Source organism: Streptomyces sp. NBC_01237 (assembly GCF_035917275.1).
Lineage (GTDB): Bacteria > Actinomycetota > Actinomycetes > Streptomycetales > Streptomycetaceae > Streptomyces.
Genome location: NZ_CP108508.1, coordinates 55,626 through 286,311, shown reverse-complemented (window position 1 = coordinate 286,311; position 230,686 = coordinate 55,626). Strand labels below are relative to the sequence as shown.

190 protein-coding genes and 31 pseudogenes (2 of these 221 only partly in view) are annotated in these 230,686 nt (G+C 68.8%); 123 read left to right on the top strand and 98 right to left on the bottom strand.

Features of this window, described 5'->3' with window-relative positions; all coding sequences use genetic code 11:
- From OG251_RS44920 to OG251_RS01390, 4 genes and pseudogenes are all read right to left on the bottom strand, one after another.
- Window positions 1–181 carry the 5' end (the start) of a hypothetical protein gene (locus OG251_RS44920; protein WP_442818296.1) on the bottom strand. It extends 1,118 nt beyond the left edge of the window, so 181 of the gene's 1,299 nt are visible here — the first part of the coding sequence; its start codon is at window positions 179–181; its stop codon lies off the left edge, out of view.
- 67 nt (window positions 182–248) lie between these two features.
- Complete coding sequence (locus OG251_RS01400) at window positions 249–746, bottom strand: MFS transporter (RefSeq protein WP_326675129.1); 498 nt, start codon at window positions 744–746, stop codon at window positions 249–251.
- Between the two features lie 2 nt (window positions 747–748).
- Window positions 749–1,051 (bottom strand): annotated as a pseudogene (locus OG251_RS01395) (MarR family winged helix-turn-helix transcriptional regulator); the annotation flags it as partial.
- A gap of 244 nt (window positions 1,052–1,295) precedes the next feature.
- Entirely contained in the window at window positions 1,296–1,904 is a 609-nt protein-coding gene (locus tag OG251_RS01390; protein WP_326675128.1) for a TetR/AcrR family transcriptional regulator, read from the bottom strand.
- A 70-nt stretch (window positions 1,905–1,974) separates the two neighbouring features.
- On the opposite strand from OG251_RS01390, the gene OG251_RS01385 reads away from it, so the two are divergent.
- Window positions 1,975–2,910 carry a DMT family transporter gene (locus OG251_RS01385; protein WP_326675127.1) on the top strand — a complete coding sequence of 312 codons (936 nt, stop codon included), beginning with the start codon at window positions 1,975–1,977 and terminating at the stop codon, window positions 2,908–2,910.
- A 301-nt stretch (window positions 2,911–3,211) separates the two neighbouring features.
- Here the strand turns inward: OG251_RS01385 and OG251_RS01380 are convergent, their stop codons facing one another.
- Complete coding sequence (locus tag OG251_RS01380; protein ID WP_326681115.1) at window positions 3,212–4,894, bottom strand: ABC-F family ATP-binding cassette domain-containing protein; 1,683 nt, start codon at window positions 4,892–4,894, stop codon at window positions 3,212–3,214.
- Between the two features lie 79 nt (window positions 4,895–4,973).
- Entirely contained in the window at window positions 4,974–6,608 is a 1,635-nt protein-coding gene (abc-f, locus tag OG251_RS01375; RefSeq protein WP_326675125.1) for a ribosomal protection-like ABC-F family protein, read from the bottom strand.
- Between the two features lie 1,842 nt (window positions 6,609–8,450).
- Here abc-f and OG251_RS01370 point away from each other — a divergent pair.
- Window positions 8,451–9,278: an aldo/keto reductase gene (locus OG251_RS01370; protein ID WP_326675122.1), complete on the top strand. Its 828-nt coding sequence runs from the start codon at window positions 8,451–8,453 to the stop codon at window positions 9,276–9,278.
- A 243-nt stretch (window positions 9,279–9,521) separates the two neighbouring features.
- Here the strand turns inward: OG251_RS01370 and OG251_RS01365 are convergent, their stop codons facing one another.
- Complete coding sequence (locus OG251_RS01365) at window positions 9,522–10,121, bottom strand: hypothetical protein (protein WP_326675120.1); 600 nt, start codon at window positions 10,119–10,121, stop codon at window positions 9,522–9,524.
- Window positions 10,122–10,200: 79 nt separating this feature from the next.
- On the opposite strand from OG251_RS01365, the pseudogene OG251_RS01360 reads away from it, so the two are divergent.
- Window positions 10,201–10,539: pseudogene (locus OG251_RS01360) on the top strand (transposase); the annotation flags it as partial.
- On the opposite strand, the gene OG251_RS01355 reads toward OG251_RS01360, so the two are convergent.
- Window positions 10,540–11,112, bottom strand: a complete 573-nt coding sequence (locus tag OG251_RS01355; protein WP_326675119.1) for a hypothetical protein — start codon at window positions 11,110–11,112, stop codon at window positions 10,540–10,542.
- A 355-nt stretch (window positions 11,113–11,467) separates the two neighbouring features.
- Between OG251_RS01355 and OG251_RS44915 the strand changes: the two are divergent.
- A pseudogene (locus OG251_RS44915) lies at window positions 11,468–11,858 on the top strand (aminoglycoside phosphotransferase family protein); the annotation flags it as partial.
- Window positions 11,859–11,966: 108 nt separating this feature from the next.
- Here OG251_RS44915 and OG251_RS01350 read toward each other — a convergent pair.
- The 4 genes from OG251_RS01350 to OG251_RS01335 form a co-directional block, all read right to left on the bottom strand.
- Window positions 11,967–12,407 (bottom strand): VOC family protein, encoded by a 441-nt coding sequence (locus OG251_RS01350; protein ID WP_326675118.1) that lies wholly within the window; start codon window positions 12,405–12,407, stop codon window positions 11,967–11,969.
- Window positions 12,408–12,745: 338 nt separating this feature from the next.
- Complete coding sequence (locus OG251_RS01345) at window positions 12,746–13,594, bottom strand: DUF1963 domain-containing protein (protein ID WP_326675116.1); 849 nt, start codon at window positions 13,592–13,594, stop codon at window positions 12,746–12,748.
- Between the two features lie 389 nt (window positions 13,595–13,983).
- On the bottom strand, window positions 13,984–14,661 hold the full coding sequence (locus OG251_RS01340; protein ID WP_326675114.1) for a response regulator transcription factor: 678 nt from the start codon (window positions 14,659–14,661) through the stop codon (window positions 13,984–13,986).
- Entirely contained in the window at window positions 14,658–15,770 is a 1,113-nt protein-coding gene (locus OG251_RS01335; protein WP_326675112.1) for a sensor histidine kinase, read from the bottom strand. Before OG251_RS01335 ends, OG251_RS01340 begins: the two co-directional genes overlap by 4 nt.
- Window positions 15,771–15,952: 182 nt before the next feature.
- On the opposite strand from OG251_RS01335, the gene OG251_RS01330 reads away from it, so the two are divergent.
- Window positions 15,953–16,609, top strand: coding sequence for a hypothetical protein (locus tag OG251_RS01330; RefSeq protein WP_326675110.1), 657 nt, complete (start codon window positions 15,953–15,955; stop codon window positions 16,607–16,609).
- A gap of 481 nt (window positions 16,610–17,090) precedes the next feature.
- Window positions 17,091–20,102, top strand: coding sequence for a carbohydrate binding domain-containing protein (locus tag OG251_RS01325; protein WP_326675108.1), 3,012 nt, complete (start codon window positions 17,091–17,093; stop codon window positions 20,100–20,102).
- 190 nt (window positions 20,103–20,292) lie between these two features.
- On the opposite strand, the gene OG251_RS01320 is transcribed toward OG251_RS01325, so the two are convergent.
- Entirely contained in the window at window positions 20,293–21,000 is a 708-nt protein-coding gene (locus OG251_RS01320) for a B3/B4 domain-containing protein (RefSeq protein ID WP_326681114.1), read from the bottom strand.
- A gap of 508 nt (window positions 21,001–21,508) precedes the next feature.
- The gene (locus OG251_RS01315) at window positions 21,509–22,345 is read right to left on the bottom strand and encodes an EamA family transporter (protein WP_326675106.1); all 837 of its coding nucleotides are present in this window, start codon (window positions 22,343–22,345) and stop codon (window positions 21,509–21,511) included.
- A gap of 115 nt (window positions 22,346–22,460) precedes the next feature.
- On the opposite strand from OG251_RS01315, the gene OG251_RS01310 reads away from it, so the two are divergent.
- Window positions 22,461–23,045 (top strand): helix-turn-helix domain-containing protein, encoded by a 585-nt coding sequence (locus OG251_RS01310; RefSeq protein ID WP_326675104.1) that lies wholly within the window; start codon window positions 22,461–22,463, stop codon window positions 23,043–23,045.
- Between the two features lie 369 nt (window positions 23,046–23,414).
- On the opposite strand, the gene OG251_RS01305 is transcribed toward OG251_RS01310, so the two are convergent.
- Together OG251_RS01305 and OG251_RS01300 are read right to left on the bottom strand one after the other, a co-directional pair.
- Window positions 23,415–23,789 carry an Lrp/AsnC family transcriptional regulator gene (locus OG251_RS01305; RefSeq protein WP_326675103.1) on the bottom strand — a complete coding sequence of 125 codons (375 nt, stop codon included), beginning with the start codon at window positions 23,787–23,789 and terminating at the stop codon, window positions 23,415–23,417.
- 166 nt (window positions 23,790–23,955) lie between these two features.
- Window positions 23,956–24,141 (bottom strand): annotated as a pseudogene (locus OG251_RS01300) (Lrp/AsnC ligand binding domain-containing protein); the annotation flags it as partial.
- A gap of 338 nt (window positions 24,142–24,479) precedes the next feature.
- On the opposite strand from OG251_RS01300, the pseudogene OG251_RS01295 reads away from it, so the two are divergent.
- Window positions 24,480–24,998, top strand: a pseudogene (locus OG251_RS01295) (M20/M25/M40 family metallo-hydrolase); the annotation flags it as partial.
- A complete protein-coding gene (locus OG251_RS44910) occupies window positions 24,973–25,338 on the top strand; it encodes a hypothetical protein (RefSeq protein WP_365202403.1) in 366 nt (121 codons plus the stop codon). The pseudogene OG251_RS01295 and the gene OG251_RS44910, both read left to right, overlap by 26 nt.
- Here OG251_RS44910 and OG251_RS01290 read toward each other — a convergent pair.
- From OG251_RS01290 to OG251_RS01275, 4 genes and pseudogenes are all read right to left on the bottom strand, one after another.
- Complete coding sequence (locus tag OG251_RS01290) at window positions 25,316–25,738, bottom strand: VOC family protein (RefSeq protein ID WP_326675102.1); 423 nt, start codon at window positions 25,736–25,738, stop codon at window positions 25,316–25,318. The genes OG251_RS44910 and OG251_RS01290 overlap by 23 nt on opposite strands.
- 304 nt (window positions 25,739–26,042) lie before the next feature.
- Window positions 26,043–26,757, bottom strand: a pseudogene (locus OG251_RS01285) (N-acyl homoserine lactonase family protein).
- A gap of 337 nt (window positions 26,758–27,094) precedes the next feature.
- Entirely contained in the window at window positions 27,095–28,543 is a 1,449-nt protein-coding gene (locus OG251_RS01280) for a membrane-associated oxidoreductase (protein ID WP_326675101.1), read from the bottom strand.
- Window positions 28,544–29,009: 466 nt separating this feature from the next.
- Entirely contained in the window at window positions 29,010–30,275 is a 1,266-nt protein-coding gene (locus tag OG251_RS01275) for a choice-of-anchor A family protein (protein ID WP_326675100.1), read from the bottom strand.
- Window positions 30,276–30,736: 461 nt separating this feature from the next.
- Between OG251_RS01275 and OG251_RS01265 the strand changes: the two genes are divergently transcribed.
- Both OG251_RS01265 and OG251_RS01260 read left to right on the top strand, forming a co-directional pair.
- A complete protein-coding gene (locus tag OG251_RS01265) occupies window positions 30,737–31,255 on the top strand; it encodes a proline dehydrogenase (protein ID WP_326675099.1) in 519 nt (172 codons plus the stop codon).
- 37 nt (window positions 31,256–31,292) lie between these two features.
- Complete coding sequence (locus tag OG251_RS01260; RefSeq protein ID WP_326675098.1) at window positions 31,293–31,553, top strand: hypothetical protein; 261 nt, start codon at window positions 31,293–31,295, stop codon at window positions 31,551–31,553.
- A 631-nt stretch (window positions 31,554–32,184) separates the two neighbouring features.
- On the opposite strand, the gene OG251_RS01255 is transcribed toward OG251_RS01260, so the two are convergent.
- Together OG251_RS01255 and OG251_RS01250 are read right to left on the bottom strand one after the other, a co-directional pair.
- Window positions 32,185–32,733, bottom strand: a complete 549-nt coding sequence (locus OG251_RS01255) for a hypothetical protein (protein ID WP_326675096.1) — start codon at window positions 32,731–32,733, stop codon at window positions 32,185–32,187.
- Between the two features lie 14 nt (window positions 32,734–32,747).
- Window positions 32,748–32,918 (bottom strand): hypothetical protein, encoded by a 171-nt coding sequence (locus OG251_RS01250; protein WP_326675094.1) that lies wholly within the window; start codon window positions 32,916–32,918, stop codon window positions 32,748–32,750.
- Window positions 32,919–33,418: 500 nt separating this feature from the next.
- Here OG251_RS01250 and OG251_RS01240 point away from each other — a divergent pair, with 500 nt between their 5' ends.
- The 3 genes from OG251_RS01240 to OG251_RS01230 all read left to right on the top strand — a co-directional run bounded on the left by OG251_RS01240 (window position 33,419) and on the right by OG251_RS01230 (window position 38,097).
- Complete coding sequence (locus tag OG251_RS01240; protein ID WP_326675092.1) at window positions 33,419–34,114, top strand: hypothetical protein; 696 nt, start codon at window positions 33,419–33,421, stop codon at window positions 34,112–34,114.
- A 199-nt stretch (window positions 34,115–34,313) separates the two neighbouring features.
- Window positions 34,314–37,220 (top strand): hypothetical protein, encoded by a 2,907-nt coding sequence (locus OG251_RS01235; protein ID WP_326675091.1) that lies wholly within the window; start codon window positions 34,314–34,316, stop codon window positions 37,218–37,220.
- 253 nt (window positions 37,221–37,473) lie between these two features.
- Window positions 37,474–38,097 (top strand): hypothetical protein, encoded by a 624-nt coding sequence (locus OG251_RS01230; protein WP_326675090.1) that lies wholly within the window; start codon window positions 37,474–37,476, stop codon window positions 38,095–38,097.
- Window positions 38,098–38,420: 323 nt separating this feature from the next.
- Here the strand turns inward: OG251_RS01230 and OG251_RS01225 are convergent, their stop codons facing one another.
- A complete protein-coding gene (locus OG251_RS01225) occupies window positions 38,421–39,350 on the bottom strand; it encodes a hypothetical protein (RefSeq protein ID WP_326675089.1) in 930 nt (309 codons plus the stop codon).
- A gap of 387 nt (window positions 39,351–39,737) precedes the next feature.
- Between OG251_RS01225 and OG251_RS01220 the strand changes: the two genes are divergently transcribed.
- The 6 genes from OG251_RS01220 to OG251_RS01195 all read left to right on the top strand — a co-directional run bounded on the left by OG251_RS01220 (window position 39,738) and on the right by OG251_RS01195 (window position 45,068).
- Window positions 39,738–40,085, top strand: a complete 348-nt coding sequence (locus tag OG251_RS01220) for a transposase family protein (RefSeq protein ID WP_326675088.1) — start codon at window positions 39,738–39,740, stop codon at window positions 40,083–40,085.
- Between the two features lie 38 nt (window positions 40,086–40,123).
- Window positions 40,124–40,600 carry a hypothetical protein gene (locus OG251_RS01215; RefSeq protein WP_326675086.1) on the top strand — a complete coding sequence of 159 codons (477 nt, stop codon included), beginning with the start codon at window positions 40,124–40,126 and terminating at the stop codon, window positions 40,598–40,600.
- A gap of 600 nt (window positions 40,601–41,200) precedes the next feature.
- Complete coding sequence (locus OG251_RS01210) at window positions 41,201–41,839, top strand: hypothetical protein (protein WP_326675085.1); 639 nt, start codon at window positions 41,201–41,203, stop codon at window positions 41,837–41,839.
- 254 nt (window positions 41,840–42,093) lie between these two features.
- Window positions 42,094–42,852, top strand: a complete 759-nt coding sequence (locus OG251_RS01205) for a MerR family transcriptional regulator (protein WP_326675084.1) — start codon at window positions 42,094–42,096, stop codon at window positions 42,850–42,852.
- 598 nt (window positions 42,853–43,450) lie between these two features.
- A complete protein-coding gene (locus OG251_RS01200; protein ID WP_326675083.1) occupies window positions 43,451–44,644 on the top strand; it encodes a HEAT repeat domain-containing protein in 1,194 nt (397 codons plus the stop codon).
- Window positions 44,645–44,909: 265 nt separating this feature from the next.
- The gene (locus tag OG251_RS01195; RefSeq protein WP_326675082.1) at window positions 44,910–45,068 is read left to right on the top strand and encodes a hypothetical protein; all 159 of its coding nucleotides are present in this window, start codon (window positions 44,910–44,912) and stop codon (window positions 45,066–45,068) included.
- 1,015 nt (window positions 45,069–46,083) lie between these two features.
- Here the strand turns inward: OG251_RS01195 and OG251_RS01190 are convergent.
- On the bottom strand, window positions 46,084–47,751 hold the full coding sequence (locus tag OG251_RS01190) for an FAD-dependent oxidoreductase (protein WP_326675080.1): 1,668 nt from the start codon (window positions 47,749–47,751) through the stop codon (window positions 46,084–46,086).
- Window positions 47,752–47,950: 199 nt separating this feature from the next.
- Between OG251_RS01190 and OG251_RS01185 the strand changes: the two genes are divergently transcribed.
- The 14 genes and pseudogenes from OG251_RS01185 to OG251_RS01120 form a co-directional block, all read left to right on the top strand.
- Complete coding sequence (locus OG251_RS01185; protein WP_326675078.1) at window positions 47,951–48,451, top strand: flavin reductase family protein; 501 nt, start codon at window positions 47,951–47,953, stop codon at window positions 48,449–48,451.
- Between the two features lie 7 nt (window positions 48,452–48,458).
- Window positions 48,459–48,803, top strand: a complete 345-nt coding sequence (gene aroH, locus OG251_RS01180; RefSeq protein WP_326675077.1) for a chorismate mutase — start codon at window positions 48,459–48,461, stop codon at window positions 48,801–48,803.
- A gap of 38 nt (window positions 48,804–48,841) precedes the next feature.
- On the top strand, window positions 48,842–50,293 hold the full coding sequence (locus tag OG251_RS01175; protein ID WP_326675076.1) for an FAD-binding oxidoreductase: 1,452 nt from the start codon (window positions 48,842–48,844) through the stop codon (window positions 50,291–50,293).
- A gap of 30 nt (window positions 50,294–50,323) precedes the next feature.
- A complete protein-coding gene (locus OG251_RS01170) occupies window positions 50,324–51,496 on the top strand; it encodes an acyl-CoA dehydrogenase family protein (RefSeq protein ID WP_326675075.1) in 1,173 nt (390 codons plus the stop codon).
- A 51-nt stretch (window positions 51,497–51,547) separates the two neighbouring features.
- Entirely contained in the window at window positions 51,548–52,501 is a 954-nt protein-coding gene (locus OG251_RS01165) for a methionyl-tRNA formyltransferase (protein ID WP_326675073.1), read from the top strand.
- Between the two features lie 13 nt (window positions 52,502–52,514).
- Complete coding sequence (locus OG251_RS01160) at window positions 52,515–53,018, top strand: quercetin 2,3-dioxygenase (RefSeq protein WP_326675072.1); 504 nt, start codon at window positions 52,515–52,517, stop codon at window positions 53,016–53,018.
- A gap of 63 nt (window positions 53,019–53,081) precedes the next feature.
- The gene (locus OG251_RS01155; RefSeq protein WP_326675071.1) at window positions 53,082–53,834 is read left to right on the top strand and encodes an SDR family NAD(P)-dependent oxidoreductase; all 753 of its coding nucleotides are present in this window, start codon (window positions 53,082–53,084) and stop codon (window positions 53,832–53,834) included.
- Window positions 53,835–53,955: 121 nt separating this feature from the next.
- The gene (locus tag OG251_RS01150; protein WP_326675069.1) at window positions 53,956–54,552 is read left to right on the top strand and encodes a TetR/AcrR family transcriptional regulator; all 597 of its coding nucleotides are present in this window, start codon (window positions 53,956–53,958) and stop codon (window positions 54,550–54,552) included.
- A gap of 131 nt (window positions 54,553–54,683) precedes the next feature.
- Complete coding sequence (locus OG251_RS01145) at window positions 54,684–55,877, top strand: MFS transporter (RefSeq protein ID WP_326675068.1); 1,194 nt, start codon at window positions 54,684–54,686, stop codon at window positions 55,875–55,877.
- Between the two features lie 154 nt (window positions 55,878–56,031).
- The gene (locus OG251_RS01140) at window positions 56,032–56,616 is read left to right on the top strand and encodes a TetR/AcrR family transcriptional regulator (protein ID WP_326681113.1); all 585 of its coding nucleotides are present in this window, start codon (window positions 56,032–56,034) and stop codon (window positions 56,614–56,616) included.
- 128 nt (window positions 56,617–56,744) lie between these two features.
- Entirely contained in the window at window positions 56,745–56,921 is a 177-nt protein-coding gene (locus tag OG251_RS01135; RefSeq protein WP_442818295.1) for a hypothetical protein, read from the top strand.
- A gap of 341 nt (window positions 56,922–57,262) precedes the next feature.
- A complete protein-coding gene (locus OG251_RS01130; RefSeq protein WP_326675067.1) occupies window positions 57,263–58,003 on the top strand; it encodes an SDR family NAD(P)-dependent oxidoreductase in 741 nt (246 codons plus the stop codon).
- Between the two features lie 517 nt (window positions 58,004–58,520).
- Complete coding sequence (locus OG251_RS01125; RefSeq protein ID WP_326675065.1) at window positions 58,521–59,561, top strand: HD domain-containing protein; 1,041 nt, start codon at window positions 58,521–58,523, stop codon at window positions 59,559–59,561.
- A 257-nt stretch (window positions 59,562–59,818) separates the two neighbouring features.
- A pseudogene (locus OG251_RS01120) lies at window positions 59,819–60,172 on the top strand (hypothetical protein); the annotation flags it as partial.
- 59 nt (window positions 60,173–60,231) lie between these two features.
- On the opposite strand, the gene OG251_RS01115 reads toward OG251_RS01120, so the two are convergent.
- The 3 genes from OG251_RS01115 to OG251_RS01105 form a co-directional block, all read right to left on the bottom strand.
- Window positions 60,232–63,249, bottom strand: a complete 3,018-nt coding sequence (locus tag OG251_RS01115) for a hypothetical protein (RefSeq protein WP_326675061.1) — start codon at window positions 63,247–63,249, stop codon at window positions 60,232–60,234.
- Window positions 63,250–65,130 carry an HSP90 family protein gene (locus tag OG251_RS01110; protein WP_326675059.1) on the bottom strand — a complete coding sequence of 627 codons (1,881 nt, stop codon included), beginning with the start codon at window positions 65,128–65,130 and terminating at the stop codon, window positions 63,250–63,252.
- A gap of 377 nt (window positions 65,131–65,507) precedes the next feature.
- Complete coding sequence (locus OG251_RS01105) at window positions 65,508–66,485, bottom strand: hypothetical protein (RefSeq protein ID WP_326675058.1); 978 nt, start codon at window positions 66,483–66,485, stop codon at window positions 65,508–65,510.
- Between the two features lie 474 nt (window positions 66,486–66,959).
- Between OG251_RS01105 and OG251_RS01100 the strand changes: the two genes are divergently transcribed.
- The gene (locus tag OG251_RS01100) at window positions 66,960–68,042 is read left to right on the top strand and encodes a hypothetical protein (RefSeq protein ID WP_326681112.1); all 1,083 of its coding nucleotides are present in this window, start codon (window positions 66,960–66,962) and stop codon (window positions 68,040–68,042) included.
- 534 nt (window positions 68,043–68,576) lie between these two features.
- The gene (locus tag OG251_RS01095; RefSeq protein ID WP_326675057.1) at window positions 68,577–69,074 is read left to right on the top strand and encodes a hypothetical protein; all 498 of its coding nucleotides are present in this window, start codon (window positions 68,577–68,579) and stop codon (window positions 69,072–69,074) included.
- Between the two features lie 60 nt (window positions 69,075–69,134).
- Here the strand turns inward: OG251_RS01095 and OG251_RS01090 are convergent, their stop codons facing one another.
- Window positions 69,135–75,950 carry an RHS repeat domain-containing protein gene (locus tag OG251_RS01090; RefSeq protein ID WP_326675056.1) on the bottom strand — a complete coding sequence of 2,272 codons (6,816 nt, stop codon included), beginning with the start codon at window positions 75,948–75,950 and terminating at the stop codon, window positions 69,135–69,137.
- Window positions 75,951–76,429: 479 nt separating this feature from the next.
- On the opposite strand from OG251_RS01090, the gene OG251_RS01085 reads away from it, so the two are divergent.
- The 3 genes from OG251_RS01085 (at window position 76,430) to OG251_RS01075 (ending at window position 81,039) form a co-directional block, all read left to right on the top strand.
- Window positions 76,430–79,927: a DNRLRE domain-containing protein gene (locus OG251_RS01085; RefSeq protein WP_326675055.1), complete on the top strand. Its 3,498-nt coding sequence runs from the start codon at window positions 76,430–76,432 to the stop codon at window positions 79,925–79,927.
- A gap of 61 nt (window positions 79,928–79,988) precedes the next feature.
- Window positions 79,989–80,126, top strand: a complete 138-nt coding sequence (locus OG251_RS01080; RefSeq protein WP_326681537.1) for a hypothetical protein — start codon at window positions 79,989–79,991, stop codon at window positions 80,124–80,126.
- A 361-nt stretch (window positions 80,127–80,487) separates the two neighbouring features.
- Window positions 80,488–81,039 carry an EF-hand domain-containing protein gene (locus OG251_RS01075; RefSeq protein WP_326675054.1) on the top strand — a complete coding sequence of 184 codons (552 nt, stop codon included), beginning with the start codon at window positions 80,488–80,490 and terminating at the stop codon, window positions 81,037–81,039.
- A gap of 644 nt (window positions 81,040–81,683) precedes the next feature.
- Here the strand turns inward: OG251_RS01075 and OG251_RS01070 are convergent.
- On the bottom strand, window positions 81,684–84,695 hold the full coding sequence (locus OG251_RS01070; RefSeq protein ID WP_326675053.1) for a S8 family serine peptidase: 3,012 nt from the start codon (window positions 84,693–84,695) through the stop codon (window positions 81,684–81,686).
- Window positions 84,696–84,977: 282 nt separating this feature from the next.
- Here OG251_RS01070 and OG251_RS01065 point away from each other — a divergent pair, with 282 nt between their 5' ends.
- Complete coding sequence (locus OG251_RS01065) at window positions 84,978–85,958, top strand: helix-turn-helix transcriptional regulator (RefSeq protein ID WP_326675052.1); 981 nt, start codon at window positions 84,978–84,980, stop codon at window positions 85,956–85,958.
- A 300-nt stretch (window positions 85,959–86,258) separates the two neighbouring features.
- Here the strand turns inward: OG251_RS01065 and OG251_RS01060 are convergent.
- The 3 genes and pseudogenes from OG251_RS01060 to OG251_RS01050 form a co-directional block, all read right to left on the bottom strand.
- Window positions 86,259–86,616, bottom strand: a pseudogene (locus OG251_RS01060) (SDR family NAD(P)-dependent oxidoreductase); the annotation flags it as partial.
- Window positions 86,617–86,715: 99 nt separating this feature from the next.
- Window positions 86,716–86,838 (bottom strand): annotated as a pseudogene (locus OG251_RS01055) (fumarylacetoacetate hydrolase family protein); the annotation flags it as partial.
- Window positions 86,839–87,419: 581 nt separating this feature from the next.
- Complete coding sequence (locus OG251_RS01050) at window positions 87,420–87,794, bottom strand: hypothetical protein (RefSeq protein ID WP_326675051.1); 375 nt, start codon at window positions 87,792–87,794, stop codon at window positions 87,420–87,422.
- 468 nt (window positions 87,795–88,262) lie between these two features.
- On the opposite strand from OG251_RS01050, the gene OG251_RS01045 reads away from it, so the two are divergent.
- Together OG251_RS01045 and OG251_RS01040 are read left to right on the top strand one after the other, a co-directional pair.
- Window positions 88,263–88,940 carry a hypothetical protein gene (locus OG251_RS01045; protein ID WP_326675050.1) on the top strand — a complete coding sequence of 226 codons (678 nt, stop codon included), beginning with the start codon at window positions 88,263–88,265 and terminating at the stop codon, window positions 88,938–88,940.
- 291 nt (window positions 88,941–89,231) lie between these two features.
- Window positions 89,232–89,960: a dienelactone hydrolase family protein gene (locus OG251_RS01040; RefSeq protein WP_326675049.1), complete on the top strand. Its 729-nt coding sequence runs from the start codon at window positions 89,232–89,234 to the stop codon at window positions 89,958–89,960.
- Between the two features lie 844 nt (window positions 89,961–90,804).
- On the opposite strand, the gene vanX is transcribed toward OG251_RS01040, so the two are convergent.
- From vanX to vanH, 3 genes are read right to left on the bottom strand one after another with little or no spacing between them, the layout of a single operon-like run.
- Window positions 90,805–91,413: a D-Ala-D-Ala dipeptidase VanX gene (gene vanX / locus OG251_RS01035; protein WP_326675048.1), complete on the bottom strand. Its 609-nt coding sequence runs from the start codon at window positions 91,411–91,413 to the stop codon at window positions 90,805–90,807.
- Complete coding sequence (vanA, locus tag OG251_RS01030; RefSeq protein ID WP_326675047.1) at window positions 91,410–92,450, bottom strand: D-alanine--(R)-lactate ligase; 1,041 nt, start codon at window positions 92,448–92,450, stop codon at window positions 91,410–91,412. The genes vanX and vanA overlap by 4 nt, the downstream gene beginning before the upstream one ends.
- Window positions 92,443–93,483: a D-lactate dehydrogenase VanH gene (gene vanH / locus OG251_RS01025; protein ID WP_326675045.1), complete on the bottom strand. Its 1,041-nt coding sequence runs from the start codon at window positions 93,481–93,483 to the stop codon at window positions 92,443–92,445. Before vanH ends, vanA begins: the two co-directional genes overlap by 8 nt.
- Window positions 93,484–93,706: 223 nt before the next feature.
- On the opposite strand from vanH, the gene OG251_RS01020 reads away from it, so the two are divergent.
- Entirely contained in the window at window positions 93,707–95,050 is a 1,344-nt protein-coding gene (locus OG251_RS01020; RefSeq protein ID WP_326681111.1) for a UDP-N-acetylmuramoyl-tripeptide--D-alanyl-D-alanine ligase, read from the top strand.
- Between the two features lie 396 nt (window positions 95,051–95,446).
- Window positions 95,447–96,480, top strand: a pseudogene (locus OG251_RS01015) (IS3 family transposase); the annotation flags it as partial.
- 48 nt (window positions 96,481–96,528) lie between these two features.
- Here the strand turns inward: OG251_RS01015 and vanY-N are convergent.
- Window positions 96,529–97,080, bottom strand: a complete 552-nt coding sequence (gene vanY-N, locus OG251_RS01010) for a D,D-peptidase/D,D-carboxypeptidase VanY-N (protein WP_326675044.1) — start codon at window positions 97,078–97,080, stop codon at window positions 96,529–96,531.
- Between the two features lie 86 nt (window positions 97,081–97,166).
- On the opposite strand from vanY-N, the gene OG251_RS01005 reads away from it, so the two are divergent.
- Both OG251_RS01005 and OG251_RS01000 read left to right on the top strand, forming a co-directional pair.
- A complete protein-coding gene (locus OG251_RS01005; protein ID WP_326675043.1) occupies window positions 97,167–97,862 on the top strand; it encodes a response regulator transcription factor in 696 nt (231 codons plus the stop codon).
- Between the two features lie 10 nt (window positions 97,863–97,872).
- Window positions 97,873–98,979 (top strand): sensor histidine kinase, encoded by a 1,107-nt coding sequence (locus OG251_RS01000; protein WP_442818294.1) that lies wholly within the window; start codon window positions 97,873–97,875, stop codon window positions 98,977–98,979.
- 105 nt (window positions 98,980–99,084) lie between these two features.
- Here OG251_RS01000 and OG251_RS00995 read toward each other — a convergent pair whose 3' ends face one another.
- Complete coding sequence (locus OG251_RS00995; RefSeq protein WP_326675041.1) at window positions 99,085–99,246, bottom strand: hypothetical protein; 162 nt, start codon at window positions 99,244–99,246, stop codon at window positions 99,085–99,087.
- 175 nt (window positions 99,247–99,421) lie between these two features.
- Between OG251_RS00995 and OG251_RS44905 the strand changes: the two are divergent.
- From OG251_RS44905 to OG251_RS00985, 3 genes and pseudogenes are all read left to right on the top strand, one after another.
- Window positions 99,422–99,886 (top strand): annotated as a pseudogene (locus OG251_RS44905) (cation:proton antiporter domain-containing protein); the annotation flags it as partial.
- A pseudogene (locus tag OG251_RS44900) lies at window positions 99,879–100,203 on the top strand (hypothetical protein); the annotation flags it as partial. The pseudogenes OG251_RS44905 and OG251_RS44900, both read left to right, overlap by 8 nt.
- Window positions 100,204–100,313: 110 nt before the next feature.
- Window positions 100,314–101,480: a lipid II:glycine glycyltransferase FemX gene (locus tag OG251_RS00985; RefSeq protein WP_326675039.1), complete on the top strand. Its 1,167-nt coding sequence runs from the start codon at window positions 100,314–100,316 to the stop codon at window positions 101,478–101,480.
- A gap of 474 nt (window positions 101,481–101,954) precedes the next feature.
- Here the strand turns inward: OG251_RS00985 and OG251_RS00980 are convergent, their stop codons facing one another.
- The 3 genes from OG251_RS00980 to OG251_RS00970 form a co-directional block, all read right to left on the bottom strand.
- Window positions 101,955–103,487: a hypothetical protein gene (locus OG251_RS00980; RefSeq protein ID WP_326675037.1), complete on the bottom strand. Its 1,533-nt coding sequence runs from the start codon at window positions 103,485–103,487 to the stop codon at window positions 101,955–101,957.
- Between the two features lie 670 nt (window positions 103,488–104,157).
- On the bottom strand, window positions 104,158–104,643 hold the full coding sequence (locus OG251_RS00975) for a hypothetical protein (protein WP_326675035.1): 486 nt from the start codon (window positions 104,641–104,643) through the stop codon (window positions 104,158–104,160).
- A 425-nt stretch (window positions 104,644–105,068) separates the two neighbouring features.
- Window positions 105,069–105,365, bottom strand: a complete 297-nt coding sequence (locus OG251_RS00970; RefSeq protein WP_326675034.1) for a hypothetical protein — start codon at window positions 105,363–105,365, stop codon at window positions 105,069–105,071.
- A gap of 39 nt (window positions 105,366–105,404) precedes the next feature.
- On the opposite strand from OG251_RS00970, the gene OG251_RS00965 reads away from it, so the two are divergent.
- The 6 genes from OG251_RS00965 to OG251_RS00940 all read left to right on the top strand — a co-directional run bounded on the left by OG251_RS00965 (window position 105,405) and on the right by OG251_RS00940 (window position 111,243).
- Entirely contained in the window at window positions 105,405–105,896 is a 492-nt protein-coding gene (locus OG251_RS00965; RefSeq protein WP_326675033.1) for a hypothetical protein, read from the top strand.
- Between the two features lie 276 nt (window positions 105,897–106,172).
- Window positions 106,173–107,360 carry a PP2C family protein-serine/threonine phosphatase gene (locus OG251_RS00960; protein ID WP_326675031.1) on the top strand — a complete coding sequence of 396 codons (1,188 nt, stop codon included), beginning with the start codon at window positions 106,173–106,175 and terminating at the stop codon, window positions 107,358–107,360.
- Between the two features lie 275 nt (window positions 107,361–107,635).
- Entirely contained in the window at window positions 107,636–109,189 is a 1,554-nt protein-coding gene (locus OG251_RS00955; RefSeq protein WP_326681109.1) for a PP2C family protein-serine/threonine phosphatase, read from the top strand.
- Window positions 109,186–110,280 (top strand): cobalamin B12-binding domain-containing protein, encoded by a 1,095-nt coding sequence (locus tag OG251_RS00950; protein WP_326675029.1) that lies wholly within the window; start codon window positions 109,186–109,188, stop codon window positions 110,278–110,280. The genes OG251_RS00955 and OG251_RS00950 overlap by 4 nt, the downstream gene beginning before the upstream one ends.
- A complete protein-coding gene (locus OG251_RS00945; RefSeq protein ID WP_326675028.1) occupies window positions 110,277–110,687 on the top strand; it encodes an STAS domain-containing protein in 411 nt (136 codons plus the stop codon). The genes OG251_RS00950 and OG251_RS00945 overlap by 4 nt, the downstream gene beginning before the upstream one ends.
- 49 nt (window positions 110,688–110,736) lie before the next feature.
- Entirely contained in the window at window positions 110,737–111,243 is a 507-nt protein-coding gene (locus OG251_RS00940) for a MarR family winged helix-turn-helix transcriptional regulator (protein ID WP_326675026.1), read from the top strand.
- A 734-nt stretch (window positions 111,244–111,977) separates the two neighbouring features.
- Here the strand turns inward: OG251_RS00940 and OG251_RS00935 are convergent.
- The gene (locus tag OG251_RS00935; RefSeq protein ID WP_326675024.1) at window positions 111,978–112,934 is read right to left on the bottom strand and encodes a 3-oxoacyl-ACP synthase; all 957 of its coding nucleotides are present in this window, start codon (window positions 112,932–112,934) and stop codon (window positions 111,978–111,980) included.
- A gap of 703 nt (window positions 112,935–113,637) precedes the next feature.
- On the opposite strand from OG251_RS00935, the gene OG251_RS00930 reads away from it, so the two are divergent.
- Window positions 113,638–113,892 (top strand): hypothetical protein, encoded by a 255-nt coding sequence (locus tag OG251_RS00930; protein ID WP_326675022.1) that lies wholly within the window; start codon window positions 113,638–113,640, stop codon window positions 113,890–113,892.
- A 201-nt stretch (window positions 113,893–114,093) separates the two neighbouring features.
- On the opposite strand, the pseudogene OG251_RS00925 reads toward OG251_RS00930, so the two are convergent.
- Window positions 114,094–114,426: pseudogene (locus tag OG251_RS00925) on the bottom strand (transposase); the annotation flags it as partial.
- Window positions 114,427–115,058: 632 nt separating this feature from the next.
- Here OG251_RS00925 and OG251_RS00920 point away from each other — a divergent pair.
- From OG251_RS00920 to OG251_RS00910, 4 genes and pseudogenes are all read left to right on the top strand, one after another.
- Window positions 115,059–116,612 carry an AMP-binding protein gene (locus OG251_RS00920; RefSeq protein ID WP_326675020.1) on the top strand — a complete coding sequence of 518 codons (1,554 nt, stop codon included), beginning with the start codon at window positions 115,059–115,061 and terminating at the stop codon, window positions 116,610–116,612.
- 217 nt (window positions 116,613–116,829) lie between these two features.
- Window positions 116,830–117,024, top strand: a pseudogene (locus OG251_RS44895) (hypothetical protein); the annotation flags it as partial.
- A gap of 163 nt (window positions 117,025–117,187) precedes the next feature.
- The gene (locus OG251_RS00915) at window positions 117,188–117,490 is read left to right on the top strand and encodes a YncE family protein (RefSeq protein WP_326675018.1); all 303 of its coding nucleotides are present in this window, start codon (window positions 117,188–117,190) and stop codon (window positions 117,488–117,490) included.
- Window positions 117,491–117,509: 19 nt separating this feature from the next.
- Window positions 117,510–117,869 (top strand): YncE family protein, encoded by a 360-nt coding sequence (locus tag OG251_RS00910; protein WP_326675016.1) that lies wholly within the window; start codon window positions 117,510–117,512, stop codon window positions 117,867–117,869.
- Between the two features lie 556 nt (window positions 117,870–118,425).
- Here the strand turns inward: OG251_RS00910 and OG251_RS00905 are convergent.
- Window positions 118,426–118,854 carry a DUF3592 domain-containing protein gene (locus tag OG251_RS00905; RefSeq protein WP_326675014.1) on the bottom strand — a complete coding sequence of 143 codons (429 nt, stop codon included), beginning with the start codon at window positions 118,852–118,854 and terminating at the stop codon, window positions 118,426–118,428.
- Between the two features lie 837 nt (window positions 118,855–119,691).
- On the bottom strand, window positions 119,692–119,829 hold the full coding sequence (locus tag OG251_RS00900) for a hypothetical protein (RefSeq protein WP_326675012.1): 138 nt from the start codon (window positions 119,827–119,829) through the stop codon (window positions 119,692–119,694).
- A 104-nt stretch (window positions 119,830–119,933) separates the two neighbouring features.
- On the opposite strand from OG251_RS00900, the gene OG251_RS44890 reads away from it, so the two are divergent.
- The 4 genes from OG251_RS44890 (at window position 119,934) to OG251_RS00885 (ending at window position 123,275) form a co-directional block, all read left to right on the top strand.
- Entirely contained in the window at window positions 119,934–120,899 is a 966-nt protein-coding gene (locus OG251_RS44890) for a serine hydrolase domain-containing protein (protein ID WP_442818293.1), read from the top strand.
- Window positions 120,900–121,769: 870 nt separating this feature from the next.
- Window positions 121,770–122,051 (top strand): hypothetical protein, encoded by a 282-nt coding sequence (locus OG251_RS00895; RefSeq protein WP_326675010.1) that lies wholly within the window; start codon window positions 121,770–121,772, stop codon window positions 122,049–122,051.
- Window positions 122,051–122,278 (top strand): hypothetical protein, encoded by a 228-nt coding sequence (locus tag OG251_RS00890; RefSeq protein ID WP_326675008.1) that lies wholly within the window; start codon window positions 122,051–122,053, stop codon window positions 122,276–122,278. Before OG251_RS00895 ends, OG251_RS00890 begins: the two co-directional genes overlap by 1 nt.
- Window positions 122,279–122,505: 227 nt before the next feature.
- A protein-coding gene (locus OG251_RS00885; protein ID WP_326681108.1) for an IS5 family transposase occupies window positions 122,506–123,275 on the top strand; the annotation gives its coding sequence in 2 pieces (ribosomal slippage) (window positions 122,506–122,785 and window positions 122,785–123,275; 771 coding nt in all).
- Here the strand turns inward: OG251_RS00885 and OG251_RS00880 are convergent.
- Both OG251_RS00880 and OG251_RS00875 read right to left on the bottom strand, forming a co-directional pair.
- Window positions 123,240–123,644: a hypothetical protein gene (locus OG251_RS00880; protein ID WP_266933299.1), complete on the bottom strand. Its 405-nt coding sequence runs from the start codon at window positions 123,642–123,644 to the stop codon at window positions 123,240–123,242. The two genes, OG251_RS00885 and OG251_RS00880, sit on opposite strands and share 36 nt — an antisense overlap.
- An 81-nt stretch (window positions 123,645–123,725) precedes the next feature.
- Window positions 123,726–124,534, bottom strand: a protein-coding gene (locus OG251_RS00875) for an IS5 family transposase (RefSeq protein WP_326675005.1) whose coding sequence is annotated in 2 segments (ribosomal slippage) — window positions 123,726–123,857 and window positions 123,860–124,534 — 807 coding nt in all. Because the reading frame shifts where the segments join, the coding sequence is not laid out codon by codon here.
- A 109-nt stretch (window positions 124,535–124,643) separates the two neighbouring features.
- Here OG251_RS00875 and OG251_RS00870 point away from each other — a divergent pair.
- From OG251_RS00870 to OG251_RS00860, 3 genes and pseudogenes are all read left to right on the top strand, one after another.
- Window positions 124,644–125,305 (top strand): annotated as a pseudogene (locus OG251_RS00870) (transposase); the annotation flags it as partial.
- Between the two features lie 346 nt (window positions 125,306–125,651).
- Window positions 125,652–126,629 (top strand): CPBP family glutamic-type intramembrane protease, encoded by a 978-nt coding sequence (locus OG251_RS00865; protein WP_326675004.1) that lies wholly within the window; start codon window positions 125,652–125,654, stop codon window positions 126,627–126,629.
- A 322-nt stretch (window positions 126,630–126,951) separates the two neighbouring features.
- Entirely contained in the window at window positions 126,952–127,833 is an 882-nt protein-coding gene (locus tag OG251_RS00860) for an alpha/beta fold hydrolase (protein ID WP_326675003.1), read from the top strand.
- Here OG251_RS00860 and OG251_RS00855 read toward each other — a convergent pair.
- The 3 genes and pseudogenes from OG251_RS00855 to OG251_RS00845 all read right to left on the bottom strand — a co-directional run.
- Window positions 127,826–127,903, bottom strand: a pseudogene (locus tag OG251_RS00855) (IS5/IS1182 family transposase); the annotation flags it as partial. The gene OG251_RS00860 and the pseudogene OG251_RS00855 sit on opposite strands and share 8 nt — an antisense overlap.
- Window positions 127,904–128,304: 401 nt before the next feature.
- A complete protein-coding gene (locus OG251_RS00850) occupies window positions 128,305–128,883 on the bottom strand; it encodes an MmyB family transcriptional regulator (protein ID WP_326675001.1) in 579 nt (192 codons plus the stop codon).
- Window positions 128,884–128,987: 104 nt separating this feature from the next.
- Window positions 128,988–129,116 (bottom strand): annotated as a pseudogene (locus OG251_RS00845) (helix-turn-helix domain-containing protein); the annotation flags it as partial.
- 180 nt (window positions 129,117–129,296) lie between these two features.
- Between OG251_RS00845 and OG251_RS00840 the strand changes: the two are divergent.
- The 3 genes and pseudogenes from OG251_RS00840 (at window position 129,297) to OG251_RS00830 (ending at window position 132,850) form a co-directional block, all read left to right on the top strand.
- Complete coding sequence (locus OG251_RS00840; protein WP_326675000.1) at window positions 129,297–130,742, top strand: MFS transporter; 1,446 nt, start codon at window positions 129,297–129,299, stop codon at window positions 130,740–130,742.
- Window positions 130,743–131,006: 264 nt separating this feature from the next.
- Window positions 131,007–131,725, top strand: a pseudogene (locus OG251_RS00835) (IS6 family transposase).
- Between the two features lie 483 nt (window positions 131,726–132,208).
- Window positions 132,209–132,850 (top strand): hypothetical protein, encoded by a 642-nt coding sequence (locus tag OG251_RS00830; RefSeq protein WP_326674999.1) that lies wholly within the window; start codon window positions 132,209–132,211, stop codon window positions 132,848–132,850.
- Between the two features lie 1,420 nt (window positions 132,851–134,270).
- Here OG251_RS00830 and OG251_RS00825 read toward each other — a convergent pair.
- The 5 genes and pseudogenes from OG251_RS00825 to OG251_RS00805 form a co-directional block, all read right to left on the bottom strand.
- A complete protein-coding gene (locus tag OG251_RS00825) occupies window positions 134,271–134,822 on the bottom strand; it encodes a transposase (RefSeq protein ID WP_326674997.1) in 552 nt (183 codons plus the stop codon).
- Window positions 134,785–135,099 (bottom strand): transposase domain-containing protein, encoded by a 315-nt coding sequence (locus OG251_RS00820; protein WP_326674996.1) that lies wholly within the window; start codon window positions 135,097–135,099, stop codon window positions 134,785–134,787. The genes OG251_RS00825 and OG251_RS00820 overlap by 38 nt, the downstream gene beginning before the upstream one ends.
- Window positions 135,100–135,431: 332 nt before the next feature.
- Window positions 135,432–136,115, bottom strand: coding sequence for a hypothetical protein (locus OG251_RS00815; RefSeq protein WP_326674994.1), 684 nt, complete (start codon window positions 136,113–136,115; stop codon window positions 135,432–135,434).
- 89 nt (window positions 136,116–136,204) lie between these two features.
- A pseudogene (locus tag OG251_RS00810) lies at window positions 136,205–136,372 on the bottom strand (transposase domain-containing protein); the annotation flags it as partial.
- Window positions 136,373–136,606: 234 nt separating this feature from the next.
- Complete coding sequence (locus OG251_RS00805; RefSeq protein ID WP_326674993.1) at window positions 136,607–136,975, bottom strand: helix-turn-helix domain-containing protein; 369 nt, start codon at window positions 136,973–136,975, stop codon at window positions 136,607–136,609.
- A gap of 753 nt (window positions 136,976–137,728) precedes the next feature.
- Here OG251_RS00805 and OG251_RS00800 point away from each other — a divergent pair.
- A complete protein-coding gene (locus OG251_RS00800; RefSeq protein WP_326674991.1) occupies window positions 137,729–139,252 on the top strand; it encodes a chitinase in 1,524 nt (507 codons plus the stop codon).
- Window positions 139,253–139,597: 345 nt separating this feature from the next.
- Here the strand turns inward: OG251_RS00800 and OG251_RS00795 are convergent, their stop codons facing one another.
- A complete protein-coding gene (locus OG251_RS00795) occupies window positions 139,598–140,206 on the bottom strand; it encodes a hypothetical protein (RefSeq protein ID WP_326674989.1) in 609 nt (202 codons plus the stop codon).
- Between the two features lie 220 nt (window positions 140,207–140,426).
- Here OG251_RS00795 and OG251_RS00790 point away from each other — a divergent pair, with 220 nt between their 5' ends.
- Window positions 140,427–140,612: a hypothetical protein gene (locus OG251_RS00790; RefSeq protein WP_326674988.1), complete on the top strand. Its 186-nt coding sequence runs from the start codon at window positions 140,427–140,429 to the stop codon at window positions 140,610–140,612.
- 22 nt (window positions 140,613–140,634) lie between these two features.
- On the opposite strand, the gene OG251_RS00785 is transcribed toward OG251_RS00790, so the two are convergent.
- Window positions 140,635–142,392, bottom strand: coding sequence for an RICIN domain-containing protein (locus OG251_RS00785; RefSeq protein ID WP_326674987.1), 1,758 nt, complete (start codon window positions 142,390–142,392; stop codon window positions 140,635–140,637).
- A gap of 209 nt (window positions 142,393–142,601) precedes the next feature.
- Window positions 142,602–143,051, bottom strand: coding sequence for a transposase (locus OG251_RS44885; RefSeq protein WP_442818406.1), 450 nt, complete (start codon window positions 143,049–143,051; stop codon window positions 142,602–142,604).
- Here OG251_RS44885 and OG251_RS00780 point away from each other — a divergent pair.
- Window positions 143,002–143,145: a hypothetical protein gene (locus tag OG251_RS00780; protein WP_326674986.1), complete on the top strand. Its 144-nt coding sequence runs from the start codon at window positions 143,002–143,004 to the stop codon at window positions 143,143–143,145. The genes OG251_RS44885 and OG251_RS00780 overlap by 50 nt on opposite strands.
- Window positions 143,146–143,300: 155 nt before the next feature.
- On the opposite strand, the gene OG251_RS00775 is transcribed toward OG251_RS00780, so the two are convergent.
- Both OG251_RS00775 and OG251_RS00770 read right to left on the bottom strand, forming a co-directional pair.
- Window positions 143,301–144,320, bottom strand: coding sequence for an RICIN domain-containing protein (locus OG251_RS00775; protein ID WP_326674985.1), 1,020 nt, complete (start codon window positions 144,318–144,320; stop codon window positions 143,301–143,303).
- Complete coding sequence (locus tag OG251_RS00770; protein WP_326674984.1) at window positions 144,320–144,580, bottom strand: hypothetical protein; 261 nt, start codon at window positions 144,578–144,580, stop codon at window positions 144,320–144,322. The genes OG251_RS00775 and OG251_RS00770 overlap by 1 nt, the downstream gene beginning before the upstream one ends.
- 413 nt (window positions 144,581–144,993) lie before the next feature.
- On the opposite strand from OG251_RS00770, the gene OG251_RS00765 reads away from it, so the two are divergent.
- From OG251_RS00765 to OG251_RS00720, 10 genes and pseudogenes are all read left to right on the top strand, one after another.
- Entirely contained in the window at window positions 144,994–145,479 is a 486-nt protein-coding gene (locus OG251_RS00765) for a DUF6415 family natural product biosynthesis protein (protein WP_326674983.1), read from the top strand.
- A 211-nt stretch (window positions 145,480–145,690) separates the two neighbouring features.
- A pseudogene (locus OG251_RS00760) lies at window positions 145,691–145,952 on the top strand (ISAzo13-like element transposase-related protein); the annotation flags it as partial.
- A 431-nt stretch (window positions 145,953–146,383) separates the two neighbouring features.
- On the top strand, window positions 146,384–146,734 hold the full coding sequence (locus tag OG251_RS00755; protein ID WP_326674981.1) for an NADH-quinone oxidoreductase subunit A: 351 nt from the start codon (window positions 146,384–146,386) through the stop codon (window positions 146,732–146,734).
- 560 nt (window positions 146,735–147,294) lie between these two features.
- On the top strand, window positions 147,295–148,065 hold the full coding sequence (locus OG251_RS00750) for a hypothetical protein (RefSeq protein ID WP_326674980.1): 771 nt from the start codon (window positions 147,295–147,297) through the stop codon (window positions 148,063–148,065).
- Window positions 148,058–148,990 (top strand): NADH-quinone oxidoreductase subunit H, encoded by a 933-nt coding sequence (locus OG251_RS00745; RefSeq protein ID WP_326674979.1) that lies wholly within the window; start codon window positions 148,058–148,060, stop codon window positions 148,988–148,990. The genes OG251_RS00750 and OG251_RS00745 overlap by 8 nt, the downstream gene beginning before the upstream one ends.
- A 12-nt stretch (window positions 148,991–149,002) precedes the next feature.
- Window positions 149,003–149,566 carry an NADH-quinone oxidoreductase subunit J gene (locus tag OG251_RS00740; protein ID WP_326674978.1) on the top strand — a complete coding sequence of 188 codons (564 nt, stop codon included), beginning with the start codon at window positions 149,003–149,005 and terminating at the stop codon, window positions 149,564–149,566.
- Window positions 149,563–149,868: an NADH-quinone oxidoreductase subunit NuoK gene (nuoK, locus tag OG251_RS00735; protein WP_326674977.1), complete on the top strand. Its 306-nt coding sequence runs from the start codon at window positions 149,563–149,565 to the stop codon at window positions 149,866–149,868. Before OG251_RS00740 ends, nuoK begins: the two co-directional genes overlap by 4 nt.
- Window positions 149,865–151,709 (top strand): NADH-quinone oxidoreductase subunit 5 family protein, encoded by a 1,845-nt coding sequence (locus tag OG251_RS00730; RefSeq protein WP_326674976.1) that lies wholly within the window; start codon window positions 149,865–149,867, stop codon window positions 151,707–151,709. Before nuoK ends, OG251_RS00730 begins: the two co-directional genes overlap by 4 nt.
- A 5-nt stretch (window positions 151,710–151,714) precedes the next feature.
- A pseudogene (locus OG251_RS00725) lies at window positions 151,715–153,220 on the top strand (complex I subunit 4 family protein).
- Between the two features lie 5 nt (window positions 153,221–153,225).
- Complete coding sequence (locus OG251_RS00720) at window positions 153,226–154,644, top strand: NADH-quinone oxidoreductase subunit N (RefSeq protein WP_326681107.1); 1,419 nt, start codon at window positions 153,226–153,228, stop codon at window positions 154,642–154,644.
- 659 nt (window positions 154,645–155,303) lie between these two features.
- Here OG251_RS00720 and OG251_RS00715 read toward each other — a convergent pair.
- The 3 genes and pseudogenes from OG251_RS00715 to OG251_RS00705 all read right to left on the bottom strand — a co-directional run.
- Window positions 155,304–155,954, bottom strand: a complete 651-nt coding sequence (locus OG251_RS00715; RefSeq protein ID WP_442818405.1) for an esterase/lipase family protein — start codon at window positions 155,952–155,954, stop codon at window positions 155,304–155,306.
- A gap of 370 nt (window positions 155,955–156,324) precedes the next feature.
- Complete coding sequence (locus OG251_RS00710) at window positions 156,325–157,923, bottom strand: ABC-F family ATP-binding cassette domain-containing protein (RefSeq protein WP_326674974.1); 1,599 nt, start codon at window positions 157,921–157,923, stop codon at window positions 156,325–156,327.
- A 1,341-nt stretch (window positions 157,924–159,264) separates the two neighbouring features.
- A pseudogene (locus OG251_RS00705) lies at window positions 159,265–160,422 on the bottom strand (MFS transporter); the annotation flags it as partial.
- A gap of 337 nt (window positions 160,423–160,759) precedes the next feature.
- On the opposite strand from OG251_RS00705, the gene OG251_RS00700 reads away from it, so the two are divergent.
- Window positions 160,760–161,788, top strand: a complete 1,029-nt coding sequence (locus OG251_RS00700) for a S66 family peptidase (RefSeq protein WP_326674973.1) — start codon at window positions 160,760–160,762, stop codon at window positions 161,786–161,788.
- A gap of 261 nt (window positions 161,789–162,049) precedes the next feature.
- Here the strand turns inward: OG251_RS00700 and OG251_RS00695 are convergent, their stop codons facing one another.
- The gene (locus tag OG251_RS00695) at window positions 162,050–163,141 is read right to left on the bottom strand and encodes a flavin-containing monooxygenase (RefSeq protein WP_326674972.1); all 1,092 of its coding nucleotides are present in this window, start codon (window positions 163,139–163,141) and stop codon (window positions 162,050–162,052) included.
- Between the two features lie 65 nt (window positions 163,142–163,206).
- On the opposite strand from OG251_RS00695, the gene OG251_RS00690 reads away from it, so the two are divergent.
- The 5 genes from OG251_RS00690 to OG251_RS00670 all read left to right on the top strand — a co-directional run bounded on the left by OG251_RS00690 (window position 163,207) and on the right by OG251_RS00670 (window position 167,313).
- Window positions 163,207–164,616, top strand: a complete 1,410-nt coding sequence (locus OG251_RS00690; protein WP_326674971.1) for an FAD-dependent oxidoreductase — start codon at window positions 163,207–163,209, stop codon at window positions 164,614–164,616.
- Entirely contained in the window at window positions 164,613–165,848 is a 1,236-nt protein-coding gene (locus OG251_RS00685; RefSeq protein WP_326674970.1) for an MFS transporter, read from the top strand. Before OG251_RS00690 ends, OG251_RS00685 begins: the two co-directional genes overlap by 4 nt.
- 320 nt (window positions 165,849–166,168) lie before the next feature.
- Entirely contained in the window at window positions 166,169–166,471 is a 303-nt protein-coding gene (locus OG251_RS00680; RefSeq protein ID WP_326674969.1) for a DUF6355 family natural product biosynthesis protein, read from the top strand.
- A gap of 219 nt (window positions 166,472–166,690) precedes the next feature.
- A complete protein-coding gene (locus tag OG251_RS00675) occupies window positions 166,691–166,939 on the top strand; it encodes a hypothetical protein (protein ID WP_326674967.1) in 249 nt (82 codons plus the stop codon).
- Between the two features lie 2 nt (window positions 166,940–166,941).
- Window positions 166,942–167,313 (top strand): toxin Doc, encoded by a 372-nt coding sequence (locus OG251_RS00670; protein ID WP_385898775.1) that lies wholly within the window; start codon window positions 166,942–166,944, stop codon window positions 167,311–167,313.
- A 366-nt stretch (window positions 167,314–167,679) separates the two neighbouring features.
- On the opposite strand, the gene OG251_RS00665 is transcribed toward OG251_RS00670, so the two are convergent.
- Entirely contained in the window at window positions 167,680–168,105 is a 426-nt protein-coding gene (locus tag OG251_RS00665; RefSeq protein WP_326674966.1) for a peptidase inhibitor family I36 protein, read from the bottom strand.
- Between the two features lie 225 nt (window positions 168,106–168,330).
- Here OG251_RS00665 and OG251_RS00660 point away from each other — a divergent pair, with 225 nt between their 5' ends.
- The 3 genes from OG251_RS00660 (at window position 168,331) to OG251_RS00650 (ending at window position 174,043) form a co-directional block, all read left to right on the top strand.
- Entirely contained in the window at window positions 168,331–172,152 is a 3,822-nt protein-coding gene (locus OG251_RS00660; RefSeq protein ID WP_326674964.1) for an nSTAND1 domain-containing NTPase, read from the top strand.
- A 504-nt stretch (window positions 172,153–172,656) separates the two neighbouring features.
- Window positions 172,657–172,935 carry an ATP-dependent DNA ligase gene (locus tag OG251_RS00655; RefSeq protein ID WP_326674963.1) on the top strand — a complete coding sequence of 93 codons (279 nt, stop codon included), beginning with the start codon at window positions 172,657–172,659 and terminating at the stop codon, window positions 172,933–172,935.
- A gap of 208 nt (window positions 172,936–173,143) precedes the next feature.
- On the top strand, window positions 173,144–174,043 hold the full coding sequence (locus OG251_RS00650; RefSeq protein ID WP_326674962.1) for a serine hydrolase domain-containing protein: 900 nt from the start codon (window positions 173,144–173,146) through the stop codon (window positions 174,041–174,043).
- Between the two features lie 181 nt (window positions 174,044–174,224).
- Here the strand turns inward: OG251_RS00650 and OG251_RS00645 are convergent, their stop codons facing one another.
- Window positions 174,225–174,584, bottom strand: coding sequence for a hypothetical protein (locus OG251_RS00645; protein WP_326674961.1), 360 nt, complete (start codon window positions 174,582–174,584; stop codon window positions 174,225–174,227).
- A 249-nt stretch (window positions 174,585–174,833) separates the two neighbouring features.
- Between OG251_RS00645 and OG251_RS00640 the strand changes: the two genes are divergently transcribed.
- The 5 genes and pseudogenes from OG251_RS00640 to OG251_RS00620 all read left to right on the top strand — a co-directional run.
- Complete coding sequence (locus OG251_RS00640; RefSeq protein ID WP_326674960.1) at window positions 174,834–175,037, top strand: hypothetical protein; 204 nt, start codon at window positions 174,834–174,836, stop codon at window positions 175,035–175,037.
- Window positions 175,038–175,220: 183 nt separating this feature from the next.
- Window positions 175,221–175,754, top strand: coding sequence for a papain-like cysteine protease family protein (locus OG251_RS00635; protein WP_326674959.1), 534 nt, complete (start codon window positions 175,221–175,223; stop codon window positions 175,752–175,754).
- A 10-nt stretch (window positions 175,755–175,764) separates the two neighbouring features.
- Window positions 175,765–176,646, top strand: a complete 882-nt coding sequence (locus tag OG251_RS00630) for a hypothetical protein (protein ID WP_326674957.1) — start codon at window positions 175,765–175,767, stop codon at window positions 176,644–176,646.
- Between the two features lie 358 nt (window positions 176,647–177,004).
- Window positions 177,005–177,160 carry a hypothetical protein gene (locus OG251_RS00625; protein WP_326674956.1) on the top strand — a complete coding sequence of 52 codons (156 nt, stop codon included), beginning with the start codon at window positions 177,005–177,007 and terminating at the stop codon, window positions 177,158–177,160.
- Between the two features lie 397 nt (window positions 177,161–177,557).
- Window positions 177,558–177,851: pseudogene (locus OG251_RS00620) on the top strand (ISL3 family transposase); the annotation flags it as partial.
- 21 nt (window positions 177,852–177,872) lie between these two features.
- Here OG251_RS00620 and OG251_RS44880 read toward each other — a convergent pair.
- From OG251_RS44880 to OG251_RS00560, 12 genes and pseudogenes are all read right to left on the bottom strand, one after another.
- Window positions 177,873–178,415 (bottom strand): DUF6368 family protein, encoded by a 543-nt coding sequence (locus OG251_RS44880; RefSeq protein WP_365537465.1) that lies wholly within the window; start codon window positions 178,413–178,415, stop codon window positions 177,873–177,875.
- A gap of 149 nt (window positions 178,416–178,564) precedes the next feature.
- Window positions 178,565–178,939 carry a DUF6193 family natural product biosynthesis protein gene (locus OG251_RS00610; protein WP_326674954.1) on the bottom strand — a complete coding sequence of 125 codons (375 nt, stop codon included), beginning with the start codon at window positions 178,937–178,939 and terminating at the stop codon, window positions 178,565–178,567.
- 186 nt (window positions 178,940–179,125) lie between these two features.
- Window positions 179,126–179,653, bottom strand: a complete 528-nt coding sequence (locus tag OG251_RS00605) for a GNAT family N-acetyltransferase (RefSeq protein WP_326674952.1) — start codon at window positions 179,651–179,653, stop codon at window positions 179,126–179,128.
- A gap of 269 nt (window positions 179,654–179,922) precedes the next feature.
- A pseudogene (locus tag OG251_RS00600) lies at window positions 179,923–180,291 on the bottom strand (transposase); the annotation flags it as partial.
- A gap of 43 nt (window positions 180,292–180,334) precedes the next feature.
- Window positions 180,335–180,787 carry a hypothetical protein gene (locus OG251_RS00595; protein ID WP_326674951.1) on the bottom strand — a complete coding sequence of 151 codons (453 nt, stop codon included), beginning with the start codon at window positions 180,785–180,787 and terminating at the stop codon, window positions 180,335–180,337.
- Window positions 180,788–180,866: 79 nt separating this feature from the next.
- Window positions 180,867–181,982, bottom strand: a complete 1,116-nt coding sequence (locus tag OG251_RS00590) for a hypothetical protein (RefSeq protein ID WP_326674950.1) — start codon at window positions 181,980–181,982, stop codon at window positions 180,867–180,869.
- An 838-nt stretch (window positions 181,983–182,820) separates the two neighbouring features.
- A complete protein-coding gene (locus tag OG251_RS00585; RefSeq protein ID WP_326674948.1) occupies window positions 182,821–183,021 on the bottom strand; it encodes a hypothetical protein in 201 nt (66 codons plus the stop codon).
- A gap of 516 nt (window positions 183,022–183,537) precedes the next feature.
- Entirely contained in the window at window positions 183,538–184,227 is a 690-nt protein-coding gene (locus OG251_RS00580) for a helix-turn-helix transcriptional regulator (RefSeq protein ID WP_326674947.1), read from the bottom strand.
- A 69-nt stretch (window positions 184,228–184,296) separates the two neighbouring features.
- Window positions 184,297–186,516, bottom strand: a complete 2,220-nt coding sequence (locus tag OG251_RS00575; protein ID WP_326674946.1) for an MMPL family transporter — start codon at window positions 186,514–186,516, stop codon at window positions 184,297–184,299.
- 184 nt (window positions 186,517–186,700) lie between these two features.
- Window positions 186,701–187,312 (bottom strand): TetR/AcrR family transcriptional regulator, encoded by a 612-nt coding sequence (locus OG251_RS00570; RefSeq protein WP_326674945.1) that lies wholly within the window; start codon window positions 187,310–187,312, stop codon window positions 186,701–186,703.
- A gap of 457 nt (window positions 187,313–187,769) precedes the next feature.
- Window positions 187,770–188,069 carry a hypothetical protein gene (locus OG251_RS00565; RefSeq protein WP_326674944.1) on the bottom strand — a complete coding sequence of 100 codons (300 nt, stop codon included), beginning with the start codon at window positions 188,067–188,069 and terminating at the stop codon, window positions 187,770–187,772.
- Window positions 188,070–188,160: 91 nt separating this feature from the next.
- Window positions 188,161–188,379, bottom strand: coding sequence for a hypothetical protein (locus OG251_RS00560; RefSeq protein ID WP_326674942.1), 219 nt, complete (start codon window positions 188,377–188,379; stop codon window positions 188,161–188,163).
- A gap of 66 nt (window positions 188,380–188,445) precedes the next feature.
- Between OG251_RS00560 and OG251_RS00555 the strand changes: the two genes are divergently transcribed.
- The 3 genes from OG251_RS00555 to OG251_RS00545 all read left to right on the top strand — a co-directional run bounded on the left by OG251_RS00555 (window position 188,446) and on the right by OG251_RS00545 (window position 189,926).
- A complete protein-coding gene (locus OG251_RS00555) occupies window positions 188,446–188,883 on the top strand; it encodes a matrixin family metalloprotease (RefSeq protein WP_326674940.1) in 438 nt (145 codons plus the stop codon).
- An 80-nt stretch (window positions 188,884–188,963) separates the two neighbouring features.
- On the top strand, window positions 188,964–189,437 hold the full coding sequence (locus tag OG251_RS00550; protein WP_326674939.1) for a hypothetical protein: 474 nt from the start codon (window positions 188,964–188,966) through the stop codon (window positions 189,435–189,437).
- A 192-nt stretch (window positions 189,438–189,629) separates the two neighbouring features.
- Window positions 189,630–189,926: a hypothetical protein gene (locus OG251_RS00545; protein ID WP_326674937.1), complete on the top strand. Its 297-nt coding sequence runs from the start codon at window positions 189,630–189,632 to the stop codon at window positions 189,924–189,926.
- Between the two features lie 132 nt (window positions 189,927–190,058).
- On the opposite strand, the gene OG251_RS00540 is transcribed toward OG251_RS00545, so the two are convergent.
- Window positions 190,059–190,619, bottom strand: coding sequence for a hypothetical protein (locus OG251_RS00540; protein WP_326674936.1), 561 nt, complete (start codon window positions 190,617–190,619; stop codon window positions 190,059–190,061).
- A gap of 18 nt (window positions 190,620–190,637) precedes the next feature.
- Window positions 190,638–191,051, bottom strand: a complete 414-nt coding sequence (locus OG251_RS00535) for an alpha/beta hydrolase family protein (protein WP_326674935.1) — start codon at window positions 191,049–191,051, stop codon at window positions 190,638–190,640.
- Window positions 191,052–191,597: 546 nt separating this feature from the next.
- Here OG251_RS00535 and OG251_RS00530 point away from each other — a divergent pair.
- The 3 genes and pseudogenes from OG251_RS00530 to OG251_RS00520 form a co-directional block, all read left to right on the top strand.
- Window positions 191,598–191,705 (top strand): annotated as a pseudogene (locus tag OG251_RS00530) (GNAT family N-acetyltransferase); the annotation flags it as partial.
- Between the two features lie 153 nt (window positions 191,706–191,858).
- Window positions 191,859–192,155 (top strand): annotated as a pseudogene (locus OG251_RS00525) (PaaX family transcriptional regulator C-terminal domain-containing protein); the annotation flags it as partial.
- A 142-nt stretch (window positions 192,156–192,297) separates the two neighbouring features.
- Window positions 192,298–192,633: a lysine transporter LysE gene (locus OG251_RS00520; RefSeq protein WP_124721702.1), complete on the top strand. Its 336-nt coding sequence runs from the start codon at window positions 192,298–192,300 to the stop codon at window positions 192,631–192,633.
- A 35-nt stretch (window positions 192,634–192,668) separates the two neighbouring features.
- Here OG251_RS00520 and OG251_RS00515 read toward each other — a convergent pair whose 3' ends face one another.
- Window positions 192,669–193,880, bottom strand: coding sequence for an IS110 family transposase (locus OG251_RS00515; RefSeq protein WP_326674933.1), 1,212 nt, complete (start codon window positions 193,878–193,880; stop codon window positions 192,669–192,671).
- A gap of 286 nt (window positions 193,881–194,166) precedes the next feature.
- Between OG251_RS00515 and OG251_RS00510 the strand changes: the two genes are divergently transcribed.
- On the top strand, window positions 194,167–194,418 hold the full coding sequence (locus OG251_RS00510) for a hypothetical protein (RefSeq protein ID WP_326674931.1): 252 nt from the start codon (window positions 194,167–194,169) through the stop codon (window positions 194,416–194,418).
- Window positions 194,419–195,218: 800 nt separating this feature from the next.
- On the opposite strand, the gene OG251_RS00505 is transcribed toward OG251_RS00510, so the two are convergent.
- On the bottom strand, window positions 195,219–195,500 hold the full coding sequence (locus OG251_RS00505; protein ID WP_326674930.1) for a metal-sensitive transcriptional regulator: 282 nt from the start codon (window positions 195,498–195,500) through the stop codon (window positions 195,219–195,221).
- 311 nt (window positions 195,501–195,811) lie between these two features.
- Between OG251_RS00505 and OG251_RS00500 the strand changes: the two genes are divergently transcribed.
- From OG251_RS00500 to OG251_RS00485, 4 genes are all read left to right on the top strand, one after another.
- On the top strand, window positions 195,812–197,173 hold the full coding sequence (locus OG251_RS00500) for an MBL fold metallo-hydrolase (RefSeq protein ID WP_326674928.1): 1,362 nt from the start codon (window positions 195,812–195,814) through the stop codon (window positions 197,171–197,173).
- A gap of 26 nt (window positions 197,174–197,199) precedes the next feature.
- A complete protein-coding gene (locus tag OG251_RS00495) occupies window positions 197,200–197,553 on the top strand; it encodes a rhodanese-like domain-containing protein (protein WP_326674927.1) in 354 nt (117 codons plus the stop codon).
- Window positions 197,550–198,299 carry a sulfite exporter TauE/SafE family protein gene (locus tag OG251_RS00490; protein WP_326674925.1) on the top strand — a complete coding sequence of 250 codons (750 nt, stop codon included), beginning with the start codon at window positions 197,550–197,552 and terminating at the stop codon, window positions 198,297–198,299. The genes OG251_RS00495 and OG251_RS00490 overlap by 4 nt, the downstream gene beginning before the upstream one ends.
- Window positions 198,300–198,374: 75 nt before the next feature.
- Window positions 198,375–198,959, top strand: coding sequence for a rhodanese-like domain-containing protein (locus tag OG251_RS00485; RefSeq protein WP_326674924.1), 585 nt, complete (start codon window positions 198,375–198,377; stop codon window positions 198,957–198,959).
- A 932-nt stretch (window positions 198,960–199,891) separates the two neighbouring features.
- Here the strand turns inward: OG251_RS00485 and OG251_RS00480 are convergent.
- Complete coding sequence (locus OG251_RS00480) at window positions 199,892–200,146, bottom strand: EF-hand domain-containing protein (RefSeq protein WP_326674923.1); 255 nt, start codon at window positions 200,144–200,146, stop codon at window positions 199,892–199,894.
- 212 nt (window positions 200,147–200,358) lie between these two features.
- Between OG251_RS00480 and OG251_RS00475 the strand changes: the two genes are divergently transcribed.
- Window positions 200,359–200,580 (top strand): hypothetical protein, encoded by a 222-nt coding sequence (locus OG251_RS00475; protein WP_326674921.1) that lies wholly within the window; start codon window positions 200,359–200,361, stop codon window positions 200,578–200,580.
- Between the two features lie 433 nt (window positions 200,581–201,013).
- On the opposite strand, the pseudogene OG251_RS00470 reads toward OG251_RS00475, so the two are convergent.
- Window positions 201,014–201,561 (bottom strand): annotated as a pseudogene (locus OG251_RS00470) (hypothetical protein); the annotation flags it as partial.
- Between the two features lie 261 nt (window positions 201,562–201,822).
- Between OG251_RS00470 and OG251_RS00465 the strand changes: the two are divergent.
- Window positions 201,823–205,287 (top strand): M28 family peptidase, encoded by a 3,465-nt coding sequence (locus tag OG251_RS00465; protein ID WP_442818404.1) that lies wholly within the window; start codon window positions 201,823–201,825, stop codon window positions 205,285–205,287.
- 340 nt (window positions 205,288–205,627) lie between these two features.
- On the opposite strand, the gene OG251_RS00460 is transcribed toward OG251_RS00465, so the two are convergent.
- Window positions 205,628–205,855: a hypothetical protein gene (locus OG251_RS00460; RefSeq protein WP_326674918.1), complete on the bottom strand. Its 228-nt coding sequence runs from the start codon at window positions 205,853–205,855 to the stop codon at window positions 205,628–205,630.
- Between the two features lie 146 nt (window positions 205,856–206,001).
- On the opposite strand from OG251_RS00460, the gene OG251_RS00455 reads away from it, so the two are divergent.
- Window positions 206,002–206,205, top strand: a complete 204-nt coding sequence (locus OG251_RS00455; protein ID WP_326674917.1) for a hypothetical protein — start codon at window positions 206,002–206,004, stop codon at window positions 206,203–206,205.
- A gap of 111 nt (window positions 206,206–206,316) precedes the next feature.
- On the opposite strand, the gene OG251_RS44875 is transcribed toward OG251_RS00455, so the two are convergent.
- Window positions 206,317–206,793, bottom strand: coding sequence for a hypothetical protein (locus OG251_RS44875; protein ID WP_442818292.1), 477 nt, complete (start codon window positions 206,791–206,793; stop codon window positions 206,317–206,319).
- A gap of 623 nt (window positions 206,794–207,416) precedes the next feature.
- On the bottom strand, window positions 207,417–208,643 hold the full coding sequence (locus OG251_RS00445) for an RICIN domain-containing protein (RefSeq protein WP_326674916.1): 1,227 nt from the start codon (window positions 208,641–208,643) through the stop codon (window positions 207,417–207,419).
- Window positions 208,644–209,313: 670 nt separating this feature from the next.
- On the opposite strand from OG251_RS00445, the gene OG251_RS00440 reads away from it, so the two are divergent.
- On the top strand, window positions 209,314–209,997 hold the full coding sequence (locus OG251_RS00440) for a DUF6875 domain-containing protein (protein ID WP_326674915.1): 684 nt from the start codon (window positions 209,314–209,316) through the stop codon (window positions 209,995–209,997).
- A gap of 21 nt (window positions 209,998–210,018) precedes the next feature.
- Here the strand turns inward: OG251_RS00440 and OG251_RS00435 are convergent, their stop codons facing one another.
- From OG251_RS00435 to OG251_RS00425, 3 genes are all read right to left on the bottom strand, one after another.
- Window positions 210,019–210,729: a hypothetical protein gene (locus OG251_RS00435; protein WP_326674914.1), complete on the bottom strand. Its 711-nt coding sequence runs from the start codon at window positions 210,727–210,729 to the stop codon at window positions 210,019–210,021.
- Window positions 210,730–211,420: 691 nt separating this feature from the next.
- On the bottom strand, window positions 211,421–211,624 hold the full coding sequence (locus OG251_RS00430; RefSeq protein WP_326674913.1) for a cold-shock protein: 204 nt from the start codon (window positions 211,622–211,624) through the stop codon (window positions 211,421–211,423).
- Window positions 211,625–211,841: 217 nt separating this feature from the next.
- Complete coding sequence (locus OG251_RS00425; protein ID WP_326674912.1) at window positions 211,842–211,976, bottom strand: hypothetical protein; 135 nt, start codon at window positions 211,974–211,976, stop codon at window positions 211,842–211,844.
- Between the two features lie 1,121 nt (window positions 211,977–213,097).
- Between OG251_RS00425 and OG251_RS00420 the strand changes: the two genes are divergently transcribed.
- Window positions 213,098–213,715 (top strand): hypothetical protein, encoded by a 618-nt coding sequence (locus OG251_RS00420; RefSeq protein ID WP_326674911.1) that lies wholly within the window; start codon window positions 213,098–213,100, stop codon window positions 213,713–213,715.
- Window positions 213,716–214,083: 368 nt separating this feature from the next.
- On the opposite strand, the gene OG251_RS00415 is transcribed toward OG251_RS00420, so the two are convergent.
- Window positions 214,084–216,249: an NACHT domain-containing protein gene (locus OG251_RS00415; RefSeq protein ID WP_326674910.1), complete on the bottom strand. Its 2,166-nt coding sequence runs from the start codon at window positions 216,247–216,249 to the stop codon at window positions 214,084–214,086.
- Window positions 216,250–216,750: 501 nt separating this feature from the next.
- On the opposite strand from OG251_RS00415, the gene OG251_RS00410 reads away from it, so the two are divergent.
- Both OG251_RS00410 and OG251_RS44870 read left to right on the top strand, forming a co-directional pair.
- Window positions 216,751–217,302 (top strand): DUF6879 family protein, encoded by a 552-nt coding sequence (locus OG251_RS00410; protein WP_326674909.1) that lies wholly within the window; start codon window positions 216,751–216,753, stop codon window positions 217,300–217,302.
- A gap of 7 nt (window positions 217,303–217,309) precedes the next feature.
- Window positions 217,310–217,747, top strand: coding sequence for a helix-turn-helix domain-containing protein (locus OG251_RS44870; RefSeq protein ID WP_442818291.1), 438 nt, complete (start codon window positions 217,310–217,312; stop codon window positions 217,745–217,747).
- A 137-nt stretch (window positions 217,748–217,884) separates the two neighbouring features.
- On the opposite strand, the gene OG251_RS00395 is transcribed toward OG251_RS44870, so the two are convergent.
- The 3 genes from OG251_RS00395 to OG251_RS00385 form a co-directional block, all read right to left on the bottom strand.
- Complete coding sequence (locus OG251_RS00395; protein WP_326674908.1) at window positions 217,885–218,178, bottom strand: hypothetical protein; 294 nt, start codon at window positions 218,176–218,178, stop codon at window positions 217,885–217,887.
- Window positions 218,175–218,354: a hypothetical protein gene (locus OG251_RS00390; protein ID WP_326674907.1), complete on the bottom strand. Its 180-nt coding sequence runs from the start codon at window positions 218,352–218,354 to the stop codon at window positions 218,175–218,177. Before OG251_RS00390 ends, OG251_RS00395 begins: the two co-directional genes overlap by 4 nt.
- Window positions 218,355–218,633: 279 nt before the next feature.
- The gene (locus OG251_RS00385) at window positions 218,634–218,981 is read right to left on the bottom strand and encodes a hypothetical protein (protein ID WP_326674906.1); all 348 of its coding nucleotides are present in this window, start codon (window positions 218,979–218,981) and stop codon (window positions 218,634–218,636) included.
- Window positions 218,982–219,804: 823 nt separating this feature from the next.
- On the opposite strand from OG251_RS00385, the gene OG251_RS00380 reads away from it, so the two are divergent.
- Together OG251_RS00380 and OG251_RS00375 are read left to right on the top strand one after the other, a co-directional pair.
- Window positions 219,805–220,794: a helix-turn-helix domain-containing protein gene (locus OG251_RS00380; protein WP_326674904.1), complete on the top strand. Its 990-nt coding sequence runs from the start codon at window positions 219,805–219,807 to the stop codon at window positions 220,792–220,794.
- Between the two features lie 213 nt (window positions 220,795–221,007).
- The gene (locus tag OG251_RS00375; RefSeq protein ID WP_326674903.1) at window positions 221,008–221,367 is read left to right on the top strand and encodes a peptidoglycan-binding domain-containing protein; all 360 of its coding nucleotides are present in this window, start codon (window positions 221,008–221,010) and stop codon (window positions 221,365–221,367) included.
- 416 nt (window positions 221,368–221,783) lie between these two features.
- Here the strand turns inward: OG251_RS00375 and OG251_RS00370 are convergent, their stop codons facing one another.
- On the bottom strand, window positions 221,784–222,212 hold the full coding sequence (locus tag OG251_RS00370) for a hypothetical protein (protein ID WP_326674902.1): 429 nt from the start codon (window positions 222,210–222,212) through the stop codon (window positions 221,784–221,786).
- A 471-nt stretch (window positions 222,213–222,683) separates the two neighbouring features.
- Between OG251_RS00370 and OG251_RS00365 the strand changes: the two are divergent.
- The 3 genes and pseudogenes from OG251_RS00365 to OG251_RS00355 form a co-directional block, all read left to right on the top strand.
- Window positions 222,684–223,092 (top strand): annotated as a pseudogene (locus OG251_RS00365) (alpha/beta hydrolase); the annotation flags it as partial.
- Between the two features lie 153 nt (window positions 223,093–223,245).
- Window positions 223,246–223,881: a helix-turn-helix domain-containing protein gene (locus OG251_RS00360; protein WP_442818290.1), complete on the top strand. Its 636-nt coding sequence runs from the start codon at window positions 223,246–223,248 to the stop codon at window positions 223,879–223,881.
- Window positions 223,882–223,975: 94 nt separating this feature from the next.
- Complete coding sequence (locus OG251_RS00355; RefSeq protein ID WP_326674899.1) at window positions 223,976–224,530, top strand: dihydrofolate reductase family protein; 555 nt, start codon at window positions 223,976–223,978, stop codon at window positions 224,528–224,530.
- 330 nt (window positions 224,531–224,860) lie between these two features.
- Here OG251_RS00355 and OG251_RS00350 read toward each other — a convergent pair.
- Together OG251_RS00350 and OG251_RS00345 are read right to left on the bottom strand one after the other, a co-directional pair.
- A pseudogene (locus OG251_RS00350) lies at window positions 224,861–225,839 on the bottom strand (transposase family protein).
- Between the two features lie 31 nt (window positions 225,840–225,870).
- Window positions 225,871–226,404 (bottom strand): GrpB family protein, encoded by a 534-nt coding sequence (locus OG251_RS00345; protein WP_326674897.1) that lies wholly within the window; start codon window positions 226,402–226,404, stop codon window positions 225,871–225,873.
- 52 nt (window positions 226,405–226,456) lie between these two features.
- Here OG251_RS00345 and OG251_RS00340 point away from each other — a divergent pair.
- Both OG251_RS00340 and OG251_RS00335 read left to right on the top strand, forming a co-directional pair.
- Window positions 226,457–227,431 (top strand): annotated as a pseudogene (locus tag OG251_RS00340) (IS110 family transposase); the annotation flags it as partial.
- Between the two features lie 448 nt (window positions 227,432–227,879).
- Window positions 227,880–227,984: pseudogene (locus OG251_RS00335) on the top strand (recombinase family protein); the annotation flags it as partial.
- A gap of 578 nt (window positions 227,985–228,562) precedes the next feature.
- On the opposite strand, the gene OG251_RS00330 reads toward OG251_RS00335, so the two are convergent.
- The gene (locus OG251_RS00330) at window positions 228,563–229,549 is read right to left on the bottom strand and encodes an NADP-dependent oxidoreductase (protein WP_442818289.1); all 987 of its coding nucleotides are present in this window, start codon (window positions 229,547–229,549) and stop codon (window positions 228,563–228,565) included.
- 48 nt (window positions 229,550–229,597) lie between these two features.
- Between OG251_RS00330 and OG251_RS00325 the strand changes: the two genes are divergently transcribed.
- On the top strand, window positions 229,598–230,170 hold the full coding sequence (locus tag OG251_RS00325) for a TetR/AcrR family transcriptional regulator (RefSeq protein WP_326674896.1): 573 nt from the start codon (window positions 229,598–229,600) through the stop codon (window positions 230,168–230,170).
- A 443-nt stretch (window positions 230,171–230,613) separates the two neighbouring features.
- Here the strand turns inward: OG251_RS00325 and OG251_RS00320 are convergent, their stop codons facing one another.
- A protein-coding gene (locus tag OG251_RS00320) for a hypothetical protein (RefSeq protein ID WP_326674894.1) crosses the window boundary here: on the bottom strand, window positions 230,614–230,686 show its 3' end. Its footprint extends 602 nt past the window's final position; only the last 73 of its 675 coding nucleotides appear in the window; the start codon falls outside the window, past its right edge; its stop codon occupies window positions 230,614–230,616.

The following is a 230,686-nucleotide window of genomic DNA, read 5'->3' as shown; positions in this document are numbered from 1 at the left end:
ACAACAGCACACCCGCCTGGTCATCCAGCCACAGCCGATGCCGGATCCCGCTATGTGCCGCGTACGCCTCAGTGATCCTGTCGAGTTCTCGCGCGCTGGGGTGATCACCCCGTACACGCTGTACCAGACCTTCAGCGCCGCCGGCCATGCCGCGCGTGATGAGCGGCTGCTCCTGGCCCATGGTCGCGTCTCCCATCCAGCGTAATGAGATCACTATCGTGCCAACTCGCCTGGACCCCTGCAGCACTTCAGCAGAATTTCCGGGGCCGTGCTCTGCCCGGCCGCTCGGTGGTTCTGCTGGGCATGGGGCCCGTACTGCCGTCGGTGCTGGGGTGCCCGGAGGGCGAAAGGGCGCGAGCGCCAACGATGGGGGCGGTCTTCACTCCGATCATCCAGGTGTTGGCCGTCGGTCGCGTCCGTTGCCATGTCCACGGGCGGTCGTCTGCGCCCTGTCGTGCCCCCTGGGTAGGCGCCCTGACTGGCACTCGCGGCAAGCGCGAGATCGAGGTGGCGAATCCGGCGATACCGGCCAGGTCGATGCGGTGGGCGATCGTGCGGAAGCCGCTGTCGGCACGATCGAGTGGCGGGCCCTCGGACAGCCGCAATGCCATCGCGAGGGCGACCGCGGTGACCGGGATGTTGATCAGGAAGGCCCAGCGCCAGCCTGCCGCGCCGACGAGCAGTCCGCCGATGGGCAGGCCGACGGCGGCGGTGGCCACGCCGGCGACGGCGAGGCCGCTCAGCACGCAGCGAGGAAGGCAGCACGGCCCGAAAGCAGCTTGTCGATCAGCTCGGTCGCGGACGGATCGGCGCTCATCGGCTTCCTTCGTCCGTCCTTCGGGTCTGGCTCGCTGTGGACCAGTCCGGCCGCCTTGAGTACGGCGAGTCTCTGGGCGATGGCCTGCCCGCTGACGTGCTCGACCGCCGAGAGCCGGGCCGCGGTGATCGGGCCCTCACGCGCGACGCTCGCCAGGACGCCGAGCTGGGTGGCGCTCAGCCCTGTTGCGTGCTGCCCCGACTCCGTGCGCAGTCGTGCCCGCAGTCGCTTCATCGCGTCGTTCAGGTGTTCAGCGGCCGTGATGGCGTCCTGTGGCCGTGATGGAGTCCTGTGGCCTGGGGCTCGTCGTCATGACTGCGCGAGTCGGGTTCTCGCACACGCGCCGGGAGGTGGATGTGGCGCCGGCCGCTTCTTCGTGATGTCTATGGATGCGGGCGGCCTCCACGCCGCAAGGGCACCCTGGTCGGCGGGTCGGCGGGTCCGGTTTCGTCGGCCCCTCGCCACCGGGGGCACCGCCTCACCGCTTCGCCGCGGTGGCCGCTGCGGTGGCAAGGAGAGCCTCGGCCTGTTCGCGGGCGTGGGTGATCGGGTCCGGGAAGATGTTCAGGCCGTGGGCGACGAGCGCTCCTTCGTGCAGCAGCATGAGTGTCCGGCCCAGATGTCCGGCCCCTTCCGGGGAGAGGTCCCTGGAGAGCTGGGTGAACAGGTCGAGCATCCATTTCTTCTGCCCGGTGATGATGAGGTAGGCCGGGTGGAGCGGATCGCTGATCTCGGCATGGGCGTTGACCATGCTGCATCCCTTGGGGCTGTTCTCGTCCGACCACGCGCGTGAGGCATCGAAGACGGCCAGGACGCGTGCCGTCGGCGTCGGATGTGCCGCGTCGAGGCGCTGGGCGAGGAAGGCTCGCCAGCGTTCGTCACGGTCCGCGAGGTACTCCACGACGATCTGCTCCTTCGAGCCGAACCGGTCGTAGAGAGTCTTCTTGGTCACCCCGGCCTCGGAGGCGATCAGGTCCACGCCGACAGCATGGATGCCGCGCTCGTAGAACAGTCGCGCGGCGGCCTTCAGGGCGCGCCGTGCGGCAGGCGTCATCGTGATCCGTCGCGGCTTCTCCGTAGCACCCATGCCCAGAAGTATACCGATCTGTATAGTGAACGCCTACAGGTATACCGATCTGTTTAGTGGAGGGAGAGGTATGAACCTCCTGCTCTCGATCGTCTTCGTGCTGTGCTGGAGTTCCGGGTTCATCGGGGCCAAGCTCGGTGCAGGCAGCGCGTCCGCGGTAACAATCCTGATGTGGCGGTTCCTGCCGCTGACGATCATCCTGATCGTCGTCGCGGTGACCGTCGCCAGAGCGTCGTGGCGGGGCCTCACCCTGCGGGATGTGGCCAGACAGGCCATGATCGGCATGCTGTCGCAGAGTGGCTATCTGCTCACCGTCTACTACGCGATCCAGCTCGGGGTCTCCAGCGGCACCACGGCTCTGATCGACGGCGTCCAACCCCTCGTCGCCGGAGCACTCGCCGGACCGCTGCTGCGCCAGTACGTCTCGCGCAAGCAGTGGCTCGGCCTGTCCCTGGGGGTGAGCGGCGTCGCCATCGTCACCACGGCCGATGCCGCAGCCCGCACCGGCGTGGCCTGGTGGGCCTATCTCGTCCCCTTCCTCGGCATGTTCTCACTGGTGGCGGCCACGTTCCTCGAAGGCCGCTCCCGCACGCGGGTCGCGCCCGCGGTGTCCATGACCGTCCACAGCACCACGAGCGCGATCATCTTCACGGCACTCGCCGTGAGCACCGGAGCCGCGAAGCCGCCGGCCGAGCTCTCGTTCTGGGCCGCGGTCAGCTGGCTGGTGGCCTTCTCCACCCTCGGCGGGTACGGGCTCTACTGGCTGATCCTGAGGCGTTCCGGAGTCACCAAGGTCAATACACTGATGTTCCTCATGGCGCCGGTCACGGCAGTCTGGGGAGCCCTCATGTTCGGTGAACCGTTCGGCCCGCAGACCGCCCTCGGCCTGACCATCGGCCTCGCAGCGGTCGTCATCGTCCATCGCGCAGACACCTCGTCGACCACCGTGCACGCCGGGAACGCGGACACTGCCGAGACGACGAGACCGGCTGAGCGCTGCGCCTGACAACCCTGGCAGGAGCGGTGACCTCGCCTGCGGCTCGTGCCGGGAGATGCCCGGCCCAGTCGCGTCAGGTGTGGGCGACCCGGCGCGGTGTGGCCGAGCATCCCCACCACTCCGGCCGCGGAGGGCGCGAAGCACACGGACTCGGCGCCTTCCTCCCCGGCGATATCGATGCTCACCCAGAATTCGTACGGGTCCGAGGAATGCCCGGTGCGCCCGCCGCGGGCGTCGATGCCGGGTCCCGTCGGTGGACTGGCGGAGGATTTCGCATCGCTGCCGCAGCCCGTGCCGACGGGCACGGCTGTCATCGACCAGGAGCACGCTCCCCGATGGATACGGCCCGCAGCCCGTTCTCCCGCTGACCGCGTCCCGACTCCAACCGGATCTCCCGCCCTTGCCACCGTCGGCGAAGCCAGCGGTCGTGGCTCGCCAGGACGATCGCGCCGGGCCCGGTCCTCAAGGCCTCCTCCAACTCGTCGCACAGGCGCGGGGAGAGATGGTTGGTGGGCTCATCGAGCAGCAGCAACTGGGGCGGCCTCGCCACGAGGAGGGCCAGAGCGAGCCGTCGGCGCTGGCCGACGGAAAGGTGGCCGACGGGTTTGTCCAAGTCCGCTGCGTTCATCAGCCCGAGCGAGCCCAGCGGTACCTTCTCGGCCCGAGCGGCCCCCAGCGACAGCTCATAGGTCGCGTGGACCGTGCGGTCGTCCCGGTCGAAGACCGTGTCCTGGGTGAGCAGCCCTACCGTCAGTCCACCCCGCCTGCGCACCTCGCCCTCGGCGGAGAGTTGTCCGGCGAGCACGGCGAGCAGCGTCGACTTGCCCGCCCCGTTGTCACCCGTGATCAACAGCCGGTCGGTTGCGGACACTTCCAGGGCGTCCAGGGCGAGTCGGCCGGAAACCCGTACGTCCCGCAGAGACACCAGGGACCGCGGGCCCTCTTCCGCCCGTGCGGCCAGTTCCCCGGCCGCGAACCGCAGGGGGCGGGGCGGCTCGGCGACCTGGGTGCGCTCCAGTTCCTCCAACCGCCGCGTGGCGTTGCGCGTCCGGCGGGCAATCTGGTTCTGCACCCGACCCGCCCGGTGGCCGTAGCCCATCTTCTCGTTGTCCTGCCGCCCCCGGTCCGGCGCGACAAGATGCGCTGTCACGCCCGCCGTGTGACGTAGACCCTCCAATTCCTCCTGTTCCTCGGCGTACCGCCGCTCCCAGCGCTCCCGCTCGGCGCGCTTCTCACCCAGGTACGCGCTGTAGTCGCCTCCGTAACGGACAGGACCGTCCACCGTCGGGTCGAGGTCGACCAGGTGGGTGCAGACGGCGTCAAGGAACGCCCGGTCGTGACTGGCGACCACCACTGTTCCGGGCAGGCTCCGGATCTGTTCCTCCAGGAAGGCGGCGGCGCCGTCGTCGAGGTGGTTGGTCGGCTCGTCCAGCAGCAGCGCCGACGGCCGTCGGACAAGCAGCGCGGCCAGGGAGAGCCGGCTGCGCTGTCCACCGGACAGGGAGCCAAGAGTCCGCCCGTACCCGACTCCGCCCAGGCCCAGCCCGTCGAGCACCAGGGCCGCGCGGCGATCGGCGTCCCAGGACTCCCGGTCCTGCGCCTGCTCAAGCCGCCTGCCGTATCTGTCGAGGAGTTCCTGATGGCCGGGGGCCTCCTCGGGGACCCGGGCGAGTTCCTCTCCGAGCCGTTCGAGCTGTGCGACATCCTCACGGGCCTCGCACAGTGCGTCGTCCATCACGGCCGTGATGGACGACGCGGCCTCGAAAGGCATTTCCTGGTGCAGGTATCCGATGTCACCGGGGCGCGAGACGCTTCCCGCGTCAGGTTGGTCCACGCCGGCCAGTACGCGCAGCAGGGTGGACTTGCCGACACCGTTCTCCCCGATCAGGCCGATGCGGTGGCCGGGGGAAGCCGTCAGGGACACGCCGTCCAGAACACGCCGGCCGCCGAGGCTGCGGACCAGGTCGCGGGCGAGCAGGGCGGGCTGGGGCACAGGGAACCTCTCCATGTGATCGATGGTCGGCCCGCCGGGCACAGGGCCTCGGGCGCGGGCCGCTCAGCACGCCGACATCTCACACCGCAGGGGCTCCGGTCTCCTTGAGACTTCCGTCGGTGATCCGCAGCCAGCGGTTCACCCCGATCTCGGCAAGGAACCGCTCGTCGTGGCTGATCACCATGAAGGCGCCCCGGTAGGAGTCGAGCGCGCTTTCGAGCTGACCGGCACTGACCAGGTCGAGGTTATTGGTCGGCTCGTCGAGCAGGAGCAGATGGGGGGCCGGTTCGGCGCACAGTACGCACGCCAGGGTGGCGCGCAGGCGTTCACCGCCCGAGAGTGCGGACACCGGCAGATGCGCGCGGGTGCCCCGGAAGAGGAATCGGGCGAGCAGGTTCATCCGCTCCGCCTCGGCCCGCTCAGGGGCGAACGCGGCGAAGTTCTGCGCCACGGTGCGGTCCAGGTCCAGCAGGTCCAGGCGCTGCGAGAGATAGGCGATCCGTCCGCCGCTGCGGGTGATCTCCCCGCTGTCCGGCTCAAGATCGCCGGTGATCAGGCGCAGCAGGGTGGTCTTCCCCGCACCGTTGGGACCGGTCAGCGCGATCCGCTCGGGGCCCCGGATGGCCAGGCTGACACCGCCGTCGGCGAACACGGCCCGGCCCGCGTGATGCACCTGCATCCCCTCGCCGAGAAAGAGGTTGCGCCCTGCGGGCACCTCGGTACCGGGCAGTTCCAGCGTGAGGCGCTGCTCCTCGCGCAGGGCGCGTCCGGCCTCGTCGAGCCGGGACTTGGCCTCGCTGACCCGGGATGCGTGCATCTGGCCGGACCGGCCGGCGGACTCCTGCGCGCCGCGCTTCATGTTGCCCGCGAAGATGCGGGGCAGGCCGGCGTTCTTGAGGTTGCGGGCGGCATTGCTCTGGCGGCGCTCGGCGCGCTCGCGGGCCTGCTGCATTTCCCTCTTCTCCCGCTTCAGCTCCTGCTCGGCGTTGCGGATGTTCTTCTCCGCGACCTCCTGCTCGGCGCGCACGGCCTCCTGGTACTCGGTGAAGTTGCCGCCGTAGAGGCGCAGTTCGTCGCCGGAAAGTTCGGCGATACGTTCCATGCGGTTGAGCAGCGCACGGTCGTGGCTGACCAGGAGCAGGCAGCCGTTGAAATCCTCCAGCACGTCGTAGAGCTTGTGCCGGGCTTCGAGGTCGAGGTTGTTGGTCGGCTCGTCGAGCAGCAGTACGTCGGGGCGCCTGAGCAGCTGGGCGGCGAGGCCGAGGGAGACGACCTGGCCGCCACTGAGCGTGCTCAGGCGCCGGTTCAGCTCCAGGCCGACCAGTCCGAGACGGTCCAGCTGGGCGCGGGTTCGCTCCTCGATGTCCCAGTCGTCACCGATGGTGGTGAAGTGCTCCTCGCTCACGTCCCCGGATTCGACGGCGTCGAGGGCGCTGATCACCGCGGCGATGCCGAGCACTTCGGCCACGGTGAGGTTTCCGGTCAGAGGGAGGCTCTGCGGGAGGTAGCCCAGCGTCCCGTTGACCGAAACGGAGCCGGCGGTGGGTCCGAGTTCTCCGGCGATCAGTTTGAGCAGGGTGCTCTTGCCGGAGCCGTTGGGGGCGACCAGGCCCGTACGGCCGGTGGCCACGGTGAAGGACAGATCGGTGAAGACCGGGGTGTCATCAGGCCAGGCGAAGGAGAGGTTCGAGCAGATGATGGCAGCGTCGGACATGGAGTGACCTCGAAGAACTAAGGGCAGACAGACCTCTGCCCTGGACAGTGTGGGACAAAAAGGGAACGACGAATGAGCCACGCCGACAGCTCTACTGAACGCTGTCCGGTGGCCAATCACATCCGGATCTCACCCGGAGATGTCGTCTTCACCCGCCACGTCTGTCACTCCTCGATTGCGACAATGCTGGCCCGTACGGTAGCAGGTGATGGCTCTGCCTGGTCCGGGAATTGTTTGCCCGAGCGGTTGCAGCGTCGCTGTCATCGGTCCCCCGAAGTACCCGCCCCCGCACATTCGCCGCTCTGTGCTCTGCCGTCCGAGAGCGGTCCTTGCTGGTCGGCCGGGGGTTGGATCGGCTGGGTACTGAGAGCGGGCCGCTCGTCGATTCCATCAGGGCGTTGTCATAGGAGTCGTCGACCGAGCCGATCGATGCGGCGATTCAGCTCGGTCCAGATGCTCGGACAGCGCGAACGATGTGTACGGCGACTCTGCGTCCGAGTGCTGTATCAACTCGCTCTGTAAGTTGGGTGATCCGGGCAATTCCAGGTGCAGTCGTGTGCGAAGCCGCGCGAGTCGTTGTGCAGCTGCCAGGTCGCGGCGTAGTAGCCGAGGTGGCTCACGTGGTCCTTCTCCGGGCCGAAGGCGAGGCGGCGGGCGGGGAGTGCGGCCCGTCCGCACCGATGACCAGGCGGAAGCCGCGCGAGGCTCCGCCGTGGAAGTCGGCCCGTCGTCGACGAAGCGCACCGGGCTGCCACCGGTCTGGACGCGTCGCAGTTCGGGGACCGGACCCATTCGTGCCCCGGTTGTTCGTAGGGGTCGTCCCGGTCGGATCCGTACAGTGCACTTGGAGGAGCCCCCTACCGGCTCCCGCCGTCCGTAGGCGGATGTCGGTGGTAACGCGGTTTGCTGGTATCGAAGTCGGCGAACAAAGGCTGTTTCAGACGGCCGATGCGGTCATGGAGTGACGCTGTGCTGGATCTCTTGGTGGCGCTGCTTCTGTCCGCCTTGTTATTGGTGGTGCATCTGTGGCGTGAGGCGGATGCGTGGTTCCGACCGGATGGCTCTGCCGTAGCGGATCCTCTATGTGTTCCTGCTTGCCGGGCTCGCGGTCGCCATTGTCATGTACGCGCAATGGTGAGCTTCGCGTCGTCGTGCCGTACGCAATCGGAGACCTGCGAGTCGACCCCGCCGAGTGAACGGTAGCCACTCTGGAGAATCGGGGGCATGGCATCGCCTCGTGCCAGGCGGCACGGATCGGCCGAGGGTCCCCAGTGCGGGGAGGCCGGTCGGGGAGTTGGCCGAGGAGGAGACCGGCGTCGACCTGGGTACTGGTCTCGCCGACGAGATCCTCGTCGGGGCAGGCCGCCACGGCATTCTCGCGGGCACGCGCATTCGGTGACGAGCGCCAGTTGCGTACCTGGCTGATCTGCGGTTTCCCTGGTTCTCGTACCGCCTGGCCGGGTGCTCCGGTTCCTTCTGCGGACGGGAGGATCGCGGAGTGGCACGCCCCGTTCGAGGAGCCGAGATCGACGCGTGGGACTTCAGCGGCCCGCGCAGACCCCTCGGCTGGGAGATCCGGCTTGCAGCCCCGGCCGGCCATCGGTGGCGGCGGGCACCGCATCCTCGGGCTGGAGGTCGTGGCCCTCCAGCCCGGGGCTGCCCAGCATGGGCTTGGTGGATTCGTGTTCCGTATGGATGTCGCAGGCTGAGTGATCCGGCCACGTCTCACACGCCTATACGGGGCAAAGCAGGCAATGCGTGTGTTCTGCGGTAGAAAGGGACACTGGAACCGTACTGACCCCCCACCCCCTCTGCCCTCGAACCGCGAAACCGGGAGCGACCGTGACCCAAGTACCCTCCATCACCCTCAACAACGCAGTGCAGATCCCCCAGCTCGGCTTCGGCACTTTTCAGATTCCGCCGGAGGAGACCCGGGAAACGACGCTGGCCGCGCTGGAAGCCGGCTATCGGCACATCGACACGGCGGAGATGTACGGCAACGAGAAGGAGGTCGGCCAAGCGGTCCGGGGCTCCGGTCTCGACCGTGCCGAGGTCTTTGTGACCAGCAAGCTCAACAACGCGGCCCATGCGCACGACGATGCCCTCCAGGCGTTCGACCGCACCATGGAGGAACTCGGCCTCGACTACCTGGACCTCTTCCTCATCCACTGGCCGTTGCCCGGCAGGGGCGACTTCGTGGAGACCTGGAGAGCCCTGGAGGAGATCTACCGCTCCGGCCGGTCCAAGGCCATCGGAGTCTCCAATTTCCAGCCCCACCACCTGCGTCGACTGCTGGAAGGCAGCGATGTGGTGCCTGCGGTCAACCAGATCGAGGTGCACCCCTACCTTACGCAGGACGACGTGAGGGCATTCGGCGCCGAGCATGAGATCGTCACCGAAGCCTGGTCACCCATCGCGCAGGGCAAGGTGCTCGACGACCCGACCATCAGCCGCATCGCGGAGCGGGTGGGTAGGACACCCGCCCAGGTGACCCTGCGCTGGCACATTCAGCGCGGGGACGTCATCTTCCCCAAATCGGTGACGCAGAAGCGCATTCAGGAGAACTTCGACCTCTTCGACTTTGAGCTCAGCGAAGGCGACATCGGTGAGATCACCGCGCTGAACCGTAACGAGCGGACCGGGCCCGACCCGGACCGCTTCAATGGCTGAGGACCGTCGTCCTTGACCGCTCGGAGAGTTGCCCCCCGGGCGACACTCCGGCGCCCGTCCAAGGGTCGCCGCTGTGGATCGCGTTGCCCTGAACCGGGAGGTGGTTCCTGCGCCGTTCGGTGCTGGGGGCGACGAGTTTCTGGATTCGGCCAGGGTGTGGGCGGCAGGACCTCCGCCCTGGATCCGGCGGTGGTTCAGAGTCTGGCTTCGTGTTCGAAGCAGCACCCCCCTAGGGGACAGCCCTTAGCCGGCCGCCTCCTCCATCAACTCGTCCAGGGCCGCACGCGCGAGAGGAGCGAAGCGCCGCTGCATGTCAGCCACGAGAGGGCCCGTTTCCGCAGCTGAGGAGCGATAGCGATCCTTCTGTACATCAGTCAGCGGCCCCTTGCTCAGTTCCATCAGGTACTGAATGGGCGGGTGTATGTGCCGATCTATGGCTTCGGCGTACTCAGCACCAGCCTGCGCCACACCAGTGGGTCCTTCGAGTTCAACGGTGCTCGCCGCCTGCCGAGCCGCCCGTACCGCATCGATGGCTGCACCACGCCGTATGTCGTAACGATGCTGGTCATAGGGTTCCAGCGTCAGCCGCGCCAGTTGCCAGATAGCCCCCTGTGCTTCATGAGCCGCATCCATCAAGCCCTGGTAGGCAGCTTGCCGACGATCCCGGCGCCACTTCTGGTGCTCGACCCGCATGTCGCGAAGCGCAGCGCGATCTTGTGCGGCCTCTTGGCGTATCTGCTGTTTTTCCAGAGCCTCGTTCTTTCGCCGCTCAATCCGCGCGGTGACAAATGCGGTCAGTCCGCTGCCCAGCAGCGTGCCGACGATCGCGATGGCCGTGGTCATCCAGGTGCTCGTCACGGGAGACATTGTGAAGCACGGCCCCGCACCCAACCGGGCGATCAGCAGCGCAAAGCTCTCTACCGGCGTCGGGCGGCCGCGCCGCAGGCCCGACGCGGTCATCGCGGACAAGGCGTACTCGTCACGGGCGATCCGCCAGACCCTGCGTCGCCGGGGCATCCGAGCCGTAATTCCGGAAAGGGTCGACCAGAAGGCAAACCGTGTCCGGCGCGGGCGGGCCGGTGGCAGGCCGCCAGCCTTCGACCGCGAGCTCTACAAAGCCCGCAACGTGGTCGAACGATGCTTCAGCCGGCTCAAACAGTTCCGCGCCGTCGCGACACGGTTCGAAAAACTCGCCGCCCGATACCGGGCTGGACTCCACTTCGCAGCGCTCGTCCTCTGGCTCCGCGAACCTGCCCGATGATCATTGCCAGCGGACTGTACTCAGCCCGTTGCCGAGATCCGTCACTTCTGCTCCAGCAAGAACAGCCGGGATGGTGCTGAGCCGGTCCGTACGGAACTGCACTCGGTCCGGGCGCGGGCCCATCGGCAGTCGACCATACAGGAACAGGGCGTCATCGTCCTCGTCCGCTGTTTCGCCGCCCAGATCGACGAGTAGAGCGGCAGTCCTGTCCAACTCCCGTTGGATCAGCCGCTGAACGGCATTAGTGGCCTGCTCGCGCTCGCTCTCGGTCAATCCGCCGAGCTCGAAGGTGAGGACCTGGGTGTCCGGCGCCGCGTACCTGACATCGCACACCACGTCCGTGTCTGCCGACAGCCAGAACTGAATGCAGAGCGGCCCGACCGACAGGCCAACAAGTTCCAGGATGCGCCCGACAGGCAGCTTCACCTGTTCCCCTACGACGTCCAACAGCATCCCGCAGCCCAGCATCGGGTGCTCGACGGTCAGCCCGGACTGGGCCAAGTGGTCGGTGACCGAGCGGAACTCGGACTCGTCCATCCGGCCCTCGCGGTACCAGGACAGGTAGGTCTCCAACACCGCTAACTCTCCTCGTCTTCATGGCCTGCCACGGGAGGAGACGCGATCCCCCGTGACGCTGGCCACCCTCCGTCAACAAGCATCCGGCATTCTGAGCCCACGGGTGATCATTTATCAGACAAGACCTAGCAGCCCTTCTCAGGACACGGCGCGGCGGGCTCTTCCGGTGGAGCTTCTCGCTGGTGCAGGCCCGCCTGGTCGCGGGCCTGGTGGAACGGATCGGCAGGGCGGTCACCGTAGCGGGAAAGACCGGTGGGGGAGTGGCCGAGGGGGAGACCTGACAGCCCTGGACACCGGTCTCGTGGTCAAGGTCCTCACAGGGGGGCGCCGGCATCCTGTGCGGCACGCGCATGCGCTGCCGACGCGTGTGCTGCGTGGGCGGTGCGAGGAGGCCTTCGCCCGGGTGGGCGGGCGGCTTTCCGAGCCTGCGATCAGCGCACGGATGGACGTCACCGCGTAGGACAGGGCGATCCAGCGGTGCGAGCGGCTGCTGGACGCGGAGGCGACCACCGTGTTCTCCACGGTGACCTGCACCTGGGCAACGCCGCGTCGGAGCACGGATCACCGACACAGGCTTTCGGGTCGATGGCCATGGGACCGCGCTCCGCGCCGCCGTCGAGGGGCTCGACGGCGACCGGCTCCATGCCTGGAGTCAGGTGATCGCGCCATTTGCGGCCATCGCCCACCTCGGTGGCAGCGGCGAGGAACCGGTGATCGATGAACTGCTCAGGTTGACCCGGTGAGCAGATCAGCCATTCCCGATCGCCTCGTGGGTCGGCGGCTCCTGGCTGATCGGGGGGTTCGGAAGCTCGATGAAATCTCGTTCGGCTGCACGGCTCGCTTTCTCCTTCTCAGCGCAGTTGCTCGGCCAGTCCGACGATGATGCCCTCCGGCCCGCGGACATAGCAGAGCAGGTAGCTGTCCTCGAACCGGGCGATCTCGCCGACGAGTTCGGCGCCGTGAGGGCGCAGACGGGCAACGGTGTCCTCGATGTCGTCGACGGCGAACATGACGCGGTGCGTGCCCAGAGTGTTGTGCGGCCGGTTACGCGGCCCCGCGCTGATCACCGCGGGGCTTCGGTACTTCGCCAGTTCGAGCCTACTGTGTCCGTCCGGGGTCCGGACCATGGCGATGTCGCAGTGGACGCCGTCGAGTCCGGTGCACTGGTCGGCGAAGAGGCCCTTGATCTCCGCCCTGCCCTCCAGCTCCAGGCCGAGTTCCACGAAGAACGCAAGGGCGGCCTCCATGTCCTCGACGACGATGCCGACGTTGTCCATCCGCTGAACAGCCATGCTGGATTCTCCTTCTTTCTCGTGCGGCCGGTGGTGGCCGCTGATGTGCCTGGGACGGAGCCGGTGGAACGTTCTCGACATCCTCAGACCGCCGAACTCCGAAAGATCTGGATCGCGCTTCAGCACCGCTGCACCAGACCCGTGGGCCGGGCGTCACCACCGAGGTGACTGCGGCGCGGCCGGCCGCGCCGCGCGGGAACTGCCGCTGTCCGCCGCGCTGTCCCCGTACACAGGGCGCCGACAACATGGCACCCGGGTGCGGTCTTTCGGCTTCGGGGTGAGGTGGGTGAGGTTCTCTGTGAGGCACCCACCTGGGGTGACTGGGGTGACCTCTCGTTTCATGTGCTCTGGATGCGCAGCCCGGTGCGCTGGGTGTGTATTCGGCACATGAACAGATACAAGGTTCCGACATCACCCCACATCGCGTCGGTGAGCTCGCTCGGCGGAATCTGCAACAGCAGCTCCATCGGCACGGTGCATTCCGTACAGACCGGTGTTTCGTCCCCGCCGTTCGCCCAGTACGGGTATCCGCCGATCGCCACTCCCGCATTGCGCAGGTGCGGTGTTCGGGCACGCTCTTGCGTCAGAGCGAGCGCGGCGTGGTCGATGACGCGCCGGTTCGCCCATGCCTCGGGGGAGCCGCTGTCGCCCGGTACAAGGTCCCAGAGGGCAGGGCAGTGCAGGCGCATTCCCACCGTGTCGGGAAGCGACTTCTCCAGGCGTGGAACCACGTGGTGTTCCGCGAAGCCGGGCTCGGTGCCGTGCACGAGAACCTCGGGGCGCCGCAGCTTCGTGTAGGAACGTACGAGCCATCCGCCCCGTTCGCGCTTCCGTCCCCACGGGTGGCACGTCCAGCAGTAGAAGAACGTGAAGAACGTGACGGGGAGCCTGTTGTGCAGGCCGTCGCGGGAGTGGTCGACCTGCGCGACGAACGTGAGGTCGTCGGCGCAGCCGTCGCACAACGGCCAGGTCTCGCCCTCCTCCACCGTCGGGAACCCGCCGAACCGCGTGGTGGCGAACTCCCGGGTCGCATGGGACCGCGCGGGAACGGGCGGAGGAGCGGCGTCCCGCCGACGACTTCCACACGCATGTGTCTCGGGTGGGCTTTGGGCCGGTTCGAGTACGGTGCGCGTCCGCATCAGCGGCCGCAGCAGCTGCACGACGCGTTCTTCCTGAAGTGCGGGCATGCACGCATCGTATGCATGGACCAGCAGCCGTACGACGGTGAGCGTGGCGGCCGGTCAGTTCTGACTCCATAGGTTCTCTTTGGGTAACCGTGTCCGGGGGGCTGCACCCGATGGAGCAGTATCCAGGCGGCCCGGAACGCCTCGGGGTGGACGTGGCGGCCTGATGACCTTGATGCCGACTGCCGGAGTGCCCCACCCCCGTACACCACATGCAGGCGCTCAGTCCGGAGTTGCCGTGGTTGTACCGGGACGGAGTTGAACAGAACGTGGCGTAACTCTCTTGGGTGTCGTCTCACGCCGCCGTGCTGGGTCTCCGCCTGTCATCTGTATGTCTATTCGTCCCACAGCCTCCGCCACGGTCGGCCGCGCGCGGCTCCTGGGCATGCGCCCTACTCCCGTGGGACTGGGGCGGCCAGACCGCTTTCCCAGGCCCAGGCGGCAATGCCCACCCGGTTGTGGGCCTTCAGTTTCGCCTGGATGTTCGCGATGTGGGTCTTGGCTGTGCCCGCTGAGACGAAGAGCGCCTCGCCGATCTGGGCGTTGGTGAGGCCCCGGGCGACCAGACGGGCGATCTCCTGCTCCCGGGCGGTGAGTGGCGACGGAGCCGCGGGCGCTGCCGGCGCGGCGGGCGCGAGGGTCTGGAGCAGACGGACCGTGATCTGGGGGCTGATGAGGATGTCCCCGGCCATCGCCGCTCTGACCCCCTCGATCAGCAGCCCGGGGCCCGAGCGCTTGAGCAGGAACCCGCAGGCGCCGTCGTGCAGTGCCGTGCGTACGTAGTCGTCGTGGTCGAAGGTGGTGACGACGAGGACACGCAGGGGGTCGGGTACGTCGGGGCCGGCGAGGCGGCGGGTGAGTTCGAGGCCGTCCAGCCCCGGCATCCGGATGTCGGCGAGGATCAGGTCGGGGTGCAGGGTGCGGGCGAGGTCTAAGGCGGTGAGGCCGTCCGCCGCCTCGCCGACCACGGTCATGTCGGGCTGCGAGCCGAGAATCAGGCGGAAGCCGCTGCGTACGTCCTCCTGGTCGTCGGCGATCAGGATGCGGGTCGGGGCGAGGGGCGTCGTCATGATGTCTCCTTCGGGAGAGTGGCAGGCAGGACGGCGATGAGCTGCCAGCCACCGTTGCCGTGCGGCCCCGCCGAGAGGGTTCCGCCCAGCGCCTCGGCGTGCTCGGTGAGGGCTGGGAGGCCGAGGCCGCCCCGGGAGACGCGGCGGCGGGCCGGGCCGGAGCGACCGCCGCGGTCGTTGGTGACGCGGATCTCCACGGTGGAGGCCGTGGGGGTGAGTGCGACGGTGGCGCGTGGGGCGTCGGGGGCGTGTCGGCGGATGTTGGTCAACGCCTCGACGACGATGCGGTACGCGGCGGAGCCCGCCTCGCGGGTGAGCGCCTCCAGGGCCAGGGGAGGCAGGTCCAGATGTACCTCGGTGGCTCCGGCCGAGGTGAAGTTCTCTATGAGTAGGAGCAGTTGGGACACATCGGGGAGCGGGTCGGTGGCGGGTGCCGCCGGACCGTGCAGCATCTGTACGGTCCGGTCCATCGCGGCCAGGGCGCTCAGGCCCGCCTTCTCGATGCGTTCCAGGGCGAGCACCGCGTGGGAGGGGTCGGTGGCGGCGACGAAGCGGGCCGCCTGGGCCTGGACGACGATTCCGCTGATGTCATGGGCGACGAAGTCGTGCAGGTCGCGGGAGAGCTGAAGACGCTGGGCGCTGCGGGCCTCGACCACCGCGCTCCGGCGTCGGAGCTGCTGGCGGCGGGGGTAGGCGCCGGCCGCCACCGCGGCGGCGACGGGAAGCAGCCAGAAGGTGGCGATGCCGATGGATTCAAGGAAGGACTCACCGGTGACCAGCGGCAGCGGCCAGAGGGTCACCGCGAGGGTGGTCACAGGGAGGGCCGACGTGAGTTCGCGCAGGGGCGACCAGCGGGTGACCGCGACCAGGAGGAGCAACAGGACAGCGATCTCCGCCAGCTTCCAGCCGGAGCCGAAGCCAGCCTTCGGCAGGGCGAGGCTGGTGATCAGGGAGAGTGCCGCGCAGACCGTCGTCGGGCGGGCGAGGTGGCTGAGCCGCTGACGAACTGCGGCACGGGGGCAGGCAACGGCCCACACCAGCGTGCCCGCGGCCGCGACCGAGGGCAGAGCGTCAAGCGCCTTGACGGCCGGGCCGGTTGATTCCCACATGGTGATCAGCGTACGGGTGTGCGACAGGGCGGGACCCTCTGCCGAACGGCATAGGCGGGCCGGGCGGCGGCGTGATCTTTGTGCCGATCGGCGGATGGGATCGCGGGGGCGCCAGGGGTGAAGCTTGAGCCGTTCAGCCGACCGCGGCAACACAAGCGCCCTTCAGTACACGGGAGTTCATCATGCGCAACACCGCAATCGGCGCTACGGCAGCCGTCGCCATTCTGGCCGGACTGGTCGCCGCCGGTCCCGCAGCCCCGGCCCCCGCCACGTCCGCATCCGCCGCATCCGCCGAGAAGAAGGCGACGAAGACCGCGAGCGTCCACGGGAAGGCGCGGGTCTCCTACATCGAGTCGATCGACGACGATATCCGCTTCACCATCGATGCCGAACAGACGCCGTTCACCCGGCCGGTGCCGCCCAGGGCCCCCGAGGGGCTGTCCACAGATGCCCGGGGCACGCTGAAGTTCTCCCACACCTCCCGAAGCGGCGCCGCGGGGTGGGCGGAGGCACGGGTGGACTGCCTGGTCACCAGCGGCCGGACGGCGACTCTGACCGCAGTCGTGACGAAGTCGAACGTCGAAGAGGTCGGCGCCCGGCTGGGCATCAGTGTCCAGCAGGGCGGGAAGGGGGAGCCGGACCGGCTCGGCTTCTCCTGGGGTGTGGTGAACGTCGACCCCGAGCACGTCGACGAGAGCGGCCAGCCCGTCAGGCCGCAGGCCGGTACGTGCATGGCCCCCGCGCCGTTCACGACCGTGATCAGGGGCGCCTTCAAGGTGGTCCACGCCGAGATCACCAAGTCTCCCGCGCAGCCCGAGGCGCCGATCCGCCGTGGCTGACGCCCGCTCACCGGGACGCCCGTACCGCCCTTGCCGCAGGCCCTTTCGGTCCATCGGCTGACTCCGCTTCACAGCCCGCAGCGATTCTCACCGACGGACGCCGCCTCCGCACGGACCTCAGGGGCATCCGGCTCCCGGCCTGATCCCTCGCGCAGACCCGTCATGCCGCACGCCGGAGGCCCGCCTTCCCTCGTGCGGCATCCGTCACTGCCGCGCCGGCCCTCTGTGCCATCAGCCGTCGAGCACCGACCGCCGTGCCGAATGCCTGTCCAGTCTCTTTACGCGCATGTCATGCTCAGGTAATTTCCTCACCGCAAGAGATTTCAGCAAGGTTCTGACAGTGCTTGCTGTCCGGAATGCACTGCTCGCTCGAACCCCGAGGCGCGTCAGGGTTCTCCGGCGGGACCTCGCAGGTGGTCCATGAGCACCTGCGAGTCGGCTGCCGAGGCCGCCCGGCCGCGGCCCTCCCTTGGAGATACGAATGAAACGCACTTCCTGTCGGCTGCTGAGACGCACCCTGGCAGCAGCCTTGGCAACTGTCGGGCTGCTGGGACTCCTCACCGCGATACCCCAGACCGGCCCGCAGTCCACCGTTCCCGCCGCGGCGACGGAGAACACCGCGACGGTCTTCTACTACACGAAGACCAAGGACTGGTCGGCGTACCACTTGCACTATGCGCCGGACGGCGGTTCCTGGACGACCACGCCCGGCGTGCGGATGGAGGCCGCCTGTACCGACTGGGTGAAGAAGACCGTCAGTCTGGGCAGCGCTTCCGGGCTGGCGGTGACGTTCAACAACGGCTCGGGAGTCTGGGACAACAACGCCGGTAAGAACTACGGCCTGGGTGCCGGCAACATCACCGTCAAGGACGGTGTCGTGGCCCACAGCGACCCGTGCGCCGGCGCCGGTCCCGGCCCCTCCCCGACGGGCACCAACACCGCCTCCGTCTACTACTCGACGACCACGGTCGGCTGGACCACCACCAACCTCCACTACCAGCCGGCGGGCGGCTCGTGGACCACCGTGCCGGGTGCGGGTATGGAAGCAGCCTGCACGGGATGGGTGAAGCGGTCCGTCGATCTCGGCGGTGCCACCTCGATGAGCGCCGCGTTCAACAACGGCAACGGGGTCTGGGACAACAACAACGGCGGCAACTACGCCATTCCGTCGGGCGTTTCGACGGTCAGGGACAGGACCGTCACCCCCGACACCGAGGACCCGTGCGAAGCCGAGCCCGCGGACACCGAAGCCCCGACCGCACCTGCGAAGGTCAGCGCCGACGCGGATGGTGTCTCGGTGGTGTTGACATGGGATCCCTCCACGGACGACCGGGGCGTCACCAAGTACCAGGTGACCAGGACCGGGGGCACCAGGGGAACGATGGTCACCGATGTCGGTTCCACCGTCCATTCCGATGCGAATCTGGAGGAGAGGACGGCCTACAGCTACACGGTGAAGGCCGTTGACGCGGCGGGCAACGCCTCCACCGCATCGGCCGCCGCCACCGTCACCACAGGTGAGAAGCCTGCCGAACAGGCCGGCGGAAAACCACTGGGCACCGATCCGCGCAAGGACCCCATCTACTTCGTACTCACCGCCCGCTTCAACGACGGTGACAGCGGCAACAACCGCGGTGGCAGCCAGCACGAGAAATCCGGCAACTCCGCCAACAACGACCCCATGTTCCGCGGCGACTTCAAGGGACTCGTCAGCAAGCTCGACTACATCAAGGGTCTCGGCTTCTCCGCCGTCTGGATCACCCCGGTGGTCCTGAACCGGTCCGACTACGACTATCACGGCTACCACGGCTACGACTTCTACAAGGTCGACCCCCGTCTGGAGTCCGCCGGCGCCTCCTACCAGGACCTCATCAACGCGGCCCACGCCAAGGGCATGAAGATCTACCAGGACGTCGTCTACAACCACTCCTCGCGCTGGGGCGCCAAGGGCCTGTTCACGCCCAAGACCTACGGGGTGCGGGACGCCCAGTGGAGCTGGTACTACGACGAGAAGAACGACGGCTTCGCGTACGACGGCCTCACCGTCGAGCCGAAGTCCGGGAAGTCGTACTACAACGGTGATCTCTGGTCCACGGCCGAGCCGTCCGGCAATACCTGTCTCAACTGGGGCAAGCCCACCGGCAACTCCTCCCCCGAGGGGTATCGGATCTACAACTGCCAATGGCCCAGCCCCACATCGGGCATGTTCCCCAAGGCCTACTACCACAACTGCTGGCTCGGGAACTGGGAGGGTGAGGACTCCCGCAGCTGCTGGCTCCACGAGGATCTCGCCGACTTCAACACCGAGAGCGCGCCCGTCCAGAACTACCTGATCGGTGCCTACAACAAGTACATCGACATGGGCGTCGACGGCTTCCGGATCGACACCGCCGTCCATATTCCGCGCACCACCTGGAACCGCCGCTTCCTGCCGGCCATCCAGGAGCGCGTCACCGCACGCTTCGGCGCCGAGGCCGCGAAGAACTTCTTCGTCTTCGGCGAGGTCGGAGCCTTCGTGAACGACAAGTGGAACCGCGGCTCGGTCAACCACTCCGCGCAGTTCTTCACCTGGAAGGAGCGCAAGGAGTACAGCGCGGACGACGAGAAGGCCGCCCTGGAGATGTACGCCTACGAACAGCAGCAGGGCACCGGTTCCCAGCCGGCCTCCACCAACGCCTTCCTGGACGGGAACACCTACCACGCACCGGACCGCAGCCGGTTCTCCGGCATGAACGTCATCGACATGCGGATGCACATGAACTTCGGTGACGCGAACAACGCCTACAACAACGGCAAGGACTCCGACGACAGCTACAACGACGCCACCTACAACGTCGTCTACGTCGACAGTCACGACTACGGGCCCAACAAGAGCGGCGAACGCTACGCGGGAGGCACCGACGCCTGGGCCGAGAACATGTCCCTGATGTGGACGTTCCGCGGCATCCCGACCCTGTACTACGGCTCCGAGATCGAATTCCAGGCGGGCAGGAAGATCGACTGCGGGCCGAGCTGCCCGCTGGCGACCACCGGACGCGCCTACTACGGCGACCATCTCACCGGCACGGTCAAGACATCCGGCTTCGGCAAGGTCTCCACGGCCACCGGCGAGGTTGCCGACACGCTCGACAAGCCGCTCGTCACGCATCTGCAGAGGCTCAACGAGATCCGGCGCGCCGTGCCCGCACTACAGATGGGCCAGTACTCCACCGAGGGCATCGCCGGGTCGATGGCGTACAAGCGCCGCTACACCGATGCCGCGAGCGGCACCGACAGTTTCGCGCTCGTGACCGTCACCGGCGGTGCCACATACACCGGGATTCCGAACGGCACCTACAAGGACGCCGTCACCGGGGACACCCGCACCGTTTCCGACGGCAAGCTCACCGTTGCCGCACCCGGCAAGGGCAACCTGCGCGTCTACGTCCTCGACCTGGGCGGCAGGAACGCGGCGCCCGGCAGGATCGGCGCCGCAGGCCCCTACCTGAAGTAGCCGAACCGGCGGCACGCGGCCCGGTCCACGGGCGTGACACCGGTGGACCGGGCCTGTCTGCGCACTGCGCATCCGGTGCTCGGACCTGCGCGGACAGGACGGGTGGACCTGGCTCGTGGGGGAGCGGCTGTGCCCTTGCTTCCCAGCACCCGGAGCCCCCGCCCACGGGGCGTCCACGCGGGGCCGGTGCTCAGACGGTGACCTGGGGCTGGTCCGGGCTGAGGTAGTACACGGCGGTCTGTCCGGTGTGTGGGGCGAGCAGGCCCTGAAGGTCCAGCGCCGCGGCCTTGAGAAGGTGGCCGTCACGCGAGACGTGGAGGGTTTCGAAGACGAAGGCGACGTGGGTGGAGTCTTCGGTGACGCGGGTGCGGTGGGCGTCGCGGTGGTTCCAGTGGCGGGTCAGGACGCCGGTGGTGTCCGCGTAGACGATCTCGCCGGGCTTGGGGTTCTCGGTGGTCCCCGGTTCACCGAGGGGTGTGAATTCTTCGGTGCCGTCGGCGTACTGGATGGCGATGCGGCCGGTGACGTGGTCGAGGTCGAAGGCCCCGGCGGGCAGCCCGTGCTGGACGGAGACGGCGTTGTAGGAGTCGACGGCCGGGTTGACGCGTGGCAGGGTTCCCTTTTTCGTGAAGCGCCGGCCGAGCGCGTCGACGCTGGGACGGATGCGGCGGGGGTTGGTGCCGAAGGAGCGGTAGGCGGTGTGCCATGCCTCGATCCGCGGGTCGGTCTCGTCGGCGGGCTGCCAGGTGCCGTCGGCGAGCTGCTGCTCCAGGTCCTGAAGGGTGGCGGTCGTGGCGGGCCACGGCCCGTGGCCGCGCAGGCCGGTGGCGGTGACCACGGCGATGAGGGTGTCGGGGAAGGCATCGGCGACGGCTGGGTCGATTCGGAAGACGGTCATGGGCGGGGCTCCGTTCCTTGGCGTGTACGGGTGGGCGAGGGGGCAGGGTTTCCAGATGCGGATGCGGTCCGGGAGGCGGCGCTGCCGGCGCGCGGTGGCCACGTCGAGGCTGTGTCCGCGTTCGGCGAGGCGGTCGGCGACGTCGGCACGCTGCCCGACGGGCCTGTGGTCGTCGTACGTGAACTTCGCCCGCACGTCCGCTTGGCACGCCGGCGGCCGGGGACGAAGGCGTAGTCGCTGATGACGGTGAAGATGACGTCCGGGTTCTGCTCGATCGCCTTCCGGACCGGGTGGGGGCGGGCGGGGCGGATCAGCAGGCCGCCGTTTGTCGGTGGTGAAGTGGGTGGGGGCGACGACGGCCGGCCGGCCGGGCAGGCCGTTGACGCTCAGCCGTCCGAAGCCGTGGCCTTCGGCGATCCAGGGCTGCCCTTCGCTCTCGTCCGGGGTGGCGTCCCGAGGCTGGATGAACATGCTGCTCCTTGCACGGTCGGTGCCGCGGCCGGGGTGATCAGGTGAGAGCGAGGAGGCTGACGGCAGCTGCGGCGGTGCCGAGCCCGATGAGCTGGCTGCGGTGGATGCGTTCGCCGAGCACGCTGCGGGCGAGCAGGACGGTGCCGGCCGGGTAGAGGGCGGTGATGACGGCGACGACGGCGAGGTCCCCGCTGCGGGCGGCGAGCAGGAACAGCAGGTTCGCCACCGAGTCCAGCACGCCGGCGGTGGCCGACATCGCGTACGCGGGCTTCTCGGATCCCAGGCGGCGGTACAGCACCCCGGCAGCGATGAGGGTGACGGCAGAAGACACCGCCCTGCCGATGATCAGCGGGCCGACGCCGCTGTCGGAGGGGGCCTGGTGCAGGAAGATCAGCTGAAGGGCGATCGCGGCACCCGCACCGAAGGCCGGCAGCAGCGCGGCGCGGGACGGGCGTACCGACCCGGCGCCCTTCCCTGCGCTGACCATTACCACTGCGGCAAGCGCGAGCGGCAGACCGATCAGTCCGGCCGGTCCCAGGTGCTCGCCTTGGAACAGCCCCACACCGACGGGCAGCACGGCGGAGACCAATGCGGTCACCGGGGAGAGCACGCTCATCGGGCCGATGGCGAGGGTCTTGTAGAGCAGGGCGAACGCGGCGGCCGATGCGACACCCGAGGCGGCGCCCCAGGCCAGGGTCTGCACGCCGAACGAGGCACCGAGGAACGGCCACAGCAGCAGCTCGACCACGAGAGAGGCCGGGGCGGCGATCATCACGGTGCGCAGGACATGGGCCTTCCGCGCACCGAGGCCGCCCAGGAAGTCGGCGCATCCATAGGCGAGCGAGCTGCCCAGAGCCAGCAGCAGAGCGATCACGGTACATCCCTTACTATGCAATGGAACGACTAAACTGTACAACGAACCGACCGGCCGGTGTCAACCAACCGACCGCACGGTGCATTCCAGTGGTCCATATAAGGATGGTGATCGGATGCCCGAGACGAACGCGGCCCTGCGGACACTCGCGCACAACGTCAGGGCGGCCCGCACCCGCGCGGGCCTGTCCCTGGACGAGCTCGGCCGCCGCGCCACGGTCAGCAAGGGCGCCCTCGTCGCACTGGAGAAGGCTCAGGGCAACCCGAACTTCGCCACGCTCGTCAGGCTCGCCGACACCCTCGGTGTCTCGGTGTCCGCACTGATGGAGGGACCCTCGGAAAGCCGTGTCCGCGTCGTGGCCGCCGACACCGTGATGCCGTTGTGGGCCGGTGCCGAGGGCAGCGAGGCCCGGCTCATGCTGACGACCGCAGGACCCGCCCCGGTCGAGGTCTGGCGCTGGAAACTCGAACCCGGCGAGGAGTACCCCAGCCACCCCCACCAGGCCGGGGTCGTCGAAACCGTCAGTGTCACCTCCGGACGCATGACCCTGATCGTCGACGGCACCGAACACGCCGTCGAAGCCGACCAGACCGCCACCTTCGACGGCGACGCCCCCCACGCCTACCGCGGCACGGGTACCGAAACCTGCCACCTGATCATGACCGTCCACCTGCCTCCCGGCCCCGCTTCCACCACCTGACCCGCACCCGGCGTCCGTCGTGTCCCGCGCCAACGAGGCGTACGCCTCGGCGGCCCGCGAAGCCGGCGTCGGTTCACACTGGGCCCGCCCCTGATCGCCAGGGACGGCATGTCAGGTGCCTGGACACGCACTCGACGGCGAGCACGGCGAACGCCCCTCTGACATCGACGGCGGCACGATCGCCGTCGCCCTGCGGCGCCGAGACGCGAACGAGTCGGTCACCGGCGAACCGTCTGACGATGCGCGAGGTCATGCGGAGTCGGCGGCCGATCGCCCTCGATCTCGTCAGCCGGCGCCGGCGGTGAGGACGTCCAGCCGGGACACCGCCGATACGGTAGCCGCGTTCGTCGAGCAGACGGCCGCTGAGTTTCAGTGGCCGGAGGGCCACGGCACGGTCGGTGATATCCAGGCCGGGGGGCGCTGGGTGAGTCGTATCTCGAAGCGCTGGGTGTCGGAGAGGGACTTCACCCACGCCACGACGAGGATGTTGTTCCGGCCGGTGAGGCCGCCGCACAGCCGTACCCCGCGGGCGCCGGTGATGGAACGGGAGGCGCTTTCCAGCTCCTCCGCGGCCACTCTCCCCCAGAGAATCGCTGTGACGGGCCACTCCGACAGAGGGCGGGCGACCTCGCAGCGGGGCTGGAGCATGCCCGAGGCGCAGAGCCGCCCGAGGCGGCGGCGGACCGTGTCCGGGCTCGTTCCGCAGGCGTCGGCCAGGGCGCGATAGGTGGCGCGGCCGTTCATGGACAGGGCCCCGACGAGGGCGTGGTCCAGGTCGGTGAGGGCGAAGAGGGGAGTGTCGGCGCGGGGGAGCGCCGGCTTCGGCGAGGCGGGCGATCCGGGGGCGGTCGAGGGCGCGCAGCCGCCAGCGGCTGCCTTCGGTGTAGACGGTGTTCGCGAGGTGGGTCCGGGTGGCGACGATGCCCTGCATCGCGCCGATGCCACGGGTCACCCAGTGGGTGAGCGCGGCGAGGTCCGTGGCCATCACCGTGAGCAGGAGATCGCGGTCTCCGCCGACGTGCTCGACGGCGGTGACGTGGGGCAGCTCGGCGAGGGCCCGGGCGACCGTCAGCAGGCTGCCGCCGGCACAGTCCACCCTCGGCGACGGCAAGCAGTCCCTGCCCGGTCGCAGCGAGCGCGGGCGTCGGGGAGCAGCTGATCCAGGCGGCGCCCGCTTCGGTGAGCCGGTGCCGGCGGCGGGCCACGGTGACGGCGTCGAGTCCGAGCACCGCGCCGATCTCGTTCCACCCGGCGCGGGGGCGATCTGCAGCGCGTGCACCAGGGCCTGGTCGACGTCATCGAGCGCCCGTACCACTCTGTGCGCGGAATCCTGTTCCGGTTCACTCCCGGAATCCTGCGCTACTCAACGTCCCTTGCGTGTTTCCTGCGATACAGGTCGGTTGGACGGTCCAGGACTTCGGTCTTGCCGCATCGATGGCCGGAACCGTATCCACGGCCGTGCCGCGCGGTGGCCGTCCAGGCGGGGCGGTGCTGCTGCGCGGAGACATGGACGCGCTGCCGGTGGACGAGCTGACGGGGGTGGAGTACGCCTCCGGGCTGCCGGGCCGGATGCACGGCTGCGGGCACGATCCGCACACCGCCGGGCTCGTCGGCGCGGCAACACTGCTCGCGGACGGCCGGGAGAGCCTCCAGGGCGATGTGGTGTTCATGTTCCAGCCGGGCGAGGAGGGGCACAACGGTGCCGGCGCGATGATCGACGAGGGTGTCCTGAACGCGGCGGGCAAGCCGCTCGACGCGGCCTTCGCCCTGCATGTCGCGGCCAATCGCCTGCCCGGCGGCTGGGTCGCGTCCCGGCCCGGCACGGTCATGAGGGCGTCCGACGCCCTGCGGGTGACGGTTCGCGGCGAGGGCGGGCACGGATCCGGCTCCGCACCACGCGAAGGACCCGGTCCCGGCCGTCTGCGAGATGGTGACCGCACTGCAGAACTGGGTGACGCGCACCTTCGACATCTTCGACCCGGTGGTGGTGACCGTCGGGCGGCTGCACGCCGGTACGCAGCAGAACGTCATCCCGGACACGGCCGAGTCCGAGGCCACCGTACGCAGCTGCTCCGAGGCCGGCGGGCAGCGTCGCGGGCGCGCGCTCGGCGGTCGTCCTCGGCTCCCGACGGCGCCCTGCCCACCGCCGGTGGCCGGGGCCCGGCCGGTCGAGAAGCCCTGGGCGCTCAGAGATGCCGCCGAGGCCCCCAGCGTCCCGGCTGTACTGAGGTGCCGCAGCAGCCGGCAGCGCGCAGGTCGGGTCGGTCGGTTCAGCCGTTGTACGGAACGGTGACGTCCAGGACCCAGGTGATGCCGAAGCGGTCGGTGAGCATGCCGTACAGCGGTGCCCACTGCGCACGCTCCAGCGGACCGACAATGGTCGAGCCCTCGGCGAGCCTGCCCCACAGGGCGCTGATCTCCGCGGCGTCATCGCCGCGCACGGAGACGAAGAACGGGTTCTCGCCCTGGTTCCAGGGCAGCTGCGAGGGTACGTCGTAGACCATGACGTGGAAGCCGTTGTCGCCGACCACCTCGCCCCACATCACCCAGTCCGCCTCGCTCTCGTTCTGTACGGCGTTCGCGTCCTTGTAGGTGACCGCGACCGTACGTCCGCCGAAGACGGACCGGTAGAAGTCCAGCGCCTCGCGTGCGGTGCCCCGGAAGTTCAGGTGAGTGGTGGTCGTGATGGACATGATTTGCTCCTTGCCTCACTGCGAGAATGTGCGTCGTCAGCCGTCAGCCGTCAGCCGTCAGCCGTCAGCCGTCAGCCGTCAGCCGTCGATGTCGAGCGGTGGCTGCCGTGACCAGGCGTTCTGCCTTCCGAACGGCTCGTACGCCACGATGGCAGAGGTAGAGGACAGGGTGTGTCCGGTACTGCGGGAAGCAGGAGCGCGCATACGTATACGTCCGCCCGGCTGCTCGCGCTGTTCTCGCTCCTTCAAAAGCCCATGACCGGTCCGGCGATGAGCAACCCTTCGCCCTGGCCGCGGACCGGTTTCAGTGGCCTTCGGTCTGCGGCGGTTCCCAGACCGAGCAGTCGTGGGCGAAGAGCACACGTCGTGGGTCGAAGTCGGCGAGTCGATCCAGCCAGTGCCGATAGGGAGGAAGCGGCTGTTCCACGCCGCGAAGCGTCGCACGGCGGGCCAGTTGCTCGGACGCGAAGTGGGAAGCGAAGTCGTATGCCTGGCCGGCGAGGACTACTGTGCCGTCGCCTTGCCGGAGGACCAGCGACTGGTGCCCTTGGGTGTGCCCGGGTGTCGGAACGATCCAGATTCCGGGCCAGACCTCGGTTTCGCCGACGAGTTCCCTCGTAGGTCGCACCGGGGAAGTCGATCAGCTCGTCGATTGTGTAGCCGCCCCGGCGGGCGATGGCCAGTTCGACATCCTGGACCAGGATGGGTTTGCCGCCCAGGAGAGGGTTCCCGCCGATGTGGTCGAAGTGCAGGTGGCAGTTAACGATCATGGAGACGTCATCGAGGGCGACTCCGGACGCGGAGAGGGCGTCCGGTAGCGCACGGCGGCGGGGACGATAGTGGGCTTCGGTTTCCGCGTCCGCGTCCCCGATGCCGGTATCGAAGAGGATCAGCCCGCTGTCGTGTTGCACCAGGTAGGCAAGGACGGGTTCGACCCGTGGCTGCGGGCCGCCCACTTCCGAGGCGGGGCGGATGAAATACCCGAGATCGAGTCGACGCACCGCCATGTTCTTCCCCATACAGTCATCTTCGCGGGCCGCTGTCCGAGATCCAGCCGGTCCGCTGACGGCAGAACCATCAGGGGCTTTCCGCGCCGACCGTAGACGAGCCGTCACTGTGCTCTGCCCGCAGAAGGTGTGAACTTCCCGGAGTCCGCCCACGACATCAGGCCCCATCTTGGACCGGTCCGCACAGCGCGGGCCTGACCACGCCGCACACCATCGCCTCCCCGCCCGCTCCAGCCGTGGCTGACCTGCTCGATGTCCACATCCACACCGCCTTGAAGTGGGCCCGCCACATGCAGCGTGACGGGACCACCTACCCACAGCGCACACACTGCCTACCTCGCGCGAAGGGCTATGAGCGGCTGAGGTTGCGGGTGACCCCGGCGACGACGGTCGTGGCGAGCACCCAGCCGGCGACGATCAGGAAATAGGAGAGCCATTGGTAGGGGCCGGTGGGCGTGAAGGCAGTCTTCTGGCCGAAGTCCATGAGGGGCACAAGGAGATTGAAGGTATAGAAGACGGGGTTGAAGGCTGGGCCTGTGCCGTGAGCTGCCGGGCTTGGGTGGTGCAGTCCGTAGGTGACTGAACCGATGACGAGCAGAGCCAGAAGCCAGCCCATGGCACGGGTGGGACGGTAGCCGTAGCCGACAGTTGCATCCTGGAGGTAGCCCCAGAGCCTGCCGAACCAGGGCAGTGACCTGCGTTGCCGACGCTGCTTGGCGAGTTGGACGTTGCGGGCTTCGACGTCGTCACCGACGCGGCGGTATGAGGCGGCGAGTTGCTCGTAGGCGTGAGGTACGAAGCCGTCAACATCGCGCTCCAGCAGGGCCAGCCGCTGTGCTGCGGGCAGGCGCGGAACGAGAGTCTCGTACGTCAGTCCCTCCAGGCGCACCGTGGTCGGCCAGACTTGGGGCTTGGCGTGGATGACCTTGAAGCTGGCGTAGTGCATCTTGACGTCGCCGGATATCTGGTCGGCGTCCCAGAGCGAGAACACTGCGGCCTCGCAGCTGCTGACGCCCAGTGCGACGCCGCCCGGGTTGTGGAGCCGGGCCCCGATGAAGGTGAGCAGCCCGGTGACCTTGGTTCCGGTGAGCTTGACGCGGCCCTCGGTGATGAGGCCACCGGCGTTGAGGACGGTTCCGACGGTGAGGTGGGCGGCATCGAGGGCATCACCTTCCGCGTTCTTGATCTGGGCGCTCTCCAGATTGAGCGAGCCCTGAATGTGTGCGGCTCCGAGGCTGATCCCGCCGTCGGCCACCAGATTGGGCGCCCAGATGTCCGTACCGACGGAGGCGTGGTCGAGCAGGAGCGCACAGCCGCCGTCGAGGCCAAGGCGGGCGCCGTCGAGGAAGATTCCGCCGGATACCTGGGCGCTGTCCATCTGGACAGGCCCGGCGACGAGGCAGTCGGTGAGTCGCAGCGCACCGTCGACTCGTATGCCGCTCGCCGAAAGGGCGGGTAGGTGAGTCGCGCTGAGGTCGAGCTGACGAGTCTGTGCGCCGTCGAAGTCCGGGGGGTGCGTGAAATGGCAACTTATGAGGCGGATCGGGTGGGCGATATGTCCGTACTGGAGGTTGAGGAGGCCAGTGATGCGGACGCCGGTCAGCCGGAGCGCGCACGCCTCGCCCGGCTCGCTGAGAAGGAGATCGCGGATGACCTCTGCACGGACCGTTCGCTCCGGAGCCCAGCTGCCGGCTGGTTCCCGGTCCTGGTCCGCAGGTTGGCGAACGTCGATCGGTTCCCCGAGGGGGAACGCTTGACAGACGCGTCGCTCCAGAGGGGTCAGGTTCGCGTTCTCCACGTGAACGACCCTACTGGTCAGTGGAATCCCGCCGCTCGGGCGCTGCAAGATCACTCCCGTAGGGCGAGGGGATGTGCGACCTTGGCGATGCGCGAGTCGAGCCCTGCCTTGAAGATCCGGTCGGGTCACCGAGGGCGCCGACAGCCGGGGAACAGATGTGAGGGGCCATGGCCCCTCCGGGGGCCCGTTCCAGAATCCTGGAACGAGCCCCTGGCCGGGCGGCTACGGTGGCGCCGCCCGGCCAGGGGTGGGGGACGCGGGGCTGACCGGGGCGGCGTGAGGATCCGCAGTGCGGGCGGCGGCCCGGGTCGCCGCCCTGGCGGGTGGCACCGCATCACCACGATCGTCCAAGCCGGCCCCGTACCTCATCACGCCTCGGCGTGCGGTCGGAAAAGGCTCGCCTCCCCGGACGGGACGAGCTTCGTCGGACTGTTGTCCTCCGGTCGGGCGGCGGTGCCGCGCTGCGTCAGGTGCGCTTGGCCCTGCGGCGGGCCACCATGAGGAGGGCGGTACCCACGGCGAGCACCGCGGCGGTGCCGATGATCAGCGGAACGGTGCCGCTGCTGCCGGTCGAGGCCAGGTCGCCGCCGCCCGGCGACTTGCTCGCCGACGGAGCAGGAGTACCCGGTACGGAGGGCTCGGAGGAACCGGAGGACGGGGTGCCGCTCTCCGTGGGGGGTGTCACGGAGCCGGACGGGGTCGCGTCCACCGGCGGTGTCGCACTGGGGGTGTCGCCCGGCGTCGGCGTGCTGGTCGGGGGCTTTCCGGTCTCCGGAAGGCAGCCGGTGAAGGGGAAGTGGTGCGTCTCCGCGCCGCCCGAGCCGTGCAGCGAGGCAACCCACACCGAGCCGTTGACCGGTGCGCCGGTCCCCAGTTCCAGATGTGCCCGGGGTGCCAGCACACTGCCCGGCCAGGCCGCCTGGCTGCTCTTGGTGACCGTGCGGGCCTCGGGGAAGTTCCACAACAGCCGGGCGCGGACCTTGCCGTCGGAGGCGCTCTGGAGCTTGTCGTCCAGCACGTAGTCCTGGCCGCCGGACAGGAAGAAGCCGGTGGTGCCCGCCTTGGCCATGTCGTACGTTTCGCCGCTGACGTTGACGATCGCGGTCGCACCGGCGGGGACCTTGAGGTAGATGTCCTTGGCCTGCTCCAGCTGACCGGCCGTCACCTTGAAGATGTTGCGACCGGTGTCGCTGCCCTTCAGCGTGAGCTTGGCGCCGTCCAGCGCGACGTCCGTGCCGTCGGTCACCGCTTCCCCGGCCAGCGCCGACGAGTAGGTGCGGAGCTTGCCGAACTCGGCGTCGAAGTCGATCAGCCCGGCGTCCTTGCGGAACGTGCCGGAGTGCAGCTCGACCGCACGGTCGCGGACCTCGCCGCCGACGACCGCGTTGCCCTTCATCACTGCGGTGACCGAACCGCCGTTGATCAGGTCGCCACGGACGACGAGGGAAGCCCGGCCGGGCAGCGCGTCGACCTCGGACGCCGTCAGCTCGTTGGCGACGCTGAATCCGCCGCGGAAGTCGGCGTTGCCACCCACGGCCACCGCGCCCTCCGCGTCGGGGGAGTGGACATCGTCTCCGAGGACGAACTCGCCGTACTTACCGGCGATCCCGAAGGCGTCGGTGGTGCATCCTGCCGAGTCGGCAGGGGCGGCCTGTGTGGCAGGGACGGCCGTGAGGCCGAGAACGAGAGCTCCACCGAGCACGGTTGCTGCGGCGGTTGCGGTTATGCGCATGGGGCTTGATTCTCCAGCGGAGGTGATTGTAAAGATTCCATGGTGGCCTTGCTCATAGTTTTCACATAATGGAACATTGGTCAAGACCAATGCGCAGTCTTCATCGACGTACCTCACGGCGAACGCGGCCTGACCCAGCCTCCCGACACCCGCTGCCGAGCTTGCGGAACGATCCCAGGGCCCTGGGAGAAAGCCTGCCGAGCCTTACAAACGGACACCAGCACGCGTCCGCAGAGGATCCAGATACCTGTGCACGAGGATCGGTTCTCCAGCCGGTGTGCCGAAACCGTCCCGGCGGGCCAGGCCGGCCACCCGGTTCGAAGAACCGTCGCCGGGCCGGCCGTCACGACGTGGGACCGGTCCTCGCCATCGGTGAGGGATACAGGCGACCCGCCCACTGCGGGGAAAGGCGCGAAGCCCCGGCGAACTGGATGAACGGCCAGAACGGCAGACTGGATCCCATGGACTCAGGACTTGCCGCACTGCTGGGAGCCGCCGTCGGTTCCGCCACCACCCTCGGGGCCGCAATCGTCAACGGCCGTGCTCAGGCACGGTCCCAGCACGCGCAATGGAGCCGCCAGCATCGCCGCGACGCCTACGCCGGCTACCTCAGCGCTCTCCATGACCGTGACATCGCCATGGACGCCGTCCTCGACGCGCTGCGTTCGGACCGGCCCGACCTTCCCGACGTCGACGAGAAGACAGGCCGTTTCATCACCCTGGCCCGTGAGGTCCACCGCGCCTGCGAAGTCGTCATCCTCGAAGGGCCGGCACCCCTCGCGGAAATCGCGGAACGCGTTGCCAACGCCTCCAGCGATCTCTCGCACGTCATGCGACGGATGGCTGAGAACGCCCGCGCGGGAGACACCACCCACAGGGTCGAAAACATCGCCCTTGCCGCGGAACGAGAGCGAGCCCTCTACCGAGCAGTAAAGGATTTCCGCCTCGCCGCCCGTAGCGCTATCGGCACAACCGGCTGACCCAGGGACTCCCGCAGGCGCGAACCTGCTGCGCCTGGTGAAGCACATCGCCGGCGTGGGGCCGGGGTGCTCCGGCGACACGTTCGGCGCCGGTCGTTCTTCCCTGGAGCCGTCGTTCTGGTGGCATACGGAGAACACGGAACATAACTCGGGCATGTGGGCCATTCCGGACGAGTCGCGCGAAGGTGTCGTCGGGCCGTATCACCAGGCTTGGGAGCACTCCAGATGCATGATCGCGACGCTGATGCCTGACGCGATCGGTCACGTCCCGTGGCGGCGGGCCAGCGGCGAGAGGTGACCTGGAGAAACGGCGAGAAGTGACACTGCGCCAATGTCGGCGTGGCCGGCGTACCGTTGGGTACCGGAGATCACGCGCACCAGGATGACGGTAACGCCACCATGCCACCAGGAGACCAGGCATGGTGGGAGAACCATCGGCGCCGGCTGGAGCGCGTCGCACGGGAAGTCAGTAACAGCTGATCTCGCCCTGCTGCCACAGACCCCAACAGCTCAGGGGCCGACCATGCAGCGTCCTGCCTGCCGCGGCTCCCGTCCGCACCCTCGGCATCTCCGTCGCGGTCAAGTGGCGGATGGCCTCCGCCGGAAGCCGGGGCGTCTACGCTGCCGGGATCAGCCGCCGTCCGGAAAACCAGGACGCCACATGACACACCGCGCCGAACAATCAGCGGACCAGCCCTTTGGGTGCGCCGGAGTGGTGAGGCGACCGGGAGCCGGTTCCGCTGGCAGCGGTTGACGCCGTGTATGGGGCCAGTTGCCCCGGTCTCTTGGGTCGGCTTCTGCTGTGATGGGGCGGATGCGGTCGATGACGTCGGCGGCGGGGTGGCCGCGGATGTGGCTGATGTCGTCGGCGGCGGGGAAGGCGGCCCGGTCCTTGCGGTAGCAGTGGTTCGTGAGGTTGCTGCGTCCGGTCACGTCGACCGCTTCGGTGTGCTGGCGTAGGTGTAGGGCCCGGTGACCCCGGCGCTGTGGTGGTCGGCGGCGGCGAGAGCCGCGGTGAGGCGGGCTCGCGGGGCCAGGTCGAGGCCGACGGTGGCGTGGAGGGCGCCGAGGGCTAGTTCGTCCCCGCAGCCGACGGCGGCGTAGTCGTCGGCGTGCTCGGCCACCTGGTAGTCGTCCCAGATGCTGTAGAGGCGTCCGTGTATGCCGACGAGGAAGGTCCCGGCCTGCTCCTGCTCGCTGTCCTTGCGGGCGTAGCCGCCGTCCTTGAGGCAGGTGCGCAGGGCGTCGGTCCACGTGGTGACCATGAAACGGTGGAGGTCGCCGGTGGGGTGTGGGGGCTGGAAGGCATGCTGGAGCAGTTGGCCCATGCGGAACGACGTGGTGAAGCCCATGGCGTAGGGGCCGTTGCGGAACACCTTCGGGTCGCGGCGGACGGTGAGTTGGAGGCCGGCGACGCCGGCGGAGTCTGCGCCGAGGTGGACACGGTTCTTGTGGACGAGTCCGACGATCACGGTCATCCGGCCTCCCGAGGTCAGAAGTTGGGGCAGAGGTGGTGGTGCGGCGCCTGGCTGATCCTCTTGGCGATGCCAGAGGTTCGGCCCCCGGGGCGGGTGGGGCCGGCTTCGACTTCTTCTCCGCCGCATGCGGCGAGCGTGGCGAACAGGCCGGCCGCCATGAGCGAGGCGCTGGTGCGGGTACGCATGGTGCCCCCAGGGTCCGTTCACGAAAAGTGATCGTGCCATGAGCGCGGGGGAACGGTGGGAAAATGCCAAGGTCGGCCGCGGCGGCGGAGAGGCCCACGAGTCGGGTGCCGACGTGGACGCGCCGAATGCTGCCCGTTCCGACTCCGGTGGCGGAACGTATGAGTTCACAGCTTGGCTCGCCCAGCGCGGACGGCGGCTGTCGTACGCGGTCGCAATGAGCATTACCGAACAGATTCACCAGGACGTGCTCAAGATCCCGCCCCTGCCTGGGCGGCAGCGATCGGGCCCGGCGGCGAGATCCGCGACGGGCCCTGGGGTGCCGAGATCACCGGCGGCTGCCTCCAGGGCTGACCGAAGGGCATGCGGTGGCGATGACGCCGGCGTGTTGGCGTACGTGTCCTCGGGGGCGAGTCCGATCGAAGCGGTTCCACCATTCCCACGAGGAGCAACTCGACATAAAATCAGGGGACTTGCATGGTCGGGAGAATCAGGAGCCCGCGTGGAGATCGTCGTCCTGGCTTTGTGCGCCGCGGCCGCGTACGGACTGTTCCTGAAGACCCGAACCGTGCTTCACGCCTGGCGGCTCCCCGCCCTGTCCATCAGCTTGGATCGGCTGGATATCTACCAGAAGCAGGCGTTCCAGGAGATCTGCCGAAGATCCCCGAGCCTCGGCACCCGAGTCCGCCTGGCGCCCTACTTCGATGAGCGGCGCTGGAATCGGGCCGACGCCCGGCTCGTCCTCGCGGAACCCGTCAAGCACAAACTCGTACGCGTCGAGGGATGGAAGTTCGGTTCCTACGCCCTTACGCGCAAGGGCTGGCGCGAGTACCGGAAGCACTTCATGTGGACAGGGATCAGTGACGAATCCATGCACATAACGGCGTCCGCGGGCGGCTTCGCGGCAGTCAACGTCAACAGCCCTCATGGGGTTGCCCAGAGCAGCGGGCGTGACAGCAGCGCCGACCTGTCCGGCATCTCGTACCAGCAGCTGGCCACTGCACTCAGGGCCGACTCGGAAGGTGCCCAGCCCGAGGAGGCGGTCAGGGCACGGGAGTATGCCGAAGACCTGACGGACGCCGCCGGTGCGCAGGACGCCGACCGGGCGGGCCGTGTCCTCGGTCGCGTCAACGCCCTTCTCGCAACAGCGAGTTCCGCCTTCACCCTGACCAGGAACCTGATGCCGCCCGGCAGCTGAGCCCGGCCCCACTGGCACCGCTCGGCCGGGCGGAGCGGCCGTTGCGTTGGCAGGCAACCGTACGGGTGATGCCCTCGGCCCGGGGTGTCCGTGTTCCGGAGGTTCGTCCGGTCGGGCCTGCGCACCATGAAAGTGCTACCGTGCCGCGCAACATCAACTGGCTCTCGTGCAAAAGGTGTTGTGCGGAAAGCTTCCTGGGATGAGTGAGCTCATGGGTGCGGCGGACGGCGCGGGGACCGGCGAGGACGGCAGCGCGGAGAGCAGCACGGAAGACGGGGCGGAGAACGGAGCGGAGCGCCCGGAGCTGGGGCGGCATCGCCGTACCTACCGCCCGCAGCACAGAAGGCCCTCCGCGTACGCGCTGCTTCTGCTGGCGCTGGCCCCCTTCTCGGCCCTGACCTACTTCCTGACGATCCTCCTCGGTGCGTTCCTCGGCTGGGAGGGGTCCGTCGCGGCAGCAGTGGCCCAAGCACTCGGTGGGCTGGCGCTGCTGGGGCCGTTCGCCGTCCGCGCGTTGTGGTATCGGCGGCACACGAGAGTGGAGTTCCGCCTCTACGAAAAGGGCCTCGTCGCGATTGCGGCCGACGCTACGGAAGCGGTCTACCTCTGGCAGTCGACCGCTGTCTTCACGAACGGTTCGCATCGCTACAAGCTGTCCAACCCCGAGGGGGCGGTCGTCACGTTCGGGTCGGCGGACCGTGGCCCCGTACTCGGCGGGGAGAGGATCCGGGGCCTGCGCACCCGTACGGCGATCAGGGGCGCCCAGCTCCCCAAGGAGGAGGAGTGGGGGCCTGCGATCCTGCAGGGCGTTCGGGACGCGCAGCTGGCCCCGGCCGCCGAAGCGGTTCTCGGCGGCGGTGAAGTCCCCTTCGGGGACGTGGTGTTGAGCCAGGACGGGCTGACCGTGCGGCGAAGGCGCGGCCGGGACGACTCCACTGCCTGGGAGGACGTCGGCTCGCTCTCTCTCACGGTCGAGGGCAGTCTCCTGGTCTCCTCGCGCGGCAGCGACTTCCCGACCCATTTCGCATGGCCCGGGTACCGGATACCCAATCTGGAGATCTTCCTCGACATCGCCTGTCAGCTGCGCGAAAGCAGACCGCAGGCCGCACTGACTCCGGCCGGACCCACACCGGAGGCACCGACTCCGACCGGACCGACTCCGGAGGCGCTGACTTCGGCCGGACCGACTCCGACCGCACCGACTCCGGAGGCGCCGACTCCGGCCGCACTGACTCCGGCCGCACTGACTCCGGCCGGACCGACTCCGGAGGCACCGACTCCGGCCACCCGCGACGACGCGGAGTCCCCGGACGACGTGCCCGAACTCCTCGGCCTGTACGTCACCTTCGGAGTGGGCGCGTGGGCGGCCTGGCGCCTCGGTACCCGGTTCGAGATCGACGGAATGGGGTCCGCACTCCTCGCCGCCGTCAGGGTGGTCCTCGGCGGAATCCTCGGGGCAGTCTTCGGCCTGGGCCTCGCTGCAGCCGTCATGATCGTGCCGAACGTCATGGGCCTGCTGCTCGTCGAACCCCTGATCCGCTGGATCCGGCACCGCCGGTACGTCGCCGCAGCCGCCCTCGCCCTCTTCGCGGTCGTCCTGCCGGCGGCAGTGCTCCTCTTCCTGTTCCGCGCCCTCCCCTCTCGCCTGGTCCCCTTGGCGGCGCTGCTCTTCTTCGGCGGCTGGACGTTGCTGCTTCTGGTGAGGCGGTGCGGTGCGTCCGAACGCCTGGTCGTGCGCCACCTTCCGGATCTCCCCGGCGTCTTTCTGGCCGTCCTCGCCGTCGAGCAGCTCGTTTCCGGCGACGTGCTGACCCTTACGCCGGCCGCCGGACTCTTCTTCCCGCTCGCCATCTGGCTCTCCTGGCGCGGCTGGCGAAAGCTGAAGGAGTCGACGCGACCGACGGTGCAGGCGGTGGCCGACATCGCCTTGTCCGTGGAACTCGGCCTGGTACTCACCGTGCTCATGGTGTGGCTGGCCAACGTACTGTCATTCACGCCGCCCCAAGTCACCGTTGTGCGTGGCATGGTGGAGAAGATCCAAGAACTCACCGAGGTGGACTGGCTGTACTGGCTGGCGGCCTACACGGCGCTTGCTGTCGGCAGTTACGCCGTGCTGCGCTGGCCGGACGGTGTCGCGCGGGTCGGGCAGCGGCTGCGCCCGGCGCGCTTCGGTGAGTCCCGGCTGCCGCTGGGTATCACCGCCAACTTCGCACGGCGGTCCCTCTCGGGGGTCAATGTCGGCATCATGGTCGCGCTGCTGTTCCTCGTCGCTCTGGCTCCGGTCTCCGAGGGCGCGTGGAAGCGGCCGGTGACCGAGAGATACGCGCTCGAGGTTCAGCGCCGGCAGTACGCCGAGGGCGCCGCGGCCGCGTACAAGGAGATCCACCAGCAGGTCGTGGCACATCCCCGGGCCGCCGCCCGTCTGAGGGCCGTGATTCTCGCCGTGCACAGGGCCGCTCCCTCGCCACCCGGAGGGTCCGTGAACCGGACGGCGCTGGCCATAGCCCGGCAGGTCGGCCGTTTCCAGGCCGACGCGCTCGCTCTCGACGCCCCGGAACCACAGCCCGCCCAGAGCCCGGCGGCCGACGACCTCGACGGCAGGCTCGATCAGCTCGACGAGAGCCAACAGCGCACCGCGGAGCGGGAGGAACAGACCGACCGGTTCGCCGAGCTTGCCTCCCTCGCGATCACCCGCTCCTTCGACGCCCTGGACCTGGGCGACAACCAGGCCGTACAGCTCCTCAAGGAGTATCTCGGGGGACTGGTGGAGGACGGCCCGGTGAAGAAGATCTTCCATCAGTACGGCGAAGGAATCGGCCGGCCCCCGCCCGACGGCGGCCGACTCGTGCGCGTCGACGTCCGCCGCCTGACGGCGGTGGCCTACGACCGCACCCGGGCGGCAGTCGAACGCGCCGACGCCGGCCTGCTCGTCTTCTACGGCCGGTTCGGCATCGGTATCCCCACCGAGGACACGTCGCTGACGCCCGCGATCGACCTGGCGAACCAGCACCGGTACCTGCGGCAGGGCACCGGTCCCTGCACCGGCTGCGTCAACTCCGCGACCGGCGGTGGTTCCAGCACGGGCGGAGGCGGTGGCCGCCGCTGAGCCGAGGAAGCCCGCACCGGACCCTCCGGGCGGCCTGACACCCATCACCGAACGTCACCCGAAGCGGAGATCAGTACGGGCTGATCTTGAGAACAGGTTTTCAGCGCGTCCCGGCATGTGGCAACCATCGGGCGTCTGTGCGCAGCGAAAAGGTTGCGCGGCCTGCCCGAGTCGCACTGGTTGCGCGGCCGGCGCCACGTGCTGTCGTACGCCCTGGCTCTGGCCGTCTGTTCGCGAGGCGACCGTGCGCCGGATGCTGCGGCGAGTCGACGGCGACGCTCTCGACGCGGCGATCGGCGACTGGCTCACCGCTCGTGCGGACGCTTCCCGCGCCTCCGACCAGGACGAACACCCGCCGTCCCGCCCGGTGCGGGTGGCCGTCGCGGTGGACGGCACATCCCTGCGCGGCGACGGCATAGTGCTCCCGCTGCTGACCCAGATCGACCACGCGAAGTTCCTGGTCGAGGAGAAGAACGTGCACTACCTCGCCGTACTCAAGGCCAACCACCCGGCCCTGCACACGCTGGTGAAGGACCTGCCCTGGAGGGAGATGCCGCTGACGGACCACACCCGCACCGCCGCCCACGGTCGCGACGAGATCCGCCGCCTGAAGGCAGTCACCGAGGCGGGACTGCCATTCCCCACGCCGGCCAGGCCCTGCAGATCGTCCGCTGACGGCACACAGTACGCACCGGGATGGTGTCGCTGGAGCGCGTCTACGCGGTCACCGGCCTGTCCGCTCACCAGGCGACCCCCGCTGACCTGGCGGAACACATATGCAGGCACTGGGCCATCGAGAATCGTGAGCACCATGTCAGGGATGCGACGTTCGGGGAGGACGCCTCGCGGGTGTGGACCGGCAGTGCGCCGCGGGTGATGGCCTCCCTGCGAAACCTGGCCATTGGCGCGCTCCGCCTGGCAGGACGGGACAACATCGCCCAGCGGCCTGCGCCATCACGGACGGGACATGACCCGGCCGCGTGTGACCCCGCGGACTCACCTGATCAATCCCGGTCGATCGCGAAAACGACAGAGCCCTGGCCACGGACCCGACATCAACCGGCCGGTGAACCCCGGTTGCCGGACACCGGGACGCGGAACGAGCCCCACGCCCGGGGCCGCCCCGGAATCCGAGTGGAGCGCCCCCAGCGTCGAACTGGACCTCTCTCACCCTCCCGGGTGGAGGTGGCACCGGCCGCCTCAGCTGTACGCGCCCGCCGTGTCCGGGGTGATGCGAAGCGTCTTCAGCCACTGCTGGCACTGATTGCACGGCGCGCGCTTCACCCACGCGCGAACCTGCCCCCTGGGCCCCCGGGCCTCCATCGCGACGACGTGGGAGTCGCCGGCGGGCAGGGCCGCACGGACGGCTTCCACCGTGGGGAACCCGCCTTCGGTGACGAACGCACCCAGCGCGGCCACCTCGGCGCAGCCGGTGATGGTCCATTTCTCCATGGCGTCGACCAGGCCCTTGACCAACTCTTTCGTGACCGCGTCGACGTTGCTGCCGCTGGCACCTCGGTAGACCTGGCCGTTGATCACCAGGATTGCTTTGACCAGGGCCTTGTCTCCTGCTGGTGCGAGCTTGCCGAGCAATTCCCGGGAGTGCTTGGCCAGCAGTTCCTCATTGGACAGAGGCGCCGCGGCCCGGGCGCGGGCGGCAGCTTGCTGCTGCAACTGCTCCGCCGCGATGGCGGCGTCCGCGGCGACCTGCTTGTCCAGGGCCCCTATCCACAGCCGCAGATGGCGCAGCAATTCCGTGAACATAAGGAAGGCCTGCTGACCCTTGGCGTCGTCCTTGAGCCATGCGGCGAACACCTGTCTGGCCTGGCGACCGGGCAGCCCCTGCGTGTCGAGCAGCGCACGGAACTGGAGTTCCATCGGTACGAGGCACACCCTACGCAGATTGTCCTCGTCGAGGTCCTTGTCGATCCCCCCACTGAGCAGCGCGCGCCGCACGCTCTCCACGAGCGACCGCGTGAGATCGAGGTCCGCGCGGCTCTGCGCGTCGTCCAGCACCCTCGGCGGCTGGCCGGGCGGGCGCCGCAGGTACTCCCGTTGCGCCTCGGTCATGCCACCGACCAGTGCCTGCTGGTTGGCCACGAACCCCGCGTGCGATGCCTGATAGAACACTACCGTTCCCCCTGTCGGCCCTGTTCATCCCTGTTTCTTCGGCCGACGCTACCCCCAACCCCGGTGCGGAATAAGGGAATCGACACTTTCGCGTAGCCCGATCCGCCCGAAATCGGCTGCCGCCGACTCTGCCGACCCTGCCGCCTCCGCCGACCCCTTCGACGCCGGCCCGTACCGCCGGCGGACCCCGCGATTTCCGGCGGTTCGAGCTGGAACGGAACGCTGGCCTGGTCAACCCCTGGTTGGTTCGGCCCGGCAGGCATCCCGGCCGCTGAGTGGGCCCCCAGCTGGCGCCGCCTGTCCGATGTCGACCAGAACTGTGCGCCCGCCGCCCTTGCTGCGGCGAACGCTGCACTGACCGCCCCCAAGCCGTATGCACCGCCTGGCATGGGCCAACTCGTCGGTGTCGCCCCGCCCTCGTCCGGCGAGTGCGCCTGGCTGCTTGCCCCTCTCACCGTCGTGCCCGCCCCGCGCTGCAGCCGGGGCTGTCGCCATCCGCCGGTGTTCGTCGTGGCCTTGGCCGCATGCACGGTCATGGCCGGAGCCTGCTCGCTCGCGGCGATCGCGCGGGGGGCCGCCGACGCCCCGCCCGACCTGCTGATCCGTCTTGGCGGGTCGTGCCGGGAACCGGACACCGGCCCGGCAGCCCCGGCCGAGGCCACCGTGCGGCGCGTGCTCCAGAGCGTTGACGGCGATGCGCTGGATGCCGCGATCGGTGCCTGGCCGGCCGAGTGATCCCGTGGCAGGCGGACCCGCCCACGCCCGCTCTCGCGGTGGACGGCAAGACCGTGCGCGGCGCCCGCCGCCCCGACGGCCCCCAGGTCCACCTGCTGTCCGCGATGAACAAGGCCGGCCCGGTCCTCGCCCAGCGGGAAGCGGACGCCAAGAGCAACGAGATCACCGCAATCCAGCCCCTGCCCGCCCCGCTGGAGCCGGCCGGATGCGTGGTCACCCTCGAACGCGTCTGTGCGGTCATCAGTCTGGCCGCCCACCAGGCCGACGCCGCCGAGATCGCCCGCCGCGTCCGCGGGCATTGGGGCATCGGCAACAGGCTCCACCATGTGCGCGACACAGACTTCGCCGAAGGCGCCCCCCGCATCCGGACCGGGGCCGAGCCCCGCGCCATGGCCGCCCTGCGCAACCTGGCCATCGGCGCCCTCCACCTGGCCGGCTGCTACAACTTTGCCGCCGGCCTGCGCAGGCACTCACGCGATATCACCCGGCCTCTGACCACCTCGGGCAACACGTGATCAAACCAGACACAACCGCGACAACGACGCAACCCTGCCCTCAGGCCGCCGACCGTGGAGAAGTCTATGAATTCACATCCGACAATTTTGGACGGGCCGTCCGAGCGCAATCGCGGCGCGCGCCGTAGTCGACTTCCGCAGCACGGCCCCACCGTTCGTCGATGGCGAGGTGTGAGACATGGTTGACCTATCCCGAGTTGATCGATGTCACCTCTGACCAGCTCTCGCCACCAGACGAGCAGCCGTCAACCGAGCGCACGTACGGCTTTGCTGCCACGCCCGAGCAGGCCCTTGCCCGCCTTGCTCGGTGAGGTCGAAGCCGTCTGCGCTTTGAAGGATTTCATGACTCTCGTGGCCGATGAGACTCACCAAATCACTTCAGAGGAGCAGCTGCAGGCATTCGTGGGTATCGCCGTCTGCGGCGGGGGAGGCGAATCTGCAGCATGACGACGCGGCGAGTTGCCGGGCGCTCACGCGGCAGACGGTGGCAGTCTGATGCGCGTACGCCCCGCCTCGTAGGCCATCTGCAAGCACGCCATCAGCCGCGCGAAGTGGCGTACACGCTCTGGTTTTGCGGCTATCTGATCTGAGGAACAGCAGATGAACGACCGTTCGACAGCGCCGGTCAGTGCCCCCGAGAATGGAGACAACCATCATCACGCCTGGGCGGAGCTTCCCAAGGGCGAGTACCTGACGGAGATGCGGACCACCTGGGTCGTTCCCAGCATCCCGAAGGACGTGAGCAACCACGACGTCTTTATTTATCTCTGGCCCGGGGCCGGCTCCGTTCTTCAGCCCGTGCTGGCCTTCCACGCCGGATATCCCAAGTGGTATCTGCATGCGTACGCCATCCACGGGGGAACAAGCGTTAAGGGCGAAGACTATGATGTCGAAGTCGGTGTCACGATTGTCGGTGTGATCAAGCTCAAGGAGATCACGCCGGACGGAAAGTACACGTATCGAGTGTTCTTTGAACACGAAGACGGCACGGAGTACCCGCCCGAGACGGCTTGCGAGCAGACGTGGCCCGAACCGGAGTCCGGGATTTGCCAGTACATCGAGGCATTCGGCGATCCCCAGGGGGACCAGTATCCGGCCGAGGAGTACCTCAAGATGTGCAACATCGAGGTCACCTCGAACAAGGGCCCCGTTCCGGCCCAGTCGATCGCCTGGGACCTGTCCACCAGCCCACTGGCCAAGATCGTAGACGGCGATCTGTGGCTTCCGTACCGGGCCTAACAGGTCACTGGTTCTGTTCACGAGCAACGACAGTGTTCCTGCGGCACTTCGGGAGGCACCGGGACCATGGGGTGGGTCCAGGACCTCACGGGGTTCGGCAGCGGAGGGAATCCGTCCGGCAGGCGATGTGGGCCGTGTCTGTTCGACTGTGAGGAATATGGGTTTCGGGGTTGAAGTTGCCGTTGCGGCAGCTTCTACGGTCGTGACCAGGGCCGGAGCGACCGGCCCGGCGATACACACGTGCGGGAGTCGTGATGGACTGGCCGATCTCTGAAGTGGCCCGAATGTCGGGCGTGACCGCCCGGACACTGCGGCACTACGACGAGACCGGTCTGCTGCTGCCGGCCCGGATCGGTGCCAACGGTCACCGCTACTACGAGGAGCACCAACTTCTGCTGCTGCAGCAGATCCTCGTTCTGCGGGCGCTGGGTGTCGGACTGCCGGAGATCGGCCGGATCCTGTCCGAGCAGGTCGACGAGGTGGATGCCCTGCGGGGCCACCACCGAAGGCTCCTCGCGGAGCGGGACCGACTCGACGCCTTGGCCGGCACCGTCTCGCGCACGATCGCCGAACTGGAGCAGTCCAGAAAGGACGGCAACCCCGTGACCATCAACCGACCGGAGAACCTCTTCGAGGGCGTTGAACCCTCCCAGTACGAGGAGAACATGGCCGGCTTTCCGGAACTCGCCGAAGCGGTCGGACAGCGCGCCAACGCGATGAGTCAGGCCGACGCGGACGCCGGGCACCGTGAGCGGACCGCGCAGATGATCCGGCTGGCCGAACTCATGGCCGCCGGCCACCCGGCCGGCGCCGATCCCGTGCAGGCAGAGATCGACGCCCAGTACCGGGCGCTGACCCAACTGCGTGCCGTCTCGCCGGAGGAGTATCGGGCCATCGGACGCTCCTGCATGAACAACGACGCCTGGCGCACTGCCTACGAAACGATCGCCCCAGGGCTCGCCGCGTATCAGCGCGACGCCATCGAGGAGTACGCCACCACCCGGCAGAACTGAAGCCGGGGCGCCACCGCCACGACGGGACCGGCCCGCGGTGGCGGTGGCGCCGTGCTCGATTCCGAGGAGCCCTCTACAGGGGGGAGCTGCCCGTTCTCGCGAACAACGACCCGGCTGACGAAAAACGCCTCCGGACGTGCTGAATTGCTGCTGCCCGAAGTCGTGAACAAAGCCACGACGTGCGGGACATCGACGATTCAGGGTTCGCGTTGGAGATCCGGATCAGCAAGCGGCACGAACTCGCGCTGTACACCGCCCACGTCGTCGGCCTCACCCGTCTCCTGCGCCACACCCTCGGCACCATCGGTGCCCGAGGCACGTCCGGGGGCGGCCGGTGCGAGCGGCGGGGCTGCGTGGGCCGTGTGCCCGGCCGGGCACACGGCCTGGGGCTGGAGGCTGACCCCGGACGCGCGGAATGCGATGTCGCCGCGGCGGGCGACGATGTGGTGCCGGGCCGATGCGGAGATCGGGGTGGGGGTCCCGACCGCGAGGCGCCTCCTGTCCGGTTACGAGGGCCTTGCCTGATGGCTGTGGTGTACCTCGTTCGGCCCTCTTCCGAGACGGGGGCGTTGTCAGTGGGGGCTGACAGGGTGCGTGCATGACGGACAGCGAGAGTGCCCGCATGACGCGGCTCCTGAGCGGGTTGCCGGCAGCGGCCCGAGAACTGCTGTTGGGGACGGACTGGGAGTCTCTGCAGCACGCCTACGGCTCCGGTGAGGACCTACCAGTCTCCCTGTGCTCCCTCGTGGACGAAGATCCCGAGGTTCGGTCCGGGGCGTTGGCCGCGTTGGACATGGGCGTGCTGCACCAGGGATCGCTGTACACCGTCACCGCGCCCGCGGCCCTGTTCGTCGCCGCGATCCTCGACCACCCCATGGGCCTCGCCGAGCACGAGGGGCACTTCCCGTGGGACGACGGGCCGCCGCGCAGCTTGCGGGCCGCCCTGCTCTTCTGGCTGGGGCAGGTTGCCGAGTCGGCCGCCTATGGAGAGGATCCGGTACGCGACCGCACCGACTGGCAGTGGGCGCCCTGGCACGACGGGACGCGACGCGAGCACGACCCGGACGAGGTCGCCGCCCTGCACGCCTGCCGGGAGATGCGCCCCACCCTGTACGACGCCGTCGAGCCGTTCCTCTCCTCTCCCGATCCCCACGTCCGAGAGGCCGCGCTCGGGGCCGCAGTGCCACTCCTCTTGACCCCAGGGCTCGCCGACCGGGTGCCGCGGGCCGCCACGTTGCTGCGGGCTGGCCTGGGCCCCGTGGCGGGGCGACGGGAGCGAGCGAGTGTGGCGCGGGCGCTCGGAGTGTGGGGGATGGACACCTCCGACCTGCTCGCCGACTCCGACCCAGCTGTACGGGTCTGCGCCGCGCTCGGCCCCGGACATGTCGATCGGCCACGCGCTCTCGCCGTCCTTCTCGACGCCCTGCGGGACCCGGGAACGACGGACGGCTGGTTTCCCGAGCCACTGCCCGGGCTCGATGGGTGGTTCCGATTCACCGTGCTGCGCTCCGCGCTCGCCCTGGCCGAAACCTTCGAGGAGGTGGCACCAGTAGTGGTCGCCATCGTGGCCGCCGGCGGCACGTCGGTCACCGACCACGAACGCGGGCCGATCCTCCTCAGAGCCTTTACTGGTGGCTACGCCCCGACCCACCCGCTCACTCCCGCCCAACGCAACCTGTTGCGGGCCTTCGTGGACACCGACGAGGCGTCGGGCGGCATCGCCGGAAACTCTTTGTGGTTCCGCGCGGCCGGCCTGCCCGAGAACCGGGAGGGCATCGCTGCGTTGCTGTGACCTTGCCGCGCCGCACCCTGCACCCATGACGCTCCCCGCATGAGGCTGAGCATCGGAGTTGTTCGCTCGGGCCATCTACGGTGCACGGTTGCATCTGGGTGTTTTGGCGTGGCTGTTCGCGTCCCATATTCGAACAGACCTGGCCTTGTCGTGTGCCGAAGACCAGTATCGGCGCGGTCCGGACGGATCGACACTAGCCATCGGGTGGACCTCGCGACCGCCGGCATGCTGCCCTGACCACGGGACGGTCCTGGACGGTGAAACTGTGGTCCGACGCGACGGCCGCCTCGACTTCAGTGCCGTCCAGCCCCGCGCCGCCTCCACCCTGTCCCGGGCCCGCACCCTTGCGGCGCATCACCTCGCGTCGTACGTGGTCCGGGGCGTCCGGGATGCCCCGTACCCGGCGGGCGGGAGTGGCTGGTGAGATGGCTGCACCAGGCAGGTGATCGACACCGCTCGCCGGTGATCGTTGTCGAAAGCGTCCGACGCCCCATCGACCTTGGGCTGAGGGAGATCAGCCGACTTCAGCGGCTGGCAGCCGTCCCGGCCCAGGACGAACGCGTCGCTCAAGGTAAAGACGTTGTCCGGCGCGGTGGCATGTCCAGGGCGGTGCATTGCGATGGCGAGAAGTCGATCGCGATGTCGGCTCCCGGTCCGGTGACGAAATCGTGCTCCCTTGCCTGCGTGGTGGTCACCATCTCGGCTCCCGGCGCGCCGACGACCTGGATCGCGGCGGATCGGACCCCGCCCGCTCTGCCGTGCACCAAGCCCCGTTTGAGGGTGGTGCGGTTCCTTGCCCTCGGCGGTGAGTTCCCAGCCGAGGTTGATGGCGGTCCAGTCGGGCCCGTAGGTGCACTGTGCGGAAGCAGCCGTCGGGAGCCACTGCGAGGGGTCCTTGTCGCTCATACTTCGGTGGTCATGGCCATGACCAAGACCGTGACCAAGCTCCGTCGGAGCCAGGAGCGTTGGCGTACTGCTCCCACTGCTTCGCGTCCCCTTCCGAGGCCCCGGAATCCCAGGTATTGGCGAGCGGGACCATGTGGTCGGTGCCGAGCGTCCCCGCTTCAGGACAGTTGAGCCTCGTACGAATCCCTGGTCCCTCCGGCGGGCAAGACGACGGCAGAGGAACACCGACTCGTCCAGAATGCGTCTGACCTGCGCGTCCGGCACAAGGCGCTTGACCAGACCTCTACCTGCGGGACATGGGATCCGGGGACTGGGTCCGGACGCCGGGCTGGATGTCTCGTTCCGGGGCCGGCGGTCCCACCGGAATCGTGCTGCCGGCGAACCGGCGCTGTCGGCGAATCTCCGACTCCGGTCACTGTATACAGCTGCCCGAGCGCGGGATGACGCCGCGCCCGGACATGCCGAGCCGCTCTTCCCCGGCGCCATGGACCGGGCTGAGGTCCGTTCCATGGCGCCGGGGGCGCGGGTACCGGCTATCGGGCTGCGGGTTGTACGGACATCGAGTGCCGGAATACCTGGCCGGGATCGTAGGTGGCCTTGATCTTCTGCAGGCGGGGGTAGTTGTCCTTGTAGAAGATCTCGGTCCAGGGGATCCCCGACGTGTTGAACTCGGGCTTCGTGAGGTCGACGTCCGGGTAGTTGATGTAGCAGCCGTCCGTGACACCGTTGAGGGCCGGCACGCCCCCGGTCTCCTGGTAGAAGTCCGCGTACCAGTCGCGGAGGAACTTCAGGTAGTGGGCGTCGTCGGTCTCGTCGGACCATATGCACTGGAACATGGCCTTGAAACCGGAGTCGCGCTGTGGCATCGCTGTGGCGTCGGTGGCGACCTCGTTGATCTTCCCGCCGAAGGAGAAGAGAACCAGCGCGGTCTCGTCGTTGGTGAGGTCGTCCCGCGAGAGGTACTGGTAGGCGGTCCTCAGCTGGTGGTCGGTGAAGTTCTTGCGGAAGTAGCCGTTCTTGAAACCGATGCGCGCGGTGGGGTTGGCACCGGTCGGGTCGGAGGCGCCGAGCATCCGGACGGCTCGCAGCCAGGGCAGTTCCTTGGGTGTGAACAGGCCTGGCATGGCGGCGAGTTCACCGGACGCCTTGGTCATGGGTACGGGCTGGAGCCCGGTGCCCTTCTGGAGCGCCGTCAGATAGTCGTCCAGCCGCTGCCGGGCGCCGGGTGTGGTCGCGTCGGACTGTGTGTAGAGGGAGAGGCCGCCGTGGTGTTTGAAGTTGACGTTGAAGAGGGAGCAGATGTCGCGGTAGCGGGAGCCGGGGTGCTTATTGGCCTCGTGCCATGCGCCGTAGTTCTTCAGGAGCCGGACGAACCGGGTTTCGTCGATCTGGTCCCACGGAAAGTGCAGCGCGCTCGTCAGCACCGCCCCGGGGGGTGAGACCAGTTGACCGGCGGGGTCGTTGCCCTTCGCCCCCGGGCTGCGGAACCAGTACTTGGTCACCAGTCCGAAGTTCCCGCCGCCGCCACCGGTGTGCGCCCACCACAGGTCGCGGTGCGGGTCGTCCTTTTCGCGGGTGGCGATGATGGTGCGTGCCTGCTGCCGGCGGCCGAGGGTGGTGACCTCGACGGCGTAGAGGTGGTCGACGACCAGGCCGAGGGAGCGGGACAGGATGCCGTAGCCGCCTCCGGCCACGTGCCCGCCCGCGCCGACGGAGTGGCAGACGCCGCCCGGCAGCGTCACGCCCCAGCCCTTGTACAGAGTTTCGTAGACGTTGGACAGCTGGGCGCCGGGTTCGACGCTGAAGGCGCGCATCTCGGGGTCGTAGTCGACGTGGTTCATCTCGGAGAAGTCCAGGACGACCTGGACGCGCGGGTTGTACGTGAAGTCCTCCAGGCAGTGGCCGCCGGAGCGGACGGATATTCGCTTGCCCGCCCGCACGGCGCCCTGGAGCGCCGCTCGGGCGTCGGCGGCGGAACGGATCATCTTGATGCGCTCGGGGCTGCCCAGGAAGCGCTGGTTCGAGCCCTTGATGAGGGCGTCGTAGCGCGGATCGCCGGGGGTGATGACGGGACCCGCGGCGGGTGAGCTGGGGGTTGCCCGGGCGCTGCTCGCGGTGAGCGCCGAGGCGGTCGCGGCGGTGGCGGTGAGGGCGGCCGTGCGCAGGATGAGACCGCGTCTGTTGATTCGGTTGCTATTCACATAAGTGATGCTAGCCAGAAGGGAGTTGGCTGAGGGGGCGAAAATCGAAAGCTGGTGCAGCTTCTCGGCGTCTGCTACATTCAGCCCTACTGGACCGAACGATTCAAAAAGATGTGACCTCCAGGAAGATCCTTTTGTCCGGTCGAGGAGGTCGCCCCGCCCTTGCTGAGCGTCGAGACAAAACGTGAAAGGATGCGAAATGGCAATGGGAACGCGGCCTTCCGTGGCCGCAGACGTCGATCTTCGGTCCGTGATGCGCCTCTTCCCGACCGGTGTGGCGGTGCTGGTATCCGGCCAGGCCGACGAAGCCGTGGCAACGACCATCAACTCCCTCACCTCGGTTGGGCTGATGCCGCCCACCGTCTTGGTTTCTTTGCGATTGAATTCGCGTGCGCAAAAAATGGTGAGTGCTTCGGAAGAGTTCTGTCTGAACTTCCTCTCCGCGAAGCAGGAGCACCTCGCCGCGCTCTTCGCCTCCAGGGTCAAGCCCGCAGGGCGGGAACTGGAGCAGTACTTCACCGGGGCCCCGGAGGGGCGGGGAGTTCTCGACGGTGCCATTGCCGCTCTGCGCTGCACCGTGACCACTAGCTACACCGCAGGCGACCACTGTCTGGTAATCGGGGACGTCACCAGCGCCCACCACGGCGACGCGGGTCACGGTACGCTCCTCTTCCATCGCGGCCGCATGGCATCGGTGTGAACGAGCCATGACACGTGCCATCCGCGGCGGCGTCCGCGTGGACGCCAACACCCGCGAGGCCATCGCCTCCGCCACCATCGCCCTGGTGGGGGCCGTGATGGAGCGGAACGGGCTGCGCCCCGACGACGTCGAGGCCTTGATCTTCACCATGACCGCAGACCTCACGGCGGACATACCGCCGCTGGTCATCGCCGAGCAGGGGGTGCTGGACGCCCCCTGCCTCTGTATGGCCGAACCCCGCTGGGACGGGGAAATGCCGTACGTCATCAGAGTGCTGGTCTTCGCCCGCAGGGACCGCGACGAACCGGTCGAGCACGTCTACCTCGCCGGCGCCTCGGCCGCCAGGCCCTGACCCGCACGTCACTCTGTCTTTTCCTGGGGGGAATTGCCATGCCTGAAACACCTGTGCTCACGGCTCTGCTGGAGGCCGCGGGACACGCTGTGGAGGACCGCTCCCGGATCAGCGGGTCCCCACCGGGCGGCGCCAATGTGTCCATGTTCGCCGCCCGCCGCGTGCCCGCCGTCATCCGGCCCTCCGCGGCTGATCAGCTGCCCGGCATCGTCAGGACCTTCCAGGCCCCCGACGCCCCGCCCCTGTACGCGGTGTCGACCGGCCGCAACTGGGGGCTCGGATCCCGCGAACCGGCGCGGCACGACGCCGTACGCGTCGAGCTCGACGACCTCGACCGGATCAGGGCGCTGGACACCGAACGCGGCTGGGCCGTGATCGAACCCGGCGTCACGCAGCACCGCCTGACCGTCGAACTCGAAGGCACCGGACGGATGCTGAACGTCACCGCATCCTCGGGCCACTCCAGCGTGCTCGGCAACGCCCTCGACCGCGGGGTCGGCCTGCGCCGGCAGAGGACCGAGGATCTGGTGGGGCTCGAAGTCGTCCTGCCCGACGGCGAGACGGTCCGTATCGGCTGGTGGCCCGGCGAGCGAGGCGGCACCGCACCGAACCCCTATGGCCTCGGACCCTCCCTGCTCCATCTGTTCACCCAGTCCAACTACGGCATCGCCACCGCGGGAGTCATCCGGCTGCTGCCGCGCCCCGAGACTCAGCGCGTCATACGTCTCTCCTTCGAAAGACCCCAGCTCTCCTCCGTCGTCGACGAGTTCAGGCGCTGGCAGGCCCAGGGGCTGGTCCACGGGGTACTGAAGATCTACGACACCGCGTCCGCCAGGAGCTACGGAACGGCGGACACCGGCGGTGCCTACCTCGCCCATATCTCCCTCGGCGGCACCGCGTCCGTGGTGGAAGCACTCACTCAAAGTGTTCACGAACACGCCGCCTCCTCAGGTCTGTTCACCTCGGTCGTACGCTCCGACAGGGAGCCTCCGGCCCAGGACGACATCGTCTCCCGCGTCGTCGAGCACGCCTACGCGGGCAGCGTCGCTCACCACGAGGAGATGCTGCGCTCGGCCGTCGGCCAGGACGCGGGCCAGGTGGACCAGGACGGCGGCGGCTGGATCTTCTTCCTCCCTCTCGTCCCGTACACCGGGCACGACGTCACCACCGCTCTCCGCCTCCTCGACGAGGTGCACACCCGCACCGGAATCAGGCCCGGCGCCACCGTCAACGCCCTGGACCCCGACGTCATCGACCTGGTGGTCTCCCTGCGCTTCACCCGCACCGACGAGGAGACCGCACGGGCGCACGACGCGCTCGACCTCCTTTACGAACTCTTCGGCGCCGCCGAGTACCTCCCCTACCGCCTGGACATCGACCACGGGGCATGGATGGACCGGCTCACCGACCCCCACGCCCTCGCTCTCGTCCGGCGGCTCCGGGACGCGATCGATCCGAACCGGGTGATCGCCCCCGGTCGCTACGCCTGACCGGGCCGCCACATCCAGAAAGGACCCCTCATGCCCACTGCCGCGATACCCAACACCGCCGAGGCGATCATCACCCGTGCCCGGGACATCGGGCCCACGCTGCGCGAGAGCTCCGCCAGGATCGAGGAGAACCGCCGCCTGCCCGAGGATATCGTCGAACTCCTGCGTGGAACCGGTGTGTTCCGTGCCGTGATGCCCCGGGAATGGGGCGGCCCCGAACTGAACTCCATGGACCAGGTACGTCTCCTGGAGACCATCGCCCAGGGCGATGTCTCCGCCGCCTGGTGCGCCATGATCGGCATGGACTCCGGCATCTACTCCGGCTTCCTCGACCAGGACGTCGCCCGCAAGCTCTACCCGTCCCCCGACATGGCCCAGTCGGGCTGGATCTACCCCCAGGGCAGGGCGGAGCGGGTCTCCGGTGGCTACCGTGTCTCCGGACACTGGCGGTTCGGCTCCGGCTCCACCCACTGCGACGTGCTCGCCGCCGGCTGCACCGTGTACGAGGGCGGCCGCCCCGTCATCGACGAGACGACGGGCAAAGGGCTGTGGCGGGTGGTGCTCGCCCACCCCGATCAGTACGAGCACATCGACTCCTGGCACACCACGGGACTCGCGGGTTCCGGTTCCATCGACTACCGGGCCGATGACCTGTTCGTCCCCGCCGAGCACTCCTTCTCCTTCGCCGAACCGGTGCGCCGCGGCCCGCTGCACGATGCCCCCGACGCGATCCTGCGGAAGATGTCCGGCATCCCTCTCGGGCTCGCCCGCGCCGCGCTCGACCACGTCCGAGAGCTGGCGGAGCACCGCGTCGACCGCGAGACCGGCCTCGCCTGGCCGCAGGACCACCGGGTCCAGCAGACCATTGCCGAACTGGAGATGGAGCTTCTCGCCGCACGCTCCGCCGTGTACACGACGCTGGAGCGGCAGTGGGAGGCACTGGAGAACCATGCCGAGCGCTCGGGCGACGAGCGGGTCGAGACCGCCCTCGCGCGCCTGCACGCCTTCCGCACGGCACGGCGCGTCGTGCACCGTCTCTTCGACCTGGTGGGCGGCGCCTCCGTCTACCGGCTCAAGTCCCCGATGGACCGGTGGCTGCGGGATGCCAACACCATGTGCCAGCACGCCGTCGCCCAGGAATCCATCCTCCAGCTCACCGGCAACGTACTGCTCGGCGGCAAGTCCGCCTCCCCCTTCTTCTAAACGCCTGGCCATTCACGAAAGGAAGATCCGTTGACGGGTCCCATACGGGTTGTGCTCTTCTCAGAGGTCAACTCAAAATTAGGCGCCCCCTTCCTGGACATGCTGCACGGACACCCGCTGGTGGATCTCGCGGCCCTCGTCACCAGCCCGGTCGGACGTCTGTGCGACTACTTCGTCGCCGACACCGAGCAGGTCGACCTGGAGCAGCGGGGCAAGAACCTCGGCGTACCGGTGCTGCGTCCCGAGAAGGTCAACGACCCCGCGTTCGTCCAGCAGATCAGGGACCTGGAGCCCGACTACCTGATCGTGGGCAACTTCCAACGCATTCTGAAGAGCGAGCTGCTCGCCGCGCCGAAGGTGACAAGCGTCAACTTCCACCCGAGCGCGCTGCCCCGCTACGCGGGCCTGGCGCCGTTCTACTGGATGGTGCGCAACGGTGAGACCGACGGTGCGGTCACCGCCATCGAGATGGCCGAGGGCCTCGACACCGGGGCGATCCTCACGCAGCACCGGACCCCCCTCACCGGCCGCGAGACCGCTCTGGAACTGCGGACCATGCAGGAACGCGCCAATGTGCTGATGCTCCTGGACCTGATCCCGCAGCTCGCGGCGCGCAGGTTCCTGCGCATCCCGCAGGACTCCTCGGAGCGGACGTACTTCACCCGGCCGGGTGAGGACGACTACCGACTGGACTTCGCGCACTCCGCCCACAAGGTGGCGTGCCACATCCGGGCCGGCTACCGGAACCCGGGGGCCTTCGCCGAGACCGCGTCCGGTGAACGCGTGACGGTCCTGTCGGCGGACGACGTCCTGCCGGCCGCGACCGCACTTCTCGAACCCGCCGGAACCGTACGGCACCTGGCGGACGGGGTTTTCGTCGCCTGCCGCGACGGCTGGCTGCGGCTCCTGACCGTGGAGCTCGACGGCACCGAGGTGCCCGTCCAGGCCCACCCGGCCATCGCCGACGGCCAGCTGCTTTCGGCCACCCAGCTCCAGGCAGCTTGAGGGAGGCCCGCCCATGTCACTGCTGGAACAGCAGAACACCGACAAGCCCCCCACGGTCCGTAAGGTCCTGCATATCCCGGCCGGCCAGGGCCGCTCGGTCTGGCTCAACGGCGATGTCTACTCCGTGAAGGTCGGCCAGGATGACTCCGAGGGGACGCTGGCGGTACTGGAGGCCTCGGTGCCCCCGGGCGGGGGCCCGCCGCTGCACGACCACCGCCACGAGGACGAGGCGTTCTACCTCATCGAGGGCGAGCTGGAGATCTACGCCGACGGCGAGACGTACCGCGTGCGGGCCGGGGACTTCGTGTTCGTACCGCGCGGGGTGATTCATGGCTTCAAGAACACGGGCCTGCACACCGCGAAGCAGCTGCTGCTCTTCACCCCCGGCGGGTTCGAACGCTTCTTCCTGGAGGCGGGCAAGGACGCCGCACCCGGCCAGAACATCCCGCCGTTCGACCCGGCCGACAATCCCACGGCCGTCACCGTCGGCGAGAAGTACGGCTCGTACCAGGCCTGAGCACCACCTCTTTCCGTACCACCCACCACCCCGCTTTCCCCTTTCGAAGATTGTTGAGATGACATGAGCGAGAAGCTGAACGGCAAGGTAGCCCTGGTCACCGGTGCGAGCCGGGGCATCGGCGCGGCCGTGGCCCTGCGCCTGGCCGAGGACGGCGCCGATGTCGCCATCACCTACCAGAACAACGAGGACGCCGCGCGGGCCACGGTCGAGCGGATCGAGAAGAAGACCGGTCGCCGGGTACTGGCGGTGCGGGCCGACGTGGCCGACGCCGACTCGGTCGCCGCCTCGGTCGAGCAGGCGGTGCGCGAACTGGGCCGGCTGGACATCGTGATCAACAACGCGGGCGTGAACGACATGACGCTCCCGAACCTCGCCGACATGCCGGTCGAGACCGTGGACTGGATCCTCGACGTGAACACGCGCGGCGCCATCCTCACCGCGCGTGCCGCGGCGAAGCATCTGCCGGAGGGCGGGCGGGTCGTCAACATCGGTTCCTGCCTGGGCGAGCATGTGCCCGCAGCGGGTTATGCCGTGTACGCAGCGAGCAAGGCCGCGCTCACCGGGTTCACCAAGGGCCTCGCCTGGGACCTCGGCCCCCGCGGCATCACGGTGAACGAGGTGGCCCCCGGTTCCACGAACACCGACATGAACCCGGAGGACGGCCCCGCTTCCGCGTACCAGAAGGCCCTGTCCCCGCTGAACCGGTTCGCGCAGCCGGAGGAAGTGGCCGCTGCGGTAGCCTACTTCGCATCGCCCGAGGCCGCCTTCACCACTGGCACCAGGGTCGGTGTCGACGGCGGAGTCAATGCCTGAGCGAAGGTGACGGCGGCATCCGTACGCGACCCCGCCCCCGGCTTTCCGGGGGCGGGGCAACCGCCGCAACCGCCCTCGGTTTTTTTGTTCTGACTGTTCCATAACGTGCTAGAGTGAGCGCATGGGCCGACCACGACAGTTCGACGAGGAGCAAGCGGTACGGGCGGCGTGTCGTGTCTTCTGGGCCAAGGGGTACGAAGGCACTTCCACCCAGGATCTGTGCGAGGCCACGGGGCTGGGACGCAGCAGTATCTACAACACGTTCAAGTCCAAGAACCACGTGTTCCTGCGGGCCTTGTCGTACTACGTCGACACCATGACCGGCCGGCAGATCGCCATCCTCGATCAGGAGGGGCCCAGTGCCGCGGAGCGGCTGCGAGAGCTGCTCTCGGTGATCGTCGATTCGGAGATGGAGAACCGGAGAAGCGGGTACGGTTCCGGTTGCTTCACCGTGAACACCATCACCGGCCTCGCCGCGAGCGACCCGAAGGTCGCGGACGTCCTGGAGAAGGATCTCGAACGACGCCTCACCTCGCTCCGTGCGGTGGTCGCCGAAGGGAAGCGTGACGGGTCCGTCGGCTCCCCGCGTGCGGCGGAGGGGCTCGCCTGGTACGTGACCGCGGTCATCTCGGGGATGCGTATCGCCGCCCAGTCCGGCGCGGACCGCACCGTCATGGAGGACATCGCCCGCTCGGGTCTGGACGCCCTGGCCCACTGACCTTCCCGGCCTTCACAGCCTTTCCTGCCCTGCCCGAACCTCCCCCTCGCTGCGGCCGCGCCGTGGTGGGCCCACTCACGCCCCAGTTTTGTCCTGATCGGTCCATTACTCCGGAGAGAGAGTCCCCACTCATGCCAAAGTCCGTCTACCTCATGGCGCTGGGCATCTTCGCCATGGTCACCAGCGAGTTCCTCGTAGGCGGTCTGATGCCGCAGATCTCCGAGGATCTCGGCGTCACGATCCCCCAAGTCGGCTACCTCATCACGGCGTTCGCCCTGGCCATGGCGCTGGGCAGTCCCTTCGCCACCATCGCGGTGCTCAAGCTCAAGCCCAAGCCGGCGCTGATGACGCTCTTCGCCGTGTTCCTGGTCGGCAACGTTCTGGCCGGTGTCGCCACCAGCTACTGGCTGATGATGGTCGCGCGTGTGATCACCGGTACGGCGTCCGGCGCCTTCTTCGGCGTCTCGCTCTCCATCGTCGCCCAGCTCACCAAGCCGGAGGCCCGCGGCCGCGCCATCGGCGTGGCGATGCAGGGGCTGATGGTCGGTACGCTGCTCGGTCTGCCGATCTCCACCCTGGTGGGCGAACAGTGGGGCTGGCGCGCCGGGTTCGTCGCGGTCGGCATCATCACGCTCGTCGCCGCCGTGGCCACCGTGATCGCCGTGCCCTCGCTCGACCGCGCCGAGGACTCGGGGGACTTCAAGGAGGAGCTGACCGCCTTCCGCAACAGGAAGCTCTGGGTGGTCATGTGCACCTCCACCCTGATCATCGGTGCCACCTTCGCCGCGTTCTCCTACTTCACCCCGATCCTCACCGAGATCACCGGGTTCTCCCGCGGCATCACCCCGTTCCTGCTGCTCGCCTACGGAGCCGCCACGGTCATCGGCAACACGGTGGTGGCGCGTCTCGCGGACACCCACACCATCCGCGTCCTCGTCACGGGCATCACCCTCAACGTGGCCTTCCTTGCCGCGTTTGCCCTGCTCGCCGACTTCAAGGCACCCGCCGTCATCGCCATGCTGGGCATCGGACTCGTCGGGGTAACCATGAACCCGGCGATGATCAGCAGGGTCCAGCGGACAGCCAACGCCCGCCCGCTCATCAACACCGTCCACTCCTCTTTCATCACGATGGGCGTGGTCATCGGCTCCTGGATCGGCGGCCTCGGCATCAACGCCTTCGACCTCACCGCCCCGCTGTGGCTCGGCGTGGTCCTCGCCTCGCTCGCGCTGGTCATGCTCATCCCTGACATGGGGCAGCTCCGCCGCGCGGCTCCGTCGAACACCCAGGCGCCTGCCTCCGAACGACAGATGGAGAGCGCCTGACGGACGGTGAGCGGGGCGGAGCCGCACCCCCGAGGCCCCGCCCCGCTCGTCGGCTGTCAAGGCCAAGAATCCCTTTCGCCCCTCCTTTTCAATTCCTCTTTCCTCTCTTCTTTTTCTGTAACCGTCTGTCCAATTCTTTGGTGGCGTGGAAAACATGGCGCGGAATAAAGAATTCAGCCCCGACCTGGTATTGCAACGGGCAGAGGAAATCTTTCAGGAGAAAGGATACGAGACAACGTCGCTGGCCGACCTCGTGGACTACCTCGGAATCGGTCGGTCCAGCCTGTACGGCACATTCGGCAGCAAGCACAGCCTCTATGTGAAAACCCTGAAGAGATACCGGGACGCCAAGGAGTCCCATTTCCTGGACGCCCTGGGCGGGCCCGGACCGGTCCTTCTGGCCATTGAGTCCACGATCGACTGCTGTGTGGCCGAGGCGCTGGCCGAACCGCGCGGTCGAGGGTGTCTCATTGTCAGTGCCGCAGTGGAACTCTCCCCCCACGACGCGCGGGTGACGGAGCAGGTACGCGGCAACTGGAGCGTGTATGAGGCAGGTCTGACCCGAGCCCTGACCCGTGCTCAGGCCCAAGGCGAACTGGCCGAGGACAAGAACCCGCAGGAGCTCGCCCGTTTCCTGCTGGTGCTGCACCAGGGAATCCACGTGGTCGGGCGCGCAGCACCCGACACGGCCGTACTGCACGCCGCGGCCGACGGAATGCGCGCGGCGTTGAGACGCTGAGATGCGATCTCCGAGCTTGTTCCCTGTCGTCCGGCATCGAGCAGCGCCTCGCACCGAGTCGCTCACCTGCGGATTCGCCGGACGTGGTGGCGGCCCTCGTCTGATGCTGTGCTCCGGCCAAGGTGTGTGTGACCACGGCGAAGGCCGTTCCTGAGGGCTTGACCACGAGCGTGAACTGCCACTGGTCGGAAGGAACGTTGATCCGGCTCAAGGTCGAGCACCTGTCGAAGGAACGGGACGCTCCGCCGGACTGGTCGTGGTCCTCGAAGACCGGTGGCACCGCGGACGAGGCGGACCGTCTCTGACAGGCATTTCTCCGTCGCCACGATCTGGAGCACGCCTTCCGCTTCGTGCAGCAGACCCTCGGCCGGCCTACGCGGAGCCCCGTGACCCGAGCGGCTGCGGCAGCAGTGCGAGGGCGTGATCTGGCGGTTCGGGACAGGCGGGCAGTGGCGGGAGATGCCGACGGGGTTCGGCTCGGCCGGACGTGGTGGGCGGAGACCGGGCGTACTCATCCAGCGGAAACCGCGCCCACCTGCGTGAACGCCGTACCCCGGGCGCTGAGGGCGAGGATCGGTGCGGAGGCCGCCTGGGTAGAGTGGCTGTCCGAGTCGATCAGTCATATGCCCAGCTCGGAGGACAGGACATGGCGGAACAGGGGGAGCGGCGGCGGGTGACTGTGGTCACCGGCGGCAGCCGGGGCATCGGCGCGGCGATCTGTCTGCGGCTGGCGGCCGAGGGACACGACGTCGCCGTCGGCTACCGGTCGGACGCCGAGGCGGCCGAGGGTGTGGCCGAAGGGGTGCGCGCGCTGGGCCGGGCGGCCGTCGCGGTCGCGGTCGACACCGCCGACGCGGCGGACGTGGACGGGCTGTTCGACACCGCCGCCGCGCGGCTGGGACCGGTCACCGGACTGGTGAACAACGCCGGGGTGAGCGGGCCGGTCGGACCGCTGGCCGACGCCGACCCGGAGGGGATGCGGCAGGCTCTGGAGGTCAACATCCTGGGTTACCTGCTGTGCGCCCGCCGGGCCATCGGTGACATGACGGCGGGCGGGGCGATCGTGAACATCTCCTCCGCCGCCGCGACCCTCGGCAGCCCCGGTACCTACGTCCACTACGCGGCGGCGAAGGCCGCCGTGGACGCCATGACGGTCGGGCTGTCCAAGGAGGTGGCGGCCGACGGCATCCGGGTCAACGGCGTCGCCCCCGGCACGATCTGGACCGATTTCCACGCCGACCCGCAGCGGCCCGCCAAGGTGGCGGCGATCATCCCCATGGGCCGCGCCGGCCGGCCCGAGGAGATCGCCGGAGCGGTCGCCTGGCTGCTCTCGGACGATGCCTCCTACGCCACCGGCACGGTGATGAGGGTCGCCGGCGGGATGTGAGCAAGGGCGGTTCCGCCACCTCGGGCAAGGCCGGCACCATGGTGCCCGGTGCTGGGCGGCGACGAGGGCGCGTATTCAGTGGTGGTCGAGCAGCAGGCCCTGTGAGGTCCTTGATCCAGATCGTCGAGGCGCGGTGGCAGAGCCCGGCCAGTGCTGTGACCGTGAAGGTTCACCGGGTCCGGACGGTCAGTGTGAGCTCCGAGTGGGTCTCATTGACTTGTGTCAGTGGTCCTCACCATGCGCCAAACATATGTGCCACAGATTCGTTGCCCTCCAAAATTCCTGTTCGCTGGGATGGGAATCGCCATTGAATTATCAGTAGCGTGTGCCGGGTCCAGTGGCAGGGTGGCGCGGGCTTCCTTCGCTTCCTGACCTCGGCGGTCGGGTGCGCTCTGGTGATCAGTGCGGGGTTCAACGTCACACAGGAGCAGGTGCGTGCGCTGGTGGCTTTCCCGGCATCCATGCGACCTGCCGGCGGACACGGGGCCGATGGTGCACGTTTCGCACGCGCGCATCGATGCGTGCCGGGCTGTATCTGCTGGAAGAGTTGGGCCTTGCCCTGGAGGCCAACGACAGTGCCGCCGTGCGGGCTGCCCAGTCTCTGGGCGGGCACCACGGCCGGTTCTTGCAGACGGACCTGGAGGGGGCGGCCTCCTGCCCCCGGGGGCAGGCCACACTGGGCGGACCCGCGTGGCAGGAGCTTCGGCGCCGCTGCACCCGCGTGCTGTGGCACCCGTCCAACATCGAAAGCGCTCCTGCCGGGCTGTCGGTCGAGGCTGCTGTGCTCATCACTGGGCTGACCATGGTCGCTGACCGGCTCGCGAGCCGGCGCCGGTACTGGGTGCCCAACGCGCATGCTCCCTCCTTCGGTGCCAACGAGCACTACGGTCACGCCCGCCGGCAGGCAGGCGAGGAGGCCGAGCGGGTCGGCCTTGCCCGATTCGCGCTGGACCGGGTCGCGTTCACCGTTGCCCATGCGGGACTTGAGGCTCCCGACGCCCTTCAGGCGTCCGTGCTGGAGGAGTTGCCGCGGCTGGCCGCTGAGCGGGGGAGTGGCATCGCGGTGGTGACGGATGCTACGGGTGCGGGCACGAGCGTGACCGCGCTGGAGATGGCACGGATCTTCAACGAACACTGCGGCACCCAGGGAGTGATGTGGCTGCTACCGGCCACAGCCGCCGCTGACCAGGCATACGAGGTCCTCGACCGGTACCTGCGCGCCCACCGGCCCGAATACGCCCCCGTGACGCTGGCGCACAACCACAGCTCGCTCAACGAGACCTACGCCGACCCTCGCCTGGCCCCGGCGGACACTTCGGTCCTGGACGGGCCGCCGGACGACACGCCCACCGCAGAAGCGGGCCCCGCATTGGCCGACGAGCGTGAGACCGGACCCGGGACGGCCGGCCCTCACAGATGGCTCCGCGGATGGGACAACGCGCTCCTGGCGCAGTACACCCGTCCCGACCATCGACCAGGCGCAGATGGCTGTCCTCCCGGTGCGCCACAGCGCGCTGCGACTGCCGGCGATGACGGGCAAGACCGTGGTGATCGATGAAGCCCATGCGCTGAGTCCCTTCAGCCACCTGCAGTTGCTGCGCCTGCTGAACTGGCTCGGAGCCCGCAACTGCCCGGTTGTCCAGGCCTCGTTCGCCCCCCCCGGCCATCCCGGGTGGCTGTTCGCGGACGCCGTCACCGCCACCGGCCACCGAATGTCCCGCGCGGCACGGGACCGGCACCGGACCGCCCAACGGCGGACCGCTCGCATCCGTACCCGCCAGATGACCTACCGGCGGCTCCGGGCCCACAGGCCCACGCCCGAGGCGCCTCGTCCTCGTCACCACGAGCCTCCTCGACATGAGCCTGGACATCGACGTCGACCCGATGGTCAGCGATCTCGCCGATATCCACCTGGTGGCCTTGTCGAAATGGATCTCCTCGCTGGCCGACTTGCACCGTCAGTACCTCATCGCAGTCCAGGCGGCCACCCGGCTCGGTGTCCTGCCCCGCCGTCTGCTGCCCTGCTACCGCAGCGTCGAGGGCGCTCTGGCACTCGACGCTGCGGGCCGTCTGCGGCTTCCGGACCAGGAACACCTCAGCCCGCGCCACCTCCGCAGCATCCGGGAACACACCCTGCCCGTTCCGGCAGCCTGGGGACCTCCGCGGTGAGCGTTTTCGCGTCGGCCCAGACGGCCGACGCACCGCCCCCGTTGTTCTCTTCCGGCCGGTCAGCGGGTGCGGAGGTCCTGGTGGAGAGCGTCCAGGACTGCGGCCGCCTCGGGGTGGCCTGTCTGATGGCAGCGGGCCGAGGCCACGGTCAGACGGGTGATGGCTTCGCTGACGCGGTCGAGGCCGTTGCCCTCGATGAGGGCTGCGATGCGGACCGCCTCGGCGCGAGGGAGTTCGCCCCGTTCGCCGCCGTCGTCGTGCGCGGCAATCGCGGCCTCGGCCTCCGGGAGCGCCTCGTCGAAACGGCCCGCCTCCGCGAGGACCCGGGCGCGGCGGTAGTGGTTCTCGCCGCGTTCGTACCAGACAGCGAAGTCCTCCTCGCCGGAGGGCAGGGTGGCGAGGACCGCGTCGGCGCGGGCCAGGTGCTCCAGCGCCGTGTCGGTGCCCTCGCTGTCGCGGGTCTGGAGCGTGAGGCGGGCGAACTCCCGCATCATCATGGTGATCAGCGGGGGGTTGGGCGCCTCTGCGTGGGCGCCGAGGGCGCGTTCGTACGCGGTGTCCGCCGCCTCCCAGCGCTCGGCGAGGGCGAGGGTGGTCGCCGCCTCGGCCGCCACCAGGGTGAGGACGCCGCCCCGGTCCTCCTCGGGCCAGCCCGCGACGGTGTCGGCGAGGCGGAGCAGTTCTTCGGCTGCGGGTACGTACTCCTCCAGGTCGCGCAGGCCGCGGCCGAGGGTGAGGCGCCCCTGGGCGAGCATGTGTCCGTCGACGGTGGGCGGCGCGTCGACGAGGGCGGACTCAAGGACGGCTACCGCGTCGGCCTGTCGGCCGGACCGGGCGAGGACGTCGGCGAGTTGGAGGCGCGCCTCGACGGCGCTTCCGGCGTCTTCCGCCTGGTCGAAGCGAGCGGCGGCCTCGGAGAGGTGGCGTACGGCTCCGTCGGCGTCGTCGAGGTGCGTGGCGGCGTGACCGAGCAGCAGGTACGTCGGGCCGAGTGGGAGGGTCGGGTCGTCGTGGGCGACGGCGTCCGCGATGGCGGAGTGGAGCAGGTCCGTCGCCTCCTGCGACCGGTCCTGGGCGAGGAGCAGCTGAGCGAGATGGATGGCCAGGCGCGGGCGGCGCCAGGGCCGGTCGGCTGATTCGATCTCCTGGAGCGCGGCGCGGAGTTCCTCCTCGGCGTCGGCCAGGGCACCGCGGCGGGCCAGCAGATCGGCGCGGAACTGGCGGGCGTTGGCGGCCTGGTGGGGGTAGCCGAGGCGGGCCGCCTCGGAGCGGAGGGTGTCGACGCTGCGCTCGAACCGCTCGGTGAGTGTGTCGAGGTCGCCCGTCCCCTCCTGGTCCTCCTCCGTGCGGGAGAGAGCGGCGTGCAGTTCCTGGTGGGCGGCGAAGGCCACCGAGTAGTGGAGGGAGAGATGGCTGAGGATGCGCTCGGCGCGCAGGTCGGAGCCGAAGGCGGCCTCCGCCTCTCCGAGGGGCTCGCTGTCGAAGGGGGTCGCGGTCAGCAGCTCGTCCGCCTCGCGGAGCATCGCGTCGAGCTCGGTCCGGATCGAGGCGCGGTCGGGTGCGGTCCGGTCACCGTCGTCGTCACGGGAGCCCGGTGCGGCCGTCCAGGCCCGGGAGCGGGCTTTGGCCGCGAGTGCGTGCCAGGGCATGTCCAGTCGCGTGTAGTGCTGCACGGCCGTGTCGAGTTCGGCGGCGCCGTCGGTGTGGCGGTCCTTGAACCAGAGCCGCTGCGCCCTGTGTTCGGCGAGTTCCGCGGCCAGGAGGTCTTCGGGGCCGAGGATGGCGTCGTACGGCTCTGTGGCGTCGGCAAGTCGTTCGGCGACGCGGGCCCAGAGCCTGTCGTCGCCGGGGTGACCGTCCCGTGCCAGGCGGCGGGCCTCGCCCACCAGGACGGTGAAGTCGTCGGGGATCTCGGTCCGTGCGGGAGTCAGCGTGGCGGGCGCGGCGCCGACCGACGAGGTGTGGGCCACGGTCGCGCGCAGGCCGAGCGGCAGGGGCTCGTCGAGCAGCGGGGCGAGAGCGAGCCGGGCCCGGCGGCGATCGCCGACGGCCGTGGTGCCGTTGCGGGTGTCGAAGGCGGCGGCGAGGGGCTCGGCTTCGGCGCGCACATGCGTGAGGAGTTCGGCGGCGGTCCAGGCGCGGCCCGGCGGGCCGGCGACGGCGGTGTCGTCGTGTCCGGCATCGACGAGCCTGGCGAGGAACACCTCGGTACCGGTGAGGAAGTGCAGGTGGTCGAGCGGGGCGCCCTTGGCCTCGAAGAGTGGCCTGTTCTCCGCCAAGATCTCCAGGCCGCGGCCCTCGTTGCGGGAGTGGGCGCAGAACTCCAGGTGGTAGCCGACCTCGGCCTGCATGCCGGTGGCGCCGCGCACCTTGCGGTAGCCGGTGAGGTGGTGGGAGCGCGCCTCGTCGGTGCGTCCCGCGCGCAGCAGCGGGAGCAGCGCCCGGGCCTGGCTCATCCGGGGTTCCTCGCTGCATTCCTGCTCGCGGTCCAGGACCGGCTGCCAGACGGCGAGGGCGGCGGCGGTGTCGTCGCCCTCGGCCAGGCGGTGCCAGGCGTGGTGCCGGGTCTCGCAGGCCTCGCAGTCGCTGAGTTCGGTGCGGGAGCGGGTGGCCCAGAGGTCGTAAGCATCCGCGACGCCGGTGCCGGTGTGGTGCGCAAGGTGGTAACGCATGGCAGCCACGGGCTGGACGGCGTGGTCAGCGGCCTCGTACCGGCTGCGCATCTGGTCGATCCAGCCACCGATCGATGCCAGGGGTATCTCGGGCACCTGGACGAGCGAGGTGGTCACCCACTTGAAGCGCCAGAAGACATGGTGGGCCTCGTAAGGGCTGAAGGACTCGGGGGTGGTGTCCCACAGCTTGAGGATGCGGGCGAAGACGACGGGCGACTTGCGGTGCTCGCCGGTGAACTCGTAGGCCGTCATGAGTTCCAGGAGCGCGGTGACGAGCACATCGGGCTTCTCGAAGGCCTCAGCGGCCTCGACGAGTTCTTCGGCGGTGACGGTGCGCGCCAGTCCGTGGGGGAGCCCGTCGTTCTCGCGGAGCGCCTCGACGACGGCCTCGGGGGTGTCCAGCATCTACATTTCCTTCCGGGGCTCGGAGCCGGGGGCCGCCTCGCCGGACTGGTGCATGGCGTGGGTGAGCAGGCCGATGAAGGCCCGGTTGAGCAGGGCGGTCTCGCTGGCGCGCAGGGGGCGTCGGCTGAGCAGCAGCGCCTGGCCGTAGAGGGCTTCGGCGGTGGTGATCGCGAGTCCGCGTTCGGCGATGGTGAGGGCTTGGCGGACCAGCGGGTTGAGGTGATTCAGGACGAGCTGGGCGCGCGGGGTCTCCTCGCGCAGGGAGCCGAGGATGTCGGCCCACAGGCCGTCGCTCTCGGCGGCAAGGCTCGACCGGGTGCGTTCGTGCCGGGCGTCGCGGTTGTCGAGCAGCAGGGCGGGGGCGGTGACCGGCTGGAAGTCGCGCAGGACGACGTCGCAGTCATGGACGCCGATGGTCTCGCGGGCGATCGCGAGGAACGCGGCGGCCCGCAGTTCGGCGCTGGGGTCGACCGCGTCGAGGTGGGCGGTGACGGTGGTCGGGTCGAGGTCGGTCACCGTGGTGCCGGGCCTGATCTCGGGCAGGCGGTGGACGAGGTCGCGGTCGTATGTGTAGCCGCCGTTGACGACCCCGAGTCCGGCGGCCGAGGCGATCGGTGCGACCTGACGGAATTCCTCAACGCTTCGGGTCACGAGGAGCGTGGGGTGGGTCCGCGCGAACTCCTCCAGGGTGACGTTTCCGTCGGTGGTCTCGAACGGCAGCCAGGGCAGCACGATACGCAGCAGTTCGTCGTCGTGGCGGGCGAGCGCCTTGACCGCGAGGTGGTGGGTGTCGATGAAGCGGTGCAGGAGAGCCGGGTCACGGGCCGCAAGTCCGGTGAGCCACTCGCGGATCCGGTCGCCGAGGGCGTCCCGTACGGCGGACAGCGTGCCGTCCTCGTACAGCGACTCGCGGGAGGCGGTCGGTCTCAGGCTGGTGGTGTCGACGACGCAGCGGAGGAAGAACGCCCATTCGGGCAGCAGTTCGGGAGCCTTGTCGGTGAGGAGCATGCCCTTGAGGTGGACGCGGTGCCCGGCGCGCTGGGCCGGGCTGACCGTCGTCGGCATGACGTAGGCGACACCGCGGAGTCCGGCGGCCGGCAGGTCCAGCTCGATGGTGTCGAGCGGGGTGAAGTCGAAGAGCTCGCGGCAGTACCCGGTGTACGCCTCACGCTTGGCGAGCGGGGAGCGGTGCGTCTGTTCCCACGGCGGCGCCGCGTTGATCCGGTGGCTCTCGCCGCGCGGGTCGATGACGGTGACGTGGTGGCGCAGGAGTCCGCCGTAGTGCCGGGCGAGGGAGACGACCTGCTGGGGGCTGGTCCATTCGGCGCTGTCCGCACGCGGGACGAGCTTCACGGTCGTGCCGGGCTCGGGAAGCGTCGCGGATGGCAGGGTGCGGATGGTGTACCGGCCGTCGGAGTGGCCGCGCCATTCGACGGTGGGCGCTGCCGGGTCGGCGGCGGAGCGGCTCAGTACGGTGATCTCGTCGGCGACGACGAAGCAGGCGAGCAGGCCGATGCCGAACTGGCCGATGAACTCGCCGCGGGCCGCGTCGAGGCCGGCGCCGTCGAGAGCGCCGTCTACGGACCGCTTGGAGCTGCGTCCGATGGTGGCGAGGAACCGGTGCACGTCGGCCTCGGACAGGCCGATGCCGGTGTCCGTGATGGTCAGTGTCTCTCCGGTGCGCACGGTGATCGTGCCGGCGGCGCCGGGCGTGAGTGCCTGTCGGGCGGTGATGGCGTCGACGGCGTTCTGCAGCAGCTCGCGCAGATAGACGCGGGGGCTGGAGTAGAGGTGGTGGGAGAGCAGGTCGACCAGGCCGCGCAGATCCACTTGGAAGGTGTGGTTGGTCGGGGAGGTCTCGGAGGGCTGGGACTGGGACACCTGGCGGTCCTTCGGTGCGTGCCCGCCCGCTCCTGGGAGTGGGTGGGTCGTGATCGGGTGTGTCGGAGGGGCGGCTTGAGGAGTGGGGTGGGCGCCGCTGGGAGTTCGGGCCATGGATGATGCGGACCTCGTCCGGTACACGGCCGGGGACGTGGCCGTTGCTCCGGAGGGGCCGGACTCGGGCCGTGCCCGGGCAAGTTCCTGGAATCGACCCGTGGGTGGAACAGGACGCGACTGGTGCGCCGCGCGGGTGAGTCGTAACCGAACCGCGTGCACAGCGACGGGCCGTGGGCGGGCCGGAATTCGCCGCTCGCGGCCTCTGCCCCGCTCCCGGCAGGTCCGTGCCCGTCCCGAGGTCCGTACCCGTTCCGCTCCGGTCAGCCTCCGGCGTAGGCGCGGTACTTCTTGTACGCCTTCGCCGGGTCGGCGCCGTTGAGGTAGTTCCAGGGGAACTCGGTGACCCGCCCCTCCGTGGCTCGGAAGCACTCTCGCGCGGAGGCGACGTCGCCCGCCAGCGAGAACGCCATGGCAAAAGTGTTGTAGACCTGGAGCCAGCCGCGTCCCCGTACGAAGTCCGGGTGGCGGATCGAGTGGTCTGCGGCCTCGCCGAGCGAGGCGACCACCTCGGGGCGCCCGATATAGCGGAAGTCGGGGCCGGAGTCGAGGGCGAGCCAGTGCTCCAGGTGCGCGACCGCGACCAACTGGCCGAGGAGCGTACCGCCGGGCGCAGCGAACGCCGACGAACGGGCGAACGCGTGCATATCCTCGTGGGAGCCGCCCCACTTCTCGCAGACCTGCTGCAACCGCTGCTGGTGCGCGCCCAGGTGGCGGGGGTCACGGCGCACGGCCGCCTCGAAGCGACGCCGTGCCACGTCCGCCTCGACCTGGAGTCCCCGGCCCGTGACCTGGAGGGCATACCAGGGCGAGGTCCAGCTGGGTTCGCACTCGGCAACCTCGTAGAGCCAGGTCTCGGCCGTGGCCAGCCGGTCGTGGAAGAGCTGAAACTGCTCTTGGGACACGTGCGAGGCACGGGCGCCGGTCCTGGCCTCCCACGCCCAGCTGATGTGGCGGACGGCCGCCACGAGTCGCGGCAACGGGGCCTGTGGCTCGGCCGCCACGACATCGGTGATCCACCGTTCCGTGCCGGCTACGTCACCGACAGCCCACAGGAGGCCCGTACGGTCCTCGCTCTCGGGCCGCGCGTCGAGAACGTCCCGTACGGTCGCCCAGTCCCCGGCCTCGGCTGCCTCACGGACACGCCGAGCGTCCGGATCGCCGGAGTCCTTGTCGACGCGCGCGACGGGCCTGCCCGTCCATCGTCCCAGCGTGTTCCCCAAGTCCCGGAGCAACGCCATATCCCCACCCCTTGCTGTATCGCACGGGTAGTTGATAATCGTCCCGCCCGTGTGGGTGTAGTAACTATCACGCGCGGCCGACAATCGCACACCTGTATTGGTGCGCCGAGGGGTGCCGAAGCCGTCATGATCCGGACGCCCGAGGGGCGCGCCCGCGTTCGGGGTGCCCGCCCTGGTGGCGGGCGGCGGGAGCGGTCCTGGCACCAGACACACACCCGCGTCCGAGGCAGCCACGTCCGAGACCGTGCGGACCGTGGAAGGAGTGGGGCCCGGATCGCTCTCGGCCGTGAGAGGGGTGGATGCCGGGGAGCGTGGCGCGCTCGCAAAGGGTCACAGTGCGCTCGGCGGCCGGTGAGGGCGGTCAGCCGATCCGCCACCGGCCCCACCATTACGTTGGCCTGAACTATTGCGGAGAGTGACCCGGTTCGGGAATGATCTCCCGCCGTGACACTTTTCCTCGGAGTCTTGCTCGCAGTGCTACTCGTAGGGCTCTACCGCATCCTGATCAGCCCCCGGCGCGCCACCACCTGGGTCGCGGATCACTTCGTCGCCACCGATCACGGCCTTCCTCCGCGCGAGGCACTCGACTCCCGGCGCCCTGGCCCTCCCCCGTCGACGCACCGTCAGGAGGAGCGGCAGGCAGTCGTCGACGCCGCCCGGCAGGGGAACTGGAGGACCGCGGCGCGGTACGTCGGCGAAGCGGGCGAGGACTGGGACGAGCGCTGGACCCGACTCGCTCTCCTCCAGCACGTCGCCGAGGAGGACGACGCCTGGCTCAACGCCTGGCGCACCGCCGAGCCGGACGACTGCGACGCCGCGACCCTCACCGCGAGCCTGATGGTGCACCGCGCGTGGGCGATCCGGGGCAGCGGGTACGCACACGAGGTCATGACCTCAGACATGGAGCGTTTCAAGGCACTGCTCCCGGCCGCCATCGAGGAGGCCCGGAAGGCAGCGCTGCTCGACCCCGCGAACCCGGGCCCGTGGGTCGTCATGATCACCGCGTCTCGAGGCGCACAGTACTCTCGCGCGGCGTTCAGGCCGCTCTGGGCCGGGCTCGTCGCCCGCGCGCCGCACCACTACGAGGGTCACTGGCAGGCGCTCCAGTACTGGTGCGCCAAGTGGTTCGGCAGCGACCGGCGCATGCTGCGCTTCGCGCGCCAGGCGGTGCGCAAGTCTCCGTCCGGCAGCCCGCTCGCCGGGATCTACCTGCACGCGCTCGACGAACTCACCGAGCGGTCCTCCTTCGGCACCGCTGCCGTAACCCCGCTGTCCAGGAACACACTCAAGCTGGTCGCCGCCTCGTTCGAGCAAGTCCCGCCGGACGACGAGCGTCTGCCGGTCCTGCGGCACATGCTGGCCCACCACATGCTGAGGTCGATGCTGTACGCGGGCGCCTTGGAGCAGTTCCGCAGGATCGGACCGTGGTGCGGCGCTCCGCCGTGGCGGAAGGACGGCAACGCGGTGGTGGCCTTCGAGAACGCCCGCGGAACCGCCGCGAGGCTCTCCCGCGCCCGCCCCTCCTCGGACCCCCAGACCCACGGCATCGTCCGCTGACACGACCAGGGGGGCGGGACGGCGCGATTCTCCGTCCGGGCGGCGGTTCGGACGGTGCTGAGTGATCGTCACGATCAGCGATCGTGGCGCCGCCCGGAGCGGCAGACTTCCTCGACCAGCGAGGCCAACCATGTCTATGTGGTGGAGGTCCACGGCGTACAGCAGGCCCTCCATCCCTCAGAGACCGGCGAACGCCGCCCAGGCCTACGACGCGGCGGTGGCTGCCCGTCCCGCCCGAACCCGGCATACCCGTCGTCGTACCCGAGCACCAGCCCGTCGCCTCAGCGGCTCGGCCGCCCCGGGCGCGTACACCGCTTCTCGGTCCGGCCGAGGTGGCTCCGCTCCAGGGCCGTCGCCTCGCCGGTCCGCCGGTCGGCAGGGTGAACTGCCCCTCCGACGGCCTGGGACGGGGTACTCGCGGTGCCCCACCGGGGGCCCACCGGCCGACGAAGTGCCGGTGGCAGAATGGCCGCCATGTCCAACTCATATGCGCAGCCCATCCTGAGGACGGCTGATCTCTCAGAGGGTTTGCGAGTGGTCGAGCGGTTGCTCGGGATCGCCGATCTCCGGGACCTGGAAGTCGATTTCGAAGTGCTCGTCTCCTCGCCGCACGTCCTGACACCCCTGCTGAAGTTGTTCCCGGACGCCGAGTGGTGGGCGGAAGGAGGCAGGAGCGGCTCGTCGGCGAACGGCGACGAGCCGTCGACGCACCTGCCCGTCCGGCTGAGGAGCTGGGCCACTCCACCGGAGGCCGTGGGGCCGTTCCTCGACGCGCTGGGTGGCAGCCCGGCCACCGTGCGGTGGGACTTCATGGGCTGGCCCGAAGCCCCCGAAGCCGGCTTGGGTGTCGGCGGTGCCAGGGGTGCGTTCGTGACGCTGTGCGTCAACGTCCGCGACCTCGAACTGGAGGAGCCGGCGACCGACCACACCGTCTTCGTCCATGTGAAGCAGATCGAGGCCGAGCGCGCACCGTGGCTGGCCGGGCAGGTCGGGCAGCAGGTGATCGGCGACCTCGTGATGGCCCCGTACTGAGGGGCCGGTCTCCAAGACCCACATGGGTCTTGGAGACCGAAGCCGTACGGCCAGCTCAGGTCAGGCGCACACGCTCGGATCGCAGGAACCGTTGTAGTTCGGCGATTCCACGGCCTCGTGGAGTCCGAACGGATCGAAGAAGTCCTTGCCCATCTCCTGGATGCCGCCCCAGAACCCGAAGCTGCGCACATAGCTGTTGGACTGGGCGAGCGGCATCAACGATCCCGCGACGCCCAGCACTCGGCCGCGGATTCTCGGGCTGACCCGTGTGGAGTTCACCTTTCCGGTCGCTCCGTTGAAGACTCTGCCCGAGTCGAACCCCGAGTCGGGGTGAATCACGCGGACCCGTGAGTCGCCGCTGTAGCTCTTGGCCACCTCACCGGCCTGTTCGCCGGTTGCGGCGACGAACACCACGTTGTTCGCCTGCTTCTTGCCGTTGGGATTCATCTTCCCGTCGATGTCGCCCTGGATGAGATTGAGGGCCTTGTCCGCCTTCGTAGTGCCCGTCGCGTCGAAGTCGATCACATCGACGATCTTCCCGTCCTTGTAGGAGACCTTGATGAAGTCGGACGTGGTGCCGTTCAGCCTGGTCTTCCCGTCCTTGTCCGTGAACGAGCCCTTGCCCACGAGGGGCTCGGCGTCGTCCTGCGACAGGTAGATCTCACCGGTCCCCTTGTGGGAGCCGTCGGTGTGGAGTCCCGCCGCCCTGAGGTCTTCGTTCAGGATGTCGATGGCTCGCCTCGCCGCATCGTTGTCGGGTGAGCCGCCGACGACGTGGCCGATCCCGTACTCGTCGTAGATCGCCCTGCGGCCGTCGGGCGTTTTCGTTTCCGTGAGCTTGGGAGCAGGCGGGGTGCCGCCCCCTCCGCCGCCTCCCAGGACCATGCCGGGGATCAGGATGAGCATCAGCCCGCTCGGGTCACTCTTGCTGATCGGGCTGTTGTTGCTGTAGGCGTACCCGTTCATCTGGAGCGGGTCGGCGATGTCGATCAGCGGGTCGGCCGAGAGGAACCGGCCGGACGTCTGGTCGTACTCGCGGGCGCCGATATGGGTCAGGCCTGTCGCCGCGTCGTCGATGCCCACCCCGAGGTAGCCGCGGCGGCCGGGCCAGCTGGCGGGCTTGGCGCCGCGCGACTCGCCGTACGGCTTGTAGGCGCGACGTGTCACCGGCTGGGTACCGGACAGCTCGACCGCGGTGGTGGAGGTGCCGAGGTGGTCGGCGAGCAGAACGCTGATCCGGTGGCCGGTGGTCGCGCCATTGGCCGTAGTGCGGATGACGGTCGGGGCGCCCTGCTGGGCGTAGGCCCGAGCGGCCTGGATGATGGTCCCGCTCGCGTCGGTCGTCACCTCGGTCTCACCCAGGTACAGGGTCGCGCCCGCCGCCGACTTCTCCAGGAGGCGGTTGCCCTCGGCGTCGTACACGTACGACGTGCTGCTGCCGTCGGACGTGATCGTGTCGAGGCGGTTCTCCTGCGTCCAGGTCAGCCCCTGCGTGGTGTCGAACAGATCGCGGACCTCGGTGTTGCCAGCCGCGTCATGGATGTAGGAGCTTCCCCGGCCGGACGGGCTGGAGCTGATCCAGTCGACGGCGTGGGGCTGCTTGGTGTCGTAGCCGTAGTGGTAGGTGACGCTCTTCGTGGCGTCGGCCGGGTCGTGTTCCTTCAGCGAGGCGCGGTTGCCGAGCCAGTCGAAGGTGAAGGACTGGCGGTAGGCGGTCGCGCCCGTCGCGACGGACGCCGCATCAGGTTCGGCGGCGGCCAGGGTCGACGTCAGTGAGGCATCGGGGGCGGACGTGTCGGTCGCCGCGTCGGGAGCATCCGCCACCGGCCCGGTCGAGGCCTCGTAGTCGGTGCGGGGGCCCCAGGCCGCGCCGTTCGACGCCTTGCAGCCGGTGCCTTTACCGTTCGGGACGACGTTGGACGTCCAGGCGTTCACGAGTTCGCCCATGGCGTCGTAGGTGAAGCACTGGGTGTCCCAGGTCGTGCCCGACGCTCCGGAAAGACTGCGGGCGTCGGAGGTGATGGTGCCCGAGGCGTCGTACGCGTAGTAGTTGTCGGCGATGCGGTGCGGGCCCGCGGTCTCACGGTCGGCGACGGTGCGCTGGAGGCGGCCGGTGTGCGGATCCATGAAGTTGGTCGTCCACACGCGGGACGGCTGGGAGCCGGAGACGGTGCGAATGGGCTCACCGAACGGCGAGTACGTGACGTCGGAGGTGTACCAGGCCCCTCCGGAGGTGGACTCGGCCAGATCGTCGCTGTTGTAACGCGTGATCACCTTCTCGGCGGCCAGGCCGCCCACGGCGGGCAGGGTGACCGACTGCGGCTTTCCGCTGACCGGTGTGTAGGTGAACGCGTAGGCGTAGGTGCCGGAGACGCCCTTCGTCATGGCGTTGGACGGGATGACCGTCTCGCGGCCCGTGGGCCGGTACTCGCTGTCGTAGCCCGTGATCCGGTTGACGTAGTTGCCGGTCGCGGTGTTCCGGGCGGATGCCACCGGCTTGCCGAGGCCGCCGGGCAGCGTGTCGTAGGTGTACTCCTTGACGGGGGTGGCGGTCTGGGACCCCTCACGGACCTTGGTGACCCGGCCCAGTACGTCGTACTCGGTGTAGGTCGTCCGCCCCTTGGAGTCGGTCACCTTGTTGGGGCGGTCGGCGGCGTCGTACCAGGTCTCCGTCGTGCCGGTGTCCGGGTCCGTCGCGGAGGTCACGCGGCCGCGCGCGTCGTAGGTGTACGACCAGCTGTTGCCGGCGGGGTCGGTGACCTTGGTGCGGTTGCCTCGGGCGTCGTACTCGTACGCGGTCGAGCGTCCGGCGTCGGAGGAGGCCGTGCGGCTGTAGTGCAGCACCGAGGTGACCCTGCCCAGGGCGTCGGTGTAGGTCCGGGTCCGGGGTGCGGTTCCGCCCGCGGGGTCCACATAGGTGCTGGTGTCGCTGTAGTAGGTGTAGGTCGCGTACCGGTAGTCGCCGTCGAAGTAGGCCGACTGGCGGACCGGCCGCTCCATCCCGTCGTAGCGGTTCTTGGTCCAGCTCGGAATCGCCAGGGTTGACTTCGGGGTGAACAGTGCGGGAGCGGGGTCGCCCTCGGCCAGGTAGCCGGCGGTCTGTTCGTCGACCAGTCCGTGGTCGTCGTACGAGGTGTCCGTGACAATCCGGCCGGCGCCGTGGGCATCCTCCTGGGTCTGGACCTTGCGCGTCAGGCCGTCGTAGATCGTGACGTGCTTGCTGTAGGTGCCGTCCTCCTTGAGCGTCCTGACGGTGACTGCGGCCGGGCGCGTCGTCGTGGAGGTGGCGACGGCGCTCTGGTAGTCGATCAGGACGTCCGCGGACTTGCCTCCGGACGAGCGGGACGTCGACCAGCCCCTGACCGAGCGCCCGAGGGCGTCGTACTCGGTCTTCGTCATGCGGCCGTTGGGGTCGGTGACGGTGAGCGCCAGGCTGCGTCCCGGGTCGAAGGTCGTGACGCTGGCGTGGCCCTTGGCGTTGATCGCCTTGATCGAGGTGACCGGGCCGCCCTCTTCCGGCGTGTACTGCGTCTCGGCCGTTCCCTTGCCGGGCTCGGTGACGGTGCGCTTGCGGCCCAGCGTGTCGTAGGTCATCTCGGTGACCCTCGCGTACGAGGTGCCGGCGCCGTCGGTCTCGGCCCTGGTGGTGATCTCGCCACGGCTCGGGGCCATCCCGTACGCCTGCTTGTCGTAGGTGTAGCGCACCGCGGACTTGAGCAGCTTGGCGGGGTCGGCGGTGTCGTGGTTCGCGCAGGAGGTGGCTGTGGTGCGCTGCTCCTTGGTCAGGCCGATCAGCCACGCCGAGGTGTTGTGGAGGTACGACGTCCTGGTGCAGCTCTGGTGGGAGAGGGTTTCGCCCCCTGCGCCGCCGGGTTTCACCACGGCCGTCTCGACCTGGTGAGGGAGACCGTAGGTGCCCTCGAACGAGGTCAGTGTGCGTACCGAGCGCCAGCTCGTGTCGGCCGTCTGGATCTCGTCGGTGCGTCTGATCGCGGCGCGATGGGCGAGGAGCGGCTCAAGATCCGCGCCGCTCTCCGCCTCACGGGCGCGGGAGGCAGTCTCCTCCGACCAGGGGTGATGCAGTGTGCGCTTCTGGACCCGCTTGTCGGAGTTGAGGTAGGTGATGCTCTCCGCCGTCAGGCCCGCGTACTGCGGCGCGTCGTCATCCACCAGCGTGTAGGCGCCGGTGGAGTCCTTGACCGTACCGCCGACTCCCTGGAAGTAGCGTGTCACGGAGTACGACTGGGACTGCGGGTCGCCCTGCTGGGAACTGGATTTGCTGCCCTTGGTGACGGCCACCTCGCGGAAGCCGCGCCAGTCGCTGTGGGTCTGCAGGGCGGGCCGGGTGAACTCGTCGACACTCTTGGCCCAGGCAGGTCCGGTGTAGGCGTACGTCGTGTGGATGGGCTTGCCGTGGGAGGTGACCTTGTCGGTCTCGGTCACGGAGTGGACGACGTACTTGTTGAACCAGGACTTCGCGGGTGTCCTCTCGTCGTCGTCGGGGGACCAGCGCACCGGGAAGCACGTGCCGTTGTTCTTCCCCTTGTCCTCGGCCGGTTCGCTCGCGCAGCCGCCCTTGTACTCGACCTCGATGTCGCCTCCGTACTCGGTGGCGACGGTGCCGATGCGGGGCCGGGTGAAGGCGGGGCGCTGGTCGTTCTTGCCGTCCGGGACCAGGTTGGCGAGCTGACGGTCCAGCAGGCGGCTGCGCAGCGGCGACGTGGGCCCGACGGAGTATTCGGCGAAGCTGACGCCGTCCTTGTGCTGGAGTGTGCCGGTGGTGTCGCCGGGGGCGAACCCGCGGCGCGTGATCGAGTTGAGCCAGAGGCCCGGGGAGGTGTCGTACCAGTCCTCGGGGAAGGACTGGTGGAGTTCGTACGTGTCCACCTTGCCGAGGCCGGTCTGGCCGGGGCGGGCGCCCTTCGTCGTGACCGTGTCCAGACGCATCTGCGTCCAGAAGGACGGGAACGGCGGGCAGAGCTTCGATCCCGACTTGCAGTTGAGGTTGCCGGGGGTGTCCCACCAGGGGCGGTACGCGCCGGGGTCGTCGGTCTTGGCGAAGTTCGCCGAGTCGCAGGCCGCCTCCGACGCCAGGCAGCGCTGTTTCACACCGAACTCGACTGTCGCCGAAGGCTTGGTGAGGTCCGAGCGCATGCCGTACTCGATCGACGTCGGGTAGGCGAACCGGTCGTACTGCTCGGGGGACTTGAACTTCTTCTTGACCGAGTAGTGGTTCGTCTCCTGCTTCCAGTTGACGACCATCACGTTGCCGTGCATATCGACGACCTTGTCCAGGCCCCAGCGCCACGCCTGCTTCTTGCCGGCGTCGCAACGGGAGTCGGCGAACGCCGTGGCGTGGCAGGGCTCACCCGGGTGGTTGCCGAACACGGGGACGGTGGAAACCGACCGGGTGTCGGCGTGACCGCCGCCGACCTGGTTGAGGCCGTAGTAGTACGTGGTTCCGTCAACGGTGGTGACGACCCAGTACTCACCGTTGTTGTCGCCGTTGCTGCCGCCGGTCCGGTGCTCGACGCGGGTGCCGTCGTCCTGCTGGGGGCGGTAGATCTCGGTGTCGGTCTCGGGATCGCTGCCGGCCGCCGCGTCCCGCACCAGTTCCGTGGTCCTGCCCGCCAGGGACATCACCGCGTTGTAGGAGGTCCAGCACAGGTCGGACGTCTTGTCCTTCTCGGCGGTGTTGTTGGGAGTGCCGGACTTCAGCGGTTTGCGATCGTCCTTGCAGGTCCGGTAGCGGCGTTCGATGTGGCCGGGGTCGTATTCCCAGCCCTCGCCGATCCAGGAGGACTGCGGTGAGGCGATCGCGGTACGGCCGTCCACGCTCTGGGAGTTGTAGGTGAAGGAGATGCCGGGCACCGGACCCGCGGGCGCGGCCGGTATCGCCAGCGGATACGACCACATGAAGGCGCCCGAGGAGCCGCCGGCCTGCCACTTCCCGTTGGATGCCAGAGGCGTGGCCTTGAAGGTCCCGCCCGCGCCCCCGCCCGAGTCGACCGCGCCGATCACCGCGGAGTCGCCGCTCGCCGCAGCGGGGGTGACCGACGTGCTTCCCGACGTGCGGTGGACGGCCTGGACGGTCGACGGACCGTGGGAGGCGTCCCCCTCCGTGGCCGAAGCCCGGGAGACCGTCCCGTCGGCCGCCGTGTCCACCGTCGCCGTGATCGACTGCGTCCTGGTGTCGTTACGGGTCTCCAGCTCCTCGTACTCCTGACACGCCTCGACCTCCGGTGTCGTCAGGTAGCACTCGGGGAACTGTACGAAGCGCAGCCGGGAGGCCCAGTCCGCGCCGTAGAGGTTCTTGAATCCGGTGTAGTCGAGCTCGACGGAGACCGGCACGGAACCGGTGGCCGGCGCCTGGACCCTGACCACGGCGCCGTCGACGCCCTGGGAGACGGAGGCGCCGCGAGCGTAGAGCTGTACGTTCCAGGTGCCGGTCGGCGCGGCCTGGTCGGGGGCCTGTCCGAGGCTGACGGGGAGATTGTCGACGGGGGTGAGGCCGGCCTGCCGGGGCGAGGCGACGGTCCGCGCCGCGGTTGCCGTCGAGCCGAAGGTCACCGTGCCGGTGTCGGGCGCCGGAGCCGTGGCCGTACCGGCCGGGGCCTGCTCCAAGTCGGCTGGGACCTCTGCCTTCAGGGATTCCAGGTCACGCTCGAAGGTCTCGCCCGTGATGGTCCTCTCCTGTCCGAGCGACTCCAGGGCGAGAGTCTCGCGGCCCTTCTCGGCCACCGAGGGATCGGGTGGCAGGGCCAGTGACGGGGACGGCAGGAGGGTGACGAGCAGGGCAGCGCCGACTGCGGGTACAGCGACCGTGCGCAGGCGGCGCGCACGGCGACGACAGGCATGCGAAGAGCGACCGAACACGACGGGTCCCCCGGACCACTTGAGGCGGGACCAGGAAAGGACCACGCGTGACGACACATCAGATGCGGTGATTCTGTGGGTGCTTCGTGAAGTTCCGCTAGATCGTCAGTGTCGTTGTGATGATCACCACGGTACCTAAGTGGATACGGCGGCCGATGAGCCACAAGGGCCGCAAATACCGCTAACACGCAGGCATGTTCTTGTTCATCACTCACCACGCAAATGCGGTACTTCTTCCGTAAGCGCCCGACGAGGTGGTGCGGTTTGGGCCTGTGCACAGCTTTTGCCCGGCGCGTGACCGCCCCGTCACGATGTGGGCGACCGCCCACCTTCACCGCTCCCGCCCGACCGCCCGGCTGACCCGCTCCCTCCTCTGCCAGGACGCGAAGCGTGACGGCGGCCCGCTCATAGGTCATCATCGGCACGCCCGGCCGAGGTCTGACCTGCGCCGGTTCTCAGGGGGAAGGGAAACTCGCCCGATGACGCGCATGGAGCGCAACCGGCTTGGCGTGCCCGGAAGACGGACAACCGCCGCCGTACTGACCGCGGCCGTCGCCGCCACCGGCCTCGCCTTCATCGGCTTCGGCCTGGACGACTCCGGTGCGGGCGGTACTCCGGGCGACGCCCGGACAACCGGACCGGTCACCGAGGCCGCCGCCCTGACACAGTCGGCGAAGACGGGCGAGAACGTCGAGGTCACCGGTATGCGTACCGCCAGGTCGACCACCTGGGCGCGGCCCGACGGGCTCCTGGCGAAGAGGCTCTACTCCTCCCCGGTCCACGCCAAGGTGGACGGCGAGTGGAAACCCGTCGACTACGACCTCCAGCGCACGGAAGCGGGCTGGGAGCCGAAGGCGACGAATGCCCGGATGGTGTTCTCGGCAGGCTCGACGGCGGGCAGCGGCGGCGCCGAAGAAGCCGGCGGCAGTCCTGACGGCCGCGCCTCACGCTCCGACGTCCGCCGGATCTCCCTGGTCAAGGGCGTCCGTTCCGCCGCCGCGACCGAGAGCCCTCTGGTCACCCTCACCGTCGACGGCTACACCATCCAGCTGTCCTGGCCGGGTCCGGTGCCCACCCCGATCATCGACGGCTCACGCGCGCTGTATCCGGAGGTCTTCCCAGGCGCAGACCTCGTCCTGACCGCCGACGACGAGGGCTTCGCCCAACTGCTCGTGCTCAAGAACCGCGCGGCCGCGGCCGACCCGCGGGCCCAGCAGCTGTCGTACGGGCTCGCCTCCCCTGATCTGACCTTCCGGCTCGACCCGGTCACCAGCGTGCTGAGCGCGCAGAGCGCCTACGGGAACGAGGTCGCCGTCTCGCCGACCCCGCTGATGTGGGACAGCGCCGGTTCACCGGCGGTCACCGACGGGAGCGTGGGAGCCACCGCGCAGCCGACCGCCGAGGAGAGCCCCCAGCCCAGCGCACCGGCCACCGATGAGCCGACCGTCGGCCCGAGTCCGGCCGAGGAGCCGATCGAGACCGATGAGCAGGGGGACACCGCCCCCGAGGTCCTGCCGGCGGCCACCGACGGTCTCGCGCCGACGGTGGTGGAGAGCCCGCTGCCGACCGCACCCCCCGAACCGACACCCTCCCCCTCGCAGACCGGTTCCTCGGCGACGCTCAGCCTGCCGGGGCTCGACGGGCCGTCGCCGGACTCGCGCGGAGAGCTCGTCGAGGTCGATCTGTCCGGCGCGAACTGGGTACTTTCCCCCACCCTGGCCTTCCTCTCCGACCCGGCCACCACGTACCCGGTCTTCGTCGACCCGTCGGTGAAGAAGCACACCCAGAGCTGGACCACCACGTACAGCCGCCACCCCAACGCCACGTTCTACAACGGCAAGGGATTCAACAAGGGCGGCACTCATGAGGCACGGGTCGGCTTCGAGTCGGACACCTGGGGCACGTCGCGTTCGTACTTCAACATCGCGTTCGACAAGGATCTCAAGGGCACCACCATCACGAGTGCGAAGCTGCGCATGCTGGAGACGTACGCCTGGTCGTGCAGCGCGCGTTCGATGAGCGTGCACCTCACGGGGACGGTCAACGGGCACACCAACTGGAAGAACGCGCCCAAGCTGAGCGACGGCAACAAGTTCGCGTCGAAGAGCTTCGCGCACGGCTACAAGTCCGGTTGCCGGGACGCGTACGAGACCTTCGATGTCCGCAAGGCCGCTCAGAAGCGGGCCGACGAGGGCAAGGAATCGATCACCTTCGGTCTGCGGGCCACCGACGAGAACTCGCAGTACGCGTGGAAGAAGTTCCGGGCGAACGGTGACAGCGCCCCGGTCCTGGAGCTGGTCTACAACCGCAAGCCGACCATCGACTCCAAGTCGCTCGACCTGGGCCCGGATGCCAAGTGCACCACCACCGAGCCGTACGTCCGGATGGGTGCGGGAAACCTGACGTTCACCGCGCGCGGTTCCGACAAGGACAAGAATCTCGACCATCTGGACTTCGACCTGTGGCCGCACGGCAAGTGGGACACCGCAGGAGACCTGCTGGGCTCCACGGGCAAGGTCTCGGTCGGCGGCGACAAGACCACCGCGCTGCGCACCACCAGCGGCTTCCCCACGAGCAAGCTCACCAATGGCGCCCTGTACTCCTGGCGGGTACGCGCCGTGGACGACGCGAACGCCAGCTCCGCGTACACGCCGGCCAAGACTCCGTGCCGCTTCATCCTCGACACCACCGCGCCCAAGCCTCCGAAGGTCAGTTCCACCGACTTCCCGAACGCCGACGGCGCCGAGAACGGCTTCGGCAATGACGCCGAGGACGCCAACTGGTCCACGAAGAAGTTCGGCACGGCCGGCTCCTTCACCGTGCGCGCGCTCAACACGGACGTCGTCCGCTACGAGTACGGCTTCAACTCGGCGAGCTACCCCTTCTCCCTGAGCCGCACCTCCGGGACGGCCACAAGCGTGAGTGCGACGCTCGCGAACGCGAAGCCGCCCACGGCCGGACCCAATGTGCTCTACGTGAGAGCCGTGGACGCCGCGGGCAACCCCTCGCAGCCGACCAAGTACTTCTTCTACGTCACCCCGCGCGACCAGGCCGACGCCCCCGGCGACTTCACCGGCGACAAACTGCCCGACCTGATGGTGGTCACGGAAGCCGGCAACCTGGCCATGTACCCCTCCCAGGCCACCAACGACCTGACCAAGGGCACGGGCGACCTGGACTACTCGATGCCCGGCGCCTACCGGGCCAACCCCGACAAGGACCCGAACGGCGACGACCTCCCACCCTTTGTCGCAGCGCCTTCTGGTCACTTCAAGGGGGCCCTGATCACGCACAACGGTGACATCTACGGCGGTGACGGCCTTCAGGACCTGGTCGTCCGGCTCGGCGAGAAGCTGTGGGTGTACCCGGGCGACGGTTACGGTGCGTTCGACATCGACCGCCGTGTCGAGATCCTCCTCCCGCCCAACGCCCCCAGCCCTGCCTCACTCACCCAGATAGTCTCGGCGGGCGACGCCACGGGAGACGGCCGCACGGACTTCTTCGCCACCGTGGGCGACGCGCTGTGGGCTTTCACGGGTTACCACGGCGCCACGATCGACCAGGCGATCCGGCTCTCCTCCTCGTCCTGGACCGAGCGGGACATCGTCACCGTGGCGGATATCAGCGGCGACGGCGTGACGGACCTGGTGTACCGCACCGACCTCTCCGGGCGGCTCCTCTTCCGCAAGGGCATCAAGGCGACCGGCGGCGGCGTCGATCCGGCGTCCCTGGCCTCCGCCGTGAACTCCGCGGGAGGCGAGGACAGCGTCTACGGCAGCTCGGGATGGGGCAGCAGCAACATCTACCTGCTCATCGGCACGCCGGACGCCAACGGCGATGCCATCCCGGACATTTGGACGGTCCGGACCAACGGCACCGTACGGTTCTACCCAGGCAGCCGCACGGCCCTATCGGCTTCGGGCACGGAAGTCATCGGGGCGGCGAGTTACTGGATGACCCGGATCGCCATCGGCTAGTAGGGCTTGGCCATGTGTCGTTTGTGATGGGGTGTCCTCTTGATCGGTCGGGTCGTTGATCGTGCGTGCTGACGTGCTTGCCGAGGGCACCCTGAACGAGCTGATGGCGAGCGTGGACCGGCCTGCCATGGCCGTCGGTGTCGGGCGGGCCGTCGCGGACAACGCGGCCCGTACCCGGGCCGAGGGCACCGACGGGTGACCCAACCTCGGTCCCAACGTCGTCATGCACCGGCCGCTCCCTGCTGTTCCGTGTCAGGGCGCGGGATGCGAGCTGCTCGACCAGGCGCTCATCGTGTGCGTGCAGGCCCTGAAGCAGAGTCACAAGCGGTGCGTACGAAATGGAGGCGACGGTGTTCGCCTCCGCAGGCCCCGTTCCGCGCACGGGGCTGAGCTGCGGCGGGTTTTCCGCTCCCGGCCCCGACGACGCCGTAGACCGACGGGTGCGGCGGCGTCGCTACACCTGAAGGGGTGACACGGGACCGGTCCCCGCCACACCGCGCCTTCCGGCACATAACGATGGTCCTTTCACCCGCTCCGAGACTTCGCAGAGGATCATCACCATGGGCACCACCGCACCCGACATCATCGCCACGAAACTGGAACGCTCCTTCGCCGCCCTGGACACCGACCACGACGGCCACCTGGACTGGCAGGACTACCGGAGGCTCGCCGACCGCTACCTCCACGCCTATCAGCTCGGCCCCGACGACCGCCGCGCCCGCGCCCTGCACGCTTTCTTCCAGACCTACTGGCTGGAGCTGCTGCGCCACGCGAGTGTCCAGGGGGACCGGCTGAGCAGGGACCAGTACGTCACCGCCGTCCGTCTGGCGAGCGCCGACACGAGCCGGCTGAACGTGGCCGACGGGCTCGGGCACGTGATCTTCGATGTGATCGATGTCAACGGTGACAACGAGATCAGCCGGGAGGAGTACACCCGGTTCCTGACCGACGTGTGGGCCCTCGAAGAAGCCGACGCCCTGCAGGCGTTCAGGACACTGGACACCGACGGCGACGACACGGTCTCCCGCCCGGAGTTTCTCCGGGCGATCCGCGACTACTTCCTGTTGAGCGACCCGGATGCCCCGGGCAGCCTCTTCTTCGGACCCGCCTGACGGCCCTGCCGGTCAGCGGCCTTCTCCGTTGTGCCGGCTCAAGGACCGGGCACGGCCGATGTTGTAGCCACGCCATTTCGAGTTCGGCGACGGACTGATGCCGTTCGGGGGTGAGCTCGTCGCGGCGCCTTTGGGCGTTGCAGATGAACCCCCCGAGCCTCACGTGACCTGCGCTTCACGAGGAGCAGGAGCGGACGTGGCCGGTGAGGGCGTCCAGTTCAGGGCAGTGGACGAGAACGGCTTTGAGCCGGAGGTGCTCCGTCTCGGTGAGGCTCTCTGGTCGGCGGCGATCCATCCAGCGCAGTCCCGGTCCCCGGAACCGGGCGATCCGACGTGGGGCGGGTCCGGTTCGGTCCCACCGGACATCGGCGGTGCGCCGGCAGAACACGGTGGATGACAGCTCCCAGTCGGCTGGGTGTTGTGGAGGGCCTGGTCCGGTGTGGCGGGAGCCGCCTCAGGCTCCTTCTCGGTATGCAGGAGGCGCAGCAGTTTCTCCTGGGCAGGGCCGGAATGCCAGCCCGCCACCTGGTTGGTTGCCCCGTCTCGTGTCGACGCCTTTGAGGTCGTCGTGAGCCCGCGTGTGGTGTGGGTAGGGCAAGAGGGGTGGCAGCGCAGTCGCGCCGCCACCCCTTCGGTGTGCCGGGTCAGTTGAGGGTCAGGAAGGTACCCGCGCCGTTGGAGTATTCGATCCAGGTGGTGGACCGGGCGTCCGCCGGGATGCCGGACCAGGTGGCGGTCAGGTCGGTCGGGGTTCCGGGGGTGACACGGGCATGGTCGGGCGTGACGGTGACCGTCCCCGTGGTCGGGCTGTTCTCGGTGATGTTGTTCACCTGGTAGGTGTACGGCGTGACGCTGCCGCCTGTGCTGCTCTCGTCGACCGTGACCACAGCCAGGAAGATCTTCCCGGCCTTGGGCCGCCGCAGGGTGATGGTGGATGTGCCGTTGCTGTCCGGATCGGCGAACTGGAGTTCCTGCGGGGCTCCGTCGACCAGGGGGCCCCAGACGACGCCGACGATGGTGTCGGCAGCCGGGTCGAAATGGACCGAAATCTGGGAAGCCTTGGTGCCGGCCGGGATGGTCGCCTCGTAGTAGACCTCAGCGGTTCCGGTCAGGGTGCCCGTGGTGGGGGGCGAGGAGACCGGGCCGTGGGCGGTGGCTGTGAGGGTTGTGGTGGCAGGGGTGACGGAGTAGGTGATCTCGCCGCTGGTGCCGGTGCCGTTGATCTCGGCAGGGGCGTGGACGCTCTGGGGGGTGACGACGATCGGGCTGCGGACGGTGGTCCGGCCGGAGGTCCAGGTGAGGGAACCGGTGTTGAGGATTCCCGAGGGTGCGGTGGTCACGTCGAGTTTGACGGTGAAGGTGCGCTTCTGCCCGGGGTGCTTGAAGTGCAGGACGGACGGGGAGACGGTGGCCTTGATACCGGGAAGGTCGACCTTGGCGCGGTACGTGCCGGCCGAGGTGGCGGTGACGGTGCGGGTGACCGTCTGGGTGCCGAAGAGTTCACCGATCGCGATGGAGGGGTAGTTGAGGTTGCTGGGGTCGATGGCCTTGGTCCCGGTCCGGGTGTTGATGCCGTGGCCTTCGAGGTAGGCGAGCCAGTCCCGCTCGGTGGAGTCGTAGACGAGCCCGGGCCGGAGCATGGCGCGGGCGTCGACTTCGCCGGCTCCCTGGGCGAAGACGTCGTCGCTGTTCTTGCCGGCGGCGGTCTTGGTGGGAGACGCGGTGGTCATCATGGCTGATTTGACGCTCATGGGCGACCAGGTGGGGTGCTCGGAGAAGTACAGGGCGGCGAGGCCGGCGATGTGCGGGGCGGCCATCGAGGTGCCGGAGTAGAAGTCGAAGTCGCGGCCCCCGTTTCCGGGCGGTGATACGGCGGCGAGGATGGTCGCGCCGGGTGCGGTGATGTCGGGCTTCAGGAGGTCGCCGTTGCCGATGAGGGAGGGACCGCGGGAGGAGAAGCCGGCGACCTGCGGGTAGACGGCGCTGTTGCCGCCTCGGGTGAGGGTGACGGTGGCGCTGTCCGTGGCGGCGTAGTCGCGTACGGCGGTGGCGTCGGGGGTGTTCAGGTGGACGGTCGGTATGGAATGCAGGTCGCCGTCGGTGCTTTCGTCGCGGAGGTTGACCAGGACCATGCCGATACCGCCGGCTCTCTTGACCTCGGCGGATTTGTCGATGCGGGCGTTGGTGCCCCGGTCGCAGACGACCACCTTTCCGGCGGTGCGTGCGGGGTCGAGAGTGCCCGTGACGCAGAGATCGGCGTCGGTGGTGTCGGCGTCGGTGGTCCTTACGGTGGCGGCGCGGACGAGAGGTACGGAGCCGACAGTGTTCTGCACGCTGGTGCTGATGCCGGTGTAGGCCTTTCCGTTGCCGAGGGTCACGGTGCCGGTGTGGGAGGCGATTGTTCCGGCTGCGACGGTGGTGGTCCAGGGCGCGGTGTTGTCGAGGCTGGAGGCGGCGGGGCCGGCGTTGCCTCCGGCGGTGGCGACGAAGATGCCGGCGGCGGCGGCGTTGCGGAGCGCGGTCTGGGACGGATCGTCGTACGCGCTTTCGAACGGAGCGCCGAGGGAGTAGTTGATGACGTCCACGCCGTCGGCGACCGCCTGGTCGATGGCGCCAACGAGATCGCTGGTCAGGCCGCCGTCCTGGGTGCCGTCCTTGCTCTGCCAGAGGGCCTTGTAGACGGCGACGCCGGCGGCGGGGGCGACGCCGGAGATGGTGCCGAAGTCGTGGCCGTCGGCAGTGGCGTGGACGGCGGCGTTGCCTGCGGCGGTCGATGCGGTGTGGGTGCCGTGGCCTTCGCTGTCGCGGGGGGAGAGGTAGCCGGCGCGGTTGGATTCGGGGACTTGTCGGAGCCACCCGTCGCCGAAGTAACGGGCGCTGATGACCTTCTGATTGCAGGCGGAGGCGGTGAAGCTCTCGCCGGTCTGGCAGGTGCCGGTGAAGGTGGTGCCGTCGGCCTTGTGCATGACGGTGGTGGTGCCGTCGAGGTAGGGCCGGTAGGGATCGCCCTTGGCGGGTTTTCTGACGGGTTTGCCGGTGGGCTTCCTGGCCGTGAGCGCGGGGGCTTTGAAAGAGGCGCTCTCGGGCCAGATCCCGGTGTCGATGACGCCGATGACGATGCCCTTGCCGGCCTTGGCGGTGCCGCCGAGGGCGGCCCACAGACCCTTTCGGCCGGAGAGCCCGAGGAAGTCGTCGGAGTTCTTGTCGTCGGTGGCATGGTGGAATCGGTCGGGGGCGATGCCGGTGACGCCCTTGGTGGCGGCCAGTTGAACAAGTTGGCGGGCGTTGAGCTGGGCGCTGAAGGTGTTGGTGGTGACGGCGTAGTGCTGGCGGACGGTGGCGCCGACCTTCTTGGCGACGTGGGTCTGTTCGCCGATCAAGTGGGTTCGGTATCGCTTGGCGTTGGTGGTGGTGACGTCGATTTTCCTGCCTTCGGTGGCTTTGGTGGCAGGGAGGTTGTCGACGCCGCCGTCGTAAGTGACCAGAGGTTGGCCGGCAAGGGTGATCAGGTAAGTGCCGGTAGCGAGGGGGGTGGAGCGGCCGACGGCGGTGGCGGGGGTGGCAAGGGGAAGGCTGAGGGCGGCGAGGGCAGTGGTGAGCAGGACGCCGATGGCGCCGCGGCGGGTGCGGGACGCTCTTCGTGGCTGAGGTGTCACGGGATTCCTCACGGGTGTCCGGACATGCCGGGTGGGCGAGCGGGGGTGCTCGCCGGGCTGGGGGTGTGCGCCGACGGCTGGGGGGTGAGTGAACCGCCGGTCACATCGGGTGGTTGATTGGCCATTCGGGAGAAGTGAACGCTGTGCGATCACACGCTGTCCAGATAATCTGTTGGCGTCTTTGGCCTGGTGACCAAAGACGCCACCTGTGAGGGGACGCCCGGCCGGACTGCCCGTACCTGTTCCGGGGCGGCCCCGTACGTATGGCAGGGAGGCTTGGTTTTGCTGGAGGCAGTGGGTGTGAGCGCGTTCGACGAGAGCGTGTACCGAGCCGTGTTGGCGGGACCGCAGAGCGCGGTGCGTGACCTCGCGGAGAGCGCCGGGGCCGGGGCGGCGCGCACAGGACAGGCGTTGAGGCGCCTCGCCGGTCTGGGGCTGGTGCGGCGGGTGGGGCGCGGCCAGTGGGAGGCGGTCAGCCCGCGGTCGGCGTTGTCGGCGTTGCTGAACCGGCGCCGCTCGGAAGCGGAGACGGTGTTTGCGGGGGTGGAGACGGCGTTCGCCGATCTGCACCGCCTGCACCGGGCCGGGCAGTTGCGGTCGGATCCTGGCGCCCTGGTGGAGGTGCTGACGGGCCGGGAAGTGATGACACGGAAGATCGAGGAGTTGAGCCGGTCCGTCACCACGCATCTGTGGACGTTGGACAAGCCTCCGTATCTGGAGCCGGTGGGACAGCCGCATTTCAATGAGTGGGAGACGGCGACGACTCGGGAGTGGCTGGAGCGCGGGGTGGACATCCGGGGGGTGTACTGCCTGGAGTCGATCGAGCCGCCCGGGCGATTGGAGACGCTTCTGAACCTGGCGGCGCTCGGTGAGCAGTCGCGGTTGCTGCCGCATCTTCCGTTCAAGGCACGGATCGTGGACCGGCGGGTTGCGGTGGTGCTCCTGGCGGGGGGCAGCCAGGACTCCATCGTGCTGGTGCATCCGTCGGGTCTGCTGGACGGGCTGATGGAGTTGTTCGAGGCGTACTGGGAGCGGGCCGAGCCGTTGTGCCCCGAGGGGTTGGGCCCGGGGGAGGGCCCCAGCCAGGAGGAAATGGTCCTGCTGCGGTTGTTGCACGCCGGGTTCAAGGACCAGGCGATCGCCCGGCATTTGGGGGTAAGCGTGCGTACGGCGACGCGTCGGGTGGCGTCACTGATGCGGAGGCTGGACGCGGGCACGCGGTTTCAGGCCGGGGCGAAGGCGCGGGAGCGGGGTTGGGTGTGAAGTTCCCAGGGATCTTCGGGGCGAGCCAGCCCGACCCTGGGTGACCGTTCATCTGCCGCGACTACAAGGCCCTGCCCGTCCTCGTCGTCCGCACCAGCCCACCGCTGCTGTCCTGACGGCTGAAGGATTCCAACTGAACCCGGGACACAGCTCGAACCTCGCCCCTCTCTGTGCCAGTTCGTGTGCCGCACCGGCGGACTGCCGGAGCCCTCGCGAATGAAGGGGAAGCAGTGGAACGGGCCCTGACCCCGGAGTTTGGACACCGGAGGGACTTTGACCCTGATGGTCCAGAAGAACGTGCCCCAGCGGGGTCCCGTGGATGTTGGTCGCGCCGAAGGCCGGGGCAGCGAAGGCGGTCATCTCGGTCTCGATAAATCCCGGATGGATCGTGTTGACCCGGATATCGCAGGGGCCCAGTTCCGGCGCGGCGGCCTTCGAGAGGCCCCGCAGGGCCCACTTGCTGGTCGTGTACCCGACCGGACGAGCCGACGTTGACGATGGAGGAGCCCGAGGGCATCAGGGGCGTGAGGTGCTGGATGCCGAGGAGAGGGCCGGTAAGGGGGTGACCACGTGGATGCGTGCCATGTCGTCGGGACGGACGTCGCTGACGCGCGCGCCAGGTGATTTCGGTGTTGCTGCACGGGCCATGCACCTGCCTGTGGATGTCGGGGCGCTGCCGAGACCGCCGCCCGAGGGCCCGCGAGGGCGTCAACGTCATCCGTCATCGCGGGCGGCCGGCGCCGGCCCATCAGCAGGGCGAGCCGCAGGTTCCCGAACCGAGGGCGTCGCCCCGGACGACACGGGTGCCGCGGGAGGCGTACGCGGTCATCTTCTCGAAGGTCCAGCTCAGGTCGGACAGCAGGTCCTCGCCGACGGTCTCTTCGAAGGAAGCTGACACGGTCCCGATGCCGGGCGGGTGCCGGAGCCGCCGACAGCGCCAAGCCCGACGTGGGATCCGGCTCAGTGACGCGAAGGACACGGCTGCTTGACTTCTCCGACCAACTGCGCACGGGTACCGGCTGCTCCGCGGGCACCGTCGGTCCCCCCAGGCCGCACCCGCGAACCGATCCTTCTGCAATCCTGAGCCGGGAAAGTGCCGCAGGACAGGTCGAGGGTCGCACCGTTGCTCTCGGCAAGGCTTCCTGCCGTGCTCACCGTGCTCACCGCGCCCAAGCCGGCGGCCCCGGCCGAGGCGGCCGTTCCCGCACACCGTCAGCGGACCGTGCCCGTCAGTAGCACACTCCGCGCTCGGTAGAAGGGGGCCTGACGGGTTGCCGCCGCTGTGGCGCGCGAGTACTGCGAGCACCGTGGCAGTGGTGGTCACCGCCGCCACGGTGGGCTCTCCGGGGAGCCCGCGAGCTCGATCAGCCTCAGGGCGGCTGCGGTCATTCCTGTCCGCAGCCCGCCCGGATCCCCGGCAACCGAGTCCCGGCTGCCGGGGGTTTGGGAGAGAAGGGATTCTCAGAGGTTGAACCAGGGGCCGCAGACAGTGTCGGCTCCGGCCCTGCCGGTGCAGACCTGGTAGCTGAGGGCGGGCGCGGAGACGGCCATGTTCTGTTCGCCGCAGCCGGCGGTGACGCCGTTCGCGTCGGAGACGGTGCGGGTGGCGGTGCCCCCGGTGCTGTTCCGGTACGTGTAGTGGGTGCGTACACCCCAGTTGTCGCCGAAGGTGTCACAGGCATACACCCGCAGACCGTCGTCATCGGCCCCGCCGAAACCGCGGCTCTGGCCCTCGGCCTGAACGGGGTACTCACTCGCCGAGGCTGCGGTCGTGGTGAGCAGAACGGCACTGGTGGCCGTGACAGCGGCCAGCAGGACCCGAATGGTGCGTCTCATGTGCATCTCCCCTGTGGATTGCGGACTTTCCCAGCGGGTCCACCGGCCCGGCACGGCCCGTCGGCAGCCGAGACGTCCCGACAGGGCACGAGACGCGAGAGCGAGAGGGAGCCCGGGTACTGTCCGCCGCTGCGCCCCCTCCGGGCTGACAGACTCATGTGGATGAATGGCCCTCGGGGAAGCCTTCCACGCCTGGGCACGGGACATGTCCCCCCGGAGAGCTACCAACGGGACATTCGCCCTATTCCTGTCTCCTGCCGCGCGGACGGACCGGTTACCGGAGGGGCGGTGCGCATCCAGCGGGGGAGAGGGGAAGTGTGGCCGGCACCCTCAGTCCGCAAGGCGGGTGGCACGGGTGCCGGCCGACCCAAGAGCCCGACCCCGTTCCCAGGGGCACGCGCCTGCAGCGGTGAGCTTACCCGCCCTGCCCCAGCCCGTAGGAAACATCGGCACCGTTGTACCGGGCACATGGGGAAGTGGGCGGGGTGGAGCACTGGCCCCGGGCCGCCGTGGAACAGTTCCGGGCCGACCGGCCGGGCAGGGCCGCAGCCGCCGGCCGCCCGACGGGGTCCGGCGACCAGGTCCCCCGCGAGCAGCTGCTCGGCCGCGCTGCTGGACGCGGACCCGACGGTCAGCGCCGCCACCGTCGTCGACGCGCTGGCCGTGCACCGCAACACCGCACAGGACGCCCTCCTGCACCTGCGCGCCCTCCGCATGGCCGAACTTCTGCACGCCGCCTCTGCCCTGACGCCAGGACAGGCCACGGCGGCCCTGGGCTGTCCCGCCGCCCAGGTACGCCGCGCGACCGTCCGCGCCGGGACCGTTGTCCGCGCGCTACGTGTCGCCCCCTACCTCGCCGCTGTCGCCCAGGCGCTCCACCGTGAGGGCTGGACGGCCACGGACACGGCGCCCGACGTCCAGGCATCCCGCGGACGACGGTTGCGCGGCCGCGCTCGTCCTGGACGGCCCCGAGGCCCCGGTGTCCGCGCTCGTGTGGGGCGAGCGGCACGGGTGGCGCACCACGACCACCCGGCGGCATCCGCTCGGCCGGCTCGCAGCGAAGCCCGGGCCGTGGACGGCATCCGCTACCTGGCCACGGGCGGTACACCCCCTCGGGGCGACCTCATCGCCGCTCTCGCCGCCTAGAACACCTCGACAGCCTCCCCTCAAAGGTCCCCGGATCGGTCCTGGGGGCCCTGACCGCCCTTGGGGTCAGAGTGTCCGACGAGCCCGGCCGGTGCCGAAGCGGTTCGTGCAACTGGGGGTCTGACCGAGTTACGGGTCAAAGGGGCAACGGGATGGACAAGCGCTGCCGCGCGGACGAGGATCGTCACGATTCTCGTGAGCCTTTGCCGTATTTCAGGGGATACCCGCGCTGTTCTGCCAGTGGCAGAACAGCGGCCGGACCGGGCTCGACGATCGCTACAGTCCAGCCTCATGACGATGGTTACGACGCGTCCGGTCGAGTATCCGGCCGACGGTTTGACGATGATCGGGCACCTTGCGCTCCCGGCCGGTGTCGACCGTCGGCCCGCGGTGCTGGTCGGGCCTGAGGGGATGGGGCTCAGCGACGTCGAGCGCCGCCGGGCCGATGCTCTCGCCGAGCTGGGTTACGTGGCGCTGGCCTTCGACCTTCACGGCGGGCGCTATCTGGCTGACCCCGAGGAGATGCTGGCCCGTTGCCTGCCACTGCTCGCTGATCCCGACCGGATGCGGGGTATCGGCCATGCGGCGCTCGACGTGTTGCGCACCGAACCGCGGACCGACCCCGACCGGATCGCCGCCGTCGGCTACGGCACCGGGGGCGCCGTCGGGCTGGAACTCGGGCGCGATGGCGTCGGCCTGCGCGCGATCGGGACAGTCAACGCGATTACCACGGGCCGACCGGGCGAGGCGGCGCGCATCCGCTGCCCGGTGTGGGCCGGGGTCGGGTCGGAGGACCCGATCATGCCGCCCGCGCAACGGAACGCGTTCACCGCCGAGATGCAGGCCGCGGGCGTCGACTGGCGTCTCACGGTCTACGGCGGCGCCTTGCACGCCTTCCACCACCCGCAGGTCGACCACCCCGTGGTCCCCGGCGTCGGCTACCACCCACAGCACGCGCAGCGAGCCTGGCGCGATGTCGTCGACCTGCTCGCCGAGTGCCTGCCGGTGACGGAGCGCTGACCACGCGCTGAGCCGCATCAAGATCAACTCACTGCCTCTTTGGCGCGTACCTCGGCTGAACCTCAACTGGGCAGAACTGCCTCCGCCTGACGGCAGTCTCTCGGTTTCGTGACGGCCCCCGGCCCCCACTGGCGGGCAACGGGGGCGCAGCGGGGTACGGGGCGCAGCGTCAGGCTGACGGCCCGTCGATTTCTCGGGAGGTGCCGTGCCGGGGTGCGGCCGTCCCGCCGCCCGGTGGGGGCGGGACGCTTCACTCCCCACCACCGGGTGTGGGGGGCGGGAGCTCTGCCCCCTCGGGCGAGCGCTTCGCGCTCCCACGCCCGTTGGGTCCGCTGTGCTCCCCGCGACGGACCGTCCGGCACAACGGGGAAGCGCTGCGTGCCGCCCCGAGCGCTGCGTGCTGCCGGACGGGTTCCCTGCCTCTGCGCGGCAGGGACGGCGACAGGGCGACCGCGCCCCGGCCCGGCACCACCAGCAACCAGCACCACGAGCTGCTCGAACTGCGACTGACGGGACAACCTCTACAGGCCGAGGTAGGCGCCTACATCATCTTGAGGCCGTCGACAGCCCTCTGGGCGCAAGCTGCAACATGGGCGCAGCGGACCGCTTTTGTCAGCGGGAGGCCCTCGCCCATCACCCGTACGTTGTCGGAGCGGGTCCGCTCGAACAGTGGGATCGCCCCGCTCAGATCCGCCGTCGGCCCGTGGCGATGGTTGTGCCCACATCGGAGGCACCAGTCGGTATGGTGCTCTGACATGACATTCCCTTTCTCGGGTGAGTCGCGCAATTGGAACCGCGGTCGCTCGTAGCGCTTCGACGAATTCGACTTCTCGGTCCGGTTCAGCTACGTGACAGGAAAGTCAAAATAGGTGTCCGGGTAAGGTTCGTCTTTGAGGGTGTAGTGCCACCATTCACACTCGTATGGACTGAAACCGCAGGCCTCCATGATGGAGCGCAGGTGTTGTCGATTTCGCGCCTCGGATTGTGTGACCCCTTGTGCTCCGTGATGCGAGATCGGATCCATCAAGTCGTGGTCACCGCCCATGGCGGCAAGTTCTCCGGTGGCCATGTGGTAGAGAGTCAGGTCGATGGTGCTGCCCCGACTGTGGCCGGACTTTGTGGCGACATATCCCATCTCGAACATATCGGCTCTGTCGATATGCGGATGGTGTCGCTGCTTCGTGCGGCCATCCTCCGGCTGCCTCGACCAGCGCACAAAGCAATCTACGGCGCGTTGAGGCCGGTATCCATCCCAGAGGAGCAGGCCAAAGCCATAGGAGCGGGCCTCTTCTCGCGCCCTTTCCAGAGCTGCGAACAAAGGCCTGGTGCCGACGATTCGATTGGCCAGGTAACCGTCCACGGGTTTGCCGGTGAAGTTGTCCCAGGTGGCGTACTTGGAATCCCAGCGTATTCCGGGTGCACATTCGTCCAGGAAGGCGAAGTTGTCATTCATCGGATTTTCCCCGTCAGTGCCAACGTCACCATCCGGTCGATCACTTCGGTCAGCGTAATCCCTGCAGCTGCCATCATCCTTGGATAGCGACTGTAGGAGGTCAGGCCAGGCAATGTGTTGACCTCGTTGAGGACTACACTTCCATCCTCCTTGAGGAACATGTCCACTCGTGCCAGGCCGCTGCATCCCAGGGCGCGGTAGATGGTCTTTGCCGTCTCCTGAACGAGCGAGCGCGACTCTTCTGAAATATCGGCGGGAACGATGAAAGTTGAGTTCTCGGATCCGCTCTCCGGGTCTTTCTCCTGATGGATCTTGAAGAACCCGTGCGACAGTGCGATTCGATCCACCTCGCCTGCGATCAAATCGAGTTCATTCCCCAGGATGGCGCATCCGACTTCGCTGCCGACGACAGCCTCTTCGATGAGCACCTTTGAGTCGTACTGTCGCGCGATTTCCACCGCAGGCAGCAGTTCTTCCTTTTGCGATACCTTTCCGACACCGAAGGACGACCCCGAACGGGCCGGCTTCGCGAAGACGGGATACGTCAGTTGCTCGGGATCAATGTTCTCGTTCGCCGCAACGGTCCAGAATTTCGGTGTGGCGATTCCTGCGCCCCTGGCTATTTGGTAGGCAAGGGACTTGTCCATGCACAGAGCGGAACTCTGTACGTCGCAGCCCGCGTAGGGGATGCCGGTGAGCTCCAACATGCCTTGCATCGCGCCGTCTTCGCCAAGTCTTCCGTGCAGGATGGGCAGCACAACGTCCAGATTGATCGTGCTGTAGCGCCCCTGCTCCAGGACGAGTAATCCGCGTACGCTTCTGTCCGGTGACAACAGCACCGGACGACAGCTGCCGCTCTCCCAGTCCGGGCCAGGGCTGTCGCAAAGTTTCCAAGCACCACTCTTCGTGATTCCGATGTAGAAGGGTTTGTACTTGTCGAGATCGATATTTTTTGCGACCTCTTGCGCAGATTTGACGGAGATGGGGTGTTCTTCGGAGCAACCTCCGAATACGATTCCGACGTTGAGCTTATCCATGCTGGTTCCTGCTTTCGAATTTCAGGCAGTTGGTGATGGAGTTTTCGACCGTGTCGCTCAGGGCGTGGTCTGTGTAGTAGGCGGTGTGCGGACTGATGATCACGTTCGGCATCTCCTGCAGCCGCAACAGCGCCTTGCTGTCGATGGGTTTGTTTCGGCAATCGGTGTAGAAGATTCCTTCCTCTCCTTCGAGGACGTCCAGCGCGGCACCGCCCAAACGACCGCTTTCCAATGCGAAAACGAGGGCCTCGGTGTCGATAAGTGAACCGCGTCCGGTATTGATAATGCATGAGCCGTGCTTCATCTGCTCGATGCGGTGGCGATTCATGAGGTGGTGTGTATCCGCGGTGAGCGGCGTGTGGAGCGTTACGATGTCGCTCAGCTGCAGCAATTCATCGAGAGGGACGTAATCGGCCGCGGTCTTGGGGTGGCTGTCATGGGCCAATGTCCGGCATCCGAAACCCCGCAGCCTGCCCATGACTGCTACGCCAATGCGCCCCGTTCCCACGACTCCGATGGTCAGATCGCGCAGCTCTTTTCCACGGACATCGTTCAACCGGTAATCGTGCACATCTGCGTGACGGATGATGGACTTTGCGCGTCGCGCCGTCATCAGCATCAGCATTAATGTGTAGTCGGCCACACTGTCGGGTGAATAGGCGACGTTTTCCACGGAGATGCCGACGCTCGCTGCGTACCCCACATCGATGTGGTTGTATCCCACGCTTCTTGTGGAGATGTAAGCCACGCCTGCCCGGCTGAGTGCAAGAAGAGTGGAATTTGTGATGCCAGTTTTATGGCTGACGCTGATGCATCGGTTTCCGTTTGCCAATTCAACGTTGGCTTCGGACACCGCTGCCTCGGTGATGGTGGGAATTACGCCGACGCGAGGCGCCATCTCTCGGAACAAGGAGGCCTCGTCCTTCCCGCACCCATAAACCGTGACTCTCGTGGGTGCGGCGGCTGTGGGGTGTGAGTACGTCAGCGATTGGGTGTGGCCGACCGCCGCGTGTGCTGGTTCGCTGTAGGTCATGCCTACAGTCAAGGCGGCGTGACGTTGCCCAAACGTATGAGGTTTTCGATATGCCCACGGTATGCTACCGGCGGGTAGCGTATCGTCAGTGTATGGAAAACCGCATACCCGCTAGCAACTTCACACCGCCTTGACTTGAGGTGTGACCTATAGCGAACCACCCTCCTCGTACCTCTACCTCGCCGGCCTCGCTCCCGCTAGCCGGCTCCCGCGCCGGGTGGGCATCGTTCCGCTCAGCCTCGGCGAGATTGCTGCGGTCGTCGGCGGGACGGTCGCGGGCGACGACGCAGTGACGGTGACTGCGCCGGCCGTGCTCGACGGTCGGCTGGCCGAGCCGGGCGGCCTCTTCGTCGCCATGGCCGGGGAGCATGCCGACGGCCACGATTTCGCCGGCCAGGCCGGCGAGGCAGGGGCGGTGGCTGTGCTCGGCTCCCGGCCCACTCCGCTGCCCACCATCGTCGTCGACCATGTCCAGGCGGCGCTGCAGGCGCTCGCCACTCATGTCGTGGCCCAGCTGCGCAACGGGCTGACCGTTGTGGGGCTGACCGGCTCCCAGGGCAAGACCAGCACCAAGGACCTGTTGGCTGCCGTGCTTTCGAATGCCGGGCCGACGGTCGCCACCATCGGCTCGCTCAACAACGAGCTCGGTGTACCGCTCACCATGCTGCGCGCCGACATGGGCACCCAGTACCTCGTCCTTGAGATGGGAGCTCGCCGCATCGGCGACATCGCCGAGCTGGCGGGCCTGGTCGCGCCTGACATTGCCGTCGTCCTCAACGTCGGCAAGGCACACCTCGGTGAGTTCGGGTCGCGCGGAGCCATCGCCAAGGCCAAGGGGGAGCTGGTGGAGGGGCTGGCGCCCGGCGGCACCGCCGTCCTCAACGCCGACGATCCCCGGGGGGCCGCGATGCGTGCGCTCACCGATGGTCCGGTGGTGACCTTCGGGCGGGCCGAGCACGCCGACGTGCGTGTGCTCGACCTGGCGCTGGACCGGCTCGGCCGGCCGTCCTTCACGCTGCGGACCGCCGATGCCTCGGCTCGCGTCGCGCTGCCGCTCGTGGGTGCGCACCAGGCACTCAACGCGGCGGCTGCCGCGGCGGCGGGGCTATCGGCCGGCACACCTCTGGAGGTGGCCGCGGCGGCGTTGGGCGCAGTCTCGCTGTCGAAGTGGCGCATGGAGCTGCGCGACCTCGCCGACGGCGCGATGCTGCTCAACGACTCCTACAACGCCAACCCCGACTCGACCCGCGCTGCCCTGGACGCGCTGGCAGCAATCGAGGGCGGGCGTCGCATCGCCGTCCTCGGCGAAATGCTCGAGCTGGGGCGGGAGAGCGAGGCCGAGCACCGTGCGATCGGCGCGTACGCCGCCGCCCGGGCCGATGTGGTGGCGACCGTCGGTGCGGGCGGCCGTTCGATCGCTGCCGGCGCGGGAGAGGTGGCGGTGGCGCTGGCCGACAACGACGCGGCCGTCGACTGGCTGCGCGCCCACATGGCCGCAGGCGACGTGGTTCTCGTCAAGGCTTCGCGCGGTGCGTGTCTCGACGAGGTCGCCGCCGCGCTCATGTAGCTTGCCGGGGCGAGCCGGACATCCGCGTCGCGGAGTGGACGGTCGACGACGTGGTCCGGACCTTGGAGGTCGCAGGAACCGGCACGACTTCCCCGCTTCGTCGATGAACCCGCGGCGCTGGTAGGACTTGTGTGCACCATGCCGGTGATCGCTACTGGTGACCTTCATGCCGAGGCATCCGCGCGTGGGGGCGAAGGACTCCGCGGCCGCGACATGTTCATCGGCGACGCCCGCACCGCCGATGAACAACCCGCCCTCGACGCCCACTCTCTCCTTTCGGGCCGCCCGGACTCGTCCGACTCACGATGGCCCTCGAAGGCGGTTCCCCTCAGGTGAGGACCGGCGGTGTGAGATGCACTGTTGGCAAATGCGTGCAGTCAACTGATGGTGTGGGACGCCGAGCAGGCCGCCCGGCCCGGGGCCATGGAGGCCACCGCGATGGAGATGGAGAACCGTCAGCTGCGGGCACGGGTGAAGGAACTTGAGCTTGAGCGGGAGACTCTGCGGAGGGACGCGAAGTATTTTGCGGCGGAGACCAGCTCGTGAGCAGCCGCTTCCAGTTCGTCGATGATCACTGTGGAGCCTTCGGCGTCAAGCGGTTATGCCGGATGCTGCATGTCTTGCGTCCAGGCTTCTACCGGTGGCTGGCCGGCGCGGACGCGCGGGCTGCCCGGGCCCAGGCGGATGCAGAACTCGCCGAACGTATCGCTGAGATCCACCGGGAATCGGACGGCACCTACGGGGTCCCGCGCGTCACCGCCGAGCTGAAGGAGGCCGGGAGACGGGTCGATCACAAGCGCGTCGAGCGCGTCATGCGCACGTTCCGCATCGTCGGGCTGCACCTGCGCGAGAAGGTCCGCACCACCATTCCCGAGCCATCGGCGACGCCGGTGCCAGACCCGCTGCGGCGGGACTTCACCGTCCGGGCGCCGAACACCAAGTACGTGGGCGACATAACCTATCTCCTGATCGGAGGCGGCCGATTTCTTCATTTGGCAACGGTGTTGGACCTGCACTCGAAGCGGCTGGCGGGCTGGTCGATCGCTGACCACATACGCACGGAGCTGGTCGCCGATGCACTCTGGGCCACAGCAGTGGCCCGCAGCGCCGACGGCCTGCACGGGGCGATTTTCCCCAGCGTCAACGGAGCTCAGTACATGTCGAGGGAGTTCGCCCAGGTCTGCTCGGAACTCGGCGTGACCAGATCACGCGGCGCGGCGGGCACGAGCGCGGACAATGCCATCGCGGAGAGCCTGAACGCGACCATGAAACGCGAGACGCTCCAGGGACGGAAACGGTGGGACGGGGCCCGTGAGGCACGCCTCGTGGTCTTCGGACGGGTAACCCGCTACAACACCCGCCGACGGCACTCCCGCCTCGACCAGATCAGCCCGATCGCCTATGAACAACGATCAGCTGCACTGGCCACGCCGAATGACAACCGGTGTCCACGATCGAGGGGAAAACCCCTGCCCTTGTCAACGAGCCTGCCGAGCATTGCGGATCTCCTGGGTCGGTGGAGGCAAGTCAGCGTCCGGGTGGTACTCGAAATGCCACCACTCGTTGTCGTAGATGCGGTAGAGGTCGTAGTGGGCACCGTGTTCCTCGAGCCAGCGCGCGCCTTCGTACGGGCGCACATCCAGCGCGGTGCCCTTGACGTGCCTGGATTCCGCCGGTGGCAGCACGAGCATCCGGGCCGCGGCCAGTGAGCCGACGCGGCGCACCTCCTGGTCGAACAGCTGTTGCTGGACGAGGGGATCGCGGTATCCCGAGGTGAGGCCGATGAGTTGCCCGTAGCGCCAGAGAGCCCCGGCGCGTGCGGCGGTGAACGCCGCCCTGGCACCGTCGGTGAGTCCGGTGAGATCCTCGGCAGGAAAACGGATCCCCAACGCCCAGTCGCAGGCCAGTTCACGGGCGCGGCCGGGATTGCGGACGAACGCAGCCGGGAGCAGGAGCACGGCGAGCACCAGCGCAAGTACGGCGAACAGCCGGTCACGGGGCCGAGGCGGGACAATGTGTGGTTCGTTCATACCTCCAGTCGAGGGGGCATGACGTTGTCAGCCCGTATCCAGTTTTCGATATGCCGACGATATGCACCGGCTCGTAGCATGAGGGCATGCGTGTTTTAGTCGTTGAGGACGAGCCATACATGGCAGAGGCCATCCGCGATGGGCTGCGCCTGGAGGCGATCGCGGCCGACATCGCCGGGGACGGTGATACCGCTCTGGAACTGCTGAGCATCAACACTTACGCCATCGCCGTCCTCGACCGGGACATCCCCGGACCTACCGGTGACGAGATCGCCCAACGCATCGTTGACTCCGGCGGCGGCATGCCGATCCTCATGCTGACCGCTGCCGACCGGCTCGACGACAAGGCCAGCGGGTTCGAGCTCGGCGCTGACGACTACCTCACCAAGCCCTTCGAACTCCGAGAACTCGTGCTCAGGCTCAGAGCACTCGACCGCAGGAGCGCCCACAGCAGACCACCCGTGCGAGAGATCGCAGGCTTGCGTGTGGATCCGTTCCGCCGCGAGGTCTACCGCGAAGGCCGCTACATCGCGCTCACCAGGAAGCAGTTCGCTACGCTCGAAGTCCTCGTCGCTGCCGAGGGCGGTGTCATCAGCGCAGAAGAGTTGCTGGAGCGAGCGTGGGACGGGAACGCAGATCCGTTCACCAACGCGGTGCGCATCACGGTCTCGGCCTTGCGAAAACGCCTCGGCCAGCCCTGGCTGATCACCACCGTGGCCGGGGTCGGTTACCGCATCGGCACAGGACCGAGCGCCGATGACCAGGAAGCGGAGCGTGGATAGGCGTCAAGGGTTGAGCGTCCGCCTCAAGCTCACCCTCAGCTACGCCGCATTCCTTGAGATCGCGGGCGCCCTGCTGCTCGCCGCCGTGTGGATGTTTCTTCTGCGGGGAAGGTCGGACAGCCTGAGCGTCCCTGATCGGACCGACTTCCTACGCGTCTTCGACTCAAGCAATTTTGGACCGGTCGTCTTCATCCCGGCGGGAATCCTCGTGCTGGTGTTCCTGCTGATGTTCGGTCTCGTGGGCGGGTGGATTCTGGCAGGCCGGATGCTCACCCCGCTGATTCGCATCACCGACGCCACACGCAGGGTGGCGAACAACGGACCGCTCTCCCACCGGATCCGCCTACCGGGTCGCCGAGATGAGTTCCGCGAACTCGCCGACTCCTTCGACGTCATGCTCGCGCAGCTCGAAGCCCACGTCGCCGAACAACAGCGGTTCGCGGCCAACGCCTCTCATGAACTGCGCACTCCGCTGGCGGTCACCAAGGCGCTTCTCACCGTGGCCCGCAACGATCCGAACCGCGACACCGGCGAGCTTGTCGAGCGGCTCCGCGTGATCAACACCCGGGCCATCGACCTCACTGAAGCATTACTCCTGCTCAGCCGCGCCAACCAGCGGTCATTCACCAGGGAACACGTCGACCTGTCCCTCATGGCGGAAGAAGCCACGGAAACGCTCCTTCCTTTGGCGGAAAAGCATGGCGTCACCATCGAAACCACCGGTGACGTGAGCATCACCATCGGCTCTGAGGCGCTCCTGCTGCAGATGACCACGAACCTGCTGCACAACGCGATCGGCCACAACCTGCCTGAACAGGGCATCGTATGGGTGAATACCAGCGTCCACCCCAACTCTATTGTGCTCGTTGTCGAGAACACCGGTGAGAAGCTCGCCCCAGAGCTGGCGTCGACGCTCACCGAGCCGTTCCAGCGCGGCACCGAACGCTTGCACTCCGACCACGCAGGTGTCGGTCTCGGCCTGGCAATCGTCAAAAGCATCACCCGAGCACACGACGGAACCCTCACCCTCACACCCCGCCCGGCTGGCGGGCTACGCGTCACGGTGCGACTGCCCGCCGCGTCAGCGCACACACAAACAGATGGCGATCAGGCCTGACGAAGGTCCGGAGCTCAGAGGGCTGTTGTCGGTGCGTCTCGCCCGTTGTCCGCTAGCTGATGGCGATCACGAGCCGAGGAAGATCGGACTCGACGTCCACTGACGTCAAGCCGACATCGTGTCCGGAGCCAGCTCGCGGTGGCTCAGCACCCGGCGCTCCAGTGGGCCGAAGACGCCCACGTCGATCGCGGTGCCCAGCGCCAGGATCAGTACCACCGCGGCCAGTACGAGGCTGAAGTCATGCTGGTTGCGGCCCTCGTCGAGCATGCGGCCGATCCCGGGCAGTGTTCGGCGACGGATCCGCCGCCCTCGCCGTCGTCTCCGGTGATGGGCGGGTGCCCGGTCCACGCGTGCTGAAGTCCGCGAGCCACATCATCACCGACGCGATCGAGGCGATGCGCGATGAATGGGACCGGGACCGGTTGCCTGATGTTTCCTGGCCATGTTGACGGCCGTGCACACCGGTTCCGGGGCCGCGGGCGCTCTGCCCATGATCGGTTACAGCATCCTGTTCACCGCCGTGATGCTACTCGGAGTGTCCCGGCTGCTGCGGCCGCTGGCGCGGCACGTCGGCCGGCAGGGCACTCTGAGTCCCGGCGTGATGTACGTCGTCGTCATCGTCCCGATCGTCTGCGGATACCTCACCGACCTGATCGGGATCGTCGCGGTCTTCGGCGGCTTCAGCGCCGGCCTGGCCATGCCCCGTGACCCGCAGTTCCGCCAAGCGCTGCACAGCCGGATGATGGGCGCCGTCTCCGCGCTACTGCTGCCCATCCTCTTCGCCCTGCCCGGCCTCACCACCGACCTGCAGAGCATCTCGGCCGACACCCTGCTGTTCGGCGTCGCCGCGCTCCTGGTGGGTTCCGCGCGCAACCACCTCGGCGGCGCCCTGGCCATGAAGACACTTCGCTACCACGGTGGCCACCGAGATGGGGCTGCCAGCGGTGTACGTGGCGCAGCTGGGTCCGTGAGGGGGATACGTAAGGGTGACTTCTGGACGGACTCGCGGGACGCCGGTGCGACGAAGCTCGCCAAGGCCGTCGCCGCCGAGCGCAGCGAGCGGGTGCGGGTGCTCGGTGGCTTCAACGGCACCATGGACGACCGGGCCGACGGCCTCACCTCGCGGCTGCGCTCGGTCCTGGACGTGGCCGGGGACGGGTTCGGCTTCCGCTGGCCGGCGAGGTGGCGCGGATCGGTCAAACCCTGGTCTGTGGCGTGGAGCCGCCGGCCGGTGGTGGCCAGAATCAGATGGTTGGCCGCCGGGGGGTGACATGTCGTCGGCATATCGAGAATCGCATACACCCGGGCAACACTCCACCACATTGACTGGCGGCATGTCCTTCAACCCCTCCAGCGAACTCAAGCGAACTGCAGCCGGGAATCCGGTCGTCAGGCCGATCAGCGACGCCGAGCATGTGGCGTTCGTGCGGGCCCAGCGGTCGGTCAGCTTTCTGCAGACCCCGGCGTGGGGCCGCGTCAAGACCGAGTGGCGCAGCGAATCCCTCGGCTGGTTCCTGGGCCGGTCCCTGGTGGGTGCTGGGCTCGTACTGCACCGCCCGGTGCCGCGGCTCGACCGCTTCACGCTGGCGTATCTGCCCGAGGGTCCGGTCATCGACTGGAGCGGCGAGATCGGTGCTTGGCTCGATCCGCTGGCGGCCCATCTCAAGGCCCAGGGCGCGTTCGCGATCCGGCTCGGCCCGCCGGTGCGCACACACACCTGGAGCGCCACCCAGGTCAAGGAGGGCATCGCCGACCCGGGCAGCAAGCGGCTCACCGACATCTCCGGGCACTGGTCCGACCCGGTCGGTGCCCGCGTGGGCAGCAGGCTCCGGGAGGCCGGCTGGCTGTCGCAGAGCCCGGAGGACGGGTTCGGGGTCGGGCATCCACAGTTCAAGTACGAGATCCCGATGGCAGGCAGGACCGAGGACGAGCTGCTCAAGGGTATGAACCAGCAGTGGCGCCGCAACATCAAGAAGGCGGCCAAGGAGGGCGTCCAGGTCACGGTCAGCGACAGGGGCGCGGAAGACCTCAAGGCGTTTCACGACCTCTACGTCCACACCGCCGAGCGCGACCACTTCACACCCCGGCCGCTGCGCTACTTCGAGACCATGTTCGCGGCGCTGAGTGCCGAGGACCCCGAGCGGATCAAGCTCTATATGGCCCGCCACCAGGGCGTCTTGGCCGCCGCCACTGTCCTGGTCCGCGTCGGCGCCCACGCTGTGTACGCCTATGGCGCCTCCTCCACCGCGAAGCGCGAGGTGCGTGGTTCCAACGCCTGCCAGTGGGCGATGATCCGAGACTCGCTCGCGGCCGGATGCGACGTCTACGACCTGCGCGGCATCACCCCCACCCTCGACGCCGACGACCCGCACGTCGGCCTTGTCCAGTTCAAAGTCGGCACCGGTGGCCAGGCGTTGCGGTACGTCGGTGAGTGGGACCTGCCGCTGCGGCCGATGGTTTACCGGGCCTTCGGCCTCTATATGAGGCGGCGCGGACGCTGAACCGCGCAGCCGACTACGCGAGCGCGGCGGGGACTTCGTCGCGGCGTGCCGCAGGAAGCCTTGACCAGCACACATTCGCCTGCGGCAAGGTGGCCGCGCAGCCAGTCGACAGCCGCCACCACGCCGTTCCGGGAGACGGGTCGTCGTAGGAGTCGTTGACCAGCATCGTGCCGCCTCGGCCCCATCGAGGGGAGCTCTGCCGCTAGAAGAGTCTTCTAGGCCGTTCACCCGGTCCGCCCTGTCCGCCGGGTGCCCCTTCCACCAGTTCGCCTCGGTGATGATCGCGAACTACCCGTGGTGAAACTCGTCCCGGCGCAGGCGGAGCAAACCGTGCATGCACCATTCGAATCGCCTTGATCACGTCCCGCCGGGTGGTCAGCGGGTGCGCGGCCGTTCGCCGGGCCAGGTGGCTGCGCGTGGGCCGAGGGGCGTAGCGAGCCCAGACGATGCCGACCAGCTCGGGTGCGGTGATGCTCACGCCTGTTCCTCCTGCGCTGTGGTCAGGCTCGCCTTGATGGCTTCCTCGTCCGACATCCCGCTCCGCGTCAGGTCGCGCGAACTCCATGGATCGTCGTTGCTCGTCCAGGTGCGGTTGATTGTCTCCTGCAATCGGGACAGGTAGGCCTCACCGTCACGTTCGTACTGTCGTACCTCGGCGGCTTTCAGGCGGATCAGTCTCGACCCCTCCACTGCGCTGTACCAGCAGCGCGCGTTCATGAAGAGGTGCTTTCCCTTGGAGAACAGGACCCAGGTGCTGCCGTCGGTCGCGATCCGTTCAGGGCGCTCTGCTTCCCGCGCGATCCGGGCGGCATCGCCCCACAGTTCCACCGGGGGGACCTGTTCCGGGGTTCGGCGGTAGGTGTCGTTGAGCGAGACGTACTCGAAGGTCGGGTCCGCGTCGCGGTGCAGCGCGAAGCAGATGTGCCGGTGGCAGATCGTGCATCCCAGCTGTGCCTCGATGTGTTCCATCAGCCCGGAGTCGTGCAGGCGGAGCATGTCGTCGAGCGCCACCCAGTTGTGCGCCTGACGGAGACGGCCGGCGGCGACCCCGTCATGCAACGCTGTGATCGTCGCGTACACGTCGACGCCGTCGGACGCCGATGTCGTCCTGGTCAACACGCCCGCGCAGCCGGGGCAGCGCTCGTCAGCAGGATCGGTCCTGGCGTATGTGTCCTCCGCTGTCATCTGGATGAGTTTCAGATGGCCCGGCGCATCCTTGTTGGCCCACCGGTCGTAGAAGAGCTTCACGAACCCGCCTCCGACGGAATGGGCCGCGTTCGGGCCCGTGCGTCCGACGATCGGCTCACCGAGTGCCTCCTCGACCTGGCTTCTCGAGGCGTTCCGGTTCAGCCCGGGGATCAGGGTGCTGATCCCCGTGAAGCCCCGCGGCGCGGCCTCGGTGGGCTGGACATGGAAGAGGATCGCCGTCACCGTTCCGTCCCGGAGCATGATCTCGCCGCCGGAGGCGAACGTCAGGTACCGGTCGTGGTGTGCGGGCGCACCAACCTCGAACTCGCTGATCACCGGGTTCGAGCCGAGCAGCTCGATGGCACGCTGTACGACATCGTCGCGCTCGGCCATCAGGAGAGCGTCGTTGTACGGCTCGAAGGCTTGCCGCACCGCGGTTGCTCTGGCCGCTGCCCTGCTTTGCGTCTCCTGTGCACGCCGGGCGCGTTCCGCATCGTTGATGATCAACGACTCGACGCCGAACCACAGCCGCTTCTCGAACGCGTCACGATCCCGGGAGCGCGTCAGATCGGCCTCGCACAGCAACGCCAGTGAATCCCGAATACCACCCAGAAAACGCTTGTTCATCATGGTCAAGTACTGCTCGACCTCGGAATCGGTGCCACCGAGGATCGTGTCGATCACCCGCTGACACTTTCCCGGCGGACGCGCCGGGGCGGCATCGGGGTGAAAAACAGCGAGTTCGCCGAAGAGTATGGCAAAGACGGCCCAACGCCGAAGTGCGCTGCGCTCCGCAACGGCGATGTGCTGTGCGGTCATCGCGAAGCAGAAATGATCATGCCGTCCGTCCCGGGCGACCCACACATTCAACGTCCCGTGACCGTCCTTGCGGACGTCGATGAACGGCTCGTCCTCACCAGGGTCGGGCAGCAGCCACAGCCGCCGTACGTCCCGGCCGGGCTCCGGGACCTGTGGGGCTCGCTTCCTGCTCATGGCTCCTCCTCGTGCATTTCACGCTCGCGGCACTTCCCCCGTCCTCACGAGGTCCCGCTGCATCTCTGGCGTCTCGACCAACCGTGCCGACGCCCAGGAGGCCGCCGCTGCATTCGACATCGTGCCAGTGCGGCCCGGGGCTTTACGAGGTATGCCGAGGTTGATCGCGATGCCGCCGGATGCGGAGTCGGTCTGGTCGATTCTGGACTGGGCGCCGGCGAGGCTGCTGACGCGAGGCCCTTCGATTTCTCCGAGTCGGCTTTCCCGCTCGGCCTCGGTGATGCGGTCGAGGAGGCTGTCGTGGATCTCCGCCAGCCGACTGCGCTGTGCGATCGGCTATCGAGGCGGACCAGAACGCCGGCCCACGCCGGTGTCCGGATCCCGGCGTCGGGGCGGCCCGGCCAGACGCATAGCGTCTGGTCCCGCCTTGGCTTCGAGCATGCTGACGGCGGGCGGGCGGGAGACGAGCGAGGTCTGTGCCGCGAGCCGCGCCGCGCTACCTGCCCGGCCGGGCAACATCCCCAGGTATCCGAGACCGTTCATGGAGTTCTTCGGCGAAACGCGTCCGGTAGACGCCGTGGACGATGGCCCAGGGAGACTGATAGCCCCTGTGCTCCGGGTCCGAGACATCCTCGTCCCACGGCACTACGCAGTCCGGAAGCAGCCGCGCACGGCCCAGATACATCTGCGCAGCCTCTTCCAACCGCACTTCTCCTGCGATCACCGAGCTCCATAGCCCGCAGCCCTGCCCGACCACCCACATGCACAGATCCTCGGTGCTGTCTTCGGACCAGACGTCCCCCTCCACGCTCACGCCTTCCGAAAAGTCGGCCAGCGAATCAGCCGCGGACTCGTACCCGAGCGCGAAGGCTTCAAGGACTTCCCGCGGCTGGGACTCCAGCCACGATTCAAGGGCGGACAGGCGTGGGCGTGTCCCTTCCAGGACTTCCCAGAACCAATCAGGAACATGATCCGGTCCCATTTCGGCTCCCGTGTCGATGGCTGTGGCCAGCCCGACCGTACAACGGGATGGGATCACTGGACACTCCCGGACTCCACCGCCGGCGAGTGACGCTCTTCATCCGCGCAGTCACCGGCTTACAGTCGGGCACTTGCAGGACGAAGAGTCGGAGCCAGCGCTGAGCGGGGCGAGACCCGGACGACATCGCCCCTGAACCCAACAGCCCCACCCCCCCGCCCGCTTACCAGCGCATGCAATCGGCAACACACCCGCCAGGACACGTCCGAAGCTGCGCCCAGTGCGGAGGGTGGAGTCTCAAGACCGAGTGTCGGGGGAGACCAGGGGGCTGTCCTGCGACCCCAGCGGCATGAGTCCTCGGGCCACGGTGCCCGGGGCTTCTCTGTGCAGTGCCGTTCGACCGGTTCGACGATCGGCAACGGCCGGTGTCACGCCCACTCCACCCCGAGCCAGGCGAGGACGTTGCGCTGCTCCTGTGTGAGTTTGGAGCGTCGGCTTTTGGTGTTGCTGATGAATACACCGAGTTTCACGATGTGTTCCTGGCCGTCGATGTCGCTGGGTTGCTCGTGCTGTCTCGGGCCGGGCCGTTCGTGGCCTTCCCTCTGGAGGTACCGCGCGAGGGCCGCGATCCCCCACCGGAAAGGTGTCGACAGCCCGCCCATTTCCTTTGCCGCGTGTGCTGTCACCGGGGTGGGTGCGGGTTCGTCGGGCGTGACGCTGGGCATGTCGAGGCGTTCCTGCTGCGCCCAGGTGTTTGCCTTCCGTTGCTGTGCGAGCCGCTTCCCCAGGTCGTCGCCCTCGAAGAGGACACCGGGTCGGATGTGGGGGAGGGCTCTGCCGGTCTCGGTGTCGGAGAGGATCCGGTGGTGGCGTTGCCGGTCCAGCGGTCACGTGCGCTTCGAGTCCTCGTCGATGGCGGCCAGTTGCTCGGCCCGTGTCCCGGCGCGTTCCGGGTCTTTGCCCGGGCCGCCGTCTGTGCGGCGCAGGTTCGTCGTCAGTTGCCCGATCGCTACCAGGTCATCGTCCGTCTCACCACGGGCCGGGTCCTTCGCCCCCGGCCGGCTTCGCTTTCCTTTCCTGCCCCTCGTGCCTGGCCCGCGTTCGAGGGCGGCTCAGGCGTGGCGCGGTGTGTCCAGGAGGTGGAAGTCGCGGATCAGTACGGCAGTGGCGCAGTGGGGCTTGTGCTGGGCTTCGCGGGTGAAGGCATCGTGCGGGAAGGCACTGAGACCTCGGATCTGAGCCTTCTGCGATCCTGAGCCAGGAAACCGCCGCAGGACAGGCCGACGGTCGCACCGTCCTCTCGGCACGGTTTCCCGCGCCCCGGCCACCACTCACGCGGACACTCGGCGCTCCCAGGCGATTTCGAGAATTTTCCAGGATGTGGCCGCTTCCGGGCACTGGAGGGGAGGCTGGCCGGTGGAGGGGTCCTGGGGCGTGTGACACTCCCGAGTGGGCTTTGGTGCCCGTTCCGGCTGGTCGATGGTGTCAGTCGCTTTGATGGGGATATGCGTAAGAAAGTAGGTTCGGTACCGGTGGACAGACCCAGCGCGGTCGAGCGCTCGCTGCGCGCGGCCGCGCCCCATGAGATCTTCGACGTGATGCGCTCCGTGATCGAGCACCGCCACCATGCCCGGGGGGTGGACCTGTTGCTGGTCGACTACGCCATGACGAGGCTGCAGCCCGTCGGGGTGCTGCCGCATACGCGCTCTCCGGTGCCGGTGCACGACAGCGCTCCGGGCCGTGCGTTCGGCGCCCAGGAACCGCACTGTGTGTACGACCACTCGGCGTCCACGGTGACGGTGCACCTGCCGGTCAGTGTCCGAGGCGACCGGCTGGGCATCCTCAGCGTCACCCTCCAGGTGGGCGAGGGCGAGGAGCTGGAGGCGGCCGTACTGGAAGACCTGCGGGATTGCGCCGACGCCCTGGCGCACGAGGTGGTTGTCGCCGAACGAGACACCGACCTCTTCCTGCAGGCACGGCGAGCGGAACGGCTGACCTTGGCCGCCGAGATGCAGTGGCAGCTGCTGCCCGGGCGCTCCTGCGCTCGGCCGGAGTACAGCCTGGGTGCCCAGTTGGAGCCCGCCTACGCCATCTTCGGCGACAGCTTCGACTGGTCGGCCTCGGCCGACGATCTGTACGTGACCGTCAGTAACGGCATGGGTGAAGGCATCGACGCCGCCCTGTTGACGAACCTCGCCGTCAACGCGCTGCGCAATGCCCGCCGCGCCGGCCTGAGCCTGAGCGATCAGGCCTATCTTGCCGATCAGGCGGTGTACGGGCAGTACGGAGGAAGCCGGTACCTGTCGACACTGCTGTTCCGCTTCCACCTCCCGACCGGGAACGTGGAGATCATCGACGCCGGTTCACCGCGGGTCTGGCGAGTGCGCAAGGGGGTCGTCGAACCGATCGAGCTGGAGGCGCAGATGCCCCTGGGCATGTTCGAGGACACGGCCTACGTTCCGCAGCACTTCCAGGTCGAACCTGGAGACCGGCTGCTCTTCATCAGCGATGGCGTCTACGATGCCTTGTCCCCGGGCGGCGAGAAGTACAGCCTCCGCGCGCTGGCCGTGTCGATCAGCAGCACCCGCCTGTTGCCCGCCCCGCAGGTGCCCAGAGTGATGCTCCAGGAACTGCTGGGTCACCGCGGCTCCGGCCCGGCGGCGGACGACTCACTGGTGATGTGTCTGGACTGGCACGGCCGACCGAGCCGCGACGTCTAGGGCCTCAGACGCCAGGCGTGTGGTTTTCACGTGAAGAACCTGCAACCTTCTGCACGAGAAGCCCGCGCGGGGAGGAGGGCAGGTTGTCAGGCGGTGGCCCCGTGGGGGATTGTTGCCTTCAGGCAATCGTCTAGTTGATGAGGTGAGGGATCCGCTCAGCGGATCTTCAACATTTGGTACCCACTCAAGTGCAGACCGCCGTAGACACGGGGCCCGACCTTCCATGGGGCCGGGCCCCGTACCCGGTCCTGATCGCCGACGTCGATAGCGCTGTCGTGCAGTGCAATGACGCGGCAGGTCTTCTTCTGCCCGCCGCGGCCCCGGGGACACCCCTCGTGGACGTGGCTCCGGCCTGGCTCTGTGCCGCCCACCGCACGCTGAGTTCCCCCGGCCCGCAGGCCGTCCCGGTCGCCGAGCGGTCGCTGGGCGGCGCGATCGGCGGGCGCCGTTTCGAGGCGCACCCGACTGTGCGGAAGGACGGCTCGGTGGCGTGGTGGCTGGTGGATGACACCGATCACCAGCTCGTCCGGGAAGCCCTGCACATGGAGCGGGAGCGGACCGCGTTCCTCGCGAAGGCATCCAACGTTCTCCTCTCCTCCCTCAATTTGGGACGCTGTATGGACGTGACCGCGCAGATGGCTGCCGAGAGCCTGGCGGATGCGGCACTGGCGATCGCGCCGGCACGTGGGCAGCGGCTGCCGGTGGTGACCTGCCTGCGCGGCGGTGCCCCTGTTCTGTCCACCTTGACGGTAGACCCTGATGACGTGCCGGGGCTGGGGGAGGCGCTGCGCGGGTTCCCTCCCGTGCCCTCGCGATGGATCGACCCGGCTACCGCGCCGGCGTGGATGGTGCCCGAGGGGTTCGGGCCGGTCGGCTCGATCGTCATCACCCCGCTTCCCGGGCACGGTGTGGCTGCCGGAGCACTGATCCTGCTGCGGAGCACGGAGAACGCCGCCTTCAGCGATGACGAAGAAGTCTTCGCCCGATTGTTCGCCGCCCGTGCCGGGGCCGCGATGTCGGCCGCACGGTTGTACGCGGAACAGACCGCGATCACCGACATTCTCATGCGTGAGCTCCTGCCGCCGACCTTGCACCAGATCTCCGGGGTGGACTTCGCCGGGCGCTACCGGCCGTCCGCGGACCATGAGCGCATCGGCGGTGACTTCTATGACGTCCACCCCGCCGCGGTCGAAGGCGAAGCCTCGCTGGTTTCTCTCGGGGACGTGTGCGGCAAGGGGCTGGAGGCCGCCGTACTGACGGGCAAGATCCGCAACACGCTGCATGCCCTGCTTCCCCTGGCCGGTGATCACCAGCGGATGCTCAGCCTGCTGAACACCGCGCTGCTCAGCTCCCACCACACCAGGTTCGCGACCCTGGTCCTGGCCTCCGCCGTACGCCGCGGCAACACGGTGGACCTCAAGCTCACCAGCGCCGGCCATCCCAGCCCGCTGATCATCCGTGCGGACGGAACAGTCGAGGAAGCCGATACCCACGGCACCCTGATCGGGGCCATCCCGAACATTTCCTCCAGCACCACAGCGGTATCTCTCGCACCGGGGGAGTCCTGCGTGCTCTACTCCGACGGAATCACCGAAGCCAAGGGCGGCCCGATGGGTAACGACCTGTTCGGGGAGGAACGCCTCAAGCGCGCCCTCGCCGAGTGCGCGGGCATGCCGGCCGAAGGGATCGTGGAACACGTGCAGATGCTGGCCGCCCAGTGGCTCGGCAACCGCCCCCACGACGACATGGCCGTCGTCGTGATCTCCGCTCGCCGCACCCACCACCTCAGCGCGGTGAACGGTCACACCCGGGGCAGGTTCACCGCATGACCACATGCACCCCGCAGAGCCTTCCCCGCCCCGAACCTGCGGAGCAGTCGGCGGAACTGCTGTGGAACGCCGTCTCAGCCGCGGACGAGTACACGGCCACGAAACTCGTGCTGCGCATGCTCGACGAGGGGGCCGGTCCGGAGAGCGTCCTTCTTGATGTGATCGCCGTGGTGCAGGGCCGCGTCGGTGAGGAATGGGCGGCCAACCGGATCAGCGTCGCCCAGGAGCACGCGGCGACCGCCATCAACGACCGGGCCGTCGCCGCAGTGAGCGTGCACTCCGCCGCCCGCACCACAGCCACCCGGGGCAGGATCACGGTGGCCTGTGTGGATGGCGAATGGCACGGGCTGCCCGCCCGCCTGCTGGCAGAGACCCTGAAGCTGCGCGGCTGGCAGGTCGACTACCTCGGAGCCCAGGTACCCACCCCGCACCTCATCGCCCACCTCCACAACACCCGAGCGGACGCGGTCGCACTCTCCAGCTCGATCGCCACCAGGCTGCCCACCGCACACGCGGCAATCACCGCCTGCCAGGCCGTCGGCGTCCCCGTCCTCGTCGGTGGCGCCGCCTTCGGACCCGAGGGCCGGTACGCGAAGCTGCTGGGCGCCGACATATGGGCCCCCGACGCCCGTACCGCCGCCGACCGTCTGGCCGAGGGGGCGCTGCCGCGCCCGGGGGCCGACCACCAGCAGTTCGACGACCTGCCGCACCTGGCCGACCAGGAATACACCCTGGTCGCCCGCAACAGCGCCTCTCTCGTACGGAACGTCTTCACCGCGCTCGAAGACGCATTTCCCGCGATGCGTTCCTACAGCGATCTCCAGCGCGAGCGCACTGCGGAAGACCTCGCCCACATCGTGGAGTTCCTCGCCACCGCGCTCTACCTCGATGACGAGGAACTTTTCACATCGTTCGTCACCTGGACCGCGCAGATCCTCGTTGCCCGGCACGTCCCCGCCCACGGTCTGCCCCCGGCCCTGGATCTGCTGGCCCGCGAGCTCAAGGACCTCCCCCGAGCCACCCGCATCCTTCGGGCCGGGACGCACTCCCTCGCCTCCGCCCCCTTCACCGCCGCCGGGAACATCGCATGACCACACACCCCCACCACCTGCGCCTGACCACGATCGACACCCAGGACAGCGTCCGTATAGAGGTCCATGGCGACCTCGACCACGACAGCGTCGGCCTCCTCCTGAACGAGGTCACCGCACAGCTCTCGGCCCGGCCCGCTCTGACGGACCTGCATCTGCATTGCGCGGACCTCGGCACCGTCGATTCCATGGGCCTGTCCGCCCTGCTGATGATCGGCCGCCGCACCGCCAAGGCCGGGGTACGGCTCCACCTGGACGACCGGCCCGCGAAGCTGGACCGCCTCCTCCGTCTCACCGGTACCCTTGACCACCTCACGGCGCCGCCCCTCGTCGGCACGGTGAGGTCCTCCTTGACCGAGGAGAGCGTTGTGGCGGCCCGCCCCACCGGACCGGACGGCACCACCTGAGCCACTGCCCGGCCGTTCACCGGGCAGAAGCACACACCGACGGGCAATCATGACCGCAGCAGACGCAGCCCCCAGCGGAATCTGGCATGAGGCAACCCACTCCGCGAGCTTCATCACCGAACTCCTCGACGTGATGTGGGACAACGCCAGAAACGCCACCGCGGGCATGACAGCGCCCAGCTCCACATCTCAGCTGCGTCTGATGTATGTCGTCGACCGCGAGGACGGCATACGGATGCGCACAGTCTGCGAACGCCTTGCCTCCGCAGCTCCGACCGTGACCCGCATGTGCGACCGCCTGCAAGCCACCGGCTTCCTCGAACGCATGCCCAGCCCCGACAACGGCCGGGAAATCACCCTGAGACTCACCCCCAGCGGCAAGAGGCATCTGCAACGCATCCGTGAACAACGCGACACCATGCTCCACCAGGCCATCGACAACATGCCCCCCGCCGAACGCCGCGCCCTGGCCCAAGGGCTCGCAGGACTCCACACACAGCTCAACACCGCCCACGAACAGGAACACCACACACCCGGCAGCCACTCCGCGGCCTGAACCAGCTAATGCCGCATCAGTGCAGGCAAAGACACAGTCGTCAGGACAAGGAACGCGGAACTCCGAGGGTTCTGGGCAGTTGCCGTAACGGTCTTGCGCGTCGGCGCGATCGGCGACCGGTCATTCTGCCTTGAGGAGCGGGGCCGGCTCGGCCACACGACTGCTCCGCTGACCCGGCTCTCCCAGGGCACCGGGACACTCAGCCTCCAGCAGGACGCGCGCGGCCAGCAGAAGTTCGAATCTTGGCGCGATGGGCACCAGACAGGACGATTCCGGCCCGGTGTGGTCGGCGCTCGACCGGAACCGTCGCGCCCATGGTGGGACGCTGTCGAACTCCGGCGAAGACAGGCCGCGGAGAAATTCCCAGGACGTGGCCCGTACTGCGCACAGTGTCCGAGTACACGGGGGCGACACTCAGCAACGAGAAGGTCAACAGTCGATCCAGACCGTGCCGCAGGACAACGGCCAGGGGTATGGCCCGCCACAGCCCAAGGCCGTGAGATCTCTCGGCCTTGGGCTGCGCCACTGCCAAACCGATCCGTCACCAGGCACATTCCCCACAGAGGGACGAGGTTCGGTGGAGGTTGTCCGTGCCTCGCACCGGCCACCGCCCTTCACGAAGCCGACGGACCGCTGCGGGCACCGTGCTGCCCGTTGACCCGACAACGCCCGGGCAGGAGTTCCGTCACCGGTACCGGGCACCAGCCGCCCACCCCAAATTCATGGGCTCCTGGTCAGATCTCCCAGAGGGTTACGGCCCAGGCCGCCACACGCGCGTTGCCCAGGACCAGGACGTGATCTCCCGTGGTCAGGGCGCCGGTGGCCAGGAGGCGGTCGAGGTTGAGGACGACGTCCATCGGTCCGAGGTGTCCCCACCGCGCGAGGTGCTCCCCGCAGATCGGGTGGATCGGCAGGTCCAGGGCCTGTTCGTAGAAGCCGTACGCGCCGGTGGTGGTGTTCGGCATCAGGGTCGCGCTCACGTCGTCCTTGGTCAGGCCGGCCTCGGCCAGGACCTCGTCGACGAGCGCGGCCGTATGCATGCGGCCACTCATGGCCAGTTCGAAGGCCCGGCGCCCGCCGGCACTCTCGTGGGGCGACTCGCGGCCGGGGGTGCGCGGGTGAGTGCCGGCGAGTTCGTGAAACCGTCCGTCGGCACGCATCCGGTGGGCCACCAGGACGGGCCGGCCGCCACGCACCAGCGTCATCGCGAAGGCCCCGTCGCCGATGACCATCACCGGATGGCGCACCCGGCTGCTGTCGGTGGGCCTGCTGCCGTACGTCACCAACACGCTGCGCCGCGCCGGGTCGGCCGCCAACAGGTCGCGGGCCAGGGCCCAGGCCACGGCCGACGCCGCGCACCCCGATCCCGCCACGGTGAAGGGGAACGCCGCCGTCATGCCCGCCGCGTGCTGGACGCGCCCCGCGTCCGTACCGACGTCCCCTTCTCCCGGCCGCGCGGCGATGTGGATCATCACATCCGGCTCGTGCGGGTCCGCGGCCAACAGCTCCCGGCACGCACGGGCGGCCAGCGCACCCGCGTCGGTGTCGGCGTGCACGCCCACCGAGCGGACACCGGAGGCGTCCGATCCCTCGGGCGCCGCGTACCCGAGCCCGGCGAACTGGGGAAGGTCGACGACCCGAACGTGCTCGCCGGGCAGCAGGCAGTGGACAGCGCCGATTCCGATACTCACCGAACTCCCTCGATCGCGTTCGCTGCCGGCGGCAACCGGCCTGCCCAGATTGCTCCTTCGGCGATTCCCATCACCCCCGTCGCGTCCTGGGCGCCGTCGTCCCCCGTCGGTGGGCGACCTCAGACCGGCACCAGGGCAGGCGCGCCGCGCCTTGCCGACGCCTCGACGAATCTCCCCACGACCACACCGCCCGCACGCCTGATCCGGGGAGGCGCATCGAAGCGCCCACGCGCACCCACCGTCTCGACTCCCACGCCCGGTTCGCGAGTTCGCGCCCTTTGCGCCCACCTCGCGGGCCGCCACGCCACGCTGAGCCTGCTCGCCGAACTGCTGGACTCGGTACGGGCGCCGTCCCGCCCGACGGCACCCTGGTGTCAGCGATCCGCTGACGGCTGCTCAGGGGCGGTGGAGCCGAACGTAGACGTCTTGGACGAAGGTCACCGTCATCACGTAGCGAACGGTGACTCCGGCTACGGTGGTCTCGCTTCGGTGGGCGTCAGCCTTGACCAAGATGGAACCCTGGCGGCACTGCTATCGGCCTCCTGGCTCTGCGGCGGGCCGAGTGTTGACCGGGGCCCCGGTAGGAGGAGCGGTTCACCGCATCGTCTGATCATGGGCCTGTTCTGGGCATCTTGCGGTTCTTCCCGTGATCACGAGGGCTGTGCCCGGCCGGCCCTCCGGAGCGTGTTCACACGCCATTCCCATGAAGGGGACGATCACGACCACTGTCGCCGGTGATCCGATCGCCGTGAAACGGGACGCGGCGTTCAGCATCACCGACACCGACGGGGATGGCTATGCCAACTGGTCCGATGTTCAGCGACTCGTCGACCGATGCCTCTCCTCCTATGAGATCGGCAGGAACGACCGCTGGGCTCACTCTGTGGTAGGGGTGGCGGCTGTCACTGATGGTGCCCGGGGTAGCCGCCCCATGTCCGAGGGAAGCTCATGCGTGTGATGTCGTACTGCGACGGGTGCGCCGTCGCACGGCCGGGCTCCGTTGCCCCTGACCCGTGCTCTGGCCGGTGCCGGCCATGAGGTGACGCTCGTCCCGCCGAGCCTGGCGCCAGTATTCGCCTGGTTCATCGAGGCCCTGCGCACCGGCACCAAGCAATAGCCTCACTACCACGCGCCTGACACCCGGCCCAAGGTCCCGCGATCATGCCTCGACGGCCTCGGGGTGTTCGGCGGCCTGCCCTCGTTCGAACCGGGCTCCTGCACGAACGAGGGCGACGAGGTACGGGGCGTTCACGGCCCGCCACCGGGCCCGGGCGGAATCGATCAGCGAATCGATCAGCTTGAAGACCATGGCGAGGGCGGTGCCTCGGCTGCCGGCTCCCTTGGCAGCCTTGGTCCTCAGGCGCACGGTGGCGAAGGTCGACTCGTTCAGGTTGGTGGTCCGCAGATGGATCCAGTGTTCGGCGGGAAAGTCGATGAAGGCCAGCGGCTCGTCCTCGTCGTCCGTAAGGCGCTTGACGACTTTGGGGTACTGATGGATTCGCAGGTGGACGCCGTCAGCCCAGACGTAGACGTAGGCGGAGTCAGTGGCAGACATGCCGCGGCTGCTGAAGGAGCGTGAACTCTACCTTTCCCTTGTGGATCAAGGGATGGGGAACGCGTAGCCTGCCGGCCCGTCGGAGTGCACGAGCGGACCAGCAGGGATTGGCGCTACGGACGGGCGGATGGGCGGGTGAAGAGGCCGCAACCGACTGCGGGCGAAGGATGCGCCGACGGTCGCGGTCCTGCCCACGATGCCTGGCACGCGGAAGTGGCCTCGACGCGGCTGTTGTTCAAGGGCGGCTGGGTAGCGGAGACCGGGTGGGGGAGCGCCGACGGGGAGCGGGCGGCGTTCCTGGACGCGGACCTGCGAGGTGCCCGTTCGGCCGGAGGTTTCGCGCGGTCGCAGCCCCCCGGCCTCCGCGCTCTGATGCTGTTCGTCCAGGAGAGAGGACGGGCGATGCCGCCCACTGGCGATTCCCATGGACCGGATCAGGCCAAAGAGGCTGGTCGCATCCCTTTTCTCTCAGCGCGCTCTTGATCGACGGCGCCGATCCTGGCTGTACTGGGGGTCGCAGCCGAGTCCCGCGATCCCCCACTTCACCAGCATCAAGCCGGAGAGGCCCCATGTCTGCCCCAACAGGCCACGCGTTCCGCAACTACGTCGAGGACATCCTCGACGGCCTCTCCGACATCCCGGGCCGCGAGATTCTCGTCGCCGGGGAGCGTGGTGAACGCCGCATCGGGGCATCGGAGTTCCGTTCCCTGGTGTACCGGATGGCGCTCGCCCTCGAAGAGCGCGGGGTGGGGCCGGGAAGGGCGGTGACCTTGCTGTGCGGGAATCTGCCGGAGACCATCGCGGTGCGCTACGCGGTGAACCTGCTGGGCGCGCACTACAACCACCTGTACAACAGACTCGGTCCGGACGTGCAGGCGAAGATCGTGGCCGACGTGGAGACGTACGCGCTCGTCGTCGACCCGCGACTGGCTGCCCGCGCCGCACAGATCACCGAGGCGGTGCCGGTGGAACAGGTCCTGGTGCTCGGACCGGTTCCTTCGGAAGCCCCGGCTTCCGGTGCAGACCTCCTCGCGCTCGCCGCGTCGCAGCCGGAGCATCCCGTGGAGAGCAGGGCGCGCCCCGAGGACCTGTGCATGATCCGGCATTCCGGTGGAACCACCGGTCACCCCAAGGGTGTACGCGGCACATTCGCCAGGATGCGGACCACCGGCCTGATGCAGGAGCTGTTCGGCGCGGCCCGCCGCGACCTGGTGTGCACGCCCCTCTCGCACGCGGGCGGCTTCCTCGCCGACGCCACGCTCGCGAGCGGCGGGACCGTCGTCCTGCATGACAGCTTCGACCCCGGAGAGGTTCTTGCGACGCTCGAACGCGAGCGGGTCACGCATGTACTCCTGCTGCCCCCGCATCTCTACCAGGTCCTCGACCATCCGGACATCGACCGCACCGACACCTCCAGCCTGCGGCGGATCACCTACGGCAGTTGCCAGTCCTCCCCGGTCCGCGTCGCCGAGGCCGTCCGCCGCTTCGGCCGTGTCCTGCAGCAGAGTTACGGGCAGTTCGAGGCCGGGGCCGTAAGCGTGCTGCCCGCCGAGGAGCACGACCCGGACCGGCTGGATGTCCTGCGCACCGCGGGCCGCGTGATTCCCGGCGTAGAGGTCGAGATCCGCGACGAGAACGGCATGGTGCTTCCGTACGGGGAGGTCGGGGAGATCTGCGTGCGGGGCCCCCAGGTGATGGACGGCTACTGGAAGGACCCCGCACTGACCGCCGAGGTGCTGGAGGAGGACGGCTGGCTGCACACCGGCGACCTCGGCCGCCTCGACGCCAAGGGCTACCTCACCGTCGTCGACCGCATCAAGGACATGATCGTCGTGGTCGGCGGCCATGTGTACACCACCGAACTGGAGGGCTTCCTCCATACCCACCCCGACGTCCGGCACAGCGCCGTCTACGGCGTCCGCGACCAGGGCCGCATCGAACGCATCCACGCCACCGTGGTCCTCGCCCCCGGCAGTACCGCTGACGCGGACGAACTGCGCGCCCTGGTCCGCGCGGGCCGTGGGGAGCTGTACGTCCCGGACCGCATCGACTTCGTGGACGCGCTGCCGCTGACCGACGCGGGCAAGCCCGACAAGAAGGAACTCCGCCGCCGGGCGTCCTGACCAACGCCCGAAGAACTACTGCCGTCCTGGGGGTGCGGGGGATTCGGCCGGGGCCGGTGTGGTGGCGCGGGCAGGGCGAGTACGCCCAGCTTGTGAGGGAAGTGAAGGGGCGCGGATGTCCGACAAGATCATTTGAGAGGGACGGACGGCTCGTTCGACGGTGCCGTCCTCAAGGCGGCCGGACCGGTGCTGGTGAACTTTAGGGGCGGAGTGGTCCGGGCCGTCCAGGATGATCACCCCACTGCTCGACGGGCCGGCCGAGGAGTACGAGGGGAGTCATGATCGCCAAGCTCAACGTCGACCACAACCCGCAGACCGCCCGCAGCACGGTGTGCAGCAGGTTCCGACGCTGCTGCTGTTCAAGGCGGGCCAGGTCACGGCGACCCGGATCGGGGCTCTCTTCAAGAGGTAGCTGAAGGAATTCCTCGATGCGAACCTCTGACCCGGCAGGCCGGGCGGGGCTCTGTGTTCTTCCACCGGTCCGGCCCCGTGGTCGGGTTGATCCGCCGAGGTGCCGACAAAGCCTCTTTTCGTGCGGGCCCGCGCGCAGGCGTGGGCGAGGGGGGAGGTTCCAAATGAACAGTCCCACAGTGGTCACCCGGCGACGGGGCGGTCTGTTGCGCTGGGCGGCGGTTCTGGCTGTGAGCGTGGTCCTGGCCGCCACGGGGCTGACGGCCGGCATTGCCGGGCGAGCCGCTGCGGCCGCCGCGCATCCGACGGCGTACTTCGCCAACCACGATGCGGACACCGTTTCCGCAAGCGATACGGTCACCGGCACCACCGTGGCCAGCATTCCGGCCGGGGATTCGCCCCAGGGCGCGGCGATCGCCCCCGACGGAGAGCGCGTCTATGTCATCAAGTCGAGGCGGGCAAGCTGACCGTCATCGATCCAACATCGTGACAGTCACGTACCCGGTCGGGACCTCCCCCTTCGACATCGCCATCAGCTCTACGGGCGCGCAGGCGTACGTCGCCGACCAGGGTGCCGATACCGTCCGGGTCATGGACCTGGCGACCGGGGCGACCGTTGCGTCCGTCGCCGTCGGCGCGATGCCGACGGCGGTGATTGTCAGCGCGGACGGCGCCCGCGCCTGTGCCGCCAACTACGTCGGCGGAACGGACTCCGTCATCGACACCGCTACCAAGGCTGTCACGGCGGCCATCTCCACCGGCGGTGACACCTGGTCCCGCTGCGGTTGTCGCAAGGCAACTGGCAAGGCGCGTTCTCGTCCTGGGGCCATACCTCGTGGGCGGTGAGTCCTTCGCAGAGGCGCACGGCTCCGGGTCGCCGAAGGTTGGGTACATGCGGTCCTCGTGGTGGTCCTGGCCGTCGTACACTGTCTCGATCACGAGGGTCCTCCTGATGGGTGAAGCGGTGCGGCACTCCCTACACCGCCCCAGCACCCCAAGACGGCGAAACAGGGCGGAGAACAAGAGAGTTGAGGCCGGTGTGACGTGCAGTGGCAGCTGTCGCCGGGGACGGCGCCGGCCGGGCTGGAGGGTTCACCGCATCGAACGGCGGCGACGGGTCCGGCTGCGCACAGACCCTTCTGCAGGCAAGTAGCAGGCGCCGCCGGCCCTGCACTCAGCGCCCTTGTCCCCCAGGTCGGAGCGTGTCGTGGGCCCGCCGCACGAGCACCCCGACGCGGCCCGGGGAGGCGACCCAGGACGGCACCTGGGGCACGACTCAGGGCACGACCCGTTCGCACCGCGCCGACCGGGGCGGCCGCCCGAGGCCGGGCGACGGGTGCCAGGACGTGGAACAGGAGTGCGTAGTGCCGGCCGGATGAAGCCCGGCGTACGAGTCCCGGGGTCAGACCATCAGGGCCAGGGCGGACGCGATGGCCACCGCCAGCACCGCACCCACCCCGGTGATCAGGGCTCTGGCGTGGAGCATGCCGAACGAGGCGGCACGGGTGGTCGCCCCCTCCGGATTCCGGGCGCTGTAGTGGACCGTCACGAACTCTCCCTCGGCCGGGACGTGACGCGATTGGCGCTCCTCGATGCTGATGGTGCGCCCGTCGGCCGTACGGAATTCCAGCGTGGGGTATTCGTAGGTGACGAAACCGCCCTCGGCGTCCTGCCCCTCCTCGGTACGCACGGCCGTGCACCGGGCCTCGGCCGTGTGCCCCTCCGCCCAGGCGGCCCGCAGCTGCGGGCCCTTGAGCTGGCGGTCCAGCAGTCGGCCGTAGATCACGCTCGCGCCCAGGGAGACGACGAGGAAGACGACAGCGATGACCATGATTCTCCCGGAATGCTCACGTCCCGGCCTCGGGTACCGGTACGCTTGACGGCCGAATGTTCGTAGGGGTGAAGGCAGTCATGATTCCGCGTGCGTCAGTCGTCGGCAAGGGGCTGCTCTTCGCCACGGAACCCCTGGGAACGCAGAAGCCACAGCGGCGCACGGCCACCGACCCGGGCGCGCTCCCGGGTGTCAGCCCGATGGCCTCGGGGCCATCTGATCCTGGCCCGCCCCGGAACGCCGGATGGTCAGCCGGTCTCCGCCGGTGCGCCTCGGAAGTGCGCGACATATGACGCAGCAGCGGAGTGCCGGCCACCGACAGAACTGGAGCGGCGACGACCGTACCGACCGTTGCCGAGCCGGACTGTATGGATCCTGGCCACGCTCTCTATCCGCACCTCTCCAGTCTGCCGATCAGAAGAAACTCGTCCACCACGTTCACGGAATGTGTGCCGGAACCCGAGTCCCGGCAGCGGAAGACCGTCAAGTCCTGCTCCGCCCCGGGCCTCGCGAGCGGAGACACCGTCCGGCCCGTGGGCGCCGTGGTGGAGTAGCCCCGGCCCGGCCGGGGCGGTACGTGGAGCTGCCGGGCAGCTGCCTCGATGTCGTCCTGGCCCGTGGGCGGATGGTGGCCGCCTGGGCCGCGTCCTGAGAACTCCATGGTCGTTCCCCCAGAGAGGCCGCGGTCCTGCGGCCTGTCAGTACTGATCGAAGGGGAAGCACGATGAAGGTCACGCGCAAGGCAGCGGCCGGGCCGTGGTGGCCATGGCGGGCATTGCCATGCAGTTCTGCCGGCCGTTTCGGCACACGCCGCGCCGGGGCCCTTCTGTCGGGCGGTCATCGGGGTCTGTACCTGGACGGAGGCCGCACCTCGTCCAGGAGAAGTTCGGCGCAGCTGCACGACTCCGGGGCGCCGATGGTCGGATACATGCGGTCCTCGTGGTGGTCCTGGCCGTTGTACACGGTCTCGATCACGGGTCCTCCTGGTGGGTGAAGTGGTGCGCCACTCCCGTACACCGCCCCCGTTCCCGAAGGCGGCGAAGCCGGGCGGGGAACACCAGAGTTGAGGCCGGTGTGGGGTGCAGGGGCAGCGGTGGGGTTTTGCGGGGGCCCTTGTCCTGCAGTCGGAGGCGGAGAGCCGGCTCGGTGTCGACGACACGGTGGAGAAGTGGCTGCCGGGCGTGGTCCGGGGCAAGGGACACGACGGCCGTTGCATGATCGTCCGGCAGCTGCTGAACCACACCAGCGGTCTGTACGACTACTTCAACGACCCCGCCCTCCAACAGATCGGCCCGGCATGGCTCCAGCATCTGCACGAGACCTGGACACCGGGGGAGCCCCTGGCCGTCGCCGTGTCGAAGCCGCCGCCCGGCCGGCCGGGCGGGCGGTTCGTGTACTCCAACACCAGCTACCTGCTGGCCGAACTGATCGTGGAGAACATCACCGGCAGTACCTATGAGGACGAGCTGCGCCGGCGCATCGTCGACCTGCTCCACCTGCGGGGCACCAGCTCGCCGGGCACCCGTGAGGCGCTCCCACGCCCGTCCGGAAGGGCCTACTCCACCGCGCGGGTCCAGATGCCCCTGCCGGGCGTCGACGTCACCGAGTTCAGCTTCTCCCCACTCCGCGTCGCCGGTGAGGTGATCAGCACGGCCGGGGGACCTCGACCGCTTCTACCGCGCCCTGCGCGCAGGCCGTCTGCTGCCCGGGAAGCAGCTGCGGAAGATGACCACCCGGGTGTCAGCCGGCACCGAGGAGCACGGCCTCGGCCTCTCCCGTATGACCACCTCCTGCGGGATCGAGCTGTGGGGGCAGCGCGGCGGCGGCTACGGATTCGAGGCACTCACGGTCTCCACCCGCGACACCCCCTACCGCATGACCCTGTACATCAGCACCGACCACCTGGCCCCGGCAGGCACGGCGGTCAGGGACATCACCGACGCCGGGTTCTGCCCGCCTCCGCAACCGTGTCCGGAGCGGGCCGTCGTCCTCGACGCCCAACCACCCGCCCACACCCAACGCACCGCCCTGGCAGGGCCACCTGAGGACTGGGGACGGGTCTTCCGTCAAGCAGTGGCGCCATCACACCGCACGCGGTCGACCGCGTGCAGGGCTCGCTCCGCTATTTGGCCGACAGCTGGAACCGTGGACCCTCTGCCGTGTTCGTTGTTCTGGTCGCGGTCAGCCACCTGCGGCGCCCGGACCCCGGGAGGTGTCGGCTTCGGCCTGTTCGTCGAGACGTCGGCGGGCGTCGTCCCAGGTGAGCGGGAGGTCTTCGGTGGAGACCTCCCAGAAGGTGATTGGTCGCCGAACGCATGGTGGGGCGTATGGCGTCCATGATGCTCCGGTGGGGTTCGGTCTCCGCGAAGGTGTAGAGCGCGTCGCGGTTCTCCCACGCGGACAGGGTCAGGAAGACGCCGGCGAGGGGCTGGGCGACCAGGGAGGCGCCGAACGCACCCGGTGCGGAGCGCACCTGCCGCCATGCCTTCATGGACTTCCAGAAGAACCGCGGCACGTCGCCTTTTGATCTCAGGATGAACCGGGATGCCATGACATACGCCGGGTGTGCGGCGGAGCCGGGTTCGGCGTGGCCCAGGGAAGCGTCGGCATACCAGTCCACCTCATTCTCGGCGCCGGGGCCCCGGATGTCTCCGTGGGCTTCTGGCTGGCGCGGAACACGCGGGGCACCGTGCGATCCGGCCCACGCACTCATTCTCGATACCTCCGGGAGCACCGCAACCGCAGTTGGGCCCGCAACCGGCCACGAGCCGGGCGGGAGCCGGGCGGGAGCCGGGCGCGGTTGCGGTGGCGAAGAGGGCTGAAGGGGAGCTTCCCGTCAACGCGCGGGGGCGTGACCCGCCGCGTGGGCGTGACGGTCCCCGTCCCGGACGGCGGACCCCGGTAGGAAGGCGGGCATGGAAACTCGCAGCAAGGACGTGGCCTCGCGCTTCCTGGAAGAGACTGAGGAACGGGACCGCATCCCCGCGTACGACGATCTGTGTACGGCGGACTACCGCGAGCACGATCCAGCGATGCCGCAGGAGACCGTGGTTCTGGCCGAGGCCCGCGAGATCTACCGGGAGCTGGTCACGGCTTTCGAGCTGACAGTCATCCGCAGGCCCTTCCGCCCGCGGACGCCGCTCCCCTTCTGGTGGACGCCACTGACGCCCGGTCACCTTCTGGAGAAGGGCTGCTGATGCTCGGCTCCCCAGAGGTGGTGGAGGCTGCACACGGATGGGCGCTCACGGTGATGGAAGTCGAACTCCTTCTCCGCGCGTCGGCCTGCAGCGCCGACACATGGTCGGCTCAGCTGGAGAAGCAGCGAGAGGCCAGGGAGAAGTACTACACGGCGGTCCGTCGCGACATGGAGCTGCCGCCCGGCCACTCCGGTCGGTGGCACCTCCCGCCGACTCGGCTCTCCTGAGGAACCGGCGGAGTATCCCCCGAGCCCACGCCGAACCAGAACTGTGCCCAAGCGGGCAATCCTGGATGAAGCACGAGGATGAATCGCCCTCTTAGAACTCCTAACGAAATGATCTTCAAGGTGGTTGGATCACTCCAAGGCCGTTGATTTAGGGGTGCGCAGTGGCTCGGCGGAAGCCGTGGGATGTCGATGACGAGCTGTGGGCGGTGATCGAGCCGCTGCTGCCGATGGTTGAGCGTCGGTACCGGCATCCGGGGCGGAAGCGGCATCCGGACCGGCAGGTGTTTCAGGGCATCTTGTTCGTGCTGCACACCGGGATCGCCTGGGAACACCTGCCGCAGGAGCTCGGCTTCGGTTCGGGCATGACGTGCTGGCGCCGCCTGGCCGAGTGGACCGAGGTCGGCGTGTGGCCCCGGCTCCATGAAGCACTCTTGGCCAAACTCCGGAGCGCGGACGCCCTGGACTTCTCGCGGGCGGCCGTCGACGGCTCCCACATCCGGGCGTTAAAGGGGGCTCCAAGACGGGACGAAGCCCTGTTGACCGGGGCAAGACGGGCAGCAAGCACCACCTGATCACGGACGCCACTGGCATCCCGCTCGCCGTCACCCTGACCGGCGGCAACCGCAACGACGTCACCCAGCTCATCCCACTGCTCCAGGCAGTGCCGCACGTACGGGGCAAGCGCGGCAGACCTCGACACCGCCCCGACGTCGTGCTCGGTGACCGCGGATACGACCACGACAAATACCGTCGCCTCGTCCGCGCGCTCGGTGTGAAGCCACTGATCGCAAGACGCGGCATCGAGCACGGCTCCGGACTCGGAACCCAACGCTGGGTCGTAGAGCGCGCCTTCGCCCACCTGCACTGGTTCCGCCGCCTGCGGATCCGCTGGGAGATCCGCGACGACATCCACGAAGCCTTCCTCACTCTCGGGTGCGCACTCATCTGCTGGCGACGCCTGTCACAGGCGGCCCGGGCCCTCCCCCTCCCGCAGTAGCCATTCCCGCACCGAAGGAGCACGGTCAAGGAGCCGCCTGACCTGCATGCCCTCTTCGCGTGAGGTCACTTTCGGCAGCGGGGCGAAGTCGTCGGGGATCACATCCAGCAGGCTCAGCACACGGTCTCCCGTACGCAGAGTGATCAGCAGTTCCCACCGCACGTGACGTGGTACGTCCGGGCGGTGGGACAAGGTGTGCCACAGGGCCGGCCACAGATAGTGGGTGCCGTCAGGCGCCGCATTCGCGCGCACCCACGCCGGGTCCAACCGTTGACTCAGACCGAGGTCACACGCCCGCTCCTCCAGCCTGAACAGCGAGGCCGAATCGACAGCCTTCAGCTCGCGAGGCAACGGCTGTTCGAAGTCCATCGCCCCATGCTGCCCGACGGCATCCCACGACGAGGAGCCGACCCCAAAATGTCATTCCGTTAGGAGTTCTTACTGATCGTTTCAGAATGAGGTTTTGAGTCGTCTCAAGCAGATGATGCTGCAGGCGAGTTGGAGGAGTCCAAGGTGGAGTTCGGCGCGTATCTCGTAGCGGATGCGGAGTCGTTTGAACTGGTGGAGCCAGGCGAAGGTGCGCGCTCGACTACCCATCGAGTCTTGCCCAAGCCGGAACCATGCGAGGCACCACGGCGGGCGATCTTGGGTGTGATGCCGTGAGCCCGGATGAGACGGCGGTACTTGTCGAAGTCGTAGCCGCGGTCGGCGAACAGCTGTCGGGGTCGGTGCCGTGGCCGGCCGCGCAGGCCACGAATGCGGGGCGTGGCGTCCAGCAAGGGCATGAGCTGAGTGACGGCGTGGCGATTTCCGCTGGTCGGAGAGACGGTGAGCGGAGTTCCGTTCCGGTCGACGATGAGGTGATGTTTGCTGCCCGGCCGTGCTCGGTCAACCGGCGAAGGTCCGGTGTGAGCCCCCCTGAGGGCCCTGACGTGCGAGGCATCGATCGCCGCGTCGTCCATTTCCAGCAGTCCGTCTCTGCGAAGTTCTGCCAGCAGTACTTCGTGCAGGCGTGGCCACACTCCGGCCTCGGTCCAGTCCCGCAGACGGCGCCAGGCCGTCACCCCACTGCACCCGACCTGCTCGGCGGGTACGTCTCGCCAGCTCACACTCTTGCGAAGTACGTAAACGATGCCCCGCAGAGCAGCACGGTCATCGGCTGGCAACCGCCCCGGGTAGCGGTGCCGACGCGGCGCACGAGCCGGCAGCAGCGGAGCCACACGTTCCCACAGGTCATCAGACACAAAATGAGCAGACACCCAACAGATCCTGCCGACACATCACCCAACTGCCAAGGTTCACAACAAACTTCATTCTGAAACGATCAGTTGGGGCGTGTATCGAGTCGTGATCAATCTGCGGGATTCGCCCGAGCGGCTGCGGCAGCAGTTCGAGGGCGTGATCCGGCAGTTCAGGACACGCGGGCAGTGGCGGGAGATGCCGGCTGAGTTCGGCCCCTGGCCGACCGTCCACAACCGCTTCCGGCAGTGGCGTGACGGCGGGGTCTTCGAGGCCCTGCTGGAGGGCCTGATCGCCGAAGCCGCGAGGCGGGGCGAGACGGACGTGTCCCTGGTCGGCGTCGACTCCACCACCGCCCGGGCCCACCACGATGCCGCCGGGATGCACCTGGACGAGAGGGTCCTGACCGCCCTGGAAAAAGCCGCCGCCGAGGAGGAGAAGGCCCGGTAAAACGGGGGCGAGGAGGAAGGACAAGTCGGGCGATCGGCCGGCCGTGGTCCCGCCCACGGCGAGCGGCGACGTATCCGACGCCGACACAGACTCCGGCTGAATGCCACCCTGCTCGGGCGCTCGCGGGGCGGGCAGACCAGCAAGGTCCACCTCGCAGCCGACCGCAAGTGCCGCCCGCTCGCGATCGTCCCGACCGCGGGACAGGCCGCCGACAGCCCCCATTCATCCCCGTACTCAAGAAGACCCGGGTCCGCGACCCGGCCGGCCGCGCCCGGACCCGGCCGGACGGGGTCGCCGGGGACAAGGCGTACTCCTCCCGCGGCCATCGCGCCTACCTGCGCAGCGCGCAGAACCGGGCCCGTCTGGTCCGCGCGCTCTACGAACGCCTCGACCGCCTCCAAGCCGCGCCCTGGTGGCCGGACCTTCTGAAACCATCCGTCGGGCAGGCGCATCGCAGGCCGTCCCGGGCCCCTGCGATCTCCCGGTTTCGGGACAGAGGTCATGCACGGCGTGCCTAGGGTGCACCATGGCCGGCGGCAGGCTCCGCCGCGTGAGCGGAAGCACCGCAGCTTGGTGCATCGAAAGATGTATGGGTATCTCATCCGCCGCTACGACCTCAGCGGTCGAGTGGGCGCGGAGGATGGTGAACACCGCTGGTGCGAACGGGTGTTCAGTAAGGAGCATGCCATGACCGACCCTCGTCCCGACTCGTCCGTCCACTCCCATCCGCCCCCTCCCTCCCTCTCCAGGGTGTTGGGGCGAGCCCTGGGCGGCGGCCTCATTATGGCCGTGGCACTGGGGGCCGGGACCGCGGTGGGCCCGGTGGTCGCCGACGCCGTCGGGGTGACCGGGTTTGTGGCCCGCCTGGTGCCTGCCGTGCTCGTCAGCGCGGTGGCCATGCCGCTCGTCGTGTTCGCGCTGCGGCGGCGGCGAGGCTCGCTCGTGGACATAGGGTTCGGCGCTGCGGGCCCGAGTCTGCGGGCCCTGCTCGTCGGGACGGGGGTGACGGCCGGGGCCGCGGCACTGGTGCTCGGCGCCGGAACGGTCGCCGGGATGCTGCGCTGGGCACACCCTGATTTGCCCGTGCTCGCCGGCTACATCGTGACGAACGCCGTTATCGCTCTGCTCCTTGAGGCGCTGCCGGAGGAGACGACACTGCGCGGCCATACGTGGACGTCGTTGCGGAGCCGGTTCGGCGGGACGGCATCGGCGCTCGGGACGACGGCCGTCTTCCTGGCTGTACCCGGTCTCTCGACGATGGTGGAGGCAGGCGCGGCGCGCCTCGTCGGCGGCGAGGCCGGGCCCGTCGGCCTCGTGCCCGAAGGGCAGAACCCGGCCGACTACCTGATTCTGCTCACCGTCTTCGGCCTGGTGCTCGTCGCGGCCCGCACGACGGTGCGGCATGCTCCGCTGTGGGCCGGCATCGGCGCACATCTGACCTTTCTCACCGTCAACCGGGTTGTGTTCGAGGGCGACCGGCGCGGTGCGGGGTGGTCCGTGGAGACGACGCAGGGGGCGGAGCTCCTCGTCCCCGTGTATCTGCTGGTCGCCATGGCCGTGTTCCTGCTGTGGCGACGGCGTGCGGCAGACCCGGTCGGGCCCGGCCGAAAGGTCGCGACCGCGTCCGGACGCCACGGCCAGGCGGTCCGACTCCCGGTGCGCTGACCCCCCTGCCAGACACTCTTCGCGCGGCGAGCCCCGGCGGCCGCCCAGCGCCCGGAGCCCCGGGTCGCGGAGGACAGCCCGCCCGCCGGAGCTGTCGGCCGTGATATCGACGCGCCCGTTCCGCCAACCCCCGGGCACCGGGACACAGTGGCCGCACGGACCGGTCGTGAACCCGCCGCAGCATCCGGCGGATCATGAGGGGATCAACTGGAGAGGCGCAGGTCACGCGCGTCGAGGGCGGGCCGCCGGGGACCCGTCCGTGCGCCCGGGCGTCGAAGATATATGGGTGTGCTCATGGTCGGCCCCATGACAGGATTCACGCATGCCGAATGCTGTCGTGTCCCCCGAGGTGTCCATCGCGTACGAGAGCTTCGGCAACCCCGGGGACCCACCTGTCCTGCTCGTGATGGGTTTGGGTGCGCAGATGCTTGCCTGGCACGAGGACTTCTGCCGGGCGCTGGCGGACCGCGGCCGGTACGTGATCCGATACGACAACCGCGACTGCGGGCTGTCCACCAAATTCGACGAGCACCCTGTCGACACGGGCAAGTTCATCGCCACCGTCAGCTCGGGTGACATGACCGCCGCCCTCGCAATGGTTCCCTACCGGCTTCGCGACATGGCCGACGACGGACTCGGCCTGCTCACCGCGCTCGGTATCGAACGTGCCCACGTGGTCGGCACCTCGATGGGCGGGATGATCGCCCAGACGATGGCCCTCTCCTTTCCGGAGCGGGTGCTGACCTTGACGTCGATGATGTCCTCGACCGGCGAGAGTGAATACGGCCAGTCCAGCCCGGAGGCTCAGGCAGCGCTGTCCACCCCGAAGCCGGCGGACCGCGAGGGGTACGTCATGACGGCGGAGAAGGAACTGGCGTGGGCCTCCAAGCGCTACGGCGACGCCGCGGCGCTGCGTGAGCTGGCTGCCGCAAGCTACGACCGTTCGTACTACCCCGCAGGGATCGGGCGGCAACTCGGCGCGATGATCCTCAGCGGTTCACGCGCGGACGCACTCCGTGAACTGCGGGTGCCGACGCTGGTGATCCATGGCCTGGACGACACGCTGATCGCCCCCAGCGGCGGAGAACGCACTGCGGAGCTCGTGCCTGGTGCGGAACTCCTGCTGATCCCCGACATGGGCCACGACCGCCCCCGAGAGCTCTGGCCGGAGCTCATCGACGCCTTGGTGTCCCACACCGGCTGAGCGCGTCGATGAGCCCGTGGGTCTGTGCGGCGGTCAGGTCGTGGACGGACCCGGGCAGGGCGGGCGCCGCCAGCGCGTCCCGATCTCGGCCGCCGGGCATGCAGCCGAGCGTTCTGGTACCGCAAGGTACGGCTGGAAAGCTCAATCGACGACGGGTGGACCAGCACGCGAAGCTTCTGGTGGGGCACGGTGGATCTTGGCCGTGACACCTCCTGCCAAGAGCTTCATCGCGTTGCAGAGCCTCCCAACTGACGGACATCGCCGACAGGTTGGAATCAGCTCATCGTGCAAATGGTCGGACGCGCCCTGAGAATCAAGCCCGGTGAAGGGAAATTGCTTCTCTGATCGTTCCGGTACGGAACCCTCGCGAAGTCCTCGGGGCGCTGCGGGCACACGACACCGAAACGATCGAACACCTCACGGATAGGACGTACGGCGTCGGGGTGCAGCTCTCAGGCCCCGGGCCGGTCCTCAGGCACCTGCGGCCGAACCGTCGGCGGAGTCGCCGCGGGAGGTCCACGCCGGTGCGGCGCCGACCAGCGAGTCGAGGCGTTCCAGACGCTGAGCGGTGGCGACGTCGGTCGGCGTCATGACGATGATCCGCTCGCCCCGCACCCGGTCCATCCACAGGCTCTGGAACTGGACGTCGAGGGCGCCGACGCGCGGTGACCGGTAGCGGCGCAGCTGGGTGCGGTCGCCCACGATTTCGTACGACTCCCAGTGCCGTACGAAGTCCGGCGACTCCTGGCGCAGCCGGGTAATCAGCGCGTTCCAGCGGGGGTCGTCGCGGTGTTCCGGCTGGCGGGTGCGGAGCTTCGCGGTGATTTCGCGAAGGACGCTGTCCTCGTCGACCAGGCTGTTGCGCCAGCTCGGTTCGGTGAACATCAGCCAGGCGCAGTTGCGTTCCTCGACCGGGTACGCGTCCAGGTCGGCGAACAGGTACCGGTAGGTGCGATTGGCCGCGACCAGGTCGTAGCAGTCAGTCTGCACAGCGGCCGGGTACGGCAGCAGCTTGGCCAGGACGGAGGTGTGCTCGGGGCGCAGGTCCATGGGCGGTCCTGGCTCGGTGGCCGTGCCAGGACCGCGAGTACCATCAGGTGGCGGTGCTCGGCGGCATCCAGGCGCAGGACGCGCGCCACCGCGTTCAGTACCTGGTCGGACGCGTTCTTGGCCCGCCCCTGTTCGAGCCACGTGTACCAGGTGACCCCGACGCCGGCGAGCTGCGCGACCTCCTCGCGCCGCAGACCGGGTGTACGGCGTCGGCCGCCTGCGGGCAGGCCCACCTCACCGGGGGTGACGCGGGCGCGGCGGGCGCGCAGGAAGGCACCGAGGGAGCTGCGGTCGGGTGTCGAAGAGGTCACCACCCCATTGTCATGGCTGGGGGCCGGTGGATCCAGGTAGTACTGGTACCCCTGTAGCTGGGCTCCTGGTACCAGGATGACGAGGGGCGCAGGGTCGTGGTCATGACCACACAGACCGTTCCCGCCGCGCACACTGTGGCGCCGCACCCGGCGCGCGCCCTGACCGGCGCCGGCCTCGCCGTCCTGCTCGTCGCCTACCTGCCCGTGAACATGACGTTCGGGTCGGTCAACCTGCTCGGACCCGCGATCACCGATGACCTCGGCGTGACCGTGTCGGGCGGACAGCTCGTGCTGTCCGCGTACACCACGGCGTTCGCTGCGACCCTCGTCGTCGCGGGGCGCCTGGGCGACCGGTTCGGACGGCGCCGGCTGCTCGCTGCCGGCGTCGGCGCGTTCGCCGTGGCCTCCGTCCTCGCCGCACTCGCACCGAACCTGGTCACACTCGTCGCGCTGCGCGCCGTACTGGGCATCGCCGCGGGCCTGTTCACCCCGCAGGTCCTGTCCACCATCCAGTCCACGGCGCCCGAGAAGCTGCGGGCGCTGGGCGTCACACTGTTCGCCGCCGTCAGCGGCATCGCGACCATCACCGGACAGCTCCTCGCGGGCGCCGTGGCCCAGGCCGCCGGTGACCACTGGGGCTGGCGGCTTGTCCAGATTCTCACCGGGACGATAGGAGCGGCCGCGCTGTTCGCCCTGCGCACCGTGCCCGAGTCGCGCTCGACGGCACCGCTCGCGCTCGATCTGCGCGGGGCCGCGCTCCTCGGCACGGGCCTGCTCCTCGTCGTGGTGCCCCTGACGCTCGGCACCTCCGCGGGCGGTCCTGCCCCGGTGCTCGCGATGCTGGCCGCAGGCGGTGCGGTGCTCGCCGTCTTCGCCCGCTCGCAACGCGCCGCGGAACGCCGCGACGAACTGCCCGTCGTACCGCCGAGTGTGCTGCGCACCCCGGCCGTACGACAGGGCCTGATCATGACGCTGCTGTTCTTCACCGGTTACGGGGCCTTCCTGTACGAGTTCTCGGCGCTCTCCCAGGGCGCGTTCGGCGTGGACGCCTGGGGCGCCGTCGTGCTTCTGCTCGGCTTCGGCGCGGCGTTCGTCGTCACAGCCCTCGCCCTGCCGGCCGTGGAACGCCGCACCGGACGCTGGACGATGACGGGTGGGGCCATCGGGCAGGCGGCTGTGCTCCTGGGCCTCGCCCTCACCGTGAACGGCACCCACGGTGGGTCCCCGTCGGCCCTGCAGCCGCTCCTGGTCGTGCTCGGTGTCACCCAGGCCCTGATGTACGGGCCGGTCCTCCGCACGGTCCTGTCCCGTACACCGACGTGGGCGGCGGTTGTCGCCGGTGGGCTCTTCACCACGTTGCAGCAGCTCGGTCTCGGCCTGGGCGTGGCGCTCCTGGGAGGCGTCTTCCACGCCGTGGCCACCGCGACGGCGGGCGGTCCCGCCAATGGACTGCCCCACGGTTTCGCCGTCGCCGTGACCGTGCAGGCGGCCCTGGCACTGGCATTCGCCTTCCTGGCCGCCCGTATCGCAACGACCGGGGCGGCCTGACGCATGTGGATGTGCGGGTGTTCTTCGCGGCCTGGGTGTCTCATGAGCCCTGGTCGTCGGGTCGGACTTCGTGTGATCAACGACGCGACACCCCCGACGGTACGAACACGAGAGACGAGAACGCAGACTCACCACAGGCGTGCGGGTGAGCGGGGCGGCGGAGGGGTGCTGCGGTTCATCGAGGAACGCGACCCCGGGCACTGTCACGTTGACCGTCCGGCCTGGGATGATCTTCTGGTTGGTCGTGCTGGGAGGGGGGCGTCCATGGACGGCTCGCCGCCGTCGTACAAGGGGCACCGGTGCCCGGTGGAGATCATCGCGCACTGCGTGTGGCTGTACTTCCGTCTACCGCTGTCGTTCCGCGAGGCTGAGGAGCTGATGCTCGAGCGCGGCGTGATCGTCTCCCACGGGACGGTCCGCCGATGGTGTACGAAGTTCGGGCAGCCCTACGCCAACGGCCTGAGCCGCCGGCGTGTGCAGTCGGGGGGCAAGTGGCACCTGGACGAGGTCTTTCTCAGGATTAACGCTGAGCTGAAGAACCTGTGCGGGCCGTCGGCGCCAATGGCCACATGCTCGACATTTTGTGCCAGAACCGGCGGGACACCGCTGCGGCCAGGCGGTTCTTCCGCAAACTGCTCAAGAAGACCTGCTCGGTGCCGAGGGCGGTCGTCACCGACAAGCTGCGCTGCTACGGCGCGGCCCGCCGCGAGGACGTGCCCTTCGTTGAACACCGTGCCCACAAGGGTCTGAACAACCGGGCCGAGAACAGTCATCAGCCGACGAGGCAGCGCGAACGCGCGGTGAAGGGCTTCCGCAGTATCGGCGGGGCCCAGCGGTTCCTGTCCGCGTTCAGCGGCATCTCCCCGCACTTCCGACCACGCGGCCACCTGATGACCGCCACCGAGCACCGCACCGAGATGACCACCCGCTTCGCCATCTGGGACGAGATCACCGGCGCCACCGGCCAACCCATTGCCACGTAAGCCAGGCCCCCACCCGACCCCTTGCACACCTGACGCGCCTTCAACCGGTCAACACCGCACCAACGTGACAACGCCCCGACCGGGCCTGCCGGCCGGACTCCGGCCCCGGTGGTTCGCCGCACTTCGCCTCCGGGGCGAACGCCACCGACGAACCGGGCCGCAACGCGGTCACGGCCCGCTGGACCGAGCCGGGCGCCCGGGGCGGTCCGGCTGACGCCGGGGCGCTCCTTCTCGCCGACGGGCGATGGCGGTAAGACCACACCCGGCCGGCGCTCCGTCGCGAGGCCCGTCCGCCGGAGTGAAACGGCTGAAGGAGCCACACCTCCGAGCCGTGCCGTACCCGTCGCACACCTGTGCCGTGCCTGTGGCGAGCCTGTGTCATTCCCGCCGCAGCCTGATACGGGCGTCTCAACGCGCCTCGCTGACGCTCCGTCGAACGTTCCGGCTGTCGCATGGACAGCCCTCACTGCCAGTTAGGACAAAATGACACACAAGGGACGCATCGTCTTCACGGTTGCCCTCACCACCCTGGGGCTCGGGCTCACGGCCTGCACCGACGGCGAGGACTCGGCTACGACAAAGGAATCGCCTTCGGCCTCCGCCCCGGCGTCGTCCGACCCGAGCAGCAAGAGCCCGTCCGCGGGCACCGGCGACGACGCTGCCGCTCCGGCCGGTGATGTCGCCGCACCGGGCACGAAGGTCAAGATCGGTGACCGAGCGGTCCTGCCGTTCACGTACGGGACCGAAAAGAAGGGCACCATCGCCGTGACCGTCACGGCGATCGAGAAGGGGGCCGAGGCCGACATGGCCGCCTTCGGCGACAAGGCGAAGGGAATGACGCCCTACTACATCCGGATGAAGGTGGAGAACGTCGGTGGCACCGACCTGTCGTACGCGTCACTGAAACTGCGCGGAAAGCTGGAGGGCAGCGGTCCCACGGGCGTAGTTCTGATCGGCGACCTCCCGGGCAAGTGCGACAGCGAATCGGCACCCCGCGACTTCACCACCAAGGGCGCGTCGTACGAGACCTGCTCGCTCAGCGCCACGAAGACCGATCCCATCGCCGCTGCCTCGTTCGAGGAGGGTGACGCGTACCGCGACAGCCCGGTCCTCTGGACCAGCTGACCACCCGTTCCCGCGTCCGCGCGCCGGGCATCTCGTCCTTGACGGAATGCCCGGCCGGCGTCCGGCCCCCCGCTCCACAGCCCTCCGGCGAGAAGCACGGTGCGGTGACCGCTCAGCCTGACGCCGACCTCACGGGTGGAATCGGACGTGAGTTCCGCCCAGCCCCAGAACGTGAACCCGAGGTGCCCGCACGCGTAGTAGTCGTCCTCCCGGCTCCGCCGGTCGATCCCGGACGGCAGGGCGCAGGACGGGCAGTGCGCGAATCCTTCGCCCCCTTCCTCGGCCCAGTCCTGGAACCGCCCCTCGAAGGGGGCCCAGGACGACTCGATGGGCTCCCAGACCTCGTCGACCAGCCGGATTTCGGTCCGGCAGGTGGCCGCGCCCACTTCTCCCTGGCCGCTGTCGAAGACCGTACGGCCGGCTGGACGTGAAGCCCGTTGGACCAAGGCCGACCGAGGCCGGGGCATCGACGGCCTTGGTGAAGCGCGGGCCGGGCGCGTGACCGCATCCGTCACCGCCGACGACGCCCGCGACTCGGTGCACTCCGTACACGCCCAAGGCATGAGGTCTTGACCCAAGTCCGGGTAGTTAACGCTTTCGCAGGTCATGCAAGGGGTGTTGGTGACCAAGTCGTGGCGGCGTAGAGCCCGGGGCCGAGCTCGTGGATGAGGCCGGTCTCGGCCCATCTGGAGAGCTGTCGATACATGGTTTCCATGGTGATGTCGCCGAAGTGGGAGGCGATGTCGCGGGGGCGCCAGAGGCGGGTGGGGTCTTCTTCGAGCAGAGCCAGGATCCGGTGGCGGCGGCGATCGGCGGGGGCGGTGTGCCGGTCGTCGCGGGAGACGGCGGGGAGCTGGGGGGTGCGCTTCGCAGGGCTCGAGGACGCTGATGTCGAGACCGGTGATGGTGCGGCTGGTATCGGGCCTGCCGTCGTCGTGGCGGGTGCTGTAGCGGGACATCGGTGACTTGACCTTGCGGGTGCTGACCCGCTGCCGCCGGGGTGGGAGGAGATAGGTCAGGATCCGGTCCCCGATCAGTCCGGCGCAATGGACGGCCGCGGGGTCGGTGGGGAGGACGCCGGCGGCCTGGACGACTTGATCACGGGCGGTCTGGACGGCGACGGTGAAGCAACAGCGGTCCGGGTCGGTGCCGGGCTGGGACTCGGCGGCCTCGACCATCACAATCCGCAGGGCCTGGTAGAGCGTGAGCAGAGCCCACATTTCCTGCTCGGCACCGGCCGGGTCGCCCGAGCGCAGGACGCGCCCGTCCATGATGTTGTGGCGGAGCGCGTAGTACGCCGATTCGTGTTCCCACCGCTGGTGGTAGAGGCCCGCCAGCGTGGCCGCCGGGTAACGCCGGGCGTCGGTCAGGGTGGTGACCAGGCGGTAGGAACCGGTGAAGACGGTGCCGTCCGCGCAGGTCACCGTGATGTTCGCGTCGATGACACTACTTTCTCGGTGCCGATCACCGACAGGTACGTACCGTCGGCCAGACGTGCCAGGACCGGGGCACGACGGTTGGCGCGGAGCCGGCCCAGTACCTGGGCGCCGGTCGCCCTCACGGCGGCGAGGAAGCCATTGCCGTCGAAACCCTTGTCCCATAGGACCAGCATGTCCGGCCGCAGCAGATGCAACAGCCGGGAGGCGTAACCGGTCTCGCAGCCGGCGGGCGGTCCGAACACCGCGCCGATAGGCGCCCTGGTCCCCGTCTCGACCAGCGTCATCAACTCCATTGTCGGAGAGCCGTGATGAGACGTCCGCCCCAGCCAGACCCTGTTCCGCTCGGAGTCGGCGACCTTCTGCGAACTGCAGCCGTCGAACGACACCGTCCGAAACGGACCGAACCGCACCCCCGGCGTCATCGGCTGGGCCAGTGGCCCGGCGAGTACCTCGAACAGCGCCCTGACCGGCGCGTATCCCAGCCGGCGGCGCAGATCACGCAGAGCCTTCGGCGTCGAACAGACCAACGGCATCCCGGCCAGGCCAGCGGTCAGCTTGTCCCAGACCAGCCGGTAGCCGACCTCGGGGGAACAGGCACATCGCGAGCAGGAAGTAGACCCCCACCCGCGACGGGAGATCCCGCAGCCGCCGCTGCACCGACCGCGTCTCCAACAAGACCGCGTCGACCAGCTCGAACGGCACAACGGCCGTCAGTTCCCCCAGATGACCGGGCGCGAACCGGCCCGCGGCCACCGTGACCGTGCGGGTGATGGCCACCACCGGGGCCGACAGGACATGATGAAACGGCAACGGAGCTCCTCGGATACAAGCTGTCTTGGACGACTGCCTGTACCAACGAGCTTCGTTGCTCCACGTAATATTCTTCAACGGGCTTGTGTGACCTGCGAAAACGTTGGCTACCCGGGCTTGAGTCAGGGCCCGGAAACCCCTGCTCGCCTGCGTGCGGCCGGTCCCCAAGTGGCTGACTGGGACCGGCCGCACATGGCGGTAGGTCGGGGCGTCCCCACACAGTCGTGACCGAGGCCAGATGGCCCAAGTCCTCCTGGTCACGAGAGGCGTCGACAACCCTGGTGCCGAATCCGGTGACCTGCAACGTCGAGATAGAGCGGTCTCAGTTGGGTTTACTCGACGGGCTCGAAGCCCAGCCCGTACCCCTGGGCGCCCATCTTGAGCCGCAGGGTCGCGTAACCCGGCTCGCCCTGGTTGGCGAACTTGGTCCAGTACTGACAAGTGAAGCCCGTGTCCTTGCCCAGGGGGACCGCCTTCGCGGCGGGCATCTCCTCGCACGCCAGCTTGCTGGCGTCGGTGCGACCGGACTCGGAACCGTAGCTCTCGTTCAGCGAGTCGTAGACGGCCTTCGCCACCAACAGGCCCTTCTTGGGTGTTGTGTCGAAGAAAATGAGTGAGCTGCCCTTCTTGGCCGAATCGCTGATCTTCACCTCGTAAGGAATCTCGGCCCCCTCGTACGTGGCGACGCACTGGCTGACCGCGCCGGCCTTCTCGTCCACACCGTCGGGGCACTTGGCACTGGTCTCACCGGGTACCCGGGCAGAGCGGAGCACTGCCTGGCGCAGGTTGTGTTCCACCTTCTCAACGAAGGGCGCATTCATCGCGGGGAGCGGGGTGATCTTGAGCTTCTCGCCCGTTTCGCGGTGGGGGACTACGTCCTTCTGGGGGCCGTCGATGGCGACCGGCAGAGCCTTCTGGGCAGCGCCACCGGCGCCGTCCTCGGCATCGGAAGAGCCGCAACCTGTGGCGAGTAGACCAGCCGCGACCAGGACGACAACAATCTTGGAGTTCTGCATAAGGAGAAGGTAAGTGCTGCCACTGACAGCGCGTAGGCGGGGCATGCGCAACGGCTGCGCCCGATCGCCGTGCACGGCGGCGACCAGGGGTGGGCATCGACCCGCGACGGGAGATCACGCAGTCGCCGCTGTATCGACCGCGTCTCCTCCAGAACCGCGTCAACCAGCTCAAACGGCACGACGGCTGTCAGCTCGCCCAGATGCCCCGGCGCGAACCGGCCCGCCGCCACGGTGACCCTACGGGTGATGGCCACCACCGGGGCCGAAAGGACATGATGAAACGGCAACGGACCTCCTCGGGAACAAGCTGCCTTGGACGACTGCCTGTACCAACGAGCTCCGTTGCTCCACGCCGAGAATCCCTCAACGAGCTTGCGTGACCAGCGAAAACGCTAACTACCCGGCCTTGGGTCTTGACCCCGGATTTTGGACACCGGAGAGACTTGGACGTGGATGGTCCAGGAGAACGGAGTCCCTGTGGGGATGAAGCACTATCCTGCCGATTTCAAGTACCCGGCAGGCCCGCACCTTGGAAGTGGTGTACCGGGCGACGCGTATCCACGAGGGAGATGGGTGTGGCCGACGAAGAAGTCGGTGAAGCGGCGGTCGTGGCCGGTGCCCCCAGCCAACGTCGCCCGATCGGCAAAGGGACGCAGTTGTCCAGGAGTGCGACCGGCCGGCGCGCGGAAGTCCCGGTTCGTGTGCGCCTGATCGTGGTAGCCGTTGATGGCTGCGAGCTCTGCCAAGGATCGGTAGCCCTGAGACGGAATCCTGAGAGCGTACTGGAAGCGGATGACCCTGGACAGAGTCTGCGGCGGGATGCCTATGTACTCACGGAACAGAGCCTGTACTGTGCTCATCCGAAGTCCCCGCCCTCGCCCGCGGGCGACGTCTGCGTGACGCCGAGTCCGCCACCCAACGCCACAAGGTGCCTTTGAGATACGTGCACACGTGCGTCTCCTGGGACCGGGTGGACGGTGCGCAACGAGCCCGAGGGCGACCCCCGGACGACCCCGATGGTGAACACCCCCCGGCCGTCGCATCCACGTTCGAGACCGCCCGCCCTACTCTTCCGGAGCCGGGCGACCTTCTGCTCCGTGGGCATGGACGCCCACACTCCAGGACGCCCTGTTCGCCGAGGCGTGCCGGGTACTGCGGCCGGGCGGGGTGTTCCGCAGGATGGGCAGCCAGCCCGACCTGCGCCTCCCGCTGCTCCACGTGGGCAACACCATGGTGGTGCTCGATCCCGCGACGCTCCCCGGGCGACTGCGGCGGGCAAGCGGCAGGCCCCCACGCGAACCAACCGGGCCCACGGACCCCCCGCCCGCGCGCCCGGGACCTTGCGGACCGGGCGCACGACCGGGCCCGCACCCCGCTTCGGCACCAGCACCGAGTGGTATGACCGCCCACCCTGGGGACTCCCCGGCACGGCACACCCACCTGACCAGCCTCCCTGCGGAACCAGTGCGACGCGCGGCGGGGCGCCATCCCTCGAATTGGTCTAGTCCTCATTTGGTTCAGACCATTGACATGCTGATGACCCGGGGGCTATTCCGTAGGGCAACACCTGTGCGTCATACATCAGTTGACGCCTCCTCACCTCTTGGATGGCCATGAGACGTATGCGTTCCCTTCGCGCCGCCCTCACGGCGGCGGCCACCGCCGTTGCAGCCCTGTCCCTGACCGCGGTCTCGGGTGCCCCTGCCCAGGCCGCGACTCCGCTGCCCGCCCATGTCTTCGCCCCCTACTTCGAGTCGTGGACCGGCGAGAGCCCCGCCGCTCTCAGCGCCCAGTCCGGTGCGAAGCATCTGACGATGGCCTTCCTCCAGACCGCGACGGCGGGCTCCTGCACCGCCTACTGGAACGGCGACACATCGCTGCCGGTCTCCTCGGCGTCCTTCGGCACCGACATCAGGACGATCCAGGGGCGTGGCGGGGACGTCATCCCGTCCTTCGGCGGCTACACGGCGGACACCACAGGAACCGAGATCGCCGACAGCTGTTCGGACGTCGACCAGATCGCCGCTGTTTACCAGAAGGTCGTCACGACCTATGACATCCCCCGCCTCGACATGGATATCGAGGTCGACGCGCTGGACAACACCGCCGGAATCGACCGGCGCAACAAGGCGATCAAGAAGGTCCAGGACTGGGCCACCGCGGCCGGACGCACGCTGGAGATCTCGTACACCCTGCCGACCACGACCCGGGGCCTGGCTCCCAGCGGTCTCGCCGTGCTCAAGAACGCCGTGGCCAACGGCGCCCGCGTGGATGTCGTCAACCTGATGACGTTCGACTACTACGACAACGCCGCCCACGACATGGCGCAGGACACCAAGACAGCCGCCCAGGGGCTGTACGACCAACTCGCCAAGCTCTACCCGGGCAGGACCCCGGCCCAGCTGTGGGGCATGATCGGCGTCACCGAGATGCCCGGTGTCGACGACTTCGGGCCGGCCGAGACCTTCACCCTCGCCAACGCCCGGCAGGTCTACGACTGGGCGGTCTCCAAGGGGATCAACATGATCTCCTTCTGGGCCCTCCAGCGCGACAACGGCGGCTGCCCCGGCGGCGGGGCCGCCGACAACTGCTCCGGCATCGAACAGAACACCTGGGACTTCTCCCGCATCTTCGCGCCCTTCACCAGCGGCAGCACCGCGCCGAGCGACGACTTCTCCCTGGCGGCCACTCCTTCCGCCGCGACGGTAACCGCCGGTGGCTCCGCGAGCACCACGGTGCGGACCGCGGTGACCTCAGGTACCGCCCGGACCGTGAACCTCACGGTCAGCGGTGCGCCCGCCGGAGTCACCGCCTCTCTCAGCCCCACCTCGGTGACGGCGGGAGGGACCTCGACGCTCACGCTCACGACCACTTCGGCGGCCGTCAATGGCACCTACCAGATCGTGGTGGACGGCGCGAGTCCCGCAGCCGCGCACTCAGCGACGTACAGCCTGACCGTCACCGGCGGCAACGGCAACCAGTGCACGGCGGCCCCCTGGTCCTCGGGCACGGTCTACACCGGTTCGCAACAGGTGTCGCACAAGGGCCACAACTGGAGGGCGAAGTGGTGGACGACGGGCGAGGAGCCCGGCACCACCGGCGAGTGGGGCGTATGGCAGGACCTCGGCGCCTGCTGAGCCCTGCGGCCTCACCCTCACCGAGTGGCCCGGCCGCGATGACCGCGGCCGACCGGCCGGGGAAAGCTCGTCGTCCTCGGCCGGCCTCCGGCCGACGCACGGCACCGGGTGCGCGCGGACAGACCCCGGCGGTCGCCGGACGGCCGCCGGGGCCGGGCAGCTGAGCACAGAAGTTGAGCCGGAACCGCGAGTCGCGAACAAAGCCAGTGGGCCGTACATGGTCGACCACCTGTGCAGAAGACTGGCTCGTACCGGCGGAGACGCCGCCCGGTCGCGGGGTGCGCCGCGCCGGCCGCAGTCGGGTGCCCCGAGCCGAATGGCTCGGGGCACCCGACCGGCTCTCCATCAGATGGCTAGCCAGAACGCTTCCATCCAGCGGTTCTCGCCGATGCTTCCGATCCACTGGTCGTACGACCACTGGTCCGTGCCTTTCCAGCCCACGTCCTGCACGTGGGCGGCGGCCTTCATGGACTCGTTGGTGCTCCGCAGGCGCAGGGCCTGGATCGGCTGGCCGCCCGCGTGCACGAACTCGAAACTACTGCCGGGTGCTATGTAGTGCTCGGAGCCGGTGCCGGTCTCCGCCCAGTGCGCCTGCACGTTGAAGTTCATAGCGCCGACCGTCCCGACGTAGAACTTGATCCTGTCGATCGGTTTGTTCTCGCCCACGGTCCCGGTGAAGCCCGAATTGCCGTCAGTGCAGAGCTCGGCCGACCATCCCTTGTTCCGTACATGGGCCTGGTAGCACACGGCGCGGCCCTCGGCCAGCGCCCCGCTCCGCTGTGTGCCCGCCGCGTTCACCTTCCGAATTTGTTCCGGGGTCAGCTTGGTTACCTTGACCACTTCCCGCGTCGCAGGTGCGGGCACGTCGGCCGCCTGCGAAGCCGAAGCTGTACCAGTGGCCAGTGAAGCCGCCAGGAGCAGGGTGGTGCCCAGGGCGGCAAGGGATGAGCGCATGACGTGTTGTCCTTCTCTTCGGGCCTCGCGGCGTCGCTGCTTTCGCCCCAAAACTCAGGCGGCGCCGAATGTCCGTCAAGGCAGGAGAGCCAAAGCCCAGTTCACCCGCGGACAATACGCGTTGTCCGGTGGACAACCCGCACGGCTCGATGCCGACGGTCGGCGGGGGCACCGTGTGCGAACGGTCCCTCGTACGGAACTCGGACATCAGGGAGATCTCATGAGGTTGAAGATGACTCCGGGCGCGGCGGTCGCCGTACTCACCTCGCTGCGATCCGCCTCCAGCGCCTCTGCCCGCCCGGACCCCGCCCCGGCCGCGCCCGTCTCGCCCCGGTCCTCGACTGAACCGGCCGAACCGGGGTGGCGGGCCGCCACGATCGCGGTCATGTTCCGGTCGCAGCCATGACCACAGATCCTGGCGGGCCGGGTCAGGTACGCCAGAGCAGCCAGGCGTTGTCGCTGCACTCCTCCTGCAGGGCCTGCTCCATGTCGCCGCCCCCGGTACGGACCGAGACGCACTTGCCGCTGTGGCGATTGACCAGCTGCCAAGCCCGGTAGGCGGCTTTGTAGCGGAAGGTCCAGAACTGGTCGGGGAACAGACCGCTCTCGTCCCCGCAGGTGTACTGGGTGATGATGGCGTTGTTCGTAGTCCGTGCCGCGTCGACGGACAGACACAGACCGCTGTTGCGGTTGCGGATCGAGTACACGGCACCGGTGAGCCCGGTCTCCTCGGCGCTGAGCTGCCAGAAGTGTTCGGCGCTCACCGCGCAGCCGGTCTGCACGAGCCCTTCGGCGCTGTTCACGCTCCCGTTCGGGACGGTGAGGCACATTCGGCTGGCCGCGTTGGTCAGCCGGAGCAGACCGTTGGGGAGCGGCGGCGGACCGGAGGTGGGCGTCCGGGGGGCAGCGGGGGAGATGGCCGTCACGGGCGGGGTGGCCCGCGAAGCAGCGGCGCCCGGCGTGGCCGGGGCGGGCGCGGGGGGCGTGACCATCGCGCCCGGCGGGGCGGGGCTTTCGGCGCGGGCCGACGGTGTTCGGTCGAGTACAGGGGGTGTGCCGGTGGAGGGGGCGGGGGTGGCAGCGGGGGCCTCCGCCTGGACGCCCGGCCAGGTGTTCACGGCCGCTGGGTCGGCACGCTGGCGGCCGATGGCGACCACTGCTGCCGCGGCGACCGCACTGACGCCGAGGATGGCGGCCACGAGCAGGATCACCAGCGAGCTCGGGCCGGTCCGGCCCCGTCGGTACACGAGGTCACGGCGGGTCGGTGGCGTCACCGACCGTCCTACCCGGGCATCGGCCATGACGACGGGCGCACCGTGGCCACCGGCGGCGGACGAGCCGGTCTCCGCAAGGGAGGTACGGGTCTCCGTGGCGGGGGACACGGCCGGTACTACCGGGGCTTCGGCCGACGTGTCGACGCGCTGGAGAACAAATCCCTCCAGTGCGGCCGGTCCGGCCTGGCTCTCTTCGTACCTTCTGATCTCCCGCCACAGTCGCTGGACATCCTCCCGTCGGTCCTCCAGAGTGCTGCCCATCCGGACCTGCGCGAGTGACAGTTCCGCGCCGGCCGTCGCCTCCCGCGGGTCCTCGCCGGCCGGGGGCAGGGCGACCACCGACCGTGCCCGCGCTTCCTCGTGGAGCCTGCGCGCCGCCCGCTGGACGATCCTGACCGCCCCCAACTGCTCGAACGCCTCGTCCAGATGAGTGTCCAGCCGGTCGGACCCCGGTGCGGAGTCCGGTCGAGCCGCCGGTTCGCCGGCCGGGCCGCGCGGCGGCCCGGTCCGCTCCTGGAGCATGGTGATGATCGCCAGCAGACCGCGGACGAGACGGCCCGCCTCTTCCAGGTCCGTCTCCGCCCGCCACAGAGTCTCCTCCGGGCTGGGGGCGGGCTCCTTCCTCGCCTCCGCCGTCAGCGCGGCGTCGTGCAGCCGGTGTGCCCGGCTGAGCATCACCGCGCGCCCGCGTGGGTCGCGTACCCGGTCGTTGACGACGGTGGTGAGCCGGCTGAGCGGAACGATGCGCTCGCCGGAGCGGTACTGGCTCCAGACGGTCTTGCCGCCTCCATAGCGCTTCGCCATCTCCCGGACCGTCAGGTGTGCGGTGGCCTCGCGCAGAAAGCGCGCGAGATCGTTGGCCGCCTCCGTCTCGCCTTTCGCGGTGCCCTGTGGGCGACCTGCCCTCGCCATGTTTCCCCCCAGATCCGCAGACGCTTCGCCGTCCGCCCCCGCGCGGTCGGCCGTCCCCCGTCCCGGTGCGTCCGGACACCGTGACCTCATACGCGGGGCGCCCGCTGGAGCGGGTGGGCCGCCAGATCAGTCGAAAGAAAGCACGCGATCAACATTTCTGTCCACCACGCGAAGCTCGATTGTCCTGAACGCATGTACCACTGATTCCGCTATGGGTGCGGGTGCAGTGCCCGGCGACCAACCCGTTCCCATCCAGTGACCGGGCAGTTCTCGCACACGTACGTGTGACCGCGTGCTCCGTACGTCCGCGTCGGACCCCGGGACCGGGTATTCGGCGGGGGGTGATGATGATGCTCCGGCGGGGGGTGCGCGGCTAGGACCGTGTGCTGCATCGTGAGTTGGCGGAGGCATTTGTGGCAGCACAGCGCGGCTGCCAGCCCGCGAGGGGCCAGGTAGTTGGAGGGTTGTTCGTAGCGGTGGGTGGAGTCTGCGGTGGTCGGCCAGCCACGGCATGGTCCGATCGGTGACCCACCTGCGGTAGAAGGTCGACCAGAGCCGTACTCCTTCGGCACGTCCCGCCAGGGGCACCCGGCCCTGAACCGCCACATCATGGTGTTGAACTGCCGCCGCAGGTCAGGGACCGGGCCGCGCTCGCCCACCGGCAAGAACGGCTCGACCAACGGCCACTCGGCATCCGAGAGATCACCACGCGCCACCCTCGACAACTACCAGGTCCAGGCCGCCCGGCACTGACACATCCCGAAACCGGTGATCCGAACCTGGAACGGGCCCAGCACACCACGGCGCCCCCGCCCTCATCAGGGCAGGGGCACCGCCCTGCGTACGCGCACGGTTCGGGCGTCCAGACACCGTCCGTCAGGCTTCGGCCACTCCGGGATCATCCGGGATCAGGGGTTGGCCTGCCGGACCCACTTCTGGCTGTTGCCGCCGTTGCAGGTCTGCTGGAGGAGCAGGCTGCCGCTGCCGGTCGCGCCGCCCGCGACATCGATGCACAGGCCCGAGTCCGCGGCTCGGAGGGTGCCGTCGGCGTAGAGCCGCCACTGCTGGTTGGTGTTGTGGGAGCCGCATCCCCAGACGGTCACCTTGCCGCCCGGAGTGCTCTCGCCGTTGTTGTCCAGGCACACCGCGTAGCCGAGGGGGTCCGTCGCTCCCAAGCGCAGGAAGCCCTGGATCACGCCCTGGGGGCTGAGGGGGGTGGTGGGCACCGGGGAGGTGGACACGCTGGGGGAATTGGGCAGGAACGTCCAGGTCTGCTTTCCGGTGCCGTCACAGGCCACGATGTTCGTCTGCGCGCCCCAGGGTTCCTGGCTGGGGGAGTTCAGGCAGAGACCGGAGGCCGAGCCCTTGACGGGGCTGGTACTGGTGAAGCCGCGCACAACGTGCTGGCCCGGCCCCGAGGGCGTGCTGGCGAAATTGGACTGCCCCGCGCAGCTGCCGTACTCGTAGACGTTGTTGACCACGCCGGACAGGCCGCCCGCGTCCGTGCTGCTGGGGCCGCCGAAGTAGGCGTCGGACACCGTGTTCTGAGCACAGGTGCCGGCGGCGTTGTAGTAGACGTACTCGACGAACCCGTTGCCCGAGGAGGTGAGGAGACCGCTCGGCACCGTCCAGCTGCCGATGTGGGCCACGAGCTGCTGGGGGTTGGCGGGGTCGTACACGTCGCCGGTCCAGGTGTTGGTGGTGGACGTGCTCGCGGTCCGCTTCACCGTGAGGTTGTAGGTGTGGCCGTATACGGCGTTGAAGAGGACGGAACACGACTGGCCGGCGTCGCCGTCGGCGCCCGGTCGGCAGTTGGGGTCGTTGCTGGAGGTGTCTCCGGGGGTGCCGGCGCCGCCGGAGGCGAACACCGAGAAGATGGCACGGAACTGCTGGGTGTTGCCGCTGGTCGGCTGGGGCTGCAGGCCCATTACCCGGTCCGGCCGTTGGCGACGCCGAACTGCTGGGCGTAGTAGAGGCCGGTCTGCTCGCTCGCCGGGTTGATCGCCATCGGGAAGGTGATGTTGGTCAGATGCCCTGAGGGAGCGTTCGGGACCGACCAGCCGAGGGAGACGTTGCCGCCGAGGCCGAAGTCGACAGCCAATGCCGGCGACGGCACCGGGGCGAGCAGTAAGAGCGCCGCGGCCGCCACTGCGGCGCCGCAGTGCCGCAGTATGGAGGTGAGGGACATGCGAGTTCCTTCCTGCCGCCCGTGCGCGAGAGGCCATCAGCGGCATGACTGGAGGTGCTGGTGCGAACTGGCGGGAGAAGCGCTTCGAGCGGAGCGATGGCGCGAGCCGGAGCTTCCCAGGCCCGTACACGTCCCCACGATGTGACGCACGCAGTATCCACACAATCACCGCCAGTGAGGCACCATTTCTTCGAATCAGTCACCTCCCATCCGTGAAATGACGGAAATCCCCACTATGACCGTTATCAAGGAGAGAGACGTGATAAGGCGGGCAACCGCGACGTCCGTACGGCCCTCCGGCCAGCTGAACTGGAAGAGGCGGGGGTGACCGGGTTGTTCTGACCTCATTGCGGCGCACTCAGAAGCGGCTCGTCTCTTCGAGAGACGCCGCATCATCCGGTCGAAGACGCCCGGTGACTTCGCAAACCACCGTCGGAACCCGCACCCCGCACGGGCTGTTCGGACCGGAATTGCCCCTGGACCGCGCCCCCTACGAGTGTTCGGGCGCCGCGGTCCTGTCCTGGACCGACCCGGCCGCCCTCGCCCCGCACGACTTCGAGCAGATCGCCCTGCGGCTGACCGGCCACGCCCGCGCCATCGCCGCCGATGTCCGCCACCGTGCCGACATCCTGGACGAGGACACCGGCCCCCGCGCCCTGGCCGAGATCATCCTCGCCGAAGCCCAACGCCGCCTCAGCGCACTCCACCAGGGCACCCTGCGCTGTGTGCGGAACCGGGCCCGTCTGGTCCGCGCCCTCTACGACCGCCTCGACCGCCCCCCAGGCCGCCCCGGGCGTCGCGACCGCCTGAACCGCGACCGACCACAGGCCGACAGCACGAGACCCCGGGTGACAGCGCCCGGGGTCGCTCTGTGCACCGTGACGTGTCCGACCGGCTGAAGGGCCGACCACAGTCGGTGTCACCCCCGCTCCACACCCAGCTCGGCCCAAGACATCGAGCTGCTCCTTGGCAAGCCGGTCGCGTCGGCACTTGATGTTGGAGAGCCATACTCCGAGCCGGACCGGTGTCCTGTCCGGCAACTTCTTGCCCCACGACCGCAGGACGACTGCCTTCCCCACCCGCTCGATGTGCTGGGTGAGCGCGGCGACGCCGATGTCACCCCTTCGGTGGACGGCGAAGTCTCCGCGCCCTGGCTGCCGAGCTGACCCGCCAGGGCCACCGGGTACCCGCCGATACCGTCGCTGACGTGCTGCGCGAGGAGGGCTTCAGCTTCCAGGGCGACGCCAAAGTCGTCGAAGGGCGGGAGCAACCGGGCCGGGACGGCCAGTTCCGCTACATCGACGTTCAGGCCAAGGCCCGCCAGGCAGCCAGTGGCCCGGTGATCAGCGTGGATATGAAAGAGAAGGAAGTCGGGGATCGGCTCCGCGTCCTGGACCTTCGAACCAAGTGTCTCGGGTGTCCGGGACGCGGTGTCAAGTCCCGAGAGGCAGGCGTGGCCGGGGGAGTCCCAGGCGTCCACGGCGGTCTCGGAGAGCGGTGCGTCGTCCGGCTTGGCGGGGTGTTGACGGTGTAGAGCGGCGTGGAGGTCGCGACGTGAGTGGTGTCGAGCCCGTGCGGGGTGCGACTGGCAATCGCCTTGCGGTGACCGCTGTTCACGCCGTCGACCTGGTATGTGCTGGTGCGGGACGACATGGCGTTCCTGCGCCGAAGGGATATCCCATGAGGGTGTCCATTCGCGGTCATGCGGATGCCTTGATGCGGGAGTGGAATCAACCCGCATGAGTTGCTGGGTATTCGTGTCTTTTCGGTTGAAAAGCTATCAAGCTGCATATGGTGGCGCAGATGAGTGTCTGGGAGCCGGTACTGGTGTTGCTCGGGCTGGTCGTTGCAGGGGCCGCCGGTCTCTACGGGGTGAACACCCTGCTGGCCGCCAAGGCGGAGACCCTGCCCTCAGCTCCCTTTGCCGGGGGCCTCGAACCGGACCAACACGCCTTCTCGCGCTTTCACGTCCGGTGGTACCCGGTCACGATGATCTTCCTTGCCTTCGACATGGAGATGCTGTTCATGTACCCCTGGGTCAGGGTCGTGAGCGAGATGGGTGCTCCTGCGGTCATCGAGATGTTCGTTTTCCTCGGAATCCTCTTCGCCGCCGTCACCTACGCCTGGCGCGAGGGGGCACTGCGATGGACCTGAGCCGCGCCCTGCGCAGGATCGTCGCGAGGCGCCCCCCGGTGTTTCTGGTCACCCTCCCCGGAGCCACGGTGGAGCGGTTGGCCGTGGAGGCCGAGCTGCGAAGTCGGGGCTGGCCTTCGGCAGATGGGCCGGCCGGTGCGTCCGCCCTGGTGGTGGCAGGAGATCCGGGCGGCGATCAGTTCGGGTGGCTGGGGGAGTTGTGGCGCTGCGTGCCGCAGCCCAGGGCGTACGCGGTAGTGGCCGACGCTGTGAACAGTCCTGGTGCGCTGGATGAGGTGAGCGAGCTTCTCGTCCTGGGGGCACCAGACCTGGGTCCTGCGGGTGCCACGGCGTCCCGTGGACCTGTGGCTGAGGCTGACCGTGATCTCCACCGGACTGGACATGGTCACGAGGTCGGCCAAGAGGGTCAGGCTCATGCGGAGCACACGGGCGATGAAAGAACACCGGATCACGGTGCGCATGGTGATCAGGCTAGTCACAGCGGTCACAGCGGTCACAGCGGTCACAGCGGTCACAGCGGTCACGCGGGCCATCAGGGTGGTGTTGTCGCTGGTCTGCCGATGGCCGAACGGGCGGACGACCGCGATGGCTTGCGGCTGGACCGGCTGAATCTGAGCCTGGGGCCGGCGCTTCCGGACTGGCCGGCGGGACTGGTAGTCGAGGTGGCGCTACAGGGCGACGTGGTCCAGGAGGCGCGGGTGCGGCCGTCGGACATCGGGGGCGCCGTGCACCGGTGTCCTTTCTGGAGCGCGCCGTGGCTGCTTGCTGCTGGCGGCGAGACGGTGTCGTGCGGGGCTGCTGACCGGCGGCGTTGCGCTGCGCATCTGGACAGCCTCGGGCGTTTCCTGGCCGTCGCGGGGTGGCCGGACCCGGCAGCGCGGTCACGGCGCCTGCGGGATGCGGTCCTGGCGGACGTCGCCCCCGGGGAAGTAGCGCGAGACGTACAGGGGTTGACGCGGCGGATCCGAGCATCGCGCGTCCTCCGGCGGCTGACGGTCGGCCTCGGTGAGCTGCCCGCCGCGCGGGCGCGCGACCTGGGTATCAGCGGTCCGGCGCTTACGGCGGACGGGGATGTTCACGCGCGTCTGTGTGTGTGGCTCGATGAGATCGAGCGATCGCTGGGCGGTATGAACGACACCGGGCCCTTGGCAACGGACAGGGCGGAGGGCCCTCGTGGACGGATCGGCGGTACAACGCCTCCCTCGCAGGCTCTGCTCGACGTCCTTCCCGTCCTCCTCCGGGGGGCGGAATACGCCTGCGCCCGTCTGATCGTGGCGAGCCTGGATCCGGATCTCGACGAACTCGCCTACGTGGGAGTTGCCCATGGCTGATACGGCGCCGCTCTGGGGCGTTGTTCTGATGCCCTTCGTGCTGGTCGCGACAGCCGTCGCTGCTGCTGGGCTCGACGCCGCCGTCACTGCCGTATCCCAACGCGGCCGTGCTGCTGTCCTGCGCGATCTGTTGGCACCTCTCAGCGAGGCGCTCCGGCTCCTGGGGCAACAGCGTCGCCGCACCAACGCGGCGGACATCGTGTTCGGGCGGGTCGGTATCGGGCTGGTGCCGGTCGCCGCCGTGCTCGCTGCCGCGGTCCTGCCGTGGGGGTTTCGCGCGGTGACCGATCCGGTCGTCGGCATTGTGTGGTTCAACGCCATGGAGGCGCTCGCATGGGCGGCGATCTGGCTCGCCGGCTGGGGGCCGAACTCGGCGCTGTCGCTGATCGGCGGCTACCGGTTCCTCGCGCAGGGGCTGGCGTACGAGCTGCCGCACATGTTTGCGTTGACCACCGCCGCGCTCGGGGCGGAGTCGCTGCGGGTCGGCGACGTGGTGGCGGCCCAGCAGGGGCTGTGGTTCGTGGTGTGGATGCCGGCCGCGTTCCTCGTCTACCTGCTCAGTGCCCTGGCCATGGCGTTCTGGGGACCGTTCGGCCATCCGGTGGGGCGTGACGCCGCGGGCGGTGCGGTCGTGGAGTACAGCGGCGCGGACCGGCTGCTCCTGCTGGGCGGACGGTGGTTGCTGCTGGTCGTGACGGCATCGTTCAGCGTGCCGTTGTTCCTCGGCGGCGGTCAGGGGCCGCTGCTGCCTCCCTGGGTCTGGACCCTGCTGAAGACGGCCGCCGTGCTGGTCCTGCTCATCGGGGGACGGCGCCTTCTTCCGGTGCTGCGCATGGACCGCTACATGGAGTTCGCCTGGATGGTGCTCGTCCCGCTGACGCTGCTGCAGGCGCTGTTCGTCGCCGTCGTCGTACTCGACCGCTAGGAGAAGCCGCAGATGCTCGACGACGTCATCTTCTGGACGCTCGGTGTGCTCGCCGTGGCAGCCGGGGGCATGGTGTTCCGGTTCGATTCCATGGCCCGGGCGACTTACGCGCTGTTGCTGACACTGCTGTGTGTGGGGGGCTTGGCCATCCTGCTGGGGCTCGACTACCTCGGGGTAGTCATCGTGCTGATGATGACCATCGAGATGGCCATCATGGCCGTCTTCATGGTGATGTTCATGATGAACCCGGCCGGTCTGATGCCGATGTCCATGCTGCACAACAAGCGGGGCGGGGCCGCTCTCTGCGCGGGCGTCTTCGTGCTTCTGGTCGCCGGCATCGTTCTTGCTCCCTGGCCGGAGCGGGTCGGCAGAGCGCACGGTGACCCGACTGCGGCCCTGGGGAAGTCGCTGATGGGGCCGCACATGCTCACCATGATGACTCTGGGCTTCGCGCTGTTCACCACCATCGTCGCCACCGTGGTGCTCTCCACCCGCCGGGGGCGCTACGACTGGCTGGGTGACGACCTTCGAGCCCGACGCGCCGATGATCCCGTACGAGGAGGGATCGGCCGATGACGTTGGAACTGTTCCTGGTGGTGGCGGGAGCGCTGTTCAGCGTCGGACTTTTCGGGGCGTTGACCCAGCAGTCCATCGTCATGCTGATGATGGGGCTCGAACTCATGCTGGGCGGGATCATCCTCGCAGCCGCGGCCCTATGGCACTACGTGGCGCCCGCCTCGACGGACGGACAGGTGCTGATCGTGCTCGCCGTCACCGTCATGGCGGTGGAGATGGCCATCGGTTTCGCCATCGTCACGGCACTCTTCCGCGCCCGCGAGGTCGACATGACGGACGAAGCAGCGGAGTTGAAGGGATGAGCGCGTTGCTGTGGGCGCTGGTCGCTGTCCCGCTGGTAGCGGGCACGCTGCTGGCCATCGGCGGTCGCCGCGCCGACCGCCCGGCCCCGGGCATCGCGGTCGCCGCCGCAGCCGTCGGCCTCGGACTGGCCGTGCTCGCCGCCTTTCAACAACCTTCCATCACCGTTCCGTTGCTGGAGGGGGCAGGCATCGGCCTGGCCGTCGACGGGCTGTCCGGGCTGATGGTGGTGACCGTCACGGCGGTGACCGCGGCGGTGCTGCTCTTCAGCGTCACGGACATCGGACCCGAGCAGGCGCGGAGCCGGTTCTTCGGCCTCATGCTGATCTTCGGCGGGGCGATGCTCATCACCGTCACCGCCACCACTCTGCCCGCCCTGCTGATGGGCTGGGAAGTCATGGGTGCCACCTCCTGGGCGCTGATCGGCTACTGGTGGGACGATCCGGTCCGCGTGGCAGCGGCCGGCACCGCATTCCTCACCACGCGCGCGGCCGACCTCGGTCTCTACCTCGCCGCCGGCGCGGCCCTGGCAGGAGGGCAGGGCCTGGCACTCGACGGGCTCGCCGGGGTGGCGGGCCCCTGGCTCCATCTGCTGGCCGCCGGAGTGATCGTGGCTGCCGTGGGCAAATCGGCCCAACTGCCCTTCAGTTTCTGGCTGTCCAAAGCGATGCAGGGCCCCAGCGCCGTTTCCGCGCTGCTGCACTCCGCCACGATGGTCGTCGCCGGTGCCTACCTCCTGATCAGGATGGAACCGCTGCTCACCTCGTCAGGCTGGGGCGACGACGCAGTGGCCTGGACCGGAGTGGTCACCGCCCTGACCCTCGGGCTTGTCGCAGTCGCACAGAACGACCTCAAACAGCTCCTCGCCGCGTCGAGTTGCGCACAGATCGGATTCATGGTGCTCGCGGCAGGTGTCGGCTCGACGGTCGGCGGCACCCTCCAGCTGATCGCCCACGCCGCTGCGAAGAGCCTCGCCTTCCTCGTCACCGGATTCTGGCTCACCCGGCTCGGCACCAAGAACCTTCAGGAACTGCGCGGGGCTGCCCGCCGCGAGCCCGTCGCTGGCGCCGCGTTCACGGCTTCCATGCTCGCCCTGGCCGGCGTACCACCGCTCTCCCTGTGGGCCGCGAAGGACGTGCTCCTCGCCGGAGCGCTCGAAGCGGGTCCCGTGCTCTACGCGGCAGGTCTCGCGGCAGCCGTCGTCTCGGCCGTCTACAGCATCAAGGCGCTCCGGTACGCATGGCAGCCCGCACCGTCGCCGGTCGGGCGCTGCGCCCCGCTCCCCACCACCACGAGTATCCCTCTCGTCGCGCTGACGTTCGCCGCCGTGACCCTGTCCCTCCTCGTGCTGCCCCCGGTTCGCGAAGCCCTGACCCGCACCCTCGGCGCCGAGGGGGAAGCGGTCCCGCATGTCCGGGAGTTCGTCCTCAGTGGCCTGGTCTCCCTCGCGGCGTCAGCCGGGGTGTGGGCGTGGGGGGACCGCCGCGGTCCGGTACCGCAGCGGGCCGCGCGACGGGCGCTGGACTGGCTGGGCCTGGAAGCAGCGGCCCACACCCTGCTCGTACGCCCGGTGCGACGCCTCGCCGAGGCACTCGCCGCCTTCGACGACCGGGTTCTCGACCGCGGCGTCGACGACCTCGCGCGCGGCACGCTGCGGTTCGCCGATGCGGTCGACCGGAGGATGGAAACAGCGGTGGACGGTGCGGCAGAAGGCGTCGCCGCCACGGGCCGGGCGCTGGGGCGGCTGGCCCGCCGCCCGCAGACCGGGCAGTTGCACCAGTACCTCGCCCAGGCCGTCGCGGCCTTCACCGTCCTTGCCGTCGTCGTCGTCCTCGTGAGGTGACCGCCGTGCTCACGGCCATCGTCCTGCTTCCCACCGCGGTAGCCGCCCTGCTGCTGTGCCTCCCGCACAGCACGCCCCGCCTCGTCCTCCTCGGCGCATGGGCGGGTGCTTCCGCGACCGTGCTCGCCCTCACCCTGGCTGTATGGGCGGGCTACGGCACCGGGGAGGGCATCCAGTACGAGACGAACGTCCGCTGGATCCCCAGCGCGGGAATCGGCTACCACATCGGTGTGGACGGGCTGTCGCTGCCGCTGCTCGCGCTGACCGGCGTCCTGTTCCTCGCCTGCGCCGTCTACGCCCTGCGGCAGACCCATCGCGTACGGGAGTTCGTCGCCCTGTTCCTCTTCCTGGAGAGCACGTGCCTGGGCCTCTTCGTGGCGCTCGACCTGATCCTGTTCTTCGTCTTCTTCGACCTGTCGATCGTGGCGATGTACTTCATCATCGCCGGGTGGGGCCACGCGGGGGCCTCGCGCGCGGCCATGAAGTTCTTCCTCTACACCTTCACCGGCTCGCTCGCCCTCCTTCTCGGGTTCATCGGGCTCTACCTCGCCGCCGCACCGCACACCTTCGACATGGTGGAGCTGGCCCGGCAGAACCCCCTCGCCGAACGTTCGCTGTACGGCGCTCTGGTCCTGCTCGCCGTCGGCGTCGGACTGGCTGTCAAAACACCCACCGTGCCCTTCCACACCTGGCTGCCACCCGCCCACACCGAGGCCCCCGCCGAAGGCTCGGCCATCCTCGCCGGTGTCCTGCTCAAGATGGGCACGTACGGATTCCTGCGCATCGCGATGCCTCTGCTGCCCGGGGCGTGGCGTTCGTACGCACTGGTCTTCGTCGTCGTCGGCCTGATCTCCGTGCTCTACGGAGCGCTGGTGGCGCTCGCCCAAACCCAGTTCAAGCGCATGATCGCCTACACCTCCGTCAACCACATGGGCTACATCGTCCTCGCCATCGGCGCCGCCGCCACCGCCGGAACGGACACCGCCGACGCGCGCCGCCTCGCGGTCACCGGCGCGACCTACCAGATGGTGAGCCACGGACTGCTGACCGGCGCGCTGTTCCTCCTTGCGGGCGTGCTCTACGAGCGCGGCCGTACGTACGACATGGACGCGTACTCCGGTGTCGCAGCCCGGGCCCCCCTGTTCGCGGCCCTCATGGGTGTGGCGGTCTTCGCCTCGCTCGGCCTGCCCGGCTTCTCCGGCTTCATCGCCGAGTTCCAGATCCTCGCAGGCAGCCTCGAGCCCCGCCCGGTGGCGACCGGCCTCGCGGTCCTTGGCATCCTGATCACCGCCGCACTGCTGCTACGAGCCCTGCAACGCATGTTCATGGGGCCACTGCGGCTTCCGTAAGCCCCCGGTGCCGCCCGGCCCTTCCCCGACCTCCGGGTCCACGAAGGCGTCGCCATCGTGCCGCTGCTGGTCCTCGCCGTCGTCCTCGGCCTCACCCCCCGCTTTTTGCTCGACATCATCGAACCCGCCTCCCGCGGTGTGCTGGAGCTGCTCGCCCGATGAACGGGATGACCGTGATGAACGAGAACCCGCTGGACCTGCTGCCCGAAGTCCTTCTCGGCGCCTCGGCGGTGCTCGGACTGCTACTCGGGGGGTGGCTGCCCCGGCACCGACAATGGATCGTCGCCGTCGTGGCAGCAGCCGCGTGCGCGACGGGCATCGTCGCGGCGGCGGCTGCCGCCACGGGCGAGCCCATGACGGCATTCGACGGGGCGTTCGCGGTCGACCCGGTGACCTCTACCGTCCGTATCGTCGTCCTCGCCGGAACGCTCGTCGTCCTGGCCCTGGGCTTCGCCCCTTTCCACGGGGACGCGCGGGAGAGCGAGTTCTATGTCCTGGTCCAGCTCGCCGCGCTCGGGACGCTGATGCTCGCGGGAGCCCAGGACCTGCTGCTGCTCGCCGCTGCCTACCTCCTCGCGAGCGTCCCCGCCTATGCCCTGGCCGGATTCCGCAAGGACGGACCCGGCACCGAGGCGGCTCTGAAGTACTACGTGGTCGGAGCGCTGCTCGGCGTCGTACTTCTCGCCGGAATCACCCTCATGTACGCGGCCGGGCGGGCCACCGCGTACCCGGCCCTCGCGGAGGCACTCCCGGACGCGCCGGAAGGGCTGGTGGCGGCCGGACTGGTGGGTGTGCTCGGGGGACTTCTGTTCAAGGCCGGGGGAGTGCCAGGACACTTCTGGGTGCCCGATGCCGTCCAGGGAAGCGCACCACCTGTCGCGGCCTTCCTCGCCACGCTCCCCAAAGCCGGCGCGCTGGCGGCCCTCTACCGCCTGGTCGCCGTACCGCTCGCAGGCACGGACGTGCCCTGGCCCGAGCTGGTCGCCGTGCTCGCCGCCCTCTCCATGACGCTCGGGAACTTCGGCGCCTTCTTCCAGACCGACGTCAAACGACTGCTCGCGTACTCGACGATCAGCCAGGTGGGGTACCTGCTGATGCCGATCGCCGCGACCGGCGGAAGCGAGCAGGCGCAGCCCGCGCTCCTCTACTACCTGACCGCCTACGCCGTGACCAACCTCGGAGCCTTCGCCGTCGTATGCGCGCTCCCGCACGCCCACACCCTGGACGACTACCGCGGTCTTCTCCGCCGACACCCAGCGCTGGTGCTCAGCCTGATCGTCTGCCTCCTGGGCCTCGTCGGCACCCCACCCACCGCGGTCTTCCTGGGCAAACTCAAGATCTTCACCGCGGCCGTCGACAGCGGATTCGCGTGGCTCGCGGTCGTCGCCGCTGTGAACACGGTGGCCTCCCTCTTCTACTACCTGCGGTGGATTCACCCCGCCGTGTCCAACGGCGCACCGGCCGAGCCCCGCACGCCGGTGCGGCCTGCGGCGCTGCTGGCCTGCACGGCGGCATCGGCCTCGGTCGCCCTCGGCATCGCAGGCGGTCCCGTACTCGCGATCCTGGACGGCACACCGGCCCGGTGACGGTGCGTCACGGCACTCGACCGGACTCGCCGTCACGACGACTCAGCACCACCCCAGATGCGGTCCGTCGGCCGGGGCCCCAGCCTGCCGCTGTGCCCCGTTCCCGGCCCGAACGCTTCGCGCACGGCGACAAGCGCTTCGCTTCTGTGCGCCGACGTCCGCCGCCGCGGGCGACCAAGCTGCCGATTTCTCTGCCCTTCGCCGGTGTTGCCGGACCAGTGAGAGGGCGTCAAGTGTGCACTGGTGCGGGTAGGACGGTTGCTGTGGCGTTGCGGAACGGGGGACGCGAGGCGCCGTCATTGGCTGTCAGGCGTCAATGACGGCCGGGTCGGGGAGTCCCGGCATTGAATGCCTTTGGGCCTTGCTCGCCCAGCGCGCCGCTCAAAGGGCACTCTCTCCAGCTAGGCGCACCCGCTCGGTCAGGCGCGCAGACTGAATGCCGCAAGTGAGATCCGTCGTCAGGAACGCGGCTGACCACCGGGCCGTTCAGCCGCCAGGGGCCGTGTCCCTCGGTGGGCCCAGGTGTTTATTTTGCCAGGAGGTCGCGGTGGCAAGTGCTGGAGTCGGTCCGGCAGATGCAAGAGGAAGCAACTCAGGCGATCCGGCTCCGGCACAGACCCGCGGAATTCGATGGTTCGTGCCGCTGACGACGAGGCGAGCTACCCGGCGAGGAAGGCCCTCACATCGCGGGAAACCCCTTCGTCGCCCAAGAGTTCGTTGTGCTTCAGGCACCCCGCGTTGATGTTGGTGGCTCCCCCCAGTGTGACGCTGTTGTCGGGGTTGATGACCTCGTCGCAATGGGACCGGAACGTGGCGTACTTGACCGTCCCAGGTGTCTCATCGCCCGCAGCAAGCTGCTTCTGCACGTAGGACCCCGGAGACATGTCACGGCATGCCTGGTCCCACGTTGCGCAAGCCCACGCGGTGTAGGTGCCGTGGTTGGGTCCGCCGAGCGAGATCCAATGAGCGACTGTGTCCGTCCCGCCGCCGAACTTCACGTACCAGCGACTGGTCAGGCTCCCGAATGAGTGCGAAACCAGGTCGACCTGTTGTGCGCCGGTCTGTCGCAGGACACCGTTCAGATAGTCCTGGAACCGCGCGGCCAGCACCTCATTGACGGACTGGTGGGTGTCGTAGCCCCAGCTGAACAACTCATTGTCGTTGTATCCGTCGCCCCTGAAGTCCGCCTTGAGGGACCCCCACACTCCGGGATCAGCGTTGTAGCCATGCACAAAGATGACCGGATTGTGAGAGGAGCGCGGCTCGGCTGACGATACGGGCGTGGACAGGAACCCCAGAGCGAAGGCGATGAGTACGGTCAGAACCGCGGTGGGCCTGCGTAACACTTGCGACCTCCTGTGAGAGGAACCCGTATCGGCGGTGCAGAAGAACGGTCGCTGATGGGATGGATCTCCAGGCGATCACCAGCTCCGCCCGTCGACGTCCAAGGTGGGAGCGTAGGCCAGACGATCGGATCCATCTACCCCCCCGGTAGTACTGCGATCGGCGGACCGCCTCGGACAACGCCTTCGCCTGCCGGCCCCCCGACTGTGCCGGGCGTCGTCCCGCTTCCGCGCTCCGTCTTCCCGCCGTTGGTGAGCTGGAATCCGGGGATGACAGTGCCAGGCGGGGCGGGCCTCCGGTGTCTTCGGCGGTCACACCGGAACCGCGGTTCGTCGGTCAGGCCAGGGCGACGAGGTCCCGGTAGTCGGCACCCCACAGGTCCTCGACGCCGTCGGGGAGCAGGATGATCCGCTCCGGCTGGAGTGCCTCGACCGCGCCTTCGTCGTGGGTGACGAGGACGACGGCGCCCTTGTACGTGCGCAGCGCGCCGAGGATTTCCTCGCGGCTGGCCGGGTCGAGGTTGTTCGTGGGCTCGTCGAGGAGCAGGACGTTGGCCGAGGAGACGACCAGGGTCGCGAGCGCGAGGCGGGTCTTCTCGCCGCCGGAGAGCACTCCGGCGGGCTTGTCGACGTCGTCGCCGGAGAAGAGGAACGAGCCGAGTGTCTTGCGGACCTCGACCAGGTCGAGGTCGGGCGCGGCTGTGCGCATGTTCTCCAGGACGGTGCGTTCCGGGTCCAGGGTCTCGTGTTCCTGGGCGTAGTAGCCGAGTTTGAGGCCGTGGCCCTCGATGATCTCGCCGGTGTCCGGCTTCTCGGTTCCGCCGAGGAGGCGCAGCAGTGTGGTCTTGCCCGCGCCGTTGAGGCCGAGGATGACGACGCGGGAGCCCTTGTCGATGGCGAGGTCGACGTCGGTGAAGATTTCGAGCGAGCCGTAGGACTTGGACAGGCCTTCCGCCATCAGCGGGGTCTTGCCGCAGGGTGAGGGGTCGGGGAAGCGGAGTTTGGCGACCTTGTCGGAGACCCGGACGGCCTCCAGGCCGGACAGCAGCCGGTCGGCGCGTTTGGCCATGTTCTGGGCGGCGACGGTCTTGGTGGCCTTGGCGCGCATCTTGTCGGCCTGTGCGTTGAGGGTCGCGGCCTTCTTCTCGGCGTTCTGGCGCTCGCGCTTGCGGCGCTTCTCGTCGGCCTCGCGCTGCTGCTGGTAGAGCTTCCAGCCCATGTTGTAGACGTCGATCTGCGCACGGTTGGCGTCGAGGTAGAAGACCTTGTTGACGACGGTCTCGACGAGGTCGGCGTCGTGGGAGATCACGATGAAGCCGCCGCGGTAGTTCTTGAGGTAGTCGCGCAGCCAGACGATCGAGTCCGCGTCGAGGTGGTTGGTGGGCTCGTCGAGGAGCAGGGTGTCGGCGTCCGAGAAGAGGATGCGGGCCAGCTCGATGCGTCGGCGCTGACCGCCGGAGAGGGTGTGGAGGGGCTGGCCGAGCACCCGGTCGGGCAGGCTGAGCGCGGCGGCGATGGTGGCGGCCTCGGCCTCGGCGGCGTATCCGCCCTTGGTGAGGAACTCCGTCTCCAGGCGCTCGTACTTCTTCATCGCCTTCTCGCGGGTGGCGCCCTGGCCGTTCGCCATCCGGTCCTCGTTCTCGCGCATCCTGCGCAGGATCGCGTCGAGGCCGCGGGCGGAGAGGATGCGGTCCCGGGCGAGGATGTCGAGGTCGCCGGTGCGCGGGTCCTGCGGGAGGTAGCCGACCTCGCCGGACCGGGTGATGGTGCCGCCCGCGGGGGTGCCCTCGCCCGCGAGGCACTTGGTGAGGGTGGTCTTGCCCGCACCGTTGCGGCCGACGAGGCCGATGCGGTCGCCCTTGGCGACCCGGAAGGAAGCGGACTCGATCAGGATGCGGGCGCCGGCACGCAGCTCGATGCCGGAAGCGGTGATCACGGAAAAACTCCAGGGCAGTCATGGACGGCGACGCGGCGCGGTCCGGGGAAGTACGGGGCTGTGGGGCGAAGCGGCGGCTTCGGGGCGACGATGCGCGGATCCCGACGTCAGAACAGGAGCAAGGGCGAAGCAAGGGCAAGCCACCCGCAGCGCACTATCGGCGCAAGGCTGGTGGTCTGACCGGTGAGGAATCCTCAGCCGCAAGCGTCAGACGGACGTAACCGCTGCGGCAGCCCTTACGATCCAGACCAAGCCCGTGGGGCGCCGGTCCGCGGCCTTGGAGCCGCCTCGGAAGGTGGCCACACCGAACCGGACCGTGCGCAGCGCACGGCCGGAATCACAGATCAAGTGGTGGGCCGACATGCCGCTCACGGTAACACTGATCAACGCAGGCCGTCTTCACGCTGTACAGCCCGGTTTTCCCCTTGGCATTTTCAGCGGAGGCGGGCTGGGCGAGTTCGCCGTGGCCGGAAGCGCATGGTGGCGGATGGGGCTCCGCCGATACGGAGCCGGGTGATCACGATGAGGATGACGTCGTCGGCGCCCGGTCTCACGCTGTATGCGCATGGGCGCTGCCAGGGGGGCCGCTCCTCGGGCGAGGGGCACTTCCCGGTCGGGGGCGACACGGTTGTGGAGCGCAGCCGAGGCATGGAGGCGGCCGCAGCGTCTTCGCTCGCGCTGGCAAGTCAATGCAGGGCTCGCCGTCGAGTGCGGTTTCCCTTGTGGGTGGCGGCGAGCCCAGTTCCGGGATCGGTATCGGTGCGCGCGGCGCGGGCAGGGACCCTTCGGGGTATGTCGTCCGGGCGTGGCCCGACCACGGCCGGTCGGCCAGAATCTTTGCGGGCGTAGTCCTGGCGACGTTTCCCCTGCTGTGCCCGCAACGGCCCGACCGGCCGTAACCCAGTGTCAACGCGTGCCAGGACCGGACCGACGACGGGCGGTCCTGTCATGGTCGGCGCACCATCTCCCGCCCGGCGCAGAGGCCCTGCCTGCCCATGTCGGGGCAGGCACCGCAAACGTGCTGTGGCGGCGTCGGGCTGCGCGCGGAGGTCTATACCGTCTGTGTCCGGCCCGTGCCGGCAAACAGTGTGCCGTATGGCTGAGCGCGCTACCCGGCCGTTCGACCGGGTAGCGCGCTCAAGTGGTGTTGTTCGTGTTCGCTTCCTCCGAGGTCCTGCGCGGCGGAGTCCTTCGGCGAGCGGAGCAGTTGCTGCCAGGTCCTCGCCGTAGGGGCGGGAGGCGGGCTGCCGTCCGGTGGCCCTGTTGCTCTTGGGTACTTGCCCATCAGCCATCGGCCAGGTCAGTACATCTCGGTCTCAATCGCTCAGCACGGTGGATGGGTCAGAGACCCGTTTCGGCGGCGCCCACGGGCGAGTTCTCGCCGGCCGGGGCGGTGCCGGTCTGCTGCTTCCTCGCGTTGATCGTGATCATGGTGATCACCAGGCCTCCGATGAAGAGGGCGGCGGCCACGAGGAACGCGGTGGTGTACCCGTGTGTGAGGGCGGCTCCCGCCTTGTGCACCAGTCCGATTTCGCGGGTGGTCAGGGCGTTGTAGAAGGACTCGGCTGCGTGGGGAAGTCTGGTGTTCGCCGCGTTGGTCGAGATGGTGGTGAGGACGGCGAGGCCGAGGGCTCCGCCGATCTGCTGAGCCGCGTTCAGGAGGGCAGAGGTGATGCCGGTGTCCTGGTCGGTGACGCCGCTGACCGCGCCGAGAGTCAGGGGGACGAACGTGACGCCCAGGCCGAACGCGGTGATGAACATCGCGGGCATGAGGGTGGTGGCGAATCCGGACGTGGGGGTCAGAGTGTGCATCCATACCATGCCGCCCGTGGCGATGAGGAGGCCCGGTGCGATCACCGCGCGCGGGGCGAACCTGGCCACGAGTTTGGAGCTGACGCCGGCCGCCATGGCCATTCCGAGGCTGAAGGGCAGGTAGGCGAGGCCGGTCTTGATCGGGCTGTAGCCGAGGATCTGCTGCATGTACAGGGTCAGGAAGTAGAAGGTGGCGAACATGCCCGCGCCGACGAAGAGCATGGTGGTGTAGCTGCCTGCCCGGTTCCGGTCCTTCCACAGGCGCAGCGGCATCATCGGGTTCGTGGTGCGTGCCTGGATCGCGAGGAACGCTGCGAGCAGTACGGCAGCGGCGGTGCCCGAGCCGATGGTCAGTGTGTCCGTCCAGCCGCTTTCGCCTCCGCGGACGATCGTGTAGACGAGGGCGACGAGACCGGTGGTGCCGGTGATGGCGCCGGGGACGTCGAGGCGGCCGCGGTTCCGGTCGCCGTCGCTGAGTACGCGGGTGCCGGCGAGGACGGCGAGTCCTATGGGGATGTTGATGAAGAACACCCAGCGCCAGTCCAGGTAGGAGGTGAGTACGCCTCCCAGGAGCAGGCCCACGGTGGAGCCGATGCCGGCCATTCCCGCGTACACGCCCATCGCGGTGTTGCGCGGCTTTCCTTCGGGGAACGTGGTCGCGACCAGTGAGAGCGCGGTGACCGTTGACCAGTCACCGCCTCGGCCGGCAGTTGTATGGACCGGTCACGGTACTGATGTGCCGTTTGACCGATGACGGGAGACGGATCGGTCACGGCCGGCCCGCCGGCCGGTCACGGGTTCTGCCGGGCAAGCCCTCGGCAGGGAGTGAGCCGCAAGAAGTCCGACCGCACGCCCGCCACCACAACCTCGCCTGCACCACACTCCAAGAATCATCTGATAGGCGGCCAGTTCAGGTGAAAACGACCTCTCGGTACGTGTTTCCGAACTCTGCCCGCCAAATCTGCTCTTCGGGGCATGCAAAGTCGATATCGCGCTGCTGTGGTGTCGTGTCAGACTTCCGCGCATGTCAGTTCGATATCCGCGCCCCCTGCGTCCTGGTGACCGCATCGGCATCACCTCTCCTTCGAGCGGGGTCCCGAAAGAGCTGCGCAGGCGCCTTGATGTGGCGATTCACGATGTAGAGGCCCGGGGGTACGAGGTAGTTGTCGGCCGCTGCATGGACGGTGCCGGCCATGTCAGCGCCCCTGCGGCCGATCGCGCGAGAGAGCTGATGTCGATGCTGACGGATCCCCAGATCAGAGCCGTGGTGCCGCCGTGGGGTGGGGAGACGGCGATCGACCTGCTGCCGCTGCTGGACTGGGACCGGCTGCGTGATGCCGAGCCGACCTGGCTTGTCGGGTTCTCCGACATGTCGACCATTATCACGCCGCTGACCCTTCTCACCGGGACGGCGACCGTGCACGGCAACAACCTCATGGACACGCCCTACCGGGCGCCGGAAGGACTGTTGTCATGGCTCGATATTGCCGCTGCCCCGCGCGGGCATCAGTACACGCAGTCCTCGCCGAACCGCTACCGGGCCACGGGCTGGGACGACTACCGTGCCCACCCGGAGGTGCGCGAGTACACGCTTGACACGCCCGGCAGATGGACCCGGCTGGACGGCGAGGGGGATGTGGAAGCCGAGGGGCGTCTGATCGGGGGCTGCATCGAGATGCTGTGCAACCTCACGGGAACGGCCTACCTCGATGTCTCGGCCTTTGCACGGGCCGAGTCTCCGGAAGGTCTCCTCGTGTACGTCGAAGCAGGAGGGGACGACGCCTTCGCCATCTGCAGGAACTTGCATGGGATGAGGCTGGCCGGCTTCTTCGATACGGCGAAAGCGGTCCTTGTCGCCCGGACGTCGGCACCCGGCGCCGACTCGCTCACCCAGCACCAAGCCGTGCTCGACGCACTCGGCCCCTTGAACGTTCCGATCATCGCTGATGTGGAATGCGGCCACGTCCCGCCGTATCTGCCCATCGTCAACGGAGCACGCGGCCGGGTCGTACACACCTCAACACGCAGCGAATTGATCCAGACACTGGACTGACGCCTCAGGCCAGGCCGTGGATGACTTCGATGTCGACTTCCTTTTCCTTGAGTCGCGGAGCGTGTGGTCATGCCCACGCCCTCCAGCGCCTTACTGCCGGCCGGGCCGGACTCACCGCCCTCACCCCCGCCCGACCTGACGCACAGCTGCCCGACACCGGCTGATCCACCGCCCCGAGCACTCGTACCGAGAGCACGTACCGGATGCGGAGTACGCATAGGCCCTGCTCGGCGCAGACACTACGCCTCGCGACCGCCGCCCTCATGCGCCTGGCGAACTGCAACCGGTCGCGGCAATCGTGGAGCCTGCACGGCGGGAGACGACGGGCGGCAGGGAGCGGCTTGAAGGGCTCGGTCCTACGAGGCGAGGGTGGGGTTCCGGCCTTACCGGGCTGAAGCACGCGAGTGCCGAATCGGGCAGCTCGGAGCAACAGCGTTGTGTCGGAGTCCACGTGGATTGCAGCAGTCGGGCACCCGTTGGATCAGGAGCAAAGTTCAGGCCCGTTCGCCCCAGGACGAGCCTGGCTCCGTCGGCGCCGGTGAACAGCGGTCGCCGGTCGGGTTGTCCGGCGGCCAGGGCAGCGCGGTAGCGACTGTCGTCGATGACCGGCTGTGCCGACGGGCGCGGCAGGAGCCGGTCCAGGGGCGCGGTGTCCAGGCCGGTGCGGGTCAGCCAGAAGTGCGAGTCGCGGCTGAGGATCCGCTGCGCTGTGAACTTCAGCGGCCCACGGGTGGCGAGCGTGACGCGTGTGGTCTGGGCGAGCTCGGCGGCGAAGCGCACCGCGGAGTTACCGGCACCGATCACGACCGCCCGGCGGCCGGTGAGCGGCGCCGGACTGCGGTAGTCGACGGCGTGCAGCAGCTGACCGGTGAACTCCTCAAGGCCCGGCAGCGCAGGCCGGTGCGGGCGCCCGAACGCTCCGGAGGCTGCCACGACAGCCCGCGCGGACAGTCGGCCACCTTCCCCCGGTTCCACGGCGAAGGCGCCGTCGTCGCGGCGGACCGCACTGACGCGGCAGCCGGTGCGGACCTCGGCATTCAGTCGGTCGGCGTGGGCGGTGAGGGAGGCGACGGCCTCGTCCCGGTGCGGATAGCGGTCCCGGTCGACGCCGGGGAACGGCAGTCCCGGCAGGGAGCTGTACCGGGCGGGCGAGAACAGCGTGAGGCTGTCGTAGTAGCGCGGCCACGACCCGGCCGTACGGTCGGACGCCTCCAGGGCCACCGGCCGCAGCCCGCGGCACAGCAAGGTGTGGGCCGCTGCGAGTCCGGGCTGGCCGCCGCCGATGACGGTGACGTCGATGTACTCCCGCAGTAGATCCCCTTGGTTTCGATGAATGTCTATGTTGACGCTCATCAATACAGTTGCCATGCTGGACCGCGCAGGCCATCGAGAGATGCCGAAACGCGTAAGGAGTCGCCGTGAACGCGCCCGCCACCACCGAGCTGCCCGTCGTCGTGATCGGGGCCGGACCCGTCGGCCTGGCCGCCGCCGCCCACCTACTCGATCGGGGCAACGAGCCCCTGGTCCTCGAAGCCGGACAGAGCGTCGGCGCCGCGGTGCGCGAGTGGGCACACGTCCGCCTGTTCTCCACCTGGGACGAAGTCGTCGACCCGGCCGCCGAGAAGCTGGCCCCCACCGGCTGGACACGGCCCGGCCCGGCCACCTACCCCTCCGGCGGCGACTGGGCCGACCTGTACCTGCGGCCGCTCGCCGACGTTCTCGGCGATCGCGTCCGCCTCGGTGCGACGGTCACTGGCGTCTCGCGCACCGGCCGGGACCGCATCGTCGACGCCGACCGCTATCAGCGGCCGTTCGTCGTGCACTTCACCCACGCCGACGGCCGTGAGGAGCGCGTCTTCGCCCGCGCCGTCATCGACGCCTCCGGCACCTGGGCCACACCCAGCCCTGCCGGCGGCAGCGGCCTTGCCGCCCTCGGCGAGCGTGCGGCGGCCGACCGGATCACCTACCGCGCCCCGGACCTGAAGGGCCCCGCCGTCCGCGCCCGGTACGCGGGCAAGCGCACCGCCGTCATCGGCTCGGGCGCCTCCGCCTTCACCGGCTTCACCGCCCTCGCCTCCCTCGCCGACCTCGCCAAGTCCAAGGACGGAACGGGCACGAAGGGCGTATGGATCCGGCGCCGGGGCATCTCGGAGTCCACCTTCGGCGGTGGTGAGGCCGACCAGCTCCCCGCCCGCGGCGCTCTGGGCCTGGCGGCGAAGGCCGCCGTCGACGAGGGCCACGCCGACGCCGTGACCGGCTTCCGCACCGAGGCGATCGAGCGCGACGCCGACGGCCGCCTGGTCCTGGCCGGCGAGGACGGCCACCGCCCGGACCCGGTGGACGAGGTGATCGTGCTGACCGGCTTCCGCCCCGACCTGTCCTTCCTGAACGAGCTGCGCCTGGGTCTCGACGAGCGCCTCCAGGCCCCCGTCGAGCTGGCTCCGCTGATCGACCCGAACCAGCATTCCTGCGGCACGGTCTACCCGCACGGCCACCGCGAGCTCTCCCACCCCGAACCAGGTGTGTACCTGGTCGGGATGAAGTCCTACGGCCGCGCCCCGACCTTCCTGGCGATGACCGGCTACGAGCAGGTCCGCTCCGTCGCCGCCGCGCTCGCCGGTGACACCGAGTCCGCCGACCGCGTCGAACTCACCCTCCCGGAAACCGGAGTCTGCGGCGGCGCCGGACTCTTCGACGACCCGGCAGCCGACCAGGCCGACGGCGGAGGCTGCTGTGCCCCGGAGCCCGCGCTCGTGCAGCTCGGTGTCGGCGCTCCCGCCACAACGGCCGCCGAGGAGACACCGGCGGGCGGCTGCTGCGGCTCGTGACGGATCTCAGCACCCCTGATCGCGAGGCCGCGACCGGAACAGAAGTCAGGTCACGGCCCCGCGCCGCCCTGCCTGCCCTGTGCGCCACCCAGATCACCAGCTGGGGCATCGTCTACTACGCGTTCCCCGTACTGAACCCGCAGATCACCGCCGACACCGGGTGGCCCGCCGGGGCGACCACGGCCGCGTTCTCCATTGCCCTCCTCGTGTCCGCGATCGCCGGGATACGGGTCGGCCGGATCATCGACCATCACGGCCCGCGCACCGTGATGACCGCCGGATCGGTCCTCGGCGCGCTCAGCATCCTCATCGTGGCAGCCGCCCCCAACCTGCCCGTCTTCATCGCCGGGTGGCTGCTCGCCGGGCTCGCGATGGCATCCACCTTCTACCAGCCCGCCTTCGCCGCCCTCACCCGCTGGTGGGCCCCCGACCACGTCCGCGCTCTGACCGTCGTCACCCTCGCCGGCGGCCTCGCCTCCACCGTCTTCGCACCTCTCACCGCGGCAATCGCCGATCACATGTCGTGGCGGGCGACGTACGTCGTTCTCGCCCTGGTGCTCGCCGCCGTGACCATCCCCGCCCACGCCCTGGCCCTGCGCGCACCATGGCCCGACGCCGCAACCAGCCCAGCACACGCGGCAGCAGACGCTGCCGAAGTCGGGCGCAGCCGGCCATTCCTCCTGCTCGCGGCCGCCTTCACGCTGTCCGGCTTTGCGATGTACGCCGTCGTCGTGGCCCTCGTCCCGCTCCTTCTGGAACGCGGCTACACCACCAGCCAGGCTGCCTGGGCACTCGGAATCGGCGGCGCCGGACAGACTCTCGGCCGCACCCTGTACGCCGCCCTCGCTCGCCGCACCACCGCCACGGCCCGCGCGACGGTCCTGATCGCGCTCGGTGGGCTGACCACCGTCTCCATCGCAGCCGCTCCCGGCCCGTACGTCCTGATCATCGCGATGTCGGTCGTAGCCGGCATGGTCCGCGGCAACCTCACCCTGCTTCAGGCCACCGCCATCACCGACCGCTGGGGCACCGCCCACTACGGCCGCCTCTCAGGACTTCTCGCCGCACCCGCCCAGACAGCGGCAGCCCTCGCGCCGTTCGCGGGCGCCGCCCTCGCTGTGCCCCTCGGCGGCTACGGACCGCTGTTCTTCCTCCTGGCCGCCATCTCTATGGCCGCCGCGCTCATCACACCGTGGACAGCCCTGTCCCGTCGCACTGCGGTAGTCCGTTGATCTTGCCCTGAGCTGCCGGTTGGCAGGACGGTTGCGAACATCTCGGACAGCACATGCGAAGACAGGCCGTCGATGACTGGCCGTGCACCCGTCGTCCGGTGGCTGCCGCAGGCGCCAGTACGGATCCGTCCTGGCCGTCTACGCGGCATCGACCTTTCGGTTCGTCGCATTGCCCATGCGTCAGCCCGCGCCTGTGCTGCGGCCCTGAAGGACCACAACCAGCCATCGGGGCCGAACAGCTTGCCCTGCAAGGGCACCTGAGGGAGCATCAGACAACAAAGAGAAAGTTTGTTATCAAGTGCCATGAAAGGTGGTAAATCATGAATCTTCGCCAGAGCAAGGTCGTCGGCCTGGCGGCTGCGGTGATGCTCACTCTGGGCATCACCGGCACTGCCGCCTCTACCGCCGCCGCCGCACCGTCAGGTGTGCGCGCCTGCGGTTGGGACCCCGACAACGCGGCAGGCATCGCCTACTACCGCCACTGCGCCACCAGCGGAAAGATCTGGATCCGTGTCGAACGGCACAACGACACCGGCTATACCACCTGTGTCGGCCCCGGCCGCACCCCCCTCGGATCAACGGCGGTCATCAAGTACGCCTGGTACACCGGCAGCACCTGCTGATCGCTCACCAAGGGCCCGGGACCCAGGGCCGTCCAGGGCCCAGCTTGTCGTCGCGCTCTTCGCGGACCTCCCATCACGTCGCCGTACAGTTACAGCACGATCTGGCGTGGTTGTTCCGCAGTGCCTGTGTGCAAAGTCCCGACAGGAGTTCTCCCCGCCGGTGAACTCGGACTCGACGGAACCTGACCGTGCTGTACGGCTTGCTGTACGGTCGGGGGTATGTCGAAACCGGTGACGATCCGGGTCGATGACCAGCTGCGCGCCTTGCGGAAAGAACGTGCGGAGGCGGAGGGGACCACGGTGACCGCACTTATCAGCCGGGCCGCGCACGACGCGGTCCGCGACCCCCGCCTCAAAGGCGCAGCAGAGGTCTTCCGCGACTTTCTCGACGTCCACGGCGACGCGTTCGACGCGGCGTTCCCCGACGACACACCGGCCCGCACGGACACGGCGGGGCGGGCCGCCTGACCGTGGAGCTCCACGTCGACATCCGGTGGCTCCTGGAGCGCCAGGCCGAGGTCCTGCCCAAGCACCCCACGATCCACGACTTCTCCACCCTGGTCGCCGCCGTCGGCCGCCACCGGGTCAACACCCCCAGGGTCGGCGCCGTCGTCGACAACGCCTGGCGCGCCGCCGCCCTCATGCACACCATCATCCGACTGCGCCCGCTCCCCGCCCGCAACGCCCTTTTCGGCACCGGGATCGCTGTCGCGTACATGAGCGCGGCGGGTGAAGGCCTCGACGCACCGTACGGGGCGCTGATCGACCTGGCCCGCGACATCGACGCCGGGCGGACCGACGCCTACGACGCCGCGGACCGCATCCGCTCCTGGCGGATCTGACCACCGCCCACCGGGCCTGTCGCCGATATGCCGGACAGTGGTCCCCGCCCATGCGGGAGGTGTCGGGTTCCCGGGATCGGTATGAAGGCCACGTCCAACTGCCACTTGTTCCCGGGGCGCGGCCCGCGGGCGGCGCCCCGGGCTGGAGTACGCCTGGCCGAAACTTCGGTCACCAGCGGCGGACAGTCTCGGGGGAGACGAGGATCATCCCGCGGCGGGCCGGCCGGCGGGACAGCGCACCCGCCTGTGGTCAGGCACCCTTCGTCGCCACAAGGGGCGCCTGACCACTGCGGATCAGCGTGTGGCCTTGCAGCAGCCCCGTACAACTGCTGCGTAGCACACGCTGCCCTTGCGTACGTACGCGGATCAGCAGCTGGTGACCCACTTGTGGGACCTGAGCTGCCTTCCGGCGCTGCCTCCGGTGTTGCCCTTGGCATTCTGGTCGACACAGCCGACGTACGCCGCGTGGCTGGCCTTCTCGTAGAACTTCACGTGCCGGTAGGAGCCTGCCCCTCCTGTCCCACGGTTCCAGATCGAATGGACGTTCTTCGTCCCGGCCCAGCTGCATTTGACTGCACCGCCGAGCCAGTCCGAGTCATCCCCGTCCCACGCACACACCGACCCGGTGCCGTTGTCGCCCGAGTAGACGCAGATGTCCCCAGCGACGCAGCCGTCCCAAGCCGCCCGGGCGTCGGCAGATGTGGCGGCCGTTGCTCCGGATCCGGTACTCAGGGCGCTTCCCACTGCCAGCGCGGCTCCGAGCGCGGCAAGGGCCAACCGATGACGTCCCATGTTGTGTTTCCTCCTTTGGCCGGGGGCTGCCGACAGCCGGCAGCCCCGTCCGCAACCTCGGCCGCGGACTTCCTGACCTCAGCTTTCACGGCCGGAAGATTGTCTGGCAGACCCCTTCCACCACTTCAGACAACTACGGGACGGCACACAGGCACCGGTGCGCCGTCTTGTGAACGTCCGCAGAGGTTCGTAGCTTCGAACAGCAGCCTGTGATGAGGGGGAGTCATGGGACGTCGTGAGCGGCCGCTGGACGCGGCCGAGGGACCTGTCGCCGAATTCGCCTGCGCCTTGAGGAAGTTACGCCACGAGGCCGGAGGGCTTACCTACCGGGCGATGGCGAGCAAGGAGCACTACTCGGCCGCGACGCTCGCGCAGGCCGCCGCCGGAGTACGCCTGCCGACGCTCCCGGTCGTACTGGCCTATGTCCGCGCCTGCGAGGGCGACCCCGAGGAGTGGGCAGAACGCTGGCAACAGGCACTGCGGGAAGCGGATGAGGCCAACGCGGCTTCGGCAGAAGGAGATCCGCCCTATCTGGGCCTGGCCCGCTTCGGCGTCGAGGACCACGACCGGTTCTTCGGGCGGGATCGTCTCGTCGACGAGCTGGTCGACCTGTTCGTCCGAAGAGAGTTCGTCGTGGTGGTCGGGCCGTCGGGCAGCGGCAAGTCCTCCTTGCTGCGAGCGGGGCTGCTCCACCGCATCCGGGAGGGCGAGATCCGTGACCACCGGACGTCCGCGATCCGTATCCTCGCGCCCGGACCGCGTCCTGCGCACACCCATGCCGGACTGCTCAATCCCACGGTCATGAGCGAGAGCACACTGATCGTGGTGGACCAGTTCGAGGAGGTCTTCACGCAGTGCACGGACCCGGGCGAACGCACGCGCTTCGTGGAACTGCTGTGCTCCGCTGCCGGGCCCGGCAGCGGCATGCGCGTCGTGATCGCTGTCCGCGCCGATTTCTACGGTCACCTCACCCAGCATCGAACACTCGCGGAGGCGGCCCGCAGAGCGACCATGCTGGTGCCGCCCATGAGCCCGGATGAGCTGCGCGAGGCGATCATCAAGCCCGCGGCGCATGCCGGCCTCGTCGTTGAGCGGGCGCTGACAGCGCGGCTTCTCAGCGAATCCGCTGACGAGGACGGCAGCCTTCCGCTGGTGTCCCATGCCTTGCTGGAGACCTGGCGCCGACGCAGGGGAAGAGTGCTGACCGAGGCCACCTACGACGAGACGGGCGGCATCAAAGGGGCGATCGCCCGAACAGCGGAGGACTTCTACCAGCGTCTGTCGCCCGCCCAGGCCGACATGGCCCGGCGCATCCTGCTCCGCCTGATCACTCCTGGCCAGGGCACTCCGGACACCCGACGCCCCGCCCGGCGCGCAGAGATCGCCGCGCTGGGCACAGGCAGTACCGAGGACACCGAACTCGTCCTCGAACGCCTCGCCCGCGCTCGCCTTGTCACCCTTGACGAAGACTGCGTCGATCTCGCCCATGAGGCCGTGCTCGCCGGCTGGCCCCGGCTGCGTTCCTGGCTCGACGCGGACCGCGACCGGCTTCGCGCTCAGCGCCGGCTCACGGAAGCGGCTGTCAGCTGGAAGAGCCTTGAGCGTGACACCGGGGCCCTGTACCGGGGACTCCGCCTGGACGAAGCCGCCAAGTATTTCGGCAGCCCGGAACACAGTGGCGAACTGACCTACGGCGAGAGCGAGTTCCTCAAAGCCAGCCTCGTCGCTCGGCAACGGCAGAACCACCGCCGCCGTGCCGGAATCACCGCACTGTCCGCTCTCCTCGTCCTCAGTCTCCTCGCCGGCCTGGTCGCCTGGCAGCAGAATCGGACCAGCGAGCAACGCAGCCGCGAAGCCGAGGCGCGCCGCATCGTCGGCACCGCGGCCAGCCTTCGCCTGTCCGACCCGCAGACCGCCATGCGCCTGTCCCTGGCCGCCTGGCGGGTTGCCGACCTGCCCGAGACGCGGTCGGCACTGTTGAGTGCCATGGCGCAGAAGGAGCAGGACGTTTTCACCGACCCGGACAGCAGCGCCGCGTCCATGCGCCACCTCAGCTCCGACGGCCGCACCCTGATCAGTGTGGGCGCGGACAGGGTGACCCGCTGGGACGTCGACAGCCACCGGCGCATCGGCGTGCGTCCCGGGCTGGGCCGGGACTTCGACAGCGCGGGCTTCATCCGGGCAGACGCCGGGTGGCTGCCGGTGTTTGACGGTCACACGGTCTCGCTGCGCGACCTTGCCACAGGCCGCACCGACCGGATTGCCTCACTAGCCGCCCGGGAGGGAGCCGAGATGGGACCGAGCGGTCGCAGCCTTGCCGTCTACGACTCCGACGCGACCGCGTACACGGTCAAACTTGTCGACGTGAAAAGACGACGGGAACTCCTGCGGATCGAACTGCCCAAGACGGGCGGCCTGTCCCGGACCGGGGCCCTGGAAGGAGTTCCTTGGTCCTGGCAGAAAACGCTGCTGCAGCAGTTCAGGATGGAGCGTCGCCCCTTTGTCGTTTCCCTCGACACCACTGTCAGCCCCGATGACCGCTATCTGGCACTGTGTGTCCAGGATGAACAACTGCAGTTGTGGGACGTCGGTAAGCAGCGCCGCATCCCCGCGCCATGGCTTCCCAGATCCACTCTTGAACAGTGCATTCACGAACACGTCATCTTCAGCCCGGACAGCCAGTACCTCGGGGTGATCACGGATACGGGATTCCGTGCATGGCACATCGCCTCGGGCCGGGAACTTCCCTCGGTGAAACACACCGGACTCACGACAGCTGTGCTGGGTGCGGGCGGCTCCTACCTGGCAGCCTCGGATGGCACAGAGATCCTCGTATGGCGGCTGAGTCACCCGGACTTCCCCTCAGCGCGCCATCAACTGTCCGGCGAGACCGTCAAAGACCTCCGCCTCGACACGACGTCAGGCACACTCCGGTACCTCGGTCGCCCTGACGGGTCGTGGGGTCCCACCGTGCATACTCTCGATCTGACACCGGCGTTCGCGTCCGGCTGGGACCGCGCTCCCCACCGGACGCAGTTCGGCCCGGCAGGCGCCAGACTGGCCGTCGCCCGTGCGGACCCGGACGGGCGACACATCCTCATTCGCATCCTCGACGGAAAGACGGGCGCACTCCTGGCGGCGCCACCGCGGGTGGCCTGCCCGCGCTACGACGAAATTCAGCAGTCCTGCAGCGTTTCGCTGGCTTTCAACTCCACAGGACGGACACTCGCCTACAGTGTGACCGGTATCAAAGGCATGTCCGATCCGGGGCAAATCACTCTCTATGACATATCCCGAAGACGTACCACCACGGTTCTTACGAGCGCCGACCTCGGCAGGACTGAATGGCAGAACGTCGCGTTCACTCCTGACGACCAGAAGCTGATTATCGCCGGGATGCCAGATACGTCGGCCACCACCGGGATCTGGGACCTCGGGCTGAGGACCGTCACCGCAACCGTCCCCGATGCCACCGGCCGCCCAGTACTGAGCCCGGACAGCACACTGCTCGCCACATCGGACGGCACGGCGCACCAACTGCCCTCCGGCGCACCGCTTCCTCCTGCACGGACCCCTGGCAAGGCCACGGCCCTGGCGTTCAGCCCCGACGGGAAATACCTGGCTGTCGGTGAGGGCTCCGGCCGGGTCGTGCTCTGGGACGGCCGGATCACACGAAGGCTGGGCGAACTCGCCGACCCGGACACCTCCACCCGCCAGTACGTGTCCGCCCTGGCCTTCACACCCGACAGCCGGACCCTGGCCGTCGCCGGTGACGAAGGGACCCTCCAGCTGTGGGACACCACAATCCACCAGCGTATCGGCAGCCCCCTCCCGACAGCCGGGGACACCATCGGCAGCCTTGCCTTCAACAGTAACCACACACTGCGCGCGGCGGGCGACCACGCCCCGCCCCACACCTACGATCTGTCACCGACGGCAGCGATCCGAGCCATCTGCCGCCGCACGGGAAAGCAGCTCACCCCCGGCCAATGGCGCACCTACCTCCCCGGAATCCCCCACCGGCAGACCTGCCCGCGAGACGACTGATACCGCAGGAACAGGAGCGGCACCGGCGGCGGGGCGAGGGCGGCGGGGTGGTCGCCGGTCGTGGTGAGGTGCGCTTCCTGTACAGGTAGACGCGGACGCGCCGGCAGCTGCCTTCGTAGCCGAGCGGCACGATTTCCCCCACAGCTTTCATGCATCGGTGGAGCCTTCGTTCCAGGGGTCGTCCAGGAAAGCGCGGCGCGGTGGCGAGTCCGGGACGCTGGCGCCCCGTGATGCCGCAGCCTGAACGGACTGGAAGCACGCACTCAAGAGCTTTGGTACGTCAGCGGCCCGCCACTTCCCAGTGGTGGGCAGCCCGGCGTGGTCGGGGTGTCCGGGGGAGGCCTGGTCCGGTCGGCCGCGGGGGTAGCACTGACCAGGCCCACCGGCGCCCCTCCTTACCCCGCTTCACCCAGCAGATGCCGTGAGCGCCCCGGCCCCGCACGGGCGAGGAGGCCGCCCGGACCGCCCGCCGCGCCACTGTACTTCCCGGGTCGCAGGATCGCGGTGTGGAGTTCCCCGACCAGGGTGGTGCTGGCCAGGGCGGTGCCGGTGCTGCCGAGCGGGCCGGGCCGGTGGTACGAGCCGAGGTTCGACGGCCACCGGATGGTGCTGCGCCTTACCGAGGACAGTGTGGCGCTGTACGCGAGGTCCGGACGGATCGTCACCAGCCACTGGACGGACCTCGCGACCGCCGGCACGCACGGCCTGGCCCCAGGGACGGGCCTGGACGGCGAAGCCGTCATCTGGAAAGACGGGAAGCTCGACTTCAGCCGACGACTATGAGGTGGCACCAGCGTGGTACGAGTCGTTTCGGTCGCTGGGGATCGAGGGGGTCTTGTGGACAGGGTTCCCGATTGACCATGGACCGCCGTGCGGCACAAGGAGGAGCCGCTGTGCACAGCGATGACCACCGCTGCGCAACGCCCGCCACTCTCCTCGATGGACATGTGCCCAGGTTGCCTCGACTGCGAATCGCCGGGACAATCGCCGGATGTTCGATGGGCTGGATGTGGATGGGGACGCCGATATCGCGGTGGCGGTGCTGGACTCCCGTGGTCTCCACACGACAGGGGTGAAGGCCGCCCAGCCGGTGTTCAGCGTGACGAAGATGTTCGTGGCCACGGCCGCGCTGCGGCTGATCGAGTCGGGCAGACTCGCCCTGGACGACGAGGTATCGCGCCGCGTGCCCCAGGCCCCGTCCGGCATCACCGTTCGCCACCTGCTCGGCCACACCAGCGGACTGCCCGACTATGCGAGTGCTCCCGCCTACCTGGACGCAGTCGCCGCGCGGCCGGCCCAGCCCTGGAGTCTGGAACAGATCGCGTCGATCGCGCTGGCCGGTGACCGCTCGGCGCCAGGGCGGTTCCGCTACTGCAATCTCGGATACTGGCTGCTCGGAGCCTTCATCGAGGAGGTCACCGCCACGCCGTTGGAGCAGACACTGGCAGAAGTGGTCTTCGAACCTGCGGGAATGGCATCGACGTCCTACCCCGCGCCCGGCGCCGGGCTGACCGAGACCGGCTACGACACACGATGGGCCGGACCGGCAGGGGCTGCGTGGGCCACTCCTGCGGACCTGGTGCGCTTCCTCACCGAACTGCTCGAAAGGCCACTGCTCTCGGTCCCATCGCTGGCGGCCATGACGACCGTGACGCCGGTCGCGGCGGGCCCGCCTTGGCGCGAACCGGGCTACGGACTCGGCCTGATGATCGACGGATGGCATCACACATTCGGCCACGGAGGTAGCGGGCCCGGATACAGCAGCGCCGCGTTCGTCGTGCCCGGCCTTGGACGGTCCGTGGCGATGATCGCGCGGTCCTCTGCCGGCGCGGACCTGTCCGCGCCGGCGTTGCGGTTCCTCCAGACCGACCATCGAGCCGCTGGGCAGTAACCGCTGCATCGACTTGACCACCTTGCCGGGCCCGCATCGGACACGGCGGGCCGCCGGCGGAGACGGCCCCTGCTGCTGAGCTGAGTGACTCCTTCCTGCGCTTCGAGTGCCTATCGAAGCCTGGCGTTCGCGAGGGACCGGTCAATCCCTGTGAGCATCGACGTTGATCATCTGTCGGAGTTCACGCCTGGGAGATGACCTCCGTTCGCAAACGCTCGTATTCATCACCAGCGGACGGTTCGCCGTCGAAGTAGTCGTCCCAGAATCCCGGGCGCTGCCATGCCTTCGGCGCCAACGTCAACCGGCCATCTTCCAGCCCCGCCTCCCAGCAGTCCGGCATCCGGCCGTTGACCACGGTGAACATGGAGGCATCCCACAGCCCTGGAGCGTCTCGCTCCACCATGACGTCGGACCGCTCGGGAATCCGTAGGAGCACCTGACGCTCGGTTGTAACGACTTCCAGGACCGGGTACTCCACACCAACCCGGATTCCCGGATGATCATTCACCACCTCTCCGCTCGTGGGGCTGACGATCTGCACACACCGGACGATCACGTCGGCACCCTACGCGGCGCCTCGGCTTGATCGGTGCAGAGAAGGGTGAAGGTGCGGCACGCGGATACTGCTGAGGCGAGGGTCGTGGGGTTCACCGGTCCGCGAGCCCGGCCCCGGCGTCCGGCCCTGGTCCCAGTAGGGGAGAACGGGGTGCGGCTGTCGGCCCGTCTCGCTGCGGGGCTTGCCGCGCGAATCGGCCGGGGGCTCGTCGGCGGGGGAGAGTCCGGTGGGAGTGTGGCCGAGGGGGAGACCTGCACCGGCCCGGACACGGCTCTCGTGATCGAGGTCCTCGCCGGGGCGGGCCGCCCCGGCGTCCTGACCGGAGACCGCCGGGCGCTGGCCGGGACGGTGCTGCCGCGTCCACGCACGGAGCGCCTGGCACCCGCCGAGGGCTGGCAAGTAGTGAGCATCACACCCCACTTCGGCAAGGAGGCGTGAGCTGTAAGTGCCGACTTGAATCATTTGCTGAAAAGTAATCAATAGGGAGTAACTTCGTGCAAGCCCCCTATGCGTACGAGATGTGATGCGCTGTCATATTCGTTCCAGATCGCCCCGCTCATCTCGTTGTACCCATCAGGGGAAGGCAGGAAAATGGGCAGGTTCAGGAACAGGACCACGACGTTGGCCATCGCGCTAGCCGCCTCGGGATCGCTCGCGGCCGCGGGAGGCACAGCCCACGCGGAAGCGGGCCAGGACAACATCAGCATGCTGAAGCAGGAGAAGACCCAGTGGTGCTGGGTCGCCTCCGGGCTGACCATCGCCAAGTACCAGGGCTTCGGCTCCACACAGACGGACTTCTGCAACCGGGCCCAGCCCTACTACGGTTGCAACAACCAGCCCGCCACGCTCGACGACATGGCCAAGGGCTGGAGCAGCCTCGGCATGACCCACACCGGATCCGGCCTGAGCAGCGCGGCCACGTTCAACCAGGTGTACACCGACGTCAAGGCGGCCCGGCCGATCGGTGCCCGCATCGGGTGGACGTCCGGGGGTGGCCACATGAACGTGGTCTACGGCTTCGACACGTCGAACAACACGATCGCCGTGGCCGACCCGTGGCCGGACACCACCACGTACACGTGGTGGAACTACAACGACTACGTGAGCAACAGCTCGTCCAAGTGGACCCACTCCCGCATCGGTATCTCCCGCTAAGGCAGGCGACATGAGCGACACCAGCGGCACCAAAACGTCCAGCAAGCGGGCGGCCTACCGCTCCTCCCGTCTGTTCCTCGGCATCGCAGTGAGTGCATCCGCGCTACTGTCCGTCGTCGGTCCGGCACACGCGACCCCTGCCAAGGACCCGCTCCCGGCCGACATCCCCGACTACCGGGCCGCCCTCGACGCGGTGAAGTCCACAGACGTCCGCAACACCGTCTGCCGCTTCCTGCGCACTCCGGTACCCACCGGCGGCACCGGCGGGCCGGTGCAGACGATCCCCGAAACGGCCGAGCCCTGCCAGGGCCTCCCCGCCTTCACGATCAAGGACCCGGTGGCACTGAACGAGATCACCCCCGGGTTCGTCGCGGGCACCGCCAAGCCACTGCCCGCCGAGGCGATCAAGCTGACACAGCTGGTCTCCTCGCTCAGTACCACTGTCAACGGCCGCAATGCCACCGTCATGCTCGCCCCCACGCAGGGCGGCGGCTGGCACCTGGCAGCCGTGCGCGACGGCGACAGCGACGCCACATACGCCAGCAAAGCCGCCCTGGGCACGCTGGTCTTCACCGAGCCGCAGATCCGCGGCTGGTACCAGCTCAAACTCACCACGGTCGAGCCCCTCAACGACCAGGCCCGGCAAGGACTCGGCGGCCAGGCATCGGTGTCACTCAGCACCTACCAGAAACTGGTCAAGGCCCGCTACGCGGACAAGCTGCCCGGCTCGGCGTACGACACCACCGGCTACTCCAGCGGCTACAGCCTCCAGCGCACGGAGGACGGCGCCCCATCCTCCACCCTGCTCCTTGCCAGCGGTTCCAGCGCTGCGCTCGCCCTCGCGGGCGGAGCCGTCGTGCTCCGCCGACGCCGGCGCGCAAGCAACCGCTGAGCCCAACCCTGGACCGCTACTACGGTCCGTCCCGGCAGCCGGCCGGGACGGGCCGAGTGGCGGTCCGGCCATCGCGCTACGGGTTGCGCCTGCCCCAGCGGGCCCTGGCCGCCGTCTCCAGTCGTACGGACACCGTCGTGAAGTTGATTTTTCACCCGCCGGATTGCCGCGCTCACCCACAGCAGCTTCCAGGCCTTGATGAGCCCACAGTGCGCGCCGTGGTCCGCCAGGCTGTCAGCGACGTCCGCACCGCGCCGCCTCCGCAGCCCGTCAGTCCGTCGGCGGATCCCGCGCTCACCGAGCTGCGCCGCGTGTCGTCGACGGCCTCGCCATCCACACCCACCAATTCGGGGAGCTGATGCTCGAAGTCGCTCCGCCGTACCCGTCCGACACCGAGGCCGACGTCCTGGTCCCGCTGTGTGACCAGATCGGCGACCCCCTTGACAACGCCCTCGCCGCCCGCCGCTACGTGATGCCCGGCGACGGCCGCGCCCTGCGCGACACCCTGCTGTAGACCACAACGCATTCACGAGAGAACCGTCTGGTGACTGTATCTATCGACCGACGGCGGTCCTTTGAGGAGCTTGCGCGTGATCGCTCGCAGGCGCGGAAGTTCAAGAAGCGGAGCACAGTGCCCTGGCCCGGTTGGCGTTGCTGTTCCACGGAGCGATAGGCAAGTTGGCCTGAAGGCAGTACGAGTTGAGCGCTACATCGTAAATGTCGGCGAGAGGCTTATGCAGCCGAGGTGATGGCGGAGACTTCCAGTCCGGTCGTTCCGAGTTTGATGTATCGCATGCTTCGGTACCTGGGAGTTGGAGTGCGTTCTCACGCAAACTCGGGGGCGTGGGGCATGCGCGCCCTTTCAGGTTTCGACCGTTTCGGCCAGACGTACCAGAGAACCCAGTCTGCTGGCTCAGTGCCCGGAGCTGGACGCCCTGACCGGGAACCTCCGCTCCTTCGCCCGGATGCTCACCGGGCGCAAAGGCGAACCCGAATGGCTCGACGCTGTCCGGCAAGACGATTTGCCACCCATCCACACCCTGGCCGCAGGCATCGACCTCGACCGTGATGCCGTCGCGGCCGGCCTCACCCTGCCCGGGAACTCCGGCGTCGTCGAAGGGCACGTCAACCGGATCAGGATGCTCAAGCGTCAGATGTTCGGCCGCGCCGGCTTCACGTTGTTGCGCAAGTGTGTGCTTCTGGCCTGGAAACCGGCTGGTCTAAGGCTACTTCAGGAGCCGGAAACCGGGCTGTCGAGCCCAGGCTCTGAGGAATTCTGCTGAACCATACGCAGCAGACCACGGATCTGTCATCGTCGCGACGATGCCTGGAAGGCCAGCCACGATCGGCACTTGATCCTCACGAAGTTCGGCGTTGGCAACGCCGCCGATCACGTCCATGACGGCAGCGGTCAGCAGGGCCGTGACGACATGGTCGACGGGCCGGTTGCAGAACGCGATGACATCGACGGCATGGGTCGGGGTGAAGCCAATGAGGGGCTCCTGGTCGACTTCGTCGGCATGCTCTGCTGTGAAGATGGCCTCGTCACCGATGCCAGGTCCCATGAGAGAGACCATGACAGGCCGACGCTCATCGACGCCCCCCGTGTCCGCTATGCCGAGGCTCTCCGCATGAATGTTCAGGTCATACTCGCCGACCCGATTCTCTTCAAAGCGAGATGAGGAGCGGACAAGGAGTTCCCGGAGCCTCTGGATTGATGCGGGCGGGACGGGCTCCGCCAACTCAATCACCAACACTGGTCCACCCATGAAGCGAGCTTAGTCAGCCAGGACTCCATCCCCAACCGAATTACTCAGAGTGCCTGCGCCATGGAAGGTGAGCCAGAACTTGAGACGGGACACCAGTGTCCCGTCTCAGCGAAGTTTGACCGGGAGGGGGCTGTTGCTCTGCGGCTGGTTCAGTCGGTGGAGCTCTCCGCTGGGGGCCATGGCCCCTCGAAGGCCGGCCCGCAGTCGTGCGGCAGGTGGGCCGCTACCAGCGCGGCCGCCTCGTTGGGTGTGAGTGACTCGCCCAGGACGCGCGGCGACGCACCCAGTGGCGCGTACACGATGCACGATTGCGCGTCGCCGACGATGAACGGCAGGTCGTTGCTCCAGGGGAACTGTGTGTTGCGGTGAAAGGTGAGCGCCCCGTGGCCCGGAAACGGGAACAAGGCCCGCAGCCGAGGTTCGGCGTAAGCGGCCTCCATGACTGCGGGCTCTCCCCGCCGTGCCGTGGGATGCCCCTCCAGCATGAGCCGCCAGGTCTTCTCGACAACCGTCTCTTCAGCCATCCCGCGATCATGACGTCTGTACCCGGCCAGGACAATCCACCCTGAGGGTCAAACCTCGATGAGACTCACCAAACGTCGCTGAGACGGGCCACCACCACAGCGGTCCGGGATATTTCGTGGCGACTTGTCCCGTCTCGGCTGGCCTGGTCTCTATCTCAGATGAACTGCTCCGATTCACGCGCTGTCCTAGGTGGTCTTGTCGCCCAGCTCGGACTCACGAACCATGCGCACGTTGGGCAGCTTGCCTCGCCAGAGCTCACGCTTACCAGTAGTCCTGAATCCGTACCGCTCGTAGAAGCGGATCGCCCTCTCGTTGTCATCGGTCACCCACAGGCGCATGGGAGCGTCCTGCGCCCACGCCAGGAACTCGCCCATCAGCCGACCGCCGGCGCCTTGGCCCTGGGCGCTGTCCAACAGATACATCGGCCCGAGGGTGACCACCTCATCTCGGCGCCCGCAGAGGAACCCGACGATCTCCGCCCCGGAGCGAACGACTCGGCAGAACGACAGATCCGGCTGCCGCACGGCCTCCTCGATGAACTCTTGCCACTGGGCAATGCCCTCCACGGTCACAGCGGACCCGCGGTGCTCGTGGATCCACGCCGCATCTATCCCCGCTCCCTCGTTGAGGTAGGTCTGGAGCCAGGCCCTCAACTGCACCTGGCCTATGGCTGCAGCGTCGTCGGGTCGGGGTACGTCGATCTGGTGAACCATAGGGCCATCCTTCACGGTGCAGCCGGTGGGGCTTGCGTGATTTCCCGTCCAGACCACAGTGGCTGACCTGCATCCGATCCGATCCGCCTTCGCTGGACCAGATCCGTTGAGACCCGAGAGAGAAAACGTCCAGGAACCACTTCCCCTGAGATCTGGATCTTCGGACCGTCTCACGTCATCTGGTCGATGCACGTCAGAGCCGCAGCCCATGGACCAGATCTGTGACCTAGCGCGTTACTGAGGTTGAACTCGGGATGTCGTGCTGCTGGTCAGGCAGGCCGGATGGTCAGGCCGGTCTCGGTGAGACAGCCGTCTATGAGGTGGCTGCGGTATTGGATGTGCCGCAGGCCGCGTCGGACGGTCTGGACGAGGTGTTCTGGGGTGCTGAAAGCGACGTTGGAGCGCCATCCGCGCCGTAGGAGTGACCAGATGCCTTCGACGGGGTTGAGGTCGGGTGCGTAGGGCGGCAGGTAGTGGATGGTCAGCCAGTCGCGGGTTTCGGCGAACTTTCTCAAGGCGGCTGCCTTGTGGACGTTGGGGTTGTCCCAGATGAGCACGATGGGGCCGTCGAGCTGCTGGTGGGCGGCGATCAGCAGGTCCCGGTAGTCGCGCCAGGAGAAGCTCTTGCGCCCGTCACGGTTTAGTTGGCCTGCCTGGCCAAGTAGCGCGCACAGCCGTCCGTCAGTGGAACCAGACGACGAGACGTACGTTCGCCGAGCCGTGGATTTCGCTGAGGATGTGCATGACGCTCCAGACCCGGCCCCAGTCGGTGTCGATCCCTGCGGCAGAGGCGCGGGTTCGTGTGCCTGAGGCGTTGGTTTCCTGCCAGTCCGCGGTGTCCAGTTCGGCCCAGGTCAGCCAGGTGGTTCCGTGCACATCGTGGGGGCCGCCGTAGCCGGCGAACTCAGCTCGCAGCCCATCCGAGGCATCGTCCGGGAAGCCACGATCTTCCGCCAGGGGACGGAAACCGTAGGAGTTGCGGATTCCGAAGAGGCAGGCCAGGCCGTCGTAGGCGTTGCCCCTGTTGAGGAGGAAGAGATCGATGCCCACCTCCCATACGGAGTCCTCATCATCGGGGCCCCATAGGCGGGCCCCCGACCGGCATTCGATCATTCCACTGACGTCGGTCGTCATGCAGAGATCCTGCCTGCGCCGGCCAGAGCCGGCATCTCCTTTTCGCGCGGGCGCACCTGGCCGGACTCCGCCGGCGGTTTCAGCTCAGCAGAGGATTGCCCTGGAGGTTCCCTTCCCCGCACGTCCAGGGCCCCTCGGCCAGGGGACCCAGCGGTGTACGGAAGACCAGGACCTCGTTGTCCAGGGAGATGGCGACATTGCCGGCGCTCAGCAGGAGCGCGCGACCGATGACTGCTCGGCTGTCGTCCATGGCGAACAGCTCGTGTCCGGCGAGGTCCGTGTCCACGGTGAGCAGCTTGCCGTCGCGCCAGAACACGGTGGTTCCCTCGCAGTCCATCGCGGGGTGGGACGTGTAGTAGCCCGTCAGCGCAGGCCCGTCCACGAGGGTGTTGTCCGGTGCGAGCCGCTGGAAGCGTGATCTCGACGGCAGGTGGTTTTCGAGCTCGGGACCGCTGACGCGGCCGTTCCTGTCGACGAGCATGGCCCCGTGGCTGGCCCAGCGCGCGGTTTCGGCGCCGTCCCGGCCGAAACGGCCGGTCGTGAACGCGCCATAGCCCTGAGATCCGATCAGGAACTGGCCGGGGCCCGCTATCGCCTTTCGGCCCGTAGGAGCGGGAGAGGTGGCCGAGACGGTCTCGCCGCTGTCCAGGTTGAGGAAGAACGTCCGCCCGATGCCGCCCCGTGCGTCGGTGAAGGTGGCTGCGACCCGGTCGGCCGATACGAGCAGTGGCTCCCAGCGGTCTACGCCGATCTCCTCCGGGACCCAAGGCCTGCGCGGTTGGATCTCCCATCCGGTCCGGACTCCCATCTCCACCACGCCCGGGAACGACACCGCACCGAGCGCGATCGGAGCGGACCAGAGGCACTCGCCGTCTCGCGTGTACCGGGCCACGCGAGGCTCCGACGTGGGCCGGCTTCGGTCTCCACGGACCCTGCGGGAGGCACTGACCCAAGAGATGACGAACCCGTCGTTGAGGAGGACGAACGCCCCGATCTCCTCATCGGGGCCGCACTCCGGGCGGGCGGTGGGGCCGGTGGAGCCGTCCGGCAGAACACCGTCCAGCAGCCGGCCGTCGCCATCCGGATAGGCGACCCACAGCGTGCCCTCCGTGGACAGACGGGATTGGGGTCTGCCGGTCCCGGGATAGGTACGCTGCCACGCCACCTTGCCTGAGAGGTCAACCCTCGTGATCACAGTCACCAGGGGATTCGCACCGTAACCGGTCACGGTCAACGGCCCGGAGGGATCGGACGTGGCCACAGCTCGGACCTGGCCCGGAAGGGTGAAGCGCGATGAGAGGGTCATGCGTCCGTAGTTTGCCGGATGCCTTGTGGACGGCCAGCACGGGCATTCTCCCGAAGACATGCAGGTACGAGGCGGGCGCCGTCACTCCGCGGACCAACTGGAACGCGTATCGAGGCCAACTACAACGCCAAAGGGCCAAGCGGAGCGCCAAGTGGTCCGTTCCGGAAGTCCTTCGGGGGGTGATCAGGCTGCCAGGGCGACGGAGGATTCTTGGTGTCGGTCGGCGGGTGTGCCGGTCGAGTCGGGCCAGAAGATCGTCCAGGCCGGAGGTGGTGAACCTCCACTGGAACGGCTGTGCCGTGGTGTTGTAGCGGTCTTCGAATGCTCGGAGCCGGTCCCCGACCTGGGTTAGTTCGGTGAAGTGGTTGGGTGAGACGACCTTGCGCTGCACCACGGAGAAGTAGATCTCCACCTGGTGCAACCAGGAGGCGTGCACGGGGGTGTGGACCATGACGGCGTTGGGGAACGCCGCCGTGAGCCGTTCGGCGGCCCTCTTTCCGCAGCGGGAGGAGCCGTTGTCGACGACCCGGAAGACACGCCTGGCGCTGGCGTAGTGTTCCTGTGTCATGACCTGGACGACCAGGCTCATGAACGCGTCGATGCCGGTGCGCGGTTCGCAGCGGCCTAGGCACTTGGGCCTGGTGGACGTCGTAGGCGGCCAGGTAGGCCAGGGCGCCGCCGAGTCCGTAGGCGTGGTTGACGCGCATCGCCCTGGCCTGGCCCGGAGTCAGGGTCGGATGGCAGCGGCAGCGGGCTGGAACGAGGTCTTCTCATCGCTGGAGACGACGTACTCGTCCGCGCCGAGGGGTTCTCCTTCGAAGGAGCGGGCGTACAGGTCCAGGACCCGCTGGGCCCCGGCGCGGAAGTCCGTGTCGCGGATGAAGATCCAGGACCGGTACTGCCAGGACTTGAGCGCGTCCTGGCGCAACCAAGCGGCGCACCGTGGACGCGGAGATGCCGCCGGTGATCTGGCGCGGGGTCAGCTGCCGCTTCTCGTATGTCATGTTTACTTCTGAAAAGAGGTGTAGACGACCAAGGTCCTGGGCTCGGTGTGCCCCTTGGCGAACTTCAGCTGGATGTGCACGACGTTGCCGACAGCGACAACTGCGTCGTCCGATGGCTATGTGGTCCCGGTGTTCTCGCTGCCATCTTCGGCTTCCCCTGCCCGAGCAGAAGCTGGGTGCGTGACCGGCACGGTGTTCAGGTCGGTGCTCGTCAGCCGGTCGAACAGCACGACGGCGTCGTAACGCCACGGCGGAGATCGACGGTCGGCCTGGAGTCCCAGGGGCAGCCTGTTTCCATGGGGCATCATCCCAGGTCAGCGGCGTGTGGAACTGCGCAGCTCCAGAGGGCGTGCCCGCTCGCTCATTCTTCGGGGTGTCGTCTTGTCGCGGTGATGGGGGCGGCTTCTGACCGTGTCGGCGAGCGCAGGGCCTTTTGGCTCTCAGGAGGATTGGCCGGGGCGGGAGGTCAGGGCGTGGTGCTCGGCTTCAGCCGTCCTTGTGGCGGCCGGAGTGCCTGGGGTGATCAGGTGGCTTTCGTAGGCGAGCACGACGAGTTGGGATCTGCTGGACGCTGCGAGTTTGTGCATGATTCGGTTGATGTGTGACTTGACGGTGAGTGGGCTTACGCCGAGTGCTTTGGCGATGGCGGTGTTGTCGGGCTGCGTGGCGATGAGAGTGAGCACTTCTCGTTCGCGCTGGGTCAGTGGCGTCAGCGGTCCGCGGAAGGCAGGCGTCGGGGCTGCGTGGGCGGGCGCAGGTGAGATGAGCATGGCGCCGCCGTGGATGACGTCGAGTGCGGTGAGGAAATCGTCGGGTTCGAGGTAGGGGCCGAGCACGCCGGTCACACCGGCACCCGCGAGGAAGGGCAGTTCGGCCGGAGCGACGTGCCCGAGCACGACGACCCGGGTGCACGCGGCCGCGTGCCGCAGTCGTATCTGGGCTGCGGCGGATGTGTCTCGGATGAGTTCTTGGGCGTCAATGAGCAGAAGGTCGCAGGTGGTCAGATTTGCCAGGGCATCGGAAAGGGTTGGTGTTTGGGCCGGGAGCGCGAAGGCGGGGGATGCGGCGATGACGCGTGCGTAGGCGTCTCGGACGAGGGTTGGGCCGCCTGCGAGGAGTACTCGGTGCATCGGCGCGTCCTTGGGGCAGGGGGCGGGCCCGCGGTGCCGTGGCAACCGCGGGCCCGTGGGGCGGGGTTGTCAGCGGTTGTGGTCCGTGGAGCCGGCGTAGCCGGGTTCGCGGACGGTGGGGGTGGTGGGGGTGTGTCCGGCGAGTTTTTCGCCTTCGATGTCGACGTTGGGCAGGATGCGGTCGATCCAGGTGGGAAGGGACCAGGCGCGCTTGCCGAGGAGGGCGAGCGCTGCCGGGATGATCGTCATGCGGACGACGAACGCGTCGAAGGCAACGGCGATGGCGAGGCCGAATCCGAGCGATTTGATCATGGCGTCGTGGGAGCCGACGAATCCGGCGAAGACGCTGATCATGATGAGAGCTGCGGCGGTGACGACGGTGGCGCTGTGCTTGAAGCCTGTCTCGACGGCAGTGCGGGCGTCGGCGCCGTGGACGTATGCCTCGCGCATGCGGGTCACCAGGAACACCTGGTAGTCCATGGCCAGGCCGAACACGATGCCGACCATGAGGACGGGCATCAGGCTCATGATCGGGCCGGTCTGTTCCAGGCCGATGAGGTCCTTCAGCCAGCCCCACTGGAAGGCCGCGACGAGGGCTCCGAGGGAGGCCAGTACGGAGAGCAGGAATCCGAGGGCTGCCTTGACAGGGACCAGGATGGACCGGAAGACGAGGATCAGCACGAGGACGGCAAGGCCGACGACGAGGGCGAGGTAGGGCACGATCGCCGCGCTGAACTTGTCGGAGATGTCGATGTTGAGGGCCGTGGTCCCGGTGACGAGGGAGCGGGAACCGGTGTCGGACTGGAGGTCGCCGGCCAGGGTCCGGATGTCGGTGACGAGATTCTTGGTGGCGTCGCTGCCCGGTGCGCTCTTGGGGATGACGGTGATGATCGCGGTGTCGCCGCGCTCGTTGAAGGTGGCCGGGGTCACGGCGGCCACGTCCGGAAGGCGGGAGAGCGACTTGCCCATGTCTTCGGCGCCGCCGCGCGCGACGGCCGGGTCCTGGTCGTCGACGGTCACGGTGAGGGGGCCGTTGAAGCCGGGCCCGAAGGACTCGGACAGCATGTCGTATGCCTTGCGTTGGGTGGACGAGGCGGCCTTGGAGCCGTCGTCCGGCAGCCCGAGTTCGAGCTGAGTGGCCGGGAGTGCGACCACGCCGAGTGCGACCACGGCCAGGAGGAGCATCTGGGCCGGCTTGCGCAGGACGTAGGAGATCCAGCGCTGCCCCAGGCCCGGCTTGGCGGGGTCGGCTACGGGGGCGGGGGGCTTCTTTCGGTTCTTGCCACGGACGCGTTCGCCGGCGAAGCCGAGGAGGGCGGGAACCAGGGTGGTGGCGACGAGGACGGCGATCACGACGGCGCCGGCGGCGGCGAGGCCCATCGCGGTCAGGATGGGCAGGTTCACCACCGCGAGACCAGCGAGGGCGATGACGACGGTCAGCCCGGCGAAAACAACGGCGGAACCCGCTGTGCCGTTGGCACGAGCGGCGGCCTCGCGGGCGTCGTAGCCGTCCGCGCGCTCCGAGCGGTACCGGGAGACAATGAACAGGGCGTAGTCGATGCCGACCGCGATGCCCAGCATCGTGGCGAGAGCCGAGGCGTTGCTGTTGAGGTTGAGCGGGCCGCTGAGCGCGGTGATGGCGGTCATGCTCACACCGACTCCTGCGAGCGCGGTGAGCAGGGGCAGGCCGGCGGCGATCAGGGAGCCGAAGGTGATGAGCAGGATGACGGCGGCCAGGGCGAAGCCGATGGCCTCAGCGGTGTGGCTTCCCTCGGGGGCGGCCAGTGCGTTGCCGGAGGCCTCCACTGCCAGCCCCTGGTCGCGGCCCGATTCGAGAGCCTTCTCCAGACCGGTGTGATCACCGTCGGTGAGGTCGGAGTCCTTGGTGGTGTAGGTGACTTGGGCGTATGCGGTGGTGCCGTCCGCGCTGACGGCCCGGGAGGAGAAGGGGTCGCTGATCTGCCCTATACGGGAGGAAGAGTCCTTGATGTCAGCCAAAGCCGCCTTCAGGGCGGACTTGTTCTCCGGGGCGCTGATCTTCTCGCCGTCGGGTGCGCGCAGCACGACTCGGGCGGTGGCTCCGTCGGCGTTGGCCGCCGGGAACTTTTCGCCGAGGAGATCGAAAGCGCGCTGGGCCTCCGTGCCGGGCAGGCTGATGCTGGAACTGGCGGGGCCCGAGCTGGCGGAGGCGCCGATGCCCACAGCGCCCAGGAGAAGCGCCCAGAGGAGGACGACCAGCCAGCGCCGCTTGAACGCGGCCCTGCCGATCTTGTGGAGAAAGGTGGCCATGAGGGAGACGCTCCAGGTCGATGGTGTTTTTGGACGTGCGGTGCCCTGAGCCCGGCCTGAGGCAGGTGCGGGCCTGGAGAGGGCATACGAGGGGGACGAGCGGTGATAGTCCGTCGTCAGGGCGTGCGGAGTCGCTGGTAGTGCTGGAAGGTGCGGCCGGAAGGCGGTGAGGGCCGGGGTCGGGTCAGGCGGTGGCGGGCTGTGCGGTGAGCGCCGGCAGGAGCACCAGCTCGACGACGGATTCCATCAGTTCCTGGGTCGCAGGGGTCCCGTGGAGAATGGTCTGCGCGAGCCACGGGCCGAGCAGGATCTGGTCCGCCAGCTCGATGACCGGATTTCCTGCCCTGATCTCTCCTCTGGCCACCGCACGCTCGAACAGCTGGGCCAGATCGCGCAGGATCGGGTGGATCAGGATCTCGCGCACGATCTCCATGAGACCCTCGTCCCGGACGATGGCGGCCGGAACCGAGGTGAAGGTGTCCTTGACCGGATCATCGGCCACCAGGAACCGCGCGACCTCGATCAGGTCGCCGCGCAGACTGCCGGAATCGATGCTCGACAAGTCCTTCCCGGACTCTGCGGTGAGCGCCTTCCACGCCGAGATCACCAGCCGTGGCTTGCTCTCCCACTGCCGGTAGAGCGTCGCCGTGCTGCACTTCGCCCGCTGCGCTACCGCAGCCATGGTCACCTGCTCATAACCGACCTCGCCGACGAGCTGGGCCGTCACCAGCAGCAACTCACGCTCCCGCTCCGGGGTGAGCTTGCGGCGGCGCGACGCCGCAGGTGCCTCGGTCATAGCTGCTCCCGAACCCGGTTCTTAGTTGACACCAGAACTCTAGCCACCCCACGAAGCGAAAATCAAGTTTTCGAAACTACGATTTTCGAAACTACGATTTTCGATCCCTGGGGCAAGCCCCAGGCCGCAGCGAACGCGGCACCACCGCGAGCCTGATCGTCGCGGCGCCACCGCTGACTTGGATCTGTGGTCGTTGTTCCACCGGCGGGAAACAGGCGCCCCTTGGGCCGCAGGGCGGATGGAAGGAATCCGCTCGTGCCGCGGAGTGCGTGCGGGCCGGGCTGGGGGTGTGGAAGGGCGTCGCCGCGAGTCGGCGGGCGGGACCTGGAACCGGGCGGTCGGTGAGGGCCTGTTCGGCGGAACTGGGGTGGGGTCCGCGATGTGAGGCGAACCTGGCATTGGGTGTTTGCGTCCGGGCCGCCCCGGGCCGCTGGGCCAGGGGCGGCGGGCGGTGCGATCAGCTCAGGGCCTGGCGGACGGCGGCTTCGGCCAGGGCGGCCGTGTTGGCGTGGCCGCCGGCGTTCGGGTGCACGAGCGTGGCCCGGTTGCCGTTGGAGCACTTCAGGGTGATCAGGCCGAGAGTGAGGTCGGTGGGCCAGTACGGGCCGGCCTCGCCGCAGACTCCCTCCACCCACTTCGTGGCGCGGGGCTGGCAGACTTCGTGGCCGACGCTGGAGGCGGCGACGTCGACGTAGGTGTATCCGTAATCGACAAGCTCCGTGGCGTCTTCGATGATCGCGTTGAGCTCGGTGTTCACTTCACCCAGCCAGGCGATGTCGCCGTGGGTGGCCGAGAGCCGGGTCTCGGCGTCCTTGATGTCGGCCGCCAGCTCGGTGGTGTCCTGCCGGTCACAGGTGGTGGCGTCCGACGATGAGCGTGGGGTGGCCGACCGTGATGACCTTGGCGTGGGGCGCCTTCTCGTGCACGGCCTCCAGCATGTCGACGTACTCCCGGAAGACCCGCTGGAACGTGTCGCGGATCGATTCGGGGTCGAGGACGAAGCCGCCCCTCTCGTAGGCGTCCCGGCAGGGGGTGGCCTCATCGTCCTGGCGGGAACCCGCGCCCATCAGGCGTTCTCCTACACGGCGAAACCGGCGTCGTGTTCCGAATCCCGTGTCACGGAGCGGGAGTCGGTGTCCAGCGTGGACGGCGGCGAGGAACTGCTGTGGGAAGACGACTCCAAGTACAACGACGCCCTGGGGTGGGCGACGGGCAAGTGGTATCAGCGATCCGGCGCACTCAGCTTGATCAGGATCGCCCCCGACCACGTGACCGCGGTCAACGATGTCGAATGGCGCGACTGGTCCAAGAACAGCTCCGCGCTGGGCACCTGGGAACAGAAGAACGGCATCGACCACATCTACTTCAACAAGAAGAGGCTGGACAAATCACCGTTCAACACCCGGGACGCCCGTCGCGCAGTAGCGGTGCACGAATTGGGGCACGCACTCGGGCTGTGCCACAAAACAGAGAACGTGCTGTCCGTCATGTGGTCCAACCAGCCGCGCCGGACCCCGCTCCAGGCCCCCACCGACGTGGACAAGGCCAACTACGAACGCCTCTGGGGCTGACACATGAAATCCCTCCGCACCATCGCGACCGGATCCGCCGTCCTCCTTGTCGTCGCAGCCGGCGGCTGGGGCGGATACACATGGTGGCTGGACGCCGGGACCACCACCCCGAGAGCCTGTGCGCACCGGACCTCTCCCGCCCCGAGTGCGCCGCCACGGAGAGCACCAACCTCGCACTCGTCACCATCACCGGCACGATCGGCTACCTCGAAGAAGAGCCCGAACTGCCGGGCGGAGTCCAGACCGTGAAAGCCCGCATCGACACGGCACTGAAGGGCGGGTCGTCAGGAACACTCGCGCTGGGACAGTCGGTCGACGTCAAGCGCGACGGCCAATACAGCACCGCAGGTGCTGACAACCGGTATGACGTGCTGCGCCCGGGCCATCCGTACATCGTCAGCTTCTACAACGGCGCCAGTTACGGGGATGGCTACGTGCTGTACTCCGAAGACGCCCCCGACCCGAGCCGCGCCATCGAGCGGTGGACCGGCCACATCTGCGAAGACCCCCTGCCCGGCTCGCGGAATGCTGACACCCCGGACGGCGCCCCGTAATGCCAGCAGCGCCGACAGCACGCGACCACGGGCGGTTATGCCCGGGGTCTCTCTGTGCAGTGCCGTTCGACCGGTTCGACGACCGGGCGCGGCCGGTGTCACGCCCATTCCACCCCGAGCTCCGCGAGGGCTTGGGTGCTGCTCGGGGGTGAGCCGGTCGCGTCTGCTCTTGGTGTTGCTGATGAACACACCGTGCTTCACGACGTACTCCTGGCGGTCGGCCTGGACCTGCTGTTCGTGCTTGCTCGGGACGGGTTGTTCGTGTCCTTCCCGCTGCTTGTACTGGGCGAGCGCGGCGAGGCCCCGCTCGAACGCGCCGCCCCGCCGCCGCTCCCTGCCGCGGCCACAGGTCTTCGGTGCCGGGACGGCCGGCTGTGGCGCGGGCGTGGCCCCGAGTTGGGCCAGGCGCTCGCGCTGCCCTTGGCCGGGCGGGTTCTGGTCCTGCCGCTGCGTGGTCAGCCACCGCCCCACATCCGCCCCCGTGGATGATCGTCCGGCGTTGCCAGTCCCGCTGGCCAGTCCGGATCGATCGTGGGGGTCCGGTGTTTCATCCCGGGGCGGGATGTTCTGTGGTCATGTTCGGGTCGCGCCAGGAGATGGTGTGGCCGGGCTGCGGGAATGTCATGGGGTGGCGTTGTTGCCTGGGCTGATTTCCTTGAGGAACTGTTGTTGGCTGTCGAGGAATCCGTCTGCGAAGAGTGAGCGGGGGGAGAAGAGCGCGGTGAGCGTGATCTTGAGGTCCGACTGCTCGATGGACCGCTTGAGCAGCGAATGGGTCGCGTCCGGGTAGTGCTCGACCGTCAATGCGCCGCCCGGGTCCAGTACTTTGTGGTAGGTGCGCTCCGTGTCGGCGGTGTCCACGTTGATGTCGTGTCCCGCGAGGGTCAGCAGTACCGGTATGCCGCGCAGGGCGCGGAGGTCCTGCGTGGCGTCCGCGGTGTAGTTCTTGGAGATGAAATCCCAGCGGTCGGCGGTCATGCCGTCGGCGTCGCCGTGCATGGCCCTGACGTACTCCTCGAAGGCCGCGTGGCGTTCCAGCAGCCGGCGGGTGGTGTCGCTCCTGGCGGTCTCCGCCTTGATGCGGGCTGCTGATGCGCCGTCGGCGCGCAGTTCGGCGAGGAGGTTGTAGCGGCCCTGCTGGAGCCAGTTGACCGCGGGCGAGAGGGCGATGACGAAGCTCACGGGCGTCTTGGCGGCGATCTACGGCAGGACCCAGCCCGCCTGGCTGGCGCCCCAGAGCCCGATCCGGTCGCCGTCGATGTCCGGGCGGGCGCGGGCCCAGGCGATGGCCGCGGCCGCCTCATCGGCCCGGTCGTCCATGGACTGGTCGAGCCAGTTGCCGGGTGCGCCCGCGACGCCGGGCTTGTCCCAGGACAGGGAGGCGTACCCGGCCCTGGCGTTCGTCTCCCACATGGGCTTGTAGCCGTCGTCGTGGGTGGCGTCGACGGGGCCGTCGCCGTGGACGTACACGACCAGGCCGTGGCGCTGACGGCCGTCCCTGGGGACGGCCAGTACGCCGTGGAGAGTGTGGCCGCCATGGCGGATCGAGACCCGCTGCTCGTCCATGTCGTAGGAGTTCTGCCACAGCACCACACCGACGAGGCCGGCGGTCACGGTCAGGACCGTGACGAGTGACCACACGGCGACGCGGAGCCCGCGCCGTCGGGGCTGGGTCTTTGGACACATGGGATGGCTGCCTCTGTTCGGGTTTGAGTGGACACCTAAACTATCACTGACTGAACGATCGCTGAGAATTAGATAGATTTGGGTCTCGGTTTCAGGGAGAAAGGGAGCACGGCAGGGGACTGGACGCGACAGGTCCCGGGGCCGGACCGGTGACAGCGCGACGGGGTGTTCCGGCCGGGGCCGAGCGGCGGGCGGCCGAGCTGTACTGGGACGCCTTCGGCCGCAAACTCGGTCCCGCCCTGAACCCGCCGGGCAAGGCGGTGTCCTTTATCGCCGCCCATCTGAAGACCGATCGAGCGATCTGCGTACTCCTTGACGGGCGGCTAGTCGGCCTCGCCGGCTACCAGCACGACGGGCGGGCCCTCACCGGAGGATCGGCTTGCGCCGTAGTGCGCGTACGGACACCTGCGAGGACTGCACCGACTCCTGCTGCTCGCCCTGTTCGAACGCCACCCGGCCCCCGGACGCCTCGTCATGGACGGCACCGCCGTGGACCCGGACAGGCGCTGCCGGGGAGTCGGGAGCCTGCTTATCGAGGAAGTAGCCGCCGTCGCGGCGGAGCGGGACTGCCGGGAGATCGGACGGGACGTGATCGACACCAGCTCGCGCGCCAGGGCCCTGTACGAGCGGCGCGGCTTCACGGACCGAGCACACGCCCTACCTGCGCGGACTGCTCGGATTCGGCGCGGTGACCACCATGCACCGCCCGGTCGGAACAAAAGAAGCGGGAGATCTGTGAGTGCCGAGACCGACCACGTCGAGGTTCCCACCCGCACGCTCGTCCAGGCGCTGATCCGCGAGGACGGCGCCGTCGACGCGGATGAGCTGTACACCGTCGCCAACACCCTGGGAATGAGCGACCAGCAGGTACGGCTGTGCATCAAACGCCTCGTGTCCGAAGGCCGGTTCACCCACGAGGGCCGAGGCCGCCAGTCGGAGCTGCACGCAACCACGGACACCACGCGTGAGCTCGCCCCCAACGCGGACTTCCTGCGGCACGCATTCCAGCAGGATGCCGGGCTCGCGCCCTGGGGGGTGCCTCTATGTCCTTCGTCAAGGTGTGACCGTGTGCCGCAGTAGGCGACTCTTGAGCACCCCGGCAACCATTCCGGCTCGGCGGGGGTCCTCCATACCAGGCCCCGCTCGGGGCCTCGACGCAAGAGGGAGGAGCGTCATGGGGGTCCGCAGGGCAGCGAAAGGCGTCGGCGACTTCCTGGTCGAGGCGCTGGGAGAAGCCGTCGCCGAGGTGATCCTCAGCCTGCTCGCCTGTGCCCTGCTCGGCTGCCTGGCTCTGATCGCCTACCTGAGCTGGTCCCTCAGCCCGCGCTTCACCATCGCGGGGGCTGGGCTGCTCAGCCTCCTCCTCGCCCACGGCGCCTGGCAGACCTTCCGCACCCCCGCGAAGGGGCGCCGTCGGGGCCTCGCCGCCCTGACCGCTGTCGGTTTCACCGTGACCGCCATGACGGCCCTCTTCCTGCTGCTCTACTCCACAGGATGCGACTGCCTGTGAGGCCGTTTGGTTCAGCTACGCAAGTCCGAGGCTGGTCATGCGGTAGCTGTTTCGGGGACGCGTGACTCGTAGAAGGTGCCGTCGCGGAGCATGGCGAACAGGACGCTGATGCGTTGGCGGGCGAGGCGGAGGAGGGCTTGGGTATGGGTCTTGCCGCGGGCGCGTTGCTTGTCGTAGTAGGCGCGGGAGGTCGGATCGGCGTTCATGCAGGCGAAGGCGGACAGGAACATCGCCCGTTTGAGCTGCCGGTTGCCGCCTCGGGGTGCGTGTTCGCCGTGGATCGAGGTGCCCGACGACTTCGTCGTCGGCGCGAGGCCGGCGTAGGAGGCGAGGTGGGCGGCGGTGGGGAAGCTGGTGCCGTCGCCGACGGTGACCAGCAGGACAGCGGCGGTCCTGACGCCGACGCCGGGCATCGAGGTCAGGACCTGGGAAAGAGGGTGGGCCTCCAGCAGGGCGTTGATCTGGGCCTCCATCGCCCGGCGCTGGGTGTGCACGGCGGTCAGGGAAGCGGCCAGGGAGGGCACGACGATGTCCAGGGTGCTGGTGCCAGGGACGACGACGGTCTGCTCATCGAGCGCGTCGAAGACCTCGTCGATCAGCCGGGCGGCCATGCGTGGGGCCTTCGGGCGGATCAGTTCCACGAGTCTGCGGCGGCCGGCCTTGCGCAGGGCGGCCGGGGAGCCGTAACGCTCCAGGAGCCAGGTGACGGCCTGGTGGTCCAGGCGCGGTCCCAGGACGCGTTCCAGGGAGGGGTGGAACTGGGTGAGCAGGCCGCGTATCCGGTTGGAGGTGCGGGTGGCCTCGGCGGCCAGGTCCTGGTCGAAGCCGGTCAGCACGGTCAGCTCGGCGGTGATCTCGTCGGTCAGTTCCAGCGAGCGCAGGGTGTGCGGCATGGTCCGCGCGGCATCGGCGATGACGGCCGCGTCCTTGGCGTCGGTCTTGGCCTCTCCGGGGTAGAGGTCGGCGATCCGGCGCATGGACAGGCCGGGCAGGTAGGCGACGCGGCAGCCGGCGTCGCGTGCGACGGTCAGCGGCAGGGCACCGATGGAGGCGGGCTGGTCCACGATGACCAGGACGGTGCCGAACTTCGCGGTCAGCTTGTCGAAGACGGCCCGCAGTTTCGGTTCGCTGTTGGGTAGCGGCTTGTCGAAGACCTTCTTGCCCGCCGGCGTCAGCCCATGGCCGTGGTGAGCGGACTTGCCGACGTCCAAACCGAGGAACACGCCCACGTCTTCGATCTCGAACATCGTGCCCTTTCCAGGGTGTTGACGGTGCTGGCCTCGGCTCGGGTGTCGTGCTCGCGCATCCACGTTATGCAGACCTACCGCCCGCGAACTGTCCGGCATTGCGCCGGACCGGACGGTGGCCGGACCTCTGATCAGCGTCTCCGACGAACACCCCCGGGCCCGGTGACACCACCCCCCAGGTCATTCCTTCGACAGGGGGACACAGTCATGCCGAGCCCGGAGGCCAGCGGCCCCGTTGCAGGACCGCGAAAAAGATAACGGGGTCTGGCGCCTGGCCGCCTTCGCGGTGCCCGAATCGACGCGCACGGTACGGGACGCCCTGCGCGAGACGCTCGTACACCTCGGTGGCGCTCCGCTCCAGGGCGGACTGTACGTCCGCGCCAACCCGTGGGGGAGAAGCGGCCCACCGCCTCGGCACCCACGGCGCGCTCACCCTCCTCACCACGACGGACCTGCACAGGGGCGACACCCAAGAGCCTGCCGAACTCGCCTCTGCGCGGACATCACTCGAGAAACAGCAGACCAGACCACGAAGTGAGGACGGAACGGACGGCGCGGGTCGTGCCTGACGGGCGAAGGTACCGCGAGGTCACCAGCCCTTGCGGACGGACAGGCGTCAGATCAAGGTCGAGCACTTTGATTCGTACCGACCGGTGCATGCTCGGGTGTGCGCCTGCAGGAAGAGCGGCCCGGGCCTCCCGGCCGGATCGTTTCCCTACATTCCCACGGCCCTGACCAGCCTGTCAGCGGATTCGCCTACGCCGCCGCCTGCACCTGGCCTCTGCTGCTGTTCACCGGCCCGCTCATCCGCTTCTTCGGCTCCCGAGCCGCCTCTGCCGGCCGGAGACGGGCTGGTGAGGAGGGAAGGCGGTGTGGCCCGCACTGTACCGAGGGCCGTGGTGGACGATCGGTGCGTGGGAGGGGAGTGCTTGGCGGCGTCACTCTGGCCAGAGCGGTGCTGGTGCCGCAGTGGTTCTTCACCGCAGACCGAGCCGACGGGCCAGAAGCCGAAGGGTGGTGGACGGGCTCCCGCGCCGAGGAGTCCGTCCGTCGCCGTACTTCATTTCGTCTTGCTGGTCACACCCCAGCCGGGGTCCGCTGATTCACGGCACGTCCAGCCCCTGGCCGGTCGAAGCGACGGACCCGTTCTGACCCGTTACGTCCTCCGCTTCAGTTGCTCGCCGAACTGCACCACCATGGCCTCGCCTCGCGCGGCTCGCCCGCCCGGATCCGGGGCGACCACCCGTTCGGAGCGGCCGTGCACGGGTGAGCCGGGTCGCCGGTGCGGGCCTCGAACCCTCCGCGGGCTTATCGCGGGTGCGGGCCGCAGATTCGGTCTCAGGCGAGGCTGAGGAAGAGCTTTTCCAGCTCGTCGGCGTTCATCTCCGGCGTTCCGCCGTCCTCGGGGGCGGTGAGGCACTCGCGCATCCGGCTGGCGATGATCTTGAATCCGGCCCGGTCCAGGGCGCGTGAGACAGCGGCGAGCTGAGTGACGACGTCCTTGCAGTCCCGGTCGCTCTCGACCATGGAGATCACGGCGGTGAGCTGTCCCTGGGCGCGGCGCAGCCGATTGAGTACTGCCTGCTTCGCCGCCCCGTCCGTGTCCGTGTCCGACTTCATGGTGCCTCTGCCTCCCGGTTGCGCCGAATCGAGTTCATGGGTACCCCCCAGGGTATATGAGGCGGAGGAGATCCGATCCGGTGTCGCTGTCCGGTCGGGGCTGTGCTCGCCCGCCCCTGGGTGCAGAGTCGTGAAACCTGTCACCCGGCGCTGCCGGCCTGGCGATGCCGATGCGCTCCCGTGTGTCCGCCCACGCCTCAGCCTGTGCATCTCTGACATTCCGTGCCCGAAAAATACCTAGGGGGGTATCTCTGTTACGGTGAAATAGATACCCCGGGGGGTAATGAAATCCCTGTAGCTAGGAGCAGCGCGTGTTCTTCATCGACACCATCGAGATCGAGGGCCTGGGCAACCGCCACTACCTGGCCGGCGGTGCGCGCACGGCCGTCGCCATCGACCCGCCCCGCGACATCGACCAGGTCATCGCCGCGGCGGCCCGACGGGGGGTGCGCATATCGCACGTAGTGGAGACCCACATCCACAACGACTACGTCACCGGCGGCCTTGAACTGGCCCGGCTGACCGGCGCCGCCTACCTCGTCCCGGCCGCAGCGCACGTCTCCTTCGAGCGGATACCCGTCCACGACGGGGACCTCGCTGTCATCGATGCCGGGCTGCGGCTGCGGGCCGTCGCCACCCCCGGCCACACGCCCCACCACACGGCGTACGTCCTGGAAGAGGACGGCACCCCGATAGCGGCGTTCACCGGCGGATCGCTATTGATCGGAACCGTGGGCCGCCCCGACCTCGTCGAGCCCCGGCTGACCGAGCAACTGGCCCGCGCCCAGCATGCCTCCGCACACCGGCTCGCCGAGGAACTGCCCGACGAGACGGCAGTACTGCCCACCCACGGCTTCGGCAGCTTCTGTTCCGCCGGACAGGCCGAAGGCGACGCCACCACCATCGGGCGGGAGAAGCGGGTCAACGACGCCCTTGCCAAGGACGTAGACATGTTCGTCGCCGACCTGCTGTCCGCCCTGGAGGACGTCCCCGCCTACTACGCCCACATGGGACCGGCCAACGCGAGCGGCCCCGCCCCCCTCGACCTGACCCCGCCGGCCGTCGCCGATCCCGGAGAGATAGCCGCCCGGCTCGCAGCGGGGGAGTGGGTCGTCGACCTGCGCAACCGCGTCGCGTTCGCCGACGGCCACGTCGCCGGGGCGTTCAACTTCGAGGCCGAGGGCAAACTCGCCACCTACCTGGCGTGGATGATCCCCTGGGGCAAGCCCGTCACGCTGCTCGCGGACGACGCCGGGCAACTCGCCGCAGCCCAGCGCGAACTCGTCCGCGTCGGCATCGACCGGCCCGCCGCCGCGGCCACCGGCACTCCCGCCGACTGGCTGGCCCCCGGTGAGATCCCGGCCTCCTTCCCACGAGCCACGTTCACCGACCTCGCCGCTCTGGAGTCCCCCGACGACGTGGTGGTGCTGGATGTACGCCGCGACTCCGAACAGGCCGGCGCCCACATCACCGGCTCCGTGCACATCCCCCTCCACACCCTGCACAAGCGGATCGGTGAGGTCCCGGCAGGCAAGGTCTGGGTGCACTGCGCGGGCGGCATGCGCGCGGGCATCGCCGCGTCCCTCCTCGACGCCGCCGGCCGGAACGTCGTCGCCGTCGATGACTCCTTCGACAACGCCGCCGCGTCCGGACTCCCCCTCACCACCTCATGACGCCCCGCCCCCTGGAAGGAGCAGCCATGTCTCCCTTCGGACCCCTCCTGGTCCGCAACGACCCAGCACGGGCCCATGCACGCACCGCCCCCGGCGGCGACGCCGTCCTGCTGGACATCCGCGAAAAGGACGAATGGGATACCGGGCACGCCCCGCACGCCCTCCACCTGCCGATGTCCAACCTGGTCTCCACCGCCGCCCTGCCCGCCGGGGCACAGGGACGCCCGCTGGTGGTGATCTGCCGCTCGGGCCACCGCTCCGCACAGGCCGTCGCCCTCCTGGAAGCCCGCGGCATCGACGCTGGCGACGTCACCGGCGGCATGCAGGCATGGGCCGCTGCCGGACTCCCCATCACCGACAGCAACGGCTCGACAGCGTGACGACCCTGCTCCTGGCCCTGGTCGCAGGCGCAATCATCGGCATCGCACTCGGAGGACTGGGCGGAGGCGGCAGCATCCTCGCCGTGCCCGCCCTGATCTACCTGCTCGACTTCACGCCCGCCGCGGCCACCACCGCCAGCCTGATCATCGTCGCCGCCACCACCGCCACCTCCCTGAACGCCCACGCCCGCGACGGCAACGTCAACTGGCGCACCGGCCTGCTCTTCGCCGGCGCAGGCATCGTGCCGGCGATGCTCGGCGGAGCACTGGCAGACCGACTGCCCGCGGCCCTACTCACCGGCGCGTTCTCCGTGATCGCCCTGCTCGCCGGAGTGCGCATGCTGCACTCCCGCCGAGCCGATGACGATCAGGACCGGCCGGTGCGACGTGCCCAGGCAGCCGGTGCCGGTGCCGGACTCGGCGCGGTCACCGGCTTCCTCGGAGTCGGCGGCGGCTTTCTCGCCGTACCCGCACTGATCAGCATCCTCGGCCTGAAGATGAAGGCCGCCGTCGGCACCAGCCTCCTTGTCATCACCATCACCTCGCTCGCCGCCCTCACCGCACGTACCGGCACCGCCGACGGACTGCGCTGGGAAGTCATCGCGCCCTTCACCGGCGCCGCCATCCTCGGCGCCTGGGACGGCAAGCGGATCGCCTCGAAGATCTCCAGCGCCCTGCTGCAACGGGTCTTCGCCATCGTCCTGATCGCCGTGGCCGCCGTCATGCTCCTCGACGCATTCGTCTAGGAAACGCCCAGCCGGCCACGCACCACAACGCCCGCACCAAGACCACCTCACCCACCCGCAAGGAGTACCCCTGCCATGACCACCCCCGCCCCCCGCGTCCTTGACACCGACCAGGCGCACGACCGCATCGACACCCTGACCGTCATCGACGTGCGCACCCCCGGCGAATACGCCGCCGGCCACCTGCCCGGCGCACACAACATCCCCCTCGACCAGATCAGGCGCGCCCTGCCCGCGCTCAAGGAGGCCGCCGAACGGGCCGACCTCCTCATCGTCTGCGCCTCCGGAGCCCGCTCCGGGAACGCCGCCAAGACCCTCACCACCCACGGCATCCCCGCAGCCACCCTCACCGGCGGCACCACGGCCTGGGCCCAGCGCAATCATCAGCTCCACCACCCGGCCGCCTGCGACCTCCCGACGACCGTCTGGGGCATGGAGCGCCAAGTCCGCCTCACCGCAGGCACCCTCGTCCTGATCGGCCTCGCCCTCGGCCTACTTCACCCCGCTTTCCATCTCATCTCCGCAGCCATCGCCGGCGGGCTTGTCGCCTCCGCCCTCACCAACACCTGCGGCATGGCCGCCATCCTCGCCAAATTCCCCCACAACCGCCCCCGCATGACGGACCTCAACTCCACGCTCGACGCCCTGCGCAACGCATGAACTCGGCGGAACTCTCATAAATGCTCGCTAACTTGAGCCACTGAGGTAGCAAGAGCACGCCGCCGCCCCGCGGCCTGACCCGCACGATGTGGATGCCCAGCACGCCGCCTTGCTCACCCTGTCATCCACTCCACTTCACGCCGAGTGCGTCCTGCTCCGCGCGCGGCCCAGCGGGCTTCGAGTCCGGGATTGGGCTGCTGCTGATGATGCTCCTGCACGGACCGGCGAGCCAGGGAACGTCGCCAAGACCTCTCTGACCGGTGCGGTGGAGGATTTGAGGGCGGCTGCCCGGCTCGGCGGCCTGCTCCCCGCGGTGGCCCTGTGGCACCTGCACCGCGCCATCCAACAGGAACACGCCGCTCGCCAACACCTGCACCCCCGGGCAACCACAGAATGAGCAGACGGTACGCCGTCCGCCTCGCCCTCCAGCCCGCCTACTCCGCGCCCCGCCCCGACCGGGTGGCTGCCGGACCTGCCGCTGTCCGATGACGCTTGTCCACACGAAGCCGACAGCACGAGACCCCGGGTAATGATGCCCGGGGTCTCGCGGTGCACGGTGACGTGCCCGGCTGGTTCAACGACCGGCCACGGCCGGTGTCACGCCCCCTGCGCCGCTGCCTCCACCCCTTGGCGGAGGCGGTCGAGGAGGTCACCTCACGAACATCACGCTTCGGAATGGTGAGGTCGCGCTGTATTCGGCGGGGTAGATCGTTGCGGTGACCGGCCCGGTGCAGTTCGGCGTCTCGTCATGCAGCCCGCACCCCGAGAGGTGGCCGCAGTGGTCGTGAGGCAGAGCGCGGGGGATCACACCGCCCCCAAGTAACGGGGCATCCCGGGATGCCCCGAGCTGACCCGGACATGGCTCCGCCTCGGCACAGTGTTGGCGCATGTACCGAGGCGGGATGTCATTCGGTGCTGCTCGCCCGTGGGGCTCAGGCACTCGCAAGCGGGTAGCCCGTAACCAGCATGTCAACGAACGACTCGTAGGAGACGGTGCCGTCCGCGTTCACCGTTACCTCCTTCATGAGTTCCTCGACTTCCGCGGGGCTCAACGCGTCACCCAGGTTGAGGAGAAGCTGCCTCAGTTCCGACTCTGAGATCGATCCGGTACCTTCCTCGCCTGTGACCTTGAAGGCATCCAGCGCAGCCTTCTGCCGGTCAGCGAGCGAGATCTTGTTGTCAGTCATAACTGTCCCCTCATCGGACCGACTTCCTGCCGGACTTTCGTGATCATCGCATGACGGGCCGTCAATGGAACACCAGACTTGACAAGTTCAGAGGTAGCCCGTACCTGCCCCCTAAGCCCCGCCCCCCTTGCTCGTCCCCCGGATGCCCCGAGCTGACAGCAGTCGGCGGACGCTGCGGCGCTTGCTGGCGGTGGACGGGGCACGGGGAGACGGTGGCGGTCCAGCAGGCCCTGTATCTACTGCCGGCCCGAACGCCGGTGTGGCGGGCGGTGGCGGCGGTCAAACCAGGTCTGCCACAGCTGCGGGCAGCGTTGCTCGACGCGCGCGGTCTGCCCGCGGCGGCGTTGACGCACCGGGCCGGTGCGGCGGACCGGGCGCTGGCCGAGGCACTGGAACAGCCAGGAGCGTTGTTCCTGGATGATGTCAACGCCTGACGCCTCCGTTGCTGGACTGCCTGCGTCAGCTCTGGGATGAGCCGGGGACAGCCGCAGCGCCGGTGCTGTGCGGTGCCGGCAGCGAGCGGGCTGTTACCCGGGCGGCAGCGCTGAGGTCGCGAGTGCTGACTTGGCATCGAGTGGACCGTCTGGAGACAACCCAGGTGCCTGACACACTGCGGTTGTTCCACCCGGTGTGGGACGCGGCCGATCCTGCGGATCTCGCGTGGGCTGAAGCTTCCACCGCCCGCGGCAACTTCCGGACCTGGGCGAAGATTACTTCTCACGTCTACGCGGCCCTCCACCGCAGCCCGCGCGCGGTCGACCGGACGCTGCTGGAACGGGCGTGCACCCGGCTTCGCCCTTACACCTGACGGCCCGCCTCTGCCTCATCAACGCGACGGAATTCCTGATACCGGAGAATGTAGAGACAGGTCACGGGGTCGTGCGCGTCGCCGTGGCCGTCGTCGTCGGGGAGAGGGACCCGGTGGCGGGCCTCGGCGGGTGGGCAGGCGGCGGCGGAGGCCATCAGGTCGCCGTGCCGGTGGCTCGGCATCTTGGCCGGTTCCCGGTGGCGCAGCATGATCAGGGGATGCGGGCCGCCGAGGACGGTGACTCCCGGTTCGCCCCCGCGCGTGCGTACGCGCACGGCTGCCGGGCCTCCGGTGCACGCAGGTCGACGGCTGTCTGAAGGTCGCTCCATGCCTCGTGGTTGCGGCCGAGGCCGGTGGTGACCGCGAGATGGCGGCCGGTGGGGTCGGCCGCCAGGTGTTCGGCGGGAGTGGCCACCGGCACGCTGCTCCGGACCAGCGGGTGACCGGCGTCGAGGCCGTAGGGATCGAGGACGAGCAGTTCCCCCACCCGGTCGTCCACGAACGCGGTCCGGTTGCCGGGCAGGGCGAGGAATCCGGCGTGCGCGGAGAGATGGTGATGGACCGGGGATCCTCGCTCCACCCCGCCGGGAAGGTCCAACAGGCCTATTCGCCGTGGAGCGGCGAGCCACCGGCACCGTTGCGCGTGCCTCGCCGTGCCGCCGCACCCGCGCGCCGCGGGAGACCGACGGGCGCCGACGGGTTCGGCCCGCCCCATACTCGCGCCTTATGGCCAACAGAGATGGGCTTCTTTGCCATGTTCACGCCCATACTCAGCAGCGCACTGCTGCCCCGCCCGTCCTCCCCCTCCCCCTCTCGGAGTGAACCCGTGCGATCCATCAGACTCACGGCCGTCGCGGCCACGCTGTCACTGACGGCCGGCCTCGCCGGCGTCGTGACGCAGACGGCCGCCGCGGCCGCCACCCAGACCGGAACCGCCGCTGCCGCCGATCCGGCAGCACGAGCTGTCGAGGCCGCCGACAAGGCCGTCGGCAGCGGCCTCGACTCGCTGGTCAACGCGCCGCAGGAGCAGTACGAACGGCGCCAGGTCACCCCCTGGCTGAAGGGCCTCTACTCGGTCGCCTACGAGCGCAGCTACCGCGGCCTGCCGGTCGTGGGCGGTGACGCGGTGGTGCTGGCCGACGGCGACGGCGATGTCCGCGCGGTGCGGTCCGCCAGCGCCCAGCAGGTGGACGTGGCCACCGATCCGAGGATCAGCGCCGGACGCGCCGAGACGGCCGCCCGCGCCAGACTGGCCCGGGTCGACAAGGTCGTGGACAGCCGGCTGGTGGTGAAGATCACCGACGGGCGGCAGGCACTGGCCTGGGAGACCGTCGTGGCCGGCCGTACCAGGAGCGCGCCCAGCAAGCTGCACGTCTATGTGGACGCGCGCACCGGCAAGGTCCTCGACACCCATGACGAGGTGGTGGCCGGCACCGGGAACAGCAAGTGGAACGGTCCCGCTCCGCTCACCATCGACACCACCGCGTCGGGCGGCTCCTACTCGCTGCGTGATCCGAACCGTACCGGGCTGAGCTGTGCCGATTACAGCACCGGCCAGGTCTTCTCGAAGTCCTCCGACTCCTGGGGCACCGGCAATCCCACCTCCAAGGAAACCGGCTGCGTGGACCTGATGTTCGCCGCGCAGAAGCAGTGGGACATGCTCAAGGACTGGCTGGGGCGCAACGGCGTCAGCGGCAACGGCCGCTCCTTCCCCGGCAAGGTCGGCCTGAACGAGCTGAACGCCTACTGGGACGGCAGTCAGGTCACCATCGGCCGCAACAGTACGAACCAGTGGATAGCCGGCGTTGACGTGGTGGCCCACGAGTACGGGCACGCCATCGACACCAACACCCCCGGCGGAACGAGCGGCCAGGAGTCCGGTCTCGGCGAGGCCACCGGCGACATCTTCGGCGCGCTCACCGAGTCCTACGCCGGCCAGCCCGCGCCGTACGACGTCCCGGACTACACCGTCGGCGAGATGGTCGACCTCCAGGGCCGCGGACCGATACGCAACATGTACAACCCGCCGGCCGTCAACAACGACCCCGCTTGCTACAGCTCCTCCATCCCCGGCACCGAGACGCACGCGGCGGCGGGACCGCTCAACCACTGGTTCTATCTGCTCGCCGAGGGCACCAGCCCCGGGGGCGGCAAGCCCAACAGCAGCACCTGCAACGGCAGCACGCTGACCGGTGTGGGCATCACCACGGCCGGCAAGATCTTCTACGGGGGCATGCTGCTCAAGACCAGCAGCATGTCGTACAAGAAGTACCGTACGGCGACGCTGAGTTCGGCCAAGGCGCTCGACGCCACCTGTGGCCTGCACACGAAGACCAAGGCCGCCTGGGACGCGATCAGCGTGCCCGCCCAGACCGCTGACCCGGTCTGTACGCCCTCGGGCCAGAACAACGACTTCTCGATGGCTCTCAACCCGGCCTCCGGCAGCGTCCAGCAGGGTGCCTCGGTCAGCGCCTCGGTGACCACCAGCACCACCACCGGGCAGGCCCAGCAGGTCACGCTGAGCGCCACCGGGCTGCCGTCCGGGGTCACCGCCTCGTTCTCCCCCGCCACCGTGCAGTCCGGCCAGTCCTCGACACTGACGCTGACCGCCTCGGCCAACGCCGCGCCCGGTTCCACGACCGTTGTCGTGAAGGGCCAGGGCGCGAGCCTGTCGCACACCGTCGACTACACGCTCAACGTCGGCGGCACCCAGCCGGGCACCGACCCGCCGAACATCGACGTGGCCGCCGTCCGTGCGCACCTCGGTGAGCTGGGCTCCATCGCCGCGGCCAACGGCGGCAACCGCCGGGCGGGAAGCACCGGTTACACCCAGTCGCTGGCCTATGCGAAGGCCAAGCTCCAGGCGGCCGGCTACACGGTCACCGAGCAGAACTGCACCAGCTGCACCTACCCGTCGAACAACCTGATCGCCGACTGGCCGGGTGGCCCCGCGGACCAGACGGTCATGTTCGGTTCCCACCTGGACGGCGTCTCGGCCGGACCCGGCATCAACGACAACGGCTCCGGCTCGGCGACCCTGCTGGAGAACGCGCTCGTGCTGGCGCAGAAGAACCCCACCATGACGAAGCACGTTCGCTTCGCCTGGTGGACCGACGAGGAGCAGGGACTCAACGGCTCGAAGTTCTACGTCAACCGGCTCACCGGCTCCGAGCGCACGGCCATCAAGGCGTACTACAACTTCGACATGGTCGGCTCGACCAACGGCGGCTACTTCATCAACAACGTCAACTCGGCCGCCGCCGCCCCGATGAAGGCGTACTGGACCTCGCTCGGCCTGGCGCCCGAGGAGAACACCGAGGGTCAGGGCCGCAGCGACGACTACTCCTTCCAGCAGGCAGGCATCGCGACCTCCGGGTACGCGGCCGGGGCGAACGCCCGCAAGACCTCGGCGCAGGCGGCCAAGTGGGGTGGCTCGGCGAACGTCGCGTACGACTCCTGCTACCACAGCGCCTGCGACACGACGAACAACATCAACGCCACGGTGCTGGACCGCAGCGCCGACGGCGTGGCCTACACGATCTGGAAGCAGGCCGTCGGCGGCGACACCCCGGCGCAGGACTTCTCGGTCGCCGTCAGCCCGGCCGCCGGGAAAGCCGAGCCGGGCGGCACCGCCACCGCGACGGTGAACACCACGACGGTCAGCGGCGCCGCCCAGACCGTGAGCCTTTCGGTCAGCGGCGCGCCCGCCGGGGTGAGCGCCGCGGTGAGCCCGTCCTCGGTGCGCACCGGCGACGCGGCCACCCTTTCCGTCCAGGTCGGCGCCACGGTGACGCCGGGCACGTACAGCCTGAACGTCGCCGCCGCCGGAAACGTCAGCCACAGCACCACGTACACCCTGACCGTCGGCAGCGGCGGCGGCTGCACCCCGGCGCAGGTGGTCGTCAACGGCGGCTTCGAGAACGGCGGTTCGCCCTGGACCACCACGTCCGGTGTGATCACCGATCAGCCGGGCCAGACGCCGCACGGCGGCTCGTTCTCGGCCTGGCTGAACGGCTGGGGCTCCCCGCACACCGACAGCGTCGCCCAGAGCGTGACCATTCCGGCCGGCTGCACCTCGGCCCGGCTCTCGTACTACGTGCACATTGACACCGCCGAGACGGAGGCCACCGCCTACGACACCTTCACGGTGACGGCGGGCGGGAAGACGCTGGCCGCCCTGTCGAACACGGACAGCGCCACCGGGTACGCGCACAAGACCCACGACCTCGGGGAGTTCGCGGGCCAGACGGTCGTCCTGAAGTTCACCGGTGTGGAGGACGAGTACCTCCAGACCTCCTTCGTCGTGGACGACGTCACCCTGGAGGTGAACTGACCAGGTTCCGTTGACCGGCCGGCCCGCTCACCCTGGGCGGTGAGCATGCCTCCTGCCCGTCCCCGCCACCGGCGGGGACGGGCAGGACCCGGCCTCCGGCCCGGCCCTGGACGCGACAGCACAGCACCACGCACCACCAGCGAGCACCACGAGCCGGCACCACCGCACAAGGCGTCGGCGAGGTCCGCCACGCGCCGCGCAGGCGGCCCGGACGTCTGTGCCACCTTTCCTGACACCGCCCGCGCCCCGATCTCACTCCCGACGCCGACGGCCGGCCTTGAGTGACCGCTGCGCAGGGGAGGGCCGTCGGGGGTCCGGGTGACGGTGATGGTGCCCTTCTTCATGGTCGGCCCCACAACTGCGGGTGGTTCTTGCGGTCGGTAATCGTCGGGCGTGCGATTTCCGGCTGATCGGCCGGACTCCGCTTCATCTCCAGTGGGGTGCCTGGGCCTCCGCTCCACGCGGCTCCGACGTCGTACCACTTGCCGCCGCTCTCGTCGATGTCCGACCGTTCCAGGTCCGCGATCCGCGAGGAGTCGTCCTTCGGGAAGCTCCGCGCCGGCGTCATTCGACTCAACCGGCGGGGCTCTCAGCTGACCGTCCCACCACAGGGCAGGCACCAAGCCGCGGCGGACATTCCGGGAGCAATCACAGCTGACCCCGTTAAGTACGCCTACTCATGCGCGAGCTGCCAGTGCCGCCTATTTTCGCGAGGTGCCCACAAATCCAACACAGCAGTCATCCGCTGCCAACAGGGGCGGCCGGTGTTGCTGTCTGGTCTTCGCCGGCCTGCCCCTCCTCTGGTTCATCGCCGCCCCCATCCTGCCGGAGCAGGTGTTCTGGTTCCCGTTCTGGATGGGAGCGGTGATGTGGAACGGAGCGGACGGCCAAGGCGGCATCAGCCACTTGCTCGGCTGACAGCAGGTAGGGACCGGAGCGATCCAACGTAAATCTGAGAGTGAAATCACTGGCCCACGTGGTGCAAATACTTCGGTCTGCCCGGTTCGCGGCAACGGGGCTCGACCGGTTTTACCCGGCGGGTGATGTCTCGTCGATGATCCTCAGGACGGTGACATGGTCGCCCGGGACGGTGTGGGCCGTGTTGGTCTTCTGGGATGTCCACCAGCCGTCGCTGACAGGATGTCCGGCCCTGCCCCACTGGGTGAGAGTGAGCTCCTTGCCCTGGGTGAAGTGCCGGTGGACGGGCGGGTCCGCGGTGACGGCGGTGTGGTCGCGGATGATCCTGACGCGGGCCCGTAAGCACCAGTCGCTCCGGGCGACCGCGGGCTCGGCCCTGTTCTGTATGAGGACACCGGCCCGCGGGCCCTGGCCGAGATCATCCTCGCCGAAGCCCAACGCCGCCTCAGCACACCCCACCAGGGCACCCTGCACTGCGTGCAGAACCGGGCCCGCCTCGTCCGCGCCCTCTACGAACGCCTCGACCGCGTCCAGGCCGCACCCGGCGCCGCGACCTGAACCGCCACCGGCCACCACAGTCGGCAGCACGAGACCCTGGATGACTGCACCCGGGGTCGCTGTGTGACATGACGTGATGTCCGTCTGGTCGACGACTGGGCGCGGCTGGCCCGGCCGGCGCGGTGCGGGCGATGAGGTCCGTCAGGTGCACGGCGGTCGTCATCAGCCGCTCCGCGTGGTCGGGGTGGTCGGCCGCCTCGCGTCCGGCGGAGTGGGAGAGCAGGCGGACCGCGTGCCCGAGGGCGCCCCGTAACGCCTCGATGTGCTGGAGCAGGACGGCGGTCGGCTGGTGGTCGCCGCGGGTGGCGTGGTCGGTGTCGGTCATGGGTCGGAATCCTCTCGTGCGGCCGGCCGTCCCGGCCGGGGTGGCCGTGTACGTCATCGTCCGCCGCAGGTGCGTCATTGGGATGACGTACGACGGCGAGCACCAGGAGCACGGCGCCGTTCATGGGTTCCGGCGGCAGGAGACCCCGGGCGTAAGGGCGTCCGGGGTCTCCGTGCGACAGGACGTGACCGTCTGTCCCGACCGGGTTCAACGACCGGACGTAGCCGGTGTCACAGCCCACCCCGCCCTGCGTGAGCGGGGCCGCCGTGCGGCCCTGTGGGCGCCGTACAGCCGTGCCAGGAGTCCTGACTTACAGCACCAGAGCGGACTACACCGGCGGGCGCGTCGCCGGGTACGGATAGCCGTTGGGAACTGTCTTGTAGCAGGCTTCGGCCCACGTGGCCGCCGACGGGTTGGTCGTGCACTGGTAGAGCACGCTGGAGTTGCTCGGAGAGTCGGTGCCGTCAGCTGCCGGAACGGTAGCTGTTCCCGTCCCCTGCCAGCTGTCCCCCTTGTCGTTGGTGATGCTCCAGGTACCGGTCATCGCCTTGAGCAGCTGAGCTCGGGCCACCCAGCCCACCTGACCGGGCGGGATGTCGAACTGAACTTGACCGGACTGTGTCGTAGTGGTGTTCCACTGGCTTCCCCAGTACCCCTGAATGGCCACAGAGATCGATGCCGCCACGGGCGACGTACTCAGGGGCCCGGTCCCGACCGTTCCGGTGACCGTGACCGATCCGCCGTTGCTGAAGGTGTACCCCGTGCTGTGCGACCAGCCGTACTGGTACACCGAGCCGCTGGAGCCCGCGAAAGCCGGGGGGCCCACCACCTGGGCCGGGCCGGACTTCGCCGGAGCCGGAGTCCCTACCTGGAATGTGGCCGTCGGGATGACCGAGGACTTGTTGTTGAACTGGTTCAGCGCGTACATCGTGGCCCAGGATTTCAGCTGCTGGACGAGTTCCGGCGCGTGCTCCTGGCCGGAACCGTATTTGCCGATCGCGAAGCGGTCGTTCCAGGCACTCGAACCCTGGCAGTTCCAGAGACCCACGGTGGTACCCGTGGAGACACTGCCGCCCCAAGCGTTCAGGCACTTGTTGTCGCCGGCATGCCGAAGGCGGAACTGTTCGTATCCGGAATTCGTTGTCTGCAGCGGCTGGGCGTACCAATCCTGGGAACTCTGACCATTGCAGGTCTGTACGACAGTGCTATCAGAATTACTGGCGGTTTCGAGGCACAGCCCACTCGACGCGACCCGAATCGTGAAGGCTCCGTTCCCACTGGTACTGGGAACGAACATCCAGTGGTTCTGGGCACCAAAGTTATTGGTCAGTTTCACGGCACTGCCTGCTCCGCCGGTCGCGGCGACATCGGGCATGCCGCCGCCGGTATAGCCGCCGATGATGTTTCCGCAGAGCACACCGTCAACGCCGCAGGACGGCGCCGCATACGCCGAACCGGTGGCCGGCGGCGAGACCACCACACCAAGGGCCATGACGCCGATTCCCGCGGCGGCCGACCCCAGGCGTCGGGCCTTCGAGGAGGTTCTCTTGAACATTGCGACTCACGACCTTCTTCGTCGGTTGACTTCATGTGGAATGCGCAGGATGCGCGCAACAGCGAGAGATCCTGCTTCGATTGGTGATGCTCAGCCGGGAGGGCCTAATGGTGCGGGCATGTCAAATGTGACGCGGTCATCGCACCCGCCCCTCCTCGCCCTCTCACGCATCCCGCGTCGCCACGTGGGCGTCGTCAAGGCGTTGCTCCACCCCCTTTCGCATCCTGATTCCTCCAGGGGGCCGCCAGGTGGTGAGAGCGCTAAGGGTGATTTGAGAGTAAGTTCGAGATAAGGACGCGTATAGGCGCAGAACCAGCCGTTCGAGTAGCCGCATTCAAGCCGAACAGACGCCAGCGCCAGCTTTTCCTGCCGCTCTTGACGCCCACTCAGTACGCGCCACCAATACCGACCTGCCGTTTCCCTCATCTCGGCGACGGTGCCGGTGGGATTCCCTGGCGGCGGGGGGCAGGTGGTGCGGCCGCCAGGGGTGTGACCGCGGGTCCCGTCCGGGTGGTCGGCCGGGGTCCGCGGTGTGGCCGAGCTATGTCCTGGGTGCCGGGCTTTCTGGTGTCTTCGGGTACTGCTCCCACGATCGGGTGACCGGGGTCGCGGAAGAGGTGCGGCCTGGCGGTGGAAGGCCTGGGGGCGGGGCCGGTTTTGAATCCGGCTGGTGTGTGACGTGCCGGAGGGTTCACCGCACCGGGTGCACCGGTGCGGTCGTTGGGCACCGGGCGGTGCTCATTCGGGGGTGCCGGGGAAGGGTGGGGGTGTGCCGGTGGTGGAAGTGGTCGGGGAAGCGGTCGGTTGGTTCGAGACGTATCTGTGCCGGCCTCATGAGGGTGTGGGGCGGCCCGGGGCGGTGTGCCCGTTCATGGTTCCGGCCCTGCGCGCCGGTGGTGTACGGGTGCGTGTGTTCCCCGGCGGCGCGGACCTGGACGGTCTCCTGTCCACGGTCGACGCCATGGTCGAGGTCCTGCGGGGTGGTGGCTGGCCGACGTCCAACCGCACCCTGCACGCCGTGGTCGCCGTCCTGCCCGATCTTCCGCCGGCCGACGAGGAGCTCCTGGACCGCGTGCAGGAGGAGGTCAGGACCCGGCTGGCCCAGGAGGGGATGATGCTGGGCCAGTTCCATTCCCGGTGCGAGCAGGGCGCCGCGCGCAACCCCGGGTTTCCGGTGTCCCGCTCCCCGCTCCCGATGCTGGCGCTGCGCTGGATGGCCCTGCACGATGTCCTGTTCCTCCACGACGACCCGGACCGGTTCACCGCCTACGAGGAGCGGTTCGGGACCGTCTACCGCTCCGGGCGCACCGTGGACCCGCTCTTCACCCGCCTCTACCGGCAGGCACACCGCTGAGAGCGGGGGCCGGAGTGGCGATCAGAGAGCCAGGCGCGTCACGGTCCGGGCGAGGTCCCGCGCCGTGGGCCGGTCTCGGGGCGAGTTCAACATGGCCTGCTGCAGAACGGCTTGGAGCTCGGGCCATGATGTCTCGGTCCGCAGCGGGATACGGCCGGTGGCGATCTGCGCGCGGAACTGGTCCGAGGTCAGCTCCTCCGGTGTGATGCCCGCGGCCCGGTAGTCAAGGGGCCAGGTTCCGGTGACGCAGGTCCACAACGTGGCGGCCAGGGTGTAGACGTCGGCCGCCATACCCGCGTCCAGGGGCATGTCGCCCGCACCGCGCTGGGCCAGCTCCGGCGGCACGAGGTGGTCGATGCCCACCCCCGTCACCGGTGGCGGACGCATGTCCTCCCGCCAGCTCCAGGCCAGGTCGATCAGACGGACACCACCAGCGGTGTGGATCCCGTGATCCGGCTGGAGATCGGCATGGACCCAGCCCAGATCGTGCACTCCGGCGACCGCCCGGCACAGGTCCACCGCCGCGCCGAGGCCCGCACGCTGCCCGGTGCCGTTCTCCCGGAACCGGGCGAAGGCATCCCACGTGGACGGCCCCTCGAACCACCGCGACACCAGCCACGCACTGTCCGCCCTTGTACCCGAGGCGAGCAGGTGCCCGGACCATCCCAACGCCTGGAGAACCTCTGTCTCCCGCGACACGGCCGGTGCGCCGTCGCCGGTGCCGATCTTCACGGCGAATCTCCCGCCGGCACCCGCCGCCTCCCACACCACCGCCCCCCGGCGGGCCGTCACCTCCCTCAACCGGAAGCCGCTTCCGCACCGGGCCTCGACCACCGCAAGAGCCTCTGCGTGTCCCGAGGGGAACTGGCCCATCCTGCGAACCCTTCTCTGCGTCGTCGGCATCCAGCGCCGTTGCAGGGCGTCCGGCCCGCCCCCGGTGGAGCGGAGCCGGTAGTTTCAAGGGGGTGGACGACACCCAGGATTCCGCCTGGTGCCCCGCCCGGTCATGGCCGCACCGGGGGAAGGGACCCATACGTGGGCTCCGCACAGACGGCGGGCCCACCCCTCCCTGAGCCTGTCCAACCCGCACGCATCTCACCCCCATGGCCACCCGGTCGCCGCGGGGTCCGCAAACCCGGACAGGCTCTGCAGCGAAGCGCTTCGGCACGTCGCCCACCACGTCTCCGGCCCCGGGGCATCAGCTTCCTCGTCACCCGGCTGCCGCGTTCGTGGCCGTTCATGGGTTCCGGCAGCAGGAGACCCCGGGCGTGGGGGGCCCGGGGCCTCCGTGCGACAGGACTGTGCCGTCTGTCCTGTCGCACAACGACCGGTCGCGGCCGGAGTCACGCCCACCGCACCCCGGCCCCCGCGCTTGCCCACCGCTTGCTCCGGGAGGCACGCGCCGACAGGGCAGGGGCGCGGTTCAGGCGCTCGTGACGTTCTCCGCCTGGGGGCCCTTGGGCCCGTCGGTCACGTCGTACTCGACGGCCTGGCCCTCGTCCAGATTGCGGAACCCGGAACCGAGGACCGCGGTGTGGTGCACGTACACCTCCGCGCTGCCGTCGTCCGGGTTGATGGCCCCGTAGCCCTTCTCCGCGTTGTACCACTTCACTGTTCCTGTCGGCATGGGTTTCCCTTCTGGAGCTGTTGGAAGACCCTGGACGGATGAGCGCCCAGAGCCACCTGGGACATGACGTGACGTCTGTCCCGACCGGGTTCAACGACCGGTCACGCCCGGTGTCACGCCCCGCTCCGCCCCGGCCCCCGCGAGCAGGGGCTCCGTGCCCGTTGGTGCCGTTCGTCCGGGTGGTGGTGCGGTTTGCCGCAGGGCCGCCGAGCGTCCGTCAGACCGCGTCCTCGTCCTGGGGCCGCACCTCGTCTGCGGTGAGTTCGGCGCAGCTGCACGATTCCGGGTCGCCGAAGGTCGGGTACATGCAGTCGTCGTGGTGGTCCTGGCCGTCGTGCACGGTCTCGGTCACGCGGGTCCTCCCGGTGGGTGAAGTGGTGCGGTACTCCCGCACACCGCCCCGGTGCCCGAAGGGGGGCGGATCCGGGCGGAGGACAGCAAAGTTGAGGCCGGTGTGACAGGTGGGACACACGGGGGCTGCGGTGGCCGGGGGCGGCGTCGGCCGGGCCGGAGGGTTTGGACGGGCCTGATGGAGAAGCAGGAGAGCGGGCGCGGCAGGCCCCTGCCGTCTGCGCGCCCGGCACAGTCCCTTTTTCGTCTGGGGCTGTTCGGAGGCTGACCACGCCGCTGAAGGTGGAAGCCACACTGGGAGCATGAGCGAATTCGAGGACACGCTGGCCGAACTCCGCGCGGCTGCGGCACGCTTGGCCCGGCAGGCCAGGGCCCCAGCGGGCGACTTCAGAGCGTTGGTACTCTCCGCACCTACGGCGAGGAGGGGGGATGATCGTGGGAACAGAGCCGTCGAGTCCTCCGAGCCGCTGGTTCAGGGGAACGGGCCTTGGTGTCCTCTTCGGTGGACTGACCGCAGTGGTGTCCACTGCTGCCATTGGGAATGTATGGGGTGTTTGTGACATCGGCAACGGCGTAACCAATGGCATGGCTTTGCTGTTCCTTGTCCCTCTCATATGGATCGCCGCTGCGGTTTCGTGGGTGATCCTGCACAGCACCATCGGAAGACGTCATCGCAGGACAGCCCTTACTGCAGGGCTCATCTTCACCCTGTGGTTCACCTGGTTCCTTGTCACATGGCTCGGCATGCCGGACTCCTACCCCGCCCCGTTGTGCCCGGGCAACGTCCCACCCTGGTGGCCGAGCTTCATCCCAGCATGACTCCGGCGTAGCCCCTGAATGACCTCGGCAGCGGCAACCTACTCAACAGCGCCCCCGACCAGACCAGCCGTGGCACGCCAACAAGATCGTGTGAGTGGGCGTGTTGGTGGCAGCGGCTGCGCGTCAGCCGCGTTCTGTTGTCGGTTTCCTGGTCATGCGTGTGGTGGCCGGTCTGGTCCGCTGTCATGAGATGGCCAAGTGGCTGCTGCTCTTTGACCGACATGTGGTTGAACGGCTGCCGTGGGAGCGACTGCTCATATCACGAGAGTGAGAGTTCTCGGCTGGACCAGGCATTATCGCGGTATGGGTAGAGACATCTGGGGCTTCATCGAGTGCCATCGTGACTATCGGGACCATGAGGCGGACTCGTTCTGGCACGCCGCTATCGACCTGGACCATCTGGAAGTGCCGAGGAATTACGACGCCTTTGGCTGTCTGTTCGGTGTCTGCGACAACGAGCAGTTCGTGCCGGTGGCTCCTGTCCGTGGACTGCCTGAGGACGTGTCGAACCGTGTCCGCGACGGGCATGGGACGACGGGAGGGCGAAGCGCGAGTTGGGTCAGCTGGGCGGAGATCAAGCGGGTCGACTGGGATGAGGAGTCCGCCGAGCCCGATGCCTACATCCGCGAGTACTACCGTGACCCGCAGGGCGGCTGGCAGTTCCTCCAGCGGCACTACTCCGCTCCTCGGCGGTTCGTCGAGCTCTGCGGACAGTCGGCTTACATCGCGGGCCGGCCCAAGCTGCACTTCCCGGAGGGCTCCCGGTGGATCGATGGAGACCAGATGTTCCGTGTTGAACGCCTAAGGCGCCGTGACGCCGTGCCGGACGAAGAGTGGGGTCCCGTCTGGACCGTCATGCGGACCCTCGCCGAACTGCACGGCGACGACGACGTCAGGCTCGTCGTCTGGTTCGACGACTGACGTCACCCCACGGCCCCGGAAGGACCTGCGCCTTTCCTGGGAGCAGCCGTCAGGACAACGGTTTCGGCGGCCGCAGGCAGCTGCACGTTCATTGGTGACGCGGCCGCGAAGGAATGGCTGCAGCGCAACGGGCACCACGACGACGTGGCGGTGGGCCCTGAGAAGCAGCGCCTTCACGGCCCGTTCCTGGCCGGCGCCCAACGAGCCGCGGCGGTCTTGCGCCGTGACCTCCTGCTGCTGCCTGACGCCGCAGGGGATGCCCCGTTCTGGAGCACGGCATCGCCGGTGCCGGCACGTGCTGTAGGTTCCAGGCCGCTTCGACCGCTTGGCACCAAAGGTCTGCGTTGGTGTAAATGCCCGGCCCGAGTTCAGGGGTGGGGGTGGTCGGTGAGCCATTGCTGGAGTTCGCGATGGCGGAACTGGTAGCAGGGCCCGCTGTAGCGCAGGAGGCCAGCGGTGACGGCCCAGTCGAGGAAAACAGCGAGGCGGAAGGGGAGCTTGTCGCGTGAGCACAGCAAGAACACGCCGTATCTCCGCGCCGCGCGAGCGAACCCGCTAGCGCACCCGACCACAAGCCCAACCATCCACCCGGCCGTGAGTCCGAACGTGACTCCGGCCAGGGGCTCGTCCGTGATTCCGCCTGGGAATCCGGCCAGGAGTCCGGCTAGGAGTCCGGTAAGGAATCCGGTCATGGGGCAGATCAAGAGCCCGTAGACCATGTCGTCGCGGATAATCGCCCGAGGTTTGGCCACGGTGGTCGGCTCCCCTTTGAGCCCGCGCATCAGTCCACCCGCGAGCCCGCCGACAAGCCCGAGGCTGAACCCGATCCCGAGCCAGAGCACGATCTCATACCCGAACCCATCAACGAGCTCAAGCCCGAGCCGGAACCTGAACCCGACCCCGAGCAGGAGCCCGAGGTCGCCGAGCCCGAGCCGGAGCCCGAGGCCGACCACGAGCCCAACCGCGAACCAGCCCCTGAACCAGGTCTTGAACCCGGCCTCGAACCCACCTGCCAGCCCACCCATGAATCCGCCGGTGAGGCCGGTCACGATGCCTAGTGCGATCCCGAGCCCGAACGTGATCGCTCCCGGGCTCGGGTTCGGGAGTCTGAGCGCAATGCCGATCGCGAAGCCGACGGCGAACCAGGCCTTGAATCCGGCCCAGAACCTGGCCATGACCCCGCCCTGGAGCGCTCCTCGGTTTAGACGGAGACGGTTGGGTCTGGGCGTCGGGCGCCAGTCGATGACACCGGCGACTACGGAGACTGCCGCGAACACGGAGATCGTGATGATCTTTTCGGTGCTGTCCCCGAGGGGGTTATTGAGGAACACAGCGATGGTGAAGAGCAACGAAACGAGGGCGAGAGCGAGGGCGGTGAGGATGAGGTCGGTGATGCGGACGCGGGCGGTGCCTGCGAGGGGCCAGAGTTGATGGAGGGCGATGTCGGTGGTTGGGGTGTTTGTGGTGGTGCCGGTGAGGTGGTGAAGCCAGCGGTGGACGTCTTCGGGCCGGTAGCGGTGGGGGTTGGGGGTGTTGGCGATGGTGGCGGGGATGTAGCGGGCCAGGAGGTGCTGGTCGAGGTCGTGCCCGTCGGTGTGGTGGAGGAGTTCTGAGGGGTTGTCGTCGCGGTGGTAGACGGTGGCGGTCAGACACAGTCGCCAGGGCGTTGACAGGATGGTGGCGAGTGGGCCGGCGGGCTGGGTGTCAAGGTGGTCGATCAGCGGCTGCCAGCGGGGTATGTCCAGGGCCCGGTCACGGAGGTAGGCCACGGTGCGGCGGGTGTCGATGGGGGCGATGGCGACGCGGGCGGCGTCGATCAGCCGGGACACAGGGGCGAGCGCGTCGTAGTGCCCAGTACGGCAGGTCAGGATGAGGGGGCCTGCCTCCCGGCCGTCCTGGTAGGCGTTGAGAGCCTCCAGAACCTTGCGAGCACGGGGCGCCTCGGGGTCGGGGGTGCCATCCGCGAGCAGGGGGTCCATCTCGTCCAGCCCGTCCAGGACGGGCAGCACCATCCCGTGAGCCACCAGTTCGGCAGCCATGTCGGCAGGCCATTTGTAGGCGTCGGTCAGACGTCGCACCAGCAGGGCGGTCAGGGGCTGGTCGGTGTTCCACTGGGCCAGTGGGATCCGGACCGGGACGGGATCGCCCTCGGCACGTTGGTCGATGAGGGCGAGCATGAGTTCCAGGGCCAGGACAGTCTTCCCCGCCCCGGCAGCCCCGGTGACGACCAGACGCCGGGGCTGGGTGGAGCGGTAGTACTCCAGGACATCGGGCAGGGTAGCGGGACCGTCAGCGAACGTACGCCCGGCGGGCGGAGCCGCCGCGCCCCGCGCGGCCGCGGACTGCAGAACATAGGTGAGATTGATGCGACGGGTGTCGGCACCGAGCAACTGCGACCGCACCGGGCTCTCGCTCTCCCTGACCTGCCGGGCGAGCCGTCCGGCACGACTACGCGCGACCTCAACACTGCTGTCCTCGACCGGCTTACGCAACGCCACGACCGCGACCACCAGACTGGTCACAGCGATCGGCACACCCATAAGAGTCGCAACATCAGCGGACTTAAGCCCACGCCCACTGGCGATGCTCCATACGGCGAAAGTCACGCCCGCTACGACCAACACCGCACAAGCAACGTGCACGGCCTGCCACTTACGCCGATCACGGCGCTCCCCCAATGCGAGCATCACCCGATCATGCCGCCTCGCCGGACACATCGTGACCCGTTCGGCCCGCTTCGTGAACACCACCCACCCTGGACCGCGGCCACTCAACCTGCTGGCACCACCGCGCTACGGCCCCGCGACGGACGCCTACCCGCAGCACCGGAGCGCACCGCCCGCTGCGCCCAGAGCCACGCCTGTCTCGTACGAGCCCTCTACACGCTGGACCGCCTCACCGAACCCCTTCCGGTCGCCACGTAGTTCGGTCGGAAGACCGGCCCCAAGATCTCAGGGCCTACACGCACACCAGTGCGATGCCACCGCACCCAGGCCCACGACCTCACACGGTGTCGATCGTGAGGGAGGCGTGCGATGCGGCGGAACGAGCTGCTGAACAGCGCGACGCTCGCCGAGCTGCCCGCCAACACCCACCGCACGGCGGTCCACCTGGAGATGCGCGACCAGTACGCGGTGGGCGATGAGACGGACGACTACGCGACGTTCCTGCGCACCGGCATCCCGACCTTCGACCCGGGCCGCTCGTTCTGGCCGCAGCGGATGCCGCTCGTTCAAGACGCGGTTGCCCGCGTCGTGGCGATGCGCCGGGCGCGGATCGTCTCCGAGCCGGTCACCGACTACATCCGCTACGAGCACGCCATCACCCCGCTCAACCTCCAGGCCGGGGAGGACGTCCGCTGGCTTCCCCGCCGCCACGCCTCCGACATCCCGCTGCCCGGCAACGACTTCTGGCTCCTGGACGGGACGCTCGTGCAGTTCCACCACTTCACCGGAACCGGTGACTGGGTAGCGGACGGCAAAGAGCGCACCGACGACCGGGCCGCGGCCGCGCTGTGCACCACGGCGTTCGAGACGGTGTGGGAGCGCGGCATCCCTCACGAGAAGGACACCCTCCAGGCCCTCTGAACAGCCCGTGACCGTCTCTCCCTCCTCCAGCGCGCAGGCCGCCCGTGAAGCGCTCGCCGTGCGGCTCACGCACCTGCGCAAGGACGCTGGCCTCACCGGGCGCGAACTCTCCGCCCGGTTCGGCTGGCATCTGGCGAAGACGAGCAGGATCCAGAAGGGCGACGCCGCGCCCTCGGACACCGACATCCGCACTTACAAAGCAGATGTCGGCGGTTCGAATGCTCCACCCGACTGGGTACTCACCCGCCGCCGGGCCATCGGAGACCGCATCCGCGCAGCCCGGCTCACCACTGGCCTGACGCAGGAGCAGGTAGCCCTGCGCATCGGGATGGACCGGGCCACGTACAACCGGATCGAGATGGGCCCCTCGGCCGCGCTGATCGACAGCCTCATCCTCATTGCCGACGCCCTGGGCACAGATCTCGCCGACTTCGTCCGGAAGTAGCCCGGCCGGTCACCGGAGTCCGTGCCGGTTCGGGTCGTGGCAGCCACCTTTCGTGGTGCCGCATCCGGAGCAGCCCTGCCCGCCTTCGTCGTTCGCGGTCGGGGCGGGAAGCGTCGCGCTGGTCATCGTGGTTCCGTTCAGGTGGTGTGGCAGGGGCAGGCGCAGTCGGGACGCCGGCAGTGGCCGTGGCCGTCGGCGAGGTGGGGTTGCCGTGCTGCGCGGCAGGAGGTGCTGTGTGTGTCGCCGCAGAGCTGCTCGGCCAGGGCCAGGACGTCATCGAGCCGGGCCCCGGCGGCTGCCGCTTGGGCCAGTTCGGTGTTCGTGACCGGTTGGCCGTGCCACAGGAGGGTGATCCCGTGTTCGGGGCACCGGGCCATGCTGTCGGTCTCGTTCGCGAAGTCGTGGACGCCGCCGCTGTGGTGGCACTTCACTCGGGCCCCCTCCCCGTGCCGTCCGGGGGAGGGGCCGGGGTGTTCGGCCATTCCCGTTGGTCGCTGGGGGCACGCCGGTCGTAGTGGGGTCCGGTGTGGCCGGGTGGCTGGGTGCATCGGGCGTACGTGCCGGGGTTCTCGGCCCAGCAGTACCCGTACCCGATGGGCGTGTTCATCGGCGTACCTTCTTCCACGCGCGGCCGAGCCGTATGACGGTCGCGCACTGCGCCCCCGTACGGCAGGTGGCGCACGCCAGGGTGTGCCCCAGATACGCCAGATACGCAAGCTCCGGGGGCGGGACTGCGGTCCGCTGCCGCGTCGGCGCCATCACCGGGCCGCCCTCCGCCCCGAGCACGCCAGGGCGTCCACACACTCGCGGGGGAACCAGGTGTACGCGGCACCGGTGGCAGGGGTGACCCGCTCGGTTGGAGCGGACCGGAGTGCCGTTGTGATCGTCAGGTGCCCAGGGTCCGCCAGGCAGCACACGTGCCCGCGTCGATCAGCTTCGTAGACCAGTGCCCGAGGCAGGCGCGGAAGCGGATGTCGTCGCTCTCCGCGAAGTCCTTGTTCTTGAAACGGGTGGTGGCGGAACCGTCAGCGTTGTAGATGAAGCCCCAACGGGTGACTCTGTTTTGGGGGTCGATGGTTTCCCACTGGGCGACTGCGGAGTAGCCGTCCGATACCCCCTCCATGACGTGGAACCAGTCGCCGACGCCCTCGTAGCGGACCTGGGCCCTCTGGTCGCTGTAGTGGGGGGGAGCACTCCCAGCCGTCGCCGGTAGGGCCAGTGGTGGCGGTGGCACGCTCGGTTTCGGCCGAGGCGGCGGATGCCTGGGTCACGGTGAGAAGGAGGGCGGCGGAGAGGGCGCCTGCAACGGTGCCTATTCGCGTGAGGGGGGCGACGCTTGATCACGGGGTTCCTTCTGTCGGCAGCGTTGACATGCACAGGAGGTCAACGAAGCGAGGAGGACCATGTTCAGTATTGAAGGAACTCAGCGGAACTACCTCACCATCGGCGAACGTGCCCTGCCCCAACCGAGGCCGGGACAGGGCACGTTCATTCGCTCGGGAAGCACGAAGCCCCCGGCAACGGGGGCGTGGTGTGCCTCTCTCGGGTTGAAGGGAGTCAGGGACTGGGGCGGACATGGAGCGGCGCCCGCCCGGTCGGGGCGGGTTGTCGTGACCTATGCGTGCCGGGTGTAGCGCGGGGCGGTGTGGCACCGCGAGGATGGACAGGACACCGGACTGGGGGAGAGGCTCAGATGGATATGGCGCAGTGTGATGTGCGGTTGGCCGGTACGGGCGGTCTATGTCGAGTCCACTCCGGGGCACTGCTCGCGGATGCCGGTGCTGTGCCGTGTGTGACGCCCGTACGGATCTGAACCTGAGTGCGCGCGGCGAGGATGCGTGGGTCACGTGCCCGGCTGGGTATATGACCCGGGACTGACGGCTGACTCCGGACGCGGTCCGTGACGTCGCTGCGGCGGCTGGTGAGGCGGGCGTCGCTGTGGTGCCGGCCGATGCGGAGATCTGGGTGCGGGTCCCGGCCTCGACGCGTGTCCTGCCCGATTACGAGGACATCGCCTGATCGCTGGCCGGACCGCATCGATCGCGCAGGAGGCAAGGTTGATAGAGACGGTCTTCGAGAATCAGGATCTGCCGGCCGGGGAGCGGTTCGAGTGCTGGCGCGACATGGCGTGCGAGAGTCATTCTCCGCATGACATACGGACCGAGCACACGGCTGATTTCCCCGCCACCATGCGCCTGCTGCGGTTGGGACCGCTGCAGCTGTCCGCCTACGGATGCCCTCCTGTGCAGGCCGTACGCAGCCGGAAGCACATTGCGCGCTCGGACCCGGAGGTGGTGCACCTGTCGTGCGTGGTGCGGGGAAGGATGGTCCTCAGCGACGGTGCCCAGGAAGCCGTAGGCGCGCCAGGGGGCCTGCTCCTGTTCAGCAGTTCCCGCCCCTATCAGGGGCACCGCGAAGCGGCGTCCGGTGCAGTGAAGGCTGTTGACTTGGTGATCCCGCATTCCCTGTTGCCGCTGCATGGCGGGTTCGCCGGTCGTTGCCTTCCTCGGCGTCTGCACGGTTCGCCGGAAGTCGGTCGGCTGCTCGTGCAGCTGATCACCCATCTGTCCACCAGCGCCACGGACTATGGACCTGAGGAGGGCACGCGTCTGGGAGCTGCCGCGCTGGACCTCGCCGCCGTCCTCGTCGCCGAGACTTCGGGTTCCTCCGCCGGCGTGCCGCCGGAAGTTCGCGAGAGCGTGCTGCTCAAGCGTGCCCGCAGCTTCATTCTTCGCAATCTGGGCGACCCGGAACTGGACCCGTCGACGGTAGCCGCCGCGCACCACGTCTCCCTACGCTCCTTGCAGCGTCTCTTCCAGCAGCAGGGCACCACAGTGGCCGCGTTCATCCGCGGGCAGCGCCTGGAACACGCCCGCCGTGAGTTGGAGGACCCCCGGCTGAGTACGCAGCCGATCCGCGCCGTCGCAGCCCGTTGGGGATATCTCCGGCCGGGGGACTTCACCAGAGCGTTCTGCGCCGCCTACGGTCTGCCGCCCCGCGACTACCGTGCCCTCTCCCTCGGCGACCAGGCTGGCGCGCCTCGCTAAGAGTCTGGCGTGCGCTGACAACGACTGCCCGGACGGCCGGTGACAGGCTGTCCCGTGCACCTGGAGATCAGGGCGAAGAGGGGCGAACGCCGAGTCATGAAGCAACCCAGCGGTGGGCCCCCTCGTGCCCGAGATCGCTTTGCTGCCGCGCCATGTACGGCCGGAGTCTCGTCCGGCCTGGATCACTCACCTAGCTAGGGGGAATGCTCGCTCATGTTCAACCGACGCAAGATATTCACCGCTTTGGCCGCCGCCACCATGGTGGCCGGACTCACGGCCGGCACCGCCGCAGCCGCCACACCGACCACCGGCACGCAGCAGGGGGCCGAGTACTCGGCAATTGGCTGCGGCTACTACAGCGGCACTGCTCTCACGGTCCGCGGAAACACGGGAAACCGCGTCAAGGAAGTCCAGTGCCTGCTGATCTTCTGGGGCTTCAGCGTCGGCTCTGAGGGCGTCGACGGCAATTTCGGCGCCAACACGGAAGGGGCCGTCCGGCAGTTCCAGGACTGGTACGGCGGCCTGGTTACGGACGGGAAGGTAGGCACTAACACCTGGCGTGCCCTGCGCTGACCTGACGACGGACAACGGGTACCCGACGGTATCGCCGGGTACCCACACGCGAGGTGCGTGTGAGTCGCCCATGCCTCACGACCCGGCGGGCGTCGGGGCGGCGACCTCGGAGTGCGGCGTGCCGTAGTTGGCGGAGGGGAGCGGCCCGAAGACCCCAGGCCCTGCACGCACGCCAGTGCGATGCCGCAGCTCAAGAGCCCGCGGCATCGCACTCAAGTGCGTGTAGGGCCTGGGCGGCGCCGCTGGCCCGGACAGCGAGAGCCAGGTCCGTCAGCACGGCAAATGCGCATGAGCGGAGCTCGCCACGGGAGTGAGCAACGCCAGGCTCGGCTGCGGCTGCGCCCCGGTCCTCACCGGGCGATGGGCACCACGCTCCGGCACGGGAGCGGCGGACAACCGGTCGTGCTTCGTCGGCGTCAGGAAGCGGCCGCGCGTGCTGCCTCCAGCTCGGCGACTAGCCGCACGACCCGCCTGTTCCGGGCCCGGCCGAAGCTGTGTCCCGACAGCATGTGCAGCTGGTCCGTCCCGCCGGGGGCCAGCACCAGCTCCGGGACGTCGGACGAGTACACCGCGCCCGACACGACAGCCAGCCGAACCTCCCGGATGTCCGTCCACGCGTGGGAGCGGGCGTTGAGCAGCCCGGAGTACCTCAGCCCGTCCGGCCCGTAACGGACGCCGAACACCGGCGCGCGGAATGTCAGCACCACACCCGGCACGCCCAGGATGACGACCGGGAGCAGATGGACCACATGCCTAGCTCCCATCGCCAGCACGACGGCGATCAGCAGGCACGCACCGCCCATCAGGAAGTAGCCGGTCGCCCCGAGAGGGCGCCTCTTCCGCATGTCTGCCCCCCCCAGTTCCCTGGCTCGCGGTGTCGCCCGAGGTCCGGGGCGTCATGGACCAGCTTACGAATGGCGGGTCGCACACCGCCAAGGGCAGTACCGGCGAAACCTGCGGCCCCCGGTCCCGCCGAGCGGAGACGGCCGGAGTGCTTCGGCGCGAGCGCGTCCCGTGCGGGCAGTGCGGCGCCCTCGACGCCGCATGCGCCGCATGCCGCGGCCGGATCCAGTGCCCCAGCTGCCAGGCCACAGGATCCCGCTCCTGCCCGACTGCGACGGCACTGTGCAGCACCGGCGCTCCGCGGGCAAGGGCAGGACCGTGACCTGGACAGAGGGCGTCATCACCAGAACGCCCAGCACCGGCGAGGTCAAACTTCCCGCATACGGCGTGCCCCGCCTCGCACGCCAGCAAGTACGCGAACGCGGCACCTGGACCCCGACGGGCCTCACCGACAACGACCCCCTTGCGCGACCGCCTCCGAACACCGCGCGCTCATCGCGCGCGTGCAGGCAACGTCCCGCACACAGGGGCTCATGCCGACGATGGCCGTGTTCGCCGCAGGTCTGAAAGAGGCCGACGTCACCACCGAACCGAAGAACGGGATCAGGCTTCCGCCCCACGCAACGGCGCGGGGCCGAGCAGACGATGGCCAACCTGCCGTACTTCGTCGGGCGCATCGTGCCCAGCCTCATGTCCTACGCTCCGGACATCCACCGGCTGGAGGCGCTGTCGGACCGGCTCGTACTCGCCTGCGGCCAGGACTCACGCGGCGAGTTGTCCTGCCGTCCGGCCGCTCTCATGGCCGAGCGTCTCGGCACGGAACTCCAGCACTTCCCAGGCGGGCACACCGGCCTGACCACACACCCCGCCGAGTTCGGCTAACTCCCGGAAGGGCTTCCGCGCGACGTGACACACTGGCGGTGCAGGCGGCGGTGAACGGGGGCGATCCGGTTGGGTCTGGAGATCGAGAGTCGGCCGTCGGAGTTGCCGTACATCGAGAGGGTATGGCGCAGCCGCAGCATCGAGGGCCGTCGGATGACGTCGATCGCGGCGTCGCATTGGGAGCTTGTCTTCTGGGAGCACGACGGCCAGACGCAGGCGGCCGTGCTGGGCCCGGAGCCCAGGGCCTGTCCGGCTCCCGTTCCCGAGGACGCCACGTTCTTCGGTATCAGCTTCGCTCTCGGCACCTCGATGCCTCACGTGCCGATCAGCCGGCTTGTAGGTGGCAGCGTGGAGATCCCGGACGTGACGCGGCGCTGCGTGTGGCTGAAGGGTTCCGCCTGGCACGTGCCCGATTACGACAACGCGGAGGTGTTCGTGCGGCGCATGGTGCGCGAGGGCATCGTGGACTACGACCCGATCGTGCCCGCGGTGCTCAGCGGCGCGGCCCCCGATGTCTCCGAGCGGACCCTCCAGCGGCGTTTCGTCGCGGCAACGGGCCTCACCCGGGGTGCCATCCGGCAGATCCACCGTGCCCGCGAGGCGGCGGTTCTGATCCAGGATGGGGTGCCGGCGCAGGACGTCGTGCACCAGCTTGGCTATTTCGACCAGCCGCACCTGGCGCGGTCCCTGACCCGGTTCATCGGCCGGACTGCCACTCAGCTGAGTGCTCCGGACGGGGCGGAGCCGCTGTCGCTTCTGTACAAGCCCACCTCCCCGGTGCCCGCATAGTCTTCCTGACGCAGCCGACGGGATCGGCCCGCCCTGGCCGGAGCGCTATGCGGCCGGGACCGGGCAGAGGCCCCGAACTCATTACGGAGGAATCATGCGCAAGGTCGTTTCGGGTCTGTTCGTCTCGCTCGATGGTGTCGCCCAGTCGCCGAACGAGTGGCAGTTCGCCTTCGACGAGGAGATGGGCGCGGCACTGGGAAAGACGCTGGAGACGGCCGACACCATTCTGCTGGGCCGGGCGACCTTCACCGAGTGGGCCGGGTACTGGCCGACAGTGACCGACGGCGAGGACGCCGGCTTCGCCAAGTGGATCAATGACTCGCCCAAGTACGTCGTCTCCTCCACGCTGTCCAGCGTGGAGGACTGGGCGAACAGCACGCTCATCAACGGTGATCTGGGGGCCGCGATCGAGGAGCTCAAGGCGGGCGAGGGGAAGGACATCACCGTCGCGGGCAGCCCCACACTGGTGCGTTCGCTCCTGGAGCAGGACCTGCTGGACGAACTGGTACTGCTGATCCACCCGGTGGTGGCCGGCGAGGGCCGCAAGAAGCTGTTCGCCGACGACGCCACCATGAAGAAGCTGGAGCTGGTCAGCGCTCAGCCGACCAGCAGCGGAGTGATCATCGCGACCTACCGCCCGACGCGCTGAGCACTGCTCGACGCGGGCCGTGTGTGCGACATCCCGCGAGTTCCCCTGAGCTCCGCTGAGCCTCTGTCCCTGGGCCAGGGGGTTCTTCCTCCTTCGTGTGCTCTGCGACCTTGTGAGAGACCGTCCGTGAACTGAACTCGTGCTATGGGTGGGATAGTTGGCATTCAGGGCGATCCGGTTCTTGGGTCTTCGGCCCGTCGGTGGCTGTGGTGGTCTAGGGCTATGAGCTGTTCTTGCATTTCAAGGCGCCGGGTGGCCGTCAGGCCAGTAACGACTCGGCACGCGATTGAGGTCGGGGTGTGCTGGCCTGGCCGTTCGGCTGGTGGGTGATCAGCAGGCGGTCTGGTGGGCGAGCACGAGTTCGGTGCTCGTGCGCCGCCGGGTGGGCCTGCGGGCCGCGCGGTCTGAGACCGGTGTGGCGATGGCAGCGTGTGTTTCGGTGTAGGACTCGCGACGGCCGAGGTATCGCTGGAGCGGCCGCCACTTCTTTTCCTCGCCGATGGTGTGCTCCACGCAGATCCGCGCGGAGGACTGCCGTCGGCGCGCCTCGCGCCAGGCGTACTTCTCGCCCAGTGGCGCTTTGTCCTTCGGCTTGCGTGGCGGTGCCTGGACCTGGCCTGGGAAGTCGTTGGCCGGGCCCCGGTAGCCCTCGTCGACCTTCGCCTTGACCTGCGGATGCAGCCGCAGTTGCTCGGCGATGCCCTCGGTGCGCATCGCGGTCTGGTCGTGCATCCGGCCTGGCCGGTCGGCCCCGGACCACAGCAGGCGTGCCGAGCCGTCGCTGATGGTGGTGGTCTTGGCTGTGCTCTGCTTCTTCTTGCCGGAGACGAACGCCTTGCGGCCGGAGCGGCCGGCCTTGGGGCGGCGGACCTGGGTTTCGGTGCCGTCGATGCACAGTTCGACACCTTCGGCCTTGGCGTAGGCGAATACGTCGGCCAGGGTGTGCAGCCGGAGGCCGGGCCGGTCGGGGACGGCGAAGCCGCGGGAGGCCAGCAGCAGGCGGATCTCATGGATGGCGCGGGGTGACGGTGGGGCGGGAGACGCTGTAGAGCTCGGCCAGTGCCGCGTGGGGCAGTTGCAGGCGCAGGTGAACCAGGGTGACCAGGACCCGGTCGCTGAAGACCAGTTTGTGGTCCGGCCCGGCTCCGGCGGCCCGATTGCGCTCTCCGCCACGACGTTCACGCAGCCCGGACTCGCACCGCCTCAGCCAGGGGTCGGCCAACTCCTCGATCAAAAGGCCGAGATGTGCACGATCAAGGCCGCAGAAGGCAGGATGGGTCAAGGCCGCACGGGCTCGGTAATGCGTCACATCATCACCAACCCGTGCGGCCGCCGCCACGTCACGGTTCTCCGGCGGCCCGAGCGGCGTAGGACTTCGCGACCAGTTCCTCCACCAGAGCACCCTTCGCCGCCGAGTACTCCTGCCTGCCCTCGCTGTCGGCACGGAACCGCTGCGCGAGGGCCACCTTCAACGCCCTGTAGCGCCGGACTTCATCGGGCCGCTGACACAGGTAGTCACGGAGCAGGATGTGATCAAGGTGGGGCTTGGAACCTGAGACCACGCCGTACAGGTGATGTTCGGGAGCGGCAGACGGGCCTTGAAAGGCCTCCCGTCCCGGAATCCCCAGATCACCTTCGGGCCGGTAACCCTGCCCGGTGAGCCGGGAGATCAGTTCGGGCATGGCGGCGTCCTCGGCCACCACAATGTCAAGGTCGATGATCGGCTTGGCCGCGCATCCGGGCACGGCTGTGCTTCCGACATGCTCGATGGATACAGCCAGATCCGCGACGTGAGGTGCAAGTCGCTGCCGCAGATCCTGGAATTGCTCAGCCCATTGGGGGTCGTAGTCGCTGACCACGATCATGCCAGTCATGCTGGCAGTCTCCCAGGATCGCCAGGGCCCATCGAGTCGCTCCGAGGGCCCTGGTTATCGCGTACCGAGTCGTTACCTGCCCGGACTCGCGATGCGCCGAATCGCCGATCTTTATCCGGGCGAGGCGAAAACGGACGCGAAGGACGCGGCGGTGATCGCGGACGCGGCCCGGACGATGCCTCACACGCTGCGGTCGCTGGAGCTGACCGACGAGATCACCGCCGAGCTCACGGTCCTGACCGGCTTCGACCAGGACCTCGCGGCCGAGGCGACCCGCACCTCCAACCGGATACGCGGCCTGCTCACCCAGTTCCACCCGTCGCTGGAGCGCGTTCTCGGTCCCCGGCTGGACCACCCGGCCGTCACCTGGCTGCTGGAACGCCACGGATCTCCGGCCGCCCTGCGGAAAGCAGGCCGCCGCAGACTTGTCGAGCTGATCCGGCCCAAGGCCCCGCGGATGGCGCAGAGGCTGACCGACGAGGTCTTCGACGCTCTCGACGAGCAGACCGTCGTTGTTCCCGGCACGGGCACCCTCGACAGCGTGATCCCGTCGCTGGCCGCCTAGCTCGCCGCGGTCCATGACCAGCGCCGGGCACTGAAAGCCCAGATCAGCACCCTGCTGGAGGCCCACCCTCTTCACCCGGTCCTGACCTCGATGCCCGGAGTCGGAGTCAGGACCGCCGCTGTCCTTCTGGTCACCGTCGGCGACGGCGCCGGTTTCCCCAGCGCCGCCCACCTCGCCTCTCACGCCGGCCTCGCCCCGACGACAAGATCGTCGGGGACCTCGATCCACGGCGAACACGCACCCAGAGGCGGAAACCGGCAGCTCAAACGCGCCATGTTCCTCTCCGCATTCGCCTGCATGAATGCCGACCCGGCCTCCCGCACCTACTACGACCGGCAACGCGCCCGCGGCGAAACCCACACCCAAGCCCTCCTCCGCCTCGCCCGTCAACGCATCAGTGTCCTCTTCGCCATGCTCCGGGACGGCACCTTCTACGAGCCTTGCCCCCACCGTCACCCTCGCCGCATAACCATCCCAAACAGCCTCATACCCGGCACCACATCCTTGACGAACGACATAGAGACACCCCCCCCCGCGAAGCTGGAACGAATGTGCGCGCGGGCCGGGCGGTTCCGGCTCGGTTTCCCACCGGTACCGGGCCCTGCCCTGCAACCGGTCAGGCGCTCGATCTGTCCTGTCGGGTATGAGTCCCCAGGTCGGAAAGTTCGTCGGGCCGATCTGGTGCTCGTGGACACCGAGGAGGTCGACGAGCTGCCACCCGGTCAGGGGTATCGCCGAGGTGAGCCCAAAGGGGCCACGAGATGATCTTGGGAACCTGAACGCCTGGCCCGTCACCCATCCGGCGCAGTGTCGTTGGTGGTGTTGACCTTCGTCTGGGGTCTGGGGTGGGCGGCTCGGCCGCGACGCCGCCGAACTCACCGCCCTCGCCGACCACCTCACCGCCCACGGCCTCATCCTGGAGATGCTCGCCGGGCCCCTGCCCGGCATCTACGACCCGACCGGCCCGGGGAAGCCGCTGTTCGCGTTCTTCGCCGCGATGGCGGAGACCGAGCGGGAGAACATCCGCGAGTCCACCCTCGAAGGGCTCGACACCGCGGCCCGCAAGGGCAAGCACGGCGGACGGCCCCCGGTCATCACCGACGACACGGTCCACACCGTGCTCCGGCGCCGCGCGGGCGGCGAGTCCGTCGAACAGATCCAGCCCGACCTCTGGATCGCCACCGGCAAGCGCGCGGGGAAGACCCCGTCCGTCGCCAGCATCTACCGGGCACTCGCCGAACACGCCACGCGGGGAGGTGTACACCGAAGCCGTCAAAGCCACGCACACCGACTTCGCCGCCCTCCAGGGCAGCGAACTCCCCGGACCCCGGACGCAGCCGCAGACCGTGTGGTGACCAAAGATCATCCCGTGGCCCCTTTTGGGCTTACCTCGGCGATACCCCAAGGTCCCCGTAAGTTCGCGGAAACTGAAGGCTCTTCAGCGGGAACCCGAGGATCCAGGGACGCCATTCTCGGGGGTCGACTCGTGGGTTCGCGGCGAACACACGGGTGCGGCTTCGAGGTCGGCCTGGAAAAGAGGCCTGACCCCGCTCCTTGTCGATGTGGTCTCGCCTTGTCAGGCCGGCAGAGCGATCACAGGACGAGCATGAGCTTGCCGCCGGGTCGGCGAGACTGGCTGAGCTCGGCCGCTTCCTGGATCTGGTCGAGCGTGTAGGTGCGGGCGACCGGTACGACCAAGATGCCTTCGCTGGCGAGCCGGGCGAACTCGTCCATCTGCTCATAGCGGATCTCGGTGGTGGTCCGGACGCCCAGCTCGGCCGCGGCGGCGAAGTCCGAGACGGTGAGGACACGGTCGGGGTCCCCGGTCAGCTCGATCAGCGTCGGCAGTGAACCGCCGGCCGGGCTGGGCTGGTCGGCGCGGTCGATCCGGCCGCCGGTCGGCGCCGCGTCGAGGGCACGATCGATGTGGCCTCCGGATAGTGCCATGACGCGTTCGGCCATGCCCTCGCCGTAGGCAGCCACCTGGGCGCCGATCCCTTCCAGAGCTGCTGCCCGGGTCTGCCCGGCGGTGGCTATCACCCGAATACCCCGGTGCAGCGCGAAGCGCACCGCCGCCTCACCCACGGTGGTGCCCGCGCCGTGGACGAGCAGCAGCTCACCCGGCTGGATGCCGAGGTCGTCGAGCGCGCGCCACGCCGTCTCGGCCGCCATCGGCAGCGCGGCGGCCTGCTCGACGGTTACGCCGTCGGGGATACGTGCCCAGGCCGGCATCAGCGCGTACTCGGCAGCACCGGCCGTCGGACCGTCGAAGGTGGCCGGGCCGAACACGCGGTCGCCGGTCCGGACGCCGATGACGCCCTCGCCGAGCGCGTCGACGGTGCCCGCGATCTCGAGGCCGAGCCCGCGCGGCAGCGGCGGCAGATGGTCGGCGAGGAGACCGTCGACAACGTGCCAGTCGGCCGGTGTCAGGCCGCACGCCCGCACGGCGATCCGGATTTGACCGGGTCCCGGCTCCGGCTGTTGGACGTCGCGGAGCACGATCACGTCTGGGGACCCGAACCGGTCGAACTGAAGAGCCTTCATGACGATCTCCCGAGTGATGACAGCATCTGTTGTCATCGACAGTATCATCGTGACAACAGATGCTGTTGTCGTATCCTGGTGGGTATGCCGAGATGGGAATCCGATGCACAGGGCCGGCTCGAGCGCGCGGCGCTCGAGCTGTTCGAGACACAGGGGTACGAGCGCACCTCGGTCGCGCAGATCGCGGGCGCCGCCGGCCTGAAGGAGCGCTCCTTCTACCGATACTTCCCCGACAAGCGGGAAGTCCTCTTCGCCGGTAACGAACTCGAGGCCCACCTCGTCGCCCAGGTCGAGGCGACCGACCCGGGCCTCACGCCGATCGAGGCGCTGCTGACCGCGCTGGGAACCGCCGAGGAGATCTTCCGCCCGCGCGAGTTCCTGCTGCGCCGGGGAAGAGTGATCGCCGCCAACCCGGCACTGGCCGAGCGCGATCTGATCAAGCTCGCCGACATCGCCGACGCGCTGGCGCCGGCGCTCGAGCGCCGCGGCGTCGAGCCCGGCACGTCACGCTTCATCGTCGACGTGGTGCTGGCGATCCACCGGCGCGCCATGCCCCGCTGGCTAGCCGAGCCGGACACCACCCTCGCTCAGCTCATGGCCCAGGCCGCCGCCGAGCTGCGTGAGGCGGTCGCGCTGCCGGCTCCGACGGCCCGCTGAGTCGGCCCACGACTCCCGAAGCTGTCCACAACAGACACGACGGTGTCCCGTCCCGGGTCGGCCGGCATGGCTCCTTTTGGGCTCACCTCGGCGATACCCCGGGACCTCCGCGAGTTCGCGAAAACTGAAGGGTTCTCAGCCGGAACCCGAGGGTCGGGTGCCTGGATTGTAGGGGTTGGACCCGTCGGTTCGTGGTGAAGTCGCGGGGCGGATTCCAGGTCCTGCTTCAGGAGAGCGCGGGCGGAGTTCGCGTACCGGATCGCGGCCTTCTCGCTGAGGCCGAAGACTTCAGCGAGGTGGAGAGGGTCGGGGCGTGAGCGAGGGCTTCTTCGAGCTGGCGGTCCATGCGGAGTCGTTCCAGGGTGGCGGTCTGGCGATGCAGTGCTGGCCCGGCGACCGAGCTCTTGCCGATGGGGCCGGTTCCCAGCGCGGTGTGTTGTTGATCAGGAGGTGCGGGTTGGCGGTGTCAGGCCAGCGGCGGCGCCCGAACTCCAGCCATTCCCGGGCGATGTGGAG

Bases quoted from the DNA above. Each gene is read 5' to 3' on its own strand.
- OG251_RS01390 (WP_326675128.1), bottom strand. From the start codon at position 1,904: ATGGGTGCTACGGAGAAGCCGCGACGGATCACGATGACGCCTGCCGCA.
- OG251_RS01385 (WP_326675127.1), top strand. From the start codon at position 1,975: ATGAACCTCCTGCTCTCGATCGTCTTCGTGCTGTGCTGGAGTTCCGGG.
- abc-f (WP_326675125.1), bottom strand. From the start codon at position 6,608: ATGTCCGACGCTGCCATCATCTGCTCGAACCTCTCCTTCGCCTGGCCT.
- OG251_RS01365 (WP_326675120.1), bottom strand. From the start codon at position 10,121: ATGACCACGGCCATCGCGATCGTCGGCACGCTGCTGGGCAGCGGACTG.
- OG251_RS01350 (WP_326675118.1), bottom strand. From the start codon at position 12,407: ATGGCTGTTCAGCGGATGGACAACGTCGGCATCGTCGTCGAGGACATG.
- OG251_RS01345 (WP_326675116.1), bottom strand. From the start codon at position 13,594: ATGCCCGCACTTCAGGAAGAACGCGTCGTGCAGCTGCTGCGGCCGCTG.
- OG251_RS01340 (WP_326675114.1), bottom strand. From the start codon at position 14,661: ATGACGACGCCCCTCGCCCCGACCCGCATCCTGATCGCCGACGACCAG.
- OG251_RS01335 (WP_326675112.1), bottom strand. From the start codon at position 15,770: ATGTGGGAATCAACCGGCCCGGCCGTCAAGGCGCTTGACGCTCTGCCC.
- OG251_RS01330 (WP_326675110.1), top strand. From the start codon at position 15,953: ATGCGCAACACCGCAATCGGCGCTACGGCAGCCGTCGCCATTCTGGCC.
- OG251_RS01325 (WP_326675108.1), top strand. From the start codon at position 17,091: ATGAAACGCACTTCCTGTCGGCTGCTGAGACGCACCCTGGCAGCAGCC.
- OG251_RS01320 (WP_326681114.1), bottom strand. From the start codon at position 21,000: ATGACCGTCTTCCGAATCGACCCAGCCGTCGCCGATGCCTTCCCCGAC.
- OG251_RS01310 (WP_326675104.1), top strand. From the start codon at position 22,461: ATGCCCGAGACGAACGCGGCCCTGCGGACACTCGCGCACAACGTCAGG.
- OG251_RS01305 (WP_326675103.1), bottom strand. From the start codon at position 23,789: ATGAACGGCCGCGCCACCTATCGCGCCCTGGCCGACGCCTGCGGAACG.
- OG251_RS44910 (WP_365202403.1), top strand. From the start codon at position 24,973: ATGGTGACCGCACTGCAGAACTGGGTGACGCGCACCTTCGACATCTTC.
- OG251_RS01290 (WP_326675102.1), bottom strand. From the start codon at position 25,738: ATGTCCATCACGACCACCACTCACCTGAACTTCCGGGGCACCGCACGC.
- OG251_RS01275 (WP_326675100.1), bottom strand. From the start codon at position 30,275: ATGCGCATAACCGCAACCGCCGCAGCAACCGTGCTCGGTGGAGCTCTC.
- OG251_RS01265 (WP_326675099.1), top strand. From the start codon at position 30,737: ATGGACTCAGGACTTGCCGCACTGCTGGGAGCCGCCGTCGGTTCCGCC.
- OG251_RS01255 (WP_326675096.1), bottom strand. From the start codon at position 32,733: ATGACCGTGATCGTCGGACTCGTCCACAAGAACCGTGTCCACCTCGGC.
- OG251_RS01250 (WP_326675094.1), bottom strand. From the start codon at position 32,918: ATGCGTACCCGCACCAGCGCCTCGCTCATGGCGGCCGGCCTGTTCGCC.
- OG251_RS01235 (WP_326675091.1), top strand. From the start codon at position 34,314: ATGAGTGAGCTCATGGGTGCGGCGGACGGCGCGGGGACCGGCGAGGAC.
- OG251_RS01230 (WP_326675090.1), top strand. From the start codon at position 37,474: ATGCTGCGGCGAGTCGACGGCGACGCTCTCGACGCGGCGATCGGCGAC.
- OG251_RS01220 (WP_326675088.1), top strand. From the start codon at position 39,738: ATGGGCCAACTCGTCGGTGTCGCCCCGCCCTCGTCCGGCGAGTGCGCC.
- OG251_RS01210 (WP_326675085.1), top strand. From the start codon at position 41,201: ATGAACGACCGTTCGACAGCGCCGGTCAGTGCCCCCGAGAATGGAGAC.
- OG251_RS01205 (WP_326675084.1), top strand. From the start codon at position 42,094: ATGGACTGGCCGATCTCTGAAGTGGCCCGAATGTCGGGCGTGACCGCC.
- OG251_RS01200 (WP_326675083.1), top strand. From the start codon at position 43,451: ATGACGGACAGCGAGAGTGCCCGCATGACGCGGCTCCTGAGCGGGTTG.
- OG251_RS01185 (WP_326675078.1), top strand. From the start codon at position 47,951: ATGGCAATGGGAACGCGGCCTTCCGTGGCCGCAGACGTCGATCTTCGG.
- aroH (WP_326675077.1), top strand. From the start codon at position 48,459: ATGACACGTGCCATCCGCGGCGGCGTCCGCGTGGACGCCAACACCCGC.
- OG251_RS01175 (WP_326675076.1), top strand. From the start codon at position 48,842: ATGCCTGAAACACCTGTGCTCACGGCTCTGCTGGAGGCCGCGGGACAC.
- OG251_RS01170 (WP_326675075.1), top strand. From the start codon at position 50,324: ATGCCCACTGCCGCGATACCCAACACCGCCGAGGCGATCATCACCCGT.
- OG251_RS01160 (WP_326675072.1), top strand. From the start codon at position 52,515: ATGTCACTGCTGGAACAGCAGAACACCGACAAGCCCCCCACGGTCCGT.
- OG251_RS01155 (WP_326675071.1), top strand. From the start codon at position 53,082: ATGAGCGAGAAGCTGAACGGCAAGGTAGCCCTGGTCACCGGTGCGAGC.
- OG251_RS01150 (WP_326675069.1), top strand. From the start codon at position 53,956: ATGGGCCGACCACGACAGTTCGACGAGGAGCAAGCGGTACGGGCGGCG.
- OG251_RS01145 (WP_326675068.1), top strand. From the start codon at position 54,684: ATGCCAAAGTCCGTCTACCTCATGGCGCTGGGCATCTTCGCCATGGTC.
- OG251_RS01140 (WP_326681113.1), top strand. From the start codon at position 56,032: ATGGCGCGGAATAAAGAATTCAGCCCCGACCTGGTATTGCAACGGGCA.
- OG251_RS01130 (WP_326675067.1), top strand. From the start codon at position 57,263: ATGGCGGAACAGGGGGAGCGGCGGCGGGTGACTGTGGTCACCGGCGGC.
- OG251_RS01125 (WP_326675065.1), top strand. From the start codon at position 58,521: ATGCGTGCCGGGCTGTATCTGCTGGAAGAGTTGGGCCTTGCCCTGGAG.
- OG251_RS01115 (WP_326675061.1), bottom strand. From the start codon at position 63,249: ATGCTGGACACCCCCGAGGCCGTCGTCGAGGCGCTCCGCGAGAACGAC.
- OG251_RS01105 (WP_326675058.1), bottom strand. From the start codon at position 66,485: ATGGCGTTGCTCCGGGACTTGGGGAACACGCTGGGACGATGGACGGGC.
- OG251_RS01085 (WP_326675055.1), top strand. From the start codon at position 76,430: ATGACGCGCATGGAGCGCAACCGGCTTGGCGTGCCCGGAAGACGGACA.
- OG251_RS01075 (WP_326675054.1), top strand. From the start codon at position 80,488: ATGGGCACCACCGCACCCGACATCATCGCCACGAAACTGGAACGCTCC.
- OG251_RS01050 (WP_326675051.1), bottom strand. From the start codon at position 87,794: ATGAGACGCACCATTCGGGTCCTGCTGGCCGCTGTCACGGCCACCAGT.
- OG251_RS01045 (WP_326675050.1), top strand. From the start codon at position 88,263: ATGGGGAAGTGGGCGGGGTGGAGCACTGGCCCCGGGCCGCCGTGGAAC.
- OG251_RS01040 (WP_326675049.1), top strand. From the start codon at position 89,232: ATGACGATGGTTACGACGCGTCCGGTCGAGTATCCGGCCGACGGTTTG.
- vanX (WP_326675048.1), bottom strand. From the start codon at position 91,413: ATGAATGACAACTTCGCCTTCCTGGACGAATGTGCACCCGGAATACGC.
- vanA (WP_326675047.1), bottom strand. From the start codon at position 92,450: ATGGATAAGCTCAACGTCGGAATCGTATTCGGAGGTTGCTCCGAAGAA.
- vanH (WP_326675045.1), bottom strand. From the start codon at position 93,483: ATGACCTACAGCGAACCAGCACACGCGGCGGTCGGCCACACCCAATCG.
- vanY-N (WP_326675044.1), bottom strand. From the start codon at position 97,080: ATGAACGAACCACACATTGTCCCGCCTCGGCCCCGTGACCGGCTGTTC.
- OG251_RS01005 (WP_326675043.1), top strand. From the start codon at position 97,167: ATGCGTGTTTTAGTCGTTGAGGACGAGCCATACATGGCAGAGGCCATC.
- OG251_RS00995 (WP_326675041.1), bottom strand. From the start codon at position 99,246: ATGCTCGACGAGGGCCGCAACCAGCATGACTTCAGCCTCGTACTGGCC.
- OG251_RS00985 (WP_326675039.1), top strand. From the start codon at position 100,314: ATGTCCTTCAACCCCTCCAGCGAACTCAAGCGAACTGCAGCCGGGAAT.
- OG251_RS00980 (WP_326675037.1), bottom strand. From the start codon at position 103,487: ATGACCGCACAGCACATCGCCGTTGCGGAGCGCAGCGCACTTCGGCGT.
- OG251_RS00975 (WP_326675035.1), bottom strand. From the start codon at position 104,643: ATGGGACCGGATCATGTTCCTGATTGGTTCTGGGAAGTCCTGGAAGGG.
- OG251_RS00970 (WP_326675034.1), bottom strand. From the start codon at position 105,365: ATGCCCAGCGTCACGCCCGACGAACCCGCACCCACCCCGGTGACAGCA.
- OG251_RS00950 (WP_326675029.1), top strand. From the start codon at position 109,186: ATGACCACATGCACCCCGCAGAGCCTTCCCCGCCCCGAACCTGCGGAG.
- OG251_RS00945 (WP_326675028.1), top strand. From the start codon at position 110,277: ATGACCACACACCCCCACCACCTGCGCCTGACCACGATCGACACCCAG.
- OG251_RS00940 (WP_326675026.1), top strand. From the start codon at position 110,737: ATGACCGCAGCAGACGCAGCCCCCAGCGGAATCTGGCATGAGGCAACC.
- OG251_RS00930 (WP_326675022.1), top strand. From the start codon at position 113,638: ATGAAGGGGACGATCACGACCACTGTCGCCGGTGATCCGATCGCCGTG.
- OG251_RS00920 (WP_326675020.1), top strand. From the start codon at position 115,059: ATGTCTGCCCCAACAGGCCACGCGTTCCGCAACTACGTCGAGGACATC.
- OG251_RS00915 (WP_326675018.1), top strand. From the start codon at position 117,188: ATGAACAGTCCCACAGTGGTCACCCGGCGACGGGGCGGTCTGTTGCGC.
- OG251_RS00905 (WP_326675014.1), bottom strand. From the start codon at position 118,854: ATGGTCATCGCTGTCGTCTTCCTCGTCGTCTCCCTGGGCGCGAGCGTG.
- OG251_RS00895 (WP_326675010.1), top strand. From the start codon at position 121,770: ATGGAAACTCGCAGCAAGGACGTGGCCTCGCGCTTCCTGGAAGAGACT.
- OG251_RS00890 (WP_326675008.1), top strand. From the start codon at position 122,051: ATGCTCGGCTCCCCAGAGGTGGTGGAGGCTGCACACGGATGGGCGCTC.
- OG251_RS00880 (WP_266933299.1), bottom strand. From the start codon at position 123,644: ATGGACTTCGAACAGCCGTTGCCTCGCGAGCTGAAGGCTGTCGATTCG.
- OG251_RS00865 (WP_326675004.1), top strand. From the start codon at position 125,652: ATGACCGACCCTCGTCCCGACTCGTCCGTCCACTCCCATCCGCCCCCT.
- OG251_RS00860 (WP_326675003.1), top strand. From the start codon at position 126,952: ATGCCGAATGCTGTCGTGTCCCCCGAGGTGTCCATCGCGTACGAGAGC.
- OG251_RS00850 (WP_326675001.1), bottom strand. From the start codon at position 128,883: ATGGACCTGCGCCCCGAGCACACCTCCGTCCTGGCCAAGCTGCTGCCG.
- OG251_RS00840 (WP_326675000.1), top strand. From the start codon at position 129,297: ATGACCACACAGACCGTTCCCGCCGCGCACACTGTGGCGCCGCACCCG.
- OG251_RS00830 (WP_326674999.1), top strand. From the start codon at position 132,209: ATGACACACAAGGGACGCATCGTCTTCACGGTTGCCCTCACCACCCTG.
- OG251_RS00825 (WP_326674997.1), bottom strand. From the start codon at position 134,822: ATGCCGTTGGTCTGTTCGACGCCGAAGGCTCTGCGTGATCTGCGCCGC.
- OG251_RS00815 (WP_326674994.1), bottom strand. From the start codon at position 136,115: ATGCAGAACTCCAAGATTGTTGTCGTCCTGGTCGCGGCTGGTCTACTC.
- OG251_RS00805 (WP_326674993.1), bottom strand. From the start codon at position 136,975: ATGAGCACAGTACAGGCTCTGTTCCGTGAGTACATAGGCATCCCGCCG.
- OG251_RS00800 (WP_326674991.1), top strand. From the start codon at position 137,729: ATGAGACGTATGCGTTCCCTTCGCGCCGCCCTCACGGCGGCGGCCACC.
- OG251_RS00795 (WP_326674989.1), bottom strand. From the start codon at position 140,206: ATGCGCTCATCCCTTGCCGCCCTGGGCACCACCCTGCTCCTGGCGGCT.
- OG251_RS00790 (WP_326674988.1), top strand. From the start codon at position 140,427: ATGAGGTTGAAGATGACTCCGGGCGCGGCGGTCGCCGTACTCACCTCG.
- OG251_RS00785 (WP_326674987.1), bottom strand. From the start codon at position 142,392: ATGGCGAGGGCAGGTCGCCCACAGGGCACCGCGAAAGGCGAGACGGAG.
- OG251_RS00780 (WP_326674986.1), top strand. From the start codon at position 143,002: ATGGTGTTGAACTGCCGCCGCAGGTCAGGGACCGGGCCGCGCTCGCCC.
- OG251_RS00775 (WP_326674985.1), bottom strand. From the start codon at position 144,320: ATGGGCCTGCAGCCCCAGCCGACCAGCGGCAACACCCAGCAGTTCCGT.
- OG251_RS00770 (WP_326674984.1), bottom strand. From the start codon at position 144,580: ATGTCCCTCACCTCCATACTGCGGCACTGCGGCGCCGCAGTGGCGGCC.
- OG251_RS00755 (WP_326674981.1), top strand. From the start codon at position 146,384: ATGAGTGTCTGGGAGCCGGTACTGGTGTTGCTCGGGCTGGTCGTTGCA.
- OG251_RS00750 (WP_326674980.1), top strand. From the start codon at position 147,295: ATGGCCGAACGGGCGGACGACCGCGATGGCTTGCGGCTGGACCGGCTG.
- OG251_RS00745 (WP_326674979.1), top strand. From the start codon at position 148,058: ATGGCTGATACGGCGCCGCTCTGGGGCGTTGTTCTGATGCCCTTCGTG.
- OG251_RS00740 (WP_326674978.1), top strand. From the start codon at position 149,003: ATGCTCGACGACGTCATCTTCTGGACGCTCGGTGTGCTCGCCGTGGCA.
- nuoK (WP_326674977.1), top strand. From the start codon at position 149,563: ATGACGTTGGAACTGTTCCTGGTGGTGGCGGGAGCGCTGTTCAGCGTC.
- OG251_RS00730 (WP_326674976.1), top strand. From the start codon at position 149,865: ATGAGCGCGTTGCTGTGGGCGCTGGTCGCTGTCCCGCTGGTAGCGGGC.
- OG251_RS00720 (WP_326681107.1), top strand. From the start codon at position 153,226: ATGACCGTGATGAACGAGAACCCGCTGGACCTGCTGCCCGAAGTCCTT.
- OG251_RS00700 (WP_326674973.1), top strand. From the start codon at position 160,760: ATGTCAGTTCGATATCCGCGCCCCCTGCGTCCTGGTGACCGCATCGGC.
- OG251_RS00695 (WP_326674972.1), bottom strand. From the start codon at position 163,141: ATGAGCGTCAACATAGACATTCATCGAAACCAAGGGGATCTACTGCGG.
- OG251_RS00680 (WP_326674969.1), top strand. From the start codon at position 166,169: ATGAATCTTCGCCAGAGCAAGGTCGTCGGCCTGGCGGCTGCGGTGATG.
- OG251_RS00675 (WP_326674967.1), top strand. From the start codon at position 166,691: ATGTCGAAACCGGTGACGATCCGGGTCGATGACCAGCTGCGCGCCTTG.
- OG251_RS00665 (WP_326674966.1), bottom strand. From the start codon at position 168,105: ATGGGACGTCATCGGTTGGCCCTTGCCGCGCTCGGAGCCGCGCTGGCA.
- OG251_RS00660 (WP_326674964.1), top strand. From the start codon at position 168,331: ATGGGACGTCGTGAGCGGCCGCTGGACGCGGCCGAGGGACCTGTCGCC.
- OG251_RS00650 (WP_326674962.1), top strand. From the start codon at position 173,144: ATGTTCGATGGGCTGGATGTGGATGGGGACGCCGATATCGCGGTGGCG.
- OG251_RS00630 (WP_326674957.1), top strand. From the start codon at position 175,765: ATGAGCGACACCAGCGGCACCAAAACGTCCAGCAAGCGGGCGGCCTAC.
- OG251_RS00625 (WP_326674956.1), top strand. From the start codon at position 177,005: ATGCTCGAAGTCGCTCCGCCGTACCCGTCCGACACCGAGGCCGACGTC.
- OG251_RS44880 (WP_365537465.1), bottom strand. From the start codon at position 178,415: ATGGGTGGACCAGTGTTGGTGATTGAGTTGGCGGAGCCCGTCCCGCCC.
- OG251_RS00610 (WP_326674954.1), bottom strand. From the start codon at position 178,939: ATGGCTGAAGAGACGGTTGTCGAGAAGACCTGGCGGCTCATGCTGGAG.
- OG251_RS00605 (WP_326674952.1), bottom strand. From the start codon at position 179,653: ATGGTTCACCAGATCGACGTACCCCGACCCGACGACGCTGCAGCCATA.
- OG251_RS00595 (WP_326674951.1), bottom strand. From the start codon at position 180,787: ATGACGACCGACGTCAGTGGAATGATCGAATGCCGGTCGGGGGCCCGC.
- OG251_RS00580 (WP_326674947.1), bottom strand. From the start codon at position 184,227: ATGCACCGAGTACTCCTCGCAGGCGGCCCAACCCTCGTCCGAGACGCC.
- OG251_RS00575 (WP_326674946.1), bottom strand. From the start codon at position 186,516: ATGGCCACCTTTCTCCACAAGATCGGCAGGGCCGCGTTCAAGCGGCGC.
- OG251_RS00570 (WP_326674945.1), bottom strand. From the start codon at position 187,312: ATGACCGAGGCACCTGCGGCGTCGCGCCGCCGCAAGCTCACCCCGGAG.
- OG251_RS00560 (WP_326674942.1), bottom strand. From the start codon at position 188,379: ATGGGCGCGGGTTCCCGCCAGGACGATGAGGCCACCCCCTGCCGGGAC.
- OG251_RS00550 (WP_326674939.1), top strand. From the start codon at position 188,964: ATGGTGGCTGGACGCCGGGACCACCACCCCGAGAGCCTGTGCGCACCG.
- OG251_RS00520 (WP_124721702.1), top strand. From the start codon at position 192,298: ATGGGGGTCCGCAGGGCAGCGAAAGGCGTCGGCGACTTCCTGGTCGAG.
- OG251_RS00515 (WP_326674933.1), bottom strand. From the start codon at position 193,880: ATGTTCGAGATCGAAGACGTGGGCGTGTTCCTCGGTTTGGACGTCGGC.
- OG251_RS00505 (WP_326674930.1), bottom strand. From the start codon at position 195,500: ATGAAGTCGGACACGGACACGGACGGGGCGGCGAAGCAGGCAGTACTC.
- OG251_RS00495 (WP_326674927.1), top strand. From the start codon at position 197,200: ATGTCTCCCTTCGGACCCCTCCTGGTCCGCAACGACCCAGCACGGGCC.
- OG251_RS00485 (WP_326674924.1), top strand. From the start codon at position 198,375: ATGACCACCCCCGCCCCCCGCGTCCTTGACACCGACCAGGCGCACGAC.
- OG251_RS00480 (WP_326674923.1), bottom strand. From the start codon at position 200,146: ATGACTGACAACAAGATCTCGCTCGCTGACCGGCAGAAGGCTGCGCTG.
- OG251_RS00460 (WP_326674918.1), bottom strand. From the start codon at position 205,855: ATGACGCCGGCGCGGAGCTTCCCGAAGGACGACTCCTCGCGGATCGCG.
- OG251_RS00445 (WP_326674916.1), bottom strand. From the start codon at position 208,643: ATGTTCAAGAGAACCTCCTCGAAGGCCCGACGCCTGGGGTCGGCCGCC.
- OG251_RS00430 (WP_326674913.1), bottom strand. From the start codon at position 211,624: ATGCCGACAGGAACAGTGAAGTGGTACAACGCGGAGAAGGGCTACGGG.
- OG251_RS00420 (WP_326674911.1), top strand. From the start codon at position 213,098: ATGGGTAGAGACATCTGGGGCTTCATCGAGTGCCATCGTGACTATCGG.
- OG251_RS00410 (WP_326674909.1), top strand. From the start codon at position 216,751: ATGCGGCGGAACGAGCTGCTGAACAGCGCGACGCTCGCCGAGCTGCCC.
- OG251_RS00390 (WP_326674907.1), bottom strand. From the start codon at position 218,354: ATGAACACGCCCATCGGGTACGGGTACTGCTGGGCCGAGAACCCCGGC.
- OG251_RS00375 (WP_326674903.1), top strand. From the start codon at position 221,008: ATGTTCAACCGACGCAAGATATTCACCGCTTTGGCCGCCGCCACCATG.
- OG251_RS00370 (WP_326674902.1), bottom strand. From the start codon at position 222,212: ATGCGGAAGAGGCGCCCTCTCGGGGCGACCGGCTACTTCCTGATGGGC.
- OG251_RS00360 (WP_442818290.1), top strand. From the start codon at position 223,246: ATGACGTCGATCGCGGCGTCGCATTGGGAGCTTGTCTTCTGGGAGCAC.
- OG251_RS00355 (WP_326674899.1), top strand. From the start codon at position 223,976: ATGCGCAAGGTCGTTTCGGGTCTGTTCGTCTCGCTCGATGGTGTCGCC.
- OG251_RS00345 (WP_326674897.1), bottom strand. From the start codon at position 226,404: ATGACTGGCATGATCGTGGTCAGCGACTACGACCCCCAATGGGCTGAG.
- OG251_RS00330 (WP_442818289.1), bottom strand. From the start codon at position 229,549: ATGACAACAGATGCTGTCATCACTCGGGAGATCGTCATGAAGGCTCTT.
- OG251_RS00325 (WP_326674896.1), top strand. From the start codon at position 229,598: ATGCCGAGATGGGAATCCGATGCACAGGGCCGGCTCGAGCGCGCGGCG.